212 protein-coding genes and 8 tRNA genes (2 of these 220 cut by a window edge) are annotated in these 223,453 nt (G+C 65.9%); 118 read left to right on the plus strand and 102 right to left on the minus strand.

Annotated elements, in window-relative coordinates; genetic code table 11:
* A protein-coding gene (locus tag ACPVPU_RS04880) for a sigma-54 interaction domain-containing protein (protein ID WP_448659852.1) crosses the window boundary here: on the minus strand, positions 1 to 381 show its start. Its footprint begins 897 nt before the window's first position; 381 of the gene's 1,278 nt are visible here — the first part of the coding sequence; the start codon lies at positions 379 to 381; its stop codon lies beyond the left edge, outside the window.
* 289 nt (positions 382 to 670) lie between these two features.
* On the opposite strand from ACPVPU_RS04880, the gene ACPVPU_RS04885 reads away from it, so the two are divergent.
* Positions 671 to 1,489: a flagellin N-terminal helical domain-containing protein gene (locus ACPVPU_RS04885; protein WP_448659853.1), complete on the plus strand. Its 819-nt coding sequence runs from the start codon at positions 671 to 673 to the stop codon at positions 1,487 to 1,489.
* A 120-nt stretch (positions 1,490 to 1,609) separates the two neighbouring features.
* On the opposite strand, the gene ACPVPU_RS04890 is transcribed toward ACPVPU_RS04885, so the two are convergent.
* The 4 genes from ACPVPU_RS04890 to hisG form a co-directional block, all read right to left on the minus strand.
* A complete protein-coding gene (locus ACPVPU_RS04890) occupies positions 1,610 to 1,783 on the minus strand; it encodes a DUF4169 family protein (RefSeq protein WP_448659854.1) in 174 nt (57 codons plus the stop codon).
* Between the two features lie 4 nt (positions 1,784 to 1,787).
* A complete protein-coding gene (gene nusB / locus ACPVPU_RS04895) occupies positions 1,788 to 2,249 on the minus strand; it encodes a transcription antitermination factor NusB (protein ID WP_448659855.1) in 462 nt (153 codons plus the stop codon).
* 102 nt (positions 2,250 to 2,351) lie between these two features.
* Positions 2,352 to 3,647, minus strand: a complete 1,296-nt coding sequence (gene hisD / locus ACPVPU_RS04900) for a histidinol dehydrogenase (protein ID WP_448659856.1) — start codon at positions 3,645 to 3,647, stop codon at positions 2,352 to 2,354.
* A complete protein-coding gene (gene hisG / locus ACPVPU_RS04905; RefSeq protein ID WP_448659857.1) occupies positions 3,644 to 4,306 on the minus strand; it encodes an ATP phosphoribosyltransferase in 663 nt (220 codons plus the stop codon). The genes hisD and hisG overlap by 4 nt, the downstream gene beginning before the upstream one ends.
* Before the next feature lie 62 nt (positions 4,307 to 4,368).
* Here hisG and ACPVPU_RS04910 point away from each other — a divergent pair, with 62 nt between their 5' ends.
* A complete protein-coding gene (locus ACPVPU_RS04910) occupies positions 4,369 to 5,397 on the plus strand; it encodes a DUF2332 domain-containing protein (RefSeq protein WP_448659858.1) in 1,029 nt (342 codons plus the stop codon).
* Between the two features lie 7 nt (positions 5,398 to 5,404).
* Here ACPVPU_RS04910 and ACPVPU_RS04915 read toward each other — a convergent pair whose 3' ends face one another.
* Both ACPVPU_RS04915 and ACPVPU_RS04920 read right to left on the minus strand, forming a co-directional pair.
* Positions 5,405 to 6,286 (minus strand): alpha/beta fold hydrolase, encoded by an 882-nt coding sequence (locus ACPVPU_RS04915; protein WP_448659859.1) that lies wholly within the window; start codon positions 6,284 to 6,286, stop codon positions 5,405 to 5,407.
* Between the two features lie 2 nt (positions 6,287 to 6,288).
* Positions 6,289 to 7,221: a pirin family protein gene (locus ACPVPU_RS04920; protein WP_448659860.1), complete on the minus strand. Its 933-nt coding sequence runs from the start codon at positions 7,219 to 7,221 to the stop codon at positions 6,289 to 6,291.
* 85 nt (positions 7,222 to 7,306) lie between these two features.
* Between ACPVPU_RS04920 and ACPVPU_RS04925 the strand changes: the two genes are divergently transcribed.
* Positions 7,307 to 7,906: a DUF6445 family protein gene (locus tag ACPVPU_RS04925; protein ID WP_448659861.1), complete on the plus strand. Its 600-nt coding sequence runs from the start codon at positions 7,307 to 7,309 to the stop codon at positions 7,904 to 7,906.
* On the opposite strand, the gene ACPVPU_RS04930 is transcribed toward ACPVPU_RS04925, so the two are convergent.
* The 3 genes from ACPVPU_RS04930 to ACPVPU_RS04940 all read right to left on the minus strand — a co-directional run bounded on the left by ACPVPU_RS04930 (position 7,870) and on the right by ACPVPU_RS04940 (position 10,173).
* The gene (locus ACPVPU_RS04930) at positions 7,870 to 8,082 is read right to left on the minus strand and encodes a DUF1289 domain-containing protein (RefSeq protein ID WP_448659862.1); all 213 of its coding nucleotides are present in this window, start codon (positions 8,080 to 8,082) and stop codon (positions 7,870 to 7,872) included. The two genes, ACPVPU_RS04925 and ACPVPU_RS04930, sit on opposite strands and share 37 nt — an antisense overlap.
* Positions 8,083 to 8,093: 11 nt before the next feature.
* Positions 8,094 to 9,587 (minus strand): DEAD/DEAH box helicase, encoded by a 1,494-nt coding sequence (locus ACPVPU_RS04935; RefSeq protein WP_448659863.1) that lies wholly within the window; start codon positions 9,585 to 9,587, stop codon positions 8,094 to 8,096.
* Positions 9,588 to 9,684: 97 nt separating this feature from the next.
* Positions 9,685 to 10,173, minus strand: coding sequence for a hypothetical protein (locus ACPVPU_RS04940; protein ID WP_448659864.1), 489 nt, complete (start codon positions 10,171 to 10,173; stop codon positions 9,685 to 9,687).
* Between the two features lie 73 nt (positions 10,174 to 10,246).
* Between ACPVPU_RS04940 and ACPVPU_RS04945 the strand changes: the two genes are divergently transcribed.
* Together ACPVPU_RS04945 and ACPVPU_RS04950 are read left to right on the plus strand one after the other, a co-directional pair.
* Positions 10,247 to 11,713, plus strand: coding sequence for an FAD-binding oxidoreductase (locus ACPVPU_RS04945; protein WP_448659865.1), 1,467 nt, complete (start codon positions 10,247 to 10,249; stop codon positions 11,711 to 11,713).
* A 33-nt stretch (positions 11,714 to 11,746) separates the two neighbouring features.
* Positions 11,747 to 12,538, plus strand: coding sequence for a SapC family protein (locus ACPVPU_RS04950; protein ID WP_448659866.1), 792 nt, complete (start codon positions 11,747 to 11,749; stop codon positions 12,536 to 12,538).
* Positions 12,539 to 12,833: 295 nt separating this feature from the next.
* On the opposite strand, the gene ACPVPU_RS04955 is transcribed toward ACPVPU_RS04950, so the two are convergent.
* The gene (locus tag ACPVPU_RS04955; RefSeq protein ID WP_448659867.1) at positions 12,834 to 13,691 is read right to left on the minus strand and encodes an N-formylglutamate amidohydrolase; all 858 of its coding nucleotides are present in this window, start codon (positions 13,689 to 13,691) and stop codon (positions 12,834 to 12,836) included.
* A gap of 118 nt (positions 13,692 to 13,809) precedes the next feature.
* On the opposite strand from ACPVPU_RS04955, the gene cpdR reads away from it, so the two are divergent.
* From cpdR to ruvX, 4 genes are all read left to right on the plus strand, one after another.
* Positions 13,810 to 14,184: a cell cycle two-component system response regulator CpdR gene (gene cpdR, locus ACPVPU_RS04960; RefSeq protein ID WP_448659868.1), complete on the plus strand. Its 375-nt coding sequence runs from the start codon at positions 13,810 to 13,812 to the stop codon at positions 14,182 to 14,184.
* A 54-nt stretch (positions 14,185 to 14,238) separates the two neighbouring features.
* Positions 14,239 to 14,313, plus strand: a tRNA-Val gene (locus ACPVPU_RS04965).
* Between the two features lie 406 nt (positions 14,314 to 14,719).
* Positions 14,720 to 19,411 (plus strand): calcium-binding protein, encoded by a 4,692-nt coding sequence (locus ACPVPU_RS04970; protein ID WP_448659869.1) that lies wholly within the window; start codon positions 14,720 to 14,722, stop codon positions 19,409 to 19,411.
* Positions 19,412 to 19,591: 180 nt separating this feature from the next.
* The gene (gene ruvX / locus ACPVPU_RS04975) at positions 19,592 to 20,062 is read left to right on the plus strand and encodes a Holliday junction resolvase RuvX (RefSeq protein WP_448659870.1); all 471 of its coding nucleotides are present in this window, start codon (positions 19,592 to 19,594) and stop codon (positions 20,060 to 20,062) included.
* A gap of 49 nt (positions 20,063 to 20,111) precedes the next feature.
* Here the strand turns inward: ruvX and ACPVPU_RS04980 are convergent, their stop codons facing one another.
* The 3 genes from ACPVPU_RS04980 to ACPVPU_RS04990 form a co-directional block, all read right to left on the minus strand.
* Complete coding sequence (locus ACPVPU_RS04980; protein WP_448659871.1) at positions 20,112 to 21,281, minus strand: aldose epimerase family protein; 1,170 nt, start codon at positions 21,279 to 21,281, stop codon at positions 20,112 to 20,114.
* A gap of 114 nt (positions 21,282 to 21,395) precedes the next feature.
* Positions 21,396 to 22,340, minus strand: a complete 945-nt coding sequence (locus ACPVPU_RS04985; protein WP_448659872.1) for a Gfo/Idh/MocA family protein — start codon at positions 22,338 to 22,340, stop codon at positions 21,396 to 21,398.
* A gap of 100 nt (positions 22,341 to 22,440) precedes the next feature.
* Positions 22,441 to 23,550 (minus strand): DUF3089 domain-containing protein, encoded by a 1,110-nt coding sequence (locus ACPVPU_RS04990; protein ID WP_448659873.1) that lies wholly within the window; start codon positions 23,548 to 23,550, stop codon positions 22,441 to 22,443.
* A 110-nt stretch (positions 23,551 to 23,660) separates the two neighbouring features.
* Between ACPVPU_RS04990 and ACPVPU_RS04995 the strand changes: the two genes are divergently transcribed.
* From ACPVPU_RS04995 to gatB, 5 genes are read left to right on the plus strand one after another with little or no spacing between them, the layout of a single operon-like run.
* Complete coding sequence (locus ACPVPU_RS04995) at positions 23,661 to 25,442, plus strand: DUF4153 domain-containing protein (RefSeq protein WP_448659874.1); 1,782 nt, start codon at positions 23,661 to 23,663, stop codon at positions 25,440 to 25,442.
* Positions 25,443 to 25,480: 38 nt separating this feature from the next.
* Entirely contained in the window at positions 25,481 to 25,768 is a 288-nt protein-coding gene (gatC, locus tag ACPVPU_RS05000; RefSeq protein ID WP_448660419.1) for an Asp-tRNA(Asn)/Glu-tRNA(Gln) amidotransferase subunit GatC, read from the plus strand.
* The gene (locus ACPVPU_RS05005) at positions 25,765 to 25,887 is read left to right on the plus strand and encodes a hypothetical protein (RefSeq protein ID WP_448659875.1); all 123 of its coding nucleotides are present in this window, start codon (positions 25,765 to 25,767) and stop codon (positions 25,885 to 25,887) included. Before gatC ends, ACPVPU_RS05005 begins: the two co-directional genes overlap by 4 nt.
* On the plus strand, positions 25,880 to 27,364 hold the full coding sequence (gene gatA / locus ACPVPU_RS05010; RefSeq protein WP_448659876.1) for an Asp-tRNA(Asn)/Glu-tRNA(Gln) amidotransferase subunit GatA: 1,485 nt from the start codon (positions 25,880 to 25,882) through the stop codon (positions 27,362 to 27,364). Before ACPVPU_RS05005 ends, gatA begins: the two co-directional genes overlap by 8 nt.
* A 1-nt stretch (position 27,365) precedes the next feature.
* On the plus strand, positions 27,366 to 28,835 hold the full coding sequence (gene gatB, locus ACPVPU_RS05015) for an Asp-tRNA(Asn)/Glu-tRNA(Gln) amidotransferase subunit GatB (protein ID WP_448659877.1): 1,470 nt from the start codon (positions 27,366 to 27,368) through the stop codon (positions 28,833 to 28,835).
* 12 nt (positions 28,836 to 28,847) lie between these two features.
* On the opposite strand, the gene ACPVPU_RS05020 is transcribed toward gatB, so the two are convergent.
* From ACPVPU_RS05020 to ACPVPU_RS05035, 4 genes are all read right to left on the minus strand, one after another.
* Entirely contained in the window at positions 28,848 to 29,699 is an 852-nt protein-coding gene (locus tag ACPVPU_RS05020) for a hypothetical protein (RefSeq protein WP_448659878.1), read from the minus strand.
* Complete coding sequence (locus tag ACPVPU_RS05025; protein WP_448659879.1) at positions 29,696 to 32,281, minus strand: fimbria/pilus outer membrane usher protein; 2,586 nt, start codon at positions 32,279 to 32,281, stop codon at positions 29,696 to 29,698. The genes ACPVPU_RS05020 and ACPVPU_RS05025 overlap by 4 nt, the downstream gene beginning before the upstream one ends.
* Positions 32,282 to 32,298: 17 nt before the next feature.
* Positions 32,299 to 33,015, minus strand: a complete 717-nt coding sequence (locus ACPVPU_RS05030) for a fimbrial biogenesis chaperone (RefSeq protein ID WP_448659880.1) — start codon at positions 33,013 to 33,015, stop codon at positions 32,299 to 32,301.
* A 131-nt stretch (positions 33,016 to 33,146) separates the two neighbouring features.
* Positions 33,147 to 33,731, minus strand: a complete 585-nt coding sequence (locus tag ACPVPU_RS05035) for a spore coat protein U domain-containing protein (protein WP_448659881.1) — start codon at positions 33,729 to 33,731, stop codon at positions 33,147 to 33,149.
* Positions 33,732 to 34,071: 340 nt separating this feature from the next.
* Here ACPVPU_RS05035 and ACPVPU_RS05040 point away from each other — a divergent pair, with 340 nt between their 5' ends.
* From ACPVPU_RS05040 to ACPVPU_RS05065, 6 genes are all read left to right on the plus strand, one after another.
* Positions 34,072 to 34,653, plus strand: coding sequence for a helix-turn-helix transcriptional regulator (locus tag ACPVPU_RS05040; RefSeq protein WP_448660420.1), 582 nt, complete (start codon positions 34,072 to 34,074; stop codon positions 34,651 to 34,653).
* A gap of 49 nt (positions 34,654 to 34,702) precedes the next feature.
* Positions 34,703 to 35,494, plus strand: a complete 792-nt coding sequence (locus ACPVPU_RS05045; protein WP_448659882.1) for a hypothetical protein — start codon at positions 34,703 to 34,705, stop codon at positions 35,492 to 35,494.
* Positions 35,495 to 35,591: 97 nt separating this feature from the next.
* Positions 35,592 to 35,981: a hypothetical protein gene (locus tag ACPVPU_RS05050; protein WP_448659883.1), complete on the plus strand. Its 390-nt coding sequence runs from the start codon at positions 35,592 to 35,594 to the stop codon at positions 35,979 to 35,981.
* 98 nt (positions 35,982 to 36,079) lie between these two features.
* Complete coding sequence (locus ACPVPU_RS05055; protein WP_448659884.1) at positions 36,080 to 36,673, plus strand: hypothetical protein; 594 nt, start codon at positions 36,080 to 36,082, stop codon at positions 36,671 to 36,673.
* 129 nt (positions 36,674 to 36,802) lie between these two features.
* Positions 36,803 to 37,441, plus strand: coding sequence for a peptidylprolyl isomerase (locus ACPVPU_RS05060; RefSeq protein ID WP_448659885.1), 639 nt, complete (start codon positions 36,803 to 36,805; stop codon positions 37,439 to 37,441).
* 175 nt (positions 37,442 to 37,616) lie between these two features.
* Positions 37,617 to 38,483, plus strand: coding sequence for a hypothetical protein (locus tag ACPVPU_RS05065; RefSeq protein WP_448659886.1), 867 nt, complete (start codon positions 37,617 to 37,619; stop codon positions 38,481 to 38,483).
* Between the two features lie 26 nt (positions 38,484 to 38,509).
* On the opposite strand, the gene ACPVPU_RS05070 is transcribed toward ACPVPU_RS05065, so the two are convergent.
* Positions 38,510 to 38,725, minus strand: coding sequence for a hypothetical protein (locus ACPVPU_RS05070; RefSeq protein ID WP_448659887.1), 216 nt, complete (start codon positions 38,723 to 38,725; stop codon positions 38,510 to 38,512).
* Between the two features lie 148 nt (positions 38,726 to 38,873).
* On the opposite strand from ACPVPU_RS05070, the gene ACPVPU_RS05075 reads away from it, so the two are divergent.
* The 3 genes from ACPVPU_RS05075 (at position 38,874) to ACPVPU_RS05085 (ending at position 41,729) form a co-directional block, all read left to right on the plus strand.
* A tRNA-Leu gene (locus tag ACPVPU_RS05075) sits at positions 38,874 to 38,958 on the plus strand.
* 84 nt (positions 38,959 to 39,042) lie between these two features.
* Complete coding sequence (gene tig, locus ACPVPU_RS05080) at positions 39,043 to 40,650, plus strand: trigger factor (protein ID WP_448659888.1); 1,608 nt, start codon at positions 39,043 to 39,045, stop codon at positions 40,648 to 40,650.
* Between the two features lie 152 nt (positions 40,651 to 40,802).
* Entirely contained in the window at positions 40,803 to 41,729 is a 927-nt protein-coding gene (locus ACPVPU_RS05085) for a glycosyltransferase family 2 protein (RefSeq protein ID WP_448659889.1), read from the plus strand.
* Here the strand turns inward: ACPVPU_RS05085 and ACPVPU_RS05090 are convergent.
* Genes ACPVPU_RS05090 through ACPVPU_RS05100 form a run of 3 tightly spaced genes read right to left on the minus strand, consistent with a single transcriptional unit; the run spans position 41,668 to position 45,601 of the window.
* A complete protein-coding gene (locus ACPVPU_RS05090) occupies positions 41,668 to 43,008 on the minus strand; it encodes a hypothetical protein (protein WP_448659890.1) in 1,341 nt (446 codons plus the stop codon). The genes ACPVPU_RS05085 and ACPVPU_RS05090 overlap by 62 nt on opposite strands.
* Entirely contained in the window at positions 43,005 to 44,309 is a 1,305-nt protein-coding gene (locus ACPVPU_RS05095; protein ID WP_448659891.1) for a hypothetical protein, read from the minus strand. The genes ACPVPU_RS05090 and ACPVPU_RS05095 overlap by 4 nt, the downstream gene beginning before the upstream one ends.
* On the minus strand, positions 44,306 to 45,601 hold the full coding sequence (locus tag ACPVPU_RS05100; protein WP_448659892.1) for a hypothetical protein: 1,296 nt from the start codon (positions 45,599 to 45,601) through the stop codon (positions 44,306 to 44,308). The genes ACPVPU_RS05095 and ACPVPU_RS05100 overlap by 4 nt, the downstream gene beginning before the upstream one ends.
* 132 nt (positions 45,602 to 45,733) lie before the next feature.
* On the opposite strand from ACPVPU_RS05100, the gene ACPVPU_RS05105 reads away from it, so the two are divergent.
* The 4 genes from ACPVPU_RS05105 to ACPVPU_RS05120 all read left to right on the plus strand — a co-directional run bounded on the left by ACPVPU_RS05105 (position 45,734) and on the right by ACPVPU_RS05120 (position 50,020).
* On the plus strand, positions 45,734 to 46,354 hold the full coding sequence (locus ACPVPU_RS05105) for an ATP-dependent Clp protease proteolytic subunit (protein WP_448659893.1): 621 nt from the start codon (positions 45,734 to 45,736) through the stop codon (positions 46,352 to 46,354).
* Positions 46,355 to 46,476: 122 nt separating this feature from the next.
* Positions 46,477 to 47,742 (plus strand): ATP-dependent Clp protease ATP-binding subunit ClpX, encoded by a 1,266-nt coding sequence (gene clpX / locus ACPVPU_RS05110; protein WP_448660421.1) that lies wholly within the window; start codon positions 46,477 to 46,479, stop codon positions 47,740 to 47,742.
* Between the two features lie 194 nt (positions 47,743 to 47,936).
* Positions 47,937 to 48,812: a GGDEF domain-containing protein gene (locus tag ACPVPU_RS05115; RefSeq protein ID WP_448659894.1), complete on the plus strand. Its 876-nt coding sequence runs from the start codon at positions 47,937 to 47,939 to the stop codon at positions 48,810 to 48,812.
* 83 nt (positions 48,813 to 48,895) lie between these two features.
* Complete coding sequence (locus tag ACPVPU_RS05120) at positions 48,896 to 50,020, plus strand: calcium:proton antiporter (protein ID WP_448659895.1); 1,125 nt, start codon at positions 48,896 to 48,898, stop codon at positions 50,018 to 50,020.
* Here ACPVPU_RS05120 and ACPVPU_RS05125 read toward each other — a convergent pair.
* Complete coding sequence (locus tag ACPVPU_RS05125) at positions 50,007 to 51,740, minus strand: M1 family metallopeptidase (RefSeq protein ID WP_448659896.1); 1,734 nt, start codon at positions 51,738 to 51,740, stop codon at positions 50,007 to 50,009. The two genes, ACPVPU_RS05120 and ACPVPU_RS05125, sit on opposite strands and share 14 nt — an antisense overlap.
* Positions 51,741 to 51,816: 76 nt before the next feature.
* On the opposite strand from ACPVPU_RS05125, the gene lon reads away from it, so the two are divergent.
* The 5 genes from lon to ACPVPU_RS05150 all read left to right on the plus strand — a co-directional run bounded on the left by lon (position 51,817) and on the right by ACPVPU_RS05150 (position 59,516).
* Positions 51,817 to 54,213 carry an endopeptidase La gene (gene lon / locus ACPVPU_RS05130; RefSeq protein ID WP_448659897.1) on the plus strand — a complete coding sequence of 799 codons (2,397 nt, stop codon included), beginning with the start codon at positions 51,817 to 51,819 and terminating at the stop codon, positions 54,211 to 54,213.
* A 150-nt stretch (positions 54,214 to 54,363) separates the two neighbouring features.
* Positions 54,364 to 54,636 (plus strand): HU family DNA-binding protein, encoded by a 273-nt coding sequence (locus ACPVPU_RS05135; protein ID WP_448659898.1) that lies wholly within the window; start codon positions 54,364 to 54,366, stop codon positions 54,634 to 54,636.
* Positions 54,637 to 54,739: 103 nt separating this feature from the next.
* Positions 54,740 to 54,814, plus strand: a tRNA-Val gene (locus ACPVPU_RS05140).
* 297 nt (positions 54,815 to 55,111) lie between these two features.
* On the plus strand, positions 55,112 to 56,683 hold the full coding sequence (locus ACPVPU_RS05145) for a hypothetical protein (protein WP_448659899.1): 1,572 nt from the start codon (positions 55,112 to 55,114) through the stop codon (positions 56,681 to 56,683).
* 97 nt (positions 56,684 to 56,780) lie between these two features.
* Positions 56,781 to 59,516 carry a TonB-dependent receptor domain-containing protein gene (locus ACPVPU_RS05150; protein WP_448659900.1) on the plus strand — a complete coding sequence of 912 codons (2,736 nt, stop codon included), beginning with the start codon at positions 56,781 to 56,783 and terminating at the stop codon, positions 59,514 to 59,516.
* Positions 59,517 to 59,609: 93 nt separating this feature from the next.
* Here ACPVPU_RS05150 and ACPVPU_RS05155 read toward each other — a convergent pair whose 3' ends face one another.
* The gene (locus ACPVPU_RS05155; protein WP_448659901.1) at positions 59,610 to 60,275 is read right to left on the minus strand and encodes a prolyl hydroxylase family protein; all 666 of its coding nucleotides are present in this window, start codon (positions 60,273 to 60,275) and stop codon (positions 59,610 to 59,612) included.
* A gap of 144 nt (positions 60,276 to 60,419) precedes the next feature.
* Between ACPVPU_RS05155 and ACPVPU_RS05160 the strand changes: the two genes are divergently transcribed.
* The 10 genes from ACPVPU_RS05160 (at position 60,420) to ACPVPU_RS05205 (ending at position 67,383) form a co-directional block, all read left to right on the plus strand.
* The gene (locus tag ACPVPU_RS05160) at positions 60,420 to 61,247 is read left to right on the plus strand and encodes an ATPase, T2SS/T4P/T4SS family (protein ID WP_448659902.1); all 828 of its coding nucleotides are present in this window, start codon (positions 60,420 to 60,422) and stop codon (positions 61,245 to 61,247) included.
* Between the two features lie 47 nt (positions 61,248 to 61,294).
* Positions 61,295 to 61,371 (plus strand) — tRNA-His (locus ACPVPU_RS05165).
* A gap of 50 nt (positions 61,372 to 61,421) precedes the next feature.
* Positions 61,422 to 62,480 carry a Glu/Leu/Phe/Val family dehydrogenase gene (locus tag ACPVPU_RS05170; protein WP_448659903.1) on the plus strand — a complete coding sequence of 353 codons (1,059 nt, stop codon included), beginning with the start codon at positions 61,422 to 61,424 and terminating at the stop codon, positions 62,478 to 62,480.
* 64 nt (positions 62,481 to 62,544) lie between these two features.
* The gene (gene ccmC / locus ACPVPU_RS05175) at positions 62,545 to 63,261 is read left to right on the plus strand and encodes a heme ABC transporter permease CcmC (RefSeq protein WP_448659904.1); all 717 of its coding nucleotides are present in this window, start codon (positions 62,545 to 62,547) and stop codon (positions 63,259 to 63,261) included.
* On the plus strand, positions 63,258 to 63,389 hold the full coding sequence (locus ACPVPU_RS05180) for a hypothetical protein (RefSeq protein WP_448659905.1): 132 nt from the start codon (positions 63,258 to 63,260) through the stop codon (positions 63,387 to 63,389). The genes ccmC and ACPVPU_RS05180 overlap by 4 nt, the downstream gene beginning before the upstream one ends.
* A complete protein-coding gene (ccmE, locus tag ACPVPU_RS05185) occupies positions 63,386 to 63,832 on the plus strand; it encodes a cytochrome c maturation protein CcmE (protein WP_448659906.1) in 447 nt (148 codons plus the stop codon). Before ACPVPU_RS05180 ends, ccmE begins: the two co-directional genes overlap by 4 nt.
* A complete protein-coding gene (locus tag ACPVPU_RS05190; protein WP_448659907.1) occupies positions 63,829 to 65,784 on the plus strand; it encodes a heme lyase CcmF/NrfE family subunit in 1,956 nt (651 codons plus the stop codon). Before ccmE ends, ACPVPU_RS05190 begins: the two co-directional genes overlap by 4 nt.
* Positions 65,781 to 66,299, plus strand: a complete 519-nt coding sequence (locus ACPVPU_RS05195; RefSeq protein WP_448659908.1) for a redoxin family protein — start codon at positions 65,781 to 65,783, stop codon at positions 66,297 to 66,299. The genes ACPVPU_RS05190 and ACPVPU_RS05195 overlap by 4 nt, the downstream gene beginning before the upstream one ends.
* Positions 66,300 to 66,301: 2 nt before the next feature.
* Positions 66,302 to 66,727 carry a cytochrome c-type biogenesis protein gene (locus ACPVPU_RS05200; RefSeq protein WP_448659909.1) on the plus strand — a complete coding sequence of 142 codons (426 nt, stop codon included), beginning with the start codon at positions 66,302 to 66,304 and terminating at the stop codon, positions 66,725 to 66,727.
* Positions 66,724 to 67,383, plus strand: coding sequence for a hypothetical protein (locus ACPVPU_RS05205; protein WP_448659910.1), 660 nt, complete (start codon positions 66,724 to 66,726; stop codon positions 67,381 to 67,383). The genes ACPVPU_RS05200 and ACPVPU_RS05205 overlap by 4 nt, the downstream gene beginning before the upstream one ends.
* A 28-nt stretch (positions 67,384 to 67,411) precedes the next feature.
* On the opposite strand, the gene ald is transcribed toward ACPVPU_RS05205, so the two are convergent.
* Positions 67,412 to 68,515: an alanine dehydrogenase gene (gene ald / locus ACPVPU_RS05210; protein ID WP_448659911.1), complete on the minus strand. Its 1,104-nt coding sequence runs from the start codon at positions 68,513 to 68,515 to the stop codon at positions 67,412 to 67,414.
* Between the two features lie 258 nt (positions 68,516 to 68,773).
* Here ald and ACPVPU_RS05215 point away from each other — a divergent pair, with 258 nt between their 5' ends.
* The 4 genes from ACPVPU_RS05215 (at position 68,774) to ACPVPU_RS05230 (ending at position 72,303) form a co-directional block, all read left to right on the plus strand.
* Positions 68,774 to 70,708 carry a potassium transporter Kup gene (locus tag ACPVPU_RS05215; protein WP_448660423.1) on the plus strand — a complete coding sequence of 645 codons (1,935 nt, stop codon included), beginning with the start codon at positions 68,774 to 68,776 and terminating at the stop codon, positions 70,706 to 70,708.
* Positions 70,705 to 71,232, plus strand: coding sequence for a 2'-5' RNA ligase family protein (locus ACPVPU_RS05220; protein ID WP_448659912.1), 528 nt, complete (start codon positions 70,705 to 70,707; stop codon positions 71,230 to 71,232). Before ACPVPU_RS05215 ends, ACPVPU_RS05220 begins: the two co-directional genes overlap by 4 nt.
* A gap of 58 nt (positions 71,233 to 71,290) precedes the next feature.
* A tRNA-Met gene (locus ACPVPU_RS05225) sits at positions 71,291 to 71,367 on the plus strand.
* A gap of 81 nt (positions 71,368 to 71,448) precedes the next feature.
* Complete coding sequence (locus tag ACPVPU_RS05230; RefSeq protein ID WP_448659913.1) at positions 71,449 to 72,303, plus strand: fumarylacetoacetate hydrolase family protein; 855 nt, start codon at positions 71,449 to 71,451, stop codon at positions 72,301 to 72,303.
* A 20-nt stretch (positions 72,304 to 72,323) separates the two neighbouring features.
* Here the strand turns inward: ACPVPU_RS05230 and ACPVPU_RS05235 are convergent, their stop codons facing one another.
* From ACPVPU_RS05235 to ACPVPU_RS05245, 3 genes are all read right to left on the minus strand, one after another.
* Positions 72,324 to 73,796: a glucoamylase family protein gene (locus ACPVPU_RS05235; protein ID WP_448659914.1), complete on the minus strand. Its 1,473-nt coding sequence runs from the start codon at positions 73,794 to 73,796 to the stop codon at positions 72,324 to 72,326.
* A 74-nt stretch (positions 73,797 to 73,870) separates the two neighbouring features.
* Positions 73,871 to 76,846 carry a carboxypeptidase regulatory-like domain-containing protein gene (locus ACPVPU_RS05240; protein WP_448659915.1) on the minus strand — a complete coding sequence of 992 codons (2,976 nt, stop codon included), beginning with the start codon at positions 76,844 to 76,846 and terminating at the stop codon, positions 73,871 to 73,873.
* Positions 76,847 to 76,889: 43 nt separating this feature from the next.
* Complete coding sequence (locus ACPVPU_RS05245) at positions 76,890 to 77,927, minus strand: LacI family DNA-binding transcriptional regulator (protein WP_448659916.1); 1,038 nt, start codon at positions 77,925 to 77,927, stop codon at positions 76,890 to 76,892.
* A gap of 125 nt (positions 77,928 to 78,052) precedes the next feature.
* Here ACPVPU_RS05245 and ACPVPU_RS05250 point away from each other — a divergent pair, with 125 nt between their 5' ends.
* Positions 78,053 to 80,344: a glycoside hydrolase family 3 N-terminal domain-containing protein gene (locus ACPVPU_RS05250; RefSeq protein ID WP_448659917.1), complete on the plus strand. Its 2,292-nt coding sequence runs from the start codon at positions 78,053 to 78,055 to the stop codon at positions 80,342 to 80,344.
* Here ACPVPU_RS05250 and ACPVPU_RS05255 read toward each other — a convergent pair.
* The 5 genes from ACPVPU_RS05255 to pdxH form a co-directional block, all read right to left on the minus strand.
* Entirely contained in the window at positions 80,305 to 81,600 is a 1,296-nt protein-coding gene (locus ACPVPU_RS05255; RefSeq protein WP_448659918.1) for an MFS transporter, read from the minus strand. The two genes, ACPVPU_RS05250 and ACPVPU_RS05255, sit on opposite strands and share 40 nt — an antisense overlap.
* 50 nt (positions 81,601 to 81,650) lie before the next feature.
* Positions 81,651 to 85,835, minus strand: a complete 4,185-nt coding sequence (locus ACPVPU_RS05260; RefSeq protein ID WP_448659919.1) for a translocation/assembly module TamB domain-containing protein — start codon at positions 85,833 to 85,835, stop codon at positions 81,651 to 81,653.
* Positions 85,835 to 87,988, minus strand: a complete 2,154-nt coding sequence (locus ACPVPU_RS05265; RefSeq protein ID WP_448659920.1) for an autotransporter assembly complex protein TamA — start codon at positions 87,986 to 87,988, stop codon at positions 85,835 to 85,837. The genes ACPVPU_RS05260 and ACPVPU_RS05265 overlap by 1 nt, the downstream gene beginning before the upstream one ends.
* A 188-nt stretch (positions 87,989 to 88,176) precedes the next feature.
* Complete coding sequence (locus tag ACPVPU_RS05270; RefSeq protein ID WP_448659921.1) at positions 88,177 to 89,109, minus strand: cation diffusion facilitator family transporter; 933 nt, start codon at positions 89,107 to 89,109, stop codon at positions 88,177 to 88,179.
* A complete protein-coding gene (pdxH, locus tag ACPVPU_RS05275) occupies positions 89,106 to 89,684 on the minus strand; it encodes a pyridoxamine 5'-phosphate oxidase (protein WP_448659922.1) in 579 nt (192 codons plus the stop codon). Before pdxH ends, ACPVPU_RS05270 begins: the two co-directional genes overlap by 4 nt.
* A gap of 141 nt (positions 89,685 to 89,825) precedes the next feature.
* Between pdxH and ACPVPU_RS05280 the strand changes: the two genes are divergently transcribed.
* The 8 genes from ACPVPU_RS05280 to ACPVPU_RS05315 all read left to right on the plus strand — a co-directional run bounded on the left by ACPVPU_RS05280 (position 89,826) and on the right by ACPVPU_RS05315 (position 98,019).
* Positions 89,826 to 92,315, plus strand: coding sequence for a circularly permuted type 2 ATP-grasp protein (locus ACPVPU_RS05280; protein ID WP_448659923.1), 2,490 nt, complete (start codon positions 89,826 to 89,828; stop codon positions 92,313 to 92,315).
* 21 nt (positions 92,316 to 92,336) lie between these two features.
* The gene (locus ACPVPU_RS05285; RefSeq protein WP_448660424.1) at positions 92,337 to 93,221 is read left to right on the plus strand and encodes a transglutaminase family protein; all 885 of its coding nucleotides are present in this window, start codon (positions 92,337 to 92,339) and stop codon (positions 93,219 to 93,221) included.
* A gap of 78 nt (positions 93,222 to 93,299) precedes the next feature.
* Entirely contained in the window at positions 93,300 to 94,223 is a 924-nt protein-coding gene (locus ACPVPU_RS05290; RefSeq protein ID WP_448659924.1) for a DnaJ C-terminal domain-containing protein, read from the plus strand.
* 56 nt (positions 94,224 to 94,279) lie between these two features.
* On the plus strand, positions 94,280 to 95,212 hold the full coding sequence (locus ACPVPU_RS05295; RefSeq protein WP_448659925.1) for a YihY/virulence factor BrkB family protein: 933 nt from the start codon (positions 94,280 to 94,282) through the stop codon (positions 95,210 to 95,212).
* A gap of 18 nt (positions 95,213 to 95,230) precedes the next feature.
* The gene (fabI, locus tag ACPVPU_RS05300) at positions 95,231 to 96,034 is read left to right on the plus strand and encodes an enoyl-ACP reductase FabI (protein ID WP_448659926.1); all 804 of its coding nucleotides are present in this window, start codon (positions 95,231 to 95,233) and stop codon (positions 96,032 to 96,034) included.
* 4 nt (positions 96,035 to 96,038) lie between these two features.
* Complete coding sequence (locus ACPVPU_RS05305; protein WP_448659927.1) at positions 96,039 to 96,566, plus strand: GNAT family N-acetyltransferase; 528 nt, start codon at positions 96,039 to 96,041, stop codon at positions 96,564 to 96,566.
* Positions 96,563 to 97,633 (plus strand): chorismate synthase, encoded by a 1,071-nt coding sequence (gene aroC, locus ACPVPU_RS05310; RefSeq protein WP_448659928.1) that lies wholly within the window; start codon positions 96,563 to 96,565, stop codon positions 97,631 to 97,633. The genes ACPVPU_RS05305 and aroC overlap by 4 nt, the downstream gene beginning before the upstream one ends.
* A gap of 116 nt (positions 97,634 to 97,749) precedes the next feature.
* Complete coding sequence (locus ACPVPU_RS05315; protein WP_448659929.1) at positions 97,750 to 98,019, plus strand: hypothetical protein; 270 nt, start codon at positions 97,750 to 97,752, stop codon at positions 98,017 to 98,019.
* Positions 98,020 to 98,080: 61 nt separating this feature from the next.
* Here the strand turns inward: ACPVPU_RS05315 and ACPVPU_RS05320 are convergent, their stop codons facing one another.
* The 8 genes from ACPVPU_RS05320 to lgt form a co-directional block, all read right to left on the minus strand.
* Entirely contained in the window at positions 98,081 to 98,596 is a 516-nt protein-coding gene (locus ACPVPU_RS05320; protein ID WP_448659930.1) for a phosphoribosyltransferase, read from the minus strand.
* Positions 98,596 to 99,612, minus strand: a complete 1,017-nt coding sequence (locus ACPVPU_RS05325) for an adenosine deaminase (RefSeq protein ID WP_448659931.1) — start codon at positions 99,610 to 99,612, stop codon at positions 98,596 to 98,598. Before ACPVPU_RS05325 ends, ACPVPU_RS05320 begins: the two co-directional genes overlap by 1 nt.
* Before the next feature lie 149 nt (positions 99,613 to 99,761).
* Positions 99,762 to 102,296: a glycoside hydrolase family 9 protein gene (locus ACPVPU_RS05330; RefSeq protein ID WP_448659932.1), complete on the minus strand. Its 2,535-nt coding sequence runs from the start codon at positions 102,294 to 102,296 to the stop codon at positions 99,762 to 99,764.
* Positions 102,297 to 102,348: 52 nt separating this feature from the next.
* Positions 102,349 to 102,885, minus strand: a complete 537-nt coding sequence (locus ACPVPU_RS05335; protein WP_448659933.1) for a DUF4126 family protein — start codon at positions 102,883 to 102,885, stop codon at positions 102,349 to 102,351.
* A gap of 94 nt (positions 102,886 to 102,979) precedes the next feature.
* Positions 102,980 to 103,744 (minus strand): peptidoglycan editing factor PgeF, encoded by a 765-nt coding sequence (gene pgeF / locus ACPVPU_RS05340; protein WP_448659934.1) that lies wholly within the window; start codon positions 103,742 to 103,744, stop codon positions 102,980 to 102,982.
* Complete coding sequence (locus ACPVPU_RS05345) at positions 103,741 to 104,250, minus strand: N-acetyltransferase family protein (RefSeq protein WP_448659935.1); 510 nt, start codon at positions 104,248 to 104,250, stop codon at positions 103,741 to 103,743. Before ACPVPU_RS05345 ends, pgeF begins: the two co-directional genes overlap by 4 nt.
* Positions 104,247 to 105,305, minus strand: coding sequence for a class I SAM-dependent methyltransferase (locus ACPVPU_RS05350; RefSeq protein WP_448659936.1), 1,059 nt, complete (start codon positions 105,303 to 105,305; stop codon positions 104,247 to 104,249). The genes ACPVPU_RS05345 and ACPVPU_RS05350 overlap by 4 nt, the downstream gene beginning before the upstream one ends.
* A gap of 4 nt (positions 105,306 to 105,309) precedes the next feature.
* A complete protein-coding gene (lgt, locus tag ACPVPU_RS05355) occupies positions 105,310 to 106,227 on the minus strand; it encodes a prolipoprotein diacylglyceryl transferase (RefSeq protein ID WP_448659937.1) in 918 nt (305 codons plus the stop codon).
* Positions 106,228 to 106,300: 73 nt separating this feature from the next.
* Here lgt and ACPVPU_RS05360 point away from each other — a divergent pair, with 73 nt between their 5' ends.
* The 4 genes from ACPVPU_RS05360 (at position 106,301) to ACPVPU_RS05375 (ending at position 111,591) form a co-directional block, all read left to right on the plus strand.
* Positions 106,301 to 108,547, plus strand: a complete 2,247-nt coding sequence (locus ACPVPU_RS05360; RefSeq protein ID WP_448659938.1) for a molybdopterin cofactor-binding domain-containing protein — start codon at positions 106,301 to 106,303, stop codon at positions 108,545 to 108,547.
* Positions 108,544 to 109,551, plus strand: a complete 1,008-nt coding sequence (hemH, locus tag ACPVPU_RS05365; protein WP_448659939.1) for a ferrochelatase — start codon at positions 108,544 to 108,546, stop codon at positions 109,549 to 109,551. Before ACPVPU_RS05360 ends, hemH begins: the two co-directional genes overlap by 4 nt.
* A 31-nt stretch (positions 109,552 to 109,582) precedes the next feature.
* Positions 109,583 to 110,305: an acetoacetyl-CoA reductase gene (gene phbB, locus ACPVPU_RS05370; RefSeq protein WP_448659940.1), complete on the plus strand. Its 723-nt coding sequence runs from the start codon at positions 109,583 to 109,585 to the stop codon at positions 110,303 to 110,305.
* A gap of 224 nt (positions 110,306 to 110,529) precedes the next feature.
* Positions 110,530 to 111,591, plus strand: a complete 1,062-nt coding sequence (locus ACPVPU_RS05375) for an esterase-like activity of phytase family protein (protein WP_448659941.1) — start codon at positions 110,530 to 110,532, stop codon at positions 111,589 to 111,591.
* 47 nt (positions 111,592 to 111,638) lie between these two features.
* On the opposite strand, the gene rpmB is transcribed toward ACPVPU_RS05375, so the two are convergent.
* Entirely contained in the window at positions 111,639 to 111,935 is a 297-nt protein-coding gene (rpmB, locus tag ACPVPU_RS05380; protein WP_448659942.1) for a 50S ribosomal protein L28, read from the minus strand.
* A gap of 113 nt (positions 111,936 to 112,048) precedes the next feature.
* Between rpmB and ACPVPU_RS05385 the strand changes: the two genes are divergently transcribed.
* Entirely contained in the window at positions 112,049 to 112,498 is a 450-nt protein-coding gene (locus ACPVPU_RS05385) for a nucleoside deaminase (RefSeq protein ID WP_448659943.1), read from the plus strand.
* Between the two features lie 90 nt (positions 112,499 to 112,588).
* On the opposite strand, the gene ACPVPU_RS05390 is transcribed toward ACPVPU_RS05385, so the two are convergent.
* Entirely contained in the window at positions 112,589 to 113,266 is a 678-nt protein-coding gene (locus ACPVPU_RS05390; RefSeq protein ID WP_448659944.1) for an OmpA family protein, read from the minus strand.
* A gap of 161 nt (positions 113,267 to 113,427) precedes the next feature.
* Between ACPVPU_RS05390 and ACPVPU_RS05395 the strand changes: the two genes are divergently transcribed.
* The 12 genes from ACPVPU_RS05395 to tatC all read left to right on the plus strand — a co-directional run bounded on the left by ACPVPU_RS05395 (position 113,428) and on the right by tatC (position 124,671).
* Positions 113,428 to 114,738 carry a hemolysin family protein gene (locus tag ACPVPU_RS05395; RefSeq protein WP_448660425.1) on the plus strand — a complete coding sequence of 437 codons (1,311 nt, stop codon included), beginning with the start codon at positions 113,428 to 113,430 and terminating at the stop codon, positions 114,736 to 114,738.
* Between the two features lie 96 nt (positions 114,739 to 114,834).
* On the plus strand, positions 114,835 to 115,749 hold the full coding sequence (gene rarD / locus ACPVPU_RS05400; protein ID WP_448659945.1) for an EamA family transporter RarD: 915 nt from the start codon (positions 114,835 to 114,837) through the stop codon (positions 115,747 to 115,749).
* Between the two features lie 68 nt (positions 115,750 to 115,817).
* The gene (gene argS / locus ACPVPU_RS05405; protein ID WP_448659946.1) at positions 115,818 to 117,542 is read left to right on the plus strand and encodes an arginine--tRNA ligase; all 1,725 of its coding nucleotides are present in this window, start codon (positions 115,818 to 115,820) and stop codon (positions 117,540 to 117,542) included.
* Positions 117,542 to 118,267: an SPOR domain-containing protein gene (locus ACPVPU_RS05410; RefSeq protein ID WP_448659947.1), complete on the plus strand. Its 726-nt coding sequence runs from the start codon at positions 117,542 to 117,544 to the stop codon at positions 118,265 to 118,267. The genes argS and ACPVPU_RS05410 overlap by 1 nt, the downstream gene beginning before the upstream one ends.
* A 44-nt stretch (positions 118,268 to 118,311) precedes the next feature.
* A complete protein-coding gene (locus ACPVPU_RS05415; protein ID WP_448659948.1) occupies positions 118,312 to 119,319 on the plus strand; it encodes a glycoside hydrolase family 3 N-terminal domain-containing protein in 1,008 nt (335 codons plus the stop codon).
* Positions 119,320 to 119,573: 254 nt separating this feature from the next.
* The gene (locus ACPVPU_RS05420) at positions 119,574 to 120,398 is read left to right on the plus strand and encodes a sulfite exporter TauE/SafE family protein (RefSeq protein WP_448659949.1); all 825 of its coding nucleotides are present in this window, start codon (positions 119,574 to 119,576) and stop codon (positions 120,396 to 120,398) included.
* A 28-nt stretch (positions 120,399 to 120,426) separates the two neighbouring features.
* Entirely contained in the window at positions 120,427 to 121,554 is a 1,128-nt protein-coding gene (locus ACPVPU_RS05425) for a pyridoxal phosphate-dependent aminotransferase (RefSeq protein WP_448659950.1), read from the plus strand.
* A 174-nt stretch (positions 121,555 to 121,728) separates the two neighbouring features.
* Positions 121,729 to 122,463: a segregation and condensation protein A gene (locus tag ACPVPU_RS05430; protein ID WP_448659951.1), complete on the plus strand. Its 735-nt coding sequence runs from the start codon at positions 121,729 to 121,731 to the stop codon at positions 122,461 to 122,463.
* Positions 122,456 to 123,040 carry an SMC-Scp complex subunit ScpB gene (gene scpB, locus ACPVPU_RS05435; protein WP_448659952.1) on the plus strand — a complete coding sequence of 195 codons (585 nt, stop codon included), beginning with the start codon at positions 122,456 to 122,458 and terminating at the stop codon, positions 123,038 to 123,040. The genes ACPVPU_RS05430 and scpB overlap by 8 nt, the downstream gene beginning before the upstream one ends.
* Positions 123,041 to 123,071: 31 nt before the next feature.
* Positions 123,072 to 123,305, plus strand: coding sequence for a twin-arginine translocase TatA/TatE family subunit (locus ACPVPU_RS05440; protein WP_448659953.1), 234 nt, complete (start codon positions 123,072 to 123,074; stop codon positions 123,303 to 123,305).
* Positions 123,306 to 123,364: 59 nt separating this feature from the next.
* Positions 123,365 to 123,913, plus strand: a complete 549-nt coding sequence (tatB, locus tag ACPVPU_RS05445; RefSeq protein WP_448659954.1) for a Sec-independent protein translocase protein TatB — start codon at positions 123,365 to 123,367, stop codon at positions 123,911 to 123,913.
* Positions 123,910 to 124,671, plus strand: coding sequence for a twin-arginine translocase subunit TatC (gene tatC, locus ACPVPU_RS05450; protein ID WP_448659955.1), 762 nt, complete (start codon positions 123,910 to 123,912; stop codon positions 124,669 to 124,671). The genes tatB and tatC overlap by 4 nt, the downstream gene beginning before the upstream one ends.
* A gap of 84 nt (positions 124,672 to 124,755) precedes the next feature.
* Here tatC and ACPVPU_RS05455 read toward each other — a convergent pair whose 3' ends face one another.
* From ACPVPU_RS05455 to ACPVPU_RS05465, 3 genes are all read right to left on the minus strand, one after another.
* Positions 124,756 to 124,890, minus strand: coding sequence for an entericidin A/B family lipoprotein (locus tag ACPVPU_RS05455; RefSeq protein WP_448659956.1), 135 nt, complete (start codon positions 124,888 to 124,890; stop codon positions 124,756 to 124,758).
* A 308-nt stretch (positions 124,891 to 125,198) separates the two neighbouring features.
* Positions 125,199 to 126,788 carry a sensor histidine kinase gene (locus tag ACPVPU_RS05460; protein WP_448659957.1) on the minus strand — a complete coding sequence of 530 codons (1,590 nt, stop codon included), beginning with the start codon at positions 126,786 to 126,788 and terminating at the stop codon, positions 125,199 to 125,201.
* A gap of 5 nt (positions 126,789 to 126,793) precedes the next feature.
* Entirely contained in the window at positions 126,794 to 126,946 is a 153-nt protein-coding gene (locus ACPVPU_RS05465) for a NepR family anti-sigma factor (RefSeq protein WP_448659958.1), read from the minus strand.
* A 286-nt stretch (positions 126,947 to 127,232) separates the two neighbouring features.
* Between ACPVPU_RS05465 and ACPVPU_RS05470 the strand changes: the two genes are divergently transcribed.
* The gene (locus ACPVPU_RS05470) at positions 127,233 to 128,033 is read left to right on the plus strand and encodes a response regulator (RefSeq protein ID WP_448659959.1); all 801 of its coding nucleotides are present in this window, start codon (positions 127,233 to 127,235) and stop codon (positions 128,031 to 128,033) included.
* A gap of 316 nt (positions 128,034 to 128,349) precedes the next feature.
* Positions 128,350 to 128,976, plus strand: coding sequence for a sigma-70 family RNA polymerase sigma factor (locus ACPVPU_RS05475; protein WP_448659960.1), 627 nt, complete (start codon positions 128,350 to 128,352; stop codon positions 128,974 to 128,976).
* 8 nt (positions 128,977 to 128,984) lie between these two features.
* On the opposite strand, the gene ACPVPU_RS05480 is transcribed toward ACPVPU_RS05475, so the two are convergent.
* Entirely contained in the window at positions 128,985 to 129,173 is a 189-nt protein-coding gene (locus ACPVPU_RS05480) for a hypothetical protein (protein ID WP_448659961.1), read from the minus strand.
* Positions 129,174 to 129,252: 79 nt separating this feature from the next.
* Between ACPVPU_RS05480 and glnE the strand changes: the two genes are divergently transcribed.
* The 7 genes from glnE to ACPVPU_RS05515 all read left to right on the plus strand — a co-directional run bounded on the left by glnE (position 129,253) and on the right by ACPVPU_RS05515 (position 136,153).
* Positions 129,253 to 131,940 carry a bifunctional [glutamate--ammonia ligase]-adenylyl-L-tyrosine phosphorylase/[glutamate--ammonia-ligase] adenylyltransferase gene (gene glnE / locus ACPVPU_RS05485; protein ID WP_448659962.1) on the plus strand — a complete coding sequence of 896 codons (2,688 nt, stop codon included), beginning with the start codon at positions 129,253 to 129,255 and terminating at the stop codon, positions 131,938 to 131,940.
* The gene (locus ACPVPU_RS05490; protein WP_448659963.1) at positions 131,937 to 132,404 is read left to right on the plus strand and encodes a peroxiredoxin; all 468 of its coding nucleotides are present in this window, start codon (positions 131,937 to 131,939) and stop codon (positions 132,402 to 132,404) included. Before glnE ends, ACPVPU_RS05490 begins: the two co-directional genes overlap by 4 nt.
* A gap of 35 nt (positions 132,405 to 132,439) precedes the next feature.
* Positions 132,440 to 133,198, plus strand: a complete 759-nt coding sequence (locus tag ACPVPU_RS05495) for a ferritin-like domain-containing protein (RefSeq protein ID WP_448659964.1) — start codon at positions 132,440 to 132,442, stop codon at positions 133,196 to 133,198.
* 107 nt (positions 133,199 to 133,305) lie between these two features.
* The gene (locus ACPVPU_RS05500) at positions 133,306 to 134,538 is read left to right on the plus strand and encodes a M23 family metallopeptidase (RefSeq protein WP_448659965.1); all 1,233 of its coding nucleotides are present in this window, start codon (positions 133,306 to 133,308) and stop codon (positions 134,536 to 134,538) included.
* 65 nt (positions 134,539 to 134,603) lie between these two features.
* Positions 134,604 to 134,945 carry an iron-sulfur cluster insertion protein ErpA gene (gene erpA, locus ACPVPU_RS05505; RefSeq protein ID WP_448659966.1) on the plus strand — a complete coding sequence of 114 codons (342 nt, stop codon included), beginning with the start codon at positions 134,604 to 134,606 and terminating at the stop codon, positions 134,943 to 134,945.
* Between the two features lie 15 nt (positions 134,946 to 134,960).
* A complete protein-coding gene (gene xth / locus ACPVPU_RS05510) occupies positions 134,961 to 135,734 on the plus strand; it encodes an exodeoxyribonuclease III (RefSeq protein WP_448659967.1) in 774 nt (257 codons plus the stop codon).
* A gap of 164 nt (positions 135,735 to 135,898) precedes the next feature.
* Positions 135,899 to 136,153, plus strand: a complete 255-nt coding sequence (locus ACPVPU_RS05515) for a hypothetical protein (protein WP_448659968.1) — start codon at positions 135,899 to 135,901, stop codon at positions 136,151 to 136,153.
* A gap of 208 nt (positions 136,154 to 136,361) precedes the next feature.
* Here the strand turns inward: ACPVPU_RS05515 and ACPVPU_RS05520 are convergent, their stop codons facing one another.
* Entirely contained in the window at positions 136,362 to 137,519 is a 1,158-nt protein-coding gene (locus tag ACPVPU_RS05520; protein WP_448659969.1) for an N-acetyltransferase, read from the minus strand.
* 144 nt (positions 137,520 to 137,663) lie between these two features.
* On the opposite strand from ACPVPU_RS05520, the gene ACPVPU_RS05525 reads away from it, so the two are divergent.
* Positions 137,664 to 138,773: a fatty acid desaturase family protein gene (locus tag ACPVPU_RS05525; protein WP_448659970.1), complete on the plus strand. Its 1,110-nt coding sequence runs from the start codon at positions 137,664 to 137,666 to the stop codon at positions 138,771 to 138,773.
* Positions 138,774 to 139,149: 376 nt separating this feature from the next.
* Here the strand turns inward: ACPVPU_RS05525 and lptG are convergent, their stop codons facing one another.
* From lptG to ACPVPU_RS05545, 4 genes are all read right to left on the minus strand, one after another.
* Positions 139,150 to 140,253 (minus strand): LPS export ABC transporter permease LptG, encoded by a 1,104-nt coding sequence (gene lptG, locus ACPVPU_RS05530; protein ID WP_448659971.1) that lies wholly within the window; start codon positions 140,251 to 140,253, stop codon positions 139,150 to 139,152.
* Positions 140,250 to 141,443, minus strand: coding sequence for an LPS export ABC transporter permease LptF (gene lptF / locus ACPVPU_RS05535; protein ID WP_448659972.1), 1,194 nt, complete (start codon positions 141,441 to 141,443; stop codon positions 140,250 to 140,252). Before lptF ends, lptG begins: the two co-directional genes overlap by 4 nt.
* 306 nt (positions 141,444 to 141,749) lie before the next feature.
* Positions 141,750 to 143,009 carry a serine palmitoyltransferase gene (gene spt / locus ACPVPU_RS05540; RefSeq protein ID WP_448659973.1) on the minus strand — a complete coding sequence of 420 codons (1,260 nt, stop codon included), beginning with the start codon at positions 143,007 to 143,009 and terminating at the stop codon, positions 141,750 to 141,752.
* Between the two features lie 114 nt (positions 143,010 to 143,123).
* Positions 143,124 to 143,369 carry an acyl carrier protein gene (locus tag ACPVPU_RS05545; protein WP_448659974.1) on the minus strand — a complete coding sequence of 82 codons (246 nt, stop codon included), beginning with the start codon at positions 143,367 to 143,369 and terminating at the stop codon, positions 143,124 to 143,126.
* Positions 143,370 to 143,472: 103 nt separating this feature from the next.
* On the opposite strand from ACPVPU_RS05545, the gene ACPVPU_RS05550 reads away from it, so the two are divergent.
* Positions 143,473 to 143,892 (plus strand): OmpA family protein, encoded by a 420-nt coding sequence (locus tag ACPVPU_RS05550; RefSeq protein WP_448659975.1) that lies wholly within the window; start codon positions 143,473 to 143,475, stop codon positions 143,890 to 143,892.
* A 144-nt stretch (positions 143,893 to 144,036) separates the two neighbouring features.
* On the opposite strand, the gene ACPVPU_RS05555 is transcribed toward ACPVPU_RS05550, so the two are convergent.
* The 11 genes from ACPVPU_RS05555 to hspQ all read right to left on the minus strand — a co-directional run bounded on the left by ACPVPU_RS05555 (position 144,037) and on the right by hspQ (position 154,064).
* Positions 144,037 to 144,942 (minus strand): NAD-dependent epimerase/dehydratase family protein, encoded by a 906-nt coding sequence (locus tag ACPVPU_RS05555; protein ID WP_448659976.1) that lies wholly within the window; start codon positions 144,940 to 144,942, stop codon positions 144,037 to 144,039.
* Positions 144,939 to 146,039, minus strand: a complete 1,101-nt coding sequence (proB, locus tag ACPVPU_RS05560) for a glutamate 5-kinase (protein ID WP_448659977.1) — start codon at positions 146,037 to 146,039, stop codon at positions 144,939 to 144,941. Before proB ends, ACPVPU_RS05555 begins: the two co-directional genes overlap by 4 nt.
* Positions 146,040 to 146,075: 36 nt before the next feature.
* A complete protein-coding gene (locus ACPVPU_RS05565; protein WP_448659978.1) occupies positions 146,076 to 146,633 on the minus strand; it encodes a Uma2 family endonuclease in 558 nt (185 codons plus the stop codon).
* Between the two features lie 39 nt (positions 146,634 to 146,672).
* The gene (gene obgE / locus ACPVPU_RS05570; protein WP_448659979.1) at positions 146,673 to 147,722 is read right to left on the minus strand and encodes a GTPase ObgE; all 1,050 of its coding nucleotides are present in this window, start codon (positions 147,720 to 147,722) and stop codon (positions 146,673 to 146,675) included.
* Positions 147,723 to 147,767: 45 nt separating this feature from the next.
* A complete protein-coding gene (locus tag ACPVPU_RS05575; RefSeq protein ID WP_448660426.1) occupies positions 147,768 to 148,382 on the minus strand; it encodes a TetR family transcriptional regulator in 615 nt (204 codons plus the stop codon).
* Positions 148,383 to 148,442: 60 nt separating this feature from the next.
* Complete coding sequence (locus ACPVPU_RS05580) at positions 148,443 to 149,003, minus strand: GNAT family N-acetyltransferase (protein WP_448659980.1); 561 nt, start codon at positions 149,001 to 149,003, stop codon at positions 148,443 to 148,445.
* 186 nt (positions 149,004 to 149,189) lie between these two features.
* Positions 149,190 to 149,459 (minus strand): 50S ribosomal protein L27, encoded by a 270-nt coding sequence (rpmA, locus tag ACPVPU_RS05585; protein ID WP_448659981.1) that lies wholly within the window; start codon positions 149,457 to 149,459, stop codon positions 149,190 to 149,192.
* A gap of 31 nt (positions 149,460 to 149,490) precedes the next feature.
* Positions 149,491 to 149,865, minus strand: a complete 375-nt coding sequence (gene rplU, locus ACPVPU_RS05590) for a 50S ribosomal protein L21 (protein ID WP_448659982.1) — start codon at positions 149,863 to 149,865, stop codon at positions 149,491 to 149,493.
* Between the two features lie 176 nt (positions 149,866 to 150,041).
* Positions 150,042 to 152,714 (minus strand): TonB-dependent receptor plug domain-containing protein, encoded by a 2,673-nt coding sequence (locus tag ACPVPU_RS05595; protein WP_448659983.1) that lies wholly within the window; start codon positions 152,712 to 152,714, stop codon positions 150,042 to 150,044.
* A 116-nt stretch (positions 152,715 to 152,830) separates the two neighbouring features.
* Positions 152,831 to 153,388 carry a GNAT family N-acetyltransferase gene (locus ACPVPU_RS05600; RefSeq protein ID WP_448659984.1) on the minus strand — a complete coding sequence of 186 codons (558 nt, stop codon included), beginning with the start codon at positions 153,386 to 153,388 and terminating at the stop codon, positions 152,831 to 152,833.
* A gap of 289 nt (positions 153,389 to 153,677) precedes the next feature.
* Positions 153,678 to 154,064: a heat shock protein HspQ gene (gene hspQ / locus ACPVPU_RS05605; protein WP_448659985.1), complete on the minus strand. Its 387-nt coding sequence runs from the start codon at positions 154,062 to 154,064 to the stop codon at positions 153,678 to 153,680.
* A 146-nt stretch (positions 154,065 to 154,210) separates the two neighbouring features.
* Between hspQ and ACPVPU_RS05610 the strand changes: the two genes are divergently transcribed.
* Positions 154,211 to 154,300 (plus strand) — tRNA-Ser (locus ACPVPU_RS05610).
* Between the two features lie 516 nt (positions 154,301 to 154,816).
* On the opposite strand, the gene ACPVPU_RS05615 is transcribed toward ACPVPU_RS05610, so the two are convergent.
* The 4 genes from ACPVPU_RS05615 to aroA all read right to left on the minus strand — a co-directional run bounded on the left by ACPVPU_RS05615 (position 154,817) and on the right by aroA (position 159,207).
* On the minus strand, positions 154,817 to 155,101 hold the full coding sequence (locus ACPVPU_RS05615; RefSeq protein ID WP_448659986.1) for an integration host factor subunit beta: 285 nt from the start codon (positions 155,099 to 155,101) through the stop codon (positions 154,817 to 154,819).
* 175 nt (positions 155,102 to 155,276) lie between these two features.
* On the minus strand, positions 155,277 to 156,980 hold the full coding sequence (rpsA, locus tag ACPVPU_RS05620; protein ID WP_448659987.1) for a 30S ribosomal protein S1: 1,704 nt from the start codon (positions 156,978 to 156,980) through the stop codon (positions 155,277 to 155,279).
* A gap of 245 nt (positions 156,981 to 157,225) precedes the next feature.
* A complete protein-coding gene (cmk, locus tag ACPVPU_RS05625; protein WP_448659988.1) occupies positions 157,226 to 157,855 on the minus strand; it encodes a (d)CMP kinase in 630 nt (209 codons plus the stop codon).
* Positions 157,852 to 159,207 (minus strand): 3-phosphoshikimate 1-carboxyvinyltransferase, encoded by a 1,356-nt coding sequence (aroA, locus tag ACPVPU_RS05630; protein ID WP_448659989.1) that lies wholly within the window; start codon positions 159,205 to 159,207, stop codon positions 157,852 to 157,854. The genes cmk and aroA overlap by 4 nt, the downstream gene beginning before the upstream one ends.
* A gap of 115 nt (positions 159,208 to 159,322) precedes the next feature.
* Between aroA and ACPVPU_RS05635 the strand changes: the two genes are divergently transcribed.
* The 3 genes from ACPVPU_RS05635 (at position 159,323) to ACPVPU_RS05645 (ending at position 160,719) form a co-directional block, all read left to right on the plus strand.
* Positions 159,323 to 159,643 (plus strand): TIGR02300 family protein, encoded by a 321-nt coding sequence (locus ACPVPU_RS05635; protein ID WP_448659990.1) that lies wholly within the window; start codon positions 159,323 to 159,325, stop codon positions 159,641 to 159,643.
* A gap of 80 nt (positions 159,644 to 159,723) precedes the next feature.
* A tRNA-Ala gene (locus ACPVPU_RS05640) sits at positions 159,724 to 159,799 on the plus strand.
* A gap of 221 nt (positions 159,800 to 160,020) precedes the next feature.
* A complete protein-coding gene (locus tag ACPVPU_RS05645; protein WP_448659991.1) occupies positions 160,021 to 160,719 on the plus strand; it encodes a glycoside hydrolase family 11 protein in 699 nt (232 codons plus the stop codon).
* Positions 160,720 to 160,788: 69 nt separating this feature from the next.
* Here ACPVPU_RS05645 and ACPVPU_RS05650 read toward each other — a convergent pair whose 3' ends face one another.
* The 6 genes from ACPVPU_RS05650 to relB all read right to left on the minus strand — a co-directional run bounded on the left by ACPVPU_RS05650 (position 160,789) and on the right by relB (position 163,448).
* Complete coding sequence (locus tag ACPVPU_RS05650; RefSeq protein WP_448659992.1) at positions 160,789 to 160,968, minus strand: hypothetical protein; 180 nt, start codon at positions 160,966 to 160,968, stop codon at positions 160,789 to 160,791.
* A gap of 75 nt (positions 160,969 to 161,043) precedes the next feature.
* A complete protein-coding gene (locus ACPVPU_RS05655) occupies positions 161,044 to 161,253 on the minus strand; it encodes a cold-shock protein (protein WP_448659993.1) in 210 nt (69 codons plus the stop codon).
* A 199-nt stretch (positions 161,254 to 161,452) separates the two neighbouring features.
* The gene (locus ACPVPU_RS05660) at positions 161,453 to 161,854 is read right to left on the minus strand and encodes a hypothetical protein (protein WP_448659994.1); all 402 of its coding nucleotides are present in this window, start codon (positions 161,852 to 161,854) and stop codon (positions 161,453 to 161,455) included.
* Positions 161,855 to 162,447: 593 nt separating this feature from the next.
* The gene (locus ACPVPU_RS05665; RefSeq protein ID WP_448659995.1) at positions 162,448 to 162,903 is read right to left on the minus strand and encodes a PA2169 family four-helix-bundle protein; all 456 of its coding nucleotides are present in this window, start codon (positions 162,901 to 162,903) and stop codon (positions 162,448 to 162,450) included.
* Positions 162,904 to 162,982: 79 nt separating this feature from the next.
* The gene (locus ACPVPU_RS05670) at positions 162,983 to 163,243 is read right to left on the minus strand and encodes a type II toxin-antitoxin system RelE family toxin (protein ID WP_448659996.1); all 261 of its coding nucleotides are present in this window, start codon (positions 163,241 to 163,243) and stop codon (positions 162,983 to 162,985) included.
* On the minus strand, positions 163,230 to 163,448 hold the full coding sequence (gene relB / locus ACPVPU_RS05675) for a type II toxin-antitoxin system RelB family antitoxin (protein ID WP_448659997.1): 219 nt from the start codon (positions 163,446 to 163,448) through the stop codon (positions 163,230 to 163,232). Before relB ends, ACPVPU_RS05670 begins: the two co-directional genes overlap by 14 nt.
* 146 nt (positions 163,449 to 163,594) lie before the next feature.
* On the opposite strand from relB, the gene ACPVPU_RS05680 reads away from it, so the two are divergent.
* Positions 163,595 to 163,726 carry a hypothetical protein gene (locus ACPVPU_RS05680; protein ID WP_448660428.1) on the plus strand — a complete coding sequence of 44 codons (132 nt, stop codon included), beginning with the start codon at positions 163,595 to 163,597 and terminating at the stop codon, positions 163,724 to 163,726.
* A gap of 539 nt (positions 163,727 to 164,265) precedes the next feature.
* Here ACPVPU_RS05680 and ACPVPU_RS05685 read toward each other — a convergent pair.
* Both ACPVPU_RS05685 and uvrA read right to left on the minus strand, forming a co-directional pair.
* On the minus strand, positions 164,266 to 165,180 hold the full coding sequence (locus ACPVPU_RS05685) for a hypothetical protein (RefSeq protein ID WP_448659998.1): 915 nt from the start codon (positions 165,178 to 165,180) through the stop codon (positions 164,266 to 164,268).
* Positions 165,181 to 165,200: 20 nt separating this feature from the next.
* On the minus strand, positions 165,201 to 168,128 hold the full coding sequence (gene uvrA, locus ACPVPU_RS05690; RefSeq protein ID WP_448659999.1) for an excinuclease ABC subunit UvrA: 2,928 nt from the start codon (positions 168,126 to 168,128) through the stop codon (positions 165,201 to 165,203).
* A 141-nt stretch (positions 168,129 to 168,269) separates the two neighbouring features.
* Here uvrA and ACPVPU_RS05695 point away from each other — a divergent pair, with 141 nt between their 5' ends.
* From ACPVPU_RS05695 to ACPVPU_RS05730, 8 genes are all read left to right on the plus strand, one after another.
* The gene (locus ACPVPU_RS05695) at positions 168,270 to 168,773 is read left to right on the plus strand and encodes a DUF1993 domain-containing protein (protein WP_448660000.1); all 504 of its coding nucleotides are present in this window, start codon (positions 168,270 to 168,272) and stop codon (positions 168,771 to 168,773) included.
* 86 nt (positions 168,774 to 168,859) lie between these two features.
* The gene (locus ACPVPU_RS05700) at positions 168,860 to 171,919 is read left to right on the plus strand and encodes a type ISP restriction/modification enzyme (protein WP_448660001.1); all 3,060 of its coding nucleotides are present in this window, start codon (positions 168,860 to 168,862) and stop codon (positions 171,917 to 171,919) included.
* Entirely contained in the window at positions 171,916 to 172,779 is an 864-nt protein-coding gene (locus tag ACPVPU_RS05705) for a restriction endonuclease (protein WP_448660002.1), read from the plus strand. The genes ACPVPU_RS05700 and ACPVPU_RS05705 overlap by 4 nt, the downstream gene beginning before the upstream one ends.
* A gap of 109 nt (positions 172,780 to 172,888) precedes the next feature.
* Entirely contained in the window at positions 172,889 to 173,428 is a 540-nt protein-coding gene (locus ACPVPU_RS05710; RefSeq protein ID WP_448660003.1) for a hypothetical protein, read from the plus strand.
* Positions 173,429 to 173,557: 129 nt separating this feature from the next.
* Positions 173,558 to 174,439 (plus strand): dienelactone hydrolase family protein, encoded by an 882-nt coding sequence (locus tag ACPVPU_RS05715; RefSeq protein ID WP_448660004.1) that lies wholly within the window; start codon positions 173,558 to 173,560, stop codon positions 174,437 to 174,439.
* A 194-nt stretch (positions 174,440 to 174,633) separates the two neighbouring features.
* Positions 174,634 to 176,328, plus strand: a complete 1,695-nt coding sequence (locus tag ACPVPU_RS05720) for an ABC transporter transmembrane domain-containing protein (RefSeq protein WP_448660005.1) — start codon at positions 174,634 to 174,636, stop codon at positions 176,326 to 176,328.
* The gene (locus ACPVPU_RS05725) at positions 176,312 to 177,379 is read left to right on the plus strand and encodes an efflux RND transporter periplasmic adaptor subunit (protein ID WP_448660006.1); all 1,068 of its coding nucleotides are present in this window, start codon (positions 176,312 to 176,314) and stop codon (positions 177,377 to 177,379) included. Before ACPVPU_RS05720 ends, ACPVPU_RS05725 begins: the two co-directional genes overlap by 17 nt.
* Positions 177,376 to 178,845, plus strand: a complete 1,470-nt coding sequence (locus ACPVPU_RS05730) for a TolC family protein (RefSeq protein ID WP_448660007.1) — start codon at positions 177,376 to 177,378, stop codon at positions 178,843 to 178,845. Before ACPVPU_RS05725 ends, ACPVPU_RS05730 begins: the two co-directional genes overlap by 4 nt.
* A 175-nt stretch (positions 178,846 to 179,020) precedes the next feature.
* Here ACPVPU_RS05730 and ACPVPU_RS05735 read toward each other — a convergent pair whose 3' ends face one another.
* The 4 genes from ACPVPU_RS05735 to yajC all read right to left on the minus strand — a co-directional run bounded on the left by ACPVPU_RS05735 (position 179,021) and on the right by yajC (position 182,420).
* Positions 179,021 to 179,398, minus strand: coding sequence for an MTH938/NDUFAF3 family protein (locus ACPVPU_RS05735; protein ID WP_448660008.1), 378 nt, complete (start codon positions 179,396 to 179,398; stop codon positions 179,021 to 179,023).
* Between the two features lie 91 nt (positions 179,399 to 179,489).
* Positions 179,490 to 180,461 (minus strand): protein translocase subunit SecF, encoded by a 972-nt coding sequence (gene secF, locus ACPVPU_RS05740; RefSeq protein WP_448660009.1) that lies wholly within the window; start codon positions 180,459 to 180,461, stop codon positions 179,490 to 179,492.
* An 11-nt stretch (positions 180,462 to 180,472) separates the two neighbouring features.
* On the minus strand, positions 180,473 to 182,074 hold the full coding sequence (secD, locus tag ACPVPU_RS05745; RefSeq protein WP_448660010.1) for a protein translocase subunit SecD: 1,602 nt from the start codon (positions 182,072 to 182,074) through the stop codon (positions 180,473 to 180,475).
* A gap of 4 nt (positions 182,075 to 182,078) precedes the next feature.
* Positions 182,079 to 182,420, minus strand: a complete 342-nt coding sequence (gene yajC, locus ACPVPU_RS05750; RefSeq protein ID WP_448660011.1) for a preprotein translocase subunit YajC — start codon at positions 182,418 to 182,420, stop codon at positions 182,079 to 182,081.
* A 170-nt stretch (positions 182,421 to 182,590) separates the two neighbouring features.
* On the opposite strand from yajC, the gene ACPVPU_RS05755 reads away from it, so the two are divergent.
* Positions 182,591 to 182,667 (plus strand) — tRNA-Pro (locus tag ACPVPU_RS05755).
* Between the two features lie 3 nt (positions 182,668 to 182,670).
* Here ACPVPU_RS05755 and ACPVPU_RS05760 read toward each other — a convergent pair.
* The 6 genes from ACPVPU_RS05760 to rpmI form a co-directional block, all read right to left on the minus strand.
* Positions 182,671 to 185,016, minus strand: a complete 2,346-nt coding sequence (locus ACPVPU_RS05760) for a glycoside hydrolase family 95 protein (protein ID WP_448660012.1) — start codon at positions 185,014 to 185,016, stop codon at positions 182,671 to 182,673.
* A 114-nt stretch (positions 185,017 to 185,130) separates the two neighbouring features.
* The gene (locus tag ACPVPU_RS05765; protein WP_448660013.1) at positions 185,131 to 185,889 is read right to left on the minus strand and encodes a ThuA domain-containing protein; all 759 of its coding nucleotides are present in this window, start codon (positions 185,887 to 185,889) and stop codon (positions 185,131 to 185,133) included.
* A gap of 117 nt (positions 185,890 to 186,006) precedes the next feature.
* Positions 186,007 to 186,861, minus strand: a complete 855-nt coding sequence (locus ACPVPU_RS05770) for a MipA/OmpV family protein (protein WP_448660014.1) — start codon at positions 186,859 to 186,861, stop codon at positions 186,007 to 186,009.
* A gap of 66 nt (positions 186,862 to 186,927) precedes the next feature.
* Positions 186,928 to 188,106: a glycosyltransferase gene (locus tag ACPVPU_RS05775; RefSeq protein WP_448660015.1), complete on the minus strand. Its 1,179-nt coding sequence runs from the start codon at positions 188,104 to 188,106 to the stop codon at positions 186,928 to 186,930.
* A gap of 329 nt (positions 188,107 to 188,435) precedes the next feature.
* Entirely contained in the window at positions 188,436 to 188,801 is a 366-nt protein-coding gene (rplT, locus tag ACPVPU_RS05780; protein WP_448660016.1) for a 50S ribosomal protein L20, read from the minus strand.
* A gap of 14 nt (positions 188,802 to 188,815) precedes the next feature.
* Positions 188,816 to 189,019, minus strand: a complete 204-nt coding sequence (gene rpmI / locus ACPVPU_RS05785; RefSeq protein WP_448660017.1) for a 50S ribosomal protein L35 — start codon at positions 189,017 to 189,019, stop codon at positions 188,816 to 188,818.
* A gap of 255 nt (positions 189,020 to 189,274) precedes the next feature.
* Here rpmI and ACPVPU_RS05790 point away from each other — a divergent pair, with 255 nt between their 5' ends.
* Entirely contained in the window at positions 189,275 to 190,351 is a 1,077-nt protein-coding gene (locus ACPVPU_RS05790; protein ID WP_448660018.1) for a glycoside hydrolase family 43 protein, read from the plus strand.
* Between the two features lie 4 nt (positions 190,352 to 190,355).
* The gene (locus ACPVPU_RS05795; RefSeq protein WP_448660019.1) at positions 190,356 to 191,414 is read left to right on the plus strand and encodes an SGNH/GDSL hydrolase family protein; all 1,059 of its coding nucleotides are present in this window, start codon (positions 190,356 to 190,358) and stop codon (positions 191,412 to 191,414) included.
* A 263-nt stretch (positions 191,415 to 191,677) separates the two neighbouring features.
* Here the strand turns inward: ACPVPU_RS05795 and groL are convergent, their stop codons facing one another.
* Both groL and groES read right to left on the minus strand, forming a co-directional pair.
* Complete coding sequence (gene groL / locus ACPVPU_RS05800; RefSeq protein ID WP_448660020.1) at positions 191,678 to 193,321, minus strand: chaperonin GroEL; 1,644 nt, start codon at positions 193,319 to 193,321, stop codon at positions 191,678 to 191,680.
* 57 nt (positions 193,322 to 193,378) lie between these two features.
* The gene (gene groES / locus ACPVPU_RS05805) at positions 193,379 to 193,666 is read right to left on the minus strand and encodes a co-chaperone GroES (RefSeq protein ID WP_260020361.1); all 288 of its coding nucleotides are present in this window, start codon (positions 193,664 to 193,666) and stop codon (positions 193,379 to 193,381) included.
* Positions 193,667 to 193,881: 215 nt separating this feature from the next.
* On the opposite strand from groES, the gene sppA reads away from it, so the two are divergent.
* The 4 genes from sppA (at position 193,882) to ACPVPU_RS05825 (ending at position 197,833) form a co-directional block, all read left to right on the plus strand.
* Positions 193,882 to 195,765: a signal peptide peptidase SppA gene (gene sppA / locus ACPVPU_RS05810; RefSeq protein ID WP_448660021.1), complete on the plus strand. Its 1,884-nt coding sequence runs from the start codon at positions 193,882 to 193,884 to the stop codon at positions 195,763 to 195,765.
* Positions 195,762 to 196,331: an N-acetyltransferase family protein gene (locus ACPVPU_RS05815; protein WP_448660022.1), complete on the plus strand. Its 570-nt coding sequence runs from the start codon at positions 195,762 to 195,764 to the stop codon at positions 196,329 to 196,331. Before sppA ends, ACPVPU_RS05815 begins: the two co-directional genes overlap by 4 nt.
* Before the next feature lie 72 nt (positions 196,332 to 196,403).
* Positions 196,404 to 197,081, plus strand: coding sequence for a DUF2490 domain-containing protein (locus tag ACPVPU_RS05820; RefSeq protein WP_448660023.1), 678 nt, complete (start codon positions 196,404 to 196,406; stop codon positions 197,079 to 197,081).
* Between the two features lie 80 nt (positions 197,082 to 197,161).
* Positions 197,162 to 197,833, plus strand: a complete 672-nt coding sequence (locus ACPVPU_RS05825; protein ID WP_448660024.1) for a DUF2490 domain-containing protein — start codon at positions 197,162 to 197,164, stop codon at positions 197,831 to 197,833.
* Between the two features lie 15 nt (positions 197,834 to 197,848).
* On the opposite strand, the gene ACPVPU_RS05830 is transcribed toward ACPVPU_RS05825, so the two are convergent.
* The 4 genes from ACPVPU_RS05830 to lipB all read right to left on the minus strand — a co-directional run bounded on the left by ACPVPU_RS05830 (position 197,849) and on the right by lipB (position 200,361).
* Positions 197,849 to 198,478 (minus strand): trimeric intracellular cation channel family protein, encoded by a 630-nt coding sequence (locus ACPVPU_RS05830; protein ID WP_448660025.1) that lies wholly within the window; start codon positions 198,476 to 198,478, stop codon positions 197,849 to 197,851.
* Positions 198,479 to 198,513: 35 nt separating this feature from the next.
* Positions 198,514 to 199,206 carry a hypothetical protein gene (locus ACPVPU_RS05835; RefSeq protein ID WP_448660026.1) on the minus strand — a complete coding sequence of 231 codons (693 nt, stop codon included), beginning with the start codon at positions 199,204 to 199,206 and terminating at the stop codon, positions 198,514 to 198,516.
* A 113-nt stretch (positions 199,207 to 199,319) separates the two neighbouring features.
* Positions 199,320 to 199,595 carry a hypothetical protein gene (locus tag ACPVPU_RS05840; RefSeq protein WP_448660027.1) on the minus strand — a complete coding sequence of 92 codons (276 nt, stop codon included), beginning with the start codon at positions 199,593 to 199,595 and terminating at the stop codon, positions 199,320 to 199,322.
* 61 nt (positions 199,596 to 199,656) lie between these two features.
* The gene (gene lipB / locus ACPVPU_RS05845; protein WP_448660429.1) at positions 199,657 to 200,361 is read right to left on the minus strand and encodes a lipoyl(octanoyl) transferase LipB; all 705 of its coding nucleotides are present in this window, start codon (positions 200,359 to 200,361) and stop codon (positions 199,657 to 199,659) included.
* Positions 200,362 to 200,422: 61 nt separating this feature from the next.
* On the opposite strand from lipB, the gene ACPVPU_RS05850 reads away from it, so the two are divergent.
* Together ACPVPU_RS05850 and ACPVPU_RS05855 are read left to right on the plus strand one after the other, a co-directional pair.
* Positions 200,423 to 201,244 (plus strand): hypothetical protein, encoded by an 822-nt coding sequence (locus tag ACPVPU_RS05850; protein ID WP_448660028.1) that lies wholly within the window; start codon positions 200,423 to 200,425, stop codon positions 201,242 to 201,244.
* Positions 201,241 to 201,975, plus strand: coding sequence for a hypothetical protein (locus tag ACPVPU_RS05855; protein WP_448660029.1), 735 nt, complete (start codon positions 201,241 to 201,243; stop codon positions 201,973 to 201,975). Before ACPVPU_RS05850 ends, ACPVPU_RS05855 begins: the two co-directional genes overlap by 4 nt.
* Here the strand turns inward: ACPVPU_RS05855 and ACPVPU_RS05860 are convergent.
* Positions 201,939 to 202,538 carry a GNAT family N-acetyltransferase gene (locus tag ACPVPU_RS05860; protein ID WP_448660030.1) on the minus strand — a complete coding sequence of 200 codons (600 nt, stop codon included), beginning with the start codon at positions 202,536 to 202,538 and terminating at the stop codon, positions 201,939 to 201,941. The genes ACPVPU_RS05855 and ACPVPU_RS05860 overlap by 37 nt on opposite strands.
* A 2-nt stretch (positions 202,539 to 202,540) precedes the next feature.
* Positions 202,541 to 203,383: an oxygen-dependent coproporphyrinogen oxidase gene (gene hemF, locus ACPVPU_RS05865; RefSeq protein ID WP_448660031.1), complete on the minus strand. Its 843-nt coding sequence runs from the start codon at positions 203,381 to 203,383 to the stop codon at positions 202,541 to 202,543.
* A gap of 75 nt (positions 203,384 to 203,458) precedes the next feature.
* On the opposite strand from hemF, the gene ACPVPU_RS05870 reads away from it, so the two are divergent.
* Together ACPVPU_RS05870 and arfB are read left to right on the plus strand one after the other, a co-directional pair.
* Positions 203,459 to 204,130: an RluA family pseudouridine synthase gene (locus ACPVPU_RS05870; protein WP_448660032.1), complete on the plus strand. Its 672-nt coding sequence runs from the start codon at positions 203,459 to 203,461 to the stop codon at positions 204,128 to 204,130.
* A complete protein-coding gene (gene arfB / locus ACPVPU_RS05875) occupies positions 204,123 to 204,533 on the plus strand; it encodes an alternative ribosome rescue aminoacyl-tRNA hydrolase ArfB (protein WP_448660033.1) in 411 nt (136 codons plus the stop codon). The genes ACPVPU_RS05870 and arfB overlap by 8 nt, the downstream gene beginning before the upstream one ends.
* Before the next feature lie 135 nt (positions 204,534 to 204,668).
* On the opposite strand, the gene galE is transcribed toward arfB, so the two are convergent.
* Positions 204,669 to 205,667, minus strand: a complete 999-nt coding sequence (gene galE, locus ACPVPU_RS05880) for a UDP-glucose 4-epimerase GalE (RefSeq protein WP_448660034.1) — start codon at positions 205,665 to 205,667, stop codon at positions 204,669 to 204,671.
* A gap of 103 nt (positions 205,668 to 205,770) precedes the next feature.
* Between galE and msrA the strand changes: the two genes are divergently transcribed.
* Both msrA and ACPVPU_RS05890 read left to right on the plus strand, forming a co-directional pair.
* Positions 205,771 to 206,322, plus strand: coding sequence for a peptide-methionine (S)-S-oxide reductase MsrA (msrA, locus tag ACPVPU_RS05885; RefSeq protein ID WP_448660035.1), 552 nt, complete (start codon positions 205,771 to 205,773; stop codon positions 206,320 to 206,322).
* Positions 206,323 to 206,402: 80 nt separating this feature from the next.
* Entirely contained in the window at positions 206,403 to 206,633 is a 231-nt protein-coding gene (locus ACPVPU_RS05890; protein WP_448660036.1) for a hypothetical protein, read from the plus strand.
* 128 nt (positions 206,634 to 206,761) lie between these two features.
* Here ACPVPU_RS05890 and ACPVPU_RS05895 read toward each other — a convergent pair whose 3' ends face one another.
* Positions 206,762 to 207,211, minus strand: coding sequence for a tRNA (cytidine(34)-2'-O)-methyltransferase (locus tag ACPVPU_RS05895; RefSeq protein WP_448660037.1), 450 nt, complete (start codon positions 207,209 to 207,211; stop codon positions 206,762 to 206,764).
* A gap of 229 nt (positions 207,212 to 207,440) precedes the next feature.
* Here ACPVPU_RS05895 and petA point away from each other — a divergent pair, with 229 nt between their 5' ends.
* From petA to ACPVPU_RS05920, 5 genes are all read left to right on the plus strand, one after another.
* A complete protein-coding gene (gene petA, locus ACPVPU_RS05900) occupies positions 207,441 to 208,022 on the plus strand; it encodes a ubiquinol-cytochrome c reductase iron-sulfur subunit (protein ID WP_448660038.1) in 582 nt (193 codons plus the stop codon).
* A gap of 11 nt (positions 208,023 to 208,033) precedes the next feature.
* Positions 208,034 to 209,344: a cytochrome b gene (locus tag ACPVPU_RS05905; RefSeq protein ID WP_448660039.1), complete on the plus strand. Its 1,311-nt coding sequence runs from the start codon at positions 208,034 to 208,036 to the stop codon at positions 209,342 to 209,344.
* A gap of 15 nt (positions 209,345 to 209,359) precedes the next feature.
* Positions 209,360 to 210,199, plus strand: a complete 840-nt coding sequence (locus ACPVPU_RS05910) for a cytochrome c1 (protein WP_448660040.1) — start codon at positions 209,360 to 209,362, stop codon at positions 210,197 to 210,199.
* A 75-nt stretch (positions 210,200 to 210,274) separates the two neighbouring features.
* Positions 210,275 to 210,832: an adenine phosphoribosyltransferase gene (locus tag ACPVPU_RS05915; protein ID WP_448660041.1), complete on the plus strand. Its 558-nt coding sequence runs from the start codon at positions 210,275 to 210,277 to the stop codon at positions 210,830 to 210,832.
* Between the two features lie 91 nt (positions 210,833 to 210,923).
* Positions 210,924 to 211,310, plus strand: coding sequence for a hypothetical protein (locus ACPVPU_RS05920; RefSeq protein WP_448660042.1), 387 nt, complete (start codon positions 210,924 to 210,926; stop codon positions 211,308 to 211,310).
* Positions 211,311 to 211,316: 6 nt separating this feature from the next.
* On the opposite strand, the gene ACPVPU_RS05925 is transcribed toward ACPVPU_RS05920, so the two are convergent.
* Positions 211,317 to 212,837, minus strand: a complete 1,521-nt coding sequence (locus ACPVPU_RS05925; RefSeq protein ID WP_448660043.1) for a trypsin-like peptidase domain-containing protein — start codon at positions 212,835 to 212,837, stop codon at positions 211,317 to 211,319.
* Positions 212,838 to 212,907: 70 nt separating this feature from the next.
* Positions 212,908 to 215,079: a primosomal protein N' gene (locus tag ACPVPU_RS05930; protein WP_448660044.1), complete on the minus strand. Its 2,172-nt coding sequence runs from the start codon at positions 215,077 to 215,079 to the stop codon at positions 212,908 to 212,910.
* Between the two features lie 184 nt (positions 215,080 to 215,263).
* Between ACPVPU_RS05930 and ACPVPU_RS05935 the strand changes: the two genes are divergently transcribed.
* On the plus strand, positions 215,264 to 215,968 hold the full coding sequence (locus tag ACPVPU_RS05935; RefSeq protein WP_448660045.1) for a DUF4197 domain-containing protein: 705 nt from the start codon (positions 215,264 to 215,266) through the stop codon (positions 215,966 to 215,968).
* An 18-nt stretch (positions 215,969 to 215,986) separates the two neighbouring features.
* Here the strand turns inward: ACPVPU_RS05935 and ACPVPU_RS05940 are convergent, their stop codons facing one another.
* Positions 215,987 to 217,471 carry a diguanylate cyclase domain-containing protein gene (locus tag ACPVPU_RS05940; RefSeq protein WP_448660046.1) on the minus strand — a complete coding sequence of 495 codons (1,485 nt, stop codon included), beginning with the start codon at positions 217,469 to 217,471 and terminating at the stop codon, positions 215,987 to 215,989.
* A 134-nt stretch (positions 217,472 to 217,605) separates the two neighbouring features.
* Here ACPVPU_RS05940 and fsa point away from each other — a divergent pair, with 134 nt between their 5' ends.
* From fsa to ACPVPU_RS05955, 3 genes are all read left to right on the plus strand, one after another.
* Entirely contained in the window at positions 217,606 to 218,259 is a 654-nt protein-coding gene (gene fsa, locus ACPVPU_RS05945; protein ID WP_448660047.1) for a fructose-6-phosphate aldolase, read from the plus strand.
* Positions 218,260 to 218,549: 290 nt separating this feature from the next.
* The gene (locus tag ACPVPU_RS05950) at positions 218,550 to 219,476 is read left to right on the plus strand and encodes a hydrogen peroxide-inducible genes activator (protein ID WP_448660048.1); all 927 of its coding nucleotides are present in this window, start codon (positions 218,550 to 218,552) and stop codon (positions 219,474 to 219,476) included.
* Positions 219,477 to 219,479: 3 nt separating this feature from the next.
* Positions 219,480 to 220,376 carry a tyrosine recombinase XerC gene (locus ACPVPU_RS05955; RefSeq protein WP_448660049.1) on the plus strand — a complete coding sequence of 299 codons (897 nt, stop codon included), beginning with the start codon at positions 219,480 to 219,482 and terminating at the stop codon, positions 220,374 to 220,376.
* Positions 220,377 to 220,409: 33 nt separating this feature from the next.
* Here the strand turns inward: ACPVPU_RS05955 and ACPVPU_RS05960 are convergent, their stop codons facing one another.
* From ACPVPU_RS05960 to rsmI, 4 genes are all read right to left on the minus strand, one after another.
* Positions 220,410 to 221,009 carry a DedA family protein gene (locus tag ACPVPU_RS05960; protein ID WP_448660050.1) on the minus strand — a complete coding sequence of 200 codons (600 nt, stop codon included), beginning with the start codon at positions 221,007 to 221,009 and terminating at the stop codon, positions 220,410 to 220,412.
* 258 nt (positions 221,010 to 221,267) lie between these two features.
* The gene (gshB, locus tag ACPVPU_RS05965; protein ID WP_448660051.1) at positions 221,268 to 222,224 is read right to left on the minus strand and encodes a glutathione synthase; all 957 of its coding nucleotides are present in this window, start codon (positions 222,222 to 222,224) and stop codon (positions 221,268 to 221,270) included.
* 136 nt (positions 222,225 to 222,360) lie between these two features.
* Positions 222,361 to 222,687 carry a YraN family protein gene (locus tag ACPVPU_RS05970; protein ID WP_448660431.1) on the minus strand — a complete coding sequence of 109 codons (327 nt, stop codon included), beginning with the start codon at positions 222,685 to 222,687 and terminating at the stop codon, positions 222,361 to 222,363.
* A 32-nt stretch (positions 222,688 to 222,719) separates the two neighbouring features.
* Positions 222,720 to 223,453 carry the 3' portion of a 16S rRNA (cytidine(1402)-2'-O)-methyltransferase gene (rsmI, locus tag ACPVPU_RS05975; RefSeq protein ID WP_448660052.1) on the minus strand. 199 nt of this gene lie beyond the right edge of the window, so only the last 734 of its 933 coding nucleotides appear in the window; its start codon lies beyond the right edge, outside the window; its stop codon occupies positions 222,720 to 222,722.

Here is a 223,453-nt window from a genome sequence, read left to right on the forward strand (position 1 = left end):
GTTGATCAGGACGGTGATGTCCGCGCCCGCAACCCGTTCGGCCAGCGCGAACAGCGCCAGGCTTTCGGGATCGGCGGCGACCGGGGCCATGCCCCCTTTCAGCAGCGCGGCGGCATAGCCCTGGGCCAGCGTGCCATCGGCGGCGGTGAAGCGCAGCCGGGCGCTCTGGCCATCGCGGAACGGGCGCACCTCGAGCGGGCCGTCGCCCAGCACCAGCGTGCGGGCGGGCACGGCGGGCACTTCGCCCTCCATCACCAGATGCATGGCCCCGGCGATGGGCCGGTCGCCCTGCTTGGCCAGCACGAAGCCCTGGGCGCGCAATTGCGACACGAGCGCGAACTTGCGTTCGACGACTGCTGGCGTGGCGTGGATCACGGTCATGGCAAACCCCCTGTTCAAGGGTTCAATGCCGCTACGATGGTAAACGAACCGTAAACCCGACCCTCCGTTTCACCGCTGTATGCCGCGCCCGCGTAGGCCCGCACGAGCGCGATACCGCGCGAGGGCACATTTCCGCCGCCGGAAATCCGTCAGTTCTCGGCTCAAGGCCCCGTTCAAAAAATAATCCTTAATCGGTCGCTCAGCCTGTCGTTCCCCCTGACGGCTACTCACCGCTCCCGCTGTTGGGGGGACACGGAGAGGCGGCCTGAAGTAGATGGAGATCGGAACCATGACTGTTATCGGAACCAATATCGGTGCGCTGCGCGCTTCGAACGCTTCGAAGATGGCGAGCAACTCGCTGACCGCTTCGATGGAGCGTTTGTCGACCGGCAAGCGCATCAATTCCGCGAAGGACGACGCCGCCGGCCTCGCCATCGCCACGTCCATGACCTCGCAGATCCGCGGCATGAACCAGTCGATCCGCAACGCGAACGACGGTATCTCGATGGCGCAGACCGCCGAAGGTGCGCTGAACGAAGTCACCAACATCCTCCAGCGCGTCCGCGAACTGGCCGTGCAGTCCTCGTCGGGCACCTATTCCGACGACGACCGCACCAACCTGCAGGCGGAAGTCACCGAGCTGCAGTCGCAGCTGACCGACATCTTGGCGAACACCGAGTTCAACGGTGTGAAGCTGTTCGACGGCACTGCCGGTTCGGGCGGCAGCGTGTCGATCCAGGTCGGCGCGAATTCGGGTGAAACGGTTGCCCTCGACCTGTCGGAAGTCGATCTGGACGACGCCATCGCCGTCGACATTTCGGACGCGACCGATGCTTCGGATGCACTGGACACGCTGGACGACGCGATCAGCTCGATCTCGACCAGCCGCGCCACGCTGGGTGCCAGCCAGAGCCGCCTGCAGTCGGTGGTCAACAACCTGACCCAGAACATGACCAACCTGACCGACGCGCGCAGCCGCATCGAGGACGCGGACTTCTCCGCCGAAACGACGGCGCTCGCCAAGGCCCAGATCCTGAGCCAGGCGTCGACCGCGATGCTGGCGCAGGCGAACCAGAGCCAGCAGGGCGTGCTGTCGCTGCTGCGTTAAGCGTAAAAGCGTACCGGTCCCCCCGCCCCCCCAATCAGCGGGTGGGGCCGGACCGCCAGAGCCTTTCCATGGAGGGGCAGCAGAACCCCGGTGGCCAAGCGCCGCCGGGGTTTTGCATGTTCAGTCCAGCCGGGCGCCGTCCAGTTCCGCGTCGCGGCGCGCCTGTTCGGCGGCATCCCGGTCGCGTTCGACCCGTGTCCGGCCGTGCAGCGCCCGGTTGGCGGCGGCGGTCGTCTGTGCGGCGGCGCGGGCCTTTGCCTTGCGGGCGAGCCGCAGATTGACCACCGTGCCCATCAGGTCAGCCGCGAACCTGCTTGGCCACGGCGTCCAGCAGGCCGTTGACGAAGTTCTTTTCGCGCTTGTCGTAAAAGGCGTCGGCGACGTCCAGATATTCGCTGATGACGGCACCCGTCGGCACATCGGGCCGGGCGATCAGTTCATAGGTGCCGCTGCGCAGGATTTGTCGCATCGGCCGGTCCAGCCGATCAAGCGTCCAGCCGGCGGACAATTTCGACGTGACCAGCGCATCGATCTCTTCGCGCCGGGCATCGACGCCCTTTACCAGATCGTCGAAGAACGCGATGTCGGCATCGGCATATTCGACGTCTTCGATGATCGCGCCCAGCCGGTGCTGATGGAATTCGGACAGCAGCTGGACCAGCCGGGTGCCCTCCATTTCCTGTTGATACAGCGCCTGCACGGCACCCAGCCGCGCGGCGGCACGAGCCTGGGTTCGGGATTTGGACTTTGGACTGGACATGATCGAGTGTTCCTTGCCCGTTCGGGCTGAGCATTTTCAAGGCCGTGCCCTTCTTTTGCGGGAAAGAAAAGGACAGCGCTCCGGTCGGCTCGGCGCGAACGGTTAGTGGGTTGAAGCGAGCCGCAGCGCGACCGAGCGGGCATGGGCGGGCAGCCCCTCCGCCTCGGCAAGCGCGACGGCGGCCGGGCCGATGGCAGCCAGCCCGTCGGCACCGAGCGAGAGAAAGCTGGTCCGCTTCATGAAATCCAGGACCGACAGGCCGCTGGAAAACCGGGCGCGGCGACCCGTCGGCAGCACGTGGTTTGGCCCCGCGACATAATCGCCGACCGCCTCTGGCGTGTGGCGGCCTAGAAACACCGATCCGGCGTGACGGACGCGCGCGAACAGGGCGTCCGCATCGTCGCAGGCCAGTTCCAGATGTTCGGGCGCCAGCCGGTCGACCAGCGGGATGGCGTCGGCCAGCGTCGGCACGACGATGATCGCGCCGTTCGCGTCCCATGCGGCGCGGGCCACCCCTGCGGTGGACAGGGTGTCGATCTGGCGGTCGACCGCGGCGGCAACGGCATCGGCAAAGCCGGCGTCATCGGTAAACAGGATCGACTGGCTGGTCGGATCATGTTCCGACTGGCTGAGCAGATCGGCAGCGGTCCATTCCGGATCGTTCAGGCCGTCGGCGACGACCACGATCTCGCTTGGCCCGGCGACCATGTCGATGCCGACGACGCCGTAAACCTGGCGCTTCGCCTCTGCGACCCAGGCATTGCCGGGGCCGGTGATGACGTCGACGGGCCGGATGCGATCCGTGCCATAGGCGAGCGCGGCCACCGCCTGCGCCCCGCCGATCCGCCACACCTCGTCGACGCCGCCCAGCGCTGCGGCGGCCAGCACCAGCGGATTGACCACGCCGTCGGGGGTCGGCGTCACCATCACCAGCCGTTCGACGCCGGCAACCTTGGCAGGCAGGGTGTTCATCAGCACGGACGAGGGATAGGCAGCGCGGCCGCCGGGAACATAGACGCCCGCCGCCGCCACCGCGCTCCACCGCGCGCCGGTGCGGATGCCGTTCGGCTCCACCGTTTCGCTGTCCGACGGGCGCTGTTTTTCGTGGTAGGCGGCGATCCGGTCGCGGGCGAGTTCAAGTGCGGCCCGCAACTCCGGCGACAATTGGTCCAGCGCGGCCAGACACGCCTCACGCGGGATGGCCCAGCCGGTGGCGTCCAGATCATGCCGGTCGAACTGCGCGGTCAGCGCATGGACGGCGGCATCGCCGTACGTCCGCACCCGGGTGAGGATCGCGGCGACATCGCGGGAGACATCGCTGTCCGCTTCCCGCCGGGCGTTGACCAACGTATCGAACCGATCGGCAAAGTCAGCCTGCGTCGCGTCCAGCCGGATCATGCCGCCTCCCTTTCCGCGACGGCGCGCCGGAAGCTGTCGATCAGCGGCACGACGCGGGCATTGGTCTTGAACGCGGCCCGGTTGACGATCAGCCGGCTCGACACTTCGGTAATGACTTCCACCTCGACCAGCCCGTTTTCCTTGAGCGTCCGGCCCGACGACACCAGGTCGACGATGCGCGGGGCGAGGCCCAGCTTCGGCGCCAGTTCCATCGCGCCGTTCAGCTTGACGCATTCCGCCTGCACGCCGCGCGCCTCGAAATGGCGGCGGGTGGCGTGCGGATATTTGGTGGCGACGCGCACATGGCTCCACCCGCGCGGATCGTCGGTCGCGGCCAGATCGGCGGGTTCGGCGATCGACAGGCGGCAATGGCCGATGCCCAGATCGACGGGCGCATAGAGTTCGGAATAATCGAACTCCATCAGCACATCCGATCCGACGATACCTAGCTGCGCCGCGCCGTGTGCGACAAAGGTGGCGACGTCGAAGGCGCGGACCCGGATCAGGTCGATGGCCGGATCGCTGGTCGAAAAGCGGAGCGCCCGGCTGCCCTCGTCGCTGAACGCGGCTTCCGGCTCGATGCCGACCGCGCGCAACACGGGCAGGGCCTCGTCCAGGATGCGCCCCTTGGGCACGGCGATGATCAGCGGCTGGGTCATTGGATGCGGCGCTTTATCTGGGGTAGGGCGGGCGCGCAACAAGGGGGCGGGGAAACGATCCGATGACAGCCATCGACGGCGGCGAGTTTCAGCGGCAGGCAGCGATCTGTCGCAGGATGCGGTCGCCCTTTACCGCATCGGTGATCGAGGCGGGCGGGCGCGTCCTGGAGCGCGGGCCGATAACTACCGCGCTGGTCGCCGGCTGGCCGGGCAGCCGCAGCGAGGCGGCGGTGGCGCTGCGCTTTTCGGGGGCGATGCACGCGCTGGCCCGGCGGCGTGCCAATGCGCCGCTGGTCGCGCTTTATCATGCGCTGGACGGCGATTTCGATGCGGTGATCGGCGACACGCTGGCGGCGCAGGACGCATGGATCGCGGCATGGATGCAATCGCCGCCGCAGACGAACGAAGTCTATCGTGCCGGGCCGATCATGGCGGCGCTGCTGACGGCGGCGGCACGGTTTCCGGTGCCGTTCGAGCTGATCGAGCTGGGTTCCAGCGCCGGCCTGAACCTGAACCTGCACCGATTCGCCTATGATCTGGGCGGCGTGCGCGCGGGCAATCCGATGAGCCTGCTCAGGATCGCACCCGAATGGCGGGGCCCGCCGCCGCCCGCCGCGCCCCTGACGATCATCGAGGCTTGCGGCGTGGACCGCGATCCGCTCGATCCGCTGGACGAGGGCACGAAGGAACGGCTGCGCGCCTATTGCTGGCCGGACCAGACCGACCGCATGGCCCGGCTGGAGGCAGCGCTGGCGCTGGCGGCGGTCCATCCGCCGCGGATCGACCGGGGGGATGCAGCAGAGTGGCTGGAGGCGCGGCTGGCCGAACCCCAGGCGGCGGGGACGGGACGGGCGGTGTTCCATTCCATCGTCCTGCAATATCTGAACGATGCGGGACGCGACCGCGTGGCCCGGGCGATGGCGGCGGCGGGGACGCGGGCCAGCATGGACCGGCCACTGGCCTGGATCAGCTTCGAATGGGACGAGCGACGGTCATTGGTCGAAGTCGCACTGTCCCTGTGGCCGGATGGCGGACGGCGCGTGCTGGGAACCAGCCATGCCCATGGGGCATGGGTGGACTGGACGGGCTGACCGGACCCTAACGCTGCATCCAGCCGCGAATCGCGCGGTTGACCGCGTCCGGTGCCTCCCACGGCACGAAATGCCCCGCCTGTTCGATCCTTGCGATGGTCAGGTCGGGAACCAGCGCGTCCAGTCCGTCCAGCTGGCAGGGCAGCAGCGCCGGATCCTGCATCCCCCAGATGACCAGAGTCGGCATGGCGACCGGCGTGAACGGGCCTTCCAGCCAGGCGGGGCGGGCGGGCGTTTCGTCCATTCCCGGCACCTGGATCGTGCTGGCGCGGTACCAGTTCAGCATCGCGGTGATCGCGCCCGGCTGCGACCATTCGTCCAGATACGCGGCCTTTTGACCCGCCAGCAGCGCCGGATCGGCATGGCGGGCAAAGCTGGTGTCGAAGAATGCCGACAAGCCCATCCCGGCCAGATGCGATTCGATCCCCGGATCGCGGAACGCCGTCATATACTGGCTGGCCGCGCGCTGAGCGGGATCGTCGAACAGAGTCCGCTGAAAGATCAGGGGGTGCGGTGCATTGATGACGATCAGCCGCTCGATCCGGTCCGGGTGGCGAAGCGCCGCCAGAAAGGCGATGGCGCCGCCCCAGTCATGGCCGACCAGCGTGAACCGGCCAATGCCCAGATGATCGGCCAGCGCGATCAGATCGGCGACGGGATGCTCGGGCGCATAGTCGGCGACATTGGCGGGCTTGTCCGATCGCGCATAGCCGCGCTGATCGGGGGCGACGACGAAATGGTCGCTGGCGAATTCGCCCATCTGATGCCGCCAAGTCCGGTGCGATTCGGGAAAGCCGTGCAAAAGGATCATGGCGGGGGCGGCCGGATCGCCGTCGGTCCACACGTCCAGCGCGACGCTAGTGGCAAGCGCGATCCGGTGCTGCGCCATGCTCAAGGATAGCTGACCGTTTTCGGCACTTCGGGGATTGGGATATATTCCTTGTCGTCGCCGGGTACGGTCGGAAACTCGCCGGCCTTCCAGGCGCGCTTCGCCTCGTTGATCCGTTCGCGGCTGGATGAGACGAAGTTCCACCAGACATGGCGCTCGGTCCTGAACGCCTCGCCGCCTGCCAGCATCACGCGACCGCCGCCGCTGCTGGTCAGCGTCGCCGCCACGCCGGGGCGCAGCACGTACAGGACCTGCGGCTCCAGCGTCAGGCCGTCGAGCGTCGCACCGCCCATCGCCACATAGACGCAGCGTTCGTCCGCTTCCGCATCGATGGGCACGCTGGCCCCGGCACCCAGCAGGATGTCGGCATAGATGGTGCCGGCATGGGTCGTCGTCGGTGCGGTCCGCCCCCACAGGGTGCCCATGATGATCCGCGCGCGAACGCCCGCATCCTCCAGCACCGGCAGGTCGGCGCTGGATACGTGCTGGAATGCAGGATCGACCTCTTCCAGATGGTCGGGCAGCGCCAGCCAAGTCTGGATGCCAGACAATTCCGGCCCCTCCGCCCGCTGGGGACCGGGCGAGCGTTCCGAATGGACGATGCCCCGCCCGGCCGTCATCAGATTGACCGCGCCCGGCTCGATCGTCGCAAAGGTGCCGAGCGAATCGCGGTGATCGATCGCGCCGCCGAACAGATAGGTGACGGTCGACAGGTTGATGTGCGGGTGCGGCCGCACGTCGATCCCCTCGCCCCGGGGCAGGCGGGCCGGGCCCATCTGGTCGAAAAAGATGAAGGGGCCGACCATCGTGCGCGGCTTTGACGGCAGCGTGCGGTGCACCTTGAACCCGCCCAGGTCATGCGTCGTCGGGCGGATCACCTGATGGATCAGGCTGTCTGCGGCGGCATCCGCCCCGAAATCGGTCCAGTCGCTCATGCGGGAATCGCCTTTGTTGCCGGGTTGTTATGTCGGGTTGAGCGATACCGCAGCCTGAGGCACAAGTCGCCCCATGCCGACCAGTATGATGATCATCGACGATTTTCTGGAAAATGCCGAAGCGCTGCGGGATGCGGCGCTGCGCCTGGACTATCCGGAAAATGCCGCTGCGTTTCCCGGCCGCAATTCGAGGCAGCGCATCAATATCGATGGGCTGGTCGAGGGGTGTTCGCAGTTTCTGGGCGAGCCGCTTCGCCCCATCGAGCCGCGCCAGTCGCATGCGAAATGCCGCATCACCCTGGCCGGCGATGTCGGGCGCGCCAGCGTTCATGTCGATTCCGCGCACTGGTCGGGCATTCTGTACTTGTCGCGGCCGGAAGATTGCCGGGGCGGCACCGAGTTCTTCCGGCACAAGCCGACCGGCATGGACCGCGCCCCGCTGAACGATGCGGAGGCGCACGCACATGGCTATCCCAGCGGACCGGAAATGACCCAGGCGATCCTGGAGAAGGACACGCTGGACCCCGATCAGTGGGAAATGACGATGCGGGTGCCGATGCGGTTCAACCGGCTGGCGCTGCTGCGCCCCTGGCTGTGGCATACGGCGGGCGAAGCCTTTGGCGACAGCCTGGAAAACGGGCGGCTGATCTACCTGATGTTCTTCGAAAGCGCGACGCGGCGCTGATCCAGCCGGGCCAGGATCGTCAGGCGTTGTGCGTCGTCGGCGTTCGGCCAGGCAGCGATTTCGTCACCGGTACGCAGGCAGCCCAGGCACCATCCGCTCTCCCGGTCGAGCCGACAGGTATTGATGCAGGGGCTGGCCACGGCATCTGGCCGGGCGGGGGCGGCGGCGCCGTGCATGACAGCGCGGATCAGCGACCCAGGGTGACGTCGAGAAACGCCGGGAACGGGCCGTTCCACCCATCGTCCGGGCCATCGGCGTGATCCGCGCGCTGGCCGCGGCGCTCCGACCGGTCGTTCCGTTCGTTCCGCTCGCGCCGTCGTGGGCGTTCGGCGGTTTCGGCCGCTTCTGCCTGCGGGGCGGCAGCACGCGGGGACGCCGCAGCTTCCGGCACATCCGCCTTGGCGGCGACCGGTTTCGCCGTATCCGGCGTCGCGGCGGTCTTCGCCCCCGCATCCGGCTTCGCGGCGCGGGTGCGGCCGGACCGGCTGCGCGGCGGCTTCGGCTGGTCAGTGGCCTCCGCCTCCGGCTTGGCGTCGGCGGCGCGATCGGCATCCGGCGTAGTCAGGGCGCCCGCATCCAGCCGGGCGATCTTGTGCCCCGTCAGCTTTTCGATGTTGGCGATGTTTTCCGCGTCTTCCGCGGTGACGAAGGTATAGGCGACGCCCGTCGCGCCCGCTCGTCCAGTGCGGCCGATGCGGTGGACATAATCATCGGGATGCCATGGCGCATCGAAATTGAACACATGGCTGACGCCTTTTACGTCCAGCCCGCGGGCGGCCACGTCGCTGGCGACCAGAATGTTGATCGCGCCCGATTTGAACCGGTCTAACTCAGCGATGCGCGACGACTGGTCCATGTCGCCGTGAATCTCGCCCGACTGGAACCCCTTTTGACGAAGCGCCTTGTTCAGGTCGCGCACCATGGTCTTGCGGTTGCAAAAGATGATGCTGGATGCCGGGGCCTCGGACTTGAGCAGGCGAAGCAGTGCGTCGCGCTTTTTCGGCCCGGATGTCGAGACGACATATTGCGTGATGTTCAGGTTGGTCGATGCCGGCCGCGACACCTCGATCGTCTTGGGGTTCGAGAGGAACCGGTCGGCCAGCTTCTTGATCGGCGGTGGCATGGTCGCCGAGAACAACAGCGTCTGGCGATTGGCGGGCAGTTTTGAACAGATCGTCTCGATATCGGGGATGAAACCCATGTCGAGCATCCGGTCCGCCTCGTCGATGACAAGCATGGAACAGCCGGTCAGCAGGATCTTGCCGCGTTCGAACAGGTCCATCAGGCGGCCCGGCGTCGCGATCAGCACGTCCACGCCGCGTTCCAGCGCCTTGACCTGATCCCCCATCTGCACGCCGCCAATCAGCAGGGCCATGGAGAGCTTGTGGTTCTTGCCGTATTTCTCGAAGTTTTCGGCAACCTGTGCTGCCAGTTCGCGCGTCGGTTCCAAAATCAGGCTGCGCGGCATCAGCGCGCGTGTGCGCCCCTGCGCCAGAATGTCGATCATCGGCAGCACGAAACTGGCAGTCTTGCCAGTACCCGTCTGGGCGATGGCGATCAGGTCGCGCATCATCAGAACGGACGGGATGGCCTGTGCCTGCACCGGAGTCGGCTCGGAATAGCCGGCCGCCCCAACCGCCTTCAAAAGTTCGTCTGACAGGCCGAGATCGGCAAAGTTCATGCAAATGTCCGGAAAAAGGAGCGCGCGAACCGCCGAGCACCCCTGGGGGCGCTCGCGGATTTAGGCCCGAATGTCAAGCGCGGGGCGCGGATCGGCGTTACCGCGCGGGCACCAGTGCGTGAAAGGACTGGATCTGGCACTGGCCACCCGACCGGGATCGCACCCAGTCGCGGTCGGCGCAGATCTGACCATCGCTGGCCGGTTTCAGATACACGCCCGAATAGAAATTGAGCGCCGGGCAATCGCTGCCCAGACGGGCACGCACGCGGCGCCCCCCGTTCATCACCAGGTCGACGCTGTCCGTCCGGGTGATGGTGGCGGCGGCAATGTCGGTCAGCGGGACGCATCGGCCGGCGCGCCGTTCCACCCAACTGATCGGCGGCGGGGCGGGTGCGCGCGAGGGGGCCGGAACCACATTGGCGGCAAAGCTGGTGGTATTGGGGACCCGGATGATGACGCGCTGAATGCTCATGCTGTTGGTGACGACGCGGCGCTGCCCTTGTTGCGGGGGCGGTTCGCCCGGCAACATCGCGCTGGAGGCGGCCAGCATCAACAGGGTCAGGGGGTTCAGGATTATCATCGCCATTGTCTATGAAACGCGGGTTTTGAACTGCGGATGAACTGGCCGCAAGAGTGAATGGCGTGTTAAAGGCGTGGTCATGCCGCTTGCTTCCGCTACCGCTGCCCAATCCGCCATGATCGCCGCCCTGGCCGAGCGCCTGCCCCCAGCGGCGATCGTCACCGATCTGCAGGCCATCGATCCCTGGCTGCACGACTGGCGGGGGCGATATGACGGGCGGTCGCCGGCGATCCTTTCGCCCGCGACCACGCAGGAGGTGGCACTGATCGTGCGGGCCGCAGCCGATCACGGCGTGGCGATCGTGCCGCAGGGGGGCAACACGTCGATGGTGGGCGGCGCGACGCCGCCCATCGACGGATCGGCGCTGATCCTGTCGCTGCGCCGGATGCATGCCATTCGCAGCATCGATCCGGCGGCCGGGCTGGCCGTGGCGGAGGCTGGAGTCATTCTGTCCGATCTGCACGATGCGGCACTGGCGGTGGGCCGTCGGTTCCCGCTGACGCTGGGTGCGCGAGGCAGCGCGACGATCGGCGGGCTGGTGTCGACCAATGCCGGCGGTACCCAGGTGCTGCGGTTCGGGACGATGCGTGCGCTGACTGCCGGGATCGAGGCGGTGCTGCCCGATGGTACCGTCCATGACGGGCTGGTGCCCCTGAAAAAGGACAATCGCGGCTATGACCTGTCGCAGCTGCTGATCGGGGCGGAAGGGACGCTGGGCATCGTCACTGCCGCGACGCTGCGACTGGTGCCCGCCATCGCGGCTCGGGCAGTGGCCTGGGTCGGGCTGGACAGTCCGGCGGCGGCGCTGCGCCTGTTGCGGCGATGCGAGGCGGCGGCAATCCCGGTCGAAGGGTTCGAGCTGATCCCGGGCGATTCGCTGGCGCTGGTGCTGGGGCATATCCCCGGTACCCGGTCCCCGGTTGCGGGTGCCCATCGCTGGCATGCGTTGATCGAGGCGACGGTCGCGGATCCCGCCCATTCGACCGACATGGCGGCCCGGCTGGAATCGACGCTGGCCGAGTCGCTGGCGGATGGCGCGATCGCCGATGCCGTGATCGCTGCCAGCGAGGCGCAGGCAGAGGCATTCTGGCGTATCCGCGATTCGCTGTCCGAGGCGGAGCGGTCGGCAGGCCCCGCAGTCCAGCACGATATTTCCGTATCGGTCGATGCCATGCCGGGGTTCATGATCGATGCCGCCCGGGCGGCCGAATCGCGCTTTCCCGGCACCCATGCCACCGCATTCGGCCATCTGGGCGACGGCAATGTGCATTTTCATGTCCGCGCACCCGCCGGTGCCGACCCGGAACGTTGGTATGCGCAGGACGCGCCGGTGATTTCGGGGTTCGTCCATGACCTGGTGACGGCGGCAGGCGGATCGATTTCCGCCGAACACGGCATCGGCCAGATGAAGCTGGCCGAACTCGAACGCCTGGCCCCGCCGGCGCGGCTTGCGGCGATGCGAGCAATCAAGGCGGCGTTCGATCCGGACGAGCGCTTCAACCCCGGCAAGCTGGTCAGGCTTGCGGGCCGCGCCCCGGTGCCATAGACGCGCGCAAAGCTTTTAAGTCAGGAGATCGGGATGGCCACCGCGCCGCAAAATCAGTCGTTGCCGCTGTTTTATCAGGAACTGACCCCGCTATCGAGCGAGGTTCACGCGACCTTCAAGCTGCGCCCGTCGCCGCTGGCGCCGTACTTGGCCAATACGCACGCCGTGCCGCTGACCGTCGAGGAGTTTCCCCTGGTCCAGCGCCGTCAGCCGATCGTGTTTTCGGCGGGCGACGAGCCGGTGCCGCTGGCGCTGTTCGGCCTGAACGAAGGGGTCAATCTGTTCTTCGACGGCGAAGGCAAGCTGACCGAGCCTGGACTGTATATCCCGGCCTATGTTCGCCGCTATCCGTTCCTGCTGGCCCGGCTGCGTCCCAATTCGGATGAACTGTCGCTGTGCTTCGACCCCAAGTCGGATGTGATCGGCGCGTTCGACGAAGGGCAGGCGCTGTTCGACAATGGCCAGCCCAGCGAACTGACCAAGGCCGTGCTGCAGTTCAACGAACAGTTCGAACAGGCGGGCATGAAGACCAATGCGTTCATGCAGGAACTGAAGTCGCTGGACCTGCTGATGGACGGTGAAATCTCCATTCAGCCGGACGGCGCGCCGCAACCGTTCGTCTATCGCGGCTTCAAGATGGTGGACGAGCGCAAGCTTGCCGACCTGCGCGGCGATCAGCTGCGCAAGATGTCTCAGAACGGCATGCTGCCACTGGTCTATGCGCATCTGTTCTCGCTCAGCCTGGCCCAGAGCCTGTTCGAGCGCCAGGCGATGCAGGGCAAGGTGCCCGGGGTCGAGTTCACGCCGGCGGCAGCGCAGGCTTGAGTGCACACCATCGGGGCCGATCGGGCGGATGCCGTCCGACCGGCCCCGATAAGCCGGCAACTGCCGGTATCCGGCTTGCGGGCAAGCTGTTGAACGGGCGCTGCAAACGGGTCGTTTTACACGGTGAATCGCATGACTGCCGCCCCTTGAACCGGCAGGACAGTTTGCCTATCTTGAAATTGCGCAGCGCTTCCGTGTTCCCCCTTTCGCGGACCTGCGTGGCACGCCTTGGCGTGTCTCCTCCCTGAACCTTGGCCACCTCGTGCATCTGCACGAGGTGGTTTTTTATTGGCGGTCACTCGGCGGCCAGCAGATCGGGTGCCAGCTCATCCATCGCCGCGTCGACGAGCGCGCGAACAAGCGCCGCGCAGCGCGCCACGCCTGGTCCGGGCTGGTCCAGCCGCTGGTTCAGGTACAGGGACCGGTCGAGTTCGATCTGGACCGCATGGACGCCCCGCCCGGGCGCGCCATGCCGTTCCAGCAGATGCCCGCCGGCATAAGGGGTGTTCACCGCAACGCGCAGGCCGGCGGTGCGAACGCAATGCTCCATCCGCGCCACCAGCCGGGGACTGGCCGATCGCCCGAACCGGTCCCCGATCACGACCTGTGCCGCGCTTCCGCGCGGGTTCAGCGGCGGCATGGAATGCACGTCGATCAATACGGCATATCCGAATCGCCGCTGCGCGCGACCGATCAGCATTGCCAGCGCGGCATGATAGGGGCGGTGGCTGGTAACGATGCGCCGGTCGATTTCCTCCCCCGTCCAGCGGCGCCGCCAGATCGTCCCGGCGGCGCCAGCACGGCGGGGCACCAGGCCCAGTCCGCTGCGCACCTTTGCCGATTGGGCGGGCAGCCGCTGGATTTGGGCGTCCTTTTCGACCATCGGATCGCGGTCCGCCTCACTGCGGTTCAGATCGATCCAGGCGCGGGCATGGCGGGCGATCAGCACGCTTTCGTCCCGCCGGGCGGCCAGCGCGACGGCATCGACATGGCGATCCTCAAGCGGAAGCAGTGCAGCCAGCGGCACGGCCAGCGCCGCGCGCAGTTCCGCCGGATAGTCGCGCCCAGCATGCGGCACGGACAGGATGACCGGACAGACCGGATCGGCGGCTCCGGTCAGGCAATAGGGCAGGGATGAATCTGGGGCACCCACGCACCGGTGCTAATCGGTTGCACGCCTCCGCGAAAGAGGGTTGGCGGTGGCGGTCCGTCTGGAAAATCTTAAGGGCTTGCCGCATACATCCGTCGGGTCGACTAATGCCGGAGTTACCATGCATCGAATCCTGCTCGCCGAGGATGATCGCGGGATGCGCGAATATCTGACGCGTGCGCTTGAACGTTCCGGCTATGCGGTATCGGCGGTCGATCGCGGCACCGATGCTATTCCGCTGCTCGAATCCGAAACGTTCGACCTGTTGCTGACCGATATCGTGATGCCGGAGATGGATGGGATCGAACTGGCTCAGCGAGCGGGGGTGATTGCCCCCGATCTGCGGGTGATGTTCATCACCGGCTTCGCTGCCGTCACGCTGAAGGCGGGCAAGTCGCTGCCCAATGCCCGCATCCTTTCGAAGCCGTTTCACCTGCGCGATCTCGTGCTGGAGGTGGATCGATTATTCGAACGCGACGGAAGCGGCGCGATCTGATCCAGTTTGCCGCTTGCCAGCCGCGTTCAGGCTGGCTAAGGGCAGCGTCCCGGCGGGCGTGTAGCTCAGTGGTAGAGCACTGTGTTGACATCGCAGGGGTCGCAAGTTCAATCCTTGCCACGCCCACCACCTTAATGGCTGGTCTATCCTGACGTTTTTGCCTCTTTTGGCTGAATGGCAGGTAGACCGGCTCCGGTGTCGCTCCGGTGTAGAGTGCCGGGGGCCAGGTCTTCCAATTCATCGATCATGCGAAACAGTGCCGATTCGACGCTGGCGTATTCTCTCGCCGCGTAGATCTTTTCTTGGCTGTTCGAGCGGCGGACCATGTAACCTTCGACATTTGGCCCAATTGTGAGGGCCAAGTCATTTATCTGACACAAGATGTCAGTTGCAAAAATATTTTGTTTCGAACGCGATTCGAGCGCTAGCGGATTGCGCTGCAGTTCTGCACGATCACGAGCGTGCAGTTACTGCGGGGTTGCTGGCGATGACTATTCCGATCAACCGTTGGGTCAGAACTACGAATAGCCAGGCCTTGAACGAAAAGCTGGCGGCGGTTGCCGAACGGCTGAATGCGACGAGCAGCAAGGATATATTCGGCCAAACCAGTACCGATCTGGTGACCAGGATATTTGACGATCCGGCGCTGGATGCCAGGATGGCCAACCTGATCCTCGATCTGAACAAGGCCGATTTCGACGCCTATTTCGCCAAAAATCCGGAAACTGAGTCCGAAGCGGCGTTTCCAAATCGGGCCCAGGACCCGCAGCATACCGTAACCGTCGGTGCGCTTGCCGGTCTGTTCGGCATCCCGGCCAGCTATTTTACGGAGAAAGCCCCAGGCCAGGGATATACGGGTGCCGAAGGCAAGGCCGTCTATCGGACCGATAACCGCTATCTCGCCCAGGAGTCCGCGTTTCACGACAATATCAGCCTGATCATGGAAGTGCTGCGGTTCAAATACGCGAATGGCACTGCGGAACAAAAGGCGCTGATCGCCGAATATGACCTGAACAAGCTGCATTACGGCACATCGGACATCGTGCTGTCGGCGCTCGTGCTCGGGTTCGAATCGTTCACGAAGAGCGTTGGGGACTTCCTGATCCCGCCCAGCGAAAACCTGTTCAGCTTTCTGGGGGGTGGCGTCACGGCAGAGAGCATCATCAAGGCCGTTACAAAAGACGACGTCGCGCTGTTTCAAACCGTAACGAAGATGGGAGAAGCGGCCGGGCACATCGGATCTACCCTGGCACTCTATTACGGGGACAAATCGGTTGCGGCCCAGCTGATCACCGGTTCGTTCGGTATGACGATCGGCGGCTTCATCGGCGACAGCATCACGCTGGAGGTCATCGACGGCCCTAGCCTGGCGGCGAGCGCAGCGTTTACCCGATTCGTCAGCAACCTGACGCAATCGTCGGTCGATCTGCTGAGCAATGCGTTGGGCAATGCGCTGGCCGAGACATTGGACATCGAGAATCCGATCGGCCAGTTCATCACCACCAAACTGATTTCGTCGGTGACCGATGTCTTTATCGACGAGTCGCTGGAGTTGCTCGGATTTTCAGAGGATTTCGCCCGCAACTATTTCGGCTTCAATCCCAATTACGAGCTGAGCTTTTCGAGAACCGTCCTGGGCGGCAACGTTTTGTCGGTATTCGAAGGCGGTCTGCAAAGCTTCATCACCGGGCAGCTGTTCAAATTCCTAGACCAGCAGTGGGGCGCCTTCAACCTTTCGAACCTGGGTGCCAGCATCGGCGGTATCATCGGTGGGTTTATCGCGCCCGGCATCGGCAATTTCATCGGGCAGGTCGCCGGTGGGATCATCTTCGATCTGCTGGACGGCGATCCAAGATCCTTTCACCGCGTCGTGCTGGACCCGGTATCGGGCGAATTCGTCACTGAGTTCGTTTTCGAGGATGATGACGGTCAACGCGACCTGTCGCAGCGACTGGCGGAATCTGCAATGTCGTCAGTGCAGCTGGCGACGCTGATCATCGACGGAGATGTGAAGTCGATCGCGCCCTTCGAATATGGCCATTTCAACGATCAGCTGGTCTATAGCGGCAATGGCAGCGGGCGGGTGCGCTTCGACGACGCCGAAGAAATGCTGGCGCGCGGCGTGTTTGCCCAGTTGCAATCACTCGAGGTTGAAGGCGGCAACCGCTATGCGCTGAGCCTGTTCGACAAGGCCGGATATCGGCCGAGCCTGGACGTGCTGTTCCGCGACCTGGGCGTTGCCGACGTCTATGACATCCATAAGACCGATCCCTTCCTGTTCGGGATGCAGATGGTCAACCTGGAAGACAAGGCGGCACGGGACTTTGTCCTGCGCGATTGGCAGTTGACGCTGGACGCGGCGAAGGCGCTCGGTTTCGACGAGCTGCCGTTCAACGACGGCGGTGAGTTCGTCGTTCAGCTCAGCGGCAATCGCTCGGTAAACGGGGGCGCAGGCGATGACTTCGTCTTCTTCTCAGGCGGCACTGGCACTGTAAGCGGTGGCGACGGCTCCGATATCCTGATGGCTGAAGGTTCGGCATTCAAGGAGAGCTTTCGATCTGTCACTGGGGGCGCAGGCCTAGATACGCTGATCCTGAATATGGCAGACCTGGCCAAAGCGTCGACCGACACCTCCACCGGCGGCGTCTGGTTCGATGGGTTGAACCTCTTCAACGGAACCGGGACCACTGCCGACTGGATTGCGCAGATCACCGGTATCGAGCAGATCGAACTGACCGGAACGCGCTACAGCGACTTCATGTATTTCAACGAACTGGCCCAGCGGTTCGATGGCGGGGCGGGGCTGGACCGGGTAACGATCGCGTTGCGGAACGCGACGAGCGACATTGAGTTCGATCTGACCGCCACGGGCAACCAGCTGGCCTATGGCAGTGCCGGGATCTTCAATGTCGAGCTGATCAACGACATCTCCACGGGATCTGGCAACGACCGGATCAAGCTGGGCTCGAGCATCATCGAGGACACGTTGGTCGATGCCGACATGTTCCACCAGATCGACGGCAGCGCGGGCAACGACGAGCTGATCCTCGACTTTGGCAGCTTCGTCAGAGCGTCGACCGACACCTCGACCATTGGCGTCCGGTTCGATGGGCTGAACCTGTTTTATGGCGGGGCGGCGAGTGCCAATGGGATCGCCCAGATCACGGGTATCGAACAGATCGAGCTGACTGGCACGCGCTATAGCGACTTCATGTATTTCAACGGACTGGCCCGGCGGTTCGATGGAGGGGCGGGGCTGGACCGGGTGACGATCGCGTTGCGGAACGCGACGAGCGACATCGAGTTCGACCTGACCGCCACGGGCAACCAGCTGGCCTATGGCAATGCCGGGATCTTCAATGTCGAGCTGATCGACGATGTCGCAACCGGCGCCGGCAACGACCGGATCAAGCTGGGCTCGAGCATCATCGAGGACACGGTGGCCGATGCCGGCATGTTCCACCAGATCGATGGCGGCACGGGCAACGACGAACTGATCCTCGACTTTGGCAGCTTCGTCAAAGCGTCGATCGACGCCTCCACCGGCGGCGTCTGGTTCGATGGGCTGAACCTGTATTACGGCAGCGATTCCCTGAACGATGCGATCGCCCAGATCACCGGGATCGAGCAGATCCAGCTGACTGGCACGCGCTATCGCGACTTCATGTATTTCAACGGACTGGCCCGGCGGTTCGATGGAGGGGCGGGGCTGGATCGGGTGACGATCGCGTTGCGGAACGCGACGAGCGACATCGAGTTCGACCTGACCGCCACGGGCAACCAGCTGGCATATGGCAATGCCGGGATCTTCAATGTCGAGCTGATCAACGACATCTCCACGGGATCTGGCAACGACCGGATCAAGCTGGGGGCAAGCATCATCGAGGACACGTTGTCCGATGCCGACATGTTCCACCAGATCGACGGTGGCGCGGGCAACGACGAATTGATCCTCGACTTTGGCAGCTTCGTCAGAGCGTCGACCGATACCTCCACCATTGGCGTCCGGTTCGATGGGCTGAACCTCTTCAACGGAACCGGGACCACTGCCGACTGGATTGGGCAAATCACCGGCATCGAGCGGTTCGACATCGCCGGAACACGATACAAGGACGAGCTGATCGGGAATGACGGCACCGACCGATTGATGGGCGGGGACGGCGACGATGTCCTGAACGGACGCGGCGGAGCGGATATGCTCTTTGGTGGCCAGGGGAACGATTTTTTCTACGTCGAAGCACAAGCCGACCTGATCTTCGAACTGGTCGGCGGGGGCATCGATACGGTCCTGACTACCGGCAGTTTCTATCTGTACGACAACATCGAAAACCTGACGCTTGCGGAGGGCGCGGGTGCCATTTTCGGTGTCGGCAATGCCGGCGACAATGTGATCACGGGCAACGCGTTCGGCAATACGATCCTGGGAGGTGCAGGCACGGATACGATCCGGGCGGGCGGCGGCACCGACATCGTCTATGGCGAGGCTGGCGACGATCAACTTTTCGGTGATGCCGGCAATGATGCGCTGATCGGCGGTGGCGGCAACGACAGCATCGACGGCGGTACGGGCGGCGATGCCGTTTACGGCGAGGCCGGCGACGATATCCTGATCGGGGGGGAGGGCTTCGTGTTCGACCTGTTGGTTGGCGGTGCCGGGAACGACGTGATGCGCGGCGACAGCGGGCAAGGCGACTTCGATTATCTCTATGGGGGGCAAGGCGACGATCTGCATTACGTCGATACGCCGGCAGATCTGGTGTTCGAATTTGCCGGTGAGGGCATCGATACCGTGCGAGCGAACATCCAGGGGGCGGGATATTACCTCTATGCCAATATCGAAAACCTGATTTTGGACGGGAGCACCCCGTTTGGCGTCGGCAACGACTTGGCCAACACGATCGTCGGCAATGCCATCGGCAATTACCTGATCGGCGGTGCCGGCGACGACCAGCTGAATGGCATGGGCGGTAACGACGTACTGTTCGGCGAAGCGGGTGCCGACATCTTTATCTTTGCCCCCGGCACCGGCGGCGACGTCATCGGCGATTTCCAAGATGGCGTCGATCGGATCGATCTGCGGGCATTCGGTTTTTCCAGTTATGCGGAGATCGAAGCAGCGTTGGGGCAGAATGGAACCGACAGTTTCCTGGCTTTGCCAAATGGCGACCTGATCGTGCTGAATGGCGTAGCAAGATCCCAGCTGGGTGCAGCCGACTTCCTGTTCTAAGTCGGCGTAGCGCGGGACGATCAACAAAGCAGTACATTGGGATTGGTCGAGACCAGCTCTGCCTGCCGGAAGGACGCTACCTCGACTGGCTCGGTTTCATGGGAGCAACTCAATCGGGCAAGACGGACGTAACGCCGTCGGCCTCGACTTTGCTGTGCTGCAGGCGGTAAGGCGATTGCCATGATCGTGACGCGTGCCGCCGATTTTTTCGAACTACTGCCCGGTGGCGGGCGGCTGATCGGGCTGGATGTGGGCACTCGGACGATTGGCACGGCGCTCTGCGATGCGCAGTGGAGCTTTGCCAGCCCGGCCGAACTGATCCGGCGCACGAAATTCATGGCGGACAAGGCGGCGTTGACGGCCCTGATCGGGCGTCAGTCGGTGCGCGGCATCGTCATCGGCCTGCCGCTCAACATGGATGGCAGCGATAGTCCGCGCACCCAGTCGGTGCGTGCCTTTGCCCGCAATCTGGACGACCTGGGCCTGCCGATCCTGTTGTGGGACGAACGCTGGTCAACCGTTGCTGCCGAACGGGCGATGATCGAACAGGATCTGAGCCGGGCGAAGCGGGCGGAGCGGATCGACAATCACGCCGCCGCCCTGATCCTGCAGGGCGCGATCGATGCGCTAGCGATGACCGGCGGGGCATAGCCGGATCGGCCCGCCCGTCCCCTTGTGGGGAAGGGCGGGCCAATGGGCGTTACTTGGCGGTGGAGAACGCCAGGATCGTACGGGTGCTGTACGGCTTGCCAGGACGCAGGATGCTGTCCGGAAAGGCGGGCTGATTGGCCGAATCGGGGAAGTGCTGGGTTTCCAGCGCCACCGCCGACCGGAACGGATAGGCGTTGCCGCCCTTGCCGGTCACGCTGCCGTCGAGAAAATTGCCCGAATAGAATTGCAGGCCCGGTTCGGTCGTGCTGATCGTCATGACGCGGCCCGAACCCGGATGGGCCAGCACGGCAACCTCGCGCATGCCCGACCCGTTCAACACCCAGTTATGGTCGTATCCCTTGCCGATCTCCAGCTGCGGATTGTCCGTGCCGATGTCCCGGCCAATCGGCTTTGCCTGGCGGAAGTCGAAGGGCGTTCCTTCGACCGGGGCCAGTTCGCCGGTGGGGATCAGGGTCGGATCGACCGGCAGATAGCGGTCTGCGTCGATCTTCAGCGTGTGATCCAGAACGGTCTTCGCATCCACGCCGGCCAGGTTGAAATAGGCATGCTGCGTCAGGTTGATCGGCGTCGCCTTGGTCGTTTCCGCGCCGTAATCGATGATCAGCCGGTTGTCGGCGGTCCAGACATAGGTGACGGTCGCCGTCACCTGGCCCGGATAGCCCTGATCCCCGTCGGGGCTGACCAGCGTGAAGCGGACGCCGGGACCATCGTCGGTTTCGACACGGCGTCCGGCCCAGAGCAGCTTGTCGAAGCCGACGGTGCCGCCGTGCAGATGATTGGGGCCATCATTGGTGGGCAGCTGATATTCCTTGCCCTCCAGCGTGAAGCGTCCCTTGGCGATCCGGTTGCCGACGCGGCCGACCACGGCACCGAAATAGGGGCTGTCGGTCAGATAGGGGGCGGCGGTGTCGAAGCCGAAATTGACGTCCGCAAGCTTGCCCTCGCGGTCCGGCACCTCCAGCGTGAGGATGGTCGCGCCCAGGTCCATCAGGGTGATGCCGGCGCCGCTTTCGTTGCGAAGTTCCCATTTGGTGACGAACCGCCCATCGGGCAGGTTTTCCATTGCCGTATCGGTGATCGTGATGCCGGCACCGGAAGCTGCGGTCACATTATCGGCAGTATTGCCCGTGTTCGACCCGTCCAGACATCCGGTCGCCAATACGCCCAACGCCACCGTCAACAACCATCCCCTCCGCATCAATCGACTCCTCTCGCTCATGGCCGGTCCAGTTTGGCTGAATCCGCTGTCCGGCCCAGCGAATCGCATGATGTCGGGTGGGGCACAACCCCTTTATGATTGCGCTAACACCCCTTAGAAATCAAAGGCATCGACCTCGCGCCTGCGCCCGATCAGAAAGGCGTCGGCAACCAGTTGCAATGGGGCCAGGTCGACTTCGCTCCGCCCGTTGCGGATCAGGTCGACAAAGATCCGGTACAGGCGACGATATTCCGCATCCTCGGCCCGCTCCTCCGGTCCGTCGGCGATGCGCAAAACCGATCCGCCCAGCGACAGGTGGACGGTGCCATCGGGCGTTTCCACCGTCATGTCCCAGTTTTGCGGGCCGGTCTGCAGGAAATCGAACTGCGCATCGATCGGAGCATCGCCGCTACGCAGCGCCAGTTCGGCAGCGATGGGCGCGGCGCGATTGGCCGGGAAGTCCAGCGTCGCCGATTCCAGATGGACCGGTTGGGGCAGGATCCGGGTCAGGATCGACAGTGCGTTGATCCCCGGATCGAACACGCCCAGCCCGCCGGGTTCCAGGATCCAGTCCTGACCGGGATGCCAGACGCGGATATCCTCTTTCCAGCGAATTGACACGCGGCTGACCTGTTTGTCGGCCAGCCAGGCCCGGGCGGGTTCCACGCCCGCCGCTTCGCGCGAATGCCAGGTGACGAAGAAGGTCAAGCCACGCCGGGCTGCCTCTTCGGCCAGCAATTCCACTTCGCGCACCGTGGCACCCGGCGGCTTTTCGATCATCAGGTGGCGACCGGCCGCCAGCACCGCCATGGCCTGGGCAAACCGCCCCTGGGGCGGCGTGCACAGCGAGATCGCCTCGACCTGCGGCTCGCCGGTCAGCAGCGCGTCGAGGCTGGTGTAGCGGACCATCGTGTCGCCAGGCTTGGGGTTGCGCGTGGCGGCTGCGTCCAGCGACAGGCCCGGCGTCGCGGCGATGGCGGGCAGGTGCTGATCCCGCGCGATCTTGCCGATCCCGACCAGCCCCAGCGACACGGGTTGCGCGCTATCGATCATCGGCATCCTCTCCAAAGCCCTGTCAGCGGTGTCGGCTATGCCGGGATGATGCGCGCACGACAAGCGGCGGGCGCGCATTTAGTCAGACAAAATGATATCCGGCCGATCAGCGACGGCGCGGAAATGCCGCCAGCCGCCTGGCCGCGTCGGCACGCACATTCGCCCAGAACAGGCTGTAATCGAACACGTGATAGTTGTTGCCGGGCAGGACATAGGGACCGACATCCGGCCCCGCCCCGATCAGAAGGAACCCGCGCCCGTCGCACCGCGCCGGAACCCGGCCGGGGGTCAGGATTGCATCGTTCAGGTCGCTGGTCGGGAACAACGTGCCCAGATTGGCGCTGGCCGGTGCGGCACTGTCCGGCATGCCGGTGATCGGATTGGTGCAGACCATCGCCGTTCCCGCGCGCGCCGCGCCGGTATAGCCCGCCGTCCGGTCAAAGGTTTCGACGACGAGCGCCGGGTCGGCCGGTTCGGCAAAGCTTTGCCAGGACAGGATGCAGCCCGACTGATCGGGCCGGGCGCATTCGGGCAGGCCGAGCGCGGGCAGGTCCGCGGTCCGGCTGATCGGCCAGCCGACCGCATAGGCCGCGACGATCCGCGCCGCCAGCGGCTTGCCCGCCACGCGGTCGCGGAGCAGCCGGGTCAGGTGCAATGCGCCCTGGCTGTGCCCGGCCAGCAGGATCGGCCGGTCCTGCGGCACGTCCAGCAGAAACCGGTCGAACGCGGCGACGACATCGGCATAGGCGAGATCGAGCGCCCGGTTCGCCGCCGCCTGATCGGTCAGGAACGCGCCGAACGTCGCCTGGCGATAGCGGGGTGCCCAGATGGCGGCGCTGGCGTTGAATGCACTCGCCTGTCCCCGCAGGAACAGGGCGGCGCGGTCGTTCGCCTCCCGGTCGTTCAACGGGGCGTTCCATGCCTGTTTCGACAGATAGGATGTGGGATGGATGTAGAACATCGCAGCGCCCGGATCGCTGGCGGGCGACTGGCCGGACGGCACCCATTGCGCGGGATTGCCCGGCAAGTCCGGCCGCGCAATCCACATGGATGCGTCGGAATAGCGTTCGGGGCCAACGGGCGCCTGTGCCGAAAACGGGGTCGAGGGCACCAGGGCGGCACGGATCAGCTGGCTGCCCCAGATGCGATAGGCAAGGGCACCGCCGATGGTCAGCACGATGAGAACAGCAATGACATACAGGAACTTGCGGGCCACGCGGCACCCTCCTTAGGCTTGGGCATCGTTCATGCTCCGGCGCGAGTCGGGTTCATGGGTGGGGGTTTGGGCAGGCCGATGCAAGCCCGCCCTTTGGCAGGGGGTGATGCGTGACCGATCAAGATATTCCGGCCGACGACGATACGGGGATGCGGCACCGCCCGCTGATCCTGGCCGTGCTGGGCGCAGCCGCCGGACTGCTGGCCCATGCCGTCATCGGCGAAACGCGGAACATGGATGCAAGCGCACTGCGCACCGCCGCGCTGGCCTGCATCGTCGTCGCGCCCGTGCTGTTCGGCCTGGTGGTCGAGCGGGCACGGCTGACCGCATCCATCGTGTTTGCCCTGATCTGCGGCGTGCTGGCCGGGCTGATCGCGCTGTGGAACGGGCCGACCCAGAACTGGAGCGCCAGCGAGGGGTGGCGGATGGTGGCCATGATCCTGTCCATCGCTATCGCCGCGCCGCTGTTCCAGTCCGTCCGGATCGTCGATCGGCGGCGGTTCCAGTTTCCCTATCGCAGCGTCCATGACCATGCGTGGACCAATGCGGTCATGGTTGCCGCCGCCTGGGTGTTCACCGGCATCAGCTTCCTGATGCTGTTCCTGCTGTCTGAACTGTTCGCACTGATCGGCATCAAGCTGCTGCGCGAGCTGTTGCGCGAGGACTGGTTCTGGCGCGTGCTGCTCGGCGGTGCCTGGGGCGCTGGGCTTGGCCTGATCCGCGAACAGGACAAGGTGGTGCGGCTGCTCCAGCGGGTGGTGATGACCATCTTGGGCGTGCTTGGTCCGGTGCTGGGCGCGGCGCTGATGCTGTTCCTCGTCTCGCTGCCGTTTACCGGCCTGTCCGGCCTGTGGGAAAGCTGGGGCAGTGCGGCCGCATTGCTGCTGTCCGCCACCATCGGCTGTTTCATCCTCGCCAATGCGATCATCGGCAACGGGCCGGAGGACGAACCGCGCAATCCCCTGCTGCGCTATGGCGCAATCCTGCTGGCGCTGGTCATGTTTCCGCTAGCGGTGCTGGCGGCGACCGCCATCGGGCTGCGGATCGATCAATATGGCCTGACGCCGGAACGGCTCTGGGCGATCGTGTTCGCAGCCGTCGCCTGCACGGTCGGCCTTGCCTATTGGTTCAGCCTTGGGCGGGGCCGGGGGCAGTGGGCGCGCATGGCCCGGTCGGCCAATCTGCGCATCGCGCTGGCCGTGTGCATTGTGGCGGCCATCCTGGCGACACCGCTGGTCAGTTTCAACGCGTTGGCGACCCGGGATCAGGTGGCGCGCATCCGCGACGGGCGGACCAAGCCCGACAAGGTGGACTGGGCGGCGCTGGCCTTCGATTTCGGCGAGCCGGGGCGGGCGGCGGTCAAGCGGCTGGGGCGGGAGCGTCGCTTTGCGGATAAGGCCAAGCAGGCGTTGGCGGCGAAAAGCCGGTGGGAATTGTTCGAACCGCCCGTGGACCTTGCCAAGCGCCGCAGGACGCTGACGGTGCTCCCCGCTAGTACCGCCGTGCCCGAATCGCTGGTCGAAGCGGCGGCGAGCTATGCGCTGTGCGGGGACGACGAAAAACCCTGTATCGTCCGCGCGCTGCCGGACGGGGAATGGCTGGTGCTGGATGGCGGCTGTGTCGCAAGCCTGCAGCCGGTCAAGCCGTCGGATCGCGTGGCGAGGGGGGATGGCCTTGTCGTCGCGGCAGGCTATCGGACGGATTGCGCAGCGCCAAAGCGGATTCGCTTTACGGATGGAAAGTGGGTGATCCTCGGCACCGGTCTTCCCGAAACCGCCGGGGATATCGCCGCCGCGACGGCGGGCGTGGCCAAGGGCGATGTCGAGGTGCGGGACGTGACGCGGCGCCAGGTGTTCGTCGGCGGCGTGCCGATCGGCGATGCCTTTGAGTAGCCTTGCACCTGCGGCCCGCCCGCGCTAGCCGCGAAGCCATGTCCGTCGATACGCAAACCGTGAAGAAGATCGCGAGCCTCGCGCGCATCGCGATTACCGAGGAGGATGCCGAGCGGCTCGTCCCCGAACTCAACAACATTCTCGGCTGGGTCGAGCAGCTGGGCGAAGTGGATTGCACCGGCGTCGAGCCGATGACGGCGGTGATCCCCAACACGCTGCGCCTGCGCGACGATGTGGTCACCGACGGCGATGTCCGCGACGCCGTGCTCGCCAATGCGCCGGTGGCCGAACACGGCTTTTTCGGCGTGCCGAAGGTGATCGAATGATGGCGGCAATCGCACACCCCGATCGCGCTGAGCTTGTCGAAGCGCTGTCCTTTTCTGCACGCGAAGAAGGGCAGGGCTTCGACAAGCTCAGCCCGAACGGATTTGGTTTCGATGACTGACCTGACCGACCTGACCGTTGCGGGCATCCGCGACGGGGTGCGCGCCGGCGACTTCACCGCTCGTGAGGTGGCCGAAGCCTTTGTGGCGCGGGTTGCCGCTGCAAAGGGGCTCAACGCCTTTCTGGTTGAAACGCCGGACCACGCACTTGCCGCCGCCGACGCCGCCGACGCGGCGCGGGCGGCGGGCGAGGCGCTGAAGCCGCTGGCCGGCGTGCCCATCGGCATGAAGGACCTGTTCTGCACCAAGGGGGTGGAGGCCCGCGCGGCGAGCCATATCCTTGAGGGGTTCAAGCCGCCCTATGAATCGACCGTTTCCGGCAAATTGTGGGAAGCGGGCGCGGGGATGCTGGGCAAGCTGAACATGGATCAGTTCGCCATGGGTTCGTCCAACGAAACCAGCGCCTATGGCAACGTCATCTCGCCGTGGCGGCGGAACGATGGCGGTAACGCGGCGCTGGCCCCTGGCGGGTCGTCCGGCGGATCGTCTGCGGCGATCGCCGCGCGGCTGTGCCCGGCGGCGACCGGCACCGATACCGGCGGCTCGATCCGTCAGCCCGCCGCCTTCACCGGCATTGCGGGCATCAAACCGACCTATGGCCGCTGCTCGCGCTTCGGCATCATCGCCTTTGCCAGTTCGCTGGATCAGGCGGGACCGATGGCGCGCGATGTCCGCGACTGCGCGATCATGCTTCAGGCGATGAGCGGCTTCGATCCAAAGGACGCGACGAGCCTCGACCTGCCGGTGCCCGACTGGGAGGCGCTGCTGAACAGCGACCTGCGCGGCAAGCGGATCGGCATTCCGAAGGAATACCGCGTCGACGGCATGCCCGCCGAGATCGAGGCGCTGTGGGAACAGGGCATTGCCTGGGTCAAGGATGCCGGCGCCGAGGTGGTGGAGGTGAGCCTGCCGCACACCAAATACGCCCTGCCGACCTATTACATCATCGCGCCTGCCGAGGCGTCGTCCAACCTCGCCCGCTATGACGGCGTCCGTTACGGTGCGCGCGAACTGCCGCAGGGTGCTGGCCTGCAGGACATGTACGCCGCCACCCGCGCCGCCGGGTTCGGGGACGAGGTGAAGCGGCGGATCATGATTGGCACCTATGTGCTGTCCGCGGGCTTCTACGACGCCTATTTCACGCAGGCGTCGAAGGTCCGCACCCTGATCGCGCGCGATTTCGAACGGGCGTTCGAGACGTGCGACCTGCTGCTGACGCCGACCGCGCCCAGCGCCGCCTTTGCGCTGGGCGAAAAGAGCGCGGATCCGCTGGCCATGTATCTGAACGACGTCTTCACCGTGCCGTCGTCGCTGGCCGGCCTGCCCGCGATGAGCGTGCCCGGCGGGCTGGACGCGGCCGGCCTGCCGCTTGGGCTTCAGATCATCGGCAAGCCGCTGGACGAACAGGGCGTGCTGAACGCGGGCCTAGCGATCGAACAGCGCGCCGGCTTTACGGCGCGGCCGGGGGATTGGTGGTAAGATGAGCGAATATCGCATCAAGGGTGAAACCGGCGAATGGGAGGTCGTGATCGGCCTCGAGGTCCATGCGCAGGTCACGTCCAACGCCAAGCTGTTTTCCGGCGCGGCGACGGCGTTCGGGGCGGAGCCGAATACGCAGGTCAGCCTGATCGACGCTGCGATGCCCGGCATGCTGCCGGTGCCGAACCGCGAATGCATCCGCCAGGCGGTGCGCACCGGCATGGCGATCGAGGCGCAGATCAACACATGGTCGCGGTTTGATCGCAAGAACTACTTCTATGCCGATCTGCCGCAGGGCTATCAGATCAGCCAGCTTTATCACCCGCTGGTGGGCGAGGGCGCGCTGACCATCGAGGCGGATGAAAAGGCGGGCATCCCCGAGCCGAAGCGGATCGGCATCGAGCGGATCCATGTCGAGCAGGATGCGGGCAAGCTGATGCACGATCAGCATCCGACCATGTCCTATGTCGACCTCAACCGCACCGGCATCGCGCTGATGGAGATCGTCAGCCGCCCCGACATGGCCTCGCCAGCCGAGGCGGGCGCCTATCTGGCCAAGCTGCGCTCGATCCTTCGCTATGTCGGGTCGTGCGACGGCAATATGGATCAGGGATCGATGCGCGCCGACGTCAACGTCTCGGTCCGCAAGCCGGGCGAGCCGCTGGGCACCCGGACGGAGACCAAGAACGTCAATTCGGTCCGCTTCGTCATGCAGACGGTCGAGATCGAGGCGCGGCGTCAGATCGAGGTGCTCGAATCGGGCGGTACGATCGTCCAGGAAACCCGCCTGTTCGATCCGGACAAGGGCGAGACGCGGTCGATGCGGTCCAAGGAGGATGCGCACGACTATCGCTATTTCCCCGATCCCGACCTGTTGCCGCTGGTGCTGGATCAGGCGTTCCTAGAGGAATGCCGCGCCTCGCTGCCCGAACTGCCGGATGCCAAGCGGGCGCGATACGAGGGGCTGGGCATCACGCCCTATAATGCGGCGGTGCTGACCGCCGATGTCGATATTGCCCGCTGGTTCGACACGCTGATGGAGGCTGGTGCCAAGCCGGTTCCGGCATCGAACTGGGTGACCGGCGAACTGTTCGGCGCGCTCAACCGGCTGGGTGTCGGGATCGAGGACAGCCCGGTGACGCCCGCCCAGGCGGCGGAACTGCTGGGTCTGATCGCCGATGGCACGCTGTCGGGCAGCCTGGCCAAGCAGGTGTTCGAGATCATGCTGGAAACCCGTCAGGATGCCGGCGTGATCGTCGAGGAACGCGGGCTGAAGCAGACCAGCGACACCGGTGCGATCGAGGCGGTGATTGCCGAAGTGCTGGCCAAGAACCCGAACCAGCTGGAACAGTATCGCGGCGGCAAGGAAGCGCTGTTCGGCTTTTTCGTGGGTCAGACGATGAAGGCGATGGGTGGCAAGGCCAATCCGGGCGTCGTCAACGACCTGTTGAAAAAGGCGCTGGCGGGCTGATCCGCCGGGTGTTCAGTCGGCGGTGAAGCTGAACGTCAGCACGTCGACATAGCGCCCGGAAAACGCCTCTCGCGCAGGGGGCGTCGTGACCAAGAGGCTGACCTCGTTCAGCCCCGGTCGCCCGCCGGGGGTGCCGAGCGGAACGGAGGCGGACGGGGTTGGCCGCGCAATCTGTCCATCGACCCGCAGCGTGTAGGGCAGATAGCCGAACTGTTCGCCCAGGCTGTGCCGCATCCGCCCGCCATGGTCGGACAGGATGTCCAGCGACAGACGGGTATTGCTGCGATAGAAGATCGATTTGCGGCCGATGCCGCCGCCATCGACATTGCCCAGGTCCAGCTCGATCGTGCCAACCGATGCGTCGCCCAGGATCTGCAGCGCCGGGGCAACATCGATCACCAGCGTGATCGTGGTGCTGGTCCGCCCGTTCACATTGACGTCCAGTACCAGCTCGTACCGGCCCGCCTGCACGAACTGGCCGCTGGCGAATTCCAGGAAATCGAAGGTGACGGTGCCGCCACCGGCCAGCGTCTGCACCGATTCGCGGTTCAGGATGGTGCGGACCGGGTTGTTGACCTCGACCGCAGTGGACGGGACCCGACGGGAGATGAGGATACCGCCCGGTCCCCGCACCAGAAAGCTGCTTTCTACCTGCGGCGTCAGCGCGACGGTAAGCGGGCGGCATCCGCTGTCCGTCAGCCGCAGCGACAATTGCATGACCGGATTGACGGCGGATGCGGGATCGTACTGGTCCAGCCCGATCTGCGATGCCAGCACCGCGCCGTTGGAACAGGGTTGCGCCGTGGCCGGGGCCGCCGCCGCCAGCAGCAGCATCGCCGCGATGAATCCGAACAGCCTGATCACCGTTGCAACTCCACTATTCCCAGCGACACCAGCGCATCGTCGCCCTGCTTGACCTCGATCGTGCCGGAAATGTTGTTCGCATCGATGAAGATCCGGTATGTGCCCGGCTTCATCTTTTCGAACACTGCCCGCCCGGTGCGGTTGGTGAAGAACGATCCCTTGACCGCCGGATCGTCGACCGATTCATACCGCCCGGCGGCCAGGCTGACCGGTTCGTCGGCATAGCGCAGCGTTGCCATGACCGTCAGGTTGGCATCGCTGCCCAACTGGATGTGCATGCCCGACCGCGCACCGGCACGCAGCAGATAGCGGCCGGCACCGGTATCGTAACCGACGGGGATGTCGCGCGCCTCGATCGAGATGACCTGAGGACGATAGGGCGTCGCCAGCGGCACGACCGCCGGGCCGAACTTGTTGGCGACGGCCAGTTCGCGGCCCACCGCGCTGGTGCGGACGCTGAGCGTCGAATCAGCGATGCTTTCATGGCGCGACACGATGGCAAAGCCGCGCCCGGCATCGCGGCCGATCGCAAGCGTGCCATCCGCAAAGGCCAGGCCGGTTTGCAGGCGCGCGGTCGCAACCGTCGTCGATTGTCCGTTCCGCGGCAGCGTGCTGAGCACATCGACATTGGATGCAAACCGGGTGGTGCCATAGCCGAAGCTGCCGAACAGGCTCCGTTCGCGGTCGGTGGTGGTCGCGCCGAACCGGTAATCGACCTCGGGCAGGGTCAGCGACCGCTGACGCCGATATTCGATCCGGCCGCGATTGTCGGTGGTATCGTAGCTGCCCGACACGCTTTGCGTCCGCCCCAGCGGCATCGCCACGGTAAAGAAGCCGCCGACCTGGCGGCGATTGAAGGCCTGGTCCGAATAGCGCGCTGCCGCACTGGCGATCAGCGGTCCGATGCGGAACCGCACCCCACCGGTCAGCGATGTGTCGGTACGGCGCACATCGTACCGCCCGCTGATGCCGACGCTGCCGAACAGGGCAAGGCGATCGTTGACCGATTTCTGGTAATCGGCCCGTATGTCGAACTTGAACGAATCGCGGATGTCGAACTGGCCAAGCGCCGCATAGTTGCGGCTGCGGTAATCGAACGCGATCGTGGCGATCTCGTCGGTATTGACCCCGAAAAAGGGCGATCCGCGATAGCTGGCGGTAACGGCATAGCCGCCGCCGAACAGGTGATGGTTGCTGACCGACGTTTCCACCGACACGACGCCGATCAGCGTCCCGATGGCGGCGGCAACCCCGGCATTCTGGACATCCTGCGACAGTACCAGGTGCGCGCCGCCGGTGATCGACTGGGTAATGCCGCGTTGATAGAAACCGGCGGCGACGGGTCGGCCGGAATAGGAAAAGCCGGTGCCTTCCGGTCGCGTCAGGAAGCCGGCGGTGACCGTGAACGTATCGAGGCCCGCCTCCAGCAGGGTCAGGTCCGAACCAAAGGTCACATTCTGGACCTCGCGCCGGCCCAGCGCGTCCTCGACCACGATCGACACGTCGTTGCTGGTGGCGGTCAGCGGGATGCGGTCGATGTCGATCGGCCCCGGCCCGGCCTGAAACCGTTCGACCAGGCTGCCATTGACATAGATTTCGACGACCGACTGGCGATCCAGCGTGATCGACCGGGATGCCGTCGGCCGGATGTTCCGCGTCGGCTGCAGCGCCTGATAATCCCGCGCCAGGGAAACGCCGGCAATGTCGGCCGTGCCCGCCAGCCGGGGGAGTTGGGGGATCAGGTCGCCGGCGGATGCCCTGAGCGCGCTGCTTTCCCAATCCTTGAACGCAACGATCCGGTTGCGTTGAAATTGCGATGCGCCGCGACCGATCCCGTTGATGGTGCCGCCATAATCGATGTTCAGCCCGTCGCGCCCGCCGATGTTGACGAAGCCATTGAAGGCCAGGCTGGCATTCACGTCGAACTCGCGGTTCAGCGGGGTGGTGGCGACCAGTGCGGTCGACAGGCCCGCCGAAAAGCCGGACGGATCGACGGGCTGGGCACCACTGATCTCGACATCGCCTGACGCGACATAGGTCGCGGCCTTGCGGAAATCGGGGTTGATGACGACGATCAGGGAAAAGCTGCCGGGATCCAGGCTGATGCGGATGCCGAATTGTTCCAGGGCGTCGGGCGTAACCGGGGCGGCACCCAGCGCGGCAAGGCCAGTGCGGGCCGTGTCGATCAGGCGCGCACCCAGCAGGGTCGACAAGCCGGCGGGATCGACGCTGACCAGTTCTGATTCGGTGATCGTCGCCGAAACGGTGCCCAGTGCCCGGTTTTCGGTGACGACGGGCAGCGCCAGCGTTGCCTGTCGCGGCCCGCGATCCTGTGACTTGGCTGGCGTTTCGGGCGGGGCGGGAGCGGTTGGTGCGGTTGGCGCGGGGGACGGGGCAGGCGGCGCCACTCCGGCGCCGATGCCGTTCATATCGTCGCCGATCGTCCCGGCAGCCGTCGGCAGGTCACCCGAGCGCAGCGCCAGCGGTTCGCGGATGCGTGCTTCCAGCGCAGTCGGGATCGCCGCCGTGCCCAGCAGCAACAGCCGCCGGATCAGGCCTGACCAATGGGGAGGGCGAGGCATCGGCCCGCGCGTCCGCTCTAGCGCAGATCGTCGATGACGGCGGTCGGCGCGCCCTGGGGCAGATCGGGAAGCGCAAGATCCAGGATGCGGGAGGAATTGGGCGCGATCAGGGGCAGCCCGACCAGCTGCGCAAACTCCTGGCGGACCAGCGCGCGCTGTTCCGATCCGATCGACAGCCGCAGCCGCTTGTCGGCCAGCAGCGCATAGTCGTTGCCCTGATTGACCACGGTCAGCCGCACGCCCTCTGCCGTCCGCTCGACCGACTGGACGGTCAGCGTGTCACGGGCATCGGCGGGCCGGACATAGACGGCAACGCCAAAGGCATAGGCGAACTGGACCCCGGAAAATTCGGGGCGCTGCACCGGTACTTCCTTGACGCGCAGCACATAGCCCTGGGTGGTGGTGACATCGCGCGGCCCCAGATACTGGAACCGCGCCGCCTGTGACTGGCCCGGCTGAACGCTTCCCTGGGGCGGAAAGATGATGAAATCGTCTTCGGCGGGTTCGAAGCGTTGCGTGCCGTCGGCCTCGATGATCCGGCGCTCGACCAGGATTTCGTAATCCAGCGGTTCGGTGCGGGTATTGTTGATCGAAATCGTGCCGGACACCTGGCCCCGGGCGGGGTTCAACAGGATGCGCAGCGGCTGGACGTCCATCGCCCACACCGTCGATCCGACCGCCAGCATTGCCACTGCCGCAGCAACCAGCAACACAGTTAAACGCTTGATACCCATAAAGCCCCCCGGCTATCCCCACCGCCTGTCCGGGCCTGTTTCCGCGCCCGGATCGTCGTTTCCTGAATGGCCGAACAAGGGGAAGCGACGGATCGCCTCCCCTTGCCGAAGCCAACAGCTGATCGCTGGGATCAGTTGGCGGTCACCGACACGGTGACGACGTCGGTGTAGGTACCTTCGAACACCGTGGTGCGCTCACCATTGTTGATGTTGCTCTGGTTCGATTCCAGAACGCCGTTGACCGTGAAGCGGAAGGTCAGGCCCGAACCGGCCATCATCGCGGTCGAACCGGAGAACGGACGGGTCACCGCCGTGCCCAGCGTGGTGCCGGCCGGAATGGCCAGGCCGTTGCCGCCGGTCGCCTGGAACGTGTACGGGATCACGTTGCCGGCGGTGTCCAGATTGCCGTTGCGCAGCAGGCGGCCCGCATTGCTCGACACGACCGACACGGTGCCACCGGCCGGATCGTTGCAGACGACGGTCACGTTGTTGACCATGGTCACCTGGGCGGTGGTGGCGACGGCGGCCAGATCGCCAAAGTTGACGGCAACCGGGTTGATGTTGTCGACGACGCCGCAGATCTGCGAAACGTCGGCCGACAGGTTCATGACGACCGAGCCGACGACGCCGTCGTTCGGCTGAGCAACCTGAGCGAAGGCCGGAGTTGCGGACGCAATGGCGATTGCAGCAACAGCTGCAGCATAGATCTTCTTCATGTGCAAAGTTCCCCAATGTTTTCAATAGACAAACAGTGGGATTGCCCAGTCCAAAGGCATCCCCCCCTGTCACCTTGGTAGCGATCCGTGCGACTCGCCCGCTGCCGTTGGTGAACATTTGACTAATGCCGTTCTGGGACGGCTCGAATCCCCCAAATGGGGTATTTACTTATTTTGCGTTTTATCTGACCACCTGTTTTGCCTTAAGAAACCGCAGTTTTTTAAGGCTTGGGGCGGTTAATAACAAAATTGTGATCATGCCAAGCTGTAGCAATGCGGGACAACGCTGCGCCAAGTTGGGACAGTTTGTCCATGGCATGGAGGGGGCGACTGATTGCAGATGCTGAGTTCATCAATCAGTCCGGCATATTCAGAGTATTTTACTGTGTCATTGGATGCGTTGTACCAGTGGGTCGGTTCGCACCACGTTCCTCATTTCGTGATCAGCGAATCCGCAGAACTATTTTGGATGAACCAAGCCGCGTCGCAATTGTTACGCAACAGCAACGATCTGAAACTGCAAAATGGTCATCTTCGCTGGACTGGGCTCGGCGAAGATGCGCTTGCGACCGCGATTGCCGGCTGTGCGGCTGATCGGACGCAGATTGTTTCCTTTCCCTCCGATGGGCAGCTGGCCGTGATGCGCGCCACGAACCTGGGCGGGGGGCGCATCGGCATCACCCTGGGGTCGCTGGATCGGGCGGATCGGGTCCGCGAGCTGTCGGCCTGTTTCGAACTGACGCGGCGCGAAAGCCTGATCGTCAATTATCTGATCGACGGCCGCTCGCCGGAGGAAATCGGACGGATCGGCGAAATGTCGGTGCAGACCGTCCGCACGCACATCAAGAACATCTATGCCAAGATCGGCGTGGCCAGCCGCGAACAGTTTTTTTCCAGGCTGATCCCGTTTCTTGTAGCGTGAACCGCGATCGGGCGGCTAGCGCCCGGTGCTGCAGCAATCGGGGTGCGGGATGAACGGACGGGCTGGCAATGACCGCTCGGTCATGCTGGTCAACGGGTTGATCGGCGTTCTGGCGGTGCTGGCATGGGCTGCTCGCCGACCCGCCGGTTCCGTGACGCTGGCCGGCGATCTGGCCATGATCGTGCAGCCGCGCTTTACCCTGCTGGACCCCGATGGACTGCCCGATGCTTTGCGGCCCTGTGTGGAGAGCATCGCGGTCCGGCAATTTGCCGACGCGCGGGGCGATGGGCCCGGGATCCCGTTACTCATCGACCTTGCCCAGTTGCGCGCCGATCTGGCCACGCATGTCCCGCCGCGCCAATGGCTGAACGATCCCGGTGCCGCATGCGATGCGCGCCGCCGATGCCGGATGTCGGACGGGATGGTGCTGGCCGGGCGAGTCATCGACCTGCGCCTGCCGATCCCCGTCGGGGTGGCGGGCGCGGCGCCGCTGGTCGACAGCGCGATCTGGCAACCCCCGCCGGGCCGAATGCCGCCGGATGGGCTGCAGTTCACCGATGACGCCCCGTCGGGCGTGCAGGACCAGCTGGTGCCGCTGGGCGATGGCCGCGTCCTCGTCAGAAGAATCGTCGCTGGCGGCAATGCCGCCGGACAGGCGCTGTCCCCTGCCGTCAACGCCGGGTTCATGCCGCAGGCCGACCGCACCAGCCTGATCGACCGGGAAGGGGTGCTAATTGCCGGTGTCCCCTATTGCTGCAGGCTGCTGCCCGGCCAGGCAGCCCTGCTGGCGCGGATGTTCGATCCTGCCCCAGCATCGCCGCAAACATTACCGCTGCGTTAGGGCAACCCGGTTACCTGGGCTTGATGGGGCCTGCGCTACTGCCCGGTTTAATGAGCCGGGAGTATGGCAGATGGGTCTTGGATTAGCTTTGGGTAGCATGAGCGCGTTGCTGGCGATGCAGCCTGTTCCGGCCACGGATGGCGGTGCAGCCGCCACGGCCGCGCGCGGGGGCAGCATGGTGACGATCAACCTGACTGCTCGGGTGGAGCGGCGCTGCGCCGTCGGGCAGATGCGGGTGATCGATCTGGCCACCGGGCGGCTCGCGATCGATGTCGCCTGCAACGACGAGCGCTTTGCAATCGCGATGGGCGGCGACCTGGACGGCATGGCCGTGCAGTCGGTGCGGGCGGCGGACACGTCAACGCTTTCCACGGGAAGCGGGTTCAGCGTGACGGCGCATCGGCCGGGCATCTATCAGTTCGAACTGGATTATGGCCGCGATCTGAGTTCGATCGGCACGATCGTGGCGACGCTGCAGACGATCTGACGATTTGCGGTCAATCTGTCCCGGTTCGGGAATGGGTATTGGTGCAGAACGACTCTCATGCTAGCCCATAGGGCCATAGGGGAGAGTCGGTCAGCGTCATGAACAGCGTTGGTGTCCTTGCGTTGATGGCCATGCAGGTCGCGCCGAACGGCACGGTCAACACGGTCGAGGTGGTGCGCACCGGCACGCCGGTCGAAAGCGTGTCGTTGACGCTGGAAGGCGATGTGGGGCCGCTTTGCGTGGCGACCGATGCCAGCGGCAATCCCCAGCCTGTGATCAGCATCGACCTGGGGTCCGTCACCAACACGCCGGTCGGCACGCAGACCGCAGCGGCAGAGGTCGTCAGCCTGCGCTATGTCTGCAACGCGGCCAATGGCTTTACGCGGGTGCTTGCATCGCAGAACCAGGGATTTCTGGTGCGAGAGGGGTCGGCAGGCGGGCCGGGCAACGCCATTCCCTATTTCGTGTCCGGCGACGGGACTGCGGGCCTGCAGTTCCAGTCGGTGCAGCTTGTGTCGCCGCTGACGACCAGCGTCGGTGGATCGCAGCAATTCCTGCAAGGGGCGCCGGGCAATCTGAGCGTCCGGGTGGCCGGCGTGCTGCAGCAGGCGGGTCAGGGACTGGCGCCGACGACGACGATCTTTGCCGGCAATTACAGCGACACCGTAACCCTGGCCGTTACCGCGAATTGAACGGATTGCTGCGCCGCGTGGCGCAGCATCGCCAAGTCGCCGGACGAAATGCTGCAGGCCCCGCTTGCACGCCGCCCCATGCTTGCCGATGATGCGCGCCTGATGGCCGGTGGCGGCAGAGGGAGAGCGATGATGCGATGGCAGGGTGGACGGCGAATGGTGACGGCCGCGTTGCTGCTGGTGCTCGGGGGGATGCCGGCGCTGGCTCAGGATGCCGTTCCGGCCGACCAGCCACCGCTGCCGCGCGTCGCCATCGTGACCAGCGCGGGCAATCTGACGATCGAGGTCGACACCCGCCGGGCACCGGTCACCGCGGCCAATTTCCTGAAATATGTCGACCAGAAAAAGCTGGACGGCGTCCGCTTCTATCGGGTCGTCAAGGTGGAGCCGGGATTCGGGTTCGTCCAATTCGGCGCGCTGACCGATGTTGCCCGCATCCTGCCGCCCATCAAGCATGAACCGACCACTGCGACCGGCCTGACCCATACCGACGGCGTGCTGTCGGTCGCCCGGCTGGCACCCGGCACTGCGCGGGGCGAGTTCACCATCATGATCGGCGACCACAGCCATTACATGGACGCCGGCAAGGGATCGCCGGAGGATAATCTGGGCTATGCCGCGTTCGGCCGGGTGATCGAGGGGCGCGAGGTGCTGGTCACCATTCTCGACACGCCGACCGACCCCGCCAAGACCAGCCAGGGTGCGTTCAAGGGCGAAATGCCCGCCGACCCGGTCCGCGTGGTGAGCGCGCGGCGCATTGTGCCGTAACGGTTCGGCGCCCGACGAACCCCGGCCATCATCCTGCGGGGCGACCCGCAACACGCCGGTGCCCCTGCCGTCGGGCGGCACGGACCGAGCTTTACAATATAAGCCAATGATGTAGCGGCGGTTCGGGTATTTTCGGGGGGAAATCATGCTGTTTCAACTATTAATGGCCGTTTCGATGGCCAGCGCACCGGTGCAGGGCGAAGTGGTGGACAACAACGCCGTCGTCACCATGGTCGGTGCAGGACTGGGCGACGACATCATCATCGCCAAGATCAAGGTGTCGCCGACCCGCTTCGATCTTTCCACCGATCAGATGATCGCGCTGAAGCAGCGCGGGGTTTCGAACGCGGTGCTGGCGGCGATGATCGGATCGTCCGATGGATCGCCGGTATCGGCCAAGGCCGCCATGTCGGCCGATTCGCCCGATCCGATGGTGCCGCATCCGGCGGGCGTCTATCTGCTGGCGGACTGGGATCCGGCGCCGAAAATGGTCAGGCTGGACCCGACCACATCCAACCAGACCAAGACCGGCGGCATCCTGGGCTATGCGTTGACCGGCGGCATCGCATCGATGAGCATGAAGGCGGTCGTGCCGCGCGACAGTGCCCGGGTGCAGTCGGTGCGTGGCCGACCGGTATTCTATTTCTACTTCGATCAGGCGAACCAGAGCCTGTCCGGCGGGGCCATGGGCAGCGCGTTTCTGGCCGGCCCGGCAGCGATCGTGACATCGCCGAACGAGTTCAGCCTGATCCGGTTCACGGTAAAGAAGGACCGCCGGGAGGCGCGGGTCGGCAGCTTCAACATCGCAGGCGCCAAGACCGGGGTGATGGACAAGGACCGCATCGCGTTCGACTATGAACAGGTCGCACCCGGCGTCTACAAGGTCGTGCCGACCGATACCCTGGCGGAGGGGCAATACGGCTTTCTGTATTCGATGAGCGCATCGTCCGGCCCGGCGCTGGGCGGATCGACGATGGTCGCACGCGTATTCGATTTCGGCGTGTCGAAGCAGGGCCAGGTCACCGTCCGGTCAACCAACTGATCCGGCAGCCTGCCCGCGCCTGGCGTTCAGGCCACCGGCTGGCCCGGCGCGATCCCCGGCCCGGGATCGCCGCCGGGCATTGGGCTCGGAATATCGACATCCGGCCCGGGCACGTCGATTTCCGGCGGCGGCATGTCCGGTTGCCCGGGCGAGGGCTGGCCCGGATATTCCGGGGGCGGCTGGGTCGGCTGGGTCGGTGCGGGAACCGGGGGCGTTTCGGGGATTGGCGGTTCGACGGGCATCTTCGGGTCCTCCTTGGTTTCCGCAGAAACGCATCACCGCCCGCATCTATCCCCGTTCGTTTGACGAATGCCGGGCAATCGAACCGCTTGCCCAATGCCCCTTGCCTGCTATAGACGCCGCCGACCGGCGGTGTCCCGATGGCGGTTTGCGGGCGTGGCGGAACTGGTAGACGCGCTGGATTTAGGTTCCAGTATCGAAAGATGTGGGGGTTCGACTCCCTTCGCCCGCACCAGCCCGTCATCCCTTTGCCAGGGCGCGCCAAAGTGCTCCCTGGCGGACACCATTGTCCCCGAACGATGAACTGGAAAGCGTTGGAATGCAGACTGTCGAGACGTTGAACGAGGGCCTGAAGCGCGCCTACACGCTCACCATCACTGCCAAGGATATCGACAAGCGCGTCGATGCCGAGGTGAAGCGGGTGGCCCCCCAGGTGCGCATGCCCGGCTTCCGTCCCGGCAAGGTGCCGGCCAATCTGGTCCGCAAGATGCACGGCGAGGCGATCGCCGCCGACGCGCTGAACACGTCGATCCAGGAAGGCATCCAGTCGTTGCTGGCGGAGCACAAGCTGCGCCCGGCAATGGCGCCTTCGGTCGAGCTGGCCGGCGAGTACAAGCCCGGCGGCGACGCCGAGGTGAAGGTGGCGCTGGAAGTGCTGCCCGACGTTCCCGCGCCGTCGATCGACGGACTGAAGCTCGAACGGCTGACCGTTGCGGCGGACGAGGCGGTGATCGACGCGCAGCTGGAACAGCTGGCCAGCCAGCAGAAGCAGTTCACCGACGCCGAGGAAGGCCATGCGGCGGGCGAAGGCGACCTGGTGGTCATGGATTTCGCCGGCACGGTCGACGGCGTCGCCTTTGACGGCGGCACCGGCACCGACATGTCGATCGAGATCGGCTCCGGCCGCCTGATCCCCGGCTTCGAGGAGCAGTTGAAGGGCGCGAAGGTCGGCGACGAGCGGATCGTCAAGGTCACCTTCCCGGCCGATTACGGCGTCGACACGCTGTCGGGCAAGGATGCGGAGTTCGCGGTCAAGGTGACGGCGGTTCGCGTCGCCGGTGAAACCAAGATCGACGACGATTTCGCCAAGTCGCTGGGCCTGTCCGATCTGGAACAGCTGCGCGGCCTGCTCAAGGGGCAGGTGGAGCAGGAACTGAACGGCCTGACCCGCACCCATATGAAGCGCAAGCTTTTGGACCAGCTGGCCGAATCGCATGATTTCGACGTGCCGCCGTCGATGGTCGAGGCCGAATTCAACCAGATCTGGCAGCAGCTGGTGCACGAAGCCGGGCATGAAGCCGACAAGGACAAGGCGCTGGCCGAACTGGAAGCGGAAAAGGACGATTACCGCGCCATCGCCGTGCGCCGGGTCCGGCTGGGCCTGCTCTTGTCCGAAATCGGCCAGGCGAACGGCGTGCAGGTGACCGAGCAGGAAATGAACCGCCTGATCGCGCAGGCAGCGCAGCAGTATAACCCGTCGGACCGCGAAAAGTTCGTGCAGTATATCCGTCAGGAACCGATGGCGGCGGCCCAGCTGCGCGCGCCCCTGTTCGAGGACAAGGTCGTTGATTTCCTGTTCGACAAGGCAGAGATCACCGATCGCGAAGTGACGCGCGAAGAGCTGGAAGCGGCCATCGAGAGCGAGGACGGTGCCGTGCCGCACGTGCATGGGCCGGATTGCGGGCACGACCATGATCATGACGCAAAGCCCGCCGCCAAGAAGAAGACCCCGGCCAAGAAGGCTGCCGCCGCCGAGGCACCCGCTGCCGAAGCGGTGACCGAAGCCGAGCCGGCCCCCAAGAAGAAGGCCGCGCCCAAGAAGAAGGCCGAGGCTGCCCCCGCCGAGGCGAGCGCGGCAGAGGACGCGCCGGCCGAAGCCCCCGCGCCCAAGAAGCGGGCCCCGGCAAAGAAGAAGACCGAAGCCTGATCGATCAAGCCCCCTTCACCGCCGCGGTGGAGGGGGTTTTGATTTGGGGCTACGCGCGGTCGGGAAACTTGGTTAACGGATTGGGAAGGTCGCGCCGACTAAGGTGCCGTCCTGTCGTTTCGGGGCAATGCCCAGCCAGGAGTTCATGATCCTTGTCCGCGCCGCGCATCGCCGTCCTGCTGCCCTGTTACAACGAAGAGGCGGCCATCGCCCAGACCGTCGCCGGGTTCCGTGCGGCGCTGCCCGATGCGGCGATCTATGTCTATGACAACAACTCCCGCGACCGCACGGTCGAGGTTGCGCGGGCGGCGGGCGCCATCGTTCGCACCGAACGGATGCAGGGCAAGGGCAGCGTGGTCCGTCGCATGTTCGCCGATGTCGATGCCGATATCTACATCATGGCCGATGGCGACGCGACCTATGACCCGGATGTGGCACCCGTGATGGTCGACCGGCTGGTCGGCGAACAACTGGACATGATCGTCGGCACGCGGGTGCATGAGGCGGCAGAGGCCTATCGCCGCGGACACGTGACCGGCAACAGGATGATGACCAGCATCTTGGCTCGACTGTTCGGCCGCAGCTTTACCGACATCTTTTCGGGCTACCGCGTCTTTTCCCGCCGGTTCGTCAAAAGCTTTCCGGCGCTGTCCGGCGGGTTTGAGATCGAGACGGAAATCAGCGTCCATGCGCTGGAACTCAAGATGCCGGTCGGCGAGATGGAGACGCGCTATTTCGCCCGGCCCGAGGGTTCGGCGTCGAAACTCAATACCTATGCCGATGGGTTGCGCATCGGCCGGACCATCCTGACGCTGTATCGCATCGAACGGCCGCTGCTCTATTTCGGCGCGATCGCCGGCGTGCTGGCTGCGCTGTCGATCCTGCTGGCCCTGCCGCTGATCGTTACCTTTATCGATACCGGCCTGGTGCCCCGTTTCCCCACCGCGATCCTGGTGACCGGACTGATGATCCTGGCGGCGCTCAACGGCTTTACCGGCCTGATCCTCGACACCGTGGTCAGGGGGCGGCGGGAAGTGCGGCGGCTGGCCTATCTTGCCCATCCCGCACCCGGCGGCTGATCCAGCGCAGCAACCGGACCACCGCATCGGCGGCCAGCATCGCCAGGATGCCGTGGACGAGGTAGCTGTAGCGCTGGATCGGCTGAACCATGGCATAGGGCAGGGCGACGCCGATCAGATACAGGGCAATGGGCGCATAGCCCCGCCTACGCTGCCACAGCCCCGCTGCCAGGCCAACGAGGCCGATGGTGCTGGCAATGCCCATGGCCGTCGCCCGGGCGCTGCGCATCCCCTCCCACCCCGTGAAGTACATTTGCCAGGCGTCGGGAAAGAAGAACTGCCGGAAATGGCGGAGCGACAATGCGGCGAAATCAGCTGGATTGGCCGCGATCCAGTCCCGCGTCTGGCGGCCGAGCATCCGGGCATAGGCGACCTCGCCCCCCGCGCGCGCCAGATCGGCTCTCGCGCCGACGCTCTGATAGGGATGGATCGCCAATAGCCGGTCGGCGAAGACCTGTTCCGGCGCTTGGTCGGACAGGGCGGCGGGATGGTTGCCCATCGCCAGTTCCAGCCCGGCATTGCTGCGCAGCAGGACCGGTTCGCCCATCACTGCAGCGTTGCGCATGGCCCAGGGCGCGACGAGCATCGCCAGCGCCGCGCAGCATGCGAGGGCAAAGCCGACCATCCGCCGGAGGTCGAGCGTGCGGATCGCCCAGATCGCCCAGCACAGATTGATCGCCGCCCCCGCCGGGGGACACAGGAAAAAGGTCAGGGCAGTAAGGACGGCGATCAGCGCCACCCGGCGGATGCCGGGCCGGGCCTGACCCTGAACGGTATTGAGCAGGATCAGGTTGCCCAGCACCAGCACCAGGGTCAGCGCCCCTTCCCAATAGCGGAAATCGACGGTTTCCTGCCGCACGAACACCGGGATCAGGCAGAGTGCAGCCAGGCCCCAGCGTCGCGCCTGTGCCGGTGCCCCCAGTTGACGGAACAGGACGGACAGCAAAACCCATCCGGCCACCATCTGGAGCAGCGACCAGGCCAGCAGGGTCCCGTTGGACGCCGGCGTGTCGATGCCAAGCGTCGCCATGATCGCCCCGGCGACAAACGGGGCGATTGGCGACAGATGGGCAGTGGGACCATAGCCCGCGTAAAAGGCGCCGCCGAACGTACCGGTGCGGGCCAGTTCCAGCGCGACCCGCGTCGCCTCACCCGCCCCGGAAAAGGCAAGCGGCCCCTGTTCGGCCAGGCTCAGCCAGATCAGGCGCAGGACGATGCCCGCCCCGATGACCAGCGCGGGAAACAGCCAGTCCCGCCGTTCGTGCGGGGTGGCGCTCATGCGGTTGCCAATCGGGTGGCGGGCCGGGCCAGGTGTCGCACCAGCCGCACCACCGCATCGGCCGCCAGCATCACCAGGATGCCGTGAATCAGATAAGCGTAGCGCTGCGTCGGCTGAACCACCGCATAGGGCAGGGCGACCGCACCCAGATACAGCGCGATCACCGGATAGCCGCGCCGGCCCCGCCAAAGGCCGATTGCCAGGCCAATGAGGCCGATGCCGCTGACCAACCCCATCATCGCGGCGCGAGGCCCGGCCCAGGTCATTTCGAGCTGCCACGGTTCGGGAAAGAAGAATTGCCGGACATGCCGGGCGCACAGGGTCACGAACCCGGCGGGATGATCGGCGATCCATGCCATCGCCTCTGCCCCCAGCGCGCGCGAATAAGCCGCCTCTCCGCCCATTCGCGCAATCTGGGCGCGGGCGCGCGGGCTGAAATAGGGCTGCACCTCGCGCAGCCGCTCGGCGAACACCTCGCCATGCGGGCGACCCGACAGCGCCTGTGGATGATTGCCGATGGCCAGTTCCAGCCCGGCATTGCTGCGCAACAGCACGGGTTCGCCGATCATCTGCTGGTTGCGGATCGCCCAAGGGAGCACCATCAGCGTCAGCGCCGCCGCGCCCATTGCCGCAAAACCAGCTAGCCGCCGCCAGGACAGGTGCGCCAGTCCCCATGCGCCCCAGCACAGGCCGATGGCCATGCCGGCCGCCGGGCTGACGAACAGCGTGGCGGCGGCCAGGGCGGAGATGGCACCCAGCACCCGCAGGTCGGGATCGCGGGCATCGGCCATCGCGATCACCAGCGTCAGATTGACCAGCACCAGCATCAGCGCCAGCGCGCCGTCCCAGAATCGAAAGACGATCACTTCGTCCCCGATGAACACGGGCATCAGGCACAAGACAGCCATGCCCAGCCGAAGGGCGGTGGCGTCAAGCTGCAGCCGCCGGAACAACAGGACCAGCAGGCACCATCCGGCCGCCGCCTGACCCAGCGACCATGTCAGCAGCGCGACATTGGCGGCGGGGGTATCGACGCCAAGCGCCAGCATGATCCCGGCGGCGATCGACGGGCTGACCGGCGACAGATGCGCCGTCGGGCCATAGCCCGCATGGAACGCATCGCCGAACACGCCCGTCCGCGCCAGCGACAGCGCAACCCGCGTCGCTTCGCCCGCGCCCAGAAACTGCGTCAGCGGAACCCCGAGCACCGCGACCTGCCAGATCAGGCGGAGCGCGATCCCCGCCGCGACCAGCCACAGCAGGAACCGCCAGTCCGTCGACGATGAAGTCGACCGGATCACGTCGCCGCCACCCACCGCAATCGGGCATGGCGGACCAGCCGGACCAGCGCGTCGGCAGCCAACATCACCAGGATCCCGTACACCAGATAGCTGTATCGCTGCACCGGCTGGACCACGGCATAGGGCATGGCGACCGCCGCCAGATAGACGGCGATCATCCAGTAGCCGGACCGCCTTTGCCACAAGGCGATTGCCAGACCGGCGAGGCCGACGGCGCTGACCAGGCCCATGAACGCAGCGCGCGGCCCGGCCATGCTGAACATCAGCTGCCAGGGTTCCGGAAAGAAGAACTGGCGCAGGTGGCGCAGGAACAGCCGGGCGAAATCGGCGGGGTTGGCAGCGATCCAGCCCCGCGCCTCCGCCCCCAGCGCACGGGCATAGGCCACTTCGCCACCCGCCTGTTGCAGCGCCCTTTGCCCGGCCTTCCCGAAATAGGGCTGAACGGCGCGCAGCCGGTCGAAATACACCTCGCCATTGGGCCGATCGGACAATGCGCCCGGATGATTGCCGATCGCCAGTTCAAGCCCAGCATTGCTGCGCAACAGCACCGGTTCGCCCAGCTCGGCGGCATTGCGCATTGCCCAGGGTGCCACCATCAGCGCCAGTGCGGCAGCGCTGACCGCGCCGAACCCGATGATTCGCGACCATGCCAGGCGGCGCACGGCCCATATCGCCCAGCACAGAACGACGGCCATGCCGGCGGGCGGCGACAGGAAGAACGTGACGGCACACAAGGTGCCGATCCCCGCCAGCCGGGCGTTGCCGACGGACGCGGCTCGTTCGGCATCGATCAGCAGGATCAGGTTGAGGATGACCAGGTCAAGGGCCAGCGCCCCTTCCCAGAAACGAAACACGATGATCTCGTCCGCCGCGAATACGGGCATCAGGCTGAGTGCCGCCAACCCCCAGTGCATCGCGGTCTCGTCCGCGCCCAGCCGCCGGAACAGCGCGATCAGCAACAGCCAGCCGGCGATCACCTGAACCAGCGACCAGACCATCAGGGTCAGGTTGGCTGCCGGGCTGTCCACCCCCAGCAGCATCATGACCCCTGCGGCTATGGCGGGGCTGATCGGCGTCAGATGCGCGGTCGGGCCGTGCCCGGTAAAGAATGCGTCGCCGAACACGCCGTTGGTCGCTAGGCTGATCGCCGCCCGTGCCGCTTCGCCCGCGCCGATGAAACTCAGCACGCTGCCATGCGACGCGCTGAACAACAGGATGCGCAGGGCAATCCCGGCCACGATCAAAAGGGCGATGAACGGCCAGTCGAACGGCGGGCGGATGTGCTTGCGCATGGCCGTGCCCTAGCGCGGCAGCGGTTGCGATATGGTTGACGAAAGCTTGCCCCCTTGCGCTCCACGCGGGCAGGGCCGATGTAGATGCCCTAATCACCTGAGCGGGATGTTATGCACAACAGCTTCGACCCCATGAATGCCCTTGTTCCCATCGTCATCGAACAGTCCAGCCGCGGCGAGCGCAGTTTCGATATCTTCTCGCGGCTGCTCCGCGAACGGATCGTGTTCGTGAACGGGCCGGTCGAGGATGGCATGGCCTCGCTGATCGTCGCCCAGCTGCTGTTCCTGGAATCGGAAAATCCCAAAAAGGATATCTGGCTCTATATCAATTCGCCGGGCGGCGTCGTCACCGCCGGCATGGCGATCCACGACACGATGCATTACATCCGGCCGCGGGTCGGCACGGTTTGCATCGGCCAGGCCGCGTCGATGGGCAGCTTTCTGCTGGCCAGCGGCGAACCGGGGATGCGCGTTGCGCTGACCAATGCGCGGATCATGGTTCACCAGCCGTCGGGCGGCGCCCAGGGCATGGCCTCCGACATCGAGATCCAGGCCAAGGAAATCCTGCGCATCCGCCGCCGGATGAACGATCTGTACGCAAAATATACCGGCAAGCCGCTGGAAGAGATCGAGCGCGCGATGGACCGCGACACGTTCCTGGAGGCCGACGAGGCCAAGGCGTTCGGCCTGGTCGACCAGGTGTATGACAAGCGGCCCCAGCCGGCCGAAGAGGGTAGCGGAACGTCGGCATAAGCCGTGTCGGCGCAGGGCGATGAATCCTGCCGCTGGAAATAGTCGATTGCCCCAGTGCCCCGCGGGTGTAGGATGGCGGGTGGACATGCGCGCGCAAAAGCGCGCCAAGGATGGAAGTTATGGTGGACAAGGTTAAGGGCGGCGACGCCAAAAGCACGCTCTATTGCTCGTTCTGCGGCAAGAGCCAGCACGAGGTGCGCAAGCTGATTGCTGGCCCCACCGTGTTCATCTGCGACGAGTGCGTCGAATTGTGCAACGACATCATCCGCGAGGAAACCAAGTCGGCGCTGATTTCCAAGAAGGACGGCGGCGTCCCGTCGCCGCAGGAAATCTGCGATGTGCTGGACGATTACGTCATCGGCCAGAAGCGGGCGAAGCGCGTGCTGTCGGTCGCGGTGCACAACCACTACAAGCGGCTGAACCATGGGCAGAAGGGCGCGGACGTCGAACTGTCCAAGTCGAACATCCTGCTGGTCGGGCCGACCGGTTGCGGCAAGACGCTGCTGGCGCAGACGCTGGCCCGCATCCTCGACGTGCCCTTCACCATGGCGGATGCGACCACGCTGACCGAGGCGGGCTATGTCGGCGAGGATGTGGAGAACATCATCCTCAAGCTGCTTCAGGCGTCGGATTACAATGTCGAGCGGGCGCAGCGCGGCATCGTCTATATCGACGAGATCGACAAGATCAGCCGCAAGGCGGAGAATCCGTCGATCACCCGCGACGTTTCGGGCGAAGGCGTGCAGCAGGCGCTGCTCAAGCTGATGGAAGGCACCACCGCCAGCGTGCCGCCCCAGGGCGGGCGCAAGCATCCGCAGCAGGAGTTCCTGCAGGTCGATACGACGAACATCCTATTCATCTGTGGCGGCGCGTTCAGTGGCCTTGAAAAGATCATCGGCGACCGGTTGCAGGGCAAGTCGATCGGGTTTGGTGCCTATGTCGCCGCTCCCGAAGAGCGCCGCACCGGCGAGGTGTTGCGTCAGACCGAGCCGGAGGATCTGCTGAAGTTCGGCCTGATCCCCGAATTTGTCGGGCGTCTGCCGGTCATCGCGACGCTTGAGGATCTGGACACCGACGCGCTGGTCAAGATCCTGACCGAGCCGAAGAACGCGCTGGTCAAGCAATATCAGAAGCTGTTCGACATGGAAGGCGTGGAACTGGGGTTCCAGGACGACGCACTGGTCGCCATCGCCAAGCGCGCGATCGAACGCAAGACGGGTGCGCGCGGGCTTCGTTCGATCCTGGAAGGCATTCTGCTCGACACCATGTTCGACCTGCCGTCGATGGACGGGGTGGATCAGGTCGTCGTTGACAAGGATGTGGTCGAGGGGCGCAAGGAGCCGGTGCGCGTGTACAGCGACAAGAAAAAGGCCGGCGACGCCGCCTGATCGCGTTGAGGCAAAACGGATGAAGGGGGGCAGGCCGACGGGTCTTGCCCCCTTTTTCCTGCGCGGTCGCAATCCGCCCCCCGCAACGGCTGGTCGCGTTAACCCTTTCGATCAAGGATCCGGTCATCCGCCTGGGTGATAGGCCTGTTCCTGCGCCGTGTCCGGTAACGGCCGCGGGAAAGGGCGTTCCTGTAATGCGTTTCTATCGTGCCACGCGTTTCCTGTTTCCATCCAGCGTCAGGCTGAGGCTGTTCGCGATCTGCTTCATCAGCACGCACCTGCCGCTGATGTCGCTGATCCTGTGGGAGGTATGGCGCGGGGTCATCGGATGGCCCGAGACGCTGATCGTGCTGGCGGCGACGCTGGCGGGGACGGCGCTGGCGCTGACGGCGATCCACGCGCTGCTGATGCCGGTTCAGGCGAGTGCCGAGGCGCTGGGCAGACTGAGCGATGGGCGGGTGCCGGCTCTCGATGAAATGGACAGCCGCGACCTGATGGGTGCGCTGATCGCCAGCGTGAACCGGGCGGCGTCCAGCGCGGGCGAACGGATGCGCCAGCTGGACGAAGCGGCCAATCACGACCAGCTGACCGGCCTGATAAACCGGCGCGGCTTTGACAGCGTGCTCGACTCAATCGGCGATCGCCGACCTGTCGGGACACTGGTGCTGATCGACATCGATCGGTTCAAATCGATCAACGACCAGCATGGGCACCATGCCGGCGACGACGTGCTTCGGCTGTTCGCGCATCGGTTGATCGGCGGCCTGCGGCGCGGCGACATGATCGCGCGCTGGGGCGGGGAGGAGTTCGTGCTGTTCCTGCCCATGACTGCACCCGGGGACGCGCGGGCGATCATCGACCGGCTGGCCAAGGCGTGCCGGCTGGAACCGATCGCATCGATCGGCCACTGTGCCGTCACCTTTTCGGCCGGTCTTTCGGTCTGGCCGGAAAACGAGCCGCTCCATACCGCGCTGTTGCGGGCGGATACCGCGCTCTATGCCGCCAAGCGGGCCGGGCGCGACTGCATCCGCGAGGCGACGCATGGCGAGGTGGAGATCGCCGCCGGATAAGCGCGGTCATTGCATTCAGGGAACGATCGGCTGGCTGACGCGCTCTTGTGGGATATCCCGCAACACAGGAGTCCTGCCTGCCGATGACCGATGGCCACGCCCCGTCCCGATCCGCTTTCTTCGCCGATGTGCGGCGGTGGGTGCCGCTATGGTCCCTCGCCTTTCCATTGATCGGCATTGTCCTGATCCTGACCGGCGTCGCGAAAATCGGCCTGTTCGGCATCGTTGCGGCCGCGATCGTCCTGGGCGGGATCGTGATTGCGGCCGTCCATCATGCCGAAGTGGTGGCGCACCGGGTGGGCGAGCCGTTCGGGACGCTGGTGCTCGCAGTGTCGGTCACGGTGATCGAGGTATCGCTGATCGTGTCGCTGATGCTGTCCGACAATGGCGACGCATCGACGCTGGCGCGCGATACGGTGATGGCGGCGATCATGATCATCCTGAACGGCATCGTCGGCATCTGTCTGCTGGTCGGCGGGCTGCGCCACCATGAACAGCGGTTCGCCCTGCGCGGGGTCAGCGCCGCATTGTGCGTGCTGGCCGCGCTGGCAGTGCTGACGCTGGTGTTGCCCAACTATACCTCGACGCTCAGCGGCCCCTATTATTCAGGATCGCAGATGGTCTTTGCCGCTGTGGCCTCGCTTGTCCTGTACGGGACATTCGTGCTGGTCCAGACGGTGCGCCACCGCGATTACTTCTTGCCCGACGTGCCCGGCGACGTGCCGCGCGACGTTCATGCCGAACGCCCGACGGTGCAGAGTGCCGGGATTGCCTTTGCCATTCTGCTGATCGCGCTGGTGGGGGTGGTACTGCTTGCCAAGGATCTGGCTCCTGCGCTCGAAACGGGGATCGAAGCCATGGGCCTGCCGCTGGCGCTGGTCGGCGTGGCGATCGCCGGGCTGGTGCTGGCACCCGAAAGCCTGGCGGCGATGCGGGCGGCGCGACGCAACCGGCTGCAAACCAGCCTGAACCTGGCGCTCGGGTCGGCGCTTGCCACGATCGGCCTGACCATTCCCGTGGTCGTCATCGCCGCGCTTCTGCTCGACATTCCGCTGGCGCTGGGGATCGAGCCGAAACACGTGGTGCTGCTGGGTCTGTCGCTGATCGTTGCGGTGCTGTCGCTGGGCAACGGGCGCACCACCGTGTTGCAGGGGGTGGTGCACCTGATCCTGTTTGCAGCCTATCTGTTCACGATCATCGTTCCCTGAGGGTAGCGGCGGCCTGCAACCGGTCGATGGCGGGCGACTGGCGCAGGATGCGGGCGGCCGGATCGATCACGATATGCGCGCCCGCTGGTGCCGCGACGAAGCCGGAGCCGTCCGTCATCGCCACGCGCTGGACCACGCCGTCGACCTGCACCTCGACCGGCAGGGGAAAGGGGCGTCCGCCCGGCACCTGCCAGCGGAGCGACAGCCCGGTCGGGCTACGGGTTTCGATCAGGCGGGGCAGGCCGGCCTGGCGCAGATAGATGTCGAAGAACCAGTCCAGTTTCTGCCCCGACGCCGTTTCCATCAGCCGTTCGAATTCTGCGGTCGTCGCAAATCGGGGCGCGAAATTGCCTGGCCGGGGGTCGGGGCGGCCATAGACCAGCCGGCGGGTGGCGTCGAAAAATGCCGTGTCCCCAATCAGGTTGCGCAGCGTGTGCAACACCCAGCTGCCCTTGAAATATATGTCTGCGGCGGGCCCGCCCTGGCTGGCCTCGTACACCTGTTCAGCGGTGCGGCTGAAACCCGATACCATCGGTGCGGCATTGGTGATCCGCAATCGCTGCTCTGCCATCATCACGGCATAGCGGGCCTCACCCTCACGCCAGCGCCCGTAAAGCGGCTGCATATACTGGCCATAGCCTTCGTGCAGCCAGAAATCGTCCCAGTCCGCCGCCGTCATCTGGTTGCCGAACCATTCGTGGCTCAGCTCATGGTGGAACAGCCAGTCAAAGCCCTCCGCCGACGGCTTGTAGTCGTTGCCATATCCGTTAATGGTCTGATGTTCCATGCCCAGATACGGTGTCTGCGCCACCCCCAGCTTTTCCGAGCCAAAGGGAAACGGACCGATCAGGGTTTCGAAGAAATCCAGCGTGGGCGCGAATTCGGCGAACAGGCCCTTGGCCTCCCGCTCCCGGCCCAGATGCCAGTAATGCATCGGTATGCGGTTGCCGAAGCGGCTGGCATAATCGTCCTTCAGTTCCTGATAGGCGCCGATGTTCAGCGCGATCAGATACGGATTGATCGGTCCCGACCGCCAGTGAAAGGTCCGCGATCCGCCGCGCGCCTCGGTCACGCCCAACGCCCGGCCGTTGGACACGGCGACCAGCGGCGCCGGGACGGTGACGTACAGGTCGGCCGCCGCCACCTCGCCCGACGGATGATCGATGCACGGCCAGATCAGGTCGCACCCATAGCCCTGCGCAGTGGTTGCCACCCAGGGCTGGCCGTCCGGCGACCGCGCCCAGACCCAGCCATCGTCCCAGGGCGGATTGGCGGCGACATGGGGCGTGCCGGCATAGGCGATATGGGCCTTGACCGTCTGGCCCGTCGCGGTCCGGGCGGGCAGGTCGATCGCCAGCCGTCCGTCGGGATTGCGCCAGCGGCCAGCCTCAAGTTCCATCCCGTCGATCCGCACTGTGCTGACGACAAGATTGGTATCGAGATCCAGTACCAGTCGATTGACCGGCCGGACCGTCTCCAGCGTCAGTTCGGCAACCCCGCTCATCGCCCTTGCCTCAGGCGTGACGGCGATGCCGAGGTTCAGGTGGCGCAGCCGCAACGCGGCCTGATCGGCCGGTTGTTCGCCACCGGATCGCATCGTCTGCGCGGTCAGTGCCGGCTGGCCCGGCGTGCCTTCCCCGGCGGTGCCTGCCGCAATCAGCATCAGCGCGACCGGCAGCATCAGGACGCGGGGAAGCGGGCTGGCGGGGCGAGGGGCCATCGGACGATTGATGGAATCTTTGCCTTCCCCATATAAGACGGGTGAAACGTCCCCCATGGGGATGAACGGAGTTTGCATGAAGTCTTCTTATCCTGTCCTGCCGCTGCGCGACATTGTCGTTTTCCCCCATATGATCGTGCCGCTGTTCGTTGGGCGCGACAAGTCGGTCGCCGCGCTGGAAGCGGCGATGGCCGATGACAAATCGATCTTTCTGGTGGCCCAGCTGGACCCGGCGGAGGACGATCCGGCGCGCGACGACCTGTATGATCTGGGCGTGACGGCCGAGGTGCTGCAGATGCTGAAGCTGCCGGATGGCACGGTCCGCGTGCTGGTGGCCGGACGCGATCGCGCGCGGCTCGAAAGCCTGAACGAACAGGACGGCGTCCTGACGGCGACGGTCAGCGCGGTCGAAGAGGCGGAGGCCGACGGCACCGAGGTCCAGGCGCTGATGCGATCCGTCGTCGATCAGTTCGAAAACTATGCCAAGCTCAATCGCAAGCTGCCGAGCGAGACGGCGGTGCAGGTCGCCGAACTGACTGAGGCGTCGCGGCTGGCCGATGCCATCGCCGCCAACATCGCGGTCAAGGTGGCCGACAAGCAGGCCCTGCTGGTCGAAACCGACCCGCAGAAGCGGCTGGAAATGGTGTTCGCCTTCATGGAGGGCGAGCTTGGCGTGCTGCAGGTGGAGAAGAAGATCCGCAGCCGCGTGAAGCGCCAGATGGAGAAGACCCAGCGCGAATATTATCTGAATGAACAGCTGAAGGCGATCCAGCGCGAGTTGGGCAACGAGGGCGACGAAGGCGAGGGCGACGAGATCGCCGAGCTGACGCAAAAGATCGCCACGCTGAAATTGTCCAAGGAAGCGCGGGCCAAGGCGCAGGGCGAGCTCAAGAAGCTGAAGACCATGGCGCCGATGAGCGCCGAGGCGACGGTGGTGCGCAATTACCTGGACGTGCTGCTGGGCCTGCCCTGGGGCAAGAAGTCGAAGCTGAAACGCGACATCGCCGAGGCGCAGAACGTCCTGGACCAGGATCATTATGCGCTGGAAAAGGTGAAGGACCGGATCGTCGAATATCTGGCGGTGCAGGCGCGGACCAACAAGCTGAAGGGGCCGATCCTGTGCCTGGTCGGCCCGCCGGGCGTCGGCAAGACCAGTCTGGGCAAGAGCATCGCGAAGGCAACGGGCCGCGAATTCATCCGCCAGTCGCTGGGCGGCGTGCGCGACGAGGCCGAGATCCGCGGCCACCGGCGCACCTATATCGGGTCGCTGCCCGGCAAGATCGTGTCCAACCTGAAAAAGGCGGGGACCATCAATCCGCTGTTCCTGCTCGACGAGATCGACAAGCTGGGCCAGGATTTCCGGGGCGATCCCGCATCGGCCCTGCTCGAGGTGCTCGACCCCGAACAGAATGGCAAGTTCAACGACCATTATCTGGAAATCGACATCGACCTGTCGGACGTGATGTTCGTCTGCACGGCCAATTCGCTCAACCTGCCCCAGCCGCTGCTCGACCGTATGGAGATCATCCGGCTGGAGGGTTATACCGAGGACGAGAAGGTCGAGATCGCTGAACGCCACCTGATTGCCAAGCAGGTCGAGGCGCATGGGCTGAAGCCGGGCGAATTCACGCTGACCCAGGACGGGCTGCGCGACCTGATCCGCTATTATACCCGCGAGGCCGGGGTGCGGACGCTGGAGCGCGAGATCGCCAAGCTGGCGCGCAAGGCGTTGCGCCGCATTCTCGAGGGCAAGGCAGAGGCGGTGACGGTGACCCCGGACACGTTGGCCGAGTTTGCGGGCGTTCGGAAATATCGCCACGGCGTCGGTGAGGAGGAAAACCAGATCGGTGCCGTCACCGGCCTGGCCTGGACCGAGGTGGGCGGCGAGCTGCTGACCATCGAGGCGGTCACCGTCACTGGCAAGGGTGCGATCCGCACCACTGGCAAGCTGGGCGACGTGATGAAGGAAAGCGTCGAGGCCGCCTTCAGCTTCGTCAAGGCGCGCGCCCCGGCATTCGGCATCAAGCCCAGCCTGTTCGCGCGCAAGGACATCCATGTCCACCTGCCCGAAGGCGCGGTGCCAAAGGATGGGCCGTCGGCGGGCATCGGCCTTGTCACCGCGATCATCTCGACGCTGACCGGCAATGCCGTGCGGCGCGAGGTCGCCATGACGGGCGAGGTGACGCTGCGCGGGCGGGTGCTGCCGATCGGCGGGCTGAAGGAAAAGCTGCTGGCGGCACTGCGCGGCGGCATCACCACCGTGCTGATCCCGCAGGACAATGAAAAGGACCTGGTCGAAATCCCGGCAAATATCCTGAACGGGCTGGAGATCGTGCCGGTGCGCCATGTCGATGAAGTGCTGGCGCGGGCCCTGGTCAATCCGCTTTCGCCCATCGACTGGACCGATGCGGACGAGCTGGCCGTTCAGCCGCCACCGGGCATTTCAACCGCTGGTGATGCACTGCACCATTGAAATTGGCCCAAAAAAGCGGCGAACGGCGGGTAAAATCGACGGATTTGCTTTGACAGGCCGGGGGCAAGCCGCCTTACTGCGCGCCCGGCCTATGGGCCGTGATTCCAATTTCCAGAGTATTAGTTCTCGAGAACAGGGACCCACAGGACAATGAACAAGCAAGAGCTGATTGGACAGGTTGCCGAGCAATCCGGGCTGAGCAAGAGCGACGCGAGCAGCGCCGTCGAAGCGGTGTTCGATTCGATTTCGGCTGCGCTCAAGAAGGGCGACGAAGTGCGCCTGGTCGGTTTCGGCACGTTTTCGGTCAGCAAGCGCAAGGCGTCGACCGGCCGCAACCCGCGCACCGGCGAGGAAATGACCATCAAGGCGTCGAACCAGCCCAAGTTCAAGGCCGGCAAGGGCCTGAAGGACGCGGTCAACTGATTCAATTCCCCGTCGCTGGCCGACGGGGCTGGACAAGCCGGGACGCGCACCCTAATGGGCCGCTTCCCGGCGGTTTCCTTACCGCCAGAACCATGGTTTCCATGGGCGCGTAGCTCAGCGGTAGAGCACACCCTTCACACGGGTGGGGTCACAGGTTCAATCCCTGTCGCGCCCACCATATCATCCAGCGGCCCGCCGATCGATACGATCGGCGGGCCGTTTGCGTTGGTTTCCGCTGCATCGCCAGCCGCCGTGGATAGATAACGGAAGGGTGACGCATTGTCATCGATCCGTCACTTGCGCGTCATGCAACTGACCCGAAAACCCAATCTTGTTGTCATCGAAGGCCCCTAGCGGTTCGCCAGCGGTCGACAGGGGGATGTCCGAGTCGATCAGGGGCAAATCGGCCCCATCCAGCAACCGGAACGACCCGACGGGAGATGTTATGCGAAATCTGCAACGCCTTGGCCTGATCATGATGACTGGCACCGCCGCCGCCGCGCTGTCGGCCTGCGACGGCGCAACCAGCGTCGCTTCGCCCGGCGAAGGCGTGATCGTGGTGCCCGCGCCGACGCCGGCACCCGCTCCTTCGCCCAGCCCGTCGCCTTCTCCCTCGCCGACGCCGACCGGCGGCCCGGCCGCATCGTGCCCGACCGGCACGACCAGCGTGGGCACGATCGGCAATTTCCGCAGCTGCCGCCTGCCGTCGCTGGTCACCAACCTGACGCTGCCGCGCCTGCCGGGCGTTGCCTATGAAATGAACGGCCGCGTCGATGTGGGCGTCGATCGCGGCGGCGCCGGCACGGCCGGTCAGGCGGGCAATCTGACGATCGAGCCGGGCGTGATCGTCTATGCCAACACCACCAACGCCGACAACGACCTGCTGGTCGTCAACCGCGGCTCGACCATCACGGCCGAGGGCACGGAAACGGCGCCGATCATCTTCACCGCGCAGCAGAACCTGACCGGCAACGTCACCGACGAATCGCAGGGCCTGTGGGGCGGCATCATCCTGGCCGGACGCGCGCCCATTTCGAACTGCAACCTGCAGGGCGTGACCGGCGGCAGCGCGAACTGCGAAGCCGTGGTCGAGGGCACCGGCAACGCGCTTTACGGCGGCGCCACCCCCGGCGACAGCTCGGGCGTGATGCGCTATGTCCAGGTCCGTTATTCGGGCACCGTCATCAGCCCGAACAACGAACTTCAGGGCATCACCACCGGCGGCGTCGGTTCGGGCACGCGCCTGGAGTATATCCAGATCCACAACAGCTCGGACGACGGCATCGAAATCTTCGGCGGCACGCATAACGGACGCTACTGGGTCATCACCGGTGCGGACGACGACAGCATCGACACGGATGTGGGTTGGAAGGGCTTCCTGCAGTTCATGATCGCGTCGCAGCGGCCGAACAACACCCAGACCGATACCTACATGATGGAAATCGATTCCAACAACAACGAGGACGCGCTCCCGCGTCAGTTCGGCCGGATCGCCAACTTCACCTTCATCCACCGGTCGACCGGTGTGAACGCGGCGCTGCGCCTGCGCGGCGGTGCCGACTTCACCTTCGTGAACGGCATCATCACCAGCACGCTGCCCTGCCTGAACATCGTGGCCGGTACCGATGCGAATGGCGGCAAGTCCACCATCCGCGCGGCGAACGCGGCGCTGGACGAACAGGGTCCGCCGGTGTTCAACTCGATGTACTTCGCCTGCTCGGCGCTGTCGGCTGAAACCGCCCAGAACAGCATTACCGTCACCAATGCCGAACAGGCGGCGATCGTTGCCGCCGGCACCAACAATGTGACCAACGGCACGGCCGCCGCAGCGCTGAACGGCTTCGTGGCCGGAACCGGCGCGGCTGCGGTGACGGCGTTCAACGCCGCCTCGCTCAACCCGTCGGGCACGTCGTTCCTGGTCAGCACCAACTATATCGGTGCCGTCTCGGGTGCGAACGACAACTGGTATCGCGGCTGGACCTGCAATTCCAACCGCGGCGATTTCGGCACGACCAGCGCCGCCTGCACGACCGTGCCCGGCCTGTAAGCGACGGGAATGATGATCCTGGCGGGAACGGCAAAGGGGGCCGTTCCCGCCAGATCATTCCTGCGATCAAAAGCTCCCAAGCCGGAACGACACGACCATGATGAACAAACTCGCCTTTGGCAGCCTGCTGCTCTTGACCTCGACGCTCGTCGCGCCCGCCGCCATCGCGCGTGAGGTCGAAGGCTTTGGCCTGCGTCCCCAGGATATTCCCGCCAAGCCGCCGGTAGAGGTGGAATCGGGCGATCCCCAGGATACCGTCGGCGAACAGGATCTGCCTGAGGAGGATGTCGAGATTTCCGCACCCGGCGCGGGCGGCAATGTCGAGGACATCGTGGTCGTCGGCCGTTTCATCCCCAACGTCGTCCGCTCGACGCCGCAGGTCGTCTCTGTCCTGTCGCAGGCGGATATCGCCCGCACGGGCGAGGGCGACATCGCCGGGGCGCTCCAGCGCGTGACCGGCCTCAGCGTCGTCGGCAACGGGTTCGTGTTCGTGCGCGGGCTCGGCGACCGCTATTCCTCGTCGCTGCTCAACGGCCTGCCGCTGCCCAGCCCGGAACCGCTGCGCCGCGTCGTGCCGCTGGACATCTTTCCGACCAATGTCGTTGCATCGGCGCTGGTGCAAAAGAGTTTCTCCGTCAATTACCCCGGCGAATTCGGCGGTGGCGCGATCAACCTGACCACTCAGGCGGTGCCCAAGGAAAGCTTTATCCAGGTCGGTGGCTCGGTCGGGTTCGATACGGTTTCGACCAGCGAGCTTGGCTATGTCTATGACGGCGGCTCGGCCGATGTGTTCGGCTATGACGACGGCACGCGCGACGTGCCGGGCTTCATTCGCGAAGCCGGCCAGGCCAATGCCGGTCTGTCGCCCAGCCAGGCCGCACAGCTGACCAATGCCGAAACCACATTGCTTCAGGAAAACGAGCATATTCCCGCCAACTGGTCGGGCGATATCAGCCTTGGTACTTCGGTCGATGTCAGTGACACGGTGCGCGTCGGCCTGATTGCGGGCGGCGGCATTTCGAACACCTTCCGCACCCGGTCGGCCGAACAACAGGTTTCCAACTCGGCCGATGGCGGATTGACCAGCGATTTCACGACGGTCACCACGGACAACCGTATCCTCGTCAACGGCCTGCTTGGCCTGGGCGCGGAAGTAGGCGAGCACCGGTTCCGGTTCACCAATGTCTATATCCACGACACCCTGAAACAGGGCATTCTGGGCGCGGGTGACCTCGACAATCTGGGTATTCCCGGCCCGTTCGCGCCGCTGCCGACCTATATCGAGCAATATACCAATTGGTTCGAACGCCAGCTGTTCACCAGCCAGTTCGTCGGCGAGCTGGATTTCGACAAGCTGCAGATCGATTTCCGCGGTGCCTATGCCAATACCAAGCGCAAGGCGCCATATGAGCGGTTCTTCCGCTATGAATATACCAACGCGCTCGGCATCAACGATTACATCAATTCGTTGGGCGGCACGACGCAGAACGCCCAGATCGCGTTCAGCGACCTGAACGAGGATCTGTGGGCGGGCGGCATCGATTTCAGCTACGAACTCGGGTTCGACCGCCCGGTCACCCTGTCGGCGGGCTATGCCTATACCGACACCAACCGGTCGGCGAGCCGTTATCAGTTCCGCTATGTCGGGCCGAACAATGCGACGCTTCCGATCGAGGTGGCTCAGCTTCGCCCCGATTTCCTGCTGTCGGATGCCATCATCGGCCTGTACGGGATCAACCTTCAGAACATCTCCGGATCGGGTGCCAATGCTGCGCCCGCCTATGAGGCGGGTCTGGAAATCCATGCCGGTTATGGGCAGGTCGAGGCTGAACTGGCCGACGGGCTGCGCGCTACCATTGGAGTGCGGTACGAGGACGCGACCGAGGTCGTGGCGCTCATCACCACGACCGGTGTCCAGCCGGGCACCAATCTGGCGAACAGCTATTGGCTGCCCGCCGCAACCATCACCTGGAATTTCACCGACGACATGCAGCTGCGCCTGCACGGGTCAAAGACGATCGCCCGTCCGCAGTTCCGCGAACTGGCGCCGCAGATCTATGTCGACTTCGATTCGAACCGCCAGTATTTCGGCAACCCGAACCTGCAGGATTCCGAACTGTTCAACGCCGAGGCGCGCTATGAATGGTTTTTCGGTCGCGATCAGCGGCTGACGGCGGCGGGTTTCTTCAAGCGGATCGACAATCCGATCGAAACCATCGCCGTGCTTGCCCCGGGCAGCAGCTCGTTCTTCACCGGCTTCTCGAATGCGCCCAAGGCCAATCTCTATGGCGGCGAAATCGAGCTTCAGAAATATTTCCCGATCGACAGCCTGTGGACCGGCGCGCGCATCCTTGCGATCGCCAACTACACCTACACCAAGTCGGAACTGCTGGTCGGTGACGAGATGGTCTCCAGCCCGATCTTCGGCGCGCCGGCGGTTGGTGCCAACCTGTTGTTCCAGGATGGCGCACCGCTGATCGGCCAGTCGAACCACCTGATCAACGGCCAGTTGGGCATCGAAAATCAGGACAGCCGGACCCAGGCGACGCTGCTGGTCAATTACGCGACCGACCGCGTGGCCAGCCGTGGCCCGGTAGTCGACGGCCTGCGGCTGCCGGATATCGTCGAACGGCCGGGCGTGCGGCTGGATTTCGTGGTGCGTCAGGGCATCGCGTTCGGCGAAGGCAAGGTGGTCGAACTGAAGTTCGAAGGCCGCAACCTGACGGGCACGCGGTTTCAGGAGTTTCAGAGCTTTCCCGACGATGTGCGGGTCGACACCAACACCTTCAATCTGGGCCGTGTCTTTACGCTGAGCGCCAGCGTCCGGTTGTAACCCGCTTCGCCAACGGGATCGAAATGCATGACCGGCATCGGGTTCCACCCGGTGCCGGATTTGCATGAACGGGGCGGGGGTCGGGCCGTCCGGCTATCCCCAGGCTCGTTCCCTGAACCATTTGGTCAGGACATATTTGGTGCCCGCCCGCACCTTCATCCCGTGGTGCAGCGTCGACGGGTTCGGACGGCCATCGGCGCGCAGGTTGTTCCACGCCAGCAGCTTGCCCGTTTCCGGCTGGACGATCTTGTCGATCGCCTTGAACCGGGTCGCCCCGCCGGCATCGGGTTCGTTCAGATAGATCATGACCGTCCAAGTGCGGTTGCCCGCCACCGAGCAATAGCGGTCGAAATCGACGCCGGTCGGCTCGAAATAGTCGGTATGGGCCTTGAACTCCTGGCCCACCGCATAACGCTGGCCCTGAAGCGGTTCGCCATGAGCGGGATCGATGCCGCACAGGGCCGCGATCCGCCGTTCCACCTCGATCACCTCCGGCGCGTCGCTGGCCAGGTCGCAGGTCTCGCTGGTGCGGAACGCGGCGTCGCCGATATCGTCGCTGATCGTCGATGGCCGCCGGTCCCGGTCGATCATGGCCATCAGCGCGTGGCACAGGGCGGGGTTCAGGAAGGCACGGTGGAGGAACAGGTCCAGCTTGGGGCTGGGCACTTTCTGGATGCCCGGCTGCGCCAGGATCCGGGCGATGACCGGGGCGGGCGGATAGCCCGAACCGGTGGTCGGCAATGCGGGGTTGGACGTCATGGCAACCGGACCATGGCAAAGCATCGTGCCGAGCGAAAGCCCCCGCCAGGATCGGGCCCAGCGGGATTGTCGCCATAAAAATGCAAGAAAACCGCAACATCGCGGGCGTAGCGCAGGGCGAGGGTCGGGGGGCTTTTGCGCGCGATGACGATCATCACCGGAACGATCGGGTCGGCACCGGTGGATGCGGGCGATGGCCTGCGCACCGTGCAGCGCCCGGACCTGCCGCCCGCCCCGGTGTCGGGCGAACCCGTTCTTTCGCACCCCGCCCAGCAGTCGGCGCTGGACCGGCTGATCGTCCGGCGCTCCGGTCTGGTGCTGGTGGCGGGCCTGCGCGGCAGTCGCCGGTCGCAGACGCTGCGGATGCTGGCCGACAGATTTGCCGCCGCCGCTGCGGTCGGCACACGGGCCGAAGCCGCGACCGACCCCGTCCTGATCGACCGGATCCAGGATCGGCGCAGCGCCGATTTGGCCGTGCAGAACGCGCTGGACGACCGGGTCGTGCTCGCATCCATCGAGGCCGCCGGGGCGCTTGCCGCGATCGAGGCGATGCGCGCGATGCGTCAGGACGATTTCGCCATCGCATCGACCCTGCGGCTGGCAATCGGTCAGCAATCGGTCGAACGGCTGTGCACCGGCTGTCGCCGGCCGGTACAGGCGTCCAGCAGCATCTCTGCGCTGCTCGGCTTTGATCTGGGCGCGGTCGTTCATGAAGCGCCGGGATGCCCGCGATGCAGCGACCGGGGCACCGACGGCCTGATGACCGTGCACGAACTGATCGAGGTCGATTACCCCCTGCGCCGCCTGATCAACGGCGGCGGCGATACGGCGATTCTGGCGCGGCATGCGTTCGTCCGGATGCCGACCATGGGGTCGATTGCCCGATCCCTTGCCCGCAGCGGCACGATTTCCGCGAAGGAAGCGGTGCGGGTATCGCGCGGCGAACCGCTGGTTTCTTCACCCGCCGACTGATATGCTTGACCATCGCAGGCAAGTGCCGCTAAGCGCGCGGCTTCGCGGCGACCGTAGTTCAATTGGTTAGAGCGCCGGCTTGTGATGCCGGAAGTTGCGGGTTCAAGTCCCGTCGGTCGCCCCACTGCCTTTTGCGGCGGACGGACGGTCCGCCCGGTCCGGAAAGAATCCTGCATGCTGACCGATTGGGGCTTTCCCGATTTCGACGATCATGAGGCGCTGCACCTGGTTACCGACCGGGAAAGCGGCCTGTCTGCCGTAATCGCCGTACATTCGACCGTGCGCGGCCCGGCGGCGGGCGGCGTCCGCTTCTGGCATTATGCCGATCCGCAGGCGGCGATCACCGATGCGCTGCGGCTGTCGCGCGGCATGAGCTACAAGAACGCCATGGCCGACCTGCCGATGGGCGGGGGCAAGGGCGTCATCCTGGCCGATTCGGCGCGCACCAAGACACCCGCCATGCTGGCCGCATTCGGGCGCGCCATCGAATCGCTGGGCGGACAGTATGTCACCGCCGAGGATGTGGGCATGAGCGAAGCCGACATGCAGGCGATCGCCGCCCAGACGCGGCATGTCAGCGGCCTGCCGGTGGGCAGCGGCGCGGCAGGCGGCGATCCCGGCCCCACCACGGCACACGGTGTCTATCTGGGCATTCGCGCGGCAGCTCGCCGGGCGCTGGGCACCGACGACATGCACGGTATCCGCGTTGCGGTGCAGGGCGTGGGCAGTGTCGGCGGCGGGGTTGCCCGCAAGCTGGCGGCGGACGGTGCGGACCTGATCCTGGCCGATGTCGATACCGGCCGGGCGGAATCGCTGGCGGCGGAGCTGGGCGCTCGTACCGTGCCGACCGGGACGATCCTGTCGGTCGAGGCGGACATTGTCAGCCCCAATGCGCTGGGCGCGGTTCTGACGGCCGACACCATCGCGGCCCTGAAATGCAGGGCGGTAGCCGGCGGCGCGAACAACCAGCTGGCCACGCGCGAGGATGGCCGCCGCCTGTTCGAGCGCGGCATCCTGTATGCCCCGGATTACGTCATCAACGCCGGCGGCATCATCAATGTGGCGCTGGAATATCTGGGCCAGGGCGACCGGGCCGAGGTCGAGGCCCGCGTGGCGCGCATTCCGCACCGGCTGGCGGAAGTCTGGGACGAAAGCGCGGCATCGGGCACCCCGGAGGCCGAGGTGGCGGACCGGATGGCCCGGCGGCTGATCGGGCGCGGCGATCCCCCCTGATCGGGCTGGACGAAAGCCGGTGTAGCAACCGGGTGCGTTTGCGTATATCTGCTGGTCCAACGTTATGCATGCGCTTGCAAATCCCGCCCGTTTCCTTCGGATCGCCCGGCCGCTGACGCCGGTCCTGTTCTGGGTCGGCATTACGTTGATCCTGACGGGTGCGGCGGCCGGGCTGTTCCTGACGCCGCCCGATTACCTGCAGGGTGAAACGGTCCGCATCCTCTATATCCACGTGCCATCGGCTTGGCTGGGCATGGGCGGCTGGACCGGGATTGCCGTGTCCAGCCTGTGTTATCTGATCTGGCGGCACCCGCTGGCCGCGCTGTCGGCGCGGGCCGTTGCCGCTCCGGGCGCGCTGTTCGCGGCTTTGTGCCTGATTACCGGCGCGATCTGGGGGCGGCCGACCTGGGGCACCTGGTGGGAATGGGACGGCCGCCTGACCTCGATGCTGATCCTGTTCTTCGTCTATCTCGGCTGGATGGCGCTTGAGCGGGGCGATGCGGATCGAGGCGGGGACGGGCGCATTCCAGCCCTGTTCGGCGTGGCTGGATCGGTGCTGCTCCCGGTGATCAAATATTCGGTCACCTGGTGGAACACGCTGCACCAACCTGCCAGCATCACGCTGACCCGCAACAGCATCGACAATGCGATCCTGTGGCCGCTCTGGCTGACCGTGCTCGGCTTTTCGCTATGGTTCGGCGCGATCGTGCTGATCCGGATGCGGACCTTTCTGGCCGAAGCGCGGGTCGAGGCGCGGATGCGGCGGATGGCGGCGGCATGAACCCCTGGCCATTCGTCATTGCCGCCTATGTCATGGTCGGCTTGGGCGTGCTGGCGGTGTCGCTGATCGGCTGGCGGGCGATGCGCCGGGCCGAGCGCGCATCGGATGCGATGAAGGGCGGGCGATGAAGGCAAAGCATCAGCGGCTGGCCCTGGCCGCATTGGCGCTGGTCGCGCTGATGGGGGCAAGCGCCTTGGCATTGTCCGGCCTTCAGGAAGAAGCGGCGTTCTTCTATGCTCCCGCCGATGCCGCGGCCCGTCCGCCGGAGCCGGGCCGCGCGGTCCGGCTGGGCGGGATGGTCGAGGCCGGATCGATCCAGCGCCAGCCGGACGGGGTGACCATCCGGTTCAACGTCACCGATGGCAAGGCCCGCGTGCCCGTGACGTTCAGCGGCATCGCCCCTGATTTGTTCAAGGAGGGATCGGGCGTGGTTGCCGAGGGCAGTTTCACGCGCGACGGCGGTTTTGCCGCGACCAATCTGCTCGCCAAGCATGACGAGCGGTATATGCCGCCGGAAATGGCAAACCAGGCTGCGGCCAAGGCAAAGACCCAGGAAACGCTGACCCAATGATCGCCGAACTCGGTCTGGCCGCGCTCTGGCTGGCGGCGGCGCTTGCGCTGTTCCAACTCGGGGCTGCGGCGGGCGGCCTGTGGCTGTCGGCGCGGGGACGCGAAGCCATTGCCGGTCAGTTCCATGCGGCGGTCGGGCCGGTGGCCGTGCTTCAGGGCGTGCTTGCCGCGATCAGCTTTGCGACCCTCGTCTGGCTGTTCGTCGTCACTGACCTGTCGGTGCTGATCGTCGCGCAGAACAGCCACACCGCCAAGCCGATGCTGTACAAGATCGCCGGCGCCTGGGGCAATCACGAAGGATCGATGCTGCTCTGGGTCACCGTGCTGGCAGTGGCGGGCGGTGCCATTGCGCTGGTCGAACGGCGGCTGAGCCAGGCGATGTTTACCGCGACCCTGGGGGCGCAAGCCGCGATCGCGCTGGGTTTCTATGCCTTTATCCTGATCGCATCCAATGCCTTTGCCAGGCTCAATCCCGCCGCGCCGGAGGGGTTGGGATTGAACCCGCTGCTTCAGGATCCCGGCCTCGCCTTTCATCCGCCGACCCTTTATTTCGGGTATGTCGGCCTGTCGGTCGCCTTTTCCTTTGCCATCGGTGCGCTGGTCGTGCGCGAGGTCGGCCCGACCTTTGCCAAGGCGATGCGCCCCTGGGTGCTGATCGCCTGGATCTTCCTGACCATCGGCATCACGGCGGGCAGCTATTGGGCCTATTACGAACTGGGCTGGGGCGGCTGGTGGTTCTGGGATCCGGTGGAAAATGCGTCGCTGATGCCGTGGCTGGCGGCGACCGCGCTACTCCATTCGGTCAATGTGCTGGCGGCGCGCGACGGCCTCAGGTCCTGGACGATCATGCTGGCGGTCGTTGCCTTTTCCATGTCGATGCTCGGCACGTTCCTGGTGCGGTCCGGCATCCTGACCAGCGTTCATGCCTTTGCCGTCGATCCGGAACGGGGCAGTTTCATCCTGGTCCTGCTGGGCCTGTATATCGGCGGGGCGCTGGCCCTGTTCGCGCTGCGCATCGGCAGCGTGCGCCAGGGGGCCACGTTTGAACTGCTCAGCCGCGAGGGCGGGCTGGTGCTCAACAACCTGTTGCTGTCGGTCATTCTGGGCGTGGTGCTGATCGGGACGCTGTATCCGATCGCCGCGGCTGCGATGGGCACGCAATTGTCGGTCGGGCCGCCCTTTTTCAACAAGGCGACCGCGCCCATCGCCCTGGTGCTGATGGCTGGCATGGCGATCGGGCCGATGCTGCGCTGGCGGCGCGACACCCGGGAGCGGGCGACGGGCAAGCTGTTCGCGCCGGCACTGGCCACCTGTGCCACCGCCGCCGCGTTCTGGGTGCTCGCCCCGCAGGCGGGCTGGGCGGCGCTGGCGGGGCTGGCGTTGGCGGCGGGCCTGGCGGTCGGCAGCGTCCAGCCCCTGATCGTGCCGAACTGGCGGCGGCTGCCCCTGGCGACGGTCGGCATGGCGGTCGCGCATCTGGGCATCGCGGTCAGCGTGGTCGGCATGGCGAGCGAGGGCGCGTTCACCCAGGAAAAGCTGGTCGCGGCATCGCCCGGCGACCGGATGTCGGTCGGGCCGTTCACGGTTGCCTTTGACGGGGTTCAGCCGGTCGTCGGGCGCAACTGGTCGGCGGTCGAGGCCAAGCTGACCGTGCGGCGTGGAGAGGATGGCGCGCCCTTTGTCCTGCGCCCGCAGCAGCGTTATTTTGCCGATCCCCCCACCGAAACCGCCGAAGCGGCGATCAGCACCCAGTGGGACGGCCAGCTTTACGCCGTCATCGGCAAGGACGACGGTTCGGGCCGTGCGCCGATCCGGCTGTGGTGGAAGCCGTGGGTCACGCTGATCTGGGGCGGCGGCGGGCTGATCGCGCTGGGCGGGGCGTTGGCATTGATTGGCCGGGTGGTGCGTGAACGGCGACAGGGCGTCCGCCGCCAGCGGGAGGCGCTGGCATGAAACGGGCGTTGATCTGGTTGCCGCTGGCCGGTTTTGCGGCGCTGGTTTTGTTGTTCGTGTTCGGGTTGAAGCGCGATCCTCAGTCCATCGTTACCTCCCGGCTGGTCGGCAAGCCGGTGCCGGAACTGGCACTGCCCCCGCTGGTGCCGGGCAAGCCGGGGCTGGACCGGCCCGTGCCCGGCCCGCGGCTGGTGAACGTCTTTGCCAGCTGGTGCATCCCCTGTGCCGCAGAGGCGCCGCAGCTGTTGGCGCTGAAGCAGCGCGGCGTCGCCATCGATGCGGTGGCGGTGCGCGATACGGCTACCGACGCCGCTGCGTTCCTTGCCGATTATGGCGACCCCTATCGCGCGATCGGCGACGACAGGGAAAGCCGGTTCCAGCTGTCGCTCGGCTCGGCCGGCGTGCCCGAAACCTTTGTGGTGGATTCCGCAGGCATCATCCGCGCCCAGCATATCGGCCCGATCCGCGACGAACATATTCCGGCACTGCTCGCCGCGCTGGAGCAGGCGCGGTGAGGATGCAGGGACCAATCCTGACGGCGATATGCGCCGCGATGCTGGCCATGACGGGCGCAGCCCCCCTTGCCGCGCAATCGGACCAGCCCCAGGCCAAGATGGCCAATACCCAGCTGACCGATCCGGCAAAGGAAGCCGAGGCAAAGGCGCTGATGAACACGCTGCGCTGTCTGGTGTGCCAGGGCCAGTCGATCGCCGACAGCGACGCCGACATGGCGGGCGACATGCGTGCGCTGGTCCGGCAACGCATTGCGGCCGGGGAGAGTGCGGATGACGTGCGCGACTGGCTGATCGAGCGCTATGGCGATTATGTCAGCTATGACCCGCCGATCAGCGCGGCGACCGCGCCGCTGTGGATCGCGCCGTTGATCCTGCTGGCGATCGGCGTTGCGGTGGCGGCGAACAGTTTCCGGCGGCGTAGGCCATGATGGGCTTTGCGATCCTTGCCGGGTTGATCCTGGTCGTCGCAGTTGTGCTGTGGCGTGCCGGCCTGTCCGGCGGCGTGCTCCGCTTCGTGCTGGCTGCGTTGATGCTGGGGGCGGCGGGCTATGCCCTGCAGGGCAGGCCCAGCCTGGGGGGCAGCCCCACCGATACCCGTCGCACGATCCGTCCGATGGACCCCGATCTGCTGGCGCTGCGCCGGTCGCTGTTCGGGCAGTTCGTGTTTTCGGACGGCTATTTCATCGCGTCGGACGCGATGCTGCGCGCGGGCAAGACCGAGGCGGGGGTCAAGGTGATGCTGGGCGCGCTGCAACAGGCACCGACCGATCCGGCGCTGTGGACCGGGCTTGCGCTGGCGTTGCAGGAACATGACAGCAATGCCCTGTCGCCGCCCGTTCGCCGGGCGCTGGCCCAGGCCGCCCGGCTTGGTCCCGACCGGGCGGGCGTATGGTTCTATATCGGCCTGGCGCATGTGCGGGCGGGCGATTTCGTCACGGCCAGGCGGTACTGGGCGCGGGCCGCCCGGCTCGCACGGCCGGGCAGTTCGGCCAGCCAGGCGATCATGACCCGGCTCGTCCTGCTGGATCAGGTGCTGGCGTCCGATCCGCAGCAACCCCGGGGCGCGGGCGGGCCGGCACGGTGATCGGCGTCGCCCGGCCCGGCCAAGCTCCCTATTTCCAGGCGACGAACGGCAGGTCCAGCGCCTCTGCCACGGCCTGATGCCGGATCTGGCCACCGGACACGTTCAGCCCAGCGGCCAGATGCGGGTCGGCGCGCATCGCTGCCTCTGCGCCGTGATCGGCCAGCTTCAGGACAAAGGGCAAGGTGGCGTTATTGAGCGCAAAGGTGCTGGTCCGCGCCACTGCGCCCGGCATGTTGGCGACGCAGTAATGAATGACGCCGTCCACCTCGAACACCGGATCGTCATGCGTCGTCGCCTTCGACGTTTCGAAGCAACCGCCCTGATCGATCGCGATGTCGACCAGCACGCTGCCGCGCTTCATCGTCTTCAACATCTCGCGCGTCACCAGCTTGGGGGCGGCGGCACCAGGCACCAGCACCGCGCCGATCACCAGATGCGCGTTCTTCACCGCCGACGCGATGGCGGCCTTGCTGGCATAGGCGGTCTTGATCTGGCTGCCGAAATGCATGTCCAGTTCGGCCAGCCGGTCGTTGTTGATGTCATAGATGGTCACGTCGGCGCGCAGGCCGGTGGCCATCTGCGCTGCGTTGATGCCCGAAACACCGCCCCCCAGAATGGCGACGCGCGCCGGGGCGACGCCGGGCACGCCGCCCAGCAGCACACCGCGACCGCCCTGTTCCTTTTCCAGATAATGCGCGCCGACCTGCACCGACATTCGGCCGGCCACCTCGCTCATCGGCTTCAACAGCGGCAGCGACCGGTTGGCGCTGGTCACCGTTTCATAGGCGATGCAGGTTGCGCCCGACGCGATCAGCCCCTCTGCCTGCGGCTTGTCGGCGGCAAGGTGGAGATAGGTGAACAGCGTGTGCCGTGCCTCCAGCAGCGCGATTTCGGACGGTTGCGGTTCCTTGACCTTCACGATCATGTCGCTGCCGGCGAATACGGCCGCGGCATCATCGACGATGGTGGCCCCCGCCGCGCGGTAATCGGCGTCGGAAAAATCGATGCCGTCGCCCGCCCCGGTCTGGACCAGCACCGAATGGCCGCGCGCGACCAGTTCGGTGACGCCCGGCGGCGTCAGGCCGACCCGATATTCGTGGTTCTTGATCTCCTTGGGCACGCCGATGCGCATGGGGGTTTCCTTCTGCCAATGGTCTGATCCGCTTGTAGCACCGCTGGCAGCACCATTTCGCGTTCAATCGCCGGTATCCGCTTGAACGATTCTTGCCCGTACCCGGCGTTCGAAAAGCGTGCCGTTGCGCACCCCGCAATCCTGAGTCGGACTGTTGTGACCCTTTGCTGCGCGTGCTAACGGCGGGCCGTGTCAAACGGCGGGAACACCGGGCCAGATGCCTAGGATCATGTCCACAGGGACGGAATGCGCGCGCCCGTGACGGACAATGCCGCCGCCGAAACGACAGCCGATGGTCGGGCCGAACATGGCCACGGCCCGTCCCAAGGCTTGCTCAAGCTCAGCCTTGGCGCCGTCGGCATCGTGTTCGGCGATATCGGGACGAGCCCGATCTATGCTTTCCGCGAAACCTTTGCCGGCCATCATCCGCTGGCGGTGGACGAAGCGCACATCCTGGGCGTGCTCAGCCTGATCTTCTGGTCGATGATGATCGTGGTGACGATCAAATATGTGTCGGTCATCATGCGCGCCGACAACAAGGGAGAGGGCGGCAGCCTGGCGCTGCTGGCATTGATCAACCGCCAGTCGGGCGGGGGCAAACGCTGGACCGGGCCGATCGTCATGCTGGGCGTGTTCGCCACCGCGCTGTTCTATGGCGACAGCATGATCACCCCGGCCATGTCCGTCCTGTCGGCATCCGAAGGGTTGACCACGGTCGATCCGCGGTTCGGGCCATGGGTGCTGCCGATTTCCGTTGGAATCCTGGTCGGCCTGTTCGCCATCCAGGCACGCGGCACCGCAAAGGTCGGGCAGTTGTTCGGCCCGATCATGGTGGTCTATTTCCTGACGCTGGCGGTACTGGGCATCATTCACATCGCCACGGACCCGACGATCCTGTTCGCGCTCAACCCATGGTACGCAGTGCAGTTCTTTGCCATCGACTTCGGCTCGGCGTTCCTGGCCTTGGGGTCGGTGGTGTTGGCGGTTACCGGGGCAGAGGCGCTCTATGCCGATATGGGGCATTTCGGGCGCAACCCGATCCGCGTGTCGTGGCTGTTCTTCGTCCTGCCGGGCCTGATGCTCAATTATCTGGGGCAAGGCGCCATGATCCTGTCGCTGGACCCGCTGGCGGCGCAGGAGGCGATCCGCAACCCCTTCTTCCTGCTGGCTGACGAGCCGTTCCGCCTGCCGCTCGTCATCCTGGCGATGATGGCGACGATCATTGCCAGCCAGGCAGTTATTTCGGGCGCGTTCAGCCTGACGCAACAGGCGATCCAGCTCGGCTTCATCCCGCGCCTGCGCATCACCCACACCTCGGCCAGCGCGCAGGGACAAATCTATATCCCCGTCATCAACTGGGCCCTGATGGTGATGGTGATCCTGTTGGTGCTGACCTTCCAGTCGTCCAGCAACCTGGCCGCGGCCTATGGCATCGCGGTGACCGGCGCCATGTTCATCGACAGCTGCCTGCTGGTCGTCGTGTTGTTCAACCTGTGGCGGTGGAACAAGCTGTTCGCGGGCGGGGCGCTGGCGCTATTCTTCCTGGTCGATACCGCCTATCTGACCGCGAACCTGACCAAGGTACCGGACGGGGGCTGGTTCCCGCTGCTCGTCGGCTTGGTCGTCTTCACCCTGCTGACCACTTGGGCAAAGGGGCGCAAGCTGATGATCGAGCGGCTGCGCCAGAGTGCCATGCCGATCCAGGTGTTCATCCAGTCGGCGGCCAACAGTGCGGCGCGCGTGCCCGGCACGGCGGTGTTCATGACATCGTCCCCCGACGGGGTGCCCCATGCGCTGCTCCACAACCTGAAGCACAACAAGGTGCTGCACGACCGCGTCATCCTGTTGACCGTCAAGATTTCGGACGAGCCCTATATTCCCGATCAGCGGCGCGCCGACCTGATCGACCTGGGCCAGGGGTTCCACCGCCTGGTGCTGCGCTATGGCTTCATGCAGGAGGCCGATGTGCCCGCCGCGCTGAAACAGGTGCGCGAGTGCGGCTCGGCCTTCAAGATGATGGACACCAGCTTCTTCCTGGCCCGCCAGACCCTGTTGCCGTCGGCCAATCCCGGCATGGCGCTGTGGCGCGAAAAGCTGTTCGCCTGGATGCTGCGCAACGCCGAAAGCGCGATGGAGTTTTTCCGGCTGCCCACCAACCGCGTGGTCGAATTGGGCAGCCAGGTCGAGATTTGACCGACGCCGCTGGCCCCCCGCCGGGCGCGCCGGTCATCGTGACCGCCCTGTTCTCGGCAGAGGATTTCGCGCTGCTCGATGGCCTGCGCCGTGCCCATTTTCCGCCCGAACGCAACCAGTTGTCGGCGCATCTGACGCTGTTTCATCATTTGCCGCCTGCGATTCTGCCCGAACTGCGTCAGCGGCTGACCGCAGCGACCCGTGGGGTTCAGCCGCCACCGGCCCGGCTGTCCGGGGTGATGTCGCTTGGCGGGGGCACGGCGCTGCGCGTGGACAGCCCGGCACTGGCCGCGATCCGGGGCGACCTGGCCGACGCCTTCGCCGGTCTGCTGACGCCGCAGGATCGCAACGGGTGGCGCCCGCATGTGACGATCCAGAACAAGGTGTCGGCGGCCGATGCCCGCGCCTTGCGCGACAGCATGGCGGCGACGTTTTGTCCGCGTCCGCTGGCGATCGCCGGGCTTGCCTGCTGGTTCTATCGCGGTGGGCCGTGGGAGGCGATATCGCGGCACATGTTCGCTTGACCGCCGCGCCCGCCCGCACTAAGTCGCCGCTTCGCCCGGTACGGGCGGCCCTGAACGGGGCGGAGTAGCTCAGTTGGTTAGAGCACGGGAATCATAATCCTGGGGTCGGGGGTTCAAGTCCCTCCTCCGCTACCATCGCCCCCCCCACCGGGGGCAGCGGGTATCAGGCCCGCGGCCGGTATCGGCAACCATCCATCACATTGCGGGAGCCGGATCATGAAACTCTGTCGCTATGGCCCGCGCGGGGCGGAACGGCCGGGCATGATCGATGCGGCGGGCCAGCTGCGCGATCTGTCGGCCCATCTGCCCGACATCCGGGTCGAGCATCTGGCCGGGCTGTCGGTCGACCCTGACACGCTGCCGCCGGTGCCCGGCGATCCGCGCTTCGGCGTGCCGTTGTCCGGCATTGGCAAGATCGTCGCCATCGGCCTGAATTACGCGGATCATGCGATCGAATCGGGCATGCCGATTCCCGCCGAACCGATGATGTTCATGAAATCAATATCGGCGCTGACCGGTCCGAACGACGAGGTCATGTTGCCGCGCGGATCGACCCATGCCGATTGGGAGGTCGAGCTTGCCGTCGTGATCGGGCGGACGTGCCGCTATGTCGATGCAGCCGACGCGCTGGGCCATGTCGCCGGCTACACCATCGCCAACGACGTGTCCGAGCGGTTCAATCAGAAACAGCGCGGCAGCCAATGGTCGAAGGGCAAGGGGCATGACAGCTTCTGCCCGCTCGGGCCCTGGCTGGTGACCCCCGACGAAGTGCCCGATCCGCAGGTGCTGGACCTGTTTCTCGACCTGAACGGCGAGCGGGCACAGACCGGCAACACGCGGACGATGATCTTTGGCGTGGCCCAGGTCATCGCCTATGTCAGCGAATATATCACCCTGTATCCCGGCGACGTGCTCATCACCGGAACGCCGCCCGGCGTAGGGGAGGGGCGCAAGCCCGAACCCCGGTTCCTGCGGCCGGGTGACGAGATGCGGCTGGGCATCGCCGGCCTTGGCGAACAGCGCCAGCGCGTGGTCGAATGGCGCCACCTGGGGGATGCCCGGCTCGGCTGACCTGCCGGGCCATCGCCTCGTCAGGCCAGCCAGCCGCCAGTGAATCCGGCGCGGGTCAGCCCGCGGCGGATATGCGGGTTCTTTTTCATCGTTTCCCAGACCAGACCGGTGCGATGGTTTTCGATCATCGCCACGATCGGTCCCTGATCGATGCCCAGATAATCCTTGTCCACCCACCCGGTGCCCAGGCGCAGCTCGCCGTGGCGGAACGGTTCCGGCGGCCGCCGGGTGATGCTGGGGTTGAACGCGTCGAGGAAGCCGTATTTGTCGTACACCTGCGCGCCGTACCGGAAATACATGGCCTGGACGGTGGGCTCGATGATTTCGGGTGCAAAAGGAATGGAGCCGAGCAGCGCGGTGGGTGCCAGCGTGCCGTCGTCGCGCTCGCCCGGGCCGCGCGCCGAATAGCTGAAATATTGCCGCTCCTGCCCGCCCACCGGCATCTTGAAATCACCCGGCCCGTCGCATGCCGTCAGGCCCCAGCAATCGGCGCCATAACCTGCCCAGCCGCCCGGATTTTCGATGGCATAGGCGCGCTGGGCATAGGTGGCGCGGCGGCTGTTCTCGAAGTAGTCGATGCCCTTGGCAGCCATGTATCGGTCCTGGATGCCGCGGAAATCCACCCAGACATGGCTGTACTGATGGCCGAACATCGGCGCGAAATGCAGATGCGGCTCGCCCCAGCGGCTCGACCAGCTCGGCTCGAACCGCTCGGACCACGCCTCCCATGTCCCGTCCGCCAGCGGGTGCGTCGGCGATCCGAGGCCGAGGATGTAGAGGATCATCCCTTCGTTGTAGATATCCCAGTCGGAGCGGATGAAGCCGCTTTCCGGGTGCCAGCCCATCGATACGAGCGGCGCGCGCGGCGTGATCCACGGCCATTCGACTGCGCGATAGAGCTGTTCGGCAAGGTCGCGGATGCGCGCTTCCACCGGGTCGGCCGGATCGTCGAACCAGCTTTGCGCGAACAGCGCGCCTGCCAGCAGGAGCGCGGTGTCGATGGTCGACAGCTCCGACAGCGAAAAGCGATAGCCGCGGGTCGAGCCGAGAAAGTGGTAGAAGAAACCCTTATACCCCGACATGCCGCGCGGGGCGTCGCCCATCGGCGCATCGGCCAGGAATTGCAGCGTGGTCACCGTCCGCTGCGCCGCTGCCTGCCGCGTCACCCAGCCATGGCTGGCGCCGATGGGATAGGCGGTCAGCGCAAAGCCGATGGCGGCGATGGAGACGAAGGACGGGGTGGGCCAGCGATCCGGGGCCATGCCGGTCGCTTCGTCGGTGACTTCCCAGAAATAGCGAAACGCTCGCCGCTGAATATCGTCGATCAGCGGGCTGACGTCGCTGTCCAGCGCCGGCCGGTCGTTCAGGACGGTCCAGCCATCGACCGCGATCGGGCCTTGCGGTCCCGACTGAACCGCACGCGGGGCGCACCCCGCCATCAGCCCGGCCAGTCCCAGACCGGCCGTGCCCACGAACTTGCGTCGATCGAACAATCTATCTCTCCAGATGGGGTGGCCGCGGCGGAGCTAAGTGGGGGGAGGGCGCTCCGCCGCGACCGGCAAGGCTATCAGAAGCGATAGCCGAGCCTGAACTGGACCCTGCGGGGCAGGGTCAGCAGGTTCGCTGCATTGGCCGCATTGGCGGGCAGCAGCGGATCGGTAACCTGGCCGGTGGCCGGATTGATGGTGTTGTTGAAAAAGCCGTCGAAGCCGCTGAAATTCTTGTTGTTGAACACGTTCAGCACATCGACCGCGATGTTGAAATTATCCTCGTTGCCAAAGATCGCGAAGTTCTTTGCCAGCGTCACGTTGACCTCGCAGAACGCGAAGACCCCGGCGATGCAGTTCTTTTCCGGATAGGCCGCCGTGAACTCGTTGAAGCCGACCGAGGCGCCGTTGGTGCCGTCGGTCACCTGATAGGCCTGACCCGAACCCAGCGTGGTCAGCGTCGAGAACTGGAAGCCCAGCGGCAGATCGACGATACCCGAAATGACGACGCGGTGGCGTTCGTCGCCGGGCGAGGGCCGCCAGCCATAGGCATCCGGCGTGATCTGATCCAGGCTGAACAGGTCGCCGCCATTCTTCTCGGCCTTGCCAAGCGTATAGGCGATGTTCAGGCCCCAGCCCGAGCTTTCGGTGTAGTTCTTGTCCAGCGTGAAGAACAGCGCCTTGTAGCGCGTGTCCAGCCCGTCAAAGCCGATCAGCACGTTGGAATATCCCGCCGCGCGGACGTCCGCCAGCACGTCGCCGTCGCAGCAGCCGCCAAGCCCGGCATTGTTCCGGGTGGCGAACAGGTTGGTATAGCCGTTGCGACCGCGCTGGTACGAACCGGTGATCGACGCCTCGAACACGCCAATCCGCTGACGCACGCCCAGCGAGAACTGGTCGTTGACGGGCGGGCGGGCATTGTTCTTGACCGCGAACAATTCGGGCAGGCCGGTTTCGGGGTTAGCGTTGACCAGAGCTTCCAGCCCGGCGCGGGTCAGATAGGCCGGATTCCACCGGATGGTCGGCTGCCCGTCGCGGTTCGCGCCGTCTGCGGAAAAGCGGAAACGGCCGATGGGGTTGATCGTCCGCGACAGTTCATCGACCGTGTTGTTGAAATTGTTGCGGTCGTAATAGCGGCCGGCACCGCCGAAGATCACCGTGCTGCGATCGCCCTTGATATCCCAGGAGAAACCGACGCGCGGCTGGATGGCGCCCGCGAAGGGTTTGCGGTCGTTGCCGTCGGTGATGTAATCCTCGGGATCGAAATAGAAGTTCGCGGGCACGGCACGCAGCGCGGCTGCCGCCGCTGCGGGCGTGCGATATTCGTTGTTGAATCCGTTGGTTTCGTAATCCCAGCGGACGCCCAGGTTCAGCTGCAACCGGTCCGTCAGGTCCCAGTCGTCCTGCACATACAGGCCGATCTGCGTGTTGGACGCATCGATCAGGCCGGACCCCAGGCCGAGCAGCGCTTCGGCCGGGAAGGCGAAGTTTAGGTTGTTGTTCGGTTCGCGGCGGAAGAAGTAGCGCGGCTGGATATAGGCCTGGTTGTCGAAGCTGATATCCGTCACCTCGACCCGCGCGCCGAACTTGATCGCGTGCCCGGACAGGCCGGTATAGGTGAAGTCGTTGCGGATATTATATCCCCGCTGCAATTCGCGCCGGGTCGAATCCTTGCCGCCGAACAGGATCACGCCCTGATAGTCGAACGACGGCAGGTCGGGATTGAGCGAGGTCGGGTTGAATTCATAGTTCAGATAGCTGGCGTTGAATTCATTGACGAAATTGTCGCCGTTATAGGTCCATTTGAACTGATAGCTGTCGACCAGATTGCGCTTGTTCTCCGCATATTCGAACGCGGTGTTGCCGCCGAATCCCTGGATGTCGCTTTCCTGGCGACGGCTGAACGACAGGTCGAAGATCTGCCGGTCGTCCGGGGTCAGGGTCAGCTTGCCGAAATAGAAATCGCTGCGGAACGGGCTGACGAACGCGCCTTCGAATTCGTCGATGCGGCGGCCCGAGAAGTTCTCGAACTCGGCGATCGCATCGGGCGCGCCCGTCGAATTGACGTTGAACGCGCGGTTCTGGTCATTCCCTTCATAGGCGGCAAAGAAGAACAGGCGGTCCTTGATGATCGGCCCGCCCAGCGACGCGCCATATTGCTTGCGCTCGAACTCCGGCTTTGCATTGCCCTGACGGCGGTCGATGAAGCTCGTCTCGGTCAGCGCGCGATCGGTATATTGGCCGAACACCTCGCCGTGGAATTCGTTGGTGCCGGATTTGGTGACGGCGGTGATGATCGCTGCGCCCGCCTGTTCATATTCGGCCTTGTAGTTCTGGGTGATGACGCGGAATTCCTGCACCGCCAGCTGGCCGAACGGGTTGCCCCGGCTGTTCTGCTGGCCGGCTACGCCGCCCTCGCGCACCTTGTTCTTCAGGCTCAGGCCGTCGATGAACACGTTGACCTGCGCGGCGGGCGATGCGCCCGACGAAAAGCTCTTGTCGGTTTCGCTGTCATTGTAGCGCACGCCGGGGGCCAGGGCGGCAAAGCTCAGGAAATTGCGGTCCGTCTGCGGCAGGACGCGGATCTGGTCCTGGCTGATGTTGGTCGCGATTTCGCTGGTGCGGGTTTCGCGCAGGCGCGTGCCGGTGACGACGATGTCCTCGCCCGTGGTCGGCTCTGCGCCCGCAACGACGGTTTCATCCGCAGCCGCGCCCAGCTGGGCATCGACGGTCGTTGCCTGGCCGACGCCGACGGCGATGACGCGCTCGAACGCCTCGCCATTCGGCCCGGTCACGGTGATGCGATAGGTGTCGGGACGCACGCCGTTCAGGATATAGGCGCCGCCGTCATTGGTGGTCGCGGTCTGTGCGCGGTTGGTGCCCGTGCTGACGATGCGGACGGTCGCCCCGGAAACCGGCGCGCCTGCGGCATCGGTCACGCTGCCGCGGATCGAGGCGGTGGTAGTCTGGGCCGCAACGGGGGCGACCAGGGTGAAACTGCCCGTCAGCGCGGTCGCGCTGGCCAGCATCAGTCGAATGACAGTCAGTTTACGCATTGGCTTTCTTCCCTGCTGATGTCCCCGTTTGCCGGGGTTGTTTTCACTTTGATTGGGGCTGGGTACTGGCCCTGATAATGAGGCTGGGGCTGCGAAGTTCCGCCTGCGCAACATCTTCTCCGGCCAGGATCGAGGACAGGCGGTTGATCGCCCGCGCGCCAAGGTCGGCAATGTCCACGGCCATGGTGGTGATCGCCGGGCTGACCAGCCGGGTCAGCGGGATATTGTCGAACCCGGCAACGGCGATATCACCCGGTACGTCCAGTCCGGCATCGCGCAACGCCATCATCGCGCCGATCGCCATCATGTCGTTGGCGGCGAACAGCGCATCGGCGTCAACCCGCTCCGACATCAAGGTCGCAACCGCCGCGCGGCCCGATTCCTCGTCGAAATTGCCGGGAATGATGATGGCAGCCAGACCCGCCGCCGCCATCGCCTCGCGGTAGCCGCCAGCGCGCTGCTCCGCCTCGATATTGCCGGCTGGTCCGGCGATGTGAACGATGTGGCGCCGTCCGGTCTGGATCAGGTGTTCGGTCATCGCGCGCCCGCCACCCCGATTGTCGATGCGCAGTTCCGCCCGGTTCTGGTGATTGTCCGGGCAGTTGAGCAGGACTGCGGGGACGCTGCCCGGCAGATGCGCGAACAGGACATCGGGATCGACATGCGGTGCCATGACGACCACCCCGTCCACGCGGCCCCGCATCGTGCGCAGCGCCTCGATCCCCAGTTGCGGATCGGCATGCATGTTGGACAGGAGCAGGTGCATGCCCCGCACCGATGCCTCGCGGTCCATGCCGCGCAGGATTTCGGAAAAGAACTCGCCGTGCAGATCGGGCAGGACGACCCCGATCGCACCGGTGCGCGACAGGCTGAGGTTCCGGGCGCCGGCATGGGGAATATAGCCCAGGCGCTTCGCCGCCGCCTCGACCTTGTCCTTCAGCTCGTCGCGGACATTGGGCAGCCGGTTCAGGACGCGCGACACCGAAGCGACGGAAACCCCCGCCTCTCGCGCCACATCCCTGATCGTTGCCTGAGCCATGCCGGTCGGTTCATCCTCGCGCGGCCATATCGGCCTTGTCATTTGTCGGTTGAGGGTTGCTCCCCTCTTGATGTAACCGGTTACAAGAAACTAGAACGCACTGCAAGCGTCGGCCGCAACTGACCAGTGCGCGGTCGGTCTCGCTTCGGTAACTCAGGGAGAAGACGATGACGCAGCCCATCCAGATCACTCGCCGGGCACTGATGATCGGTGCAGGCGCGGTTGCGGCCTGGGCAGCGTCGCCCGCGCGTGCGCTGATGCAACAGGCCAGCGACGCGGCGCTGCCGCCAGCGGTCGAGGCGCTGCTGCAGCAGATGAGCGTGGAGGAAAAGGCGGGTCAGCTGACCCTCATGGCCGCCGCCTGGGCGGGCAGCGCGGCCAATGCGCTGAACCCGACCCAGGGCGGCGCCAATTACCAGCAGCAGCTGGACGAGGTGCGGCGCGGCCGGATCGGCGGCGTATTCAACGGCAACGGTGCGGAAATGGCCCGCCAGATGCAGCAGGCGGCGGTGCGCGAATCGCGGCTGAAGGTGCCGCTGATCTTTGCCGCCGACGTCATTCACGGGTTTCGCACCGTATTCCCGATGCCGCTGGCCGAGGCGGGGAGTTTCGATCCCGATCTGGCCGAACGGACGGCGCGGGTGGCCGCTGTCGAGGCAACGGCCGCCGGCATCGACTGGAACTTCGCGCCGATGGTCGATGTCGCGCGCGACCAGCGCTGGGGCCGGGGTGTCGAAGGCGCGGGCGAGGACGTGCTGCTCGGCCGGATCATGGCCGAGGCACGGGTGCGCGGCTTTCAGGGCCGCAGGGGCCTGACGGCAGAGGATGCGATGGCCGCCTGTGCCAAGCATTTCGCTGCCTATGGCGCGGCGGAGGGTGGCCTCGACTACAACACGGTCGACGTGTCCGAACGGACGCTGCGCGAGGTTTATTTCCCGCCGTTCCGGGCCGCGTTCGATGCCGATGCAGCGACCGTGATGGCGGCGTTCAACGAACTGTCGGGCGTTCCCGCGACCGCCAACCGCTGGCTGCTGACCGACGTGCTGCGCCAGGAATGGCGCTTCGACGGGCTGGTGGTGTCCGATTACACCGGCGATTTCGAACTGATCGACCATGGCTTTGCCGCCGACGAGCGGGAAGCGGCCAAGCTCGCCTTCCTGGCCGGGGTCGATATGTCGATGCAGTCGGGATTCTATATCAAGCACCTGCCCGGACTGGTCGAGGCAGGGGAAGTGCCGATGGCGCGACTGGACCAGGCGGCGCGCCGGGTGCTGGCACTCAAGGTCAAGCTGGGCCTGTTCGACGATCCGTTCCGCCGGATCGATCCGCGCCGCGAACGGACGCGGGTGCGCACGCGGGCGCATCTGCAATTGGCGCGAGAGGCGGCGCGCCGGTCCATCGTCCTGTTGAAGAACGACGGCGACCTGCTGCCGCTGCCGCGCTCGGGCAAGCGGATCGCGCTGATCGGCCCGTTCGTTCAGGGGCAGCGCGAGCTGATCGGCCCGTGGAATGTCTATGGATCGGATGCGGATGCCGTCGACCTGCTGACGGGCGTTCGCGATCTGGTCCGCGATCCGGCGCTGGTGACGGCGGTGGACGGATCGGGGATCGAGGAAGCTCTGCCCGGCAGGATCGAGGCGGCGGTCGCGGCGGCGCAGGCGGCGGACATCGTCGTGCTGGCGGTCGGCGAAAGCCAGGGCATGTCGGGCGAAGCGCAGTCGCGGACCGACATCGGCATCCCCGCGCCGCAACTGGCGCTGGCCGAAGCGGTGGCGGCGACCGGCAAGCCGATGATCGTGCTGCTTCGCCATGGCCGTGGCCTGGTGCTGGAGGGGGCGGTGCGGGATGCGCCAGCGATCCTCGCTACCTGGTTCCTGGGATCCATGTCCGGCCCGGCGACAGCCGACATCCTGTTCGGCGTGGAAGGGCCATCGGCACGCCTGCCGGTCAGCTTTCCCCATGCGACCGGGCAGCAGCCCTATCATTATGCGCACAAGAATACCGGCCGGCCCAATCCGCCCGGTCCGCGCCAGCCCTACAAGGCGCATTACCGCGAGGCGCCCAATGCCGCGCTGTATCCGTTCGGTCACGGCCTGACCTATGGCCGGATCGCCTATTCGGCGCTGGAGGGGGCTGGGGGGACGCTCAGTGCCGGGGGGGAGCTGACAGTTGCCGCGACTGTCACCAATTCGGGCAACCGTGATGCGGTGGAGGTCGTGCAACTCTATGTCCAGGATGTCGCCGCCAGCATCACCCGCCCGGTACGCGAGCTGAAGGCGTTCCGCCGCGTGACGTTGAAACCCGGCCAGAGCCAGCGCATCACCTTTACGCTGAAGCGCAGCGACCTGACCTTTATCGGCCAGGATATGCAACCGACGGTGGAGCCGGGCCGGTTCCGGCTGTGGATCGCGCCATCGGCTCAGGCAGAGGGGGTTGCGGGCGAGTTCATGCTGGCCTGACGCGGCCGCAACGGGTTCATCGCCATCGCCAGCGCACCGCCGGCGATGGCGATGGCCGGACCCAGTGTCATGACCCAGAAAATCGCCGCCTGTGCCTGCATGTCCGGCGTGCCGCCGCGATAGCCCCAGGCGGAATAGGCCGCGCCCAGCAGCGCGGCGGCCAGGCCCAGGCCGATTTTCTGCACCAGCATGAACACGCTGAACGCCGTCGCCTCCACCCGGTGGCCGGTGCGCGCCGCGCCATGATCCACCGCGTCGGGCAGCATGGCCCAAGCGGTCAGGTGAAACCCGCTGAGCGCCGCCTGCATCGCGCCCAGGAACAACAGCGCGCCGACGATGCCCGGCGCGATCGGCCACAGGATGAACAGCCCGGTTGCCGCCATCGCCAGTCCGGCCGCCATCAGCCAGCCGAACCGCGCGCCCTGGCGGATGGCCACCGCGGTCCACAGCGGCACGACGGCGGTGCCGACAATGCCCATCATCGCCATCGCCTGCTGGCCCCAGTCCGGTGCCGCCAGCGTGTGCGTGAAAAAATAAAGCACGGAATGGCCGATGATCGCGCCCGCCGCCGTCGCCCCAAGCGCGGCGATGTTCAACGTGACGAACGCGCGACTGGCGATCAGGGTCGCCACGTCGCGTCGCACGGATCGCCGGTCCGGGCCTGGTTCCAACGGCAGTTGTTCCGGCACGCCTGCACTGATGCCCAGCAGCAGCGCGGTCGCCAGCACCGCCAGGACCATGGCCGTCCCGGCATAGCCGCCGGTCAGGCCGGGCATGGCATAGGCGACCGTCACTGCGCCCGCCGCGCCGAACGCCATGCGCGCCCCCGCCATCAGCGTCCGGTCGGCACTCGCGCCACTGACCCGCAGCGACCAGGCCGAATAGGGCAGGTTGGTGCAGGCATAGAGCAACCGAAAGATCAGGTGCAGGATCAGGACCAGCGGCGTCCCGCCCGATCCCGGATCCACGAACAACAGGATGAACGAAGCACCCATCGGCACTGCGCCGATGGCGACGATCCGCCGGTACCGCATCCGCCACCGGTCCGCCGCGATGCCGATCATCAGATCGGCAACACCGTCCATCACCGCGCCCGCAAGCATGACCATGCCTGCAGTCGCCGGATTCAGTCCCAGCCGGTCGGTATAGAAGAACAGCAGGTACAGGCTCAGCGCCTGCCAATACAGGTTGAACCCGTAATCGCCCGCACCGAACAGGATCGACCGGGCGGGATGGCGGCTGGGCGGGGCGGTCATCGGCCCTGTCTAGCGCAGGCGCGGCCCGACGAAAGTCCCCGCCGCCCCCGTCAGTAATCGCGCGAGTAGCGAAGGTTGACGCTCGACCCGCCGAAACTGCCCGTCTGCGACAGGACCGACAGTGCCCGGGTCAGTGCGACCTCCAGCTGGGTGGCGGTGAACCCGCGCGCATCGGTGATGATCTCGATATAGATGTCGTCGGTCAGATATTGCCCGGCGGCCAGCGCCGTCCCGCGACCGGCGGTGTCGTCCGCGCCCAGGATGCGCAGCCGGTCGATGCCGCCGGCCTGGCGCAGTTCGCCCAGCGGATTGAGCCCGCCGCCCGATCCGCGCAGCGAATTGAGCGCAGCGGCCAGCTGGATGGCCTGGATCGCCGACAGGTTGGTGACGGACCGGCCGAACAGGATGCGCGCCAGCACCTCGTCCTGCGCAAGGGCGGGCGTGGAGGTGAACGCCACCTGCGGCCGCTGGGCGGTGCCGGTCACGTTGATCGTCGCCGTCACCCCCTCGGTCGTCGTCGATGCCGAAATGGCGATATTGGGGTTGGTCAGGTCGTTGCCTTCATAGGTGATTCGCCCGTCCGTCAGGTCGAACCGCCGCCCGGCAAAGCTATAGGTGCCCCGGATCGCCTCGATATCCCCGCTGATCCGCGGGTTGGCCGAACTGCCGCGAACGCGCAGGTCCGCCTCCCATTCGCTTTCCAGGCCCATGCCCGACACGAACAGCCGGTTGTCCGCCCGGACGCGCAGGTCCAGCCGGAACAGCCCGGCGGTGGGGGCGGGGGCCGATCCGCGCGGGGCATTGGCTGCCTCCAGCGCGGCGCCGCGCCGCCGCACGCCGGTCAGCTCGGGCACTTCCGCGCTGCCCTGCCGGATGATCTGGTATCGCGCCTCGGGAATGCGGATATCCCCCTGGATCAACCCGCCATCGGCCCCGTTGGTCACGCGAATCTCGCCCGTCGCGGTCGCGCCGATCATGTCGCTGCGCGCCAGCCGGGCGTTGTTCAGATTGGCCCGGACATCGACCGGAAAGCCGCTGTTCGCCGCCAGCCCGACAAAGCCCTGCGCCGTGACTGTCCCGTCCCCGGCGGTCGCGCGCAGTTCCTGCAGCTCGAACCGGTCGTTGGTAAAGCGCCCGGTCATCCGCATCGCCGACAAGCGCGTGCCATAGGTTTCGTTTTCATAGACCAGGTTGTTGGCCCGGACGACGCCGGTGATGCGCGGCGCGCCCAGCGTCCCGGAAAAATCGGCGGCCAGGCCGATCGGGCCGATCAGCTGCTGGTCGGCAATTCCGCCCAGCGACCACAACACCTCTGCCGGGCCATTATAGCGGATGCCGCCCGCCAGCGGTGCCGCGGCAGTCAGCCCGGTGCGCGCCTGCACCCGGCCGATTGTTGCGCCGCCACGCTGAACGATGGCGCGGACGTCCGCCTGGCCCCCGGTCAGGCCGATGATCGACTGGATGTCGACCGGGGTGGACACGGTCGCCAGGCTGGACCGGGTGAAATCGTCGATCGACAGTCGGGCCGTTCCCGTCGGCGCGGTTGCTCCGGCCCCCTGGGCGACCGAGAAACTCCCGCTCGCGGTGCCATCGATCCCGATGCCCGGGACCAGCGCATTGACCAGTTGCAGGTCGAGCCGGTCGAGCCGGCCGTCCAGCGCATACCCATCGCCATATCGGCCAGCAATCTGGGCCGCACCCCGATCGAATTCGATCCGCGTGGGCCGCAGGCGATAGGAGTCGCCAACGTCGATCCGCGCGGGCTGGGCGGTGCGGAACGCGATGCCGTTCCCCTTGCCCCGCAATGCGACGGTCCACAGGCTGGGCGTCAGATCGGCATTGGCGGCCAGTTCGAACGGCACGCCCGTCGTGCCGCTGGCCAGCGCCTGCACCTTGCCCCGGCCGCCGCGATAATCGCCGCGCGCCCGCGCCCGCGTGACGACGAATTCGCCCTGCCGGAAATTGGCAACCTGCGCATCGAAGGTGACGGCGGGGGCATCGTCATAGAGGACGACCCGGCCCGTCGCGATGGCTCGGCCGATGGTCAGCCCCAGGTCGCCCGGAATGGCGGCGTTGGTCGCGCTGGCGTTGACTGCTGCCGTCTGGAAACGGCCCTCCGCGCCCAGATCGGCCCGGCCGCGCACGCCCGAGCCCGCAAAGTCCAGCGCCCCGGTGAACGGCCCCGCATTGGTCGCCGCGACCTGGCCATTGAAGGTGATGCCCGCAAACACGCTGTCGCGGATCGTCGCGGTCAGCCTGGGGGCGGTGTTCAGCAGGACATTGGCATTGAACGGGCCGTAATCGGTCCCGCCGGTCGCGACGATGGCATAGGCATCGCCATTGCCCCGGATCCTTGCCTCCAGATTGGCCAGCCCGATCCCGACGCCGGGACGCGGTGCGCGCACCAGCACGACCGGCTGGGCGACGCTGCCCGTCACGCGAGCGGACAGCGGGCCATATTGCGTCGATACCGCATCCGCCTCGACCAGCAGCGGCCCGGCAAAATCATAGCTGCCCCGACCCCGCGTAATGCGGAATTGTGGCGCGGAAAGGCGCAGATTGTCGAAGCGGACGATGTTGTCCGGCGTCAATGCCACGTCGACGGCGGCGGTCGCATTGCCGCCCAGGAAATTGGCGATGCCCTCGTTGAACAGCCGCTTGGTCTGCGTCACCACCCGACCGCGAATGCCGTATCCGCCGCCTGGCGCGGTATAGAGGTCAGCATTGGTCTGGATGTCGAAAATGCCGAAGGACGCCAGTTCGTAATTGTTCACCCGCCCCTGCAGCGCGCCGGTATAGCGGCCGGTCGCCATGTCGGCGGCGATGATCGCGGTGGCGTTCACCCGGTCGGACCGGATGCGCAGATTGTCCGACAGGAACTGCGTGCCGTTGATCGCGATGTCGCCGTTCAGTGCGACATTGGTGACCAGCCCGCCGACCGCCGCGTTCAGTCCCGCAATCCGCGCCGCGCGGGCATTGACCGGCACCAGGATGCGGTCCGCATCCACCGTCGCGCGTCCCTCGGCATAAAGCCGCTCCACGACCGTCTCGCCAAAGCCGATCGCGGCGGCGGCCAGCTTGTAGTCGACCGTCGGCGTGGCGAAGGGGCCGTTCAACGCCAGATCGAGGCGCACCGCATTGCCGTTCAGATTGTCCGCGATCGCGCCGGGGGTCAGCAACTGTCCCTGCGCCCTGAACCCGTCGAACCGGCTGCGACCCAGGTCGAGCAGTCCCTCGGTCGCCAGCGCCAACGCGTCCGAGCGCAGCCGAAGCTGGGTGTCCAGCCGCCGCTCGCCCAGCAGCCGGGCATCAAGCGCGACCTGAAGCCGGGGCGCGGTCAGCCGTTCCACCGGTCCTTCCAGATACAGGCCGGGCCGGGCGGCGCCGCGCACGCGGAACAAGCCGTTCACGGCATTCAGGTTCAGATTGGCGACCGGCTGGCCGTTCAGCGTGCCTGCCAGCCGGCCCTGCCAGCGGCTCCAGCCGCCCGCGCCGTCCAGGCTGGCGACCAGCGGCCCCTGCAATCCCGCCATCGATCCGATCAGGCCGTTCGCCGGGGCATTCAGCTTCAGGTCGATGTCGAGCTTGTCATCATCGGGCACCGCATCAAGCACCAGCGCCACCCGGTCGCCGCCCGCGACACCCGGCCCGGCCAGCGTCGCACCGTTCGCGCGCAGCTGAGCCCGGCGGTCCGCGATATGCGCCTCGCCCGCAATCCGCGCCAGATAGCGCCGTCCTGCGACGGCCGGGGCCAGGTCGATCCGGTCGATGGCCAGCCGGTTCACGTCGATGTCGAGGTCGGGCAGCAGCGGCGCGTTCGGGTCGCTCTCCACCGCATTCAGTTCCGGCAGCCGCGCCACGCTGACCAGCGGGCTCGTCAGGCTGCGAACGTCAACATGATTGGAGGCAAAGGCAAAGGGACGCCAATCGACGCGCAGTTCGGGCGACCGGGCGAATACACCCTTGGGGTCGCTGACGCGCACATCGCGCAGCACCATCGCGCCATAGATCGACCCGTCGATCCGCCCCACCTTGACGTTCAGGCCCGACGCCAGCGTATAGCCGCCGATCCGGTCCGCCAGGAACGACCGGCCCGGCCCGGTATTGATGCCGATCAGCACCAGCCCCAGCAGCACGACGAGTCCGAGCAGCGCGAACAGGATGGCGCGCGCGACCCGCTGCCACAGCGGGCGGCGGACGATCACCGTTTCGGCCGGTTCCGGCACGCTCGCCATCAAAAGGCCTGTCCGATGGAGATATAGAGCGCGATCAGCGATTCGCCCTCCCGCCGGTTGATCGGCGTGGCGATGTCGACGCGCATCGGCCCGAAATTGGTGTAGAAGCGCCCGCCGATCCCGGCCCCGAAGCGCAGGTCGCTGCCCTTTGGCAGGGTGCTGTCATACACCTGGCCCGCGTCGATGAACGGCACGATACCGAAATTGCCGAAGCGGTAGCGCGCCTCCAGCGCGAACTCGTTCAGGCTGCGGCCGCCCAGCGGACGAAAGATCGTCGGCGAATCCTCTTCCTCGGGATCGGTCGGGTCGAAATCCGGGTTAGGCTCGATCGTGCGCGGACCCAGCTCCTGAAACCCGAAGCCGCGAACCGATCCGCCGCCGCCGGCATAATAGCGGCGCGACGGGGCCAGATCGTCCCGGCCGATGCCCGCAATCGACCCCGCGCGCGCGCGGCCGGCGATCACCAGATCGTCGCTGATCGGGAAATAGCCCGTCACCTCGACCATGGACCGCAGATAGGGCCGGGCCGACCCTTGCACCGACCCTTCCGGGCTCAGGTTCAGCTTGACCCGGAATCCGCGCGTCGGGTTCAACAGGTCGTCGGACGCGTCATAGCCCAGGAACAGCGGGATCGCGGCGATGCCATAGGTGCGCCGGACGCGTTCGTTCAGATCGAAATCGAACACGTCCTCGTTGGTGCCGATCACTTCGGCCCCGAAATAATAGGTCCATTTCTTTTGCCAGATCGGCGTCGAATCATAGCTGATCCGCGCGGACAGCGTGCCGGTGAACGCTTCGAACGCATCATAGTCCGACCGGTTGGCGATGGCCGCCAGACTGAACGTCCGGTCGCGGCGTCCGGCATTGGACCGGCGGAAGGTGACGCCAGCGCCCTGTTCCTGCGTGCCCGCGACGGCGCTGGCGATCAGCGCACCTTCGGGCGGGAACAGGTTGCGATGGGTCCAGGTGCCCTCCACCCGGATGCCTTGGCCGGTGCCATAGCCTGCCTCTGCCGCCAGGGTGCGGGCCGGACCCGCATTCTGGCGCACCAGCAGATTGACCTGTTCCGTCCCGTCCGGTCCGGGCGTGCCCGTCCGCTGCGGCTCGACGGACACGGTGGAGAACAGGCCGGTCGCGATCAGCGCATCGCGCAGGTCATCGACGCGGCGGACGTCGTACAGTTCGCCCGGCTCGAACCGGGGAAACACCGCCAGATGATCCGCGTCGAACGCCAGTTCGCCCTCGGTCGTCAGCGTGCCGAATGACGATCGTGGCCCGGTGTCGACCGGCAGGGTATAGGCCCCGGTAAAGTCGCGCTCGTCCAGCAGCACGTCGCGCTGGCCGACCGCGACGAACGGGTAGCCGCGCCGGGGCAGCTCAAGCGCCACATTCGCCTCGGCCCCCTGGATCCGCTCCGCCTCGATGGGATCGCCGACCTTCAGCGGCAGGACGTCGTCGATCAGGCCCGGCGGGACCGTGGGTTCGGCGCGCACCGTGATCGACCCCAACCGATATTGCTCGCCGGGCGTCACCGAAATCGTGGCGCGCAGATTGCCGGAATTGGCCGGATTCTGTTCGACCGTGGAAATGGCGGTGGCGTCGTAATAGCCGAGCGACCGCATCAGGCGGACAGCCAACTGCTCGTCCTCCTTCGCTCGGGCCGAAACCATCGTTGCGTTGGCGGCCTTGCCATCGCCTTCTTCCAGCGCCGACACCGCTTCGAACCGGTCTTCCAGGCCGAGCGTATCCAGCCCCTCCAGCCGGGTCGTGTAGCGAATTTCAACGGTGCGCGGGTCGTTGATATCCGCGACCTCGGCGGGCGGGTTTACATCAAACCCGCTCAGGGGCGGCAGCGGTTCGGCCAGTAGCGGTTCGGCGGGCAGCGGAACGGGCGCCAGCGCAGGATCGGTCGATGCCAACCCTTCGGCCGGGGGCGAAGCTGCCGGTGCAGCCGGTGCGGCCGTCTGCGGCGATGCGAAGTCCGCCATCGGCTCCAGCGGCGCGTCCAGATCGTCGGACAGAGCGGGCAGCGCCGCCTGAAAATCCGCATCCGGGACAATGGGTTCCTGTGTTGGATTGTCAGCGTTTTCCGGTGGGGACGGGTCGGCCGGTGGCGGCGGCACCATCTGCTGTGCCGACACCGCGTTGCTCATCACCATGCCGCCCAGCAACAATGCAAGTCGAAAGGGTCGTATCCCGCCTGTCACTGGTCCCCGCTGTCCCCCAAAGGCAGCGGCGGTTGCGCCAGCCTGCCATCATCCTCCCGCGTGAACGATCCAGTCCGGATTCGGCTCCGGGGTACGCCAAAAAATATCAGGATAATCAGGGGGCTAGGGCAGCGCTACTTGACGGCACCCAACCGGGCGACCTCGTCCCGCTCGACCAGCGGGTTGCCCGGATGATCGACCTGGCCCACCGGGTCGATGTGGATCAGCACCTCCATGCCGGGAAACTCCGCCTCCAGCGCGCGTTCCAGTGCCTCCACGACGTCATGGGCCGCAGCCACCGTCATGTCCGGGTCCATCCACATGTGAAACTGCGCGAAATCGCGGTTGCCGCTGGTGCGGATGCGCAGGTCGTGCAGCCCTTTCAATTCAGGATGACGGCTGGCGACCTCGACGAAGCGGCGGCGGCGATCCTCCGGCCATTCCTTGTCCATCAACTGGGCAATCGCCTCGATCGACGCCCGCCATGCCCCGAACAGCAGCCATAGCGCGATACCGATGCCGAACAGCGGATCGGCCCCGCGCAGCCCGAGATATTGTTCCATCACCAGGGCGATGATGACGGCGGCATTCAGCAACAGGTCGCTGGTATAGTGCATCCGGTCGGTGCCGATCGCCAGCGATCCGGTGCGCGCAACCACATGGGCCTGATACCGGGTCAGCGCCAGGGTGGCCAGGATGGCCACCGCGCTGACGCCGATGCCGTATTCGGCCTGGGCCACGGCCTGTCCATCGGCGAAATCCCCGATCGCCCGGCCCAGAATGGCGATGGCGGATACGGTGATGACCGCCACCTGGAACAGCGCCGCCAGCGCCTCTGCCTTGCCATGGCCGAACCGATGGTCCTCGTCCGCCGGCTGGGCGGCGATGTGCACCCCGAACAGGGTGACCAGCGACGCGATCAGGTCGAGCGCCGAATCGGCCAGGGATCCCAGCATCGCTACCGATCCGGTCGTCCAGGCGGCATAGGCCTTGATCGTGCCCAGGAAGATGGCTGTGGCGACGCTGGCCAGCGCCGCCGATCGGGCCAGCCGGGCAGGATCGCTCACGGGAACAACATGCCTTCGGTCCAGTCCGCACCCGCGCGGGTAAAGACGCGGCGCTCGTGCAGCCGGTAATCGCGGTCCTGCCAGAATTCGATGCGATCCGGCGCGACTCGGTATCCGCCCCAATGCGGCGGACGCGGCACGTCCGCCCCGTCGAACCGCGCGGTCACCGCTGCCAGCCGCAATTCGAACGCGGCGCGGGTGATGAGCGGGCGCGACTGATCCGATGCCCATGCTCCAAGCTGCGATTCGCGCGGGCGGGTGGCGAAATAGGCGTCCGATTCCGCATCGTCGATGATCGAGACCGGCCCCTCGATCCGCACCTGCCGCCGCAGCGATTTCCAGTGGAACAGCAGCATCGCCTGCGGATTGGCCGCCAGCTCCAGCCCCTTGCGGCTTTCCCGATTGGTGAAGAACACGAATCCGCGCGCGTCATGCCCCTTCAACAGGACGGTTCGCGCCGCCGGGCGGCCGGCCGCATCGGCGGTGGCAAGCGCCATGGCGTTGGGATCGTTGATTTCGCTCGCCTCAGCTTCGGCGAACCATTCATCGAACAACAGATGGGGATCGGATGTCATCGCCGGTTCATTACGCCCGACGATCCCGCTTATCCACGGGGAAATTGACGCGGGGTGCGATCGCGGTTGCGCCTGCCCTGCCTTTGTGGTTGCACGGGGGGCGACGGCTTTCGCGGGGGCGATGCATGACAGGAACGGCATTTGGCTAGCCTGGCGAACCAGTATCCGGGACCCGGGGCGGACACTGCCCGGCAATGGGCCGCCGCCTATTGCGGGCAGGGTGGCACCGGTGACGTGCTGTGCGGCGCGCAGGGCCGGGCCCGCGATGCCTGGCTGACGATGCTCGAGGAACTGGCCGCCGTGTCGGACATGCGTCTGGACGAGGTGCGCGAACGCGCGCAGCGGCAGGCCGACGATATCGGAACCGGTTACCGCATACCGGGCGAAAGCGACGAGCGGCCCTGGCCGCTGTCGCCAGTGCCGCTGATGATCGACGCCGACGAATGGGCATCGATCGATGCCGGCGTCGTCCAGCGGGCAGAGGCGATGGAGGCGCTGATCGCCGACATCTACGGGCCGGGCCAACTGGTCGCCGACGGCGCACTGCCAGCCGCGCTCGTCACCGGCAGCCCCTGGTTTCTGCGCCCGATGGTCGGCCTCGCTCCGCCGGGCGGCAATCACCTGCATTTCTATGCCGTCGATCTGGGGCGCGGTCCCGATGGCCAGTGGCGCGTCCTGGCCGATCATGTCCGGGCACCCACTGGCGCCGGCTATGCGTTGGAAAACCGGCTGGCGATCGGCCGGGTGCTCGACGGCCTCCAACTGCGGCTGAACGTGAAACGGCACGCGCCGTTCTTCACCGCCATGCGCGATGGCCTGGCCGCCAGTTGTCGGCGGACGGAGCCGCGCATCTGCCTGCTGACCCCCGGCCGCTACAATCCCAGCTATGCCGAACAGGCGCATCTGGCCCGGTATCTGGGGTTCCTGCTGGTGGAGGGCGCGGACCTGGCAGTGCGCGAGGACCGGGTCTATGTCCGCACTGTCGCAGGGCTGAAACGGATCGATGCGCTGTGGCGGCGGCTCGATCCGCGCCTGCTGGACCCGCTCGCCTTCGATTCCCATTCGCAGATCGGCGTGGCCGGCCTGGTGGATGCCATGGCGGGGGGCAATGTGGTGGTCGCCAACACGCCGGGGGCCGGGCTGGTCGAGGCTCCGGCCTTTGCCGCGTTCCTGCCCGCACTGGCGGAACGGCTGACGGGCGCACCGCTCAAGCTGCCCAATATCGCAACCTGGTGGTGCGGCCAGACGGCCGAGCGGGATCATGTCCTCGCCAATCTTGACCAGATGGAGGTCCTGCCCGCCTTTTCCGATCCGCCGCTTGGCCTGCCCGGCGGGCAGGGGGCGCTCGGCTGCGAACTGGATCCGGCGGCGCGTGCCATGCTGACGGCGGACATGGCGCTGCGGCCGCAGGATTATGTTGGCCGCGAAGTCGTGCGATTGTGCACCATGCCGGTGGTTCAGGGCGATGCACTGGTGGCCCGGCCGTTCACCCTGCGCGTGTTTGCGGCACGGGGGCCGGACGGGCGCTGGATCGTCCTGCCGGGCGGGTTCGCCCGCATCGCGGAGCATCCCGACCCCCGCGCTTCGGTGATGGGGGAGGGGACATGGTCCGCCGATGTCTGCGTCCACGGTCCCGATCCCGTCGATCCGGTCAGCCTGCTGCCCGCCAGCAATACGGTCGATCTGCGCCGCAATCCGGGCACGCTGCCCAGTCGCGTCGCCGACAACATGTTCTGGCTCGGCCGCTATCTGGAACGGGGCGAGGCGTTGCTGTCCGTCATCCGCGTCCTCCTTGGCCATTCGATCACCGCCGATACGGGCGCGGCCCTGTCCAGCGGCACGGTGCAGCGGCTGATCGACCTGATCATCGCCAGCGGGGCCGCGCGCGCCCCTGCCGGGCGCAGCCGCAGCGAACTGGCGGCGTTCGCACAGGATGCGCTGGCCCAGGCCGATTGCCCTTACAGCATCGCGGGCCTGAACCGCACCATTGCCGGCATCGGCGCTATCTCGCGCGACCGGCTGTCGGCAGACATGATCCGGCTGATCGATGCGCCGATGCCCGAAAAGGGCGGGCTGCTGGACCGGGCGGGCACGGTGCAGCGCCGCTATGCCGCGATCGCCGGACTGTCTGCCGAACATATGGCGCGCACCGATGCGTGGCGCTTCTTCGATCTCGGGCGCAGGGTCGAACGGGCGGCGGCCATCATCAATCATGCCGGGACGTTCATGCGGGATCAGGCGACCGCCGACGACCTGTCAACTTTGCTCGACTTGGCCGACAGCCAGATCAGCTACCGCCAGCGCTATCTGACCGGCATCGCCCGGGTGCCGGTGCTGGACCTGGTGCTGCTGGATCCCGGCAACCCGCGCAGCCTGGCGTTTCAGGCCAGCGCCATCCGCGACCATCTCGCGCGGCTGCCGGTCCTGTCGGACGACGGCATCGCGGAACCGCAACAGGCGGTGGCGGCGGAACTGGGCGCATTGGTCGATCTGGCGCGGGCGGCGACGATCGGCGATGCGCAACTGACTCGCCTTTCCGCCATGCTGGGCGATCTGTCGGAGGCGATTGCGCGCCGCTATTTCCTGCACGGTGCCGAAGCGGTGCGTGCCCCCGGCCTGACCCTGGCCTGACCGCGGGAACCACCGTTCATGATGCGTTATGCCATCCATCATCTGACGCGCTTCGATTATGGCGAGCCAGCCGGATTTGCCCGGTGCAACCTGCGCCTGTCCCCGATCCACTGGTCCGGCCAGACGATCGAATCCCACGAATTGACGGTCACGCCCACCGGGCGGATCGCGCCTGCCCGGGCGCAGGCTGGGTTGGCCAATGTCCTGCGGCTGGTCGTCGAAAACCGCACGCGCAGCCTGGTGATCGAAAGCCGCGCCACCATGACCGTCGATCGCCCGATCCCGGTGCCGTCGCCCGCCGATCCGACGCTGAGCGAGGTGGCGGCCATGGCGCGGGCCAGCCGCGACATGGGACCGGCCAGCCCGGCCGCCTATCTGTTCCCGTCGCCCCGTATCGCGCTTGACCGCGAAATCGCCGATTGGTGCGCGCAGGACCTGGATCCGGATCGCGGCGTGCTGGATGCCGGCATGGCGCTGGCCCGCCGCATCCAGCGCGATTTCCTGTTCGACCCCAGTGCCACCCTGGTCGATACGCCGCCGTCGGAGGCGTTCCATAAACGCGGCGGGGTGTGTCAGGATTTCGCCCAGATCATGATTTCGGGCCTGCGCGCCGCCGGCCTGCCGGCCGCCTATGCATCCGGCTATCTGCGCACGCTGCCGCCACCTGGCCAGCCCCGCCTGGTCGGTGCCGACGCCACTCATGCCTGGGTAATGCTGTGGTGCGGGCCGCAGCATGGCTGGCTGGGGGTCGATCCGACCAACGGCATCTGGATGGCGGAGGATCATATCGTCGTGGCCATTGGCCGCGATTATGCCGATATCGCCCCCATCGACGGCGTGGTGCTGGGCACGGGTGCCCAGACGATGCGGGTGTCCGTCGATGTGGAGCCGTTGCCGGTCCCCTGACCCCCCATCGGCGCGGGGCGATTGCACCGCAGCGCCCTTTCCCCCACATAAGCGCCCGACAGGAGGCGTATTCGGAACATGGCAGGCGATCCCTACACGATATTGGGCGTCAAGCGCGGGGCGAGCGAGGCGGAGATCAAATCCGCCTATCGCAAGCTGGCCAAGGAACTGCATCCCGACCGGAACAAGGACAATCCGAAGGCGGCGGAGCGGTTCGCCACCGTGACCCAGGCCTATGACCTGCTGGGCGACAAGGACAAGCGCGCCCGCTTCGACCGCGGGGAAATCGATGCGGACGGCAACCCCGCCATGCCCTTCGGCTTTGGCGGCGCGCGCGGTCCGGGCGGACAGCCGCGCGGCGGGGCCGATTTCGGCGACGGCGGCGATTTCACCGACATTTTCGAAGGGCTGTTCGGCGGCGGCGCCGGCGCGCGGGGCGGCGGCTTTGCCAGCGGCTTCGGACGAAGGCCCCAGCCGAAGGGTGCGAACATCCCCTATCGGCTGGCCGTGTCGTTCGTCGATGCAGCGACGCTGGCGCCGCAGCGGATCACCCTGTCCGACGGCAAGGCGATCGACCTGAAACTGCCCGCCGGCGTGGAAACCGGCACGCAGATGCGGCTGGCGGGCAAGGGACAGATGGGCCCGGGCGGCGCGGGCGACGCCATCGTGACCGTCGAGGTACAACCGCACCGCTTTTTCACCCGCGACGGCGACGATGTGCGGATCGACCTGCCGATATCGCTCGTCGAAGCGGTGCTGGGCGGCGAAGTGAAGGTGCCGACGGTCGAGGGGAGCGTGATGCTCAAGCTGCCCGCTGGTTCCAGCTCGGGCAAGGTGATGCGGCTGCGCGGTCGCGGCTTTCACAAAAAAGGGGGCGGACGGGGGGATCAACTGGTCACGCTGATGATCGATATTCCCGCCGATGACCCGGAATTGGCGGAGTTCGTGCGCAGCTGGCCGGGGACGGCGGGACAGGACGTTCGTGCGCGATTGAACAGCTGAACGGAAAAATGCAGCCCGATACGGAGCCAATGCCGGGTTCGGACGGTTTTTCATCCATGACCGACGTCTCCCCCGAATCGCCAGAGGCCCGCGCTGGCCGTGGCGGACTGCAGACCCGCCTCGAAACCTTGGGCATCAGCCAGCGAGTGATCGAGGTCGTCAAACGGGTGGTGGTCGGGGTATTCAGCAACGGCTTCACCCATGCCGGCAACCTGGCCTATCTCAGCCTGGTCACGCTGTTCCCCTTCTTCATCGTCGCGGCTGCGATCGCGCGATTGTTCGGGCGCACCGAAGACGGCCTGCGCACGGTCGAGGCGTTTTTGCAGACGATGCCGCCCGACGTCGCGTCGGTGCTACAGAAACCGATCCTGGACGTGCTCGCGGCACGCTCTGGCTCGCTCCTCTGGCTGGGTGCTGCGGTCGGCCTGTGGACGACGGCCAGTTTCGTCGAAACCCTGCGCGCGATTCAGCGTCAGGCCTATGGCGTCACCGTCAACCGGCCCTTCTGGGAATATCGGCTGAGCGCGATCGGCATGATTTTCGCCTCGGTCATCCTGGCGATGACCGCATTCAGCTTTCAGGTGGCGCTGACCGGCGTGGAGGCGTTCATCGTTCGTGTCCTGCCCTTTGCCACCGATGTGCAGACAGCGCTCAGCCTGTCGCGGTTCGTGCCTGCCATCGCGCTGTTCGCGGCGCTCTATATCCTGTTCTACGCGCTGACCCCCGGCATCTATCGCCGGTCGGCCAATCCCAAATGGCCGGGCGCGGCGCTGACCACCGGCTGGTGGCTTGCGACGACGGCGTTGCTGCCGCTGGTCTTGAACAATCTCGCCAATTACGACCTGACCTATGGCAGCCTTGCCGGCGTCATGATCGCGCTCATCTTCTTCTTTATCGTCGGCCTTGGCGTGTGCGTCGGGGCTCAGCTGAACGCAGCGCTGGCGGAACCGCCCGAATCCGGTCTAGAGAGCGCGTCGGACAAGCGTTAAGCGCGTGGAAGGGAACGCATGACGGGAATGATGGCGGGCAAGCGCGGGCTCATCATGGGCCTGGCCAACGACAAGTCGCTGGCTTGGGGCATTGCAAAGAAGCTGGCGGAACAGGGCGCGGAACTGGCCTTTACCTATCTGGGCGAAGCGCTTGAGCGGCGCGTCCGTCCGCTGGCGGCGGAACTGGGATCGGATTTCTGCATCCCGTGCGACGTGTCCGACATGGCCAATCTGGATGCCGCCTTTGAAACGCTGAAGGCGCGCTGGCCGACCATCGATTTCGTCGTCCACGCCATCGGCTTTTCGGACAAGAACGAGCTTCGCGGCCGCTATTACGATACCAGCCTCGACAATTTCCTGATGACGATGAACATCAGCGTCTATTCCTTCACCGCCGTGTGTCGGCGCGCCAAGGACATGATGCCGGATGGCGGCTCGCTCCTCACCCTCACTTATTACGGGTCGGAAAAGGTCGTGCCGCATTACAACGTGATGGGTCTGGCCAAATCGGCGCTGGATACCAGCGTCCAGTATCTCGCCGTCGATCTGGGCCGCGACAACATCCGCGTGAACGCGATCTCCGCCGGTCCGATCAAGACGCTGGCGGCCAGCGGCATCGGCGATTTCCGCTACATCCTGAAGTGGAACGAGCTGAACGCGCCGCTCAGGCGCAACGTTACGATCGAGGATGTCGGCGGCGCGGGGCTCTATCTGCTCAGCGACCTGGCAAGCGGCGTGACCGGGGAAATCCATCATGTCGATGCCGGCTACAATGTCATCGGCATGAAGGCCGAGGACGCCCCCGACATCGCGCTGTCCTGACGGCATGACCATTGCCGTCCGACCCGCCGGTGCCGGCGATGTGGCCGCGCTGGACCGGCTGATGCGGGGCAGCTTTCCGGCCGCGGCAGAGGCCGAGCTGGTCATGCGGCTGTGCCTGGACGGGGACATGGTGTTGGCCATGGTGGCCGAGGATCAGTCGAACGGTAGCCTGGCGGGCGCTGTGGTGTTCAGCCGGATGCATGTGGAGTTGGACGGCCAGCCCGTCGCCGCCGTCGCGCTCGCCCCCCTCGCGGTGCTGCCCGAATACCGGCGGCAGGGGGTTGGCGAGGCGCTGGTCTCTGCGGGGCTTGAACAATTGTCGCGCGCGGGCCTTGGCCTGTGCTTCGTGCTGGGCGATCCGGGCTATTATGCGCGCTTCGGGTTCAAGGCGGAGACGGCGGCGGGCTTTGCCTCGCCCTATGCCGGGGACCAGTTCATGGCGGCGGTGCTGACCGGCCGGCCAATGCCGCCGGGTGAGCGCGGCGTGGCGGCCCATGCCCCCGCCTTTGCGATGCTGGGGGAGGATGCATGAGTTACAACACGTTCGGCCGCGTGTTTCGCTTCACCACCTGGGGTGAAAGCCATGGCCCGGCGCTGGGCGCGGTGGTCGATGGCTGCCCCCCCGGACTGGCGCTGAGCGAGGCGGATCTCCAGCCATTCCTCGACAAGCGCCGCCCCGGCCAGTCGCGCTTCACCACGCAGCGGCAGGAACCCGACCAGGTCCGCATCCTGTCCGGCGTGTTCGAAGGGCGGACGACCGGCACGCCGATCAGCCTGATGATCGAAAATGTGGACCAGCGGTCAAAGGATTATTCCGACGTCGCCAAGGCATACCGCCCCGGCCATGCCGATTATGCCTATGACGCCAAATACGGGTTCCGCGACTATCGCGGCGGCGGGCGATCCTCCGCGCGCGAAACGGCGGCGCGGGTGGCGGCGGGCGGTGTGGCGCGGCTCGCCATTCCGGAGGTGACGATCACTGCCTGGGTCGAGGCGATCGGCGGCGACGCGATCGACTATGCCAATTTCGATGCGGGCGAAATCGGCAACAATCCGTTCTTCTGCCCCGATGCTGCGGCCGCGCAGCGCTGGGAGGCGCTGGTCGACGGTGCCCGCAAAAGCGGATCGTCGCTCGGCGCAGTCATCGCGTGCGAAGCGCGGGGCGTGCCTGCGGGCTGGGGCGCGCCGCTTTATGCCAAGCTGGACAGCGAACTGGCCGCTGCGATGATGAGCATCAATGCGGTGAAGGGCGTGGAGATCGGCGATGGGTTCGCCGCTGCGGCGCTGACCGGCGAGCAGAATGCCGACGCGATGCGGCCGGGCGAGGGCGGGGCACCGACCTTTCTGGCCAATCATGCTGGCGGCATCGCCGGGGGCATCTCGACCGGTCAGCCGGTGCTGGTCCGGGTGGCGTTCAAGCCGACCAGTTCCATTCTGACCCCCGTCGAGACGGTGACGCGCGAGGGCGCGGCGACGGAAATCCTGACCAAGGGGCGGCATGACCCCTGTGTCGGCATCCGCGGCGCACCGGTGGTCGAGGCGATGATGGCGCTGGTGCTCGCCGACCAGAAACTGCTTCACCGTGCCCAGTGCGGGTGAACTGGGCGGCGCATTCGGCACGTTTCAGCGAAAAGCGACGCAAATGCGCGACCAGGTGAGTGAACTTGCGACGTCGTGGCCGGTTGTCTGCTCGTGATTACCCGAGGAGAGTAACGATGCTTACCAAGACCCTTGCCGCCGGTGCCCTGATCCTGTCCATGTCCGGCATTGCCGTCGCCCAGGACGTGCCGCCGCCGCCCACCGACACGCAGCAGATGCCGACGCCGGAGCCGACGCCCGATACCACCCCGACGCCAGAGCCGATGCCGACGCCGGATACCATGCCCCAGGACCCGGACGGCACGACCAGCCCGACCATGCCGGATGAGGATGGCGACATGGAAACGCCGGGGACGGAAGACCCCAATACCCCGCCGACCCGCTAAGTCGTCGGAGAGGATGAAGGGCGCGGGATCGATCCCGCGCCCTTCTTTCGTTACGCCAGGATCATGCCGTCCGCTCCGGCACTTCCGCCGCATCGGCGGCGATCGCGCTGTCCGGTGCCATCGCCTCCCATGGAAAGACGAACCAGTCCTTCGTCACCGCGCGGTCGATCCGTCGCGCGCGATAGGTGACCTGCTGCGCCGAACGGATATTGTCGAGCAGGGTGGCGAACCGCACCTGCGCCATGTCAGCGCCCTTCGCCGCCATCCGTTCGCGCAGCTTTCCGATGGTCCCGCCGGTGTCGTTGATATCGTCCAGGAACAGCAACCGCTCGCCTTCGCGCGTCCGCGCGGCCAGTCTGTCCAGCGGAGCTTCCGAAAAATCTGCGTTCTTGGACGAATAATCCACCGACAGCGTGGCGAGCCCGGTCGCGTGGCTCAGATACACGCCGGGGGCCAGGCCACCCCGCCCGATGCCGATGATGAAATCCGGTTGCCAGTCGTCGGCGGCCAGTTCCGCCGCCAGCGCACGGATCAGCCCGGCAAATTCCTCGTGCCGGATATGCGTGAAAACAGGCATCACGCTGCCTTGGCGACAAAGGCGTCGACCCCCGCGACATGGCGATCGATGCTGGCTGCTTCCAGGAAGCTGCCGGTAAAGCTGTTGCGCGCCAGCGTCGCCAGGTCCGCTCGCGACAGGCCGCGCGCCGCCGCGACCGCCCGATAGTTTTCGGCGATATAGCCGCCGAAATAGGCGGGATCGTCGCTGTTCACCGTCGCGCGCAGGCCCAGTGCCAGCATCCGGTCGATCGGATGCACGTCCAGCGACGGGACGACGCACAGCTTCAGGTTCGACAGCGGACAGACAGTCAGCGTCATTCCCATGTCCGCCAGCCGCCGAGTGAGCGCTTCGTCCTCCAAGCTGCGGTTGCCGTGATCCAGCCGGTCCACGCCGAGCACGTCCAGTGCCTGCTCGACATAGTCCGGCGGCCCTTCCTCCCCCGCATGGGCGACGAGCTTCAGCCCCGCATCGCGCGCACGGGCAAAAACGCGCGCGAACTTTTCCGGCGGATGGCCAAGCTCCGACGAATCGAGCCCGACGCCCGCGATCCGGTCCAGCCACGGTTCGGCCTGCGCCAGCGTGGCGAACGCGGCTTCCTCGTCCAGATGGCGCAGGAAGCACAGGATCAGTTTCGATGTAAGCCCGTGCTTCGCCTCGGCCTCCGCCATTCCGGCCAACAGGCCCTCCATCACCGCCTCGAACGGAATGCCGCGATCGGTATGCGTCTGCGGATCGAAGAAAATTTCTGCGTGGACGACCCCGTCCGCCGCCGCGCGGTCGAAATAGGCGACGGCCAGATCGCGGAAATCCTCCGCCTCGCGCAGCACGTTCGCGCCCGCATAATAGATATCCAAAAAATCCTGCAGTCGGCTGAACTGATAGGCCGCGCGGACATCCTCGACCGTGGCGAAGGGGATGTCGATGCGGTTGCGCCGGGCCAGCGCCATCATCAGCTCCGGCTCCAGGCTCCCCTCGATGTGCAGGTGCAGCTCCGCCTTGGGCAGGCCGGTGATGAAGGAATCGGGAATGCGCATGGCCCGTTTTCGCGCGGGGGCGGGGCCGGGGCAAGCCAAAAGCCCCTCCCCTTCAGGGGAGGGGTTGGGGTGGGGGCGCTAGCGAAAGCAGCATAGAAAAAAGCCCTCACCCTTCCCGCCGCGGAAGGGTGAGGGCCTTCTTCCCTTCCCTACTTCTTCCCCGCCAGCTCGTTGGCCGCATTGGCCAGCTGGATGAATGCCGGACCCAGGTTCACGACATATTCGTTCTCGCCCCAGAAGAACGGCCAGTCTTCCTTATTCTCCGGGAAATCGGGCTTCAGCATCAGGATGCCCGGCACGACGCCGCCTGCGATATAGCTGAAATCGGCGCGGTTGCTGCCATAGGCGACTTCCTTGGACCGGGTGCCGACGCCCGAGACGAGCGACAGATTGTGATAGGGATGCGTCCCCATCAGGAAATCCATCGACCGGAACACCGCGCTGCCATCGACGATCGCCGGAAACGCTTTGTGCAGCGCATAGGCGGTCAGGCCGTGGCCCACGACCGCGCCCGATCCGGCCCAGCCGCCCTCGGTCACCGGCACGCCGAACGGATTGGCCTTGGCCAGCTCCGCATCCACGGTCGCCCATTCGCGGGCCGCTGCCTCCAGCTTGGCGCGATAGTCCGCATCCATCATCGGCAACGCCTTGAGCGCGGTCTGCCAGTCGATCATCTTCCTGGCGGCCAGCGTGTCCCAAAGCCGCACGACATGGGGGGCATATTTCGCCTTGTCTCCTGTCGTCAGCAGCAATTCGACCGCCGCGTCGAACTGTTCCGCCTCCAGCGGACCGCCGGTGGTGTTGCCATGGCTGAAGGTAAAGGGCGGGTGCGATTGCTCCTCATCCCACACCTGGATCGCCAGCTTGCGCGCCTTGGCCGCCAGCGCGTCGTCGACGCCGCCCATGACCCGCGCTGCCGCCGCCATCGCCGCCGCCGAACCATAGTTGAGCGCGGACGATTTGCTGGTGAACACCCAGCGGTCGTCGGGCTTGCCGCTGCGCCCGCCCTTTTCCTCGCCGAATTTGAGCGCGGAATCATAGATCAGGCCATCGGTCTTGGCCGCCGCATCGCCCAGATGGGTATATTGCGCCACATCCGGCTCGACCACGCCGTGCACGGCATAGCCGACCGCATCGTACATCGACACGAGATAGCGGGTGCCGTGCGCCACCTGCTGCACCACGTCCGGCTTGCCGTCGGGCACATGCATCTCGACCCGGCGCAGATCATTGTCGATCAACGTCGTGTCGCGCGCGGGCTGCCAAGTCTCCCACGCATTCACCAGGCCACGGATGGCGGCATATTGGGTCTGGGTGCGGATGTCGAAATCGCCCGCGTCGAGCCAGCCGCCGACGTTCAGCCCCGGCACATGCTCGCCGGGCTTGAACTTGGTGTCCGTCGTCGGCCCCTGGCGATACAGATCGATATGTTCGTGATTGACGGGCGCCTGGCGTGCATCGTCGCGGTGCGGATCGCTGTGCCACACGCGGTACGCCTCGTTCACGAACATATGGTCCATCTGGACGTTCATGAACACGTCGTTGGTCGCGTGCCACGCGTCGGCGAATACGTCCGCACCGATGCGGAACGTGGATGTCCGCGTGCCCGCATAATCGATCTGATACAGGCCCGGTGCGGTGGTCGCGGTAAAATCGGCGGTCAGATACTGATAGCGCTTGTATTTGCCCCATGCGTTGGTCGGCACGGTGCCCGCCACTTGTTCGCCGGTTTCGGTGATGCGAATCAGTCGCGCATTGGCCGCCGGACGGGCATTGGCGTCCAGTTCGATCACCGCCACCTTTTTCTGGCCCGGCGCATAGCCAACCTGGGAATGGCCGATATTGGGCGCGCGGGTCCAGCCGGGCACGCTGTTCGCCTCCAGCATCCAGTCGATCACCGCGCCGGTCTTGCCGCTCGGCAGGGCGCCGCGCACCACGAACCAGCCATTCTGTGCCATGTTGCGCCCGTCATGCAGCGCCAGCGGGCCGCTTGCCGAACTGATCGTCACGCGCCGGGCATCGTCCTCGGGCGCCAGCACCAGCTTGGTGCCGGTGGCAAAGGGCTGGGTCTCGGCACCCGGCCCGACTTCGCGGCCCGATGCGGCGTTGCGGGCCTCGCCAGCGACCATCGCCGAGCGGGGATAGGCCGGAAAGGTGCCGCCCCGGCCATCGGCCAGATAGCTGCGGTGGAAATAGGCGGAAGGGAGGAATTCCAGGTTGAAGCCCGCCTTGCCCGCCAGCGCCTCCGGCAGCGGTTGGTCGAGCACGACCTGCAATCGCATCGCCTTTCCGGCCGGCGTGCCGATGATGCGATAGCGGAAATTATGCTCGGGATATTCCAGCACCGCCTCGATCGCGCCGGTCGCCTTGTCGACCTTGCGCTCGACCAGCCGGCCGATCGGATCCCACTGGCCAGGCGTCGCGGACAGGCGGACATCGCCATTGGTCGCGGTGCGCACGCCTTGCTGGATCAATTCGACGCCCGAATGCTTGGCATCGGCGAACAGGCCGTCATACCAGTTGGAAAACACCAGCCAGTTGACGCCGCGCGCCTCCAGATACTCCTGGTCGGACAGGGTCAGTTCGGTCTGCTGGGCGGGCGGCGTTGCCCGATCCTGTGCCAGCGCGGGGCCGGAAAACCCCAGCATCGCCGCCGTCGCAACGGTCAAGAACCTGCGCCTCATCATCCGCTCCCTTTGATTGCACGGCGTATGACACCGCGTCCTGATAGCGCTATCACTGGCGGGATGGAGCGGGCAGGTCAACCGTTATGCTGTAGGTAGTCGGCTCGGCAAAGGCGGCCCATGCCGCAAACAGGGCAAGGATCGACAGGCCGAGCGCGACTGCGTCCTCAATCAGCGCGGCGACCAGGTCGGTGCGAAATTCCCGCGCCAGCCATGTGCGCAGACGATGGCCGCCGAACGCACCGGCCATCGCCCCCGCCGCACCGATCATCGCGGGGACCAGCCAGGTCTGTGCTGGCTGCCACACCGAAATCAGTGCGCCGCACAGGCCGCCACTGATGAAGCGAAATGCCAGCGGCGGGGGGGTCAGGCGGCTGGGCGTGGCGGGGTGCTTGTCCCCGGCCAGTTCGCCCAGCGCCAGCAGCGTCAGCGGGACGACCGCCCATAGCGAGGCTGCCCAGTAAAACATCGTGCCATCGACCGGCAGCCACCAGGCCCAGGACGCCCAGGCCAGCACCGCCAGCGGCAGGAACGACCGCATCCCGGCGGCGATGCCGAGGATCAGTGCTGCGATCGCGATCGTCATCATCCTGTCGTTCCCTCGCCAGCGCCTGCGGCAGACCCTAGCAGAGCGCCGGGACCAAGGGCAGCAGGATTGGGCGTCCGCCCCCGACGGGTCGGGATCATGCCACGCCGATCAGGCTGATCTGCCGTCCATAATCCGGTTCGCCGCGATGGGTGGCACGGCGATAGCTGTAAAAGCGACGCTCCTGCGCATAGGTGTCCTCGCCCAGCATCTCCACCCGGCCGACGCCCGCATCGGCCAGCCGGTGCGCGACATATCCCTCCAGGTCGAACTGGACATGCCCCTCGCGCCCATCGGCGAAAAAGCGTTCGTTCGCCGGATCGTCGGTGCAGAAGCGTTCGGCAAAGGCCAGGTCGACTTCGTAGCTTGCCCGCGCGATGCACGGCCCGATGGCGGCGGCGATGCGGTCGCGGCGCGCGCCCAGCCGCTCCATCGCATCCAGCGTCCGGTCGGTGACGCCGCCGATCGCCCCCTTCCACCCCGCATGGGCTGCACCGACCACGCCTGCTTCGGTATCGGCGAACAGTACCGGCGCGCAATCGGCGGTCAGGATGCCCAGCAGCAGGCCCGGTGTGCGCGTCACCATCGCGTCGGCATGGGGGCGGGCATCATCGGGGATGGGCGCGTTGACCACGACTGCCTCGGCCGAATGCACCTGATACAGCGTCACCAGCGTCGCGCCTGTCAGCACCGCATCGACTGCGCGCCGCCGGTTTTCGGCAAGCTCCGGCGAAATCTCCGCCTGGCCGCGCCGCCCCAGGTCCAGGCCCGCGGTCACGCCGGTCGACACCCCGCCCTGCCGCCCCAGGAACCCGTGGGCCACCCCGGCCAGGGCATTGGCGCGAAGCACCTCGACCTTCACAGCGCCAGCCGCATCACGATGTCCGCATCCTCATGATTGCCGACCTTGAAGACATAGGGGCCAACTTCCTCGAACCCATAGCGGCCATAGAAGCGGCGGGCGCGGTGATTGTCGGTGAACACCGACAGATACAGGTCCTGCGCCTCCGTCCGCCGCGCCGTGTCGATCACCCAGGTCATCAGCTCGGCAGCGACGCCGGTTCCGTGCCACGGCTTCAGCACATACAGCTGGCGAAGCTCGATCGACGGTCCGCGCGGTTCGAACGGCAGGGTGGGCGGGCCAAGCTTGGCAAAGGCGACCATCCGTCCGTCCGCTTCGCCGACCCGCACGCGATAGGCGGGGTCGGCCAGTTCGGCCTGCCAGCGTTCGGTGCTGTGCCCGGCCAGGAACAGTGTCAGATCGTCGGCGTGATACAGATGGCCGAACGTTTCGGTGAAGGTCTCGCGCGCCAGCGCGGCCAGCGTCGCCGCATCCGCCAAGGCCGCATCGCGCAGCACGACGCTCATGCCAGTCCTGCGGGTTGCGGCCAGCCCGGCGCGGTCACGCCGATCACCTTGAACAGCGCCCCCATCTGGTCCGGCGCCACCAGCCGCAGCCGATCCGCCTCCACCTGTTCCATCCGCTCCGGCGCGGCATTGCCCAGCGCTGCGGCACGCGGCCCGATGCCCAGCGCGGTCAGCCACGCACCCTGTTCGACCGGGCCATAGGCCAGCGCATCCTCGGCCCGTGCCGCCTCGATCAGCGTCTGGAAATCGACATGCGCGGTCAGGTCGCGGCTGCCCGGTTCCTCGAACGGATTGGCATATTGATGTCCCGATACGGCCTGCAACGTGTCGGCCAGCGCCGGGCCGCCGTCATAGCCGTAATCGATTACCAGCGCGACGCCGCCCTGGGCGACCAGCCGCTGGCTGAGCGTGCGCATCACCGCCACGCTGGCGGGGGAGGTTTCCAGGATCGATCCCGGCGGCGCACCGCGCAGATGGTGCGGGATGATCTGGTCGAACCCCGTCTTGCCCGCGATGGGCAGGAACAGCGTGTCCTGGCTGGCGACCAGCCGCTCGCGCCACCCTTCGCCGGTCCGGATCAGCTGGCGGATGGGCAGCGCATCGAAAAATTCGTTGGCGACGATCATCAGCGGCAGGTCGTCGGGCACGCCGATCATGTCGACATGCCATTCCGCGTTCGGCACCCGCTCCGCCTGCGCCGCGCGGAGCACGGGGCTGGTCTCGATGAAATGCACGGGCGGGGTCAGGCCCACCGTCGCCATCGCGCGCAGCGCATCGGCGGCCAGCGTGCCGCGTCCCGGCCCCAGTTCGACATAGCGCAGCGCAGGCCGACCGGCCCGGTCCCACGCATCGGCCAGCGCCAGCCCGACCAGCTCGCCGAACATCTGGCTCACCTCCGGCGCGGTGATGAAATCGCCGCGTTCGCCCAGCGGATCGCGCGTGGCGTAATAATGCGCGTTGGCCGCACCCATATACTGCGCGACCGGGATCGGCCCGGCCAGCGCGATGGCGCGGGCCAGCCGTTCGGGCAGGGTATCCTGGTCGTCGGCAGCCATGGCTTCAGGCGACGCTCTGCGCGCCCGCCACCGGCTCCACCCGCTGCCGCCGCCCCTTTGCCGTGGCGATCAGGTACAGGCCGCCCAGGATCATCGGCACCGTCAGCAACTGGCCCATCTGCAGCCCCGGCGTGCCAAGGATCGGATGGTCCAGATATTGCTGATCCGCCTGCCGGAAAAACTCGACGACATAGCGGGACAGGCCGTACCCCAGCAGGAACAGGCCGACCAGCTTGCCCGGCTCGTACCGCGCCCGCGTCCGCCAGAAGGCAAAGGCGAGCACCGCGAACAGGATCAGCCCTTCCAGCCCCGCTTCGTACAGCTGGCTGGGATGGCGCGGCACGTCGTTGCCGGTGCGCGAAAAGATGATGGCCCAGGGCACGTCGCTGGGGCGGCCCCACAATTCGCCGTTCACGAAATTGGCCATCCGCCCGAAGAACAGGCCGAAGGGCACGCAGCAGGCGACGTAATCGTGCACGCGAAGCCAGTTCAGCCCCTCCTTGCGCGCCATCCAGATGATGCCCAGCGTCGTGCCGATCATGCCACCGTGGAACGACATGCCGCCATCCCACAGCCTGAGGATGCGCAGCGGGCTGGTCAGCATTTCCGGGGCATAGAACAGGACATAGCCGATCCGTCCGCCCAGGATGATGCCCAGCGTCGCATAGAAGACCAGGTCGTCCGCATGCCGCCGCGCCATCGGCGAACCGGGCTGGGCGATCAGCTTGAGCAGATACCACCATCCGATCAGGATGCCGGTGATATAGGCAAGCGAATACCATTTCAGCTCGAAGAACCCGAGGTCGAGCGCCACCGGATCGAGACCGAGCGAATCGAATCGCAGATGCGTCGCGCTCTGGGCAAGCAGGGAAAGGATCACGGGCGGGCAGGCTCCTGTTGGTTGCGGCTTCTTTAGAAGCATGGGCAGCGAAACCCAATAGCCGGATCGTGCGGGCGCTGGCGCTTCGCGGCAACGGTCGATAGAGCGGGGTGGAATGGCACGGCAGGCGCAGTCAGGGCGGATGACGATGGACCGGCGTTCGCTGCTGATCGGTGGCGGCGCGGGCATCGGCTTGCTGCTCGCCTGGGGCGCGTGGCCGCGTCGCTATCCGGGCGGCATGGGCGTTGCAGAGGGCGAGACGGCGCTCGGCGGCTGGGTAAAGATTGGGCGCGATCATCAGGTGACGGTCGGCGTGCCGCAGGGCGAGTTCGGTCAGGGCGCGTGGACCGCGCTGCCGATGATCCTGGCGGACGAACTGGGTGCCGATTGGCGCTATGTCGGCGTTGAACCGGTTCCGGACGGGCCGCTTTCGGCCAATCCCCTTGCCGCCGAAGCCGTGTTCGGCGACGGCCTGGCGGGCTTGCCAGGGGTGGTGCGCGATGAATGGCTGCGCCGGATCGGCCTGACGATGACGGCAGCCTCAACCTCGATCCGCCGGTTCGAAGGAGAGTTCCGGGCGGCCGGTGCTGCCGCGCGGACGATGCTTCAGATGGCGGCGGCGGACCGTTGGGGCGTCGATTGGCGCGAATGCGTCGTCCTGGGCGGCACGGTCCGCCATGGCGAGAACCAGGCAAGGCTGGGCGACCTGGCCGAGGCGGCGGCCGGACTGTCCCCGCCCGAACCCGCGCCCCTGCGCGGCGATGCAGAGGGCAGGCTGGCCGGCCAGCCCCTGCCTCGGCTGGAAATGCCGGCAAAGGTGGATGGGTCAGCCAATTTCGCCGGCGACATCCGGCTGCCGGGCATGGTCTTTGCCTCGGTCCGGGGCGGGCCGGTGGGCGATACGCGGCTGACCGGCGCGCGGTACCGCGCCGCGCGGGCGGCGCCGGGCGTGGTCGATATCGTCACCTATCCCGAATGGGTCGCAGCCATCGGCACGACCTGGTGGGCGGCCGACCGGGCGCTGGACATCCTGGCCCCCCGCTTTGCGACGACCAGCGGGATCGTCAATTCGGACAGCATCGATGCCGCGCTGGATGCAGCGCTTGATGGGCCGGGCGAACGGATCGTGTCGCGCGGCGACCTGTCAGCCAGCTTTCGCGGCGCGCGGGTCATCACCGCCAGCTACCGGGCGGGGCTGATCGTGCACATGCCGCTGGAGCCGGCCAGTGCGACTGCGATCTGGCGCGACGGTCGGCTGACGCTGTGGACGGCCGCCCAGGCGCCCGGCTTGGTGCGGGAGGCGGCGGCCCATGCCATCGGGATCGACCCCGCCGGGGTGACCGTGCACCCGGTGCAGGGCGGGGGCAGTTTCGGCGCACGGCTGGAGACGCGCGTCGCGGCCCAGGCGGCGATGCTGGCCCGGCGGCTGGATCGGCCGGTTCAGCTCACCTGGTCGCGGGCCGAACAATGCGTGCAGGACCGGTTCCGGCCGGCGGCGGCGGCGCGGCTGGCTGCGCGGCTCGATCCCTATGGCATGATCCGGGGATGGTCGGCGCGGATCGCGGCACCGTCGGTCGGGCGCGAAATGACTGGCCGGCTGCTGCGCCCCTATGCCGCCGCCCGCCCCCTTGGCGCGCTGCCGACGGGGATCGGCGATGCGGCGGCGGTCGCCGGGGCCGCCCCCCCCTATGCGATCGATCATCTGGCGGTCGATCATTTTCCCGCTGATATCGGGGTGCCGACCGGTTACTGGTCGTCCGGGGCGCACAGCTACACCGCGTTCTTCACCGAATGCTTCATCGATGAACTGGCCCGCCTGGCCCAGACGGAGCCGGTATCCTATCGCATCGCCATGCTTGGCGGCGCGCCGCGGCTGGCCCGGTGCCTGTCCAGCGTGGCCGCGCTCGGCGAATGGCAGGGGGCCAGCCCCGGCAGCGGCCAGGGCATCGCCGCGCACAGCTTTGCGGGATCGCATATCGCGGTCATGGCGGAGGCGCGGATGGAAGGGGCGCGGGTTCGCGTCGACCGGATCGTCGCGGCGATCGATTGCGGCCGCATCATCCACCCCGATCTGGTCCAGCAACAGATCGAGGGCGGGCTGATCCAGGGCATGGCCGCCGCCATCGCGGGCGGCACGGGATTTACGGAAAACCTTGCGGATGTCCGCAATCTTTCCCAGATGCGTGTGCCGATGCTGTCCGAATGTCCCGATATCACTGTGGAGGTGCTCCGCAGCGATGCGGAACCGGGCGGCGTTTCCGAATTGGGGGTGCCGGCCATCGCCCCTGCCATCGCCAATGCGCTCGCCACCCTGGGAGGGGACCGGTTGCGTACGCATCCGTTCAGGACAGCAGACGAATGACCCTCCCGCCCGATCATCCCCCGGTTCAGCGCCCGCGCATCGGCGTGTTGCTGGTCAATCTCGGTACGCCCGACGCGCCCGACACGGCATCGGTGCGGCGGTATCTGAAACAATTCCTGTCCGACCCGCGGGTCATCGAAATTCCCCAGCTGGTCTGGCAGCCGATCCTACGCGGCATCATCCTGAATGTCCGCCCCCGCAAGTCTGCCCATGCCTATCAACAGGTGTGGCGCGACGACGGATCGCCGCTCGCCGCGATCACCAAGGCACAGGCGGCGGCGCTCAAGGACAGTTTCGGCCCCGGGGTGATGGTTGATTACGCCATGCGCTATGGCCAGCCCGCCATTGCCGATCGGGTGCGGGCGATGAAGGATGCCGGGTGCGACCGCATCCTGATCGCACCGCTCTACCCCCAATATTGCGCGGCCACCACGGCCACCGCCAATGACGAGGTGTTCCGCGAACTGGGCCGGATGCGCTGGCAGCCCGCGATCCGCACCCTGCCGCCCTATCATGACGATCCGCTCTATATCGATGCGTTGAAGCACAGCCTGACCGAGGGGCTGGCCGGGCTGGATTTCCAGCCCGACGCCATCGTCGCCAGTTTCCACGGGATGCCCAAGCGGACGCTCGAACTGGGCGACCCCTATCATTGCCAGTGTCAGAAGACCGCTCGCCTGCTGGGCGAGGCGATGGGGCGGCCATTGACCATCGCCTTTCAATCGCGATTCGGCCCCGCCGAATGGCTCGGCCCGCCGACTGACAAGACGCTTGAGGAGTTGCCGGGTAAGGGCGCGAAGAAGGTCGTCGTCTTTGCCCCCGGCTTTTCCGCCGATTGCCTCGAAACGCTCGAGGAAGTGGCGATGCAGGGCCGCGACACCTTCATCGAGGCGGGGGGCACCGATTTCGCCTATCTGCCCTGTCTGAACGACAGCGCCATCGGCATCGCGATGTTGAACCGGCTGATCGCGCGCGAACTTGAAGGCTGGCTTCGACCCGCCTAACCCTGACGGCCATAGGATAAGGAGAGGATGAATGGCACGAGTGGCAATCGTTACCGGCGGCACGCGCGGAATTGGCGAAGCGATCAGCCTGGCGCTGAAGGAGCGCGGGATCACGGTCGCCGCCAACTATGCCGGGAATGACGAACGCGCCCGCGCCTTTTCCGAACGCACCGGTATCCAGGCATTCAAATGGGACGTCGCCGATCCCGAAGCCACCACGGCGGGCGTCAAGGCGGTCGAGGAAGCGCTCGGCCCGGTCGATATCGTCGTCAACAATGCCGGCATCACTCGCGACGGCACCCTGCTGAAAATGACCTATCAGGCGTGGAAGGAAGTGATCGATACCAATCTGGGCGGTTGCTTCAACATGGCCAAGGCGACGTTCCCCGGAATGCGTGAGCGCAAATGGGGCCGCATCGTCAATATCGGGTCGATCAACGGCCAGGCGGGCCAATATGGCCAGGTGAACTATGCCGCCGCCAAATCGGGCATCCACGGCTTTACCAAGGCGCTGGCACAGGAAGGGGCCAAGTTCGGCGTCACCGTCAACGCCATCGCGCCGGGCTATATCGACACCGACATGGTGGCGGCCGTCCCTGCGGAGGTGCTGGAAAAGATCGTGGCCAAGATTCCGGTCGGGCGGCTGGGCCAAGCCAATGAAATCGCCCGCGGTGTCGCGTTTCTCTGCTCGGACGATGCCGGGTTCGTGACCGGATCGACCCTGTCGATCAACGGTGGCCAGCACATGTATTGAACATGGGGGTGGGGGCCGACGCCGGTTGAACCGCGCCGGCCCCTGCCTCGCTACGCAACCCGAGGCATCTCGGACGCATGGGGGCCGCGATACGCAACGGGCGGCACCTTGCTGTCCATGCAATCGCATTCATCGCCTGATCCATGGCTGAACGGCGATTTCATCTCTCGTTCAGGGACGCAAAACCGGCTGGGCATCCGCCGGTTCGGCGTTATGGCGGGGCCATGCGTTTGGTGGTGTTCGTCGTCCTGGCCGTGATCCTGCTGGTGCCCAGCTATTCCGGCCTCGACCGGTTGCCCCTTTATGGCCGCGAGCCCCGGGTGACCGTCGCGCCGGTGGCGATGGTGGCTGGCGATCCGGCACGCACGCATCTGGGCGCGCTGACCTATCTGGGCGGCATGTCGCTCGCCAGCACCGATCCGGCCTTTGGCGGATTTTCGGCAATCAGCACCGATGGCCGCCAGTTCCTGCTGCTCAGCGACGGCGGCAACTGGATGCAGTTCGACATGGCCCGCTTCGGGCATCCGCAGGCGATGCGATTCGGGGCGATACCCGCCGGTCCGGGCACCGGCTGGCTGAAGGAGGACCGCGATACCGAGGCGATGGCCCGCGATCCGCTCACCGGCAGCATCTGGATCGCGTTCGAACGGTCCAATGCGATCTGGCGCTATTCGGGCGGACCGAGGATGGCGGGCCGGCCGGGCAGTGGCGCCGGGGGCATCCCCGGCCCGGCACAGGCATCGGCTACCCCGGCGGCAATGCGCAACTGGGGCGACAATAGCGGTGCAGAGGCGATGGTGCGGCTGGACGATGGCCGTTTCGTCGTGCTGGGCGAACAGCGGATCGACGGCAGCGCCGGTCGCTATCCCGCCTTGCTGTTCGAAGGCGATCCCACCCGGCCCGACGTGCGCGTGCGGCGATTCGCCTACCGGCCGGATCCCGGTTTTCGCGCAACCGATGCCGCGATGCTGCCCGGTGGCGATCTGCTGGTGCTGACCCGGCGCTTTCGGCTGCCCTATCGCTGGGATGCCAGGCTGGGGATCCTTCGCCGTTCGGAAATGCGGCCCGGTGCGGTCGCCGTGGTGCGGACCATCGCCACCTTTGCGCCGCCGGTGCTGACCGACAATTACGAAGCGCTGGCCGTGACGCGGCAGGGGGACGCCGTGATCGTGTGGATCGGATCCGACGACAATCAGTCGATCCTGCAGCGCAGCCTGTTGTTGAAGTTCAGGCTGGACATGCAAAAAGCCGACGCAGCAACCGCCGCATCGGCCATGCAACCCTGACGGGTGCGGGCATGAACGCCGGGCGAACCTGCCGCCCGGCGACCGGATCAGGCGCTTGCCTTGCCCGCCAGCTTCTTGGCGACGTCGCGCTTCAGGCGACGGGCGCGCAGCGACAGCGAATCGTCGCCCGCCTTCAGCAGCCAGTTGTCCAGGCCGCCATTATGCTCCACCGAACGCAGGCCATGCGTCGACACGCGCAGCCGTACCGAACGCTCCAGCGCGTCGGACATCAGCGTGACGTTCTGCAGGTTGGGCAGGAACGTACGCTTGGTCTTGTTGTTGGCGTGGGATACGTTGTGGCCCACCTGCCGGCCCTTGCCGGTCAGCTCGCAAATGCGCGACATGATGATCAATCCTGATTTCGGGGTTGCCCGGAAAGGCGGCTCCGCTACTTGAAAAGCCGGGGTGCGTCAACCGCCGGGTTGCAGCTTTGCGCCTGCATCCGCATAGCGCAGCGATGTTTCGCCTGCCAGAACCGATGCGCGTCGCGCTGGATGCGGCCCGCTCCGCCGCCGAATCGGGGGAGGTGCCGGTGGGCGCGGTGATCGTGCGGCACGGCCGGATCATCGCCACGGCTGCCAATGCGCCCCGCGCCCTGAACGATCCAACCGCCCATGCCGAAATCCGGGCGATTCGCGCTGCATCGGCGGAACTGGGCACGGACCGGCTGACCGATTGCGACCTGTGGGTGACGCTGGAGCCGTGCGCCATGTGCGCCGGCGCGATTGCCCATGCCCGCATCGCCCGGCTCTATTACGGCGCGCCCGATGCAAAGGGCGGGGCGGTCGAACATGGTCCCCGCTTTTTTGCCCAGCCGACCTGCCTGCACCGCCCGGAAATCTACGGGGCAATCGGTGCCAGTGCGGCGAGTGCGCTGCTCAAGGCCTTTTTCGCCGAGCGGCGCTGATCCCGCCGGGTCGCGGGGGGCATCGGTCCGGGAATCAAAAAGGGGGCGGAGCATCGCTGCCCCGCCCCCGGTTTCCGGTACCTGAAGTCCTTACTGGACTTCGTTCTGGCTGATCGGAACGACCTTGATTTCCACCCGGCGGTTTTCAGCGCGTCCCGCCTCGGTGGTGTTGTCGGCGATCGGCTGGCTTTCGCCGAAGCCGCGCGTGCCCATGCGGGCGCGGGCAACGCCGCGCGTGGACAGGTAATCGGCGACCGCATCGGCCCGGCGCTGCGACAGCGTCAGGTTATACGCATCGCTGCCGGTCGAATCGGTGTGGCCGTACACATCGACATAGGTCTGGTTATAATCGGACAGGACCTGCGCGACCTGATCCAGCGTCGCGCGGAACTGCGGCTGGATGGTCGTGCTGTCGGTGGCGAAGGTGATGCCCGACGGCATGTTCAGCAACAGGTCATCGCCCTGGCGCGTCACCTCGATGTCCGTGCCGGCCGTGCGCTGGCGCAGTTCGCGCTCCTGCCGGTCCATATAGGCGCCGATGCCAGCGCCCGCGATGCCGCCGATGCCGGCGCCGATGATCTTGGCCGTGCGGTCGTTGCGCCCGCCCACGATGTCGCCCAGCAGATAGCCGCCCAGCGCGCCGCCGACACCGCCCAGTGCAGCCTTTGAAATCGTCCGCTGACCCGTCACCGGATCGGTCACGCACGCGCTGGTCACCGCCATCGCCGCCACGGCACCCGCCATCACCAGATTCTGCGCTACCTTCATTGCTTCATTCCTCCATCTGACGCGCATCCCCTTCTACGCCGGGATGCGCCAATCAACGCCACAACCGGCAGAAACGCCAGTTGTTCCGCAAGCGCATCGTCCGATTTCGCTGAACCCATTGTGAAGCGATGGCCGTTGCGGCTAAGGGCGGTGGCAAGCAGATGGAACCGCTTCCCCCTTTTCCCTGGCTCGACGTCGTCATCATCCTGGCGCTGGTGGCGCTGAACGGCGTGTTCGCCATGTCCGAACTGGCGATCGTATCGGCCCGGCGTGCCCGGCTGGACGGCATGGTCAAGAACGGCAGCCGGGGCGCTGCGGCCGCGATCACGCTGTCGGAGGATCCGGGCAAGTTCCTGTCCACCGTACAGATCGGCATCACCCTGATCGGCATCATCGCCGGCGCCTATTCCGGGGCCAGCCTGGGCGCACCCACCGCCGCCCGGATCGAGGCGCTGGGCGTCGACCCGGAGCTGGCTGAAACGCTTGGGTTCGGCGTCGTCATCGGCCTGACCACCTATGCCTCGCTGATCGTCGGCGAACTGGTGCCCAAGCAATTCGCGCTGCGGTCCCCGGAACTGATCGCCAGCTGGGTCGCGCTGCCGATGCGCTGGTTGGCGGTGGCGACCGCCCCGATCGTCTGGTTGCTCGATGCGTCCAGCGCGCTGATCTTTCGTCTGCTCGGCCTTGCCCGCGAATCGGAAAACCGGGTGACGGCTGAGGAGCTGCACCTGATCGTGTCAGAGGCGACCAAGTCGGGCGTGATCGAGGAGCATGAACGCTCGATCATCTCCGGCGTGGTCCGCCTGGCCGACCGGCCCGTGCGAGAGGTGATGACGCCGCGCACCGATGTCGACTGGCTGGACATCGATCTGACCGAAGCGGAATTGCGGGCCCATCTGGCGGAAACGCCGCACACCCGGCTGCCGGTGGCGGAAGGATCGGTGGACCGGGTGATCGGCGTCGTCCAGTCGCGCGACATCGTGGCGGCGCTGATGGCCGATCGGCCGCTCGATCTGCGCGCGCTGACCCGCCAGGCGGCGGTGCTGCCGGATCAGCTGGATGCGATGGACGCGCTGGAAATGCTGCGCCGCGCCGAAGTGCCGATGGGGTTTGTCCACGACGAATATGGCCATTTCGAAGGGATCGTGACGCCCGCCAACCTGCTTGCCGCCATTGCGGGCGATTTCGCCTCCGATACCGATGCCGGTGACGGGGCCATGATCGTCGAGCGGGAGGACGGCTCGCTGCTGGTCGCTGGCCAGGCACCCGCCGACCTGCTGGCCGACCGCATCGGCATCGACCTGCCCGAGGATCGCGATTTCGCCACCGTCGCTGGCCTTGCCCTCGCCGTGCTGAAGCATTTGCCCGACGAAGGGGAGGTGTTCACCGAACAGGGCTGGCGGTTCGAGATCGTCGATCTGGACGGGCGCAAGATCGACAAGCTGCTCGTCAGCCGGATCGAGCGCGACTGACGCACCCGTCTGCTTGGCCAAGGGGCCAAGGATTGCCACCAACCCGGAAACTACAGCTGTTTTGACGCGGCGCAGCATCGGTCCTAGGGGGCGATTGTGGAACCCGTCGCCTCCCCTGAACAACCCGTCTGCCGCAAGGGGCTGGCCCAGGCGGTTGCCGCCTATGCGCTCTGGGGCCTGCTGCCGCTCTACTTCGCCTTTCTGGCGCATGTGACGGCGTGGGAAGTGGTGGCCATGCGCATCCTGGGATCGGTCGTGCTGCTGGCGGCGATCATCCTGATGCTCGGTCGCTGGAACAAGCTGGTCGATGTGCTCGCCAATCGCCAGACACTGGCCATGCTGGTCGCCAGTGCCGCGCTGATCTCGGCCAACTGGCTGGTCTATATCTGGTCGGTTCAGCACCATCAGGTGCTGGCCGCCAGCCTGGGCTATTTTCTCAACCCGCTGGTCAACGTCCTGTTGGGCGTCACGCTGCTGGGCGAACGATTGAACCGGGTGCAGGGGATTGCCATCGCCCTGGCGGCGGCGGGCGTGGCGGTGCTGGCCAGCAGCGCGGGTGCGGCGCTTTGGATCAGCCTGGCGCTGGCCTTTTCCTTCGGCCTCTATGGCCTGGTCCGCAAGCTCGCGCCGGTGGAATCGCTGGAGGGGCTGGGGATCGAGACGGCCATCCTCACCCCCTTCGCGCTCGGCTGGATGATCTGGCAGGCCGGGCATGGCGGCATCGCGCTGGGCGGCGACACGGCGACCACCCTGTTGTTGCTGACGGCGGGCGCGATCACCGCCGTGCCGCTCCTGCTGTTCGCGGCCGCTGCCCGCCGGCTGTCGCTGACGGTGCTCGGCCTCATCCAGTATCTCGCGCCGACGATGCAGTTCATCCTGGCGATCAGCGTGTTCGGCGAACGGATGACGACCGCGCACCTGATCTGTTTTCTGCTGATCTGGGCGGGACTGGTGCTGTTCGCGGGCAATAGCTGGCTTGCCGGACGACGACGCGCGGCGCTGGCGGCCTGAACGCCGCCTTTGCCCTTGCCGCGCGCTTGGTCTAAGCGCCCCGCTGATCCGCAGTTCTGGAACCCGTCATGTCGCTCTACCTCCGTTTCGCCGCTCATCTGAACGCCGCGCTGGATGCGCTGGAGGCGGATGGCACGCTGCCGCCCGGTCTTGAGCGGCGCGCGATCACGGTCGAGCCGCCGCGCGATGCCAGTCACGGCGATCTGGCCACCAATGCGGCCATGGTGCTGGCCAAGCCGGCCGGCACCAATCCGCGCGCGCTGGCCGATGCGATTGTCGGCAAGCTGGGCGCGCTGGACGAGGTAGCGGCGGTGGCCGTCGCTGGTCCGGGCTTCATCAACCTGACCCTGATCGACGATGTGTGGCGCGACGAACTGACGGCGATTGCGGACGCGGGCGACGATTACGGCCGCTCGACGACGGGGCAGGGCGTTACCGTCAACATCGAATATGTCTCGGCCAATCCCACCGGTCCCATGCATATGGGCCATTGCCGGGGGGCGGTGGTGGGCGATGCGCTGGCGTCGCTGCTGGAGTTCGCCGGGCACCGGGTGATCCGCGAATATTATGTCAACGATGCCGGGGGCCAGGTCGACGTGCTCGCCCGCTCCGCGCACCTGCGGTACCGCGAGGCACTGGGCGAGACGATCGAGATTCCGGAAGGCCTGTATCCCGGCGAGTATCTGAAGCCGGTGGGCGAGGCGCTGGCCGTGGAGTTCGGCGACCGCTTTGTCGGCGCCGACGAGGGCGATTGGCTCGCGCTGTTCCGCACGCGCGCGGTGGCGGCGATGCTGGACATGATCCGCGCCGATCTGGCCCTGCTCGGCATCCATCACGACCTGTTCTCGTCCGAAGCGGCATTGCAGGCGGCGGGCAAGCCGGAAGAGGCGGAGGCATGGTTGCGTGCCCGCGACCTCGTCTATGACGGCGTGCTCGAAGCGCCGAAGGGCGAAACGCCGGAGGATTGGGAGCCGGTCCAGCTGCCGCTGTTCCGCGCCACCCGGTTCGGCGACGATCAGGACCGGCCGATCAAGAAATCGAACGGCAGCTGGACCTATTTCGGCGCCGATATGGCCTATCATTTCCAGAAGGCGCAGTCGGCCGACCAGCTGATCGACATCTGGGGTGCGGACCATGCCGGGACGGTCAAGCGGATCCAGGCAGCCGTCGCCGCGCTGACCGAGGGCAGGACGCGGTTCGACGTCAAGCTCGTCCAGATGGTCCGCCTACTGCGTGCGGGCGAGCCTGTTAAGATGTCTAAGCGTTCCGGCAATTTCGTGACCCTCGCCGATGTCGTCGGCGAAGTGGGCAAGGACGTTGTCCGCTTCACCATGCTCAGCCGCAAGGCGGACGCGCAGATGGACTTCGATTTCGCCAAGGTGGTCGAGGCGTCGAAGGATAATCCGGTCTTCTACGTCAACTATGCCCATGCCCGCATCCATTCGATGAAGCGGCGCGCGGCAGAGGCCGGCATCGCCGACGGGCCGGCCGACCTGTCCCTGCTCGATACACAGGAACTGGCGGTGATGAAGCTGGCCGCGCAGTTCCCGCGCACCATCGAGGGGGCGGTGGCCACCCGCGAACCGCACCGGATCGCCTTCTATCTCTATGATCTCGCATCCGCTTTCCATGCGCTCTACAACATGGGCAATGACGATGCGGCCCGCCGCTTCGTGCTGGCCGACCGTCCCGATCTGACACGGGCGCGGCTGGCATTGGGGGATGCGATCGGGCAAGTAATCCGTAACGGTCTTGCGCTTATGGGTGTCGCCGCGGTGACGGAGATGGGGTAATGACGGACAGGCGTCTTGACGGGTTCGAGAATGGGGAAAAGCTCCCCTGGCTCGAGAGCGCCGAGGATTTCGACGAGACGCGCTCATCCTGGGGCCGCATCGCGGTGTTCACCGTTCTTGGCCTGGCGCTGATCGCGGCACTCGTCTTTGCCTTTACCAGCATGACCGGCCCATCGGGTGGGCAGGGCGACGGTTCCCTGATCGCCGCGCCAGAGGGCGACTACAAGGTCAAGCCCAGCGATCCGGGCGGGATGAAGGTGGGTGGAGAGGGCGACAGCGTCTATGCCGCCAGCGAGGGCGCGACGACCAACGCCGCCGTCGACCTGTCGCGCACCATCGAAGCGCCGGTCGAGGGCAAGGTGGTACCCAGCACCCCGGCCCCCAAGGCGACGGGCGCGCCGCGCGCAGTGGCCCCGGTTCCGGAAAAGGCGCGTCCGCTGACCCCGGCCAGCCCGGCGACCCCGGTCGCGGCAACCAGCGCCGGCGGCGGATCGGTGGTGCAGCTCGGCGCGTTTCCGACCAGCGCCGCCGCCGATCAGGCCTGGACGGCGATGAGCCGCCGCTTCCCCTGGCTGGGGGGCCTCGGCAAATCGGTCCAGACCGTCGAAGTCAACGGACGCACCCTGAACCGGCTGCGCGTCAATGCGGGCAGCGCCACTCAGGCGCGCGAGCTGTGCCAGCGGCTGAAGGTCGCGGGCGAAAGCTGTTTCGTCGCGGCCGATTGATCCCGCCCTTTCATTCGTCCGGTGCCATCGGCTAGGCCGGGGGGATGAAGCCCGTCATCTATGGCCTGTCCGGCCCAGCGCTTACTTCGAACGAGCGCGCCTTTTTCCGCGAAGCCGAGCCGCTCGGCTATATCCTGTTCCGCCGCAACGTGGTCGACCGGGCGCAACTGCGCGCCCTGACCGACGATCTGCGCGCGCTGTCCGGCCGGGACGACCTGCCGATCCTGATCGATCAGGAGGGCGGCCGCGTCGCGCGGATGGGGCCGCCTGAATGGCCCGCCTTCCCGGCCGGGCCGGTGTTCGACCGGCTGTACGAAGTGGCTCCCGCATCGGCGATCGAGGCAGCGCGCGTGAATGCGCAGGCCATCGGCACGATGCTGGCCGAGGTGGGGGTCACCGTCGATTGCCTGCCGCTCCTGGATGTCGGTCGACCCGATACCACCCCGGCCATTGCCGAGCGCGCCTATGGCAGCGAGCCGATGCGCGTGGCGGCGATGGGCCGGGCGGTGCTGGACGGGCTGGCGCGGGCGGGCGTGGGCGGCGTCATCAAGCACATGCCCGGCCATGGCAGGGCGCGCGTGGACAGCCATCACGACCTGCCGACCGTCGATGCCGACGATGCGGCGCTGGAGGATGACCTGGCCCCATTTCGTGCGCTGGCGGGCGCAGGCATGGGCATGACCTCGCACATTGTCTTCACCGCATGGGACGCGGATCGCCCGGCCACCCTGTCGCCCATCGTGATCAACGACATCATCCGGGGTCGCATCGGCTTTGAGGGCCTGTTGATGACCGACGATATCGACATGAAGGCCCTGTCGGGATCGGCGGGGGAAAAGGCGGCGGGGGCGATCGCCGCCGGATGCGACGTGGTGCTGGACTGCTGGGCGCGAATGGACGAGATGCAGGATATCGCCGCTTCGATCGGGGATGCGCTGCCTGTTACCCTGGCCCGGCTGGATCGGGCAATGGCCGCACGCCGGGCGTCTGCGGGCCTCGAAACTTTTGCAACACTGGTTGAAAAACGCGATTCGCTGCTTGCCTTATCCTGAACGGGGCCTTGCTGATCCGCCATTCGCTGCCTAGGGTCGCCGTGCGGAATGATTCGCAGCGTTCCGCAGGCCGAACCTTCGGCATCATAGAGGAACCCACGATAAACCTCGCTTCCGGATGACAGCCCGACAGGGCGCTTCGGATCAGAGCGGAAACGGAGAGACTTGGAATTCACCCTCATACCAGGGGATGCCATGTCGCGCGTAGTGTTCGTCGGGATCAATGCTGGGGCCATGCCGCGAGGAACGCGCGCATGACCGCCGATGTGATCGTCAATCTGATTTCCATGCTGGCTGCAGGCCTGCTTGCCGGTTTTGCCGCCGGCATTTTCGGCATCGGTGGCGGCTTCGTGGTCGTCCCTGCCCTCTTTCTTGTTCTGCCGCTCATGGGCACTGCGCCGAACGAGATCGCGCACGTCGCCATCGGCACGTCGCTTGCGACCATCGTCGTCACCTCCATCCGGTCGGTTCAGGCGCATGCCAGGCGCGGAGCGGTCGATTTCGACATGCTGAAAAGCTGGGCGCCGTGGATCGTGCTGGGGGTGGGCGCAGGGGTCGTGCTTGCCGCGCGGGTGCCTGGCGGCGGGCTGGCCGTCATTTTCGGCGGCGGCATGATGGTCATGGCGATCCATTTCCTGTTCCCCATGTTCGCCGACCGCCAGGTGGCACAGGCGCTGCCCGGCGGCGCGGCAAAGGTGGGAATCGCGGGCGGGCTGGGTGCCTTTTCCTCGCTGCTGGGGATCGGTGGCGGCACCATTGCCATCATCGTGATGACGCTGTGCGGGAAATCGATCCACCGCGCCATCGCCACCGCATCCGGCATCGGCTTCATCATCGCCCTGCCTGGCGTGATCGGCTTCGCCATCATCGGCTGGGGGATGCCGGGGCTGCCCTGGGGGTCGCTTGGCTATGTCAACCTGCCCGCCGCTGCCGCCATCACCGCCACGTCGATCTTTTCGGCGCCATGGGGGGCCGCTGCCGCCCATCGCCTCAGCCCGGAGATGCTGCGCCGCATCTTCGGCCTCTACCTCGTGTTCGTCGGCGCAATCATGATTCGCAACGGATGGCTTGCACTGTGAGCATCATCCCAACCTCGGAGCATCATTCATGACCATGACCCTGTCCCGGCGGTCGCTGTTCCGCGCCGCCACCGCCGCCCCGCTGGTCGCCGCCGCCGCGCGCCCGACCTCGCTGTTCGCCGCCAGCGCCGCTGCCGAACCGCCGCTGTTCGGACCGGCTGACGGCGTTGCGCTGCTGTCCCGCAACGAAAACCCCTATGGCCCGGCCCCCAGCGCGATGAAGGCCATGTACGACTGGGCGGCCAAGGGCTGTTATTATGCAGAAGGGGGCGCCCAGCGCCTGTCCGCGATGATCGCGGAAAAGTTCGGGGTCGACAGGAACATGGTCGTGCTGGGCAGCGGTTCGACCGAAGTGCTGTCCGCCGCCGCGCTTGCCTGGAAGGACAAGGGCGCGATCGTGACGCCCGACCTGTTCTGGGACACGACCGTCGGCTATGCCGAGCGCAAGGGCGCCAAGGTGATCCGCGTGCCGCTGACCGCGACGATGGATACCGATCTGGACGCGATGGCCGCCGCCGTCACGCCGGACGTCAAGATGGTGCATATCTGCAATCCCAACAATCCGACTGGCGTCCTGATCGACAATGCCAAGCTGCGTGCCTTCATCGCCAAGGTGTCGCCAAAGGCGACCGTTCTGGTGGACGAAGCCTATAACGAACTGCTCGATTTCCCCGAGCAGAACAGCGTGGTCGACCTGGTGAAGAAGGGCGAGAACGTCATCGTCGTGCGCACCTTTTCCAAGATCTACGGCATGGCTGGCCTGCGCGTCGGCTATGCCATCGCCGCGCCGCAGGTGGTCGAGGAAGTGCGCGGCTATGAAATGAGCATGGGCAGCAACACCGCCGGCCTGGCCGCAGCCATCGGATCGTTCAACGACACCGCCTTCACCAATTATTCCAAGGCAAAGGTGACCGAGGCGCGCCAGATGATCGAGGCTGCGGTGAAGAAGGCGGGGCTGACCGCGCTGCCGTCGCAGACCAATTTCGTGTTCGTGAAGGTGCCGGACGCCAACAAGCTGCGCACGGCGATGGCCGAACGCCAGATCATGATCCGCGGCGCCTATGGCAAATGGAGCGATTGGTCGCGCGTCAGTTGCGGCAAGATCGAAGATGTGGAACGTTACGCCGCTGCCTTGCCGCAGATCATGCAGGCATAAGGGTTGCGTCCCCTGAGCGGGGGGCGTTGGAGGGGACGGGTCGGGCGTGGGGGCGCCCGGCCCGTTTGCCGTTCGGGGGGAATGCCTTTCCCGCCCCAATTCCTGTACCCGGACGGTCATTGCCGGAATAACCCGGGGGATGACAAACCCCTCGCCCCCTGCTGATATGCCGGGATGGGCGAGGGGCAGGCCGATACGCTGACTGTGGATGTCGATGGCTGGGAAGGGCCGCTCGACCTGTTGCTTGCGCTCGCCCGCACGCAAAAGGTCGATCTGCGCCAGATCAGCATTCTGGCGCTGGTCGATCAGTATCTGGCATTCATCGCCGAGGCGCGCGCGCTGAAACTGGAAGTCGCGGCCGATTACCTCGTCATGGCGGCATGGCTGGCCTATCTCAAATCCGGCCTGCTTCTGCCGCGTGATCCTGAGGTCGAACCGGACCCGGAAGCGCTTGCCCTGCGCCTCACGCTGCGGCTGGAACGGCTGAACGCGATGCGGGAGGCCGGGGCCAGATTGATGGCGCGCGACCGGCTGGGGCGCGACGTGTTTCCGCGCGGTTGCCCGGAGGGGCTGCGCACCGTGCGCCACGCCGTCTGGCAGGCCGAAATCTTCGATCTGATCGCAGCCTATGGCCGGGTAAGCGCGCGCAGCCGCCCGGTATTGCATGTCGTGGCACAGCGGCCGGTGATGACGCTGGAAACCGCGCTGACGCGGGTATCGGAAATGGTCGGCAAATCGATCGACTGGACCGCGCTCGAACGCTTTCTGCCGGATGCGGACCCGGCCTATCGCCGGTCGGCGCTGGCTTCCAGTTTCGTGGCCGCGCTTGAACTGGCGCGACAGGGGCGGGTCGAATTGCGCCAGCAATCGCCGTTTTCGCCGCTCTATCTCAAGGCCGCGCATGGCTGAACCTGTGCACGACGCGGCCAAGCGCGCGGTCGAGGCGGTGCTGTTCGCCGCTCCCGGCCCGCTGACCCTTGCCGAGATCCGCGCCCATGTCGGCGAGGACACCGATGTGCGCGGCGCGCTCGACCGGCTGGCCGACGACTATGCCGGGCGCGGCGTCGTGCTGGTCCGGCGGGGCGACCGCTGGCATTTCGAAACGGCGGGCGATCTTGCCCATTTCCTCCGCCGCGACCGGGAGGAACCGCGCAAGCTGAGCCGCGCCGGCATCGAGACGCTGGCCATCATCGCCTATCACGAGCCGGTCACCCGTGCAGAGATCGAGGCGATTCGCGGTGTGCAGATCAGCAAGGGCACGCTGGATGTGCTGATGGAGGCGGGCTGGATCCGGCCTGCGGGCAGGCGCGAGGTGCCGGGCCGCCCGCTGACCTATGCGACCACGTCCGCCTTCCTCACGCATTTCGGTCTTGCCAGCCGCCGGGACCTGCCCGGAATCGACGATCTGCGCGCAGCGGGCCTGCTCGATCCGGTCGATATCGCGCTGGAACAGCTTGAGGTGGAAAAGCCCGGCGAAGACGCCTAGATGCACCTAGCGGATTCGAGGAGATTTTCCGATGGGTGGTATGAGCCTGATGCACTGGCTGGTCGTTGCCGTGCTGGTCATCCTGTTGTTCGGCGGCAGCCGGTTTTCCAACATGATGGGTGACGTTGCCAAGGGCATCAAGAACTTCAAGAAGGGCATGGCCGACGACGACGCCAAGCCCGAGGCGGAGCCGACCCGGATCGAGGGACAGCGCGTCGAACCGACGCTGGACCGCGATGCCGAACGCGCCCGCGACGTGCGCTGATCCACTGCTGAACGGGACGATCGCCACCGTGAATGGGGCAATACCGCCGCGCGTCTGCCATGTTTGATATCGCGCCAACCGAATTGATGCTGGTGGCGATCGTGGCCCTGTTGGTGATCGGGCCAAAGGATTTGCCAAAGGCTATGCGCTTCGTCGGCCAATGGGTCGGCAAGGCGCGGGCGGTGACCCGTCAGTTCCGTGCAGGATTCGACACCATGGTGCGCGAAGCCGAACTGGCCGAAATGGAAAAGAAATGGGCCGAGGAAAACGCGCGGATCATGCGTGAATTCCCAACGGTCGACGCCTTGCCCGCGCCCCATCGGCCCGAGGCGGAGCGCGCTTCCCAGGCTGCGGTGGCGGACCCCTATGCCGGTGCCGATGCACTGCGCAGTACCCCGATGCCGGACATCCGAGACCCGGCACCCGTGGATCCGGACCCGGTCCTGACGCCGATCGACCACCGCCCGATCCCGCCGCTGGACCCGCCGCCGCTGGACGGACTGAAGGGGGACGCATTACCTTCGGTCCCCGGTGCGGCTGGCGAACCGGCCGATCCGGCAATGCGCCAATCCCCGAATGACGATACCCAGGACAAAAGCCAGGGATGAGCGATATCGAAGATAGCCAGGCACCGCTGCTCGACCATCTGATCGAACTACGCCGTCGCCTGCTGTACAGCGTCATCGCGCTGGTGGTCTTTTTCTTCATCGGCTTTGCGTTCGCCAAGCCGATTTTCGGCGTCCTGGTCCAGCCGCTGGCCGATGCCGGCCAGGATCGATTGATCTATACCCAGATTTTCGAGGCGTTCCTGGTCAAGGTCAAGGTCGCCTTCTTTACCGCGTTGATGCTGTCCTTTCCGGTGGTCGCCAACCAGCTGTGGCAATTCGTCGCACCCGGCCTGTACCGAAAGGAAAAAAAGGCATTGCTGCCGTTTCTGCTGGCAACTCCGGTGTTGTTCACCATGGGCGCGTCGCTCGCCTATTTCATCGCCATTCCCGTTGCGCTCAATTTCCTGCTGGGGATGGAGGGCGATCTGGGCGGCGGTGTCACGCAGGAAGCGTTGCCGTCGGTGGGCAACTATCTCGATTTCGTGATGCAGTTCCTGTTTGCCTTCGGGCTGGCGTTTCTGCTGCCAGTGCTGCTCATGCTGCTGGAGGCGGCCGGGCTGGTGACGCGGGCTCAGCTAAAGGCGGCGCGCCGGTACGCCATCGTTGGCGCTTTCGCCATCGCGGCCGTGCTGACGCCGCCCGATGTCGGGTCGCAGCTGTTGCTCGCGGTGCCACTGGTGCTGCTGTACGAGGTGGCGATCATCGGCATCTGGTTTACTGAAAAGCGTCGCGCAAAGGAAGCGGCGACAGAGGGCTGACGGCAGACTGGCGGGCATAAAAAATGGGGGCTGCGGTTGCCCGCAACCCCCAAGCTTGGGACCATCTGCACTAAACCAGGAAAATTACTTCGCGCCGTTCGCGGTGTCCGCGACGGTGTCACCGACGGACTCGACGTCCCGGCCCACGCCCTCGACGGTATTGCAGGCGCTGATCAGCAGCGTGCCCACGGCAAGGGCCATTCCGACGAACTTACGCATAGTCAAACTCCATACAAAAAGGGTTCGGGGACATAATTCGGCATGCCCCATTTGGTTCCGCACCCGTGCTGTTGTCGATCGCCGTTCATGACGCCCGATACCCGGACACCCGGCAGACCGACGATTGCGGCTGAAAAAGTTGGAGAAGCGGCAAAAAAATGAGCCCGGATGTGCCGCCGGGGGGGGAGGGTCGGGCACATCCGGGCTCTGTTCTTGGACAGCGAGAGCGGGGGGCGTTAATCGCTGTCCGATATCAGAACGGGTAACCCCTATTCGGGTTCCACCGCCCTCACGATTTTTTTTGCTGGCTATTGCTGCTGGCGTCGGCGGGCCGCGATGCTGATTTCATAGGCGCCGACCAGCGGGTCGTGATGCAATGCCGCGCGAAGCTGGCGCGACAAACCGGTCAGCACCCGGCCATAACGCGTATCGTACAGATCGCGGAAATGCTGGCTTTCCACCAGGCCGGTCGAACTGACGCGCAGGGTTGCCACGCCCTCCCGTTCGGGATCGGGAGTCACGGTGATGGTGACCGTCGGCGACGGTGTCGCCTGCATCGCCAATTCGATCAGCTCGGTCAGCAGAAAGGCGATGGCCGCCGCCACGTCCTGCGACACCAGCAGGGGGGCGATGTCGATGCCGATGGTCATCCGCGCCGCGCTCTCGGGGGCCGTGGCGCGCAGGTTGGACCCCAGTTCGCCGATCACCGCGCGCAACTCGATGCCCTGATTGTCCTCCAGCTCGGCGAAATGGTGCCGGTGCACTACCGACAATGCATCGACCCGGCGCTGGATCAGCGCATAGGCTTCGGCAGCGGCGGGGGCGGTCGCCGCCCGCGCGTGAAAGCTGATCAGGCTGGCAATCACCTGCAGGTTGTTCTTCACCCGGTGATGCACTTCGCGGGTCAGCCGGGTCTGGCGTACCAGCCCGTCGGCCAGATCCGCCTGGTGCTGGCGGACCGTGTGGGAAATGCCGGCGAAGGTGCGGCCAAGATCGGCCAGCTCTTGCGACGACAATTTGCCGAACTGCGCCGGGTCGATGACATCGCCGGGATGGTAGGCGCGCACACCGGCCCGAACCCGCCGCAGCGGCCGGATCAGCAGCCGGTCGACGACGAACCAGCCGATGATCGCCGCTGCCGCCCACATCAACAGCGGCAACAACAGCGCGATCAGCAAAGCGGATGTTATGGCCGGTCCCCGCATCCTGAGTTCAAGCCGAAGCTCGCCGAGCGCCAACTGGGCGCGGACTCGATCGAGCCGGTCCAATATCCCGGTGGCGGGCATCGGTTCCAATTCGATGCGGTTGCTCCCCTGGATCAGCGCAATGCCGAACGGGGGCAGGAATCCGGGTGGCCGCGCCGATTCCGCCAGCATCGCCGCCGGATAGCGGGCGATGGCGCGGACGGTGTCGGCCGCGCCGGCCATCAGGAGCAGCCCGTCCTCGCTCAATTCGGCCTGGGTGGCGCTGCCGGACGGCGTCACGCCGACGGGCAGGTCGATGCGGTCGCCGCACAACAGCGTGCCGGTGGGACTGACGATCGCAAAGCGCGCGCCTTTACTGGCCTGCGCCGCAAAGACGCCGCGGATGCGGGCGCAGCTGGCAGCGTCCCGTGGATTCTCGGCCAGGGCTTGTGCGGCCGTATTCAACGCGGTGATGTCGCCGACCAGTTCGATGGACAGCGATTGGGCGGCATTGACCGCCGCCGCCTGCAATCGACCGGACTGGTCGCGGTCCACCTGGCGTGCGGTCTGCAGCGTCGCGGTCAGGGCGATCAGCGCAAGCGGCAACAGCGCGCCGGCAAGGATCAGGAATACCTTCGTCCCCGTCGGCAGTCCCTTCAGGCTGACCCCCGCCGGTACCGGGTCTTGCCTGCTTTGACCCGGTTGGTTGCTCATTGGGGTCAGGAAAGCTTGTTCAGCAGATCAAGCATTTCTTTCGGAATGTTTTCGTCGACGGCCTCGTGATAAACGGCGCGCAACGCATCGCCGACATTCCGTTCGCCGCTCTTCGCGGGCTTGCCGTCCACGGGCCTGCGCCCTTTGGCGGCGGGCATTCCGTCTTCCGTCTTTTTATCCGTCGAACGCACACCGTCCCCCTGGCAACCGTTCCGAACCGCCCGCAAAGGCGCATATCATGTCGTTTCGCATTAGCGCACAAACCGATTTGGAACAGCTTTTTCAAGTTGTAACTTCGCTCGTGAAACCAAAGACGGGCTCGTTGGTTCCATGGGCTGTCGCAATTGCGCTTGCGTATCGACTTTGGCGTTAATTGTTAGCAAACCATGTGCTGCGGAACCGACCGATGGGGGGCCGTTCGCCGAATTGGAGAATGAAGAGATTATGTCGCTTGGACAGCAGCTTGCGCCGCACCTTCCGTTTCTTCGCCGCTATGCCCGCGCCCTGACCGGCAGCCAGACCCATGGCGACCATTATGTTCGCGCCGCGCTGGAGGCCATTGTCGAGGCGCCGGACGAATTTCCCGATGTGGCGCCGCGCTTGGGCCTGTACCGCACGTTTCAGTCGATCTGGATGTCGGCCAATGCCGATGATCTGACGAATGATGCCATGGGCGCGTCGGACGAGCATGAGGCCGTGGCCCGTGCCCGCCTGGCCCGGCTGGCGCCCTTGTCTCGCCAGGCGTTGCTGCTGACGGCGATGGAGGGCTTCACCAACGAGGATGCGGCCTATCTGCTGGATACCGATGTCGACGACGTCGATGTGCTGGTGGCGGACGCGCTGAGCGAAATCGAGCGTCAGACGCGGGCCCGGGTGCTGATCATCGAGGATGAACCCATCATCGCCATGGATCTGGAAACGATCGTGCGCGACCTGGGGCATGAGGTGACCGGGGTCGCCGTGACCCGGGACGAAGCCGTGGCGCTGGCGCTGGAGGATCGTCCCGGTCTGGTGCTGGCGGACATCCAGCTGGCGGACGACAGTTCCGGCATCGATGCCGTCAAGGACATCCTGGGCGAATTCAACGTGCCCGTCATCTTCATCACCGCGTTCCCGGAACGCCTGCTGACCGGGGAGCGGCCGGAGCCGACCTTCCTGATCACCAAGCCGTTCCAGCGCTCGACGGTAAAGGCGGCGATCAGCCAGGCCCTGTTCTTCGATCAGAGCACGATCCCCGCCGCCTGACCGCAAATGGGGCGGCCGCGCAACAATGTCGGAAAAAGGGGCAGATCGATACGGACCCAATCCGGATTTGGCGGGTTTAGGCGTTATGGTTGACGATCAAAACGCTCCGCATGTGGCCGCCCAGGACGCTCGTTCGGGCTCGACCCCGCATATGACCCGGTATATTCTGGGCATCTCACTGGTCTTGGTAATTGCCCTGTTCGCCCTTATCATGCTTGTGTGACGCGATTTTAATCGCTTGAGCATGTCAGGCTCGGAAGCGCGGCATCCGCTGCGTCGCCTTGTCGCTAGGGCGCCGTTGGCGCGTGGAGTATCCGTGAGCGAAGAAGAACAGCCGGAACAGACCGAACAGGCCCCGGTAGAGGCGCTGGACGATGGTACGTTCAAGCGCGAGCTTGCGGCAGTCATCCCGCATCTGCGCGCGTTCGGCCGTTCCTTGTCCGGCAACCGCGACCTGGCCGACGATCTGGTGCAGGAAACGCTGATGAAGGCATGGGCCGCGCGCAAGCGGTTTCAGGCCGGGACCAACATGCGTGCCTGGACCTTCATCATCCTGCGCAACCTGTATCTCAGCCAGATGCGTCGTGCGCGGTTCAAGGGCGAATGGGACGATCTGGTCGCTGATCGCATTCTGGCGGCCCCGGCGGGTCAGGACCGGTATCTGGAACTGGACGATATCCAGCGTGCCCTGTTGCACCTGCCGGAGGCGCAGCGAGAGGCGCTGATTCTGGTCGGCGCCGGTGGCTTTGCCTATGAGGAAGCGGCCGACATCTGCGGCGTGGCGGTCGGCACGATCAAGAGCCGGGTTGCCCGTGGCCGGGTGGCGCTCGAGCAGCTGCTGAACGACGGCACGTTGCCGCGTCGGTCGGGATCCAAGAACACCGCTATGGGCGCGCTGGATTCAATCCTTGAGGATGTGGATACCTTCAGCCGCGACCGATGATGGTTGCGTCAGCGGGCGTCGTCCCGCCGCGGACGGCGATTGGCGGTCCGCCAGTCGATCTCCGTCAGCAGCGCCGCCATATCGGCAGGCAGACCGCGCCCGTCACCATAGGCAGCACGCAAGGCGTGCGACAACCGGTCGCCGGCGCGGGGGCGCTCGATCGAAACCGGCTGGGAATGGCGGCTGGATTGGGTCATCGTCTTTGAACGCCGTACGTTCGCTTTCGTTGCCATGGGCAACGGAATATGCCGCTAGTTGGACATGAGGGGCACGGCAATGGACGCGATCAGCGATGCAATCGACCGGATGCAGCGCCATTCGCCATTCCTGCGCCGACTGATCGAACGGTTTCCCGAAATGGTGGACCAGCCATCGCCATGGATCGACGATCCGGTTGGGATGGCGGGCCGGGTGCTGGCAGAGGATGGCCCGCCCGCCCGTCGGCTGCGGCTGGCGCGGGCGCGGCTGGCCCTGGCGGTGGCCATGGGCGACCTTGCCAGGCTGCATCCGCTTGAACGGACGGTTGCCGACCTGTCGGCCTTTGCCGATCTTGCGCTGGATCACGCCATTCGCATCGCGATCGAGGAACGGACGCCCGGTGCGGAGCCTACCGGATTCAGCGCGATCGCCCTGGGCAAACAGGGCAGCGGCGAGCTCAACTATTCCTCCGACATCGATCCGATCCTGATCTACGATCCCGAAACGCTGCCCTGTCGGCCGGATGAGCCGGCCGACATGGCGGCGGTCCGGATCGCGCGGCGGGTCGTGGAACTGCTGCAGGCGCGCGACGCCGACGGCTATGTGCTGCGGGTGGACCTCCGCTTGCGGCCTTCGCCGGAGGCGACGCCGATCGCGCTGCCCGTCGGCGCGGCGATCAGCTATTATGAATCGCAGGCGCTGGCGTGGGAACGGGCGGCCTTCATCCGTGCGCGCGCCGCGGCTGGCGACCAGAGCCTGGGGGAGCGTTTCCTGGCCACGATTCAGCCCTTTGTCTGGCGCCGGGCGCTGGATTTCGGGGCAATCGCCGAAATCCGGCTGATGTCCAGCCGCATCCGCGACCATTATGCGCAAGGGCAGCGCATCGGACCGGGATATGACCTGAAGCGCGGACGCGGCGGCATTCGCGAGGCGGAGTTTTATGCGCAGATCCACCAGTTGATCCATGGCGGGCGCGATCCGGCGCTGCGTCTGGGTGCGACCCTGCCGGCGCTGGCGGCACTGGCGCAGGCCGGCTGGATCGATCCCGCCATCGCGCAGACCATGGCGGATGGCTATCGGCTGCTGCGGACCATCGAACATCGGCTGCAGATGATCGATGATCGACAGACGCACGAGCTGCCGCGCCAGCCAGAGGCGCTGGCGGCAGTCGCTGGATTGCACGGCCTGCCGTCGGGCCAGGCGCTCATTGACCTGCTCGAACCGCCGACCATGGCGATCGGGACCGCCTATGACGCACTGGATGATGGGCGGAGCGACCAGTTCCCGAATGGCGTCGAAGCGGTGCAGGCATGGCTGGCCGATCATGGCTTTGCCGAACCGGATCAGGCCGCGCGCCGCATCGCGGCGTGGCGATCATCCGCCTATCCGGCGCTTCGCAGCCCGGCTGCACAAACGGCGCTTGAGGCTGCCTTGCCCGGCATCCTGGCCGCGCTGGCCGCCGCTGCCGACCCACAGGCGGCGCTGGCGCGGCTGGATGCGCTGCTGGCCCGCTTGCCAAGCGCGATCAACCTGTTCCGGCTGCTCGAGGCACAGCCGGCGCTGGCGCGGCTGTTGGGTGCGATCCTGGCCCATGCGCCGACGCTGGCGGACGCGATGGGGCGGCGGGCAGAACTGCTGGACGGGTTGATCGATGCCAGCGCGCTCGATCCCATCGGCGATGTCGATGCGCTGGCCGCCGAGATGCACCAGGCGGGCGGGGGCGATTATCAGGCGCTGCTGGATCAGGTGCGGCGATACGTCAACGAACGCCGGTTCGCCCTTGGCGTTCAGATCGTGGCGGCGTCGGCGGATCCCCTTGACGTGTCGCGCGGCTATTCGCGGGTGGCGGAGGCGGCGGTGGCGGTGCTGGCACAGGCGACGGCCGACGAATTTGCGCTGCGCCACGGGCAGGTGCCGGACAGCGAACTGGTCATCCTGGCCCTTGGCCGCCTGGGTGGCGGCGCGTTGACTCATGCGTCCGACCTCGATCTCGTCTATCTGTTCACCGGCGACTATCTGGCTGAATCAGTGGGGGAAAAGCCGCTGGGGGCGGTGCTCTACTATAACCGCCTCGCGCAACGGATCACGGGCGCGCTGTCGGTGCAGACCGCGTCCGGCCCGTTATACGAAGTCGACACGCGGCTGCGCCCGTCGGGAACGCAGGGGCCGATTGCGGTGTCCCTGGCCGGATTTGCGAAGTATCAGCGGGAAAGCGCCTGGACCTGGGAACATATGGCGCTCACCCGGGCGCGTCCGATCCATGGATCGCCGGCGGCACGGGCGGCGGTTCAGGCGGTGATCGACGGCGTCTTGGCAGGCGACCGGCCGGACCGGCACATCGCCGCCGATGCCTTGCAAATGCGGGCCGAGATGACGGCGCACAAGCCGCCGCGCGGGCCGCTGGATGCCAAGCTGTTGCCCGGCGGGCTGGTCGATCTGGAGTTCGCCGTCCATATCGCGCAACTGACCGATCGGGCCGGGTTCGCAACCGATCTTCGCGCGGCGGTGACGGCCATGGTGGACCGTGGCCGGATGCCGCCTGCGATGATCGATGCGCATGATCTGCTCAGCCGACTGCTCGTCGCGCTGCGGCTGGTCGCCCCCGATGCGCAGGAGCCGCCCCTGGCCAGCCGTTCGCTGATCGCGCGGGCGGTGGGCTGTGCGGACTGGCCGACCATGCTTGCGCGGCTGGGCGACGTGCGGCAAACCGTCGCCGTCTGCCTGGCCGACATCGCCGGGCATGCTGTGATGGAGCCCGATGGATGACGATTGCGATTGGCGATCCGCTGCCCGATCTGCCGCTGACGCTGTCCGACGACAGCACGGTATCGCTGGCCAGCCATGCCGGCCGGCCGCTGGTCCTGTATTTCTATCCCAAGGACGATACGCCCGGCTGCACCAACGAGGCCAAGGATTTCTCCACGCTGAAGGCCGATTTCGATGCGCTGGGCGCGACCGTGATCGGCGTGTCGAAGGACAGCCCGGCCAAGCACCGCAAGTTCATCGCCAAATATGACCTCGCCATCCCGCTGGCCAGCGACGATGACGCCAATAGCGTGCTTCAGGCATTCGGCGCCTGGGTCGAAAAATCCATGTACGGCAAGACCTATCTGGGGATCGACCGTTCGACCTTCCTGTTCGATGCCGCGGGCAAACTGGTCCGCGAATGGCGCAAGGTGAAGGTGAAGGGCCATGCCGAAGAGGTGCTGGCCGCCGCCCGCGCCCTTTGACCGACAGCCTGTCAGACGCCGCCCGCGCCGTTCTCATGGCCGCCGATCCGGTGGCCAAGGTGATGGCCGCCCGCCGTGCCGCCCGCGACTGGCGGCTGGGACGGCTGGCGCATCGCTTCGACGGCGCGATGCCGGACCGTCCCGCCCGACCCGACCGGCCGGAATTGCTGCCGCCCAATCGGATGCCGGGCCGGGGCAAGGGGGGATCGCTGCGCAGCCGCATCGCGCTGATCCATGCGCTTGCCCATATCGAATTCGTGGCGATCGACCTGGCGGTGGACCTGGTCGGCCGGTTCGGCAACCGGTTCCCCCGCGCTTTCGTCGACGACTGGATGGGGGTCGCCGCTGACGAGGCGATGCATTTCGCCCTGCTCGACCGGCGGCTGCGGACGCTGGGCAGCCATTATGGCGCACTGCCGGCGCATGACGGCCTGTGGGAGGCGGCGGCCGCCACCGCGCATGATCCGCTGGCCCGGCTGGCGATCGTGCCGATGGTGCTGGAGGCGCGGGGGCTGGACGTGACGCCTGCGACGATCGACCGGATGCTGGCCGCCGGCGATGCCGATACCGCGCGCATCCTGACGCGCATTCTGACCGACGAAATTCGCCATGTCGGCATCGGCACGCGCTGGTTCGAATCCGGTTGTGCGGCGCAACAGGCGATTCCCCAAAACCTGTGGAAAACCCTTGTCGAACGGCACTTTCGCGGGATCGTTAAACCTCCGTTCAACGACTCAGCGCGGGCCGAGGCCGGTTTGACGCGCGAATACTATCTGGCACTTGCGGAAAGCTGACGCGGAAGGTCAGAACGGCGCATCCGGAGCGGAGGGCACCACCCGGATGAACCAAACCGACCGTCGCGGCGTGCTGCGGCGGCAAGCACACGGGTCGCCGAAGCCACATGATGCAAACGACAACGAACTCATCGAACGCCGCGCTCCGCGATCGGCTCCGCGATTTTTTCGTTACGCGTGATTTTCTGTTCCACGACGGGCGCGGCCTGCGCCGGTTCAGCCTGTCGGGCCGGGTTCAGGCATGGATCGCTGCCATCGCGGCCCTGGTGGTCGCCCTCTGCCTCTACGGCACCATATCGGCCGCGACCCAGGCATTGATCGCCACGGGTGCGATGGGCGACCAGTCGCCGTCGGCGAAAGTTGCGCGGATGGAGGCTCAGGTTGCGCGGATGCAGGCCGATGTGGTGCGGCTGCGCAAGTCTGCGGTCGCCCATGCCGCCCGCGTCGAAAAGCGTCAGGCACTGCTCGCCGCCGCGCTGACCGGCGAAAAGCCGGATGCAGAGGCGCTGAAGGCCGCCTTGCTGGCCGAGGATGACGCATCGTTCCACAACCAGCAACTGGCCAGCGCCGTGCTGGCTCCGCTCGACCGGGTGGCTGCGCGTCAGGTGACGCTGGCGGCTGAGGCGCGTCGGACGCTGGACGCTCGCTACCGCGTCACCGCCAGCAGCCTGCGTCGGATGGGGCTGAACCCCGATCGACTGACGCCGGTGCGCGGGGCGATGGGTGGTCCGTTCGAGCCGGTGGACGAAGCCGCCGCCGATGCGGCCGTGCCCGCCGGCACCGTTGCTGCGGGCGAGGCGGATGCCCAGTTCCGGTCCCTGTTCAGCAGCTGGAAAAAGCTCGATTCGCTTGAGCAGGCGGTGATCGCCGTTCCGTCGGCCCAGCCGGTTGAGAATCTTACGCTGACCAGCACGTTCGGCGTCCGGTCCGATCCGTTCCGCGGCACCGCTGCGATGCATGCGGGGATCGACATTCCCGGGCCGGTCGGAACGCCGATCTATGCCACCGCCGACGGGATCGTCGGGCGCTCCGGGCGCTATGGCGGCTATGGCAACCTGGTCGAAATCAATCACGGGCGCGGCATCGAAACCCGCTATGGCCATTTGTCGAAGATCATGGTCGCGCCGAACAGCCGGGTCCGTCGCGGACAGATCATCGGGCTGATGGGTTCGACCGGCCGTTCCACCGGCAGCCACCTGCATTACGAAGTCCGCATCGACGGCCGTGCGGTCAACCCGGTTCCCTACCTGCAGGCCCCGGCAACGTTGCTCGCAGCGCAACAGCGTGCGGCGGATGGCCAGACCGCATCGGTCGGCGGCCCGACCGGCGGCAGCAAATAGGGCAGCCTGCCACGGATACCGGGCCGGTCATTGCTCCGGCAGCGGATCGCGCCTATTTCCATGCCATGTCCGATGAACCCCAGACCGAACTGCAACTGACCGCGTCCGCCGCCGCCCGCGTTGCGTGGATCGCGGAGCGCCAGCAAAAGCCCGCCATCCTTCGCCTGTCGGTCGAAGGCGGGGGATGCTCCGGCTTCCAGTATCGCTTTGGCCTGGCCGACGGGATCGAACCGGACGACCGCATTGCCGAAACCGACGGGGTGCGGCTCGTGGTCGACAGCATCAGCCTGGACCTGCTGCGCGGCGCGCGGGTCGATTTCGTGGAATCGCTGGGCGGCGCGGCGTTCCGCGTCGATAATCCCAACGCTGCTGCCGGGTGCGGCTGCGGCGCCAGCTTTGCCGTCTGATCGCGGGACGATCGGGTGAAGATCACCAGCTACAACATCAACGGGATCAAGGCGCGGCTGCCTCGGCTGATCGATTATCTGACCGAGGAGCAGCCGGACATCGTCTGCCTGCAGGAACTGAAATCCGCCGAGCCGGAGCAATATGCGGATGCCGTCGCGGCTGCCGGCTATCGCGGCGTCTGGCACGGACAGAAAGGGTTCAACGGCGTCGCCATCCTGTCGCGCGGCGAAGCGCCGACCCTGCGCCGGACGGGCCTGGACGGCGAGCCGGAGGACGAACAGAGCCGGTATATCGAGGCGGAGGTCGGCGACCTGATCGTCGCATCCATCTATCTGCCCAACGGCAATCCGCGCCCGGGGCCGAAGTTCGACTACAAGCTGCGCTGGATCGACAGGCTGCACGCGCATGCAGACGGCCTGTTGACCACCGAGCGGCCGGTCGTGCTGGCGGGGGATTTCAACATCATCCCCAACGATGATGACGTCTATTCGGTGCGGGCCATGGCGGAGGATGCGCTGATGCAGCCCGAATCGCGCGGCGGCTACCGCGCCCTGCTGTCACGCGGCTGGACCGATTCGCTGCGCACCCGATATGGCCATGGCGGCGTATGGACCTATTGGGATTATCAGGCGGGTGCCTGGCAACGTGATGCCGGATTCCGCATCGATCACCTGCTGCTCAGCCCGGAAGCGGCCGATCGGTTCGTCGATGCCGGTGTCGACAAGGCACATCGGGGACGGGAACAGGCCAGCGATCACGCGCCGACCTGGGTCCGGCTGAAACACTGATCGGCGCTTGCCGCCTTTTGGCGTATTTTCCTGCGGAGTGGCGAAAAGCGCCAAACGGAAATTCGCTAAGTCATTGATAAATCTGACTTACAGTGTTTGGCACGGCTAATGCACTATCTCTGGTACAGGCAATTGCCCCCGCCTGTGACACCAGGGAGGAAATCATGTTTCGCGCTCACAAGCTGTTCGCCGCCGCCGCTTCGGCCGTTCTCGTCGCAACCACCTTTGGCACGGTCGCCCATGCGCGCCTGCCGGAACCCAAGCCCGAGCCTGCTGCCAAGCAGGAAGAAGCGGCCAAGGAAAAGCGGGCCCAGCGTTACTGCATGGGTACCACGTCCACCGGCACGCGCATCGTTCGCCAGGTCTGCATGACCCGCGACCAGTGGCTGGCCGAAGGCGTCGATCCGCTGAAGCAGTAACTTCTGATCGGTCCGGCATCGGGCGTCCCCAGCGCCGGTGCCGGACCCGATATGCCCCGTCCGCCGCAACCCCGGACAGGGGCACTGCCCCACCGCGCGGGCGTTGCTTTCAGCCATGCCCGCGCGGATGACTTCGGCCCGGTCCCGGCCATGCCGCTTCCCCAGAGCGAGCGCCGGGTCCGGGCCTTTTTTCCATCAGCGTCGGTCGTCAGATCGTCCGGGCATAGACCTGGTACACGCGGTTGACCTTGGCCTCGATCGCGTCGGCAATGGCCTTCATCCCCTGGTTATCGTCCAGGATCCAGCCGATTTCGCCTCGGCTCGCGCCGAACTTGGCCACTGCGTCGCGCCGGATATATTCGATCATCATGAAGGCCAATTGGCTTGCCATGCGCGATGCCTGCAATCGCTTGACCACGCCCATCAGCGGAACGCGCATCGTCCGCGAACGGGGCCGGCGCAGCCACAACAGCAGCTTCAGGAAATTGAACGGGAACAATTTGCCATCGAACCCCGCAATCGCTTCGTTCAGGTCGGGCAGGGTGATCATGAACGCCACCGCTTCGCCATCCAGTTCGGCGATGCGGATCAGGTCGTTGAACACGATCGGCTTCAGCTTCTTGCCCACATCGTCGATTTCGGGCTGGGTCAGCGGCACGAAGCCCCAGTTGTCGGACCATGCATCGTTCAGGATGCCCAGGATCAGCGCGGCTTCCTCGGCGAAACGGCTCTTGTCGACCCGGCGGATGACGATGCGGCTGCTTTTTTCGCCCGCCGCGACGATCCGGTTGACCAGCGGTGGGAAACCGTTGGTGATGTCCAGGTCATAGGTCAGCAGCTGCTTGACCGGCTGATACCCCGCCGCCTCGATCCACGACTGATAATCCGGCCGGTTATGGCCCATCATCACGGTGGGCCGGTGGTCGAACCCCCGGATCAACAGTCCCGGCTCCTCCCAGATCGACAGGCTGACCGGGCCGATCGCGCGGGTCATGCCCATGGCGCGCAATTCTGCCTCCGCCCGTTCGATCAGCGCGGCGGCGCTGGCGGCATCCTCCGCCTCGAACAGGCCCCAAAAGCCAGTACCGGGCCCAAATCCCTGCTCGGCGGGCATATCCAGTGCCAGCCGGTCGATATGCGCGCTGATCCGCCCGACGATCCTGCCGTCCCGTTCGGCCAGGAACAGCCGCGCCTCGGCATGGCTGAACCACCCATTCTTGGCCGGATCGATGCGCTCGGACATTTCCTGCCGCAAGGGCGGCACCCAATTGGGGTCACTGGCATTCAGGCGATAGGCCAGGTCGATGAACGCCTTTCGGTCGGCGGCACCGGTTACCGGGCGAACGGTTAGTTTCGGATCGGCCACGTCTTACCCTCTTGAACTTTGGGCGTTGAAGTCCCTTTTACCATCGGTGATGTCAAGCAACGGCGGGTTTGGCTCACCTGATCGGATGGACCGGGGCGGCTGCGCCACCATCCTGCCACGATTATCCGCCATGGGTTGCGTGTCATGAACGCCTATACCAGCCTTGACCGGCATCATGCCGAACGAACGACGGCGCCCGTTGGCGTGCATCCTGCGCGCCGTCCCGCTGCGGACGACCGGGCGATGCTGAAGACTGCGGCCGAGCTGAGCCGCGATCTGCACCGGGCCAGCCCGCGCATCTACTGGACAGACCTGATCGGGTCGGCGGTGATCGGCTATGGCGCGCTGGCGGTGGCGATCGGCTGGTCCAGCGGCTGGGCGGCGCTGGCCGCCGCAGTGGTCGCGGTATTCGCACTGTATCGGGCCGAAAGCTTCATCCACGAATTGACTCATGTCAAACACGGCCAGCTGCCCGGTTTCCGTACCGGTTGGAACCTGCTGATCGGCATCCCGCTGTTCGTCCCCAGCTTCCTGTATGAAGGGGTGCACCAGCTGCATCACGCCAAACAGCGGTACGGCACGGATCAGGATCCCGAATATCTGCCGCTGGCATTGATGAAGCCGTGGAGCGTCCCCGCGTTTGTCGCACTGTCGGCCATCGTGCCGCTGGCGTTGATGATCCGGTTTGCCCTGCTGACGCCGCTGGCTGCGCTATTCCCGCGTTTCGGCGCCTTCCTGGTCAGTCGCTGGTCGGCGCTGGCGATCAACCCGGCTTTCCGTCGCAAGACGCCGGATGGTGCGGCTGCGCGTCAGTGGCGCTGGCAGGCCGCCGCGACCAGCCTGTGGGCCAATGCCCTGATCCTGGGCATGGTCATGGGTGCCGTGCCGGTCCGCGGGTTCGCCATTTTCATGGCGGTGCTCAGCATGGCCGCTGTGGTAAACCAAGTGCGGACGCTGGTCGCGCATCTGTGGGAAAATGACGGCGAGCAGCTGAGCCTGACCGCGCAGTATCTCGATTCGGTGAATGTGCCGCCGCCCGGATTGCTGCCGTTCCTCTGGGCACCGGTCGGCCTTCGCTATCATGCGCTGCACCACCTGTTGCCGGGCGTGCCCTATCATTCGCTCGGCGAAGCGCATCGCCGGATCAGCGCGGCAGTGGACCCGTCCTCGCCCTATCACCGTGCCAGCTATGACGGGCTCGGCGGGCTGCTGGCGATGCTGGTCGGCAAGACGATGGACCAGCGCAGCCGCTGATCCGCAGTCGCCGGTCGGCCCGGGCGTTACCTGCGACGGCTTCCGCATGTAACATTTGCAACCGCGTTCCGATCTCCAATCTGCTATTCATGCTGCAGCTGCACAGCGGCTAGCCGTGCAGCCATGCCAGACCATGGGGATGGAGGTGGCGCGTGAACCTTTTGCAATTGGGTGGATGCCTGATCGGGCGTCATCATCGGAACGGTCGCCTGGCCGTCATCGATGCCAACGGGATATCCCTGTCACGGTGCAAGGGATGCGGACTGAAAATGTATAATCCCGGCACCGGCTGGCGGCTGGGCAGCCCGAAGGGGCGCTGAATACGGGCGGGCGGTGCCCCCGCCAGACATGCCCTGCGCCGTCGCCTGTGCGCCCGCTATTCCTCCGTTCGGATCAGCACCGCTTCGCCGATCAGCAGGAACAGCAGAAACGGTGCCCATGCCGCCAGGAACGGCGGATAGGCACCGATATTGCCCATCGCCAGCGCGAAATTATCGGCCACGAAATAGGCAAAGCCCAACGCCATGCCGATCACCGCGCGCACGAACAGCTTGCCCGATCGCGCCAGCCCAAAGGCCGATATCGCGCCCAGCAGCGGCATCAGCACCGCCGACAGCGGCGAAGACAATTTGTGCCACAAACTGCCCTCCAGCGCCTTGGTCGGGCGACCGGCGGCTTTCAGGTCGTCGATCGCTGCCGACAATTCGGTAAAGGACAGCCCATTGGCATTGACGCTGCCCAGCGAAAACTGGTCCGGGCGTACCTCGCGCCCCAGCCGTACCGGCCCCAGCGGTTCCAGCCGCGCCGGTCCGACCAGGAAACGGCGCGCCCCGTCCAGTCGCCATTGCCCGTTCTCGCGCACGCCGGTTGCTGCGGTCAGCACGGATATCAGCCGGCCGCCATCGCGTTCGTAAACGGTGATTCCCTCCAGCCGCGTCGCCTCGCCCCGGCCGCTGACCCGGGTGACCCGGATCAGGTTGTTGCCGTCGCGCGCCCATACATTGGCCCGGTCCCCTCGATCGACCTCGACAGCGGCATAATCGACCGCGCGCCACGCATCCAGCGTCGACGTCGCCCGCGACACGATCCGTTCGTTGAACGCAAAGGATACCGCCGCCACGCCCAGCGCCGCCAGGATCAGCGGGGCCAGCACCTGATGCGCGGACAGGCCCGATGCCTTCATCGCGACCACTTCGCTGTTCTGATTGAGCGTGGATAGCGCGACGATCGTGCCCAGCAAGACGGAAAAGGGCAGGAACCGCGCGATCAGCTCCGGCACGCGCAGGCTGACATATTTCCAGATCTCGGCATCGCCGTTTCCGGGCGCAGCCAGCACCTTGGCGCTTTCGGACAACAGGTCCAGCGATTGCAGGACCAGCACCAGCGCCACCAGCACTGCCATGGTGCGAGTGATGAACAGCTTGGCCATATAGATGGACAAGGTGCGCGACGGGAAAAAGGACGGGCTGTTCGCGCTCATGCCGACACTCTCCGTCTGCCGGGGATCAACCGGGCCAGCGCCTTGCCCGCCTTGCCGAACACGCGCTCCAGCGCACCGATCGGCTGGCCGCCGGGGACATAGGCGATGGTATAGTACATCCAGCCGACCAGCCCGGCAAAGATGACGAACGGTCCCCACAGCGCGATGACCGGATCGATCCGGCCCAGCGCCCCGAAATCCTCGCCATATTCGTTGATCTTGTGCTGCGTCACGATCATCACGATCGACACGAACACGCCCAGCGCCGATGTCGAGCGTTTGGGCGGCACCCCCAGTGCCAGCGCCAGCAGCGGCAACAGAAAGATCGTCACTACCTCCACCAGCCGGAAATGCAGGTTCGCCCAGCTCTTGTTGCGATCATCGGCGGGCGTTGCCGGGTCCAGCCCGACCCGGATCAGCTCGGGCAGCGTCCGTTCTAGATTGGCCCCGCCGCGCCCGCGAAAGGTTTCGGATTTGGGCAGCGGAATGGGCAGGTCATGCTGGGAAAAGGTCAGGACGCGCGGCTCGACGAACCCCGGCTCGTAATGGATCAGCGTGCCGTTGGTCAGCCGGAACAGGATGGTTTCCTTGTCCTCCGTCGCCAGGAACTGCCCGCCATCCGCGGCGACCGCCATCCACCGGTCATTGTCCTGGCGCATCTGGGCAAAGATGCCGCTCAGCCGGGTGCCGTTGTCCCCGCTTTCCTCGATCCTGACGGTGATGTTGCCGGGAAAGGTGGTGAATTCGCCCACCTTGATCGACGCACCCAATGCGCCGGAACGCAGGTCGAATCGCAGTTCCTCGTAATTATAGCGCGACCAGGGCTGGACCCAGCCGACGATCAGCAGGTTCAGCAGCGCCAGGCCGATGGCGTACATGTACGGCACGCGCATCAACCGGCCATATCCCATGCCCACCGCGCGCATCACGTCCAGTTCCGACGTCGTCGCCAGCTTGCGGAACGCGAGCAGCGTGCCAAGCAACATGCCGATGGGGATGCCCAGGCCCATATATTCGGGCAGCAGGTTCGCCAGCATCCGCCACACGACGCTGACCGGCCCGCCCTCTGCCGCGACAAAGTCGAACAGCCTGAGCATCCGGTCGAGCACCAGCAGCAGGGCGGCAATGACCAGCGTCGAGATCAGCGGCACCGCGATCAATCGCGCCATGTAGCGGTCAATGGATTGCATGACGCGCGGCCAGGCCTTTCGGGCATTCCCGCTTGAACGCGGGCGTTCATGAATTGAAGGGTGGATATAGCGAGCGCCGGACCGGGCGTCACCCCCGGCTGACACGGCTCGATACCCATGTTCTTTAAAACCCGTTCGTCCGGAGTAGCCTTCGAGCCTGTCGCGAAGGCGTATCGAGGAACGCTGGCCAGCATTTGCCTCGATCCGGCATCTCGACGGGCTCGATGCCTACTCGACACGAACGGTTGGGCAGAATGACAAGCACAAGCTGCCCCGCGCCCGTGCGCGACCCCTCAAAAGGTCGTCTTACCCGATCGCGCCCACAGCCTTGCCCGCCGCTTCGAACAGCGCCAGCACGCGCTGCAACTGATCCGGCCGGTGTTCGGCGCACAGCGAACAGCGCAGCAGGAAGGTGCCCGCCGGCGTCGCGGGCGGTCGGGCCATGTTGACGTACACGCCGCTGTCCAGCAGCGCCTGCCACATCGCCACCGCCTGGGTCTGATCGGTCAGGATGACGGCGATGATCGCCGATTCGGGCGTCTCGGTGCCCAGCTTGAACCCCAGCGCCTTCAAGCCGCCATGCAGCATCCGCGCATTCGCCCACAGCCGCTCGCGCTTGTCATGCGCGGTCATCAGCTTGCGGATCGACGTGGCAGCCGTGGCGACGACGCTGGGCGGCAGCGACGCGGTGAAGATATAGGGGCGGCAGGCCAGCCGGATCGCCTCGAACTTCGGATGGTTCGACACGCAGAAACCGCCGACGGTGCCGACGGATTTTGAAAAGGTGCCGACGACGAAATCCACATCGCCCTCACAGCCCAGCGCCTCGTATACGCCGCGGCCATTGGGGCCGAAAAAGCCCATGGAATGCGCCTCGTCGGACAGGACCATGGCGCCATGCTTCTTGGCGACGGCGACCATTTCCTTCAGCGGGCCGATATCGCCCAGCATGGAATACACGCCCTCCAGCACCACCAGCTTGCCGGCATCGGCGGGCAGGCGGCCCAGCCTTTTGTCCAGATCGGCCACGTCATTGTGGCGGAACCGGACGATCTCGGCCACGCCCTGCTTGCACCCGTCATAGATCGATGCATGGCTGTCGGCGTCCAGGATGATGTAATCGCCCTTGCCCGCCAGCGTCGAGATCATGCCCAGATTGGCCATGTAACCGGTCGAAAATACGATGGCCCCGGTCATGCCATAGAAATCGCGCAGGGCCTGTTCCACCTCCATATGGTCGCGGAAGGTGCCGTTCAGCATCCGGCTGCCGTTGGTGCCCGATCCGAACTGATCGAGCGCGGCATGGCCAGCCGCGATCACATCGGCGTCGAACGTCATGCCCATATAGTTGTACGTGCCGAGCAGGATCGTGTCCTTGCCCTTGATGACGGCTTCGGTGGGGCTGGTGACGCGCTCCATCACGATGGCGAACGGATCGGTGACGCCGCTGTCCAGCAGCGCCTTGCGCTCCGCGATCAGGGCGTCGAACTTGCTCATCAGGTCGCGCGGCTCGGTCGTCGGCAGGGCCTCGGTCGGCGCGTGCGCGGTTGCTGCTGCTTCGGTCATCGGTTCATACCCCAAAATCCGTTCGCGCTGGGCCCGTCGAAGCGCTGTCCTTCTGCATAGGGCAAACAGGGCAGGGCTTCGACAAGCTCAGCCCGAACGGTTTAATGTTTCCGCTCAAGCGCTCTTCAGCTTCACCACCGCATCGACCAATTGGCCGACCGTCTCGATTTCCGCCTGCATGTTCATCGTGATGATGATGTCGAACTCGTCCTCGATGGATGCGACGAAATCCATCACGGTCAGGCTGTCCCATTCCAGATCGCCGGCAAAGGTCGTGCCTTCGCTCAGGGCAACGCCCTTCTTGTTGAACGGTTCGATCAGGCCGGAAACGGTCTCGAAAATCTGGGTGCGGTCGGTCATGCGGCGTCCCTTAATCTGCTGCCTGTCCCCTGCCAAGCGAATGCGGCGAAATCGGGGTCGGCCCCATTGCCAGCGGAGCGGAAAAGCGCGAAGCATCCCGACGATGCGCTGGTTCGTTCTCTTCCTGTCGCTTGCCGTTGCCGGTACGGCGCCCAAGGCGGCAGCGCTGAGCTGTACGCCCGGCCCATATATTTTCTTTTTCGACTGGGAATCGGCCGCGCTGGACGACAGGGCAATTGAAATTCTGACCAATTCGGTGCGTAACCGTGGTGCATGCGGCACGACCCGGATGGTCATTTCCGGTCACAGCGATACGAGCGAAACGCCGGATATTGCCGACGCAAGGGCCCGGGCGGTGGACCGCTGGCTGATGGGCCACGGCGTCGCCCCGGACCAGATCGAGGTCGAGGCGCTCGGTGCATCGCGCCCGCTCATCGAAACCGGTCCCGACATCCGGGAGGTCCAGAACCGGCGGGTCGAAATCCTCTTTGCCCCGTCTTCGCGGCCAACGCTTGAAAAGTAGGATTTCGGCTGCTTTTCCAGTCGGATGGCGGTTGGAGCTACAGACAGGCGAGAGGGTGGTCGACAGGCTGGGCGTTGGTTGACACGCCGTCCGTACACCCATTCATTTCGTCAAAACTGTCAACCGTCCAACCGGACCGTCACCCTAGAGCAGCCCCGCATCCCGGTACCAGGCTGCCGTTTCCACAAGCCCCTGTTCCGCCGGGATGCTTGGGCGCCACAGGCTGGCCGGGGGGCGGGCGGTATCGGCGACCGTCCAGTCGGGATGGCACATATACCCCACCCGGTCGGGCGTCAGCTTGGCCCTGTCACCCTGCACTGTGCGGGCGACCTTTGCTGCCAGCGCAAGGACGGGGCGGGGCAGGGACAGGGGGATGCCCCGGCCGCCCGTCGCCCGGCCCAGCGCGCGGGCGAAATCGGCATGGCTCCACCCCCCCGGCGTCTCGTCATCCGCTTCATAGACCGCACGAATGCCCACCGGCTCCAGCGCCAGCGCCAAGAGCAGCCGGGCAAGGTCGTCGACATGGATCGTCGAAAAGCGGCCGGGCGGGGGCAGGGGCACCAAGCCCCGCCTGGCCAGCCGGAACATCTCCAGCATCTCATGGTCGCCGGGGCCATAAATGGCTGGCGGGCGCACGATGGTCCAATCGAGGCCGCTCGCCATCACCCGCTTGTCGCCTTCCGCCTTGGACCAGCCATAGACGGACAGGTTCGGCTCCCGCGCCGACAGCGAGCTGACATGGACGAAACGACGAACCCCAGCCGCTTTTGCCGCATCGACCATGGCCTGAGTGCCGTCGATATTGCCCAAAACGAACCCGGCCCGGTCGGGTGCGTTCACCACGCCCGCGACATGGATCGCCGCACCCGCACCGCTGACCAGCGCAGTCAGGCTGTCCGGCCGGTCCAGCGCGCCCGGCACCCAGGTGACGCCCGGCCGCTCCGGCTGATCCCGCCGGGTCAGCGCCCGGACGTCATGGCCGTTGCGCGTCGCCAGCTCGATCAGCCGCGTACCGACAAACCCCGTCCCGCCGGTAAGCGCAATGATCACAGCATCACCAGATGATCGCGGTGGACCAGCGCGGACCGCGGGGCATAGCCCAGGATCGCGGCCTGTTCGTCGCTGCGCTTGCCCAGCAGCCGGGCGGCATCATGCGCATCATATTCCGACAATCCCCGGGCAATCGGCCCCGCCGGCCCCTCGATCGTCACCGGGTCACCCCGGAAAAACGCACCGCGGACGGATACTGCCCCCGCTGCCAACAGGCTCTTGCCCTCGCTCAGCGCCTTGGCTGCGCCCGCATCGACGACGATGCTGCCCTTTGCCGTCAAACGGCCGGCCAGCCATGCCTTGCGCGCCCGCGCCCGCTTTTCAGGCCCGAACAGCGTATGCCGCGCCTCCGCCGACAATGGCCGGTCGATCCGGCCCGACGCAATTGCCAGCGCAACGCCCGCCCCGCATGCGATCTTGGCCGCCTCGATCTTCGACACCATGCCGCCCGATCCCATGCCGCTGGCGGAACCCCGGTCGGCCATCCCCTCGATCCCGCCGTCGATCCGCTCGACCAGCGGGATATGGACCGCGCCGGGCAGGGCGGGGTTGCGATCGTACAGCCCGTCGATGTCGGACAGCAGGATGACACCCTGCGCCCCCGCCGCCTGCGCCACCCGCGCCGCCAGCCGGTCATTGTCGCCGAACCGGATCTCGGCCGTCGCCACGCTGTCATTCTCGTTGATGACCGGCACGACGTTCAGCCCGAGCAGCCGGTCCAGCGTCGCCGATGCGTTCAGGTATCGCCGCCGATCCTCAAGGTCGTCCAGCGTCACCAGCATCTGCGCCGCCGTCAGCCCCTTGGCCCCCAGCACTTCGGCCCAGACCTGGCTGAGTGCAATCTGCCCGGTCGCCGCCGCCGCCTGCGCATCCTCGAGGCTCGCGCGTCCGCCTTTGCTCAGCCCCAGCCGCCGCGCCCCCAGCGCAATCGCGCCCGAGGACACGACCGCCACCTGCTGCCCGGCCCGCGCCCGCTCAGCGATATCCGCCGCTATGCCCGCCAGCCAGTCGCGCCGCACGCCCCCATCATCGACCAGCAGCGCCGATCCGATCTTGACGATCAGGCGCGGGCAGGATGCGGGCGGGAACAGGTGCATGGGGATGCGCTTAGCGCGGGTCAGGCGCAGCGCCAATCAATCCCGCGCGAAAATCTCGTCATGCGGCATCGTCACGCTCAGGCTGGGCAGATGCAGATCGACCGGCGTGTCATAGGGCTGCTCGTTCCAGCCATTGGTCGCGGTGCGCTGATGAACGTGCAGCCGCTCCGTTGCAATATCGATCATCACGATCGTATCGACACTGGGCAATGCCTTGTACTCAGGCACCTTCATATTGAGATCGGTTCTCGCGGTGCCAGCCGAAAGCACTTCAAAAATCACCTTGGGATCATCGAAGGCTTTTGCGTCGTCATTTGCCGTACCGTCCCGGCCGCAGAACACGGTGACATCGGGGTAGCGAACCCCGCCACTATGGGTCTGAACGGCCATGTCAGAATTATAGTGCGTGCACCCTTTGCCGCGGAGCCGCTGACGAAGTCCGGCAAAGATGTTGCCGCTGACCGCAGCATGGCGAGCGGTGCCGCCCGCCATCATCCGAATGACGCCGTTTTCCAGCTCCGCCTTATGCTCGCCGAAATCGATCTCGAGAAACTCGCGCGCGGTCAGCAGCGGATAATGAATCTGCGTTGCCATGGCTTCATTTACCAGCCGCGCCAGCTCAGCGGAAGCACCTCAGACGGGCGACCATTCGATCGCGTCCTCGCCATCGTCCGTATCGCTGGGTGTCCGGGCACGATCGCCGATGGCCTCCAGCAATTGGTCCAGCACCCAGTCGATGCCGGTGCCGCTGGCGCCCGACAGCGGGATCACCGGTCCGCCGCTCGCTTCCTCCAGTTCGGCGGAAAGCGCTGCGATCAGCTCGTCGTCCAGCGTGTCGATCTTGTTCAGCGCAACAATCACCGGCTTGTCGGTCAGGCCTGCCCCATAATTTGCAAGCTCGTCGCGGACGATCCGGTAGCTGGTTGCCACATCCGCGTCATTGGCATCGATCAGATGCAAGAGCACCCGGCACCGCTCGATATGCCCCAGAAACCGGTCGCCGATCCCGGCGCCGTCCGCCGCACCCTCGATCAGGCCGGGGATGTCGGCGACGACGAATTCCTGCCCCTTGTGCCGCACGACGCCCAACTGCGGCCGGGTGGTGGTAAAGGCATAGGCGCCGACCTTGGCCTGCGCATTGGTCACAGCATTGATGAAGGTTGATTTGCCTGCATTGGGCAAACCGACCAGGCCCGCATCGGCCAGCAATTTCAGGCGCAGCCACACCCATGCCTCGTCGCCCGGCCATCCGGTACCATGCTGGCGGGGCGCGCGGTTGGTGCTGGTCTTGTAACTGGCATTGCCGCGCCCGCCGTCGCCGCCGCGCAGGAAGACGACCTCCTGGCCTTCTTCGGTCAGGTCGAGCAGCAGCGTGCGATCCTCGTCATCCGCCAGTATCTGCGTTCCGACCGGCACCTTGATGATCAGGTCGTCGCCGCCCGCACCCGTCCGGTTCGCACCGGAGCCGCCCTTCCCGCGCGGTGCCCGGAAATGCTGGGTGTAGCGAAAATCAATGAGCGTATTCAGGCCGTGGACCGCCTGAAAGATGATGTCGCCGCCCTTGCCGCCGTCACCTCCGTCGGGGCCGCCATATTCGATGAACTTTTCACGCCGAAAGCTGACGGCACCGGGGCCACCCATGCCGGAACGGACGAAAATCTTTGCCTGATCGAGGAAATGCATGGCGGCGCATCTAACCGATTGTGGGGCAGGGGGATAGGGTCGCGCTCAGGGGGCGGGTCGATGCTCGTCATGTGCCGCGGCCAGCATCCGCGCCGCAAGCTCGCGCGCCTTTTCCCGGGGCAGACCCAGCGCGCGGGCCATGGGCGCCCCCAGCAGCGCATCGCCCAGCGCCATCAGCACCAGGCTGAGCGTCTCTTCATGCAGCGAATGGCTTTCGGCGAAATGGCTGTCCTTGGCCAATTCATCGACCAGCCCGTGGATCGCCTCCAAGATCGGATCCAGCGCATCCTCGTTGCCGGACAGGATCATCCAGCTTGCCAGGGCACCGGCACCCTCCGTGTCGAAAGCATCGAAGGTCAGGTCCACCACCTCGCGCGGGTTCTGATCCCCCTCGCGCGACCGCAGCACGGCCGCGCCGATCTTGGCGGTAATCGTCTCCGCCAGATGCGCGATCAGCGCGCGCTGCAATCCTGCCGCGCTGCCAAAATGGTGGAGCAGATTGGCATGGGTGCGCCCAATGCGCGCTGCCACTGCCTTCAGGGTCACCGCCTGCGGTCCCATTTCCATCAACAGGGTACGCGCGGCCTCAAGCGCGGCTTCGCGGGACTCCTCAGGGCTCAGGCGACGTCGGGGGGAAAGCGATGCGAGGGTACCGGTCATGATCGGCCCAGTCTGGCGCAATTGCGGCCCGAACGCAAAGGATGCGTCCGGGCCGCCCATTCACGCTGCCATGCGTTCGACGGGATCGTCGCCGCCCATCACGCGCCTGGTATCCAGGTCAAGTGCCATGGTGATGCAGTCGTCATGCTGGCCGCGCGCTGCCGACCATCCGGGCGACGTACCGTTGGGCGTGAAGCCCAACCGGGACAGCACCCGGCCCGACGCCGGATTATCGATGAAATGACTGGCGGTCAGGCGCGGCACGCCCATCGCGCGCGCCAGATCGATCACCGCCCGCCCGGCCTCCGTCGCATAACCGCGATGCCAGGCAGCGGGGGTCAGCCAATAGCCGAACTCGGTCGGGCGATGGTCCAGCGGACCGTAGCCGATCCCGCCAATGATGGGCGCATGATCGCCATCGCGCGCACAGATCAGGAACGAAGCGGCTTTCGGTGTGGACCGCATGTCGGACAGAAACCGTTCGGCGTCCGCCGTACCATAGGGCCACGGCGCGCGGGACAACTGGCGCACCACGTCCCAATGACCGATGGCACGGGCAAGTTCGGGTGCATCCTCGATCCAGCCGGGACGCAGCAACAACCGCTGGGTACGCACGAACATGGGTCACTCTCCTCTGTTCTGTTCTGGCCCCATGAACGCCGGACATGACGATTTGGGGTCAGAAGCCGAAGGGGAGGGAGCACGAAAAAAGGGAGCCGGGACGACCCGTCTCCCTTGTTCGCTGGTTCCGCCGTTGCCGGGGAACACCGGGTCGTCCTGGTGGACAACCCGGCCGGTTGTCCGATGTTATTCGGCTGCTTCCGCCATCATGTCCACGCATGCGAACTTGCGACCAAGCTTGCCTTCGCGGAACGATACGCGGCCATCAATCAGTGCGAACAGGGTGTGATCCTTGCCCATGCCGACATTGGTGCCCGGATAGAATTTGGTGCCGCGCTGACGCACGATGATGTTGCCCGCGACCACTTCCTGGCCACCGAACTTCTTCACGCCAAGACGACGACCGGCCGAATCACGACCGTTGCGCGACGAGCCGCCTGCCTTTTTATGTGCCATGACCTATACTCCTCGTGTCTCTTGGTGGGGCTCAGGCTTCCGCGGCCGGGGCTTCTGCCTCGGCGGGAGCGGCCTCTGCCTTCTTGGCCTTGGCGGCCTTCTTCTTCTGCTCGCCGATGGCGACGATCTTCAGGATCGTGTGCTGCTGACGATGGCCGTTCTTGCGGCGATAATTGTGGCGGCGGCGCTTCTTGAAGACGATGACCTTCTCGCCCTTGGCCTGTGCGATCACTTCAGCGGTGACGGTCAGGCCGTCCACCGGCTTCAGCTCGCTGCCTTCGCCGGCGAGCAGAACGTCGCCCAGCGTGACCGACGAACCGGCCTCGCCATCGATCTTCTCGACGACGATCTTGTCTCCTTCGGCAACGCGATACTGCTTGCCGCCCGTGCGTACGACTGCGAACATTTTCCGGCGATTTCCCAATAAAACCTGTCCCGCGAGGGCAAAGCCACCGCGAGTGAGCGGGCCAGCTATGCGATAGGGGGGGGAAAGTCAACCGAACAGCCCGGTATTTCCGCCCGGGTGGTAAAGAAAGGCCGGCGGGGTTGCCCCCACCGGCCCGTCATTGTCCGGCCGCTCGATCAGAAATCGAGATTCAGGCGCGCATAATAGAATCCGCCGTTGATCCCGATCGGCGAATCATCGGGATAGACGCTGCCACTGATGGTACCGCCGGTGGCGACATACCAGTTCTGGTTGGCCAGGCCCGTCGCGCGGTAGTTCCTGTCCGGATAGTTGTTGAAGATGTTCTCGGCGCCGATCGCCACCCTTGCCCAAGGTGTCAGCTGATATGCCGCTTCCAGATCGAAGGTCCATTCCGACCCGATTTTCAGATCGCCGCCATTCGCGGGCAGGGCAAAGCTGGTGTAGCTGTCGAAATAGCTGGCCCTGCCCGTCACCGCCACCGGACCACTGGTAAAGGTTTCGGTGATGTTGCCCCGGAATTTGGGAATGCCGTTTTCGATGTCGCCCCGACGCTCGCGATTGATGAGCGTCAGCACGCCAAAGGCATTGCCGGTGTCGATCGTGTCGGCCCGGGTAACCTCCGTTTCGTTGTAGTTGCCGGCAAGCGTCGTCGCGAACCGGCCCAGGCCCGTGTTCATGGTATAGCTGATGACGACATCAACGCCCTGCGTCCGTGTGGCGAAGGCATTGGTGAAGTACCGCAGCTGGCCCAGCGATTCGGCGTTGGCAACATTGGCATTGCGCAGGATCTGACGCTTGGCCTCGTTGTCCACCAAGATGGTTCCGGTCAGCCCGATACGGTCATCCACCTCGATATTGTAATAATCGACGGTCACCGACAGCGAGCTTAGCGGGGTCAGGACCAGGCCCGCTGAGTAGTTCTTGGATTTTTCGGGACTGAGCGGGGTGGCGCCGGCGGCCTGGGCTGCCAGGGAGCTGACCGGATAGATGGCCGATTCGATCGGGTTCGGCCCCTGGAACGCGGTGGCGACGTTGGTGGTGAACAACTGGCCCGGGGTCGGTGCGCGGAAGCCGGTGCTGGCCGCGCCGCGAACGGCGATGGCCGGGCTGAATTCGTACCGCGCCGTCGCCTTCCAGTTGGTCGTGGTGCCGAACAGGTCGAAATTTTCGTGCCTGACCGCACCCGAAACCGACAGCCCGGGCAGCGGATCGACTTCCAGCTCCCCGTAAAAGGCATAGCTGTTCCGGCCCTGGTTCACCGTCGAATCCGGACCGTAGCCGGGGAAGCCGTTCGACCCCAGCTGCTGGGCGGTGTTGACGAACCGCGTCCCGTCGGCCCGCTGGACGGTCTGCAGCCCGTAATTGCCGATGGCATAGGATGCCGGATCGCCCAGCGAGATCTGATAGGCTTCGTTGCGGTGCTCCGCACCGAAGGCGATCGTCAGGTCGGACGCCAGGCCAATGTCCACAGGATAGGTGAAATCGGCGTTGAAGTTGGTTTCACGCTGGGTCAGCCGGCCCATGTAGAAGTCGGTCGGCGATTCCGGTCCCATCGACGGATTGAGCGTTTCCGTCATGTAATAGTCGATCGAGTTTTCGCCGTAGCTGGCCGAAAAGTCGAAATTCAGTCCGCCCAGATTGCCGCGCAGACCGCCGACCGTCGATAGATCCTTGACCGTACCATAGAAGCGCGGGGTGAAGCCGAGCGGATAGAGCGAACGGAAATTGAATGTCGCCCCTTCCGCCGAATAGACCGGCCGGCCGCGGGCATCGGTCAGCCCCGGAATGGGAGTGGTGTACAGGGTGTTGAAAATGCCGCCGGCAAGGGCGTAATTCTGCGTTCCCGTGCCCAGTGCATTCGGGCCGGTGATCGAAACCGGCTGGCGATAGTTGAAATCGCCTTCCTGATCCGATTGACCCATATTGCCGAAGAAATAGGCTTCGATGTCGTCGGTGACGGTGAAGCCGGCATTGATGAACCCGCGAAACGCCTCGACCTGCGGATCGCCCCAGATTTGAACCGGGTTGCGGATATTGCCGTAAAGGGCGGGGTTTGACGCCGCCAGCAATGCGGCACCGGGCCGTTGCACGCCCCGGCTGGTCTGTTCGGACCGGAGATATTCGAAGGCGATGGTGGCATAATTGCCCTCCGGCAACGGCAGGCCGTATTTGACCGCGAGCTGATAATTCTCGCCGTCCCCTTCGAACGTCTGGCCGATCCGGCTGTTCACTTCCAGCCCGGCATCCCGCTTCAGGCCGTAGTTGATGACCCCGGCGATCGCGTCGGACCCGTATTGCGCGGCCGCGCCGTCGCGCAGCACTTCGATGCGTTCGATGGCGATCGTCGGAATCTGGGCCAAGTCGGCGCCCTGGGCACCGGCCGCAAGACTGCCGCCGCCGATCTGCACCAGCGCGGCACGGTGGCGGCGTTTGCCGTTCACCAGCACCAGGATCTGATCTGGCGGCAGGCCGCGCAGCGTCGGCGGTCGCACAAAGGTCGAACCATCGGCAATGGCAAAGCGCGCGACGTTGAACGAGGGGATCAGGTTGCGCAGCAGGTTGTTCATGTCGCCCGATGCCTGGGTTTCCAGCGTCTGCGCGGAAAACACGTCGATCGGGACGGCGGATTGGGTGACGGTTCGGTCGGTACGACGGGTGCCGGTGACGATAATCGATTCATCGGCAACGTCCTGGGCCGCCGGCTCAGTCGTTTCGATCGGTTCGTCGCTGGCCGGATCGGCCAGGACGGGTTCTGCCCATGCGGTTGCGGGCAACGCCCACAGGCTTGCTATCGCAAGCGCGCGCACGGAGGTGGTTCGTGCAATCATCAAAGCTCCCCTTTGTATTCTGCAACCAGAGAAACAGGAGCCTTTCCGATCCTCTCTTGTCCTATTCTGTCTGTCTTTTCATCGCTGGTTCCTGCTGCTGATGGTTTTTTGTTTTGTTATTCGGTGATCGCGCGGCGCATCGGCACAAAGCCGACATCAACGCCGCCGTAGAAAAAGGTTTGGCGCGGCCCGGCCGCAAAGCCCTGTCGGGCATAGAAATCGACGCCCGACAGCGTTGCCATCAATTCCAGCGCGGTAAATCCTTCGGCCTGCGCAGCGGCGACGCAGTGATCAAGCAGGCGGCGGCCGAGCCCCTGGCCTGCAGCTTCTGGCGCGACGAAGAAGGCGCGGATGCGGGCGGCTTCGCTGGCCGGGTCCAGGGCGCGGTCCATTCGTCCGCTGGCCTGATCGCCACCGAACAATGTTTCACGCCGGCTCCAGCCGCCACAGGCAAGGATCGTTCCGTCCGGACCATCGATACAGAAATAGGTGCCATCGTCGATCAGCCGGCTGTCGACGCCGAACACATGGGCGATCGCCGCCTCGATCTGGTCGTCCCGATAATAACCGGCCCCCAGCATGCGGGCGGACCGCGCAATCATGGCGTTGAGGGTCGGGATATCGTCGCGCCGCGCGTTCCTGATGGTCAGGACTGGCGGGGCGTTGGCAAGCATCAGCGTCGACCGCGTTCGCCGGCGGCGGCGCCTGTTGCTGCGGACATGGCCATCAAACCAGTCATCCCAATTCCCATCCGAACCCACACGGCATCAATCCGCGTGGCTGCAATGCCCTGCCGTCATCCTCGTCGTCGGGTAATCGCTTGGCTGTCCTTCCCCCGAAGAATCAGCTCAGACGTCATGGCTACGTAACAATGCCGCACTGCGCAAGACGCCGCTGCACTGCACACTAGCTTGCGGCGCACCTGTGACTAAACTGTCGCATGTCCCGCGATCAGCGGCGATTTCAGTGCCGGTGGACACCCTTCAGCCGGTAGCGGCCGTCCTGATAGCCGTCGAACAGCCCGTTGATGTCGGGGTGGTCCACCGGCTCGTCGCTATCGTCCGGGATCAGGTTCTGCTGGCTGACATAGGCCACATAGCTCTGTTCGGCATTTTCCGCGAGCAGGTGATAAAAGGGCTGATCCTTGGTCGGCCGGATATCCTCCGGGATTGCCTGATACCATTCCTCGCTATTGGCGAAGACCGGATCGACATCGAAGATCACGCCGCGAAAATCGAAAACGCGGTGGCGGACGACGTCACCGATGGCGAAGCGGGCAGCGGAAACCGGGGGCATTGGCGGCCCGCTGTCCAGCGGCGGGCGCTGTGCGGGGCGGGGATCATGTCTCATTCCCGCAATTTAAGCCTTTGTTGGCGTGCAACAAGTGCCTGGTGATCCCGCGATACGATCAGACGCTTGTGCATGAGCGATGCTTGCGTTAGACGCGCGCCTTCATTCGACCGGCCGAGGGGCGCTTTCGTCCCACCAGCCTCTGCGGAGAGGTGCCAGAGTGGTCGATTGGGACGGTCTCGAAAACCGTTGTGCCTTTACGGGTACCGTGGGTTCGAATCCCACCCTCTCCGCCACCCATTTCAATGCAGCGCAATGCCAAGGATAATGGCGGACAATCCGTTCGCCGGCTGTTGCGGTCGCGCGCTAGATCTAGGCTGCTGCGCGCAGCATCGGGCGGGCATTGGGTCGGCAGGGGTGGCAGATGGTGCGGGCGGGGGGACTCGAACCCCCATGGCCATAGGGCCGACGAATTTTCTTACCCGCTACGGCTTTCGCCGCCGCCCCGTTGGGGGCGTTTGGGGTCTGGACTATCCCTTCACCCTGCTCCGCCGGGGCGGAGGGTAGGTGCTGCCCGTCTAGTCTCTACACCTTCCCGTTGCCGGGCTTGGCTCGGGATTGCCATGTTACAGGGTTCCCCGAATTTGAGCAGTTCTACGTCACCGGTTTCCCGGTGCGCACTCAATCTTTGGCTAAGTCCGTTGCGTCTACCGATTCCGCCACGCCCGCACGCCTCGCCCGGCTATACCGAGCAGCGGATTCATCGCCAAGGCTGATCTTCGGGTCGCAATCGCCAGGTCGGGGTTGGTGCGTCATTCGCCCATGTTCAGGCGGATGCGCATTTCCTTGCCCGGCTTGAAATAGGGAACCCGCTTTGCCTGCACCTCGACCATTTCGCCGGTGCGCGGATTGCGCCCAGTCCGGGCATCCCGGGGTCGGGTGGAAAAGGCACCGAACCCGCGCAGTTCGACGCGGCCGTCCTGCATCAGGCGGCTGGTGATCTGGTCAAAGAAAATGGTGACGATGTGTTCGATCTCGCGGACCGACAATTCGGGGTTGTCCTGAGCGATCAGGCGAACCAGTTCGGAACGGATCATGAGCATCCTCCGCGGTGACCGCTTGGATCAGGATCGGCCCGAAAGTGGCGCCGCCTGTCCTGCCTTACCGTGGATTTCTCGCATTTTTCGCGGCTTGCCGCAAGTTGGCACGATACTTGTGGCGAATACCGATGGCGGGTTTCCCGGTTTCCGAGAAACCCGCCAGCGTTATCAGTTACTTCGTCTCGCGGCTGGCCTTCAGCGCCTCGCCCAGGATGTCGCCGAGCGACGCACCCGAATCGGACGAACCATATTGCTGCACGGCCTGCTTCTCCTCGGCGATCTGCATCGCCTTGATCGAGAAGGTCGGCTTTTTGGACCGGTCGAAGCCGGTGACCATGGCGTCGAACTTCTGGCCGACCTGGAACCGCTCCGGACGCTGCTCGTCACGGTCGCGGCCGAGATCGGTGCGCTTGATGAAGCCGGTCGCGCCATCGTCGCCCGCCTGCACTTCAAGGCCCGCGTCGCGGACTTCAAGCACGGTGACCGTGGTGATCGCATTCTTGTTCAGACGGTCGCCCGCCGCCGCCGTCACGGGGCCGCCCCGCTCAAGCTGCTTCATGCCCAGGCTGATGCGCTCCTTGTCCGGCTCGATGGCCAGCACGACCGCCTGGACGGTTTCGCCCTTGCGGTGCAGCGCCAGCGCGTCCTCGCCCGAAATGCCCCATGCGATGTCCGACATGTGGACCATGCCGTCCACATCGTTGTCCAGGCCGATGAACAGGCCGAATTCGGTCGCGTTCTTGACTTCTCCCTCGACGGTCGAGCCAACCGGGTGTGCCTCGGCAAAGGCTTCCCACGGATTCTGCTGCGCCTGCTTGAGGCCGAGCGAAATGCGGCGCTTTTCCTGATCGACTTCCAGGACGACGACGTCGACTTCCTGGCTGGTCGACACGATCTTGCCGGGGTGGACGTTCTTCTTGGTCCAGCTCATCTCGCTGACATGGACCAGGCCTTCGATGCCCGCTTCCAGCTCGACGAAGGCGCCATATTCGGTGATGTTGGTCACGCGGCCCGACAGCTTGGCCCCGACCGGGTACTTGGCGAACGCGCCGTCCCACGGATCGCTTTCAAGCTGCTTCATGCCCAGGCTGATGCGCTGGGTGTCGCGATTGATGCGGATGATCTGGACGCGGACGGTCTGGCCGATCTCCAGCACTTCGGACGGATGATTGACCCGCTTGTAGCTGAGGTCGGTGACGTGCAGCAGGCCGTCGATGCCGCCCAGGTCGACGAACGCACCGTAATCGGTGATGTTCTTGACGACGCCGTCGATCACCTGGCCCTCGGCCAGCGACAGGATCAGGCCCGAACGCTGCTCGGCGCGGGTTTCCTCGAGCACCGCGCGGCGCGAGACGACGATGTTGCCGCGCTTGCGGTCCATCTTCAGAATCTGGAAAGGCTGCGGGATGTCCATCAGCGGCTGGACGTCGCGCACCGGACGGATGTCCACCTGGCTGCCGGGCAGGAAGGCGACGGCGCCGTTCAGGTCGACGGTGAAGCCGCCCTTGACGCGGCCGAAGATCACGCCTTCGACGCGCGCGGTCTTGGCGAATTCGGTTTCCAGCTTGTCCCAGGCGGCTTCGCGGCGGGCGCGGTCGCGGCTGAGCATCGCTTCGCCGTTCGCATTCTCGACGCGGTCGACATAGACTTCGACTTCGTCACCGACCTTCAGGTCGGCCTTCTGCCCCGGAGCGGCAAATTCGCGCAGCGGCACGCGGCCTTCGCTCTTCAGGCCGACGTCGATGACGGCCAGATCGTTTTCGATGCCGGTAACGGTGCCGATGACGACGCGGCCCTCAAAACCGTCGGAGCCGCCGAACATGTCGTCCAGCATTGCCGCGAAATCGTCGCGGGTTGGGTTTGCCGAAGTGGCCATAAAAGCGCAGTTCCTAAATCAATATTTTCCGGCCAGCCGGTTGTTTCCGGCGGTCTTTTGGCCGAACCGCCGCGGGGGCCGGTTGCCCGTCGCGGCATCCGGCAGACAGGGCGCATGGGCGGGGCATCGCAACAGCGAATGGCGCGAAAAGAGACCTCTTCGCGCCGCACCCGGCCGGCAACTCCGCCTGACGAACCGCGCGCCCATAGCTGCGAACCGGCACAAACGCAAGCTGGGCGGCTGGATCAGCGGGGTTTGGCTCGCTGTCCCTCGACCAGTTCGATGGCCCGCTGGACCGCCAGTTCGATCGACATCAGGCTGGTGTCGAGCGGTGCGGCATCGTCCGCCATCACCAGCGGTGCGGTGGACCGTCCCGAATCGCGTTCGTCGCGTTCCCGGATATCGGCCAGCACCCGGTCGAAGCTGACGTTGCTGCCCATCGACTTCAGGTCGGCGTGGCGGCGTCGGGCGCGGATCTGGGGCGTCGCCTTCACGAAAAGCTTGGCATCGGCATCGGGTGCGATGACGGTGCCGATGTCGCGCCCATCCAGCACGGCCCCACCGGGCTGACGGGCGAACCGCTGCTGCCGTTGGAACAGGGCGCGGCGGACCAGCGGATGCGCCGATACGATCGACGCAACCTGGCCCACTTCGTCCGTGCGCAGCCAGGGATCCGCCATCAGGGCATCGGCGAAATCGGTGCACGCGACCGCATCCGCCTCGACCGTCGGGTCCAGTTCCTCGCGCAGCACGGAAGCTGCAACGGCGCGGTAGAGCAGTCCGGTATCCAGATGCGGCAGGCCGTAATGCCGGGCGAGTGCCCGGGCGATGGTGCCCTTGCCCGATGCGGCGGGCCCGTCAACAGCGATGATCACTGGTCGCTCCACCGCGGGGCGGCTCCCAGCTGCTCGGCCGTTGCGATGAATGCCGGATAGCTGGTGGCGATCGGCGCGGCATCGTCGATCCGCACCGGAAGGCGGGAATGCATGCCCGCCACCGCCATGCTCATCGCGATACGGTGATCGAGCAGCGATGCCACCTGGCCAGGACCGCTGCCAGGCAGCGGATCGCCGCCGCGCCCGTTGATGGTCAGGCCATCCTCATGTTCGGTGACCGCGATGCCGCACAGCTCCAGAGCGGCCCGCATCGCGGCGATCCGATCGGATTCCTTGACGCGCAGTTCCTCTGCCCCGCGTGCGGTGGTGCGCCCGCTGGCAAAGGCGGCGGCGACGAACAGCGCGGGATATTCGTCGATCATGCTGGGTGCCAGGTCGGGCGGCACGTCGATGCCCGACAAAGCGGCGTGACGGACGCGCAGATCGGCCACGGGCTCTCCGCCGACGTCGCGTGCATCAAGTTCCTGGATATCGGCGCCCATCATCCGTAGCGCCGTGACGATCCCGGCACGGGTGGGGTTCAGTCCCACATTCTGGACGATCAGGTCGGAACCCGGCACGATGCTGGCCGCCACCAGCCAGAAGGCTGCGGAAGAGGGATCGCCGGGCACGGTGATCGCCTGCGGTTTCAGCTCCGCCTCGCCGTGCAGACGGATGATCCGCCCGGCGGGGGACCGCTCCACCGTTAGTTTCGCGCCGAACCCGGCCAGCATCCGTTCGCTATGGTCGCGCGTCGGCACCGGTTCGATCACGGTGGTGATGCCCGGCGTGTTTAGCCCGGCCAGCAGGATCGCGGATTTCACCTGCGCACTGGCGACGGGCAGCGTGTAGTCGATCGGTATGGCGGGCACGACCCCGCGCATGGTGAGGGGCAGGCGATTGCCCGGACTGGCGGTGAACTCCGCCCCCATGCGCGACAGCGGATCGATCACGCGCGCCATGGGCCGTTTGCTGAGCGATGCATCGCCGATCAGCGTCGCAGTGATGCGGTGGCTGGCGATCAGGCCCATCAGCAGCCTGGTGGACGTGCCGGAATTGCCCATGTCGAGCGCCTGTTCCGGCTGAAGCAGTCCGCCCACGCCTACGCCGTCGACCGTCCATCCGCCATCGCTACCACGCACGATCCCGGCCCCCATCGCCCGCATCGCAGCGGCGGTGGCCAGCACATCCTCGCCCTCCAGCAATCCCTGGATCGTCGTTCTGCCCACGGCCAACGCCCCGAACATCAGCGAACGGTGGCTGATGGACTTGTCGCCCGGCACGCGCACCGTGCCTCGCAATGGGCCGGAAGCGGAGATTTCAAGCGGGCGGGCAGGGGTGAGCGCAGACATGGCGGGCGGGCTTTTGACAGCGCGCTTGCGCTATGGCAAGGCGCCCCCCACTTTGCCGGTCCAGCGAGCGCGCCAGGACCAGTATCCAGCAGAATTGAAAGGCAAGAGGCGGCACATGGTCAAGCCGGAATGGGGCACGAAGCGAACCTGCCCGAAATGCGCGACGCGCTTTTATGATCTGACCAAGGACGATCCGGTCACCTGCATCAACTGCGGTTCGACTTGGTATCCCGAGCCGATCCTGAAGTCCAAGCAGCCCCTGCCGTTCGAAGCGGCCAAGGGTCCCGTGGAAAAGGTCGAGGCGAACAACGACCTGGCGGCGGATGAGGATCTGGACATCGCCGACGAGGACAGCGATTCGCCCGATGACGAGGTGGATCTGGGCGGCGACGACGATCTGGGCGTCGACACCAGCGACGACGACGACGAGAATTGAAAAATAGCGAGCGCCCCGACATCGGGGCGCTTGCAATCCCATCGGAGCGTCGCTAGAGGGCGACGCCTTCCCGGAAGTGTGGGGCCGTAGCTCAGCTGGGAGAGCGCTGCAATGGCATTGCAGAGGTCAGGGGTTCGATCCCCCTCGGCTCCACCATCATCCCTCCGATCTGTTCCAGGCGTACCGGGCGGCAGGCCCGTGAGGCGCTCTGCCGCTGGTGCGGATGATTAACCGCGCATCGACCCATATTCCGTTCCATCATCCGCGTTTAGTCTCTTGACGAAGGTCGGGGCTCCGTGAGAGCGTTAACAATCGCACAAGGGGAATGCCGAAAAGGCTCGTGCGGTGATCATAAAAAAATGGATATGGAGAGAGAGATGACCTTCAAAGGACGGATGATGATAGCGCTAACTCGCGTGCTGCCGATGGCGGCCGTGGGGGTTTTGGGCAGCATGGCGATGACCGGCACGGCCCAGGCGCAGACGATCTGCAGCAATTCCACCGGCAATCAAGGCGGCTATTTCTGGACCTTTTTCCGCGATAGCGGATCGGGGTGCATGACGCTGGGTGCCAATGGCAATTTCAGTGTGAACTGGCAACTGGGCGGCAGCGGCAACCTGGTGGTCGGCAAGGGCTGGGCGACGGGGTCGACCACTCGGCGGATCGGGTACAATGCGGGCGTGTTCAACGCCGGCAACAACGGGTATCTGACGCTGTACGGTTGGACCACCAATCCGCTGGTCGAATATTATGTCGTGGACAACTGGGGCAATTTCACGCCGCCGGGCAATGCGGCGCAGCTGGGCACGGTGAATACCGATGGCGGCACGTACCGCATTTACCGCACGCAGCGGGTGAATGCGCCGTCGATCATCGGCAACGCGACCTTTTACCAATATTGGTCGGTCCGCACCCAGAAGCGGGCGACCGGTCAGAACCACACCATCACCTTTGCCAACCACGTCAATGCCTGGCGCAATGCGGGCATGAACCTGGGGCAGATGAACTATCAGGTCATGGCGGCCGAAGGGTTTGGCAGCAATGGCAGCGCCAACATCACGGTGTGGCAGCAGTAATCCGCGTCTGACGCGGCAAAAGGGGGAAGGGGGGCTGGCCAATGGCCGGTCCCCTTTTTCCATGGCCGGTCAATCGCCGGCCGCATTTTCCCGTTGGGCGCGGGCGCGGTCGGCGCGGTCCTGGCGGTCGGCCATCTGAAGCCAGGCGGCCTCGGAGCGGAGCGCGCGGTCGCGGACATTGTCGAGGGTCGCGGCGTCCGCTTCGGCACGGGCGCGGACGGCATTCTCACGGTAGGGCGGCTGGGCCATGATCATCCTTTCGCTCAAGAGCCGGTCAGTGGAACGGGCGACAGGCAATGCCCGCCGCCCGTCCGGTCGGTCGTGTTACGCGGCGGTCAGGTTGACCGCGCTGGTCTTGCCGCGGCGATCCTGCTCCAGCTCGTAGCTGAGGCGCTGATCCTGCTGCAACGTGACCATGCCCGCGCGCTCGACGGCGGTGATGTGGACGAAGGCATCGTTGCCGCCGCCATCGGGGGCGATGAAGCCATAGCCCTTGTCCGCGTTGAAGAACTTGACGGTTCCGGTGATGCTCATGGGTATTTCCTTCATGTTGTCGGCCAAGCCCGATGCGGGCGGAGCCTCGCGCTGGCAGGAGCAGGGAATGAAGGAAGAAGGAGCCGCAAAGCACCGAAGACCGTCGATATGCGACTGTAGCAGGATAGATATGGGGAGCGGGGCACCCCGGCGCAAGGGGCGCGGGCGGATCGGCACCGCGCGTCCCTTGCACCACGGATCAGTTCGCTACCGGTGCCGCCAGGATCGGCTCCGCCGGCGGGACGGGATTGGCAAGGGCCGGGGCGAGCGCCGCCCGGTCCGCCGCCGACATCGGCGCATCCATGTCTGGCCGGAAATGCGGATCGGCGCGGTCGGAGCCGTCGGGATGATCCGCGCGCTCCAGATCCGGGGCGGGATGGCCGGGGGCCGGGGCATCGGGATCGAAGCGGCTGGAGCGGCCGAGCATCAAGAGCGCGGCGATCGCACCCACCCCGGCCAGCGCCGCGCCGATCCAGGGCAGGGCACCCGCGCCGGCCGACGCCCTGCCATTGGCGCGCGCCTTTCCGGTCGCCGACTTGCGGGCGGCGCCCTTGCCGGAGGATTTGCGAACGGAGGATTTGGCGGGGGTGGCGGTGGCCATGTCGGGCATCCTTGTTACTGTTGCGTGCCCATCAAGCGCGCGAGGCGGGCGGGGGTTCCGGCGGGACGGCGCGGACCGGCGGCGGGATCGGTTGACGGTTTTGACGAAAAGGGCGGGTGTGCGGGCCGACGCGCCAGCAGCGCGACCGCGACGCGACAGGGAAGCGACAGGGAGGCGCGGCGTGTCGGCGGCGTGGGTCAGGGCCGGGAAGGCAGGGCAAGCGGGCATGATCGGTCCGGATGAAGGGGCGGCGGCCATCGGGGCAGTCGCGACAGGAGGGTAAGCGGGAAAGGGGCCTGTAGGACAGCGCCGAGCGCCCGAGCGATTAGCAGCGTTAATCGCGAGGCCCGCGTGAATATGCGGGAGGCGAGGCCGGCCGGCGGGTTGCGCAGCCAGCCCGTCCGACCCCGGCCTTCGCCGGGGCAGGCTTGCGGCTTTGCCGCGACGGCCAGCCATTCCCGTTGCCGCCACCGACGCGGTAAGGAGCAAGTGACCTCGCGCAAAGACACAAAGCCACCAAGCGGTAAGGCCCAACGAAAAGGGCGCGACAAGCCGAAGCCTGCCGCGCCCCTGATCCGTCCGCGTGAAGCGGCTTACTTGCCCTGAAGCGCGTGCTTCAGATCGCGCATCTCGTCATGGCCGGCACGGACCGAGGTCCAGGCATGGCCGATGGCGGAGCGGGTTTCGGGCGACAGGTCGTCGTCCTTCAGCGCGTCCTCGAACTTCGCCTTGATATGATCCTCGCCAGCCTCGACCTCATTGACGATCGCCTGGTCGTCCTGGCCGGTAACGGCGGATTTCAGGTTGAGGAACATGCGGTGCGCGCCGGCAAGGGCGGTGCCGTCATCCTCAGGCGTGCCGCCGAGCCGCGTGACTTCCGACTGAAGCGCGTTCGCGGCCTGACGCCGTTCGGAGGCGCGGCTGTTGAACATCTGGACATAGCGGCTGTTGTCCGCATCCTTCGCGGCCTCGGTATAGCCGTCGACGCTGTCGATCGTGGTGGCGATCAGCGAATTGAGGGTGCGGATATCGTGGCTGGTATCGGCCATGGGCGTCTCTCCTTGTTTCCGGTTGGGGATACAGGGGGAGCGCATGAGCGGCGGGATAGTTGCGTAAAGGCAAACCCTCTCAGCGATATACTTCGCGCCGATGGCCGACTTCGATGACAAACACTGTGACTGTTTCGTCTTCAATCTCGGCGATCACCCGGTAATCGCCAACCCGAAATCGCCAATAGCCGGTCCAGCCGCCGGTCAGCGGTTCAGCCGTCGCGCGAGGGTCATCGGATTGCGCGACAACCGCGAGCTTTTTGAGGATGCGGGTGCGCGCAACCGCGTCGATCCCGGCGATCTGCTTTTCCGCCCTTCGGCTGAATTCAACCTGCCACATTATACCGCGTCATCATCTCGCGCAGTGAGATGGTGTCGGCGCGGTCCAGCTCGCGGCTAGCCTCGACTGCAACGGCATAGTCTTCAAGGTCTTCGAGATAGGCGAGCAGCGCCTTGCGCGCGAGATCGGCCGGTGCCTCACCAGTGCGGGCGGCAACGGCGGCAAGCGCCTGTTCCAGCGCGGGGTCGAGGTTGAGTTCGATCATGGGCGGCGTCCTTTGTGCGAGATCATCGCATATTGACCACTACAAAGGAAACACCCAGTCTGTTTTGCATGACGGTGCCCGGCTTTCCTCGCATTAGCATTGATCCACTGGTTTGCGGTGGCCGGCCGATCGTGGCGGGCACCCGGATGCGGGTGAGCGACGTGCTGGAAATGCTGGCGGGCGGTGCGACCCCGGCGGAGATTGCGGCCGACTTTTCTATGTCGATGAGGATGATGTTCGCGCCGTGTTGGCCTATGCGGCGGCGCAGGGGTAACTAGGTACCATGTTCCCGGAACTCCCCATGCTGCTTTTTCCGCGTGATGAAGCGTGTGGCGGGAACCGGTGATGGAGGAGAGCGTCGGCGCTTACTTCGCGGGTATCGCCAGTATGCGGCTAACGACCCAAGTAAGTGCGGACAGAGCCATGAGGCTCCAGCATGCGAGAAAAACTAGTAGTGGCGCGATATTGCGCAAAACGTCCTCTCGAACGATACTAGCGAGCAGGCTGAACACTGTGAGGAAAAGAAGTCGCCAAATTGACGAAGATATCAGACGTGGCAATTCAGCGTATGATTTCGAAGATCTCAAAACTTTGAACTCGTCCCCTTTCACATGTCCGATCAAAAACGTACCAGCTGCAATCACAAATCCCAAAAGCGAAGCACTGGTTGCAAACAGGTTGAGAACGGATGATTGAACCTGCGCTGACCCGATACTTTCGAATATTGCAAAGTCAATTCGGATAGAAATATAACATATTATCGCCGCTGCAACTGACACCAGCGCGTCACACCTTAGCCGAAATCGGTAATAAAATCCTACCATAGCTCATTGGCTACCGCAGCCGCATGCAATTTATCTCGCTTTGCCTCGTAAGCAGCTTCAATAATCTGATAAGCTTGCGCGCTGTCAATGCTTCTCGACCGCGCCGTCCTTCGTCTAAATATCTCTCCAGAAACTAGCTTTTCCTCTAGTATGTCAACGTACCTCGGCACAGTTGATCCAGAGATATAACCTGTAGCTTTCAGTGTCTTGAAACGCTCACGATCCTGAGGTCGTCGCTTTATAAGCATCGCGAGCTTGGCAGTGAGCGACTGGAGCGTGGTTGCGCCAAGGTCAGAAGTTAGAGCAATACCGACCTTCTTCGAAGCACCAGCCTTTGCGGACGCTTCAACAGCCGCCGCTAAATTATCGTCGGCTTCTCTAATAAGTTGCGCTGTGTCAGGAGGAACGTCCAGTTCTAGAACCCGAACTGTACCCATTCTTTCAACGACCTCGACAATATCTCGCTCGAACAACGGCAGAAATCTCGGTGCGGTTGGAAGGTTGGCACCCTTATCGAACAAGTATGGCCCCAGCTTGGCCAATCGGGGTCCGTCATGGTTGAATTCGGATGCCACGTGCCCATCCTCAAAAATTATCACGTGGCATACGTCAATGAGGCCTTCGTCCTCCCGCAATGCAAGCGTCTTCAGCTGGCCCTCCCGCTCAATATCTGGAAGAAGGTTGCGCCGAGTTCGACCAAATCGTAAACGTAAAGGATACTCTAAACTATCAGGAAACCCGCAGAGCAAAGAATTTGTCTGGGCATCAGCTTGATACCTGCCCTTATCATTAAAAGGGAGATTTTCTATTCGCTGAAATGCACCAGACAGTCGCTCTTTGAACTGTTCAAAATGTTCTATGCGAAAGAAATATACCTTCCGTGCAACTACGATCTCGTCGTCCGCCATGCCCCCTCCTCAAATAGGCCCTACTCCGCCGCCGCATTCTCCCCAACCCTACCCCGCTCCAACAACGGCGCAAGATACTTCCCCGTAAAGCTCGTCTCCACCTTCACCACCTGTTCCGGCGTGCCAGTCGCCACAATCTCGCCACCCTTCACGCCGCCTTCCGGGCCGAGGTCGATGATCCAGTCAGCGGTCTTGATGACGTCGAGATTGTGTTCGATCACGACGACGCTGTTGCCCTGTTCAACGAGGGCGTGGAGCACCTCCAGCAGTTTTCGCACGTCCTCGAAATGCAGGCCGGTGGTCGGCTCATCGAGGATGTAGAGCGTCTGTCCGGTGGAGCGGCGGGCGAGTTCCTTTGACAGTTTCACGCGCTGGGCCTCGCCGCCGGACAGGGTCGTCGCCTGTTGCCCGACCTTGACATAGCCAAGGCCCACTTCGGCCAGCATGGCCATGCGTTCGCGGATCGGGGGCACGGCCTTGAAGAATTCCACCGCATCCTCGACCGTCATGTCGAGCACGTCGGCGATCGACTTGCCCTTGAACTTCACCTCCAGCGTTTCGCGGTTGTACCGCTGGCCATGGCAGACATCGCAGGTGACATAGACGTCGGGCAGGAAGTGCATCTCGATCTTGAGCACGCCGTCGCCCTGGCACGCCTCGCACCGGCCGCCCTTGACGTTGAAGCTGAACCGGCCGGGCTTGTAGCCGCGCGCTTGGGCTTCAGGGAGCCCCGCGAACCAGTCGCGGATATGGGTGAAGGCGCCGGTATAGGTGGCGGGATTGGAGCGCGGGGTGCGGCCGATGGGCGACTGGTCGATGTCGATGACCTTGTCGAGATGTTCGAGGCCCATGATCTTGTCGTGCCGGCCCATCGGCACGCGCGCGCCGTTCAGCGTGCGGGCGGCGGCGGCATAGAGGGTGTCGAGCGTGAAGCTGGACTTGCCCGAGCCGGAGACGCCGGTGATGCAGGTGAAGGTGCCGAGCGGCACGCTGGCCGTCACGCCCTTCAGATTGTTGGCGGTGGCATTGTGGACGGTGAGCTTCTTGCCATTGCCCTTGCGCCGCTTTTTCGGGACCGCGATGCTGCGCGTGCCGTTCAGGTAATCGGCGGTGACGCTGCCCGGGGTGGCGAGCAGTTCGGGCAGGGTGCCGTGCGCGACGACGGTGCCGCCATGCACGCCCGCGCCCGGCCCCATGTCGATGACATAATCGGCGGTGCGGATCGCATCCTCGTCATGTTCCACCACCAGCACGGTGTTGCCGAGATCGCGCAGGCGGCGGAGCGTGGCGAGCAGCATGTCGTTGTCCCGCTGATGCAGGCCGATGCTGGGTTCGTCGAGGACATAGAGCACGCCGGAGAGGCCGGAGCCGATCTGGCTGGCAAGGCGGATGCGCTGGGATTCGCCGCCGGACAGGGTGCCGCTGGTGCGATCGAGGTTGAGGTAATCCAGCCCGACATTGTTGAGGAAGCCGAGGCGTTCGAGGATTTCCTTGAGGATGGGGGCCGCGATCTGGCGCTGCTGATCGGTGAGCTGATCGGGCAGCGACTGGAACCAGGCGAGCGCGTCGACCACCGACAGGCGGGTGGCATAGGCGATGGGCTGATGCGCGATCTTGACCGCGAGGGCTTCGGGCTTGAGGCGGGCGCCGTGGCAGGTTTCGCACGGGTGCGCGGCCTGATATTTGCTCAGCTCTTCGCGCATCCAGGCGCTTTCGGTCTGCAAGAGGCGGCGGTTGAGGTTGCCGATCACGCCCTCGAACGGCTTCTTCACGTCATACGACTTGCGGCCGTCGATGAAGGTGAGCGTGACCGGCTTGCCGCCGGTGCCGTGGAGGATGATGAGCTGAACCTCTCCGGGCAGATCCTGCCACGGGGTGTCGAGGCTGAACCCGAATTCGCGGGCGAGGCTGGCCAGCACCTGCATATAATAGGGGCTGGGCGGGTTGGACTTGGCCCAGGGGACGATCGCGCCCTTTTTCAGGCTGAGCGCGGCGTTGGGGACGACCAGGTCGGCGTCGAATTCCTGGCGCTCGCCCAGGCCGTCGCACGCGGGGCAGGCGCCCTGGGGCGCGTTGAAGCTGAACAGGCGCGGCTCGATTTCCGCGATGGTGAAGCCGGAGACGGGGCAGGCGAATTTTTCGCTGAACACGATGCGATTGGCTGGAATCCCTGCGCCCTTCATCGCGCCGGCGTCCGCCGCCTCATCCTCCCGGCCCGGCACGACGCCGTCGACCAGATCGACATAGGCCAGGCCCTCGGCCAGTTTCAGCGCGGTCTCGAAGCTTTCCGCCAGGCGGGTGGCGATGTCGCCACCAACGACCAGCCGGTCGACCACCACTTCGATGTCGTGCTTGTATTTCTTGTCGAGCGCGGGGGCTTCCTCGATCGCGTGCTGCTCGCCGTCGATGCGGACGCGGGTGAAGCCGGCGCGCTGCCATTCGGCCAGTTCCTTGGCGTAACTGCCCTTTCGCCCGCGGACGACGGGGGCGAGGAGGAGGAGGCGCGTCCCCTCTGGCAGGGCGAGCACGCGGTCGACCATCTGGCTGACCGTCTGCGCGCTGATCGGCAGGCCGGTGGCGGGGGAATAGGGGATGCCGACCCGCGCCCAGAGGAGGCGCATGTAATCGTAGATTTCCGTCACGGTAGCGACCGTGGAGCGCGGATTGCGGCTGGTCGTCTTCTGCTCGATGCTGATCGCGGGGGACAGGCCCTCGATATGATCGACATCGGGCTTCTGCATCATCTCAAGGAATTGGCGCGCATAGGCGGAGAGCGATTCCACATAGCGCCGCTGCCCCTCGGCATAGATGGTGTCGAAGGCGAGGGACGACTTGCCGCTGCCCGACAGGCCGGTGATGACCGTCAGCGTGTCGCGCGGAATGTCGATGTCCACGCCCTTGAGATTATGCTCGCGCGCGCCGCGGACGGAGATGTGGGAAAGGCTCATGTGGCGGAGTTCTAGCTTTGTTCTGGAGGAGAATCCAGTCAGCGAGATAGGGGGTGTAGTGACGGGTTGCGAGGGGGCGTGCGGCCCTTGTTGCATCGATCGGGCGGCCCCATCTGCGGCGCTGACCGAGGGGGAATCACCATGCACACACTCTACGACGTTTCGGTGCCGCCGATGATCCGCGCGCTGACAGCGATGAAGGCGTTTCTGGAAAAGGGGCGCGCCTATGCCGAGGCGCAGGGATGGGACGAGGCCGAGCTGATCGAGGCGCGGCTGTACGAGGACATGGCGCCCCTGACCGGACAGGTGCAGCGGGCGAGCGACAGCGCCAAGTTCCTGGCGGTGCGCGTGGGCGGGGCGGAGCCGGTGGCGATGCCCGACGAGGAGGCGAGCTTTGCCGAACTGGCCGAGCGGATCGACCGGACGATCGCGGTGCTGAACGCCGTCCCGCGCGAAGGGTTCGACGGGAAGGAGGACGCGGAAATCATTCTGAAGACGCCGCGCGGCGACATTCCGTTTCGCGGCACCGATTACGTGTTGGGTTTCGCCATCCCCAATTTCTATTTCCACGTGACGACCGCCTACGCGATCATGCGCATGAAGGGCGTGCCGGTGGGCAAGATGGACTTTCTGGGGGCGCGGTAGCCATCAGTCGGCCCGCGCGGAAATGGATCGAAAGCGCTTTGCGGTGAAGGGGTTGCCCCGCTAGCGTCGGTTCCGGGGGGTAGTTCGTGAGCCAGCATCTGATCAACGAGTATCGCGCCGAGCTTGACCGATTGCGGGCGGTGTCGGGCAGCCGCCGCGAAAGCGTGCTGCGTGAGGCGTTCAAGGATTTGCTCAAGCGATGGGGCAAGTCGCACGACCTGCAATTCATCGCCGAACACGACATCGTGACCAAGGCGATGAACCGCATTTACCTGGACGGGGCGCTGCTCCACGGATTGCGGGTCCCGTTCGGCTATTGGGAAGCCAAGGACGAGAATGACGACCTGGCCAAGGAGATCGAGGCCAAGTTCCGCAAGGGCTACCCGCGCGACAACATCATCTTTACCGACGATGCGACCGCCGTGCTGTGGCAGGACGGCGTCGAAGTCATGCGCGCCGCCATGCAGGACGATGACGACAGCCTGCTCAGGCTGCTGACGCGATTCTTCGCGCATGAGCGGCAGGAAATTGCCGATTTCAACAAGGCGGTGAAGCAGTTCGCCACCGACCTGCCCGCGATCCTCACTGCGCTCCGCGAACGCATCGCGGAGAAGCGGGCTGCATCGAGCGCCTTCGCCCGTGCCGAGGGCGCGTTCCTGAAGCACGCGCGCGACGCGATCAACCCGGCGGTCAGCGAGGACGATGTTCAGGAAATGCTGATCCAGCACGTCCTGACCGAAGACATTTTCGCCAAGGTGTTCGACAACCCCGATTTCCACCAGCACAATAATATCGCCGCCGAACTCAAACGGCTGGAGGATGTGCTGTTCGGGCGGGGGGAAAAGCAGCAATTGCTCCGCGCGCTCGCGCCCTATTATGCCGGGATCGCCAGCACGGCCGCGCTGATCCAGAGCCATTCGGAGAAACAGGGGTTCCTGAAGGCACTCTACGAGGATTTCTACAAGGCGTATAATCGCAAGGCCGCCGACCGGCTCGGCGTGGTCTATACCCCGGGTGAGATCGTGCGGTTCATGATCCGCAGCGCCGACTGGCTGTGCGAAAAGCATTTCGGCAAGAACTTGATCGACCGGGGCGTCGAGATCCTCGATCCCGCTACCGGCACCGGCACGTTCATCGTCGAGCTGCTGGAGCATTTTCGTGGGTCTCACGAAAAGCTGCGGCATAAGTACAAGGAAGAGCTGCACGCCAACGAAGTCGCGATCCTGCCCTATTACGTCGCCAATCTGAATATCGAGGCGACCTATCAGGCGATCACCGGCCAGTTCGCCGAGTTTGAGAATCTGTGTTTCGTCGATACGCTCGATAACGTCGATGCGCTGGGCATCCATTCGGGCCACCAGTTCGACCTGCTCGGCGGCCTCGCCGACGAGAATATGGAGCGCGTGAAGCGTCAGAATAGGCGCAAGATCAGCGTCGTGATCGGTAATCCGCCGTACAATGCCAATCAGCAGAACGAGAACGACAACAACAAGAACCGCGCGTATGCGCATATCGATGCGCGGATCAAAAATACGTATATCAAGGCGAGTACGGCGCAGAAGACCAAGCTCTATGATATGTATGCCCGGTTCTATCGCTGGGCGAGTGATCGGTTGGGCGACGAAGGGATTGTCGCATTCGTCACCAACCGAAGCTTCCTGAATAGTCGAACCTTTGATGGATTTCGGAAGCTGGTTGCTGATGACTTCCAAGAAATCTGGATCGTTGATTTAGGGGGTGATGTTCGTGCCAATCCCAAACTCTCTGGCACCACGCACAACGTATTTGGAATTCAGACCGGAGTCGCGATCGCGTTTCTGGTGAGGAAAAAGGCCAAGTCGCAAAGCTCAATTCATTACGGCCGGCGACCGGAGCTAGAGGAAGCCGAGGATAAGCTGTCTTTCGTTTCGTCCACCGATCTTTCGAATGCCGCGCCCGAGTTACTAAAACCAAGTAAACGAGCCGATTGGCTAAACCTGGGTGAAGCCGTCTTCGACGAGTTTCTACCAGTTGCCAACAGCGTGACAAAGGGCGCGGCCGGCACCAGCCGAGATCGTGCGATCTTTAAGTTATTCTCGCTCGGTACCTCTACAAATCGTGACGAATGGGTCTACGATCGATCCGTTACCGCACTCTCGGAGAAGATCGGCTATTTCATCGAGGCGTACGATAGAACGTCTGCTAAGAGCACCTCATTTCCGGAAAACATCAAGTGGTCCGAAAATCTTAAGCGTCTTAAGCGAAGCGGTCGAAACGAACCGTTCGATTCCTCAAGAATTCGTCAATCGCTGTACAGGCCGTTTCAAAAAGAATGGGTTTATCAGTCGCGGTTGCTGATCGATCGCCCTGGTCTCGTCGATGAAATGTTCCCTCTAGGGGAGAGTAACCCAGCGATAGGTTACACGACAGGGGGAAGGTTGGATTTTTCGGCGTTCTCCTCCGACGTCCCGGTGTCACTCACCGTCTTATCGTTGGACGCAAATCAATGCCTCCCTCGATACCGCTACACCAAGTCCGGCGAGCGGGTGGACAACATCACCGACTGGGCGCTGGGCAAGTTCGTCGCGCACTATGGCAAGAAGGGCGTCACCAAGGATGCGATCTTTGTCTATGTCTATGCCGTGCTGCACGATCCGGTTTATCGCGAGAAATATGCGCTGAACCTGAAGCGCGAGTTCCCGCGCATCCCCTTCTACCCCGATTTCGCGCAGTGGGCGGCGTGGGGCGAGGCGCTGATGGCGATGCACATCGGCTATGAGGACGTGACCCCCTGGCCGGTCGAGCGGATCGACACGCCCAACCCGAAACGCGCCGAGGGGACGCACCCCAAGCCCGCGCTGAAATCCTTTGCGGATCAGGGCGTGGTGCGGGTGGACGAGGATACGCAGATCACCGGTATTCCAGCCGAGGCGTGGCGTTACCGGCTTGGCAACCGCAGCGCGATCGACTGGGTGCTCGACCAGCACAAGGAAAAGACCCCGCGCGACCCGACGATCCGGGAGAAGTTCAACACCTATCGCTTTGCCGATTACAAGGAGAGCATGATCGCCCTTTTGGCAAAGGTGGTGCGGGTGAGCATGGACACGGTCGCGATTACCGAGGCGATGCGCGGGCTGGATCGCAGCAGATGGGAGGACGCGGCATGACATTGACCCTGCCCAAATATGACGCGCTGATGTTTCCCACGCTTCGCGCGCTGGATGCGCTGGGCGGATCGGCAACGGTGGAAGAAATCCGGAGCTGGCTCGTCGAGGCGCTTGGCCTGACCGAAGCACAGATGGATGCGGCGCACGAAAAGAGCGGCAGCGTCATCATGCCGCATCGCATGGCCTGGGCGCGCAGCTACCTGAAGATCGCGGGCATGGTGTCCAGCGGAGGCAAGGGATTGTGGGTGCTTAATGACGCCGGTCGCCATGCGTTGACCGGCAGCGAGGCGGCGCTGAAGGCGGAAGTGAAGAAGCTCGTTGCCGCCTACAATGCACTGCGTCGGGCCGAAGCCGCCGCCGATGATGGTGACGACGATAGCGCGACAGAGGAAGAGGCCGAATGGACCGACGCCTTGCTCGCCAAGCTGCGCACCATGGACCCTGGTGCTTTCGAACGCCTCGCGCAACGCCTCCTGCGGGAAAGCGGGTTCGTGAAGGTGGAGGTGACGGGCAAGTCCGGCGATGGCGGCATCGACGGATCAGGCGTGCTGCGCATGAACCTGATCAGTTTCCAAGTGCTGTTCCAGTGCAAGCGATACGCGGGATCGGTGCCTGCGGGCACGGTGCGCGATTTTCGCGGGGCGATGCAGGGGCGGGCGGACAAGGGGCTGATCATCACTACCGGCACCTTTACCGCCGATGCGCGCAAGGAAGCGACGCGGGACGGGGCGCCGGCCATCGACCTGATCGACGGGGAGGCGCTTTGCCAGCTCCTAAAGGAGCGCGGGTTGGGGGTGCAGGTGCGTCAGGTGGTGCGTGAGGAGGTGACGGTGGTGCCAGAGTTCTTCGACGAAATCTGAACAGGCGGCTGCTGTACCCCCCCTATCCCCGGACCCGAAAGACCGGTAGCGCAGTGCGATCATTCCGCCCTGTGATTCGGGCGGTGACCTTTCGGGATATCAACGACTTATGGGCACGGACACGCCAGTGGCGGTGGATGCGGCGGTGCGGGCGTTCTGTGCCTCGATCGCGCCGGGCGATCCGGTGTTCGTCGATGTGGTGCCGGGCGAGGGCGCTCGGGTCGCATATTGTTTTTCCAATGCGCGCGAGGCGGCGGCGCGGGGCGGGGGATCGGTCGAATATGGCTGGATCATCTGGCACTGGCCGGGCCGGTTTTTCGAGGCGGAGCATCATGCGGTGTGGCGACGGCCGGACGGCACGCTGATCGATGTGACGCCGATGCTGTACGGGCAGCCGCGCATCCTGTTCCTGGCCGATCCATCCGCCGTGTTCGACCCGCCCCATTACCGGGCGAACCCGTTGCAGGCGGAGGCGGGCAATGCGGTGGCAGCGGAATATGTCGCGCTGAGCGTCGAGCGGTCGGCCATCCTGAACGCCTATGGCGAGCCGGGTGTCGATCATGCGATTTCGGCCGAGGACCAGGCGCGGCTGGACGCGATCACGCCGCGCTGGATGGCGCTCTATGCCCGGTTGCAGGCAATGGGGTGAGCGGCGCCACCGGCCCCTGCGGCGGTATTGCGGCCGCGGGGCGGACGGCTATGGTGGCGCGGACGACGGGTGGGCTGGAAAGGCCCCTCTCCTGCAGGGGGAGGGGCTTTATTGCGCAGGAGACTGACCATGTGTGACGAAAAGCAGACCGCAGCCGGTGCCCGCCCGTTCGACTGGACGATGAACCGGCGGCAGTTCGCGGCGCTGGGCGCGGGGGCGGCGGTGGTCGCCTGTGCTCCGATGGCGGGCGATGCGGGCGCGGCGGAGGCCGGCGGGCTGAGCGAGGGCATGGTCAGCTTTGCGACGCCGGACGGGACGATGGACGCATTCTTCGTCCGCCCGGCAAGCGGCAGGCACGCAGCGATCCTGACCTGGCCCGACATTGCCGGGCAGCGCGAGGCGTTTCGGGTGATGGCGCGGCGGCTGGCGGCGCAGGGCCATGCGGTGCTGGTGCTGAACCCCTATTACCGGTCGGTGGCGGGCGAGCCGTTCAAGGATTTCGCGGCCTTTTCCAGCAGCGGCGGCTTTCAGAAGGTCGGGCCGTGGCGTGCGCAGCTGACGCCGGAGGCGGTGATGCGGGATGCGACCGCGGCCGTTGCGTGGCTGGACAAGCAGCCGTCGGTGGACACGGGCCGGGGCGTCGGCACGCACGGATACTGCATGGGCGGGCCGTTCACGGTGTTCAGCGCCGCCGCCGTGCCGGGCCGGGTGAAAGCGGCGGTTTCGCTGCATGGCGGCGGGCTGGTGCGCGGGGAAGAGCCAATGAGCCCGCACAAGCTGCTCGCGCGGACGCAGGCGACCTATCACATCGCGGTGGCGCAGAATGACGATGCCAAGGCGCCGCAGGACAAGACCGTGTTCAAGGCGGCGGCTGACGCGGCGGGGCGGCCCGCCAGCGTCGACGTCTATGCCGCCGACCATGGCTGGACCGTCATCGACAGCCCGGCCTATAATCAGGCCGAGGCGGAGCGCGCCTGGACCGCAATGAGCGGGCTGTTCAAGGCGCTGTAAGCCCGCGATCGGGCGATCCGACGCTGCCCGTGCCAGGCATGGGCAAGCGGATCGTTTCGCAGTATCACCATCGCAACTCCGTCCCGATGATAGAAAATATCTATCATCGGGATAGCGACTCCATGGTTGAAACAATGGCGTCCAACCCCGATTACGCAACTGCACAATAATCGGGCCTAAGATCGGGGACAGCGATGGCAGAGGCGGGTCAACGCGCGGGAGTTCGCGCATTTCTGGGATGGATCAATCAGGTGCTGGCGCCCGATGCCGCGTTCGTCCGGCTGGCGATCGTGTACGGCATCGCCATTTCGCTGTTGTCGCTGGCCACCCCGATTTCAGTGCAGCTGCTGATCAATTCGGTGGCGAACACCGCGTTGCCCGCGCCGTTGTTCACCTTGTCCGCCATGCTGTTCCTGTTGCTGATCATCGCCGGGGTGCTGATGGCGCTCCGGGTGCATCTGATGGCGCTGTTCGAGCGGCGGCTGTTCGCGCGGATCGTGGCGGAGATCACGCTGCGCGCCGTGCATGCGCAGAACCCGTTTTTCGCCGATTCCCATCGCGGCGACCTGTTCAACCGGTTTTTCGACATGATGACGGTGCAAAAGGCGCTGCCCAGCCTGTTGATCGGCGGGTTCACCATCGTGCTGCAGGGGGTGGTGGGGCTGGTCGTCACCAGTTTCTATCACCCGTTCTTCCTGGCGTTCAATGCGGTGCTGGCGCTGGTGCTGCTGATCATCTGGCAGCTATGGGCGTCGGGCGCTATCCGGACGGCGGTGGAGAAGAGCCATGCCAAGCACGCGGCGGCGCACTGGCTGGAAAGCGTGGGCGGATCGAACGGCTTCTACAAATCCAGCCGCCACCTGGCCTTTGCCATGGACAAGTCGGAGGCGGTGACCGCGCGCTTCGTCGACACCCATCGGCGGCATTTCCGGTACAGTTTTTCGCAGACCGTGTGCCTGTTGTTCACCTGGGCTGCGGCGAGCGCCACGCTGTTGGCACTGGGCGGATGGCTGATCATCCAGAACCAGCTGTCGATCGGCCAGCTGGTCGCGGCCGAGCTGATCCTGTCCAGCGTGTTCTATGGCATCGCGCAACTGGGCTGGTATCTGGAATCACTGTACGACCTGGCCGCCAGCCTGGAGGAATTGTCGCTGTTCTGGGGCATCCCGCAGGAAAGCCAGCAGAATACCGGTCGTGGGCCGTCCGACGGCGCGATCCGGTTTCGCGGCGTCGTGCATGACGGGGTGACGCTGGATTTCCAGGTGCCGGCCGGGGCGCAGCTGGCCATCGCCACGCCGCCGGGCGTCGATCGCTGCATCGCGCTGCTGTTGCGGCGGCATGAGACCGCCCAGCGCGGCATCGTGACCGTCGGCGGCATGGATATCGCCGATTTCGACATGTACCGGCTGCGCGCCGACATCCGCGTGCTCGATCGCCCGACCATCGTGGAAATGTCGATCCGCAATTACCTGACCCTGGCGCAGGGCGGGGAAAGCGCGGGCATCATGGACGCGCTGGACCTGGTGGGCCTGACCGAGCGGATCGGCGACCTGCCGGGCGGGCTGGACACGCATCTGTCCAGTTCAGGCTGGCCGCTGTCGGTGGGCGAGACGATGGCGCTGAAGCTGGCGGCGGCGCTGCTGGCCCGGCCCCGCGTACTGATGCTGTCGCCGCTGATCGACCTGTTGCCGCCGGCGCGGGTCGATGCGGTGCTGGCCAGGTTGCGCGAAAGCCAGACGACGGTGCTGCATTTCACCCGCCGCCCGGAAGGACTGGCCCGCGACGGCCATTTGTGGATCGGACGCGACGTGCAACATCATTGCGACGGCGAGGACGAACTGATCGACCTCGCCAAGAGCCAGGGAGGCGGCAATGCCCTTTCGGCCTGAACATATCGTCCATTTCCGGACGCTGGAGCAGATTCGGCCGCCGCGCGTCGCCCGCGTGTTCGCATGGCTGATCGTCATCGGCATCACCATCGTCACGATTGCGCTGTTCACCGTGCCGTGGGTCCAGACCAGCCCCGGTTCGGGCCAGATCGCCGCGCTGGATCCCGAGGACCGGGTACAGGCAGTGACCGCGCTGGTCCCCGGCCGGGTCGAGAAATGGTATGTGCAGGACGGCCAGCGGGTAAAGGCGGGCGATCCCATCGCGCGCATCGTCGACAATGATCCGGCGCTGTTGTCGCGCCTGGCGGCCGAACGCGGGCAGGTGCTGGCCGAAATCGACGCGGCGCAGCAGGCGATGGCCGTCGCGCAGCTGGATGTCGAGCGATCGCGCCAGCTGTTTGCCGAGGGGCTGGCGGCGCGGCGGGATTACGAAGCCACGCAGATCAAGGTGGCCGAACATCGCGCCAAGCTGGCCCAGTCCCGGGCCGAGTTGAACCGCGTCGACGTGACCTTGAACCGCCAATCGGCGCAGCTGGTGCGCGCGCCGCGCGACGGGCGCATCCAGTCGATCAATGCCGCTGCGGGCGGCACGTTGGTCAGTGCCGGCGATCCACTGGCCACGCTGGCCCCGGTGGCACCGGTACGGGTCGTCGAATTGATGGTCGATGGCCGCGACGTCGCGCTGATCCGGCCGGGCCGGCCCGTCCGGCTGGCGTTCGAGGGGTGGCCGGCGATCCAGTTCAGCGGCTGGCCATCGATCGCGCAGGGCATGTTCGATGGCCGCGTCCGATCCGTCGACCCGTCGGCCCAGATCAACGGGCTGTTCCGGGTGCTGGTGGAACCGATGCCGGGCAAGACCCCGTGGCCCGACGACGATTTCGTCCGGCTGGGCGCCAAGGTGCGCGGCTGGATCCAGATGGAGACGGTGTCGCTGGGTTATGAGCTGTGGCGCCAGTTGAACGATTTCCCGCTGGAGTTCCGCCGCCCGGCCATCGAGGGCGAAAGCAAGGCGGGCGGCATGGCGTCCGGTCCGGTGGAGAAGAAGAAATGATCAGGGGCGTGCTGGTCGCCCTGATGGTTTCGGCAGCACCAGTCGCTGCGCGGCCGGTGGCGGCGATGGCGCAGACCGCCGCACCGGTGGTCGAACCGACGACCGAACCCCAAACAGAGCCGGCGCGACAGGGCATATTGTCGCTGAACACCGTGCTGCAATCGTCGGCGATGCATGCCCCGGCCATTCTGGAGGCGCTGGCCCGCGAGCGGGTGGCCGACGGCAAGGCGCTGTCGGCGCGCGGTGCATTCGATCTGGTGTTCGATGGGGACGCCAGTTCCCGCCTGCTGGGCTATTACAATGGCAGCGTGGCCGAGGGGCAGGTGACCAAGCCGCTGGCGACCAATGGCGGCTATGTTTACGGCGGCTACCGCGTGTCGCGCGGCGATTTTCCCGATTATTATGGCGACCGGTTCACCAACCAGCTGGGCGAGGTGAAGGTCGGCGCGGTGTTTGCCCTGATGCGGGACCGGTGGGTCGATGCGCGGCGCACCGGGCTGACCCTGGCCGACCGGGACGTCGAGCTGGCCCGGCTGGACCGCGAGATGGTGGCGATCGGCGTTCAGCGCCGGGCGGTCGCCGCCTATCAGGACTGGGTGGCGGCGGGCCAGCGGGTCGCGGTCTATCGTGACCTGTTGGCGCTGGCGAGCGAACGTCAGCAGTCGATCGAACGGCAGATCCAGCTTGGTGCGCGGCCCGCGATCCTGGGCACCGAAAACCGGCAGAACATCGTCCGCCGCCAGTCTTTGCTCGTGCGCAGCGAACAGCAGCTGGCAGCGGCGGCCAACGCCCTGTCGTTTTTCCTGCGCGATGCGAATGGCGAACCTGTCGTGCCAGACCCGGCCCGGTTGCCGGCGGGCTTTCCCGAATTCGAGCTGCCGCCCCTGAGCCGCGATCTGGGCCGGCGGGTGGAACGACCCGACCTGGACGCGATCCTGGTGCGGTTGGACCAGAACGAGGCCCGGCGGCGGCTGGCGGAAAACGACCTGATGCCCCGGCTGGACCTGCGGGGCGAAGCGTCGAAGGACCTGGGGCCGGTTGGCGTCGGCGGCCCGACCAAGACCCCGGCCGAAACCATCGTCGGCGTGCGCTTTTCACTGCCGCTGGAACGGCGTGCCGCGCGCGGGCGGATCGCCGAAGCGCAGGCGGAGGCCGATGCGCTGCGCCGCCGCCGCCAGTTGATCGAGGATCAGATCCTGGTCGAAGTGAACGGGTTGGCCATTCAGGTCGAAGCTGCCGAGCGGTTGGTCGGGCTGGCGGTGGACGAAGCGGCGCTGGCGGCGCGGCTGGCCGAGGCGGAGCGGCGTCGGTTCACGCTTGGCGCCAGCGATTTCATCCTGGTCAACCTGCGCGAGGAGACAGCCGCCGATGCGCAGTTGCGGCGGCTGGATGCGCAATATGCACGATCGGCGGCGCGGGCAGAGCTGGTGGCGGCGACGGTCGACCGGGATCAGCTGGGGCTGTGAGGGGGAGAGGGTAGGGAAGAAAGAAAGCCCTCACCCTTCCGGGGGCTGCGCCCCCTCTCTCCCTCTCCCGTAAACGGGAGAGGGAATCTTTGGGCGGCCATCGCTGCTATCCCTCTCCCGCAAGCGGGAGAGGGAGGGAGCGCCGTCAGGCGCGGAAGGGTGAGGGTTTCCTCCCTCAATCCAGCGGGTAGAGCGCGGCTGCGACCCAGCGCAGTTCGGCGCGGAGCACGCCCCAGGCGCGGGCGGCGGCGCGGCTGTCCATGAACTCGATACCGATGCCCCGCGCATCAAGTGCGGCGATCAGGGGGGCGGGCGGGCGGCGCATCGCACTGCCGGTGCCGAGAATGACGAACTCTGGCAGCGGATCAAGTGCGAGCAGCGGCGCGAGCGCGTCCATGGCCAAATCGCCAAGCGGTGGCGGGGACCAGCCATCGGCGCGTTCCGGGGTGATCGTCAGCCCTTCATAGACCCCGCCATCGACGCGAAAGCCGCGCCCGACGATGCCGGAGATCAACGGTCCGGTACCGCGCTGGTCGCGGGTCAGGTTGACCATGGCGTCGCTCCTTCAACCATCACTGACATTGCTGCGCTCGCAATGACGATCCGATATATACTCGCGACAAACGGGTTCAGGAACGCGCGGTTCAGACCTGCGCGCCGTCGCTGGTTACCCGTTCGGCACCCGCCGGGCCGGCGGTGGCGGTCTTGTTGAAGCTGTCCGGCCCGACCTTGAACTGGATGAGGATGCCGTTGCCGACGAACATCGACGACCAGGTGCCGATGACGATGCCCAGCCACATGGCGACCGAGAAACCGAAGATCACGTCCGGGCCGATGAACACCAGGGCAGACAGCGCGACGATCAGGGTGAGCGAGGTCATGACGGTGCGCGCCAGCGTCTCGTTGATCGACAGATTGAGGAGCGGCACGATCTCCATCTTGCGATATTTGCGCAGGTTTTCGCGCACGCGGTCGAAGATGACGATCTTGTCGTTCAGCGAATAGCCGATGATCGTGAGCAGGGCGGCGATCGTGTTGAGGTTGAACTCAAGCTGGGTCGCGGCGAAGAACCCCAAGGTGACGATCATGTCCTGCGCCAGCGCAAGCAGCGCGCCGACCCCGAATTGCCATTCGAAGCGGACCCAGATGTAGATGGCGATGGCGATCATCGCCAGGCCGAGCGCCAGCGCGCCCTTGGTAAAGAGTTCGCCCGATACCTTGCCCGACACCGCCTCGACCGAGCCGATCTGCGCGCCTGGATAGTTGGACGAAATCAGTTGGCGCACGCGGTTGGCGCTGTCGCTGGCCGCGCCGTCGCCGCCATCGGGCACCGGCAGGCGGATGGCGATGTCGCGGTCCGACCCGAACTGCTGGATGGTCGATTCACCAAGGCCCAGCGAATCCACCCGCTCGCGCAGCTGATCGATCTGGACATCCTGGACAAAGGTGACGCGTACCGTCTGGCCGCCGACGAAATCGATGCCGAAGTTGAGGCCGCGCACGGTGAGCATGGCGATCGAGGCGACGACCATGGCGATGCTGATGACGGCGGCGACGTTCCGCCAGCGCAGCCAGTCGATATTGACCGTGTCGGGGACAAGTTTCAGGGGACGCATGGCCGGTTCCTTCAGATCACAAGCTGCTTGGGCCGCTTGGACGACAGCCAGTCGGAAACCATCAGCCGGGTAAAGGTGACGGCGGTGAAGACGGAGGTGACGATGCCGATGGTCAGCACCACGGCGAAGCCGCGAATGGGACCGGCGCCGAACACGAACATGATGATGGCGGCGATCACGTTGGTGACGTTCGCGTCGAAGATCGCGCGGCTCGCCTCCTTATAGCCGAACTCGATCGAGGCGATCACCGTGCGGCCGCGCCTTTGTTCCTCGCGGATACGCTCGTTGATCAGCACGTTGGCGTCGACCGCCGCACCGATGGTCAGCACGAAGCCTGCGATGCCCGGCAGGGTCAGCGTGGCGTTGAACACCGCCATGATCCCGATGATCATCAGGACGTTCACGACCAGCGCCAGATTGGCGTAGATGCCGAAGCGCAGATAGGCGAGTAGCATCAACACGATGACCGCCACGGTGCCGACGATGCCCGCGATCACGCCCGAACGGATCGAATCCTGGCCCAGTTCCGGGCTGATCGTCGATTCCTCGATCGGGGTCAGCGCGACGGGCAGCTTGCCCGAACGCAGCGCGATGGCCAATTCGTTGGCGCTTTCGGTGGTGAAACCCCCCTCGATCAGTGCGCTGCCGCCCAGGATTTCGGTGTTGATGTTCGGCGCGGAAATGACGACGTCGTCGACGACGATGGCAAAGCGCTTGCCGACATTCTGCGACGTGGCGCGGGCAAAGGCGGCGCCGCCAGCGGTGTTGAAGCGCATGGTGACGATCGGCGCGCCGGTATCGGGACTGAATTCCTGACGCGCATCGGCCAGCTGATCGCCGGAGATGATCGTCTGACGCTTGAGCGCGATATTCTGCTGGAAGGCGGGGTAGGGGAGGATCTCGCTGCCGACCGGTGCGCGGCCCTGAGCCACCAGCGCCGGATCGGCGTCCTCATCCACCATCTTGAATTCGAGGCGTGCGGTGCGACCGAGCAGCGCCTTCAGCTGCTGTGGATCCTGAAGCCCCGGCACCTGCACGACGATGCGGTTCGTGCCCTGGCGGATGATGGTCGGTTCGCGCGTGCCCAGTTCGTCGATGCGGCGGCGGACGACCTCGGTCGCGTCCTCCATGGCGCGTTCGACCGCCTGGTCCAGCCCGGCGCTGGTCGGGGTGATGACGAAGCGCTGCTGGTCGACGACGTTCATGTCCCATTCGCGCTGGCCGGTCAGGCCCGCGCCGCCTCCGATCAGGCCGTCGTCCAGCAGCCGCTGGCGCGCGGCATCAACCTGGGCTGCGTCCCGCAACAGGAAGCTGACTCGGCCGTCGCGGACCGAGATGTCGCCGACCCCGATGCGCGGTGCCTTGGCCAGGCTGGTCTGCACCTGATCGCGCATGGATTCGAGGCGCGTCGCCGCCACTTCCTCGGTCTTTGCCTCAAGCAGGATATAGCTGCCCCCGGCAAGGTCGAGGCCGAGGTTGACCGTGGGCATCGGTACCCATGCGGGCACCTGACGCTTGACATTGTCCGGCAACAGGCTGGGTACCGCCAGCAGCGAGATGAGGATGACGGTGGCCCAGGTCAGCCACTTCTTCCAGCGCGGGAAATCCAGCATGGGATCAATCGTTCGCCGGTTTGCCGCCCAGCGGCTGAACCTCGGCCAGGGTCGCCTTGACCGCGCGGACCTTGACGTTCGGGCCGAGCTCCAGCTCGACATGCGCATCCTCGACCCGCAGCACCTTGCCGACCAGGCCGCCCGCGGTGATGACGGTATCGCCCTTCTTCACGGCGGCGACCGCATCGCGCAGCTTCTTCATCTGCCGCTGTTGCGGGCGGATCATCAGGAAATAAAAGGCCACGAAGATCAGCAGCAGCGGCGCCATCGAGATGATGCCGGCAAGCGTGCCGCCACCGGCAGCGGTCCCGGCGGAGGTCTGGGCAAAAGCGGTTGAAATGAACATTGTCGGGCAAAAACCTGTCAGCGCGGCACGGCCCAGAGCCGCCCGCTTCAAGCGGGGGCCGCTATCACGCGCCTGTCCACCGCGCAACCGGAGTCGTTGCCCGCGCGCCGGCGGACGGGCCAAGCCCCCTTGCATCGCGCGCCCGTTCAGCATAGGGGCACCCGCTCGGTCGGGACGTAGCGCAGCCTGGTAGCGCATCACACTGGGGGTGTGGGGGTCGCAGGTTCGAATCCTGTCGTCCCGACCAACTTCACCCCGCTTTCACCGCATCGTCGGACCATCGCCACGGATCGCCGGGGGTGAAGGCGAGTTCGCGCGTTGCGCCGTTCCAAGCGAGCGTGCGCGTGACGGGCACGGTTGCCTTGACCGAGAGCGTCGCCACTTGGCCAGCCTGCCAGCCCATGTCCATCGTCAGCCCGCCGCGCAGGCGCACGCCGATAATGCGCCCGTCGTTCCACGCGCGGGGGAGGGCGGGGAGCAGCTCGACCCCCTGTGGCCGGTCGCGGACCAGCATTTCGACGATGCCCGCAGCCCCGCCCAGATTGCCGTCGATCTGGAACGGCGGATGCGCGTCGAACAGATTGGGATAGCTGCGTTCCGGGCCGAGCAGCTTTTTCAGGACAAGCTGCGCGCGCTCGGCATCGCCTGCCCGTGCCCAGAGGTTGATCCGCCAGCCAATGCCCCAGCCGGTTGCATCATCGCCCCGAATGCTGAGCGACCGGCGGGCGGCGGCAAGCATCGCGGGGGTTTCCGGCCCGATTTCATGTCCCGGATGCAGCGCGAACAGGTGCGAGACGTGGCGATGCTGGATCTCCGGCGCATCCATGTCCCAGTCGGCCAGCCATTCCTGAAGCTGGCCCGCCTTGCCCACCCGGTCGGCAGGAATGCGGGCGCGGGCGGCTTCGAACTGGCGGGCGAGGCCTGTGTCCCTGCCGAGGAGCGCGGCGGCGGCGCTGATATTGGCGAACAGCTCGCGCAGGATCTGCCGGTCCATCGCCGGCCCCTCGCAGATGCTGACGCCGGGATGATGCGCGTTTTCGGGGGAGACCGAGGGGGAGGTGACGAGGCCGGAGCCGTCCGCCGCCTCGACCATCGTGTCGAGAAAGAACAGGCCGCAATCGCGCATCAGCGGATAGATGCGGGCAAGCACGGCCGGATCGCGGGAATAATCCCAGCGGTCCCACAGATGCTTGACGAGCCAGGCCCCGCCCATCGGCCACAGGCCCCAGAAGGCGCCGTCGATCGGGGCGCTGGCCCGCCACAGATCGGTGTTGTGATGCGCGACCCAGCCACGCGCGCCGTACATGGATTGTGCCGTCCGGCGGCCGCTTGTCGCCAGTTCCCCGACCATGGCGATCAGCGGTTCGACGCATTCGGCCAGGCCCATCGGTTCGGCGGGCCAGTAATTCATCTCTGTATTGATGTTGATCGTGTATTTGCTGCCCCAGGGCGGATTGTTGCTGTCGTTCCATAGCCCCTGAAGATTGGCGGGCTGGCCGCCGGGGCGGGAACTGGCGATCAGCAGATAGCGGCCATATTGGGCGTAAAGGGCGGGCAGGAAGCGGTCCTCCGTCCCCGCATCATGGGCATAGCGGATGCGCTCGTCGGTCGGCATCGCGGGGAAGGGATCGGGGCCGAGATCGATGTCGAAGCCGCCGAACAGCCGCTGATGGTCCGCCCGGTGGCGCGCGCGCAGGGCATCGGGCGCCAGGGGGGCGGCGGCGTCGAGATCGCGGGAGACGCGGGCGAGGGGATCGCCGCCCGCATCCTGCCACCCGCGATGGCTGGTGCGAATGGCGGTGAGCAGGGTTACGCTACCGCGTCCCCGGACGGTAAGCCTGCCGTCCGCGCCGTCGACCGAGCCGCCGGGGGCGACGGCGCGGGTTTCGATGGCGAAGGACAAGGCGCCGTCGACGCCGTGTGCGGCACGATTGCGCCCAACGCGGCGGAGGGCGGTGCCGGTGACGGTCGCGCCATCGTCCTTGTGCGCGACCGTCAACTCGATCGCGCCGCCGTCCAGCGCCTCGACCTGGGTGACGAGCACGGCGTCGGGGGCGGAGGCGAAGACGGTGCGGCGAAAGGCGCGGCCGCCCGCCGTCCATTCGGTGATCATCACCGCCTCGTCCAGGTCGAGCCAGCGGCGATAGTCGCTGACGGCCCCTGCCAGCGGTTGATCGAGGATCAGCTCGCCCGCCGTCTGATAGGGCATCTGGCTGAGCGGGCGGGCCATCAGCGTATCGTTGGCGAGCGCCTGTGCCTCGGCATAGCGACCCTCGGCGATCAGCGCGCGGACGCGGGGCAGGGCGGCGCGCGCCTGTGGGTTCACCGGATCATAGGGGCCGCCCGCCCACAGGCTGTCTTCGTTGAGTTGCAGCCGCTCCTGGGCCGGATCCCCGTAAACCATGGCGCCCAGGCGACCATTGCCGACGGGCAACGCCTCCACCCAGCGGCGGGCAGGGGCACGGTACCAGAGTTTCCAGCGGGCATCGGGCGGGCCGGCGCTGCTCCACTGCGCCCGGGCGGGCAGGGCCGGGGCCAGTCCAGCGGCCAGCCCGGCCATCAGCGCGTCGCGCCGGTCGATCGTCATGCCCTTCATCGGCCCTCTCCAATTGTCAGACAAATTTGATCAAAGCTGGGCCGCAGGTCAATGCGGCCCGTCACCGGATGGGGTGGAGAACCGGGTTGAGGAGGGGAGGGACGGGCGGTTCGGTCAGCGCCGGGGCGTTGCGGTGCGCGCCGCAGCCCAGTCGATGCCGCCGGTCAGGTGCGCAACCATCACCGGGTCGTTCCAGCCGTCAACGGTATGGCCAAGGCCAGTGTAGAATACCCGTCCCCCTTCAAAGCCATGCGCCCAGGCGATCGGTTTCGGATTGACGCCCGCACCGCCGGTGCCCGCCGGATCGAAGCTGAGCAACAAGGTCGAGCGGGGATCGTAATCCTTGTAATAATACCATTCGTCGGCGCGTTCGAACCGGTCCGGCACGCGGGCGGTGGCCGGATGGCGGGGATCGTGGCGGTGGAGGCGGGCGGTCGGCGTGCCGCGCGGATGGCTTTCGAACCAGCCGCCGATCATCTGCCCGTACCAGGGCCAGTGATAGTGCGAATCCGCCGCCGCATGGATGCCGACAATGCCGCCGCCGCCCCGGACATAGGCCTGAAGCGCATCGCGGCGTGGGCCGACGAACCATTCGCTGGCGGGATCGGACGGATTGGTCGTCGTGCTGAGCAGCACGATGGCGGCATAGCCGCGCAGGGAATCGGCCCGGTCGAACAGTGCGGGATCGGCGCTGGTGGTGACGCGGTAGCCGCGTTTCTCGGCCATTGCGGCAATGGCCTTGGCCCCCGGCTCGATCGATTCGTGCCGGTAGCCGGTGCTGTGGGTAAAGATCAGCAGGGCAGGGGATGGCGGCGGGGCCGACGCCCCGACAAGCAGCAGCGCGCCCAGCAGCAGTGCGATCCAGCGGCCCATGCGTTCCCCTCTCCCATCCTTCGTCCAGCGCCAGTCGCAACAGGCCGGCCCGGTAGGGGCACCATAGCCGGGATGGACGGCCGGGCCAGCCCCGAATTGTCGAACCCGGCCCGGACGTTACAGCCGGAAGCGGCGCGAGAGGCCTAGGCCGACGGTCAACTGCATCCGTTCGCCGCGTTCCTGCACCAGCGTCGAGCCACCCGCATCGCCCGACAGCCGGTCCGCCCCGCCGAACAGCGTGACGACATAGCTGCGCCCGACCGGCCGGATGACGGTGCCGCCGACACCGACCGAAACCAGCCCGCCATCGGCGCGAAAGGCGGTGATGCCGCTGGCCGCCGACTGAGCGGGGGTAACGCCGAAATAGGTCTGAACATAATCGCGGCTGGCCAGGGTCGCGCGCGGACCGAGCGACCAGATCGCCCGGCCGATCCGTCCGCCCGCACTGGCCGACAGATCGGCGACCAGCCCCTGATGCCCGCCGAAGCCCTGACGCAATTCGCTGCGCACCCGCAATTGCTGGCGCGGGCCGAAGCGCTTTTCGACGAAGCCCCCGGCTTCCCCGGCAGCAGCGACATCGCCCAGGCCAAGGAGCGCGTCGCTGCCCCCGCTGATTAGAAAGGGTGAGCCGCCATTGCGCTCGTCCCGGCCGAAGCGCAGCTTGACCACCGGCCCCGCTCGCCAGCCATCGGACCGGACCGCATTCCAGCCGATGCCATCGGGGACGGATGCAAAAATCTCGTCCCGGTAATTCAGGCGCAGATCGGGAAAGATCGACAGCGCCGCCTCGGTCGAACCCTGCCACACCGGCGACACCACGGGGGCGAAGCCGACCGAGATCGTCCAGCCATCGGCGACCGGTGGGCGACCCGCCGGATTGCCGGGGATGGCGGGCGGACCGGCGGGGGCGGCGGTACCATCCTGAGCCAAAGCGGGGGTTGCCAGGGCAAGTCCAATCGCGGCTGTCGCCATCCAACGCATAAGCCATACTCCCCGAACCGACATCGTTACGCGGGCGTCATTTCGATCGATGACGTCCTAGGTCAATCGGCCTAGGCCATTGCCGACCAGCGCGGCAAGGTGCGCGTGCAATTCGGCCGCGTTTCTGTCCCAGCTATAAGGGTCGGCGACCGCGACGACATCGGCGGGGGCTGGCGGATCGGCGAGCAGGTCGGCGATACCGGCGGCGATTGCGGGTGCGGTGCGATCGACGATGCGCCCTGCTGCCAGACGGTCGACCAGCTCGCGCGCGCCGCCCGCATCGGGGATGACGATGGGCGTGCCACAGGCCAAAGCCTCGACCCAGGCATTGGCCAGCCCTTCCGAGGACGAGGCGAGCGCCATGACATCGGCGGCGGCGATCAGCGGGGGCAGGTCCGCATGGGGCAGGGGGCCGAGCAGCCGGATGCGGTCCTGGGCGCCCGATGCGTCGATCCGCGACTGAAGCGCCGCCTGTTCCGGGCCTTGACCGGCGACCAGCAGGGTGACGCCGGGCAGGGCGGCAACGGCGTCGATGACGAGGTCATGCCCCTTTCGCGGGATCAGCGCGCCGACACTGACCACCAGCGGGCCTGCGATGCCGAACGCGGCCTTTGCGCCTGAGCGGTCGCGGGGGTGGAAGCGGGTGCGGTCGATGCCGGTGCGGTGGACGGTCGGGCGGGGGATGCCGAGTGCTGCCATGTCGTCGGCCATGGCTTCGGATACGGCGAGCAGGCCGTTCGCAGCGCGTCCGGCGGCAACCACCTGATCCGCCGTCGCGGGGGCGGTGCCCCAATGGTGGATATCGGCCCCGCGCGCCTTGATCGACACCGGCACGCCGAAATGGCGGCCGAGCGCGACTGCGGCGGGACCATCGGGAAAGAAGAACTCGGCATCGATCACGTCGAACGGAAAGGTGCGGCGGATGCGGGTGAGCAGTGGCTTGAGCGCCCGGACCAGCATCGGCGCGTGCCAGCGGCCCTGGGTGCCGGGCAGGTTGAGGAAGTGGGGTCGGTGGACGGGGATGCCCTTCCAGTCTTCGCGCTCCGGTTGGGCGGCGAGGGTGCGATAGGCGGCCATGCGGTCGAGCGGAAAGGGCGGCAGGCCGCGCGGCGCGACGACCCGAAGCTCCACGCCGTCGCGGGCAGCGAGGCCCAGCGTCTGACGTTCGACGAACACCCCGAAATTGGGGCGGCTCGCATCAGGGAACAGCGTGGCGAGGGTGAGGACGCGGAGCATTTGGGGCCGGTATGGCAGCGGGCGATTGCGATTGGCTTAAAGGGGGGTGGGGGGATGGGCGGATGAGCATGGGGCGGCGCTGGTCCGCTCCTCCACCCCACCCCCAACCCCTCCCCTGAAGGGGAGGGAAGTTTTTGGGGACGTCGATCGATCTACCCCAATTCGTTCGCACTGAGCTTGTCAAAGTGCTGTCCTTCCTCTGCCGCTCGAAGAAAGGGCAGTGCTTCGACAGGCTCAGCACGAGCGGGTTCGGGGCAGGAGAGACGCCCACGAAAAAGGTCGCCGGAGTTGCCCCCGACGCCCTTGATCCATTTGCCGGTGCGGCGGGCTTACGCTGCCTGAGGCAGTGCGGCCTTTGCCTGAGCGACGATCGCGGCGAAGGCGGGGCCTTCGTTCATGGCGATGTCGGCCAGCACCTTGCGGTCGAGTTCGATGCCAGCGAGCTTCAGCCCGTGCATGAACTGCGAATAGGTGAGGCCTTCAGCCCGGACGCCGGCGTTGATGCGCTGAATCCAGAGGCCGCGGAACGTCCGCTTCTTAACCTTGCGGTCGCGGTAAGCGTACTGGCCGGCCTTTTCGACCGCCTGACGCGCGATGCGAATCGTGTTCTTGCGACGGCCGTAATAGCCCTTCGCCTGATCCAAAATCCGCTTGTGCTTCGCCTTGGTCGTCGTGCCGCGCTTGATGCGTGCCATGGTCTATCCTCCTATCAACGCAGGCCGTACGGCGCCCACGCTTTCACGTGTGCGACATCGGCGTCCGACAGCACCGAAGTGCCGCGATTCTGGCGGATATACTTGGCATTGTGCGAAATCAGGCGGTGACGCTTGCCGGCGACGCCGTGCTTCACCTTGCCCGTTGCGGTCATCTTGAAGCGCTTCTTGACGCCGCTCTTGGTCTTGAGCTTGGGCATTTTCATCTCCTCGGCTTGCGATCCCAATGAATGGCCGTGGCAGCCCTGATGAGCCAGGCCATTCCGGATGCGGGATCGCGGGGAAGCGGCGCGCTTAGCCGAAGCGCACGGCAAAGGCAACCACGTCGCACGGATCATCCGGGGGGCTTCCATTTCCGGCCATAGGCGCTAAGCCTGTTAGCGCTCACTTTGCCGCTGCGACCGCGGCCGGGGATCGGACAGGAGAGGATGATGATGCGGATACGGAAGGCAGCCATGATGATGGCGACCGGGATTTCGGCACTGGCCCTGACGGCGTGCCAGACGGGCACCACCGGCAGCGATACTGCGGTCGCCAGCGCGTCCGACGCGAAGTATCTGAGCCAGCCGCTGATCCGCAGCATCTATACCGCCGATCCGTCCGCGCATGTGTGGGACGACGGCCGCATCTATATCTATCCCAGCCACGACATCGAAACCGACATTCCCGAGGACGATCTGGGCAGCCATTTCGCGATGCGCGATTACCGCGTCCTGTCGATGGACCGGATCGGCGGCCCGGTGACCGATCACGGCGTCGCGCTCGACATCGCCGATGTGCCATGGGCCGGGCAGCAGATGTGGGCCCCCGATGCGGCGTACAAGGACGGCACCTATTTCCTGTACTTCCCCGCCAAGGACAAGCAGGGCATCTTCCGCATCGGCGTGGCGACGTCGAAGTCGCCGACCGGCCCGTTCAAGGCCGAGCCGCAGGCGATCCCCGGCAGCTTTTCCATGGACCCCAATGTGTTCAAGGACAGCGACGGGCAATATTACATGTATTTCGGCGGCATCTGGGGCGGCCAGCTGCAGAAATGGGCCAAGGGCAGCTATGACCCCAACGGTTCCGCCACCGACCTGGGCGACAACAACGCCCCAGCGCTGAATGCCAAGATCGCCCGGATGAACCCGGACCTGAAGACCTTTGCCGAAGCGCCGCGCGACGTCGTGATCCTGGACCAGGCGGGCAAGCCGATCCTGACCGGCGACCATGACCGCCGCTTCTTCGAGGGCAGCTGGACCTTCAAGAAGGACGGCAAATATTACTTCACCTACTCGACCGGCGACACGCATTATCTGGTCTATGCCACCGGCGACAATCCCTATGGCCCATTCACCTATCAGGGACGGATCATGGAGCCGGTCGAGGGATGGACGACCCACCATTCGATCGTCGAGGTGGGCGGCAAATGGTATCTGTTCTACCACGACATCCAGCTGTCGAAGAAAACGCACCTGCGCAACGTCAAGGTCACGGAGTTGAAGTTCAACGCCGATGGCAGCATCCAGACGTTGCAGCCGATGAAGCCGTAAGCCGGTGCATGGCCGCCGCCTTGCCGCGCTGGCGCTGAGTGCGCTGGCATGGCCGGCGGCGGCGGGGTTCGGCCCCGATGTGGATCGGACCCCGCTGCCCGTGCATATCGGCGGGCGCACGATCGACGAGGGCAAGGCGGGCCAGCGGTTCGGCTGGCCCGGCGTCTATGTCGAGGCGCGGTTCACCGGGGACACGGTGCGGTTGCAGTTCGACGCGCCGACCGATTTCATCCGGCTGAGCGTGGATGGGCGCGAGCGGCAGGTGTTTCGCGCGCCGGGCAAGGTCGACACGATCGTCGACGGGCTGGGCAAGGGCGAGCATGTCATCCGCCTGGACAAGCTGACCGAGACGCAGAGCGGGGAAAGCCGCTTCGTCGGCATGGAACTGATCGGGCCGGGCCGCGCCTATCTGGCGCCCGAGCGCGCGATGCAGATCGAGGTGATCGGCGATTCGCACAGCGTCGGATACGGGAACGTCTCCGACAGCCGCGACTGCACGACGCAGCAGGTCCATGACCTGACCGACACGACGCAGGCCTATGGCGCGATGGTCGCGCGCGGGCTGGACGCGGATTACCGCATCCATGCCTATTCCGGGTTCGGCGTGGTGCGGAATTATGCAGGCGGCGAGCCGGGCGATTCCATGGTGAAGCGCTATCCCCGCGCCATTCCGGGCGAGGCGTCGCCGCTGGCTGGCGCGGATTCGGAATGGCAGCCGGACGTGATCGTCGTCAATCTGGGCACCAACGACTTTTCCACGCCGGTAAAGCCGGGGGAGAAATGGGCGGATGCCGAGGCGCTGAAGGCGGATTACCGGGCGACCTATGCCGCGTTCCTGCGTGATCTGGCGCGGGCGCAGCCCCAGGCCCGGTTCGTGCTGCTGGGCGGGGACAGCTTTTACGATCAGGTCGAGCAGGTGGCGGCGACACTGGCCGGCGCGCTGCCGGGACGGGTCGTGACGCGGCATGTGACCGGGCTCGAGATGACCGGGTGCCATTACCACCCGTCGGTGGCGGACAATGCGAAGATGGCGGAACTGGTCCGGGGGGCGCTGGGGGAGTAGCCGGAGCGTGCGGCGATCCGAGGTCGCCGCTAGACGACGGGCACGTCCGGTTGATTGAGGCGCGCTGGATGCCGGAACAGGTCCGGCATGACGGTGAGGAAAGAACAGCAAAAAGGCCGGAGGGTGGTCCCTCCGGCCTTTTCTTTTTGGCTTTGGCTGGCCGGGACTGGCGGAGCCAGTCCCGTCGGTCGGGGTCGCCTTGGCGACCCCGCCGTCCGGCCTCGCGCTTTGCGCGGTCGGGCGTGGCCGACCGCGCGCGAGGCTCAGAAATCCATGCCGCCCATGCCGCCCATGCCGCCGCCCATGGCGGGGGCCGCTGCCTTGTCTTCCGGCAGTTCGGCGATCGTGGCTTCGGTGGTGATCAGCAGACCGGCGACCGAGGCCGCGTTCTGCAGCGCGGTGCGGACGACCTTGGTCGGATCGATCACGCCGGCCGCCACCAGGTTCTCATAGGTGTCGGTCGATGCGTTGAAGCCGAACGAGGTGTCGGTCTGATCGAGCAGCTTGCCCGAGACGACCGCGCCGTCATGGCCCGCATTGCTGGCGATCTGGCGAACCAGCGCGGTCAGCGACTTGCGGACGATGTCGATGCCGCGGGTCTGGTCTTCGTTCGCACCAGTCAGGCCGTCGAGCGCCTTGGTGGCATAGAGGAGCGCGGTACCGCCGCCGGGGACGATGCCTTCTTCCACGGCAGCGCGGGTCGCGTGCAGCGCATCGTCGACGCGGTCCTTGCGCTCCTTCACCTCGACTTCGGTCGCACCGCCGACCTTGATGACCGCAACGCCGCCAGCCAGCTTGGCCAGCCGCTCCTGCAGCTTTTCACGGTCATAGTCCGAAGTGGTGACTTCGATCTGCTGACGGATCTGCTCGGTGCGGGCCTTGATCGAGTCGGCATCGCCAGCACCATCGACGATGGTGGTGTTGTCCTTGTCGATGGTCACGCGCTTGGCGGTGCCCAGCATGCCCAGGGTCACGCTTTCCAGCTTGATGCCCAGATCTTCGCTGACGACTTCGCCCTTGGTCAGGACGGCGATGTCCTCGAGCATCGCCTTGCGACGATCGCCGAAGCCCGGCGCCTTGACGGCCGCGACCTTCAGCCCGCCACGCAGCTTGTTGACCACCAGCGTGGCCAGCGCCTCGCCCTCGATATCCTCGGCCACGATCAGCAGCGGACGGCCCGACTGCACAACCGCTTCCAGGATCGGCAGCATCGCCTGCAGCGACGACAGCTTCTTTTCGTGGATCAGGATGTACGGATCGGTCAGTTCGACCGACATCTTTTCCGGGTTGGTGATGAAATAGGGCGACAGATAGCCGCGGTCGAACTGCATGCCTTCGACGACATCGAGTTCGAATTCGAGGCCCTTCGCCTCTTCGACGGTGATGACGCCTTCCTTGCCGACCTTTTCCATGGCTTCGGCGATCTTTTCGCCGACTTCACGGTCGCCATTGGCCGAGATGATGCCGACCTGCGCGATTTCCGACGAACCGGAAACCGGCTTCGAGCGCGACTTCACGTCATCGACCACCTTGGCGACGGCGATGTCGATGCCGCGCTTCAGGTCCATCGGGTTCATGCCGGCGGCGACCGACTTCATGCCCTCGCGGACAATGGCCTGGGCCAGCACGGTGGCGGTGGTGGTGCCGTCGCCCGCGATGTCGTTGGTCTTGCTGGCGACTTCGCGCACCATCTGCGCGCCCATATTCTCGAACTTGTCCTTCAGTTCGATTTCCTTGGCGACGGTGACGCCGTCCTTGGTGATGCGGGGCGCGCCGAAGCTCTTGTCGATCACGACGTTGCGGCCCTTCGGACCCAGCGTGACCTTGACCGCGTCGGCGAGGATGTCGACGCCGCGCAGAATGCGTTCACGCGCGTCGCGGGAGAATTTTACGTCCTTGGCTGCCATTTGACTGCCCTTTCAATTGAGATTGGTTGACGAAATTGACGGTTCGGGTCGTGGCGATCAGCCGACGATGCCGAGGATGTCGCTTTCCTTCATGATCAGCAGGTCTTCGCCGTTCACCTTGACCTCGGTGCCCGACCACTTGCCGAACAGGATGCGGTCGCCGGCCTTGACGTCCAGCGGGCTGACTTCACCCTTTTCGTTCTTCGCACCGGCGCCGGCGGCGACGACTTCGCCTTCCTGCGGCTTTTCCTTGGCGGTGTCGGGGATGATGATGCCGCCGGCCGTCTTTTCCTCGGCTTCGACGCGGCGAACGAGCACACGATCGTGCAGCGGACGAAAGTTCATGGCTCCTGTGTCCTTCCTGTGTTCAGATGGTGTTTAGCACTCGGTCCAATCGAGTGCTAACGGCTGGGATATGTGGAAGAGGGACAGGCGCGTCAACGGCCGACCCGAAAAAATTTCGCCTCGATGAACGACTGTATTGCGATGGTAGCACGGACGTTTACTCCCCCCTCCCAATCCTCTAGCGTCCAGCCAGCGGATTGCATGGAGATTGCCTGGTGAAGGTCGCACGAACGGTTTGGAAAATCCTGGTCGGGATCAAGGACGGGCTGGTCCTGTTGTTCATGCTGTTGTTTTTCGGCCTGGTGTTCGCGGCCCTTGCCGCCAGCCCCAATCCGGCGGCGATCAAGGACGGCGCATTGCTGCTGACGCTGGACGGATCGGTGGTGGAGCAGCCGACCGAGGCCGATCCGCTGGCCGCGCTGACGGGCCAGTCGGTCCTGTCCGAGCATCGGCTGTCCGACCTGGTCCGCGCGCTCGATGCGGCGATCGCCGACAAGCGGGTCAAGGCGGTGGTCCTGGACCTGGACAGCTTTGCCGGCGGCTATCCCGCGACCATCGCCAATCTGGCCGATGCGGTGAAGCGGGTGCGCGACAGCGGCAAGCCGGTGCTGACCTATGCCACCGGCTATTCCGACAGCGGATACCTGCTGGCCGCCCATGCCAGCGAGGTGTGGGTGAACCCCCAGGGCGGCACGCTGTTCACAGGGCCGGGCGGGACGCAGCTTTATTACAAGGAACTGCTCGACAAGCTGGGGGTGAATGCGCACGTTTACCGCGTCGGCACGTACAAGGCGGCGGTTGAGCCCTATATCCGGGCGGACCAGTCGCCGGAATCGCGCACAGCGAACCAGGCGCTGTACGGAGCGGTCTTTCAGCAATGGGTCGACCGGGTGAAGCAGGCGCGGCCCAAGGCGCAGATCGATGCGTTCATCCAGCGCCCGGCCGAAATGGTGCAGGCGGCGCAGGGCGACATCGCAGCGGCCAACAAGAATGCCGGGCTGGTCGACCAAGTGGGTGAGCGGCTGGCCTTCGACAAGCGGGTCGCCGCGCTGGTCGGTGCCGAGCCGAACAAGGCCGAGGGCACGTACAAGACGATCAAGATGGCCAACTGGATCAACGCGCACCCCGTCAAGCAGGTGGGCAGCCCGATCGGCGTCATCACCATCGCCGGCGAGATCATCGACGGCGACAGCGGCCAGGGCACGGTCGGCGGGGACACGATTTCCAAGCTGATCCTGGACGCGCTGGCCAAGAAGGAGCTGAAGGCACTGGTCGTGCGGGTGGATTCGCCGGGCGGATCGGCGCTGGCATCCGAAAAGATGCGTCAGGCGATCCTGGCGGCAAAGGCGCAGAAGCTGCCGGTCGTCGTGTCGATGGGCGGGTTGGCGGCATCCGGCGGATACTGGGTGTCGACGCCGGGCGACGTGATCTTTGCCGAGCCGAACACGATCACCGGATCGATCGGCATTTTCGGCATCATCCCGACGTTCGAAGGGACGCTGGCCAAGATCGGCGTCGGGGCCGACGGCGTGGCGACGACGCCGCTGACCGGCCAGCCTGACCTGTATCGCGGCACCAACGAAACCGTGGACGCGATCCTGCAATCGGGGATCGAGCGCGGCTATGCCCGCTTTGTCGGGCTGGTCGCCCAGTCGCGCAAGATGACGCCGGAGCGCGTCGACGAGATCGCGCAGGGCCGGGTTTGGGATGGCGGCACCGCGCGTCAGTTGAAGCTGGTCGACAAGTTCGGCAACCTGAACGACGCGATCGCCGAGGCGGCGCGACTGGCAAAGCTGGACCCGGCCAAGGTCCATGCCCGCTTCCTGGAAAAGGAGCCGGATCCCTTTGCCAAGCTGATCGCGCAGTTTGCCAAGCCTAGCGACAGCGAAGCCGCAGTCGGCCGCGACCTGTTCGCGCGGATGACGGCCGAGCGGCAGGCGGTGTTCGCCCGCGCGCTGGGCGATGTGCGCCGGCTGATCGACGGGCGTACCGCGACGATGCAGGCCAGGTGCTTGGAATGTGCCGCCTATGGCCCGGTACAGGCCAGGGCCGACGACCAGCGGCTGGCCACCCGGTTGGTCGAGGGGGCGCTGCGATGATCGACATTCGCGCCGCCACCCCCGACGACGCAGAGGCCATCGCCGCGATCTATGCCCCCTATGTCATCGGCGGTACGGTGAGTTTCGAGAATGTCGCGCCCGACGCCGCGCAGATGCGCGAACGGATGGCGAAGAGCGACGGGCTTTACCCCTGGCTGGTCGTGACCAATGGCGAGGGGGAGGAACGGGGCGTCGTCGGCTATGCCTATGCCAACGCATTCCGCGACCGTCCTGCCTATCGCTATGTCGTCGAGACGTCGATCTATGTCGCGGGCGATGCCCAGCAGCGCGGCGTCGGCCGGCTGTTGTTGTCCGCATTGATCGATACGCTGCGCAACCAGAACTTCACCCAGGCGATCACCGTCATCACCCTGCCGAACGAGGCGTCGGTGGCGCTGCATGAATCGCAGGGCTTTCGCCGAGCGGGGCAGTACCGCGAAATCGGGTTCAAGATGGGCCGGTGGATCGATGTCGGGTTCTGGCAGCGCGAGTTGAACGAGAGCATCGTTCCGCCCGAAGAGCCGCTGCGCTTCGCCGATGTCGGCGTGGTGCGCGTCGGCGGCTGATCCCGTCCTATGGCCCGGCATCGGGATGGATGCGGGCCGACCGCCAGGGTGAGGCCGTTCCGGTCGCGGGCCGTGGCGTGGAGTGCGGTTGCGTGGATTGCGGTGGGCGCGTCGTTCCTGTCGCTAGCCCCGGCGCGGGCCGAGGAGCGCGGCGTCGTCTGGACCGGCATCACCGCCACCGGCACGGTGAAGGGTAAGGTCGTGGCTCGGTTGGAGGCGCAGTGGCGGATGACCGACGCGGTTGCGGGCACGCGCCAGATCGTTCTGCGTCCGGCCATCGGCGTCGAATTCGCCCGCGATGCGCAGGCGCTGGCCGGATATGCCTATTTCCGGACGCGATCCGAAAAGGGGCGGGACGAGGACGAGCATCGATGGTGGCAGCAGGTGCAGCTGCCGTTGATGCGCGATGGCAATGGCGAGGTGTTGCTGCTGTCGCGCACCCGGATCGAGCAGCGCACGGTCGTCGGCGCACGGGACATGGTGTGGCGGCTGCGCCAGATGATCCGGCTGCGCCGCCCGCTGGCACCGGGCGTCACGGGCGATGTGAATGCCGAATTGCTGTGGAACGCCAATGGTGGCGACTGGGGGCCGCGGGCGGGACGCGATCAGTGGCGGGGCGGTGCCAATCTGAGCATCGCAGTCGCACCGCAGCTTCGGATCGAACCGGGATATATGGTGCAGTTCGTTCGCCGTACCGGCGAGGACCGGATCAATCATGTGGGCGTACTGGTGCTGGCCCGCGCCTTTTGACGCCGGCGGGGTTGATGCGGCCTGCAACGGGACGCTAAGCGGGCCTGTCCGCCCCGTTCATTGCCCAAGCGAGTTCCGTCATGCGTCTGCTGCTTGCCGCGACCATCCTGTCGGCGATGCCCGCCGCCGCCCAAGCCCAGACCGATGGCCAGGCATGGGGCGCCGTGGTGGCGCAGGGCACCGTCAGGGGCGATGCGTTCGTCTGGCTGGAGGCGCAGGGGCGGCTGACCGACGATGCGTCGCGGATCGGGCAGGTGATCCTGCGCCCTGCCGTCGGGGTGCGCTTTGCCCCCGACAGCACCGTTCTGGCCGGATATGCCTATATTCCGACCATGCCGCAGAGCGGGGCGACGACGCGCGAGCACCGGCTGTGGCAACAGGTGCAGCTGCCGCTGCTGCGCGATGCAGGCGGCCGTCCCGTGGTGATCAGCCGGACCCGGCTGGAGCAGCGGATGGTGGAGGGGCGCGGGGATACCGGATGGCGGCTGCGCCAGTTCGTGCGCCTGCAACTGCCGATCGCGCGCGAGGGTGCCGTGCAGGCGGTGGCGGTGACCGAAGGGTTTCTGGCGCTGAACGATACCGACTGGGGTGCGCGGGGCGGGATCGACCAGTGGCGCAACTTCATCGGCATCGGCGTGCCGGTGGGCGAACGGTTCCGGCTGGAGCCGGGTTACCTGAACCAGCGCATCTTCCGGCCCGGGCCTGACCGGACCAATCACGTGATCAGCGCGACCCTGTTCTACCGCATCTGACCGCGCAGCTGGCGCCTAGCGCCCGCGATAGCTGGGCAAAGCGAGTTTCCACCGGATCGCCGCTGCGCGCAGACCGAAGCCGGCCAGCGCCGCCACCGGTGCCGCAAAAGCCACCGGCAGGCCGATCAGGGTCAGCCCGACATGCAGCCCCGCCGCCAGTGCCGCCGCCGTGACATAGAGTTCGGGCCGCATCAGGATCGACGGTTCCCCCGCCAGCACGTCGCGGATGATCCCGCCGACACAGGCAGTGACGACGCCCATGACAAATGCCGGGACGGGCGGCACGCCCCAGGCCAGCGCCTTTGCCGCGCCGAACACGGCATAGGCGGCAAGGCCCAGCGCATCGAGCCAGTCGAACCCCTGGCCCGCCCACCAGCGTTCCGGCGTCAGCCAGATGAGCAGTGCCGCCGCCAGGCAGATGGCGGCGATGAACGGATGGTTGACCCAGAAAACGGGTGCCCCGATCAACAGATCGCGGATCGTGCCCCCGCCGACGCCGGTGATCAGGGCAAAGAAACAGGCGGTCACCAGCGTCTGTCGTGCGCGCGTGGCGGCCAGCGCGCCGGTGGCGGCGAACACCGCGATGCCGAAGCCGTCGAACAGCGGCAGCAGCGGGCCGAGCAGGGGAAGCGGCGCCATGGTCATTCCCTTACCCGGCGGGGGCCGGTGCGCCGCCAGCGTCAGCGGGTGGCCAGTTCCCCGCGAAACGGTTCGCCACAGCGCTTGGGCTGCCATTCGTCCTTGCGCCAGCAGCGCGGCTGACCAAAGGCGGCCGGAACACGGTATTGATAGCCAAGCTGCGGTGCGCGCCAGCCATAGAATTGCTGTTCGCCCCACGGAACCAGCGAGCCGCGCAGTTCGCGCATCCGCCGTTCGGCAACCATGTGCAGCGTGCCGCGCGGGGAAAACACCACTTCACGGCCGATCGATTCAGCCGTCGCGCAGAACATCAGCTGCGCCGACACGGTCGAAAAGCCGGAATAGATCCGCGTGTTGAACTGATCGAGGGCCGTCTGGGCCGCGCGCTTGTCCTTGGGATGCTTGCGGGCGAAATAGTCGGTGATCGCTTTGTAGCTGCCGGCCAGTTCCTCGCGGTGGTTGCGCAGCATCGCGTTGTAATTTTCGTCGGTCAGCAGCGAGCGTTCGAACTGGCACTGCAAGGCCGCGACATTCAGCGCGGCACGAACGTTCCATACCAGTGCGGCGCGTTGCTCCTCCGGCGTGCCTTCGGGCAGGCTTTGCGCCACAAGGCCGGTATCCGCGCCGGTCACCGGCGGTGCCGTCAGATCATAGGGTTTCAGGAAGAACTGGGCCTTTGCCGGAACGGCATTGAAGGCCATGGCCAGGACAAAGGCCAGACAAAGCATACGCATCGAAACAAATCCTCCCCATGCAGGCAGCACGGGCCGCCGCATCGAACACGTCCCCTATCGTCCCTTGTGAATCCGCTATCGCCGCAAATCAAGCACGAAGCGCAAGACGATGGTTACTGATCGTTCCCCATCACCGCCATATTGTCCATCGCGCCGGTTTCTGGCGGCATCATGGCGTTATCGGAATCGAGCGTTGCGCCGTCGAGCACGGTCATGTCGTCGCTGATCGTGCCGTCGACGGTATCGAGCTGGTTGAGTTCGGTGATCAGGGTATTGTCGGTCGAGGCCGTTTCCTGCGTTCCGCCACAGGCGGTCAGGATTGCCAGGCCGGCCAGGGCCAGCGCGGTGCGTGCGGGGAAAGCGGTCGTTCGGGGGGAAAAGGGGGTCATGCGATGATCGTCTCCATTGTGCGGCCCGGTGCTGTTGCGCGACCTGTGTCGGCCGCCGACCCTAAAGAGCGGATCCTGTCGGCTCAACCCCGCATCGGCCCGACGCGGCCAGCCGGTCGCAAAACCCCGGAAAGCGGCGCTGTAGCGCGGCATCGAAATCGGCGACGCCAATCGGCCGGCCAAGCGCGGCGGCACTGGTCACGGGATATTCGGGTAGGCCGCAGGGCACGATGCCGCCGAAATGCGTGAGATCGGGGTCCAGATTGATCGAAAAGCCATGCATCGTCACCCAGCGGCGCACCCGCACGCCGATGGCGCCGATCTTTGCCTCTGTCCCGCCATCGCGGGTCCATATGCCGACGCGGCCGTCGACGGCATAGGCATGGATGCCGAGATCGGCCAGCGTATCGATCAGCCAGCGTTCCAGCGCATGGACGAAACAACGGACATCCCGGCCCCGCCGCGACAGATCGAGCATCAGATAGCCGACGCGCTGGCCCGGCCCGTGATAGGTATAGCGCCCGCCGCGTCCGGCGACATGGACCGGAAAGCGCCGATCGATCAGTTCCGCCGGATCGGCGCTGGTCCCGGCGGTGTAGAGCGGCGGATGTTCGAGCAGCCAGACGCATTCGCGCGCATCGCCGGATTGAACGGCGGATGCCCGCGCGGTCATTTCGGCCAGGGCCTGGTCGTAATCGGTCAGTCCGGGGCTGACCCGCCATTCCACGGCATCGGCGGGAAGGGGAGCGGGATCGGCTGCGAGCATTGGCAAGAAACAGTCCGGGGGTTAGAGCGTCGACCCCAGCCAAGTGGAGACAAGTGCGGCGATGGTCAAGTTGAGTGCCGCAATCGACCGGACCAGGGCGTTTCTGGGCGAGCGCTGGCGGACTTTGCTGCCCCTGGCACTGGGGGCCATCTGGTTGCCGAGCGCGCTGGCCGCGCTGATCGCGCCGCTGTCGGCAGGCGCGGGATCGGTGGTGGCAATCGGCGTGACGATGGCGGGGCTGGTGCTGACCCTGATCGCCTATTGGGGGCGGACGGTGGTGATGACGGCAGCAATGGCCCCGGAACAGGGCATGGCGGCCCGGCTGCTGGCGACGCGGCGGTTCGCCCCGCTGGTCGGCGTGATGGTGGTGCTGGGCCTGGTGGTGCTGATCGTCGCATCGCCGATGGCCGCGATCCTGTGGACCTATGGCGTCCAGCCCGACCTGGGCGGCGGCGTGACGGCCATTCCGGCGGCGGCTTTGGTGCCGATCCTGCTGTACGGCGCGGCGCTGGCCCCGTTCCTGCTGCTGATCGGCGTGCGGTTGATCCTGGTCCCGCCGGTGGTGGTGGCAGAGGGGCTGGGCATCGCCGCCATCGGCCGGTCGGTCGCGTTGACGCGGGGGATGACCGGGCGGATCATGGGCGCGGCGCTCGCCTATCTGATCGTCGTGTTCGTCCTGACGCTGGCGGTGACATCGGGTCTGGGGAGCGTACTGATCCTGATGCTGGGCGGCGGCGGGCCATGGGCGGCGGGCGTGCTGGTGACGCTGGCCGTGCTGGCGGCGCTGGACACGGTGCTGGGGATCGCAGTGTCGGCCTTTGTCGGCAAACTCTATCTGATGGCCGCTGCACGGTCGCAGGCGGCGGAACGGGAAACGGCATGAGCATCGGGCTGACCCAGGGATTCGAGGCGGCGGCAGCGCTGTTCCGGCGCGACCGGACCCTGCTGATCCCGCTGGCCGGGCTGTTCTATACCTGGCCCGCATTGGGGCAGCAGTTGCTGATGCCGCCGCTGAACCTGGATGGGGTGGCGCAGGACCAGCAGGCGGCGGTACTGATCGCGCACCTGACCGACCATGCGGGCGTGCTGGCGTTCGCCATGCTGATGTCCAGTTTCGGTTCGGCGGTGATCCAGACATTGTACCTGAGCCCCGCCCGGCCCGATGTGCTGGGGGCGCTGACCGGTACGCTGCGCGTCTTTCCGCGCTATCTGGCGGGCGTATTCCTGGCCGGGCTGGTGGCCGGCATCGGCTTTTTCCTGCTGATCCTGCCTGGCGTTTATTTTACCGCGCGCGGATTGATGATCGGGCCGCGGCTGATCGCCCGGCCGGACGAGCGGTTCGGCGATGCGGTCGGCACGGCGGTGGCGATGACCGCCAAGGGCGGATGGATGATCGCGGCGATGTGGCTGATCATCCTGATCGGCAGCTTTTCCGCAAGCATCGTGGCGCGCGGTGTCGATGCACTGGCGCTGGCGAGCGGATCGACGGGCCAGATCGTGCAGATCCCGGCGGCACTGGTGCTGGCGCTGGCCAGCGGTGCGGCGGGGCTGGCGCTGGTGCTGGTTCAGGTTGCGCTCTACCGGCGGCTGGCGGGATCGAGCAGCGGGATCTGAGGCGCGGCGTCGCGGGGGAGCAGCCCGGTCAGGCGCGGATCGGGAAAGCTCTCTGCCGTGCGACGGACGGCTTCGAACCCGTGCCGGCGGTAAAAGCCGAGCGCGGCGGGATGATCGAGCGTGCAGGTGTTGACCCGGACGAAGCGGATGCCGGGCCGCCACATCAGCGCCATGGCCATCGCCATCAGCCAGTCGCCCTGTTTGCGCCCCGTCCATTCCAGCACCAGCCCGAAATAATCGAGCGAGGCCCATTCGTCGTCGATATGGGTGAATTCGAGCAGCCCGACCTCGATCCCCTGCCGGTCGATGACGGCATGAACCTGGGTACCCGGCTTGCGGATCGCGGCCAGCAGCGCGGCGTCGTCCAGCGTCAGGCGGGAGAACCACAGCCACGGGGCACCCACGCGTTCGAACAGGATGCGGTACGCCTCTGCGCGGGGTTCGGCCCAGCGGACCAGCCGCAGCGGCGATGCGGGCAGCGGCGCAGGGCGGGGGCGCGCATGCATCTCCAGCGTGGTGACGATGGTGGCGACGTGCCCCGGCGGCACCGGCGTCAGCGGCATCGTCAGTCCCAGACGGCTTCCGGCGGCAGGCTCATCAGGATGGCGTCGATATTGCCGCCGGTCTTGAGCCCGAACAGCGTGCCGCGATCATAGACCAGGTTGAATTCGGCATAGCGGCCGCGCCAGATGAGCTGCTGGTGCTTGTCCTCGGCCGTGAAGGGCTGGTTCATCCGCTTGCGCACCAGGGGCGGGTAGGCGGCGAGAAACGCCTCGCCGACCGAGCGGGTGAGCGCGAAATCGGCGTCGAAATCCCCCTCCTGATGATCGTAGAAGATGCCGCCCACGCCGCGGTGGACGCCGCGATGGGGGATGTAGAAGTAATCGTCCGCCCATGCCTTGAACTTCGGATAATAGGCCGGATCGTGCGCGTCGCACGCGTCCTTCATCCGGGCGTGGAAGAAGGCGGTATCCTCATCATAGGGGATGGGCGGATTAAGGTCCGCGCCGCCGCCGAACCAGCGGCGGGTGGTGACCAGGAAGCGGGTGTTCATGTGCACGGCGGGCACGTGCGGATTGGCCATATGCGCAACCAGGCTGATGCCGGTGGCGAAGAATTCGGGCTGTTCCGCCGCGCCGTGGATCGATTTGGCGAACTCGCCCTCGAACGTGCCACCCACGGTTGAGACGTTGACGCCGACCTTTTCGAACACTTTCCCCTTCATCAGGCCGCGCACGCCGCCGCCGCCGGGTTCGCCGGACGGATCGGTGCGATTCCAGGGGAGATAGTCGAAGCTGGCGTCGGATCCCGCCTCGCGCTCGATCGCCTCGAACTCGGCGCAGATCCGGTCGCGCAGCGATTCGAACCAGGTGCGGGCGGCGGCTTGCTGATCGTCGAGCGGTTTCATGGGCGTGCGTTCTAGGCATGGAAGCGGGCGCGCGTCGAGCCTTTGATTCGCCGCCAAAGCCGCTATGGCTGGGCCATGTTATCCGATCGCGTCCTGTTCATCGATGGCGAGGCCATTGTCATCGACAAACCGTCGGGCCTGCCGGTCGATCGCCCGCGCGACCGATCCGTCAGTGTCGAGGGCATGCTGGAGGAACTGACCTTCGGCTTTCAGCGACTGCCACAGCCTGCGCACCGGCTGGACCGCGACACGTCCGGCTGCCTGCTCCTGGCGCGCAATCCCAAGGCGATGAAGCGGTTCGGCCAAGCATTCGAGGCGGGGCGGGTGCAGAAACGCTATCTGGCGGTGGTGGACGGCGTGCCCGCGGAATCGTCCGGCACGATCGAGCTGGCGCTGGCCAAGGTCAGCACGCGCGAGGATGGGTGGCGGATGCGTGGCGATCCGAAGGGCAAGGCTGCGCGCACCAACTGGAAGAAGCTGGCCGAGGCGGGCGGGCGTGCGCTGCTGGGATTCTATCCCGAAACGGGGCGCACGCACCAGATCCGCGTCCATGCGGCCGAAGGGCTGGGGATGCCGGTGGCGGGCGACCCGGTCTATGGCACCTGCCTGACCGGGATCACCATGCTGCTCCACGCCGCCGGGCTGATCGTGCCGCGTGAAGGCAAGCCCAAGATCGAGGCGTTTTCGCCGCTGCCCGAGCGGTTTCAGGCGCTGGGGTTCGCCGATCCGTTCGCCCGCGATGAGTGAGCCGCTGTCCCCGTTCGAACATGCAATCGTCGAGGAGAAGTTCCTGGCGGCGACCGGGCCGGGGGGACAGAATGTCAACAAGGTGGCGACGGCGGTGCAGTTGCGCGTCGATGCCTATCAGCTGGCGCTGCCGCCCTGGGCCTGGGTCCGGTTCAAGGAACTGGCGGGCAGCAAGCTCACCCAGAATGGCGAATTGCTGATCGTCGCGCGGCAATACCGGACGCAGGAGGCGAACCGGCTGGACGCGCGGGAACGGCTGAGCGAGCTGATCCGGCGGGCGCTGATCCGGCAGGCGAAGCGGGTCAAGACCAAGCCGAGCAAGTCGGCCAAGGCGCGGCGGGTGGACGAGAAGAAGGGCCGCAGCGCAGTGAAGGCCGGTCGGGCGCGGGTGAGGGAGGAGTAGGGCTTGAGGATCCATAGCCCCTCCCCTTCAGGGGAGGGGTTGGGGTGGGGCTGAAGCGAAGTGCATCGCCCAGTCCCCTTCCCCACCCCCGGCCCCTCCCCTGAAGGGGAGGGGAGAAGGAGGTGTCGGAGCCGCTCAGCCCTGCCGTTCGGCCAGTTTGCGTTCCCAGGCCAGCGCGTCGCGGACGATGCCGTCCAGGTCGTCGTGGCGCGGCCGCCAGGGCAGGGTGGCGAGGATAACGCTGTTGTCGGCGACCAGTGCGTCGGGATCGCCCGCGCGGCGACCCTCCATGCGGCGGTCGATGGTCAGGTTGGTGACCCGGTCCACCGCGTTCAGCACTTCCAGCACCGAATAGCCCCGGCCATAGCCGCAGTTCATCGTGTGGCTTTCGTCGGGCCGCGCGATCAGCAGGTCGAGCGCATCGACATGGGCGGCGGCCAGATCGGTGACGTGGATATAGTCGCGGACGCCGGTGCCGTCGTCGGTGGCGAAATCGGTGCCGAACACGCTGACATGGCTGCGCTTGCCGGTCGCTGCCTCCACCGCCACCTTGATCAGATGCGTTGCACCGGCGGTGGACTGGCCGGAGCGGCCCTGCGGATCGGCACCCGCCACGTTGAAATAGCGGAGCGCGCAATAGTTCATGGGATGAGCGGCCGCGACGTCCTTCAGCATGATCTCCGTCATCAGCTTGGACGTGCCATAGGGGTTGATCGGCGATTTCGGCATATCCTCGCGCACCGGCACGCTGTCCGGGATGCCATAGGTGGCGGCGGTGGAGGAAAAGATGAAATGGCGGACGCCCTCTGCCACCGCGCTTTCGATGAGGCTGCGGCTGGCGGCGGTGTTGTTGCGATAATATTTGAGCGGATCGCTGACCGATTCCGGCACGACGACCGACCCGGCGAAATGCATGATGGCGACGACGCCGTGGTCGCGGATGGCGGCGCGGACAACGCCCTCATCCTCGATCGCGCCGACAACGAGCGTGGCGCGCGGATCGACCGCCCAGTCGAAGCCGGTGACCAGATTGTCGAGCACCACCACGCGCCAGCCGGCATCGAGCAGCGCCAGCACCGCATGGCTGCCGATATAGCCGGCCCCGCCCGTCACCATCACCGTTCCGTCGCGCATTCCCCCGTCTCCATGCTGTTACGCCACGCGCCCTAGCGCGGCGCATTGTCCGTTGCCACGCCAATCCTATCTATCGGTAAACCAATTGGGAGTTTTGGAGATCATGGCGAGCGAGATCGCAACCCTGGCCGGTGGCTGTTTCTGGTGCACCGAGGCCGTTTTCAACGATGTGATCGGCGTCGAGGCGGTCGAAAGCGGCTATATCGGGGGCAGCGTGCCCAACCCGTCCTACAAGCAGGTGTGCAGCGGCACGACCGGCCATGCCGAGGCGATCCGGCTGACCTTCGATCCCGATCAGGTGAGCTATGCCGATCTGCTGGACATGTTCTTTGCCACGCACGATCCGACGCAGCTCAATCGGCAGGGCAACGACATCGGCACCCAGTACCGGTCGGCGATCTTTCCGCACGGCGCGGAACAGGAAGCCGAGGCGCGGGCGGCGATCGAACGCAATGCCGCCAACTGGCCGGCGCCGATCGTGACGACGATCGAGCCGGACGCGACCTGGTACCCGGCGGAGGATTATCATCAGGATTACTGGTCGGGCGAGGGACAGCGAAATCCCTATTGCATCGCCGTCATTCCGCCCAAGCTGAACAAGCTGCGCAAGAGCTTTGCCGCGCGATTGAAGAGCCAGGCCGCATCGGCAAATTGATTCGGCCGGGGAACGGAATGACGGACCGCGGGTTTCGCACCCCACGGGACTATGCCCGACCCTACAGGGAGATTGAGATCATGAAAGCATTGCTGGCACTTTCGCTGGTTGCGCTTCCGCTGGCGGCCTGCACCAATTCGCCGGAAGAAGCGGTTGCCGAAAACGTCGAGGACGCCGCCGAGATGAACGCCGATGCGGCGCTGGCCAATGGCGCGACCGAAGCGCAGGCCGAAGCGATCGAGGAAGCCGGTGAAAACCGCGCGGACGAGATCGAGGACGGCAACATGATGGCGATGCCGAACGCGATGTAATTCCACCGCGCTTCGCTCCGTCGGCGTCAGGTGCCCAAGCAAGCCTGAACGTCGGCGGGGTCGCGGGGAAGGGGGTCGTCCAGTATCTGGGCGGCCCCTTTTGTCTGTCGGCGCGGCGCGGGGTGGCGCTATTCCGGCCATCCGCCCGTCTGGCGCAACGCTTCGCCAAGGATCATCGCACAGCTGATGGCGACGTTCAGCGATCGGAGCGCGGGTGCCATGGGAATGCGAACGCGGGCATCGGCGCATTGGTGCACCGATTCCGGCACGCCCGCGCTCTCCGACCCGAACAGCAGGATATCGTCGGCCAGGAACGCGAACCGGTCCAGCCGGACCGCGCCCTGCGTGGTCGCCAGCACGATGCGGCCGGCCGTGGCGGACTGGAATGCAGACCAGTCGGCGTGGCGGATGACCCGGACCCGATCGGCATAGTCCATGGCCGCCCGTTTCAAGGCGCGGTCGCCGAATGCAAACCCCATTGGTTCGATCAGATCGACGGCAACGTCCAGGCAAGCCGCCAGCCGCAGGACGGTTCCGACATTGCCTGCAATGTCCGGTTGATAAAGGGCAATCCGCATGAAACCGCCATAGCGGGCGGTGGACCGTGCGCAAACCGGCCGTTTGCTGATCGACTGCGGCGATTGCCATTGCGGTAAAATGCTATTGGCAAATGCCCGGTTGTTTGTTTAACAGGCCGCCAGCCACCGGTGGGCGAGCCCCGCGGTACGTGCGTGCGTGCGCGGGTGGCCCGGCCGGAACATGGGCGCAGTCGCGCCGGTATTCAAAAGGGTAGCAAGGCGGATACTGATGGCAACGGTGAACAATCTGACCCCTGGTGATTCGCCCTCCGCGGATGTCGACACCCCCGCCGATCCCCGGCGTCGCGATTACCTGAGCATTGCGGCGGTATCCTTTGCCGGCGTGGGTGCCGGCGTGATCGCGCTGCCCCTGATCAACCAGATGAACCCGTCGGCGGACGTGCTGGCCATGTCGACGTCGACGGTCGACCTGTCGTCGATCCAGCCCGGCCAGTCGATCAAGGCGACGTTCCGCAAGCAGCCGCTGTTCATCCGCAACCTGACGCCGGAGGAAATCGCCGCCGCTCAGAAGGATGACGGCGCGGACCTGCGCGATCCGCAGACGCTGGCCGAGCGGACCAAGGCGGGCAAGACCAACTGGCTGGTGACGCTGGGCGTGTGCACCCATCTGGGCTGCGTGCCGCTGGGCGCGGGCGAGGGCGAGAACAAGGGGCCGTTCGGCGGGTATTTCTGCCCGTGCCACGGCTCCGCCTATGACACCGCAGGCCGCATCCGTTCCGGCCCGGCGCCGAAGAACCTGACGGTGCCGGAATATGCGTTCACCAGCGACACGACCATCCAGGTGGGTTGAGGAGCACGACGATGAGCTTCCCTTGGGCAAAGCATTATGAGCCGAAGTCTCCGCTGACACAGTGGATCGATCAACGGCTGCCGCTGCCGCGGTTCGTGTACGGCGCGGTGGGCGCGGGCTATCCCGTGCCGCGCAACCTGAACTATTTCTGGAACTTCGGCGTGCTGGCTGGTGCGGCGCTGGCCATCCAGATCATCACCGGCATCGTGCTGGCGATGCATTACGCGGCCAATGCGGCGATCGCGTTCGACAGTGTCGAGCACATCATGCGCGACGTGAACCAGGGCTGGCTGCTGCGCTATGCCCATGCCAACGGCGCGTCGATGTTCTTCATCGTCGTCTATATCCATATCTGCCGCGGCCTCTATTACGGGTCGTACAAGGCACCGCGCGAGATGATCTGGCTGCTGGGCGTCGTCATCTTCCTGTTGATGATGGCAACCGCGTTCATGGGCTATGTGCTGCCATGGGGTCAGATGAGCTTCTGGGGCGCGCAGGTCATCACCGGCTTCTTCACCGCTATCCCACTGGTCGGCGAACCGATCCAGATCTGGCTGCTAGGCGGATATTCGCCGGATAACGCGACGCTCAACCGCTTCTTCTCGCTGCACTATCTGCTGCCGTTCGTGATTGCGGGCGTCATCGTCCTGCACATCTGGGCGCTGCATATCCCGGGTTCGAACAACCCGACCGGCGTGGATGTGAAGGGTGCGCAGGATACGGTGCCGTTCCACCCCTATTACACTGCCAAGGACGGGTTCGGCCTGGGCGTGTTCCTGCTGGTGTTCGCGGGCCTGTTGTTCTTTGCGCCCAACCTGCTGGGCCACCCGGACAATTACATTCCGGCCAACCCGCTGTCGACGCCGGCGCACATCGTGCCCGAATGGTATTTCCTGCCCTTCTACGCCATCCTGAAGTCGTTCACCGTCGACTTCATCCTAGAGGCGAAGCTGTGGGGCGTGGTCGCCATGTTCGGCTCGATCCTGCTGCTGTTCTTCCTGCCCTGGCTGGATGCGTCGCCGGTGCGGTCGGCCAATTATCGCCCGACCTATCGCATCTTCCTGATCGTGCTGCTGGTCGACGTGTTCGTGCTCGGCTATGTCGGCGGAGCAGAGGCGACGACGTCGAACGTCATCATCGGCCAGATCGCCACTGCTTATTATTTCCTGCATTTCCTGGTGATCCTGCCGATCGTGTCGATGATGGAGCGGCCGCGCCCGCTGCCCAATTCGATCACCGAGGCGGTGCTCGCCAAGAAGGGCGGCACGTCGCCCGCCCAGACCGCGCTTTCCGGCGGCCCCGTGCCCGTCCCGGCCGAATAAGGACTGAACCCGACCATGATCCGTCTCGTTTCCATCCTGATCGGCCTTGGCTTTGCCTTTGTGCTGCTGCTCGGCCTGTTCGGCTCGATCATGACCGAAGAAGCGCCGCATTCGGTCGAGCATGAGTTCCACCTGGCGCCCAAGGACGTGTCGTTCGCGTCCGACGGCGTGTTCGGCGGGTTCAGCAAGAACCAGCAGCAACTCCAGCGCGGGTTCCAGGTGTTCAAGGAAGTCTGCTCGGCCTGCCACTCGCTGCGTCTGGTTTCCTTCCGCGATCTGGAAGGCATCGGCTACAGCGAAGGCCAGATCAAGACGATCGCCGCCGAATGGGCCGTGCAGCAGCCGACCGTGAACGAGGAAACCGGCGAGATGGCCACGCGGCCCAACCTGCCCTCCGATCGGTTCCCGCTGGTCTATGCCAACGAAGCGGCAGCGCGCGCGGCGCAGAACGGCGCAGTACCGCCGGATTTGTCGCTGATGACCAAGGCGCGTCCGCACGGTCCGCAATATGTCTATTCGCTGCTGACCGGCTATTCGGACGTTCCGGCTGAGCTGACCAAGGAATTCCCGAATTATCAGGTTCCCGCCGGGCTGAACTTCAACCGTTATTTCCCGACGCTGGCGCTGGCGATGGCCGCTCCGCTCGCCGCCGACGGACAGGTGACCTATCAAGACGGGACCAACCCGACCGTCGATCAGATGGCGAAGGACGTGTCCGCGTTCCTGGTGTGGACGGCCGAGCCGAAGCTGGAAGTGCGCAAGCAGACCGGCCTGGCGGCGATCATCTTCATCCTGATCTTCACTGCGCTGGCCTATGGTGCCTATCGCAACATCTGGCGCGACGTGAAGCATTGATCGGCTGATACCCACTTCAATCCGGCCCGCCTGTCGTCATCGCCAGGCGGGCCGTTTCATTTCGGGGGAACGACCATGACGGCCCAGGCCGAACCGATCACCGGCAATGCCGATATTGCCGCGCGCATCCGCACCATTCCCGATTTCCCCAAGCCGGGCATCCTGTTCCGCGACATCACCACGCTGTTGCTGGACGGCGAGGGGCTGAAGCTGGCGGTCGAGGGGATGCTGGCCCAGGTGGAGGGCCCGGTCGACCTGGTGGCCGGGATCGAGGCGCGCGGGTTCGTCTTTGCGCCCGCGCTGGCGCTGGCGCTGGGGGCGGGTGTGCTGTTGATCCGCAAGGACGGCAAGCTGCCCGGCGCGACCATCGCCGAGGATTATGCGCTGGAATACGGGACCGACCGGATCGCCATCCATGTCGATGCCGTTGCGCCGGGTGCGCGCGTGCTGCTGATCGACGACCTGATCGCCACCGGCGGCACGGCGCGTGCGGCGGTGCGACTGCTGCGCAAGGCGGGTGCGGTGGTGACGCAGGCGGCGTTCGTCATCGACCTGCCCGACCTGGGCGGCGCGGACCTGTTGCGGGCGGACGATGTGTCGGTGCACAGCCTGGTCGGTTTTCCGGGGCACTGATCGCCGTCACCCGCGTTCAATGGTGAACGGCATGTTCAGCCCCCGCTAAGCCGGGAAATGGAACGGTGCCGCATCAACGGAACGGGAGTGGATGGCGATGACGCGAACCCTCAAGACCCTTGCCCTGACGATTGCCGCCGGGATCGGCGTGTCGGCCTGCACCGACTATGGCTATGGCGGCTATGGCTATAGCTCGGTCAGCGTCGGGGTCGGTGGACCGGTCGGCTATGCCGGCGACTGGTATGATCCCAGCTGGGGCGACCCCTATTGGGGATGGCACCGGGGCTATTACTACCCTGGCACCGGCTATTACGTTTATGACCGTTGGCGACGGCCGCATCGCTGGAACGGCTATCATCAGCAATATTGGCAGAACCGCTATCACGGATGGCGCGGCGACCGGCGGGCGATCCGGCCCTATTGGAACGATTTCAATCGGGGCTGGCGCGGCGGCGGACGGCGCGGCTGGCGGCGCTGACCAAAGCTAGCCCGCCGGTGCGGGCGATGCAGGCGCGCATCGATAGGTGAGCCATTCGTCCGGCCGTGCGGGCAGCGACTGGCGCACCGTCGCGCGGGCCTGTGCCAGCGCGGTTCGTGCTGCGGCGTCGGCGGGGCAGCTGGTCGCGGTCAGCTGACCATCGGCGCGCAGATCGGCGATCCGGGCGGCCGACAGATAATATCGATTGTCGGTCAGCGTTGCCGTTGCCGGATCGAAGCGGAGCACGGACACCCGGTTGTCGTCGAGGGCGATGCGTTCCCAGGCGTTGCCCGATGCCAGAAAGGCCGACTTGCCGTTGGCGCAGCCATCGGCCCGCCAGTCGAGTTCGACATCGGCCATCGCCGAAATGGTGATCCGGCTGCGGTCGGGCAGCGGCGTGCAGACCATCGGCCCGGTCGGCGGCTGGCGAACCGCAGGCGCGGCCATTGCCGGGGGCGTCCCGGCGGCAGCCACAGATGGCGCAATGCCCGGGCGCAGGACGAATGCGAGGACGGCACCGATCAGCAAGGCGATACCCGCCGCCGCAGCACCGATGGCCCCGCGCCGCCGCCCGTTAATGAACAATAGGCCGGCACCGCACAGCGCGAGCACCGACAGCGCCAATGCCATTGCCGATGCCGCGATGAAGTTTTCCCGTTCGACCTGACGTTCCATGCGGTCCCGATCGGCCGCCAGCGCCTGTTGCGTGGCGACCCGCGCGGCTTCGGCGCGCGCGGCGTCGGCTGCCCGCGCACCCGCAACTTCATCCGCCTCCCGCTGCTGTTCCAGCGCCAGTTCCGGTTCGATGCACGCGCTGCCGATGGTGCGCACCGGCTGTTTCGCCTGCCGCAGAAAGGCCGCCAGTTCAGCCTCCGTCACGGCGATCCCGAAACTGGAATCGCCCTCTTCGCCGCGGGTAAGCGCGCTGTTGACGCCCAGCACCCGCCCGCACCGATCAAGCAGCGGTCCGCCCGAATTGCCACGCGCGATGCTGGCGGTGTGGAGCAGGACATTGGTGCCGATCAAGCTGCGCTGGCCCGAGAGCACGCCCTGCGAGCGCACCGGGGTCAGCGGCGTGATGAAATCGCGCGCCGAGCGGGCGGTGGCCAGATCGACATTGCCGGGATAGCCGAGCGCGACCACTGCCGCCCCCTCTGCCACCGGGCCGGTGAACAGGACCAGCGGGCTGAGCCGGACGCCATCGAACTCGATCAGCGCCAGGTCGCGGTCGGGATCCAGCGCGATCAGCCGACCCTGAACGGCGCGCGACCCCTCGGACGGGACGACGCCGATGACGACATCGCCCGGATAGCGGGCGGCCGCTTCGACCACATGCGCATTGATGACGACCCGGTTGGGCGCGATGGCAAAGCCGCTGCCATGGCTGAAATCGACGACCTCGTCCTCGATGACAGCGATGGTGACGATCCGGACGACGCCGCGCGCAGACACCGCAATGTCATCGGCACGGGCGGGCGCGCCAAGGCCGATCAGGAGAGCGAAAGCCAGGATCAGCCGGATGAGCATCAGAGATAGGGATTAAAGGTCACGGGCGCTGCTGTCGAGCGGGGCATGAGGCGCGGACGTGGCCCGTCGCTCAGACAAAGCTGTAGGGATCGACGTCCACCGCCACGCGGACCTTGGCGGGCCATTCGATGCTGGCCAGCCAGTCGCGAACCCGGTCCTGAAGCGGGGCGGAGCGAGGGGCATGGACCAGCAGGCGCAGGCGGTGGCGGCCGCGCAGCATGGCGAGCGGGGCGGGAGCGGGGCCATAGACGTGCAGGTCGTCGCTGCGCGGTGCCGCCCTAGCCAGCGCATCGGCCGTCGCCTCCGCCGCGCCCTTGTCCTCGCTGGACACAATGATCGCGGCATAGCGACCGAAGGGGGGCACGCCGGCCTCTCGCCGCGCCTCAGTTTCGGCGGTGTAGAAGCCATCGGCATCGCCGTTCACCAACGCCTGCATGACGGCGGCACCGGGCTGGGTTGTCTGGATCAGGACGTGCCCCGGCTTTTCCCCGCGCCCGGCCCGGCCCGCCACCTGCATGATCTGTTGAAAGGTCCGCTCTGCCGCGCGAAGATCGCCCCCAGTGAGGCCCAGGTCCGCATCGACCACGCCGACCAGCGTCAGATTGGGGAAATGATAGCCCTTGGTCACCAATTGCGTGCCGATGACGATGTCGATGGCCCCTGCCTCCATCCGAGCGACGAACTCGGCGGCGCGGGCGGGGGACCAGAGCGTGTCGGAGGTGACGATGGCGGTGCGCGCATCGGGCCAGAGCGCGCGTGCCTCATCCGCGATGCGTTCGACGCCGGGGCCGCAGGCGACCAGCGAATCCTCCGTCTCGCATTCCGGGCAATGATCCGGGCTTTTGATGGTGTGGCCGCAGTGGTGACAGGTCAGCCGTGCGATCAGCCGGTGTTCGACCATCCAGGCGGTGCAGTTCGGGCACTGGAAGCGGTGGCCACAGGTGCGGCAAAGGGTGAGCGGGGCATAGCCTCGCCGGTTGAGGAACAGGAGCGCCTGTTCGCCGCGTTCGAGCGTGGCGTCGATCGCCTTGACCAGTTGCGGGGCGAGCCAGCGGCCGCGATCGGGCGGCGTGGCGATCAGGTCCACCGCCTGGATATCGGGCAGTTCGGCCGGACCATAGCGACCGGGCAGCTTGAGTTCGGTATAGCGGCCTGCCGCGACCTGAACCCGGGTTTCTATGGCGGGGGTGGCGCTGGCAAGGAGTACCGGGCACCCCTCGAACCGGCCGCGCATGACGGCCACGTCGCGGGCGTGGTAATGCACGCCCTCTTCCTGCTTGAAGCTCGTTTCATGCGCCTCATCGACGACGATCAGGCCCAGGTTGCGATAGGGCAGGAACAGGGCGGAGCGCGCGCCGACCGTCACCAGCGCCTCGCCAGAGGCAATGGCGCGCCAGGCGCGGCGGCGCTGGGTAGAGCGCAGGTCCGAATGCCAGGCGACGGGGGCGCACCCGAACCGCGCCTCGAACCGCCGGAGGAAGGGCTCGGTCAGCGCGATTTCGGGGAGCAGCACAAGCGTCTGCCGCCCGGCGGCGATGGCGGCGGCCACCCCCTCGAAATAGGTTTCGGTCTTGCCCGAACCGGTCACGCCGTCGAGCAGAAAGGGCGCGAAGGACCGGGCCTGGACGGCGGCAGTGATCGCATCGGCCGCCGCCTGTTGCTCGGCACTCAGTTGCGGCGGGCCGAAGCCGGGATCTGGCACGGGCAGGGGGCGATCCGCAATCGCCTCGACCGGCTCTAGCGCGCCTGTCTTGACCAGCCCGCGCAGCACCGCGTCCGAGGTTTCGGCGATGGCGGCGAGTTCGCGGATCGTCCCTTGCCGCTCGGCGATCCGCGCCAATGCCTGTTCGCGCTGCAGGGTCAGCCGGTCGGGGAGCAGGCCGGTGGCGCGATATTCGATGATCGTGCGGTCGCCGGCCAGCGCGGCGGTGGAGGCAAGCGCCATGCGCAGCACCGCGGCGAGCGGGGCGACATAGTAATCCGCCGTCCATTCGATCAGCCGCCGGAGCGGCTCCGGCACCGGCGGCGCATCGGCGAGCGCGATCAGGTTGCGCAGGCGGTTGTCGCCGACGGTTTCGCCCGGCAGTCGATCCTCTTCCCACACCACGCCCAGCATCTGGCGCGGACCGAGCGGCGCGACGACGATGCTGCCCGGTCCCACGTCCATGCCCTGCGGCACCCGGTAGTCGAGCGGGCCGAGGGCCGAATTGAGGACGATGACGCGGACGCGGGACGATGCCATGACCCCCATATCGCGGTTCGATGCGTCCGCGAAAAGCCCGTCCGTTCATCGACAGGCCAGCCCGGTGCGTTAAGGGAAGGCTGAGATTGAACCGGATCGTCATTGCGAGCGCAGCGAAGCAATCCAGTGGTGACGTCGGATTGGATTGCTTCGCTGCGCTCGCAATGACCAGTGGGGTCGAGGGATGCGCGACGAGGGAGATTGGACGATGGTCGAGGGGTTGATCGAACGGCGGCGGGTGCTGATCGGCATGGCGGCGCTGCCGCTGGTGGCGGGATGCACTGGCCTGGGCGGCACGCTGAGCCTGGACGAGGCCTTGCGGCGGTTGCTGACGCTGTCGACGCAGCGTGCCTTTGCCCGGCTGGCGTCGCAGGACGGGTTTTTCGGCGATGCGCTGGTGCAGATCGGCCTGCCCGAACGGCTGGCCAACAACCGCGCGGGCGGCGTGCTGCAACGGATGATCCAGACGCCGGTGGTGCAGGGGCAGATCGTGCGGCTGGTCAACGACGCCGCCTGGGATGCGGCGGAGCGGACCGCGCCCATCCTGTACGACGAAATCCGGCGGATGAGCTTTGGCGACGCCATCGCCATCGTGCGCGGCGGGCCACAGGCGGCGACCGGCTATCTGGAGCGGTCGATCGGCAACAGCATCGTCGATGCGCTGTTCCCCGAAGTGGGCGGGGCATTGCGCGCGCTGGACGGCGGCGTGCTGGGGCAGTTGCTGGGTGCTGCGACCGGCGTCGATTTCACCGGCATCCAGCGCGATGTGTCCGGCGCGGCGGCACGCGCGATCTGGGGCGCGATCGGGCGCGAGGAAGCGGCGATCCGCGCCGATCCGCGCGGTACCGGCGATCCGGTGCTGGCTTCGGTGTTCGGCGTCCTGCGATAGCGCGCGGCGCCCGGGCGATCAGCCGGCGGCGCGGGTATTGCCGCCGGGACGGAACAGCAGCGCGGAATAGCGCCGGGCCGTCCCCCGCTGGATCCGCTTCGCCTCGTACAGGGCGGTATCGGCCCGGTGGATGAATTCGCGCTGCGACCCCGTGGTTGGGCCATATTCGGCATAGCCGATAGTGCCCGATACCGGCAGTCGCCCGGCGCTGGTATGCACCGGCATCTTGAGATCGCCCAGCAGCCGTTCGATCAGCACATCCGCCTGGCCGCACAGTTGCGGTTCGGTCAGCAGCAGGGCGAATTCGTCGCCACCAAGCCGTGCGGCAAAGGCAGCGTTCAGATAGGGCGCGCGCAGCCGCCGCCCGACGGCCCGCAGGATGTCGTCGCCCGCGATATGACCATGGGTGTCGTTCACGCCCTTGAACCCGTCCAGGTCGAGCAGCAGCAGGGTGAGCGGATGATCGCCGCGCGTTGCCCCTTCGATCGCGATTTGCAGTTGGCGGTTGAACGCCGCCCTGTTGCCGATCCGGGTCACTTCATCGACATGGGCCGAACGGCGCAGGCTTTGTTCCATGCGGTAACGGTCGGTGATATCCTGGATCAGGCCTGTGACCGCCACCGGCACGCCGTCCTCAAGCTCCAGTTCGCCGACCGATCGCACGCGCAACCGTCGGCCGCGCGCCGTGTCGAAATCGGTTTCGAACTGCATCGGCGCGCCGGTCGCGATGGTGGCCTCCAGCGCCTTTACCACCGTGTCGCGGGCATGGGGCGGATAGAAGCTGAGGGCGTCGATCAGCGACAGGTCGCTGTCGACTGCCAGATCGTGGATCCGGTACACGCCTTCCGACCAATGCAGCTGGCGGTCGGGGAGCGTCAGCCGCCACGATCCGATCATCGCCATCCGTTCGGCCTGGTCAAAGGTGCGACGTTGCTGGCGCATGGCCAGCGCCTGCTGCTGGAAATCCTTCGAGATGGCCTGGCTGGTGACCAGTTGTGCCCGGGCATGGATAAGCCGTTCGGCAAGCAGCGCCAGCCGCTCGAGCTGGGCGACCTGAGCGGGCGTGAAATTGCGTTGCCGGTTATCGAAGACGCACAGCGTCCCGATGGGGCAGCGCGGCCCGTTGGCCTGATCGCTGATGCGGATCGGCGCGCCAGCATAGGCCCGAAGGCCCATGGGTCCCTGGACATAGGGATTGTCCAGCGTCCGTGGATCGGCCAGGGTGTCGGCGACGATCAGCGGCTCGTCGGTCCGGATGACCAGATCGCAAAAGGCGATTTCGCGCGAACAGCCGGGGGTGTCGCAGCCGTGCCGCGCCTTTGCCCAGGTTTGGCTGTCGTCGATCAGCGTGACCAGCGCCATCGGCGCGTCGGCAACCTCGGCCGCCAGGGTGGCAAGCGTATCGAATTCGGGACCGCTCATCGCCTGTTGCAGGCCAAGCGTGTCGATCAGATGCGTGCGATACTCGTCTTCGGCGACGGCAAAGTCATGGGCGAAAATCATTCGCAACGGACTAATGCGACATGGTTAAGAAATGGCTCCGTCGCCCCGGTTGATCGTCACTGCGCTTGCCCGGGGGCGCGGGATGCGCGAAAGGGGCGCGCGTCACCCGATGTCGCTGTTTCAGGAGCCGCTTCATGAAGTTTTTCGTCGACACCGCCGATACCGCCGAAATCGCATCGCTTGCCGAAACCGGGCTGCTCGATGGGGTTACCACCAATCCGTCGCTGATCCACAAGTCCGGTCGCCGGTTCCTGGAAGTCGTCGAGGAAATCTGTGGCCTGACCGACGGCCCGGTATCGGCCGAAGTGGTCGCGCTGGATTATGAAGGCATGATGCGCGAGGCCGAAGTCGTGCGCAAGATCGCCGACAATGTCTGCGTCAAGCTGCCGCTGACCATGGACGGCCTGCGCGCGTGCAAGGCGCTGACCAGCGAAGGGACGATGACCAACGTCACCCTGTGCTTTTCCGCCAATCAGGCGCTGCTGGCCGCAAAGGCCGGCGCGACGTTCATTTCGCCGTTCGTGGGCCGCCATGACGATGTCGGGTTCGATGGCATGGACCTGATCCGCGACATCCGGCTGATCTATGACAATTACGCTTTCGGTACCGAAATTCTGGTCGCCAGCGTCCGCCATCCGGTTCACGTCCTGGAATCGGCCCGCATCGGTGCCGATGTGATGACCGCGCCGCCCGCGGTGATCCGGGCGCTGGTCAAGCATCCGCTGACCGACAAGGGGATCGAGGGTTTCCTGGCCGATTGGGCAAAGACGGGCGAGACCATCGCCTGATACCGGCGGTGGCGGGAATGGCGGTCGTTGGACCGCCATTCCCAATCCGTCCCGACGCGCACGCATCGCATCGGAGCGGACAAGGGAAGCGATTGCGCCGTCAGGGCAGGGCGCTATCGAACCGGCCGGGACAGGGCCGTTTGGCGTCTTCCCTTATCCATGCGGACCGTTCGTGGGGGCATTTGGTCCGCGCCGACCCATGTGCCGCGTGACCAGCCAAAGCTCAAATGGATTTGGGTTGCCCTTTCTGATAGATTTGATCTATGCCTTGTCCAACAGGGGAGGCGGGCATGGTCAAGTTGCGGCAGCTGGAATATCTGGTCGCCATCGCCGATGCGCATAGTTTCGGCCAGGCGGCCGTCAGCGCGAACGTATCCCAGCCGACGTTGAGCCAGCAGATCCGGGTACTGGAGGAGGAACTGGGCGTCACGCTGGTCGAGCGGCGCGCAAACGGGGCGATCCCGACGCCGATAGGGCGGGCGATCATCGACCGGGCGCGCGCCATCCTGCGCGACGTGCGCGAGCTGGAGGCGGTGGCCAGGCAGGGGCGGCATGGCCTGTCCGGCACCTTGCGGCTTGGCACCACGCCGACGCTGGGGCCGTATCTGTTGTCCCCCATCATTTCCCGACTGCATGAATATGCCCCCGATCTGCGCCTTTACGTGCGCGAGGGGATCCCGGCGCATCAGGCGCTGGAATTGTCGCGCGGGCAGATCGACCTGCATCTGGGCCCGTTGCCCATCGGGGGCGAGGGCGTGGTGATCGAGCCGCTGTTCCGAGAGCCGCTGCTGCCCGTCGTCGCGGCTGACCATCCGCTGGCCCGACGCGAGGAGGTGACGATGACCGACCTGCGCGGCGAAGTGATGCTGTCGATGGACCCGCGACACCATTTCCACCGGCAACTGGCCGAGGTGGCCAGCGATCACAACATGGCGATCAGCCCCGATTACGAAGGCACCAGCCTGGACAGCCTGCATCAGATGGTCGCCAGCGGCATGGGCATGACGCTGCTGCCCGCGCTGTATCTGTCGTCCGAGGTGGGGGGCAGTTCCAGCCTGAAGATCCTGAAGATCGGCGGATGGAACGTCTATCGCTCGATCGCGCTCGCCTGGCGTAACGGCTCTGCCTATGAGGCGGAATATCGGGCGCTCGGCGAACGCATCGCCGAGCTGGCCCGGACGATCATGATCCGGCAACAGGCGGTCGAGGCGGGATAAGCCGTGACCGATCCGGCCCCGCTGCCGCTGGCCTTTGCCCGGCATCTGGCACGCGACCGGCGGCGATCGGCGCATACCGTGCGAGCCTATCAGGCAACGGCGGAGCGGCTGATCGCGTTTCTGCAGCAGCATTGGGGCCAGCCCGCCGACCCGGCGGCGCTGGGCCGGACCAGCGCGGCCGATCTGCGCGCGTTCCTGGCGCACCGGCGGGCAGAGGGACTGTCCAACGCATCAGCCGCGCGCGAATTGTCGGCGGTGCGCGGGTTCCTGAACTGGGCGGCGGGCGACGAAGCGGCGCTGCCCCGGCTGAAGGGGCCGCGCGTCAAGAAGGGACTGCCCCGGCCGGTCAGCCCGGACGAGGCGGTGGCGCTGGCCGAAGAGGTTGCGGAACAGGCCGACGAACCGTGGATCGCAGCACGCGACTGGGCGGTCTTGATGCTGCTGTACGGCGCGGGACTGCGGATCGGCGAGGCGATGGCGATGACCGGGGCGGTGCTGCCGCTGGGCGAGACGATCGCGGTGACGGGCAAGCGGGCCAAGATGCGGATCGTGCCGCTGTTACCGCCGGTGCGCGAGGCGATCGAGGCTTATGTCCGGCTATGCCCCTATGGCACGGCGCGGGATGCCGCGCTGTTCCGGGGCGCGCGGGGCGGGCCGCTGTCCCCCGCCATCATCCGCCGCTCGGTGCAGGCAGCACGGGTTCGGCTGGGACTGGGCGAACGGACGACGCCGCATGCGCTGCGGCACAGCTTTGCCACGCATCTGTTGGGCAGGGGGGCGGATTTGCGATCGCTTCAGGAGCTGTTGGGCCATGCCAGCCTGTCGTCGACCCAGGTCTATACGGCCGTCGATGCAGCGCATCTGATGGACGTCTATCGCAATGCGCATCCAAGGGCGTGACCCCGGATCGCCCCGAGCGGTTGCGGGCGACCGTTACGCCTCTTTTTTCCAGGTGATGACGCGGTAGAGATAGATGATGACGATGCCCACCGTCATCGCCACCGCGATCGGGCCGACATAGCGATCGAGCTGGTCGAAATTGGCGCCAAGATAATAGCCCGCGCCGACCAGGACCGCATTCCAGACGCTGCTGCCCGCCAGTGTCCACAGCGAAAAGCGCCAGAAGCTCATGCCGGTCATGCCCGCCGGCAGCGAGATCATGGTGCGAAAGGTGGGCAGCATCCGGAACACGAACACGGTGATGCCGCCATGGCGCAGGAAGAAACGGTGCACCCGTTCCACGTCCGCCCAGTCCAGCGTCAGCCAGCGGCCATGGCGTTCGACAAAGGGGCGCAGGCGGTGATAGCCGACCTTCCTGCCCACCCAGTACCACCAGTAATTGCCAGCAAGCGTCCCTAGCGTGCCCCAGATCAGCAGCGGCCAGAAGGTCATGTCGCCGCGCGCCACCGCCATGCCGCCCAGGCCCATGATGACCTCTGAAGGCACGGGCGGCACGATGTTTTCAAGCGCCATCAGGAGGAAGATGGCGAGGTATCCGCCCCAGGCGATCCAGTCGAGAATCCAGTCGGTCATGAGGTCGGCCGCACCAATTCGACCAGGCCGACCGTCATTGCGAGCGTAGCGAAGCAATCCATTGACGGGGCTGGATTGCTTCGCTGCGCTCGCAATGACGAAATGGGGTTGTTTCGGGTCATAAGACGCTAACGCTTGATTGCGCCATCAGTCCCGTTCGGGCTGAGCTTGTCGAAGCCCTGTCCTTCTTCGCCACGCATGAACAGGGCAGCGCTTCGACAGGTTCAGCGCGAACGGTTGAACGATTGGAGCATCGTCTCACCCCCGCGCCGCGACGCGTGCCTCGATCGCGTCCCAGATCATCCCGGCGGTGTCGGTGCCGTTGAACCGATCGATGGCGACGATGCCGGTGGGGGAGGTCACGTTGATTTCGGTCAGCCATTCGCCGCCGATCACGTCGATGCCGACGAAGATGAGGCCGCGCGCCTTCAGCTCGGGGCCGAGCGCGGCGCAGATTTCGCGTTCCTTCGCCGTCAGTTCGGTCTGCACCGCCGACCCTCCGACCGCGAGGTTGGATCGGATCTCGCCTTCACCCGGAATGCGGTTGATCGCGCCCGCCACCTCGCCGTCGACCAGGACGATGCGCTTGTCGCCCTGGGCCACGTCGGGGAGGAACGCCTGCACCATATGCGGCTCGCGGTAAGCGGTGTTGAATACCTCGATCAGCGAAGAGAGGTTCTGGCCGTCGGCGTCGATCTTGAAGATCGCCTTGCCGCCATTGCCGTGCAGCGGCTTGACCACGATTGCGCGGTGCTTCGCCAGGAACGCCTTTGCCTCGTCGAAGGATCGCGTGACCAGCGTGGGCGGCATGAAGCGGGCATAGTCGAGCACCCACACTTTTTCCGGCGCGTCGCGGACCGAACGAGGGTCGTTGACGACCAGGGTGCGGTCGCTGATCCGCTCCAGCAGATGGGTTGCGGTAATGTAGCTGAGGTCGAAGGGCGGATCCTGCCGCATCAGCACCACGTCCGCTTCATCGCCCAGATCAAGGCTGACGGGATCGCCGAAGTCGAAATGATTGCCCGGTTCGTGCCGTACGGTGACGGGATGTGCCCGCGTCCACAGCCGGCCGTCGGACCAGTTCAGGTCCTGAACCAGGTAATGGAACAGCCGGTGACCGCGTGCCTGAGCCGAGAGCATCAGGGCGAAGGTCGAATCGCCCGCGATGTTGATGGCATCCAGCGGGTCCATCTGGACGGCAACGGTCAGGGTCATTCAATCCAATCCCCGTTCGGGCTGAGCCTGTCGAAGCCCTGCCCTGCTGTTCCAACCCGCCCATGAACGAAAGGCAGCGCTTCGACAGGCTCAGCGCGAGCGGTTGGGGGTCAGATAGGGTGGCTGCTGTGCCTTGTCATCCGATCCAGGCGTTCTCGATGTGCCGGGGCGGGTGGCCGGGCGCAAGCAGGATCACGTCGATGCGGATATCCTGGCCCTCTGTCGCGTAGCGATGGGCCAGCGCCTCGGCCGCGGCGGCGACGCGGGACAGGCGATGCTGGTCGATGGCGAAATCCAGTCCGGCCGGCGTAGCGCGGACCTTTACCTCGACGAACGCGATCAGGCCGGGGCGGGCGGCGATCAGGTCGATTTCGCCTGCCCTCGTCCGCACGCGGCGATCCAGGATGCGCCAGCCCTTTGCCTCCAGCCAGCGAGCGGCTTCATCCTCGCCCGCGCGGCCCATCGCCTCGGCTGTGCGGCGGTCACGGGGCACGATCAGCCCCTCCCCCTTGGGGGAGGGGTTGGGGTGGGGGGTGGTGAGGGACCGTCCTGTGCCCCATCCCCCACCCCAACCCCTCCCGTGAAGGGGAGGGGCTTTTCCTTTTGTGCCATGGCGCGGGCATAGAGTTCCCGGCGATCGAGGCCGAATTGCTTGGCCACTTCCCCGGCCGCCTTGGACGCGGGCAGGCGGGTGAGCGCTTCTACAAGCGCGGCATCGGCATCCTCGATCGCGGGGGGCGGAGCATCGGCGGGTGGGCCGACGATCACCACGATCTCGCCCTTTGGCGGGGCATCGGCATAGCGCGCGGCAAGCTGGGTCAGCGTGCCGGTGATGCATTCCTCGAACTTCTTGCTGATCTCGCGCGCAACCGCCGCCTCCCGGTCGCCCAGCCCGTCGGCAAGCGCGGACAGGCAGGCGGACAGGCGAGGCCCCGATTCGTAGAGGATCAGAGTGGCGCGGATGGCCGCCACTTCGCGGATCGCCTCTGCTCTCGCCATCGCCTTGGCCGGCAGGAAGCCCAGGAAGAAAAACCGGTCGGTGGGCAATCCCGCCAGCGTCAGTGCCGCCACCGCCGCGCAGGGACCGGGGATGGTGGCGACCAGATGCCCCGCTGCCCTGGCATCGCGCACCAGTTTGAACCCGGGGTCGGAAATCAGTGGCGTTCCGGCATCGCTGACTAGTGCAACCACCTGTCGACCCATCCGTTCGATCAGGGCGGGCCGGACCT

Source organism: Sphingomonas paludis (assembly GCF_053502515.1).

What these genes read in the sequence shown, in the direction of transcription:
- ACPVPU_RS04885 (WP_448659853.1), top strand. Translation starts at nt 671, where the DNA reads ATGACTGTTATCGGAACCAATATCGGTGCGCTGCGCGCTTCGAACGCT.
- ACPVPU_RS04890 (WP_448659854.1), bottom strand. Translation starts at nt 1,783, where the DNA reads ATGGGCACGGTGGTCAATCTGCGGCTCGCCCGCAAGGCAAAGGCCCGC.
- nusB (WP_448659855.1), bottom strand. Translation starts at nt 2,249, where the DNA reads ATGTCCAGTCCAAAGTCCAAATCCCGAACCCAGGCTCGTGCCGCCGCG.
- hisD (WP_448659856.1), bottom strand. Translation starts at nt 3,647, where the DNA reads ATGATCCGGCTGGACGCGACGCAGGCTGACTTTGCCGATCGGTTCGAT.
- hisG (WP_448659857.1), bottom strand. Translation starts at nt 4,306, where the DNA reads ATGACCCAGCCGCTGATCATCGCCGTGCCCAAGGGGCGCATCCTGGAC.
- ACPVPU_RS04910 (WP_448659858.1), top strand. Translation starts at nt 4,369, where the DNA reads ATGACAGCCATCGACGGCGGCGAGTTTCAGCGGCAGGCAGCGATCTGT.
- ACPVPU_RS04915 (WP_448659859.1), bottom strand. Translation starts at nt 6,286, where the DNA reads ATGGCGCAGCACCGGATCGCGCTTGCCACTAGCGTCGCGCTGGACGTG.
- ACPVPU_RS04920 (WP_448659860.1), bottom strand. Translation starts at nt 7,221, where the DNA reads ATGAGCGACTGGACCGATTTCGGGGCGGATGCCGCCGCAGACAGCCTG.
- ACPVPU_RS04925 (WP_448659861.1), top strand. Translation starts at nt 7,307, where the DNA reads ATGATGATCATCGACGATTTTCTGGAAAATGCCGAAGCGCTGCGGGAT.
- ACPVPU_RS04930 (WP_448659862.1), bottom strand. Translation starts at nt 8,082, where the DNA reads ATGCACGGCGCCGCCGCCCCCGCCCGGCCAGATGCCGTGGCCAGCCCC.
- ACPVPU_RS04935 (WP_448659863.1), bottom strand. Translation starts at nt 9,587, where the DNA reads ATGAACTTTGCCGATCTCGGCCTGTCAGACGAACTTTTGAAGGCGGTT.
- ACPVPU_RS04940 (WP_448659864.1), bottom strand. Translation starts at nt 10,173, where the DNA reads ATGGCGATGATAATCCTGAACCCCCTGACCCTGTTGATGCTGGCCGCC.
- ACPVPU_RS04945 (WP_448659865.1), top strand. Translation starts at nt 10,247, where the DNA reads ATGCCGCTTGCTTCCGCTACCGCTGCCCAATCCGCCATGATCGCCGCC.
- ACPVPU_RS04950 (WP_448659866.1), top strand. Translation starts at nt 11,747, where the DNA reads ATGGCCACCGCGCCGCAAAATCAGTCGTTGCCGCTGTTTTATCAGGAA.
- cpdR (WP_448659868.1), top strand. Translation starts at nt 13,810, where the DNA reads ATGCATCGAATCCTGCTCGCCGAGGATGATCGCGGGATGCGCGAATAT.
- ruvX (WP_448659870.1), top strand. Translation starts at nt 19,592, where the DNA reads ATGATCGTGACGCGTGCCGCCGATTTTTTCGAACTACTGCCCGGTGGC.
- ACPVPU_RS04980 (WP_448659871.1), bottom strand. Translation starts at nt 21,281, where the DNA reads ATGCGGAGGGGATGGTTGTTGACGGTGGCGTTGGGCGTATTGGCGACC.
- ACPVPU_RS04985 (WP_448659872.1), bottom strand. Translation starts at nt 22,340, where the DNA reads ATGCCGATGATCGATAGCGCGCAACCCGTGTCGCTGGGGCTGGTCGGG.
- gatC (WP_448660419.1), top strand. Translation starts at nt 25,481, where the DNA reads ATGTCCGTCGATACGCAAACCGTGAAGAAGATCGCGAGCCTCGCGCGC.
- ACPVPU_RS05005 (WP_448659875.1), top strand. Translation starts at nt 25,765, where the DNA reads ATGATGGCGGCAATCGCACACCCCGATCGCGCTGAGCTTGTCGAAGCG.
- gatA (WP_448659876.1), top strand. Translation starts at nt 25,880, where the DNA reads ATGACTGACCTGACCGACCTGACCGTTGCGGGCATCCGCGACGGGGTG.
- gatB (WP_448659877.1), top strand. Translation starts at nt 27,366, where the DNA reads ATGAGCGAATATCGCATCAAGGGTGAAACCGGCGAATGGGAGGTCGTG.
- ACPVPU_RS05025 (WP_448659879.1), bottom strand. Translation starts at nt 32,281, where the DNA reads ATGCCTCGCCCTCCCCATTGGTCAGGCCTGATCCGGCGGCTGTTGCTG.
- ACPVPU_RS05030 (WP_448659880.1), bottom strand. Translation starts at nt 33,015, where the DNA reads ATGGGTATCAAGCGTTTAACTGTGTTGCTGGTTGCTGCGGCAGTGGCA.
- ACPVPU_RS05035 (WP_448659881.1), bottom strand. Translation starts at nt 33,731, where the DNA reads ATGAAGAAGATCTATGCTGCAGCTGTTGCTGCAATCGCCATTGCGTCC.
- ACPVPU_RS05040 (WP_448660420.1), top strand. Translation starts at nt 34,072, where the DNA reads ATGCTGAGTTCATCAATCAGTCCGGCATATTCAGAGTATTTTACTGTG.
- ACPVPU_RS05045 (WP_448659882.1), top strand. Translation starts at nt 34,703, where the DNA reads ATGAACGGACGGGCTGGCAATGACCGCTCGGTCATGCTGGTCAACGGG.
- ACPVPU_RS05050 (WP_448659883.1), top strand. Translation starts at nt 35,592, where the DNA reads ATGAGCGCGTTGCTGGCGATGCAGCCTGTTCCGGCCACGGATGGCGGT.
- ACPVPU_RS05055 (WP_448659884.1), top strand. Translation starts at nt 36,080, where the DNA reads ATGAACAGCGTTGGTGTCCTTGCGTTGATGGCCATGCAGGTCGCGCCG.
- ACPVPU_RS05060 (WP_448659885.1), top strand. Translation starts at nt 36,803, where the DNA reads ATGATGCGATGGCAGGGTGGACGGCGAATGGTGACGGCCGCGTTGCTG.
- ACPVPU_RS05065 (WP_448659886.1), top strand. Translation starts at nt 37,617, where the DNA reads ATGGCCAGCGCACCGGTGCAGGGCGAAGTGGTGGACAACAACGCCGTC.
- ACPVPU_RS05070 (WP_448659887.1), bottom strand. Translation starts at nt 38,725, where the DNA reads ATGCCCGTCGAACCGCCAATCCCCGAAACGCCCCCGGTTCCCGCACCG.
- tig (WP_448659888.1), top strand. Translation starts at nt 39,043, where the DNA reads ATGCAGACTGTCGAGACGTTGAACGAGGGCCTGAAGCGCGCCTACACG.
- ACPVPU_RS05090 (WP_448659890.1), bottom strand. Translation starts at nt 43,008, where the DNA reads ATGAGCGCCACCCCGCACGAACGGCGGGACTGGCTGTTTCCCGCGCTG.
- ACPVPU_RS05100 (WP_448659892.1), bottom strand. Translation starts at nt 45,601, where the DNA reads ATGCGCAAGCACATCCGCCCGCCGTTCGACTGGCCGTTCATCGCCCTT.
- ACPVPU_RS05105 (WP_448659893.1), top strand. Translation starts at nt 45,734, where the DNA reads ATGAATGCCCTTGTTCCCATCGTCATCGAACAGTCCAGCCGCGGCGAG.
- ACPVPU_RS05115 (WP_448659894.1), top strand. Translation starts at nt 47,937, where the DNA reads ATGCGTTTCTATCGTGCCACGCGTTTCCTGTTTCCATCCAGCGTCAGG.
- ACPVPU_RS05120 (WP_448659895.1), top strand. Translation starts at nt 48,896, where the DNA reads ATGACCGATGGCCACGCCCCGTCCCGATCCGCTTTCTTCGCCGATGTG.
- ACPVPU_RS05125 (WP_448659896.1), bottom strand. Translation starts at nt 51,740, where the DNA reads ATGGCCCCTCGCCCCGCCAGCCCGCTTCCCCGCGTCCTGATGCTGCCG.
- lon (WP_448659897.1), top strand. Translation starts at nt 51,817, where the DNA reads ATGAAGTCTTCTTATCCTGTCCTGCCGCTGCGCGACATTGTCGTTTTC.
- ACPVPU_RS05135 (WP_448659898.1), top strand. Translation starts at nt 54,364, where the DNA reads ATGAACAAGCAAGAGCTGATTGGACAGGTTGCCGAGCAATCCGGGCTG.
- ACPVPU_RS05145 (WP_448659899.1), top strand. Translation starts at nt 55,112, where the DNA reads ATGATGACTGGCACCGCCGCCGCCGCGCTGTCGGCCTGCGACGGCGCA.
- ACPVPU_RS05150 (WP_448659900.1), top strand. Translation starts at nt 56,781, where the DNA reads ATGATGAACAAACTCGCCTTTGGCAGCCTGCTGCTCTTGACCTCGACG.
- ACPVPU_RS05155 (WP_448659901.1), bottom strand. Translation starts at nt 60,275, where the DNA reads ATGACGTCCAACCCCGCATTGCCGACCACCGGTTCGGGCTATCCGCCC.
- ACPVPU_RS05160 (WP_448659902.1), top strand. Translation starts at nt 60,420, where the DNA reads ATGACGATCATCACCGGAACGATCGGGTCGGCACCGGTGGATGCGGGC.
- ACPVPU_RS05170 (WP_448659903.1), top strand. Translation starts at nt 61,422, where the DNA reads ATGCTGACCGATTGGGGCTTTCCCGATTTCGACGATCATGAGGCGCTG.
- ccmC (WP_448659904.1), top strand. Translation starts at nt 62,545, where the DNA reads ATGCATGCGCTTGCAAATCCCGCCCGTTTCCTTCGGATCGCCCGGCCG.
- ACPVPU_RS05180 (WP_448659905.1), top strand. Translation starts at nt 63,258, where the DNA reads ATGAACCCCTGGCCATTCGTCATTGCCGCCTATGTCATGGTCGGCTTG.
- ccmE (WP_448659906.1), top strand. Translation starts at nt 63,386, where the DNA reads ATGAAGGCAAAGCATCAGCGGCTGGCCCTGGCCGCATTGGCGCTGGTC.
- ACPVPU_RS05190 (WP_448659907.1), top strand. Translation starts at nt 63,829, where the DNA reads ATGATCGCCGAACTCGGTCTGGCCGCGCTCTGGCTGGCGGCGGCGCTT.
- ACPVPU_RS05195 (WP_448659908.1), top strand. Translation starts at nt 65,781, where the DNA reads ATGAAACGGGCGTTGATCTGGTTGCCGCTGGCCGGTTTTGCGGCGCTG.
- ACPVPU_RS05200 (WP_448659909.1), top strand. Translation starts at nt 66,302, where the DNA reads ATGCAGGGACCAATCCTGACGGCGATATGCGCCGCGATGCTGGCCATG.
- ACPVPU_RS05205 (WP_448659910.1), top strand. Translation starts at nt 66,724, where the DNA reads ATGATGGGCTTTGCGATCCTTGCCGGGTTGATCCTGGTCGTCGCAGTT.
- ald (WP_448659911.1), bottom strand. Translation starts at nt 68,515, where the DNA reads ATGCGCATCGGCGTGCCCAAGGAGATCAAGAACCACGAATATCGGGTC.
- ACPVPU_RS05230 (WP_448659913.1), top strand. Translation starts at nt 71,449, where the DNA reads ATGAAACTCTGTCGCTATGGCCCGCGCGGGGCGGAACGGCCGGGCATG.
- ACPVPU_RS05240 (WP_448659915.1), bottom strand. Translation starts at nt 76,846, where the DNA reads ATGCGTAAACTGACTGTCATTCGACTGATGCTGGCCAGCGCGACCGCG.
- ACPVPU_RS05245 (WP_448659916.1), bottom strand. Translation starts at nt 77,927, where the DNA reads ATGACAAGGCCGATATGGCCGCGCGAGGATGAACCGACCGGCATGGCT.
- ACPVPU_RS05250 (WP_448659917.1), top strand. Translation starts at nt 78,053, where the DNA reads ATGACGCAGCCCATCCAGATCACTCGCCGGGCACTGATGATCGGTGCA.
- ACPVPU_RS05255 (WP_448659918.1), bottom strand. Translation starts at nt 81,600, where the DNA reads ATGACCGCCCCGCCCAGCCGCCATCCCGCCCGGTCGATCCTGTTCGGT.
- ACPVPU_RS05260 (WP_448659919.1), bottom strand. Translation starts at nt 85,835, where the DNA reads ATGGCGAGCGTGCCGGAACCGGCCGAAACGGTGATCGTCCGCCGCCCG.
- ACPVPU_RS05265 (WP_448659920.1), bottom strand. Translation starts at nt 87,988, where the DNA reads ATGAGCAACGCGGTGTCGGCACAGCAGATGGTGCCGCCGCCACCGGCC.
- pdxH (WP_448659922.1), bottom strand. Translation starts at nt 89,684, where the DNA reads ATGACATCCGATCCCCATCTGTTGTTCGATGAATGGTTCGCCGAAGCT.
- ACPVPU_RS05285 (WP_448660424.1), top strand. Translation starts at nt 92,337, where the DNA reads ATGCGTTATGCCATCCATCATCTGACGCGCTTCGATTATGGCGAGCCA.
- ACPVPU_RS05290 (WP_448659924.1), top strand. Translation starts at nt 93,300, where the DNA reads ATGGCAGGCGATCCCTACACGATATTGGGCGTCAAGCGCGGGGCGAGC.
- ACPVPU_RS05295 (WP_448659925.1), top strand. Translation starts at nt 94,280, where the DNA reads ATGACCGACGTCTCCCCCGAATCGCCAGAGGCCCGCGCTGGCCGTGGC.
- fabI (WP_448659926.1), top strand. Translation starts at nt 95,231, where the DNA reads ATGACGGGAATGATGGCGGGCAAGCGCGGGCTCATCATGGGCCTGGCC.
- ACPVPU_RS05305 (WP_448659927.1), top strand. Translation starts at nt 96,039, where the DNA reads ATGACCATTGCCGTCCGACCCGCCGGTGCCGGCGATGTGGCCGCGCTG.
- aroC (WP_448659928.1), top strand. Translation starts at nt 96,563, where the DNA reads ATGAGTTACAACACGTTCGGCCGCGTGTTTCGCTTCACCACCTGGGGT.
- ACPVPU_RS05315 (WP_448659929.1), top strand. Translation starts at nt 97,750, where the DNA reads ATGCTTACCAAGACCCTTGCCGCCGGTGCCCTGATCCTGTCCATGTCC.
- ACPVPU_RS05320 (WP_448659930.1), bottom strand. Translation starts at nt 98,596, where the DNA reads ATGCCTGTTTTCACGCATATCCGGCACGAGGAATTTGCCGGGCTGATC.
- ACPVPU_RS05325 (WP_448659931.1), bottom strand. Translation starts at nt 99,612, where the DNA reads ATGCGCATTCCCGATTCCTTCATCACCGGCCTGCCCAAGGCGGAGCTG.
- ACPVPU_RS05330 (WP_448659932.1), bottom strand. Translation starts at nt 102,296, where the DNA reads ATGAGGCGCAGGTTCTTGACCGTTGCGACGGCGGCGATGCTGGGGTTT.
- ACPVPU_RS05335 (WP_448659933.1), bottom strand. Translation starts at nt 102,885, where the DNA reads ATGATGACGATCGCGATCGCAGCACTGATCCTCGGCATCGCCGCCGGG.
- ACPVPU_RS05345 (WP_448659935.1), bottom strand. Translation starts at nt 104,250, where the DNA reads ATGAGCGTCGTGCTGCGCGATGCGGCCTTGGCGGATGCGGCGACGCTG.
- ACPVPU_RS05350 (WP_448659936.1), bottom strand. Translation starts at nt 105,305, where the DNA reads ATGGCTGCCGACGACCAGGATACCCTGCCCGAACGGCTGGCCCGCGCC.
- lgt (WP_448659937.1), bottom strand. Translation starts at nt 106,227, where the DNA reads ATGCTTCTAAAGAAGCCGCAACCAACAGGAGCCTGCCCGCCCGTGATC.
- ACPVPU_RS05360 (WP_448659938.1), top strand. Translation starts at nt 106,301, where the DNA reads ATGGCACGGCAGGCGCAGTCAGGGCGGATGACGATGGACCGGCGTTCG.
- hemH (WP_448659939.1), top strand. Translation starts at nt 108,544, where the DNA reads ATGACCCTCCCGCCCGATCATCCCCCGGTTCAGCGCCCGCGCATCGGC.
- phbB (WP_448659940.1), top strand. Translation starts at nt 109,583, where the DNA reads ATGGCACGAGTGGCAATCGTTACCGGCGGCACGCGCGGAATTGGCGAA.
- ACPVPU_RS05375 (WP_448659941.1), top strand. Translation starts at nt 110,530, where the DNA reads ATGCGTTTGGTGGTGTTCGTCGTCCTGGCCGTGATCCTGCTGGTGCCC.
- rpmB (WP_448659942.1), bottom strand. Translation starts at nt 111,935, where the DNA reads ATGTCGCGCATTTGCGAGCTGACCGGCAAGGGCCGGCAGGTGGGCCAC.
- ACPVPU_RS05385 (WP_448659943.1), top strand. Translation starts at nt 112,049, where the DNA reads ATGTTTCGCCTGCCAGAACCGATGCGCGTCGCGCTGGATGCGGCCCGC.
- ACPVPU_RS05390 (WP_448659944.1), bottom strand. Translation starts at nt 113,266, where the DNA reads ATGAAGGTAGCGCAGAATCTGGTGATGGCGGGTGCCGTGGCGGCGATG.
- ACPVPU_RS05395 (WP_448660425.1), top strand. Translation starts at nt 113,428, where the DNA reads ATGGAACCGCTTCCCCCTTTTCCCTGGCTCGACGTCGTCATCATCCTG.
- argS (WP_448659946.1), top strand. Translation starts at nt 115,818, where the DNA reads ATGTCGCTCTACCTCCGTTTCGCCGCTCATCTGAACGCCGCGCTGGAT.
- ACPVPU_RS05410 (WP_448659947.1), top strand. Translation starts at nt 117,542, where the DNA reads ATGACGGACAGGCGTCTTGACGGGTTCGAGAATGGGGAAAAGCTCCCC.
- ACPVPU_RS05415 (WP_448659948.1), top strand. Translation starts at nt 118,312, where the DNA reads ATGAAGCCCGTCATCTATGGCCTGTCCGGCCCAGCGCTTACTTCGAAC.
- ACPVPU_RS05420 (WP_448659949.1), top strand. Translation starts at nt 119,574, where the DNA reads ATGACCGCCGATGTGATCGTCAATCTGATTTCCATGCTGGCTGCAGGC.
- ACPVPU_RS05425 (WP_448659950.1), top strand. Translation starts at nt 120,427, where the DNA reads ATGACCATGACCCTGTCCCGGCGGTCGCTGTTCCGCGCCGCCACCGCC.
- ACPVPU_RS05430 (WP_448659951.1), top strand. Translation starts at nt 121,729, where the DNA reads ATGGGCGAGGGGCAGGCCGATACGCTGACTGTGGATGTCGATGGCTGG.
- scpB (WP_448659952.1), top strand. Translation starts at nt 122,456, where the DNA reads ATGGCTGAACCTGTGCACGACGCGGCCAAGCGCGCGGTCGAGGCGGTG.
- ACPVPU_RS05440 (WP_448659953.1), top strand. Translation starts at nt 123,072, where the DNA reads ATGGGTGGTATGAGCCTGATGCACTGGCTGGTCGTTGCCGTGCTGGTC.
- tatB (WP_448659954.1), top strand. Translation starts at nt 123,365, where the DNA reads ATGTTTGATATCGCGCCAACCGAATTGATGCTGGTGGCGATCGTGGCC.
- tatC (WP_448659955.1), top strand. Translation starts at nt 123,910, where the DNA reads ATGAGCGATATCGAAGATAGCCAGGCACCGCTGCTCGACCATCTGATC.
- ACPVPU_RS05455 (WP_448659956.1), bottom strand. Translation starts at nt 124,890, where the DNA reads ATGCGTAAGTTCGTCGGAATGGCCCTTGCCGTGGGCACGCTGCTGATC.
- ACPVPU_RS05460 (WP_448659957.1), bottom strand. Translation starts at nt 126,788, where the DNA reads ATGAGCAACCAACCGGGTCAAAGCAGGCAAGACCCGGTACCGGCGGGG.
- ACPVPU_RS05465 (WP_448659958.1), bottom strand. Translation starts at nt 126,946, where the DNA reads ATGCCCGCCGCCAAAGGGCGCAGGCCCGTGGACGGCAAGCCCGCGAAG.
- ACPVPU_RS05470 (WP_448659959.1), top strand. Translation starts at nt 127,233, where the DNA reads ATGTCGCTTGGACAGCAGCTTGCGCCGCACCTTCCGTTTCTTCGCCGC.
- ACPVPU_RS05480 (WP_448659961.1), bottom strand. Translation starts at nt 129,173, where the DNA reads ATGACCCAATCCAGCCGCCATTCCCAGCCGGTTTCGATCGAGCGCCCC.
- glnE (WP_448659962.1), top strand. Translation starts at nt 129,253, where the DNA reads ATGGACGCGATCAGCGATGCAATCGACCGGATGCAGCGCCATTCGCCA.
- ACPVPU_RS05490 (WP_448659963.1), top strand. Translation starts at nt 131,937, where the DNA reads ATGACGATTGCGATTGGCGATCCGCTGCCCGATCTGCCGCTGACGCTG.
- ACPVPU_RS05495 (WP_448659964.1), top strand. Translation starts at nt 132,440, where the DNA reads ATGGCCGCCGATCCGGTGGCCAAGGTGATGGCCGCCCGCCGTGCCGCC.
- ACPVPU_RS05500 (WP_448659965.1), top strand. Translation starts at nt 133,306, where the DNA reads ATGATGCAAACGACAACGAACTCATCGAACGCCGCGCTCCGCGATCGG.
- erpA (WP_448659966.1), top strand. Translation starts at nt 134,604, where the DNA reads ATGTCCGATGAACCCCAGACCGAACTGCAACTGACCGCGTCCGCCGCC.
- ACPVPU_RS05515 (WP_448659968.1), top strand. Translation starts at nt 135,899, where the DNA reads ATGTTTCGCGCTCACAAGCTGTTCGCCGCCGCCGCTTCGGCCGTTCTC.
- ACPVPU_RS05525 (WP_448659970.1), top strand. Translation starts at nt 137,664, where the DNA reads ATGAACGCCTATACCAGCCTTGACCGGCATCATGCCGAACGAACGACG.
- lptG (WP_448659971.1), bottom strand. Translation starts at nt 140,253, where the DNA reads ATGAGCGCGAACAGCCCGTCCTTTTTCCCGTCGCGCACCTTGTCCATC.
- lptF (WP_448659972.1), bottom strand. Translation starts at nt 141,443, where the DNA reads ATGCAATCCATTGACCGCTACATGGCGCGATTGATCGCGGTGCCGCTG.
- spt (WP_448659973.1), bottom strand. Translation starts at nt 143,009, where the DNA reads ATGACCGAAGCAGCAGCAACCGCGCACGCGCCGACCGAGGCCCTGCCG.
- ACPVPU_RS05545 (WP_448659974.1), bottom strand. Translation starts at nt 143,369, where the DNA reads ATGACCGACCGCACCCAGATTTTCGAGACCGTTTCCGGCCTGATCGAA.
- ACPVPU_RS05550 (WP_448659975.1), top strand. Translation starts at nt 143,473, where the DNA reads ATGCGCTGGTTCGTTCTCTTCCTGTCGCTTGCCGTTGCCGGTACGGCG.
- proB (WP_448659977.1), bottom strand. Translation starts at nt 146,039, where the DNA reads ATGCACCTGTTCCCGCCCGCATCCTGCCCGCGCCTGATCGTCAAGATC.
- ACPVPU_RS05565 (WP_448659978.1), bottom strand. Translation starts at nt 146,633, where the DNA reads ATGGCAACGCAGATTCATTATCCGCTGCTGACCGCGCGCGAGTTTCTC.
- obgE (WP_448659979.1), bottom strand. Translation starts at nt 147,722, where the DNA reads ATGCATTTCCTCGATCAGGCAAAGATTTTCGTCCGTTCCGGCATGGGT.
- ACPVPU_RS05575 (WP_448660426.1), bottom strand. Translation starts at nt 148,382, where the DNA reads ATGACCGGTACCCTCGCATCGCTTTCCCCCCGACGTCGCCTGAGCCCT.
- ACPVPU_RS05580 (WP_448659980.1), bottom strand. Translation starts at nt 149,003, where the DNA reads ATGTTCGTGCGTACCCAGCGGTTGTTGCTGCGTCCCGGCTGGATCGAG.
- rpmA (WP_448659981.1), bottom strand. Translation starts at nt 149,459, where the DNA reads ATGGCACATAAAAAGGCAGGCGGCTCGTCGCGCAACGGTCGTGATTCG.
- rplU (WP_448659982.1), bottom strand. Translation starts at nt 149,865, where the DNA reads ATGTTCGCAGTCGTACGCACGGGCGGCAAGCAGTATCGCGTTGCCGAA.
- ACPVPU_RS05595 (WP_448659983.1), bottom strand. Translation starts at nt 152,714, where the DNA reads ATGATTGCACGAACCACCTCCGTGCGCGCGCTTGCGATAGCAAGCCTG.
- ACPVPU_RS05600 (WP_448659984.1), bottom strand. Translation starts at nt 153,388, where the DNA reads ATGCTTGCCAACGCCCCGCCAGTCCTGACCATCAGGAACGCGCGGCGC.
- hspQ (WP_448659985.1), bottom strand. Translation starts at nt 154,064, where the DNA reads ATGAGACATGATCCCCGCCCCGCACAGCGCCCGCCGCTGGACAGCGGG.
- ACPVPU_RS05615 (WP_448659986.1), bottom strand. Translation starts at nt 155,101, where the DNA reads ATGATCCGTTCCGAACTGGTTCGCCTGATCGCTCAGGACAACCCCGAA.
- rpsA (WP_448659987.1), bottom strand. Translation starts at nt 156,980, where the DNA reads ATGGCCACTTCGGCAAACCCAACCCGCGACGATTTCGCGGCAATGCTG.
- aroA (WP_448659989.1), bottom strand. Translation starts at nt 159,207, where the DNA reads ATGTCTGCGCTCACCCCTGCCCGCCCGCTTGAAATCTCCGCTTCCGGC.
- ACPVPU_RS05635 (WP_448659990.1), top strand. Translation starts at nt 159,323, where the DNA reads ATGGTCAAGCCGGAATGGGGCACGAAGCGAACCTGCCCGAAATGCGCG.
- ACPVPU_RS05645 (WP_448659991.1), top strand. Translation starts at nt 160,021, where the DNA reads ATGACCTTCAAAGGACGGATGATGATAGCGCTAACTCGCGTGCTGCCG.
- ACPVPU_RS05650 (WP_448659992.1), bottom strand. Translation starts at nt 160,968, where the DNA reads ATGGCCCAGCCGCCCTACCGTGAGAATGCCGTCCGCGCCCGTGCCGAA.
- ACPVPU_RS05655 (WP_448659993.1), bottom strand. Translation starts at nt 161,253, where the DNA reads ATGAGCATCACCGGAACCGTCAAGTTCTTCAACGCGGACAAGGGCTAT.
- ACPVPU_RS05660 (WP_448659994.1), bottom strand. Translation starts at nt 161,854, where the DNA reads ATGGCCACCGCCACCCCCGCCAAATCCTCCGTTCGCAAATCCTCCGGC.
- ACPVPU_RS05665 (WP_448659995.1), bottom strand. Translation starts at nt 162,903, where the DNA reads ATGGCCGATACCAGCCACGATATCCGCACCCTCAATTCGCTGATCGCC.
- ACPVPU_RS05670 (WP_448659996.1), bottom strand. Translation starts at nt 163,243, where the DNA reads ATGTGGCAGGTTGAATTCAGCCGAAGGGCGGAAAAGCAGATCGCCGGG.
- relB (WP_448659997.1), bottom strand. Translation starts at nt 163,448, where the DNA reads ATGATCGAACTCAACCTCGACCCCGCGCTGGAACAGGCGCTTGCCGCC.
- ACPVPU_RS05680 (WP_448660428.1), top strand. Translation starts at nt 163,595, where the DNA reads ATGCGGGTGAGCGACGTGCTGGAAATGCTGGCGGGCGGTGCGACCCCG.
- ACPVPU_RS05685 (WP_448659998.1), bottom strand. Translation starts at nt 165,180, where the DNA reads ATGGCGGACGACGAGATCGTAGTTGCACGGAAGGTATATTTCTTTCGC.
- uvrA (WP_448659999.1), bottom strand. Translation starts at nt 168,128, where the DNA reads ATGAGCCTTTCCCACATCTCCGTCCGCGGCGCGCGCGAGCATAATCTC.
- ACPVPU_RS05695 (WP_448660000.1), top strand. Translation starts at nt 168,270, where the DNA reads ATGCACACACTCTACGACGTTTCGGTGCCGCCGATGATCCGCGCGCTG.
- ACPVPU_RS05705 (WP_448660002.1), top strand. Translation starts at nt 171,916, where the DNA reads ATGACATTGACCCTGCCCAAATATGACGCGCTGATGTTTCCCACGCTT.
- ACPVPU_RS05710 (WP_448660003.1), top strand. Translation starts at nt 172,889, where the DNA reads ATGGGCACGGACACGCCAGTGGCGGTGGATGCGGCGGTGCGGGCGTTC.
- ACPVPU_RS05715 (WP_448660004.1), top strand. Translation starts at nt 173,558, where the DNA reads ATGTGTGACGAAAAGCAGACCGCAGCCGGTGCCCGCCCGTTCGACTGG.
- ACPVPU_RS05720 (WP_448660005.1), top strand. Translation starts at nt 174,634, where the DNA reads ATGGCAGAGGCGGGTCAACGCGCGGGAGTTCGCGCATTTCTGGGATGG.
- ACPVPU_RS05725 (WP_448660006.1), top strand. Translation starts at nt 176,312, where the DNA reads ATGCCCTTTCGGCCTGAACATATCGTCCATTTCCGGACGCTGGAGCAG.
- ACPVPU_RS05730 (WP_448660007.1), top strand. Translation starts at nt 177,376, where the DNA reads ATGATCAGGGGCGTGCTGGTCGCCCTGATGGTTTCGGCAGCACCAGTC.
- ACPVPU_RS05735 (WP_448660008.1), bottom strand. Translation starts at nt 179,398, where the DNA reads ATGGTCAACCTGACCCGCGACCAGCGCGGTACCGGACCGTTGATCTCC.
- secF (WP_448660009.1), bottom strand. Translation starts at nt 180,461, where the DNA reads ATGCGTCCCCTGAAACTTGTCCCCGACACGGTCAATATCGACTGGCTG.
- secD (WP_448660010.1), bottom strand. Translation starts at nt 182,074, where the DNA reads ATGCTGGATTTCCCGCGCTGGAAGAAGTGGCTGACCTGGGCCACCGTC.
- yajC (WP_448660011.1), bottom strand. Translation starts at nt 182,420, where the DNA reads ATGTTCATTTCAACCGCTTTTGCCCAGACCTCCGCCGGGACCGCTGCC.
- ACPVPU_RS05760 (WP_448660012.1), bottom strand. Translation starts at nt 185,016, where the DNA reads ATGAAGGGCATGACGATCGACCGGCGCGACGCGCTGATGGCCGGGCTG.
- ACPVPU_RS05765 (WP_448660013.1), bottom strand. Translation starts at nt 185,889, where the DNA reads ATGGGCCGCTGGATCGCACTGCTGCTGGGCGCGCTGCTGCTTGTCGGG.
- ACPVPU_RS05770 (WP_448660014.1), bottom strand. Translation starts at nt 186,861, where the DNA reads ATGGCGACAGCCGCGATTGGACTTGCCCTGGCAACCCCCGCTTTGGCT.
- ACPVPU_RS05775 (WP_448660015.1), bottom strand. Translation starts at nt 188,106, where the DNA reads ATGCTCCGCGTCCTCACCCTCGCCACGCTGTTCCCTGATGCGAGCCGC.
- rplT (WP_448660016.1), bottom strand. Translation starts at nt 188,801, where the DNA reads ATGGCACGCATCAAGCGCGGCACGACGACCAAGGCGAAGCACAAGCGG.
- rpmI (WP_448660017.1), bottom strand. Translation starts at nt 189,019, where the DNA reads ATGCCCAAGCTCAAGACCAAGAGCGGCGTCAAGAAGCGCTTCAAGATG.
- ACPVPU_RS05790 (WP_448660018.1), top strand. Translation starts at nt 189,275, where the DNA reads ATGATGATGGCGACCGGGATTTCGGCACTGGCCCTGACGGCGTGCCAG.
- groL (WP_448660020.1), bottom strand. Translation starts at nt 193,321, where the DNA reads ATGGCAGCCAAGGACGTAAAATTCTCCCGCGACGCGCGTGAACGCATT.
- groES (WP_260020361.1), bottom strand. Translation starts at nt 193,666, where the DNA reads ATGAACTTTCGTCCGCTGCACGATCGTGTGCTCGTTCGCCGCGTCGAA.
- ACPVPU_RS05815 (WP_448660022.1), top strand. Translation starts at nt 195,762, where the DNA reads ATGATCGACATTCGCGCCGCCACCCCCGACGACGCAGAGGCCATCGCC.
- ACPVPU_RS05825 (WP_448660024.1), top strand. Translation starts at nt 197,162, where the DNA reads ATGCGTCTGCTGCTTGCCGCGACCATCCTGTCGGCGATGCCCGCCGCC.
- ACPVPU_RS05830 (WP_448660025.1), bottom strand. Translation starts at nt 198,478, where the DNA reads ATGACCATGGCGCCGCTTCCCCTGCTCGGCCCGCTGCTGCCGCTGTTC.
- ACPVPU_RS05835 (WP_448660026.1), bottom strand. Translation starts at nt 199,206, where the DNA reads ATGCGTATGCTTTGTCTGGCCTTTGTCCTGGCCATGGCCTTCAATGCC.
- ACPVPU_RS05840 (WP_448660027.1), bottom strand. Translation starts at nt 199,595, where the DNA reads ATGACCCCCTTTTCCCCCCGAACGACCGCTTTCCCCGCACGCACCGCG.
- lipB (WP_448660429.1), bottom strand. Translation starts at nt 200,361, where the DNA reads ATGCTCGCAGCCGATCCCGCTCCCCTTCCCGCCGATGCCGTGGAATGG.
- ACPVPU_RS05850 (WP_448660028.1), top strand. Translation starts at nt 200,423, where the DNA reads ATGGTCAAGTTGAGTGCCGCAATCGACCGGACCAGGGCGTTTCTGGGC.
- ACPVPU_RS05855 (WP_448660029.1), top strand. Translation starts at nt 201,241, where the DNA reads ATGAGCATCGGGCTGACCCAGGGATTCGAGGCGGCGGCAGCGCTGTTC.
- ACPVPU_RS05860 (WP_448660030.1), bottom strand. Translation starts at nt 202,538, where the DNA reads ATGCCGCTGACGCCGGTGCCGCCGGGGCACGTCGCCACCATCGTCACC.
- hemF (WP_448660031.1), bottom strand. Translation starts at nt 203,383, where the DNA reads ATGAAACCGCTCGACGATCAGCAAGCCGCCGCCCGCACCTGGTTCGAA.
- ACPVPU_RS05870 (WP_448660032.1), top strand. Translation starts at nt 203,459, where the DNA reads ATGTTATCCGATCGCGTCCTGTTCATCGATGGCGAGGCCATTGTCATC.
- arfB (WP_448660033.1), top strand. Translation starts at nt 204,123, where the DNA reads ATGAGTGAGCCGCTGTCCCCGTTCGAACATGCAATCGTCGAGGAGAAG.
- galE (WP_448660034.1), bottom strand. Translation starts at nt 205,667, where the DNA reads ATGCGCGACGGAACGGTGATGGTGACGGGCGGGGCCGGCTATATCGGC.
- msrA (WP_448660035.1), top strand. Translation starts at nt 205,771, where the DNA reads ATGGCGAGCGAGATCGCAACCCTGGCCGGTGGCTGTTTCTGGTGCACC.
- ACPVPU_RS05890 (WP_448660036.1), top strand. Translation starts at nt 206,403, where the DNA reads ATGAAAGCATTGCTGGCACTTTCGCTGGTTGCGCTTCCGCTGGCGGCC.
- ACPVPU_RS05895 (WP_448660037.1), bottom strand. Translation starts at nt 207,211, where the DNA reads ATGCGGATTGCCCTTTATCAACCGGACATTGCAGGCAATGTCGGAACC.
- petA (WP_448660038.1), top strand. Translation starts at nt 207,441, where the DNA reads ATGGCAACGGTGAACAATCTGACCCCTGGTGATTCGCCCTCCGCGGAT.
- ACPVPU_RS05905 (WP_448660039.1), top strand. Translation starts at nt 208,034, where the DNA reads ATGAGCTTCCCTTGGGCAAAGCATTATGAGCCGAAGTCTCCGCTGACA.
- ACPVPU_RS05910 (WP_448660040.1), top strand. Translation starts at nt 209,360, where the DNA reads ATGATCCGTCTCGTTTCCATCCTGATCGGCCTTGGCTTTGCCTTTGTG.
- ACPVPU_RS05915 (WP_448660041.1), top strand. Translation starts at nt 210,275, where the DNA reads ATGACGGCCCAGGCCGAACCGATCACCGGCAATGCCGATATTGCCGCG.
- ACPVPU_RS05920 (WP_448660042.1), top strand. Translation starts at nt 210,924, where the DNA reads ATGGCGATGACGCGAACCCTCAAGACCCTTGCCCTGACGATTGCCGCC.
- ACPVPU_RS05925 (WP_448660043.1), bottom strand. Translation starts at nt 212,837, where the DNA reads ATGCTCATCCGGCTGATCCTGGCTTTCGCTCTCCTGATCGGCCTTGGC.
- ACPVPU_RS05930 (WP_448660044.1), bottom strand. Translation starts at nt 215,079, where the DNA reads ATGGCATCGTCCCGCGTCCGCGTCATCGTCCTCAATTCGGCCCTCGGC.
- ACPVPU_RS05935 (WP_448660045.1), top strand. Translation starts at nt 215,264, where the DNA reads ATGCGCGACGAGGGAGATTGGACGATGGTCGAGGGGTTGATCGAACGG.
- ACPVPU_RS05940 (WP_448660046.1), bottom strand. Translation starts at nt 217,471, where the DNA reads ATGATTTTCGCCCATGACTTTGCCGTCGCCGAAGACGAGTATCGCACG.
- fsa (WP_448660047.1), top strand. Translation starts at nt 217,606, where the DNA reads ATGAAGTTTTTCGTCGACACCGCCGATACCGCCGAAATCGCATCGCTT.
- ACPVPU_RS05950 (WP_448660048.1), top strand. Translation starts at nt 218,550, where the DNA reads ATGGTCAAGTTGCGGCAGCTGGAATATCTGGTCGCCATCGCCGATGCG.
- ACPVPU_RS05960 (WP_448660050.1), bottom strand. Translation starts at nt 221,009, where the DNA reads ATGACCGACTGGATTCTCGACTGGATCGCCTGGGGCGGATACCTCGCC.
- gshB (WP_448660051.1), bottom strand. Translation starts at nt 222,224, where the DNA reads ATGACCCTGACCGTTGCCGTCCAGATGGACCCGCTGGATGCCATCAAC.
- ACPVPU_RS05970 (WP_448660431.1), bottom strand. Translation starts at nt 222,687, where the DNA reads ATGGGCCGCGCGGGCGAGGATGAAGCCGCTCGCTGGCTGGAGGCAAAG.